This window comes from Corynebacterium bovis DSM 20582 = CIP 54.80 (assembly GCF_030408615.1).
Lineage (GTDB): Bacteria > Actinomycetota > Actinomycetes > Mycobacteriales > Mycobacteriaceae > Corynebacterium > Corynebacterium bovis.
In genome coordinates, this window is the sequence record NZ_CP047187.1 from 1,671,680 (window position 1) to 1,902,365 (window position 230,686).

The 230,686-nt window shown below is 73.4% G+C and carries 174 protein-coding genes, 5 tRNA genes, 1 other RNA gene, 2 pseudogenes and 1 CRISPR repeat array (2 of these 183 cut by a window edge); of the genes and pseudogenes, 63 read left to right on the forward strand and 119 right to left on the reverse strand.

The genetic code is table 11. The features are described 5' to 3' along the window. On the forward strand, positions 1–1,781 hold the 3' portion of the coding sequence (asnB, locus tag CBOVI_RS06775; protein ID WP_010265581.1) for an asparagine synthase (glutamine-hydrolyzing). The gene continues 157 nt to the left of window position 1, outside the view; 1,781 of the gene's 1,938 nt are visible here — the last part of the coding sequence; its start codon lies beyond the left edge, outside the window; the stop codon is at positions 1,779–1,781. A gap of 223 nt (positions 1,782–2,004) precedes the next feature. On the opposite strand, the gene CBOVI_RS06780 is transcribed toward asnB, so the two are convergent. Further along, positions 2,005–2,364, reverse strand: coding sequence for a HesB/IscA family protein (locus tag CBOVI_RS06780; RefSeq protein ID WP_029157719.1), 360 nt, complete (start codon positions 2,362–2,364; stop codon positions 2,005–2,007). Between the two features lie 297 nt (positions 2,365–2,661). Between CBOVI_RS06780 and CBOVI_RS06785 the strand changes: the two genes are divergently transcribed. Together CBOVI_RS06785 and CBOVI_RS06790 are read left to right on the forward strand one after the other, a co-directional pair. Then, positions 2,662–3,429: a DUF3043 domain-containing protein gene (locus CBOVI_RS06785; RefSeq protein ID WP_010265579.1), complete on the forward strand. Its 768-nt coding sequence runs from the start codon at positions 2,662–2,664 to the stop codon at positions 3,427–3,429. Further along, a complete protein-coding gene (locus CBOVI_RS06790) occupies positions 3,426–4,592 on the forward strand; it encodes a nicotinate-nucleotide--dimethylbenzimidazole phosphoribosyltransferase (RefSeq protein ID WP_183273616.1) in 1,167 nt (388 codons plus the stop codon). Before CBOVI_RS06785 ends, CBOVI_RS06790 begins: the two co-directional genes overlap by 4 nt. Before the next feature lie 96 nt (positions 4,593–4,688). Here CBOVI_RS06790 and CBOVI_RS06795 read toward each other — a convergent pair whose 3' ends face one another. Both CBOVI_RS06795 and CBOVI_RS06800 read right to left on the reverse strand, forming a co-directional pair. Beyond that, complete coding sequence (locus CBOVI_RS06795; protein ID WP_125186212.1) at positions 4,689–5,564, reverse strand: DUF4190 domain-containing protein; 876 nt, start codon at positions 5,562–5,564, stop codon at positions 4,689–4,691. Between the two features lie 82 nt (positions 5,565–5,646). After that, positions 5,647–6,807: a branched-chain amino acid aminotransferase gene (locus CBOVI_RS06800; RefSeq protein WP_010266754.1), complete on the reverse strand. Its 1,161-nt coding sequence runs from the start codon at positions 6,805–6,807 to the stop codon at positions 5,647–5,649. 78 nt (positions 6,808–6,885) lie between these two features. On the opposite strand from CBOVI_RS06800, the gene CBOVI_RS06805 reads away from it, so the two are divergent. Next, entirely contained in the window at positions 6,886–8,481 is a 1,596-nt protein-coding gene (locus CBOVI_RS06805) for a leucyl aminopeptidase (RefSeq protein WP_010266750.1), read from the forward strand. Between the two features lie 36 nt (positions 8,482–8,517). Here CBOVI_RS06805 and CBOVI_RS06810 read toward each other — a convergent pair whose 3' ends face one another. Further along, on the reverse strand, positions 8,518–8,952 hold the full coding sequence (locus CBOVI_RS06810) for an oxidoreductase (RefSeq protein WP_125187302.1): 435 nt from the start codon (positions 8,950–8,952) through the stop codon (positions 8,518–8,520). Positions 8,953–9,298: 346 nt separating this feature from the next. On the opposite strand from CBOVI_RS06810, the gene sucB reads away from it, so the two are divergent. The 4 genes from sucB (at position 9,299) to CBOVI_RS06830 (ending at position 14,088) form a co-directional block, all read left to right on the forward strand. After that, entirely contained in the window at positions 9,299–11,095 is a 1,797-nt protein-coding gene (gene sucB, locus CBOVI_RS06815; RefSeq protein WP_029157862.1) for a 2-oxoglutarate dehydrogenase, E2 component, dihydrolipoamide succinyltransferase, read from the forward strand. 238 nt (positions 11,096–11,333) lie between these two features. Further along, the gene (lipB, locus tag CBOVI_RS06820; RefSeq protein WP_010268580.1) at positions 11,334–12,110 is read left to right on the forward strand and encodes a lipoyl(octanoyl) transferase LipB; all 777 of its coding nucleotides are present in this window, start codon (positions 11,334–11,336) and stop codon (positions 12,108–12,110) included. Between the two features lie 43 nt (positions 12,111–12,153). Continuing rightward, on the forward strand, positions 12,154–13,197 hold the full coding sequence (gene lipA, locus CBOVI_RS06825) for a lipoyl synthase (protein ID WP_029157863.1): 1,044 nt from the start codon (positions 12,154–12,156) through the stop codon (positions 13,195–13,197). Positions 13,198–13,314: 117 nt separating this feature from the next. Next, positions 13,315–14,088 carry a DUF4191 domain-containing protein gene (locus CBOVI_RS06830; RefSeq protein WP_010268587.1) on the forward strand — a complete coding sequence of 258 codons (774 nt, stop codon included), beginning with the start codon at positions 13,315–13,317 and terminating at the stop codon, positions 14,086–14,088. A gap of 84 nt (positions 14,089–14,172) precedes the next feature. Here CBOVI_RS06830 and CBOVI_RS06835 read toward each other — a convergent pair whose 3' ends face one another. Beyond that, positions 14,173–14,658, reverse strand: a complete 486-nt coding sequence (locus tag CBOVI_RS06835; protein WP_010274834.1) for an RDD family protein — start codon at positions 14,656–14,658, stop codon at positions 14,173–14,175. 345 nt (positions 14,659–15,003) lie between these two features. Between CBOVI_RS06835 and glnA (CBOVI_RS06840) the strand changes: the two genes are divergently transcribed. After that, on the forward strand, positions 15,004–16,440 hold the full coding sequence (glnA, locus tag CBOVI_RS06840) for a type I glutamate--ammonia ligase (RefSeq protein ID WP_010274832.1): 1,437 nt from the start codon (positions 15,004–15,006) through the stop codon (positions 16,438–16,440). A 398-nt stretch (positions 16,441–16,838) separates the two neighbouring features. Next, positions 16,839–18,581 carry a hypothetical protein gene (locus CBOVI_RS06845; RefSeq protein WP_125196920.1) on the forward strand — a complete coding sequence of 581 codons (1,743 nt, stop codon included), beginning with the start codon at positions 16,839–16,841 and terminating at the stop codon, positions 18,579–18,581. Positions 18,582–18,681: 100 nt separating this feature from the next. Here the strand turns inward: CBOVI_RS06845 and CBOVI_RS06850 are convergent, their stop codons facing one another. Both CBOVI_RS06850 and CBOVI_RS06855 read right to left on the reverse strand, forming a co-directional pair. Further along, positions 18,682–20,634 carry a gamma-glutamyltransferase gene (locus tag CBOVI_RS06850; protein ID WP_125186787.1) on the reverse strand — a complete coding sequence of 651 codons (1,953 nt, stop codon included), beginning with the start codon at positions 20,632–20,634 and terminating at the stop codon, positions 18,682–18,684. Positions 20,635–21,127: 493 nt separating this feature from the next. After that, positions 21,128–21,931 (reverse strand): trimeric intracellular cation channel family protein, encoded by an 804-nt coding sequence (locus CBOVI_RS06855; RefSeq protein ID WP_125186400.1) that lies wholly within the window; start codon positions 21,929–21,931, stop codon positions 21,128–21,130. 103 nt (positions 21,932–22,034) lie between these two features. On the opposite strand from CBOVI_RS06855, the gene CBOVI_RS06860 reads away from it, so the two are divergent. Further along, the gene (locus CBOVI_RS06860; RefSeq protein ID WP_232625909.1) at positions 22,035–23,366 is read left to right on the forward strand and encodes an Nramp family divalent metal transporter; all 1,332 of its coding nucleotides are present in this window, start codon (positions 22,035–22,037) and stop codon (positions 23,364–23,366) included. Positions 23,367–23,458: 92 nt separating this feature from the next. Here CBOVI_RS06860 and CBOVI_RS06865 read toward each other — a convergent pair whose 3' ends face one another. Continuing rightward, positions 23,459–24,739 carry an MFS transporter gene (locus CBOVI_RS06865; RefSeq protein ID WP_010266549.1) on the reverse strand — a complete coding sequence of 427 codons (1,281 nt, stop codon included), beginning with the start codon at positions 24,737–24,739 and terminating at the stop codon, positions 23,459–23,461. Between the two features lie 240 nt (positions 24,740–24,979). On the opposite strand from CBOVI_RS06865, the gene CBOVI_RS06870 reads away from it, so the two are divergent. Then, positions 24,980–26,269, forward strand: coding sequence for a histidine kinase (locus CBOVI_RS06870; protein WP_125187300.1), 1,290 nt, complete (start codon positions 24,980–24,982; stop codon positions 26,267–26,269). An 80-nt stretch (positions 26,270–26,349) separates the two neighbouring features. Here CBOVI_RS06870 and CBOVI_RS06875 read toward each other — a convergent pair whose 3' ends face one another. The 8 genes from CBOVI_RS06875 to glnA (CBOVI_RS06910) form a co-directional block, all read right to left on the reverse strand. Next, positions 26,350–27,144 (reverse strand): fructosamine kinase family protein, encoded by a 795-nt coding sequence (locus CBOVI_RS06875; RefSeq protein WP_125196918.1) that lies wholly within the window; start codon positions 27,142–27,144, stop codon positions 26,350–26,352. Positions 27,145–27,149: 5 nt separating this feature from the next. Then, on the reverse strand, positions 27,150–27,875 hold the full coding sequence (locus tag CBOVI_RS06880) for a hypothetical protein (RefSeq protein WP_010264605.1): 726 nt from the start codon (positions 27,873–27,875) through the stop codon (positions 27,150–27,152). 64 nt (positions 27,876–27,939) lie between these two features. Continuing rightward, the gene (locus CBOVI_RS06885) at positions 27,940–28,644 is read right to left on the reverse strand and encodes a biliverdin-producing heme oxygenase (protein ID WP_010264608.1); all 705 of its coding nucleotides are present in this window, start codon (positions 28,642–28,644) and stop codon (positions 27,940–27,942) included. Positions 28,645–28,866: 222 nt separating this feature from the next. Further along, positions 28,867–29,691 (reverse strand): heme ABC transporter ATP-binding protein, encoded by an 825-nt coding sequence (locus tag CBOVI_RS06890; protein WP_010264611.1) that lies wholly within the window; start codon positions 29,689–29,691, stop codon positions 28,867–28,869. Beyond that, a complete protein-coding gene (locus tag CBOVI_RS06895; RefSeq protein ID WP_183273615.1) occupies positions 29,688–30,746 on the reverse strand; it encodes a FecCD family ABC transporter permease in 1,059 nt (352 codons plus the stop codon). Before CBOVI_RS06895 ends, CBOVI_RS06890 begins: the two co-directional genes overlap by 4 nt. Further along, complete coding sequence (locus CBOVI_RS06900; protein ID WP_260159805.1) at positions 30,743–33,397, reverse strand: HtaA domain-containing protein; 2,655 nt, start codon at positions 33,395–33,397, stop codon at positions 30,743–30,745. Before CBOVI_RS06900 ends, CBOVI_RS06895 begins: the two co-directional genes overlap by 4 nt. 193 nt (positions 33,398–33,590) lie before the next feature. Further along, complete coding sequence (locus CBOVI_RS06905; protein WP_043360668.1) at positions 33,591–36,779, reverse strand: bifunctional [glutamine synthetase] adenylyltransferase/[glutamine synthetase]-adenylyl-L-tyrosine phosphorylase; 3,189 nt, start codon at positions 36,777–36,779, stop codon at positions 33,591–33,593. Positions 36,780–36,788: 9 nt separating this feature from the next. Beyond that, a complete protein-coding gene (gene glnA / locus CBOVI_RS06910) occupies positions 36,789–38,129 on the reverse strand; it encodes a type I glutamate--ammonia ligase (protein WP_010265730.1) in 1,341 nt (446 codons plus the stop codon). 255 nt (positions 38,130–38,384) lie between these two features. Here glnA (CBOVI_RS06910) and panB point away from each other — a divergent pair, with 255 nt between their 5' ends. Further along, positions 38,385–39,191, forward strand: coding sequence for a 3-methyl-2-oxobutanoate hydroxymethyltransferase (gene panB / locus CBOVI_RS06915; RefSeq protein ID WP_029157728.1), 807 nt, complete (start codon positions 38,385–38,387; stop codon positions 39,189–39,191). 130 nt (positions 39,192–39,321) lie between these two features. Here the strand turns inward: panB and CBOVI_RS06920 are convergent, their stop codons facing one another. The 5 genes from CBOVI_RS06920 to CBOVI_RS06940 form a co-directional block, all read right to left on the reverse strand. Continuing rightward, a complete protein-coding gene (locus CBOVI_RS06920) occupies positions 39,322–39,498 on the reverse strand; it encodes a hypothetical protein (RefSeq protein ID WP_010265725.1) in 177 nt (58 codons plus the stop codon). 73 nt (positions 39,499–39,571) lie between these two features. Continuing rightward, an RNA gene (rnpB, locus tag CBOVI_RS06925) (RNase P RNA component class A) lies at positions 39,572–40,010 on the reverse strand. A 145-nt stretch (positions 40,011–40,155) separates the two neighbouring features. Further along, positions 40,156–41,043: an MmyB family transcriptional regulator gene (locus CBOVI_RS06930; RefSeq protein ID WP_183273614.1), complete on the reverse strand. Its 888-nt coding sequence runs from the start codon at positions 41,041–41,043 to the stop codon at positions 40,156–40,158. Between the two features lie 34 nt (positions 41,044–41,077). Then, on the reverse strand, positions 41,078–42,274 hold the full coding sequence (locus CBOVI_RS06935) for a bifunctional RNase H/acid phosphatase (protein WP_010265719.1): 1,197 nt from the start codon (positions 42,272–42,274) through the stop codon (positions 41,078–41,080). Between the two features lie 155 nt (positions 42,275–42,429). After that, positions 42,430–43,671: a Nif3-like dinuclear metal center hexameric protein gene (locus tag CBOVI_RS06940; RefSeq protein WP_010265715.1), complete on the reverse strand. Its 1,242-nt coding sequence runs from the start codon at positions 43,669–43,671 to the stop codon at positions 42,430–42,432. A gap of 23 nt (positions 43,672–43,694) precedes the next feature. Here CBOVI_RS06940 and CBOVI_RS06945 point away from each other — a divergent pair, with 23 nt between their 5' ends. After that, positions 43,695–44,411 carry an HAD hydrolase-like protein gene (locus CBOVI_RS06945; RefSeq protein WP_010265713.1) on the forward strand — a complete coding sequence of 239 codons (717 nt, stop codon included), beginning with the start codon at positions 43,695–43,697 and terminating at the stop codon, positions 44,409–44,411. Between the two features lie 144 nt (positions 44,412–44,555). Beyond that, the gene (locus tag CBOVI_RS06950) at positions 44,556–45,083 is read left to right on the forward strand and encodes a low molecular weight protein-tyrosine-phosphatase (protein WP_010265711.1); all 528 of its coding nucleotides are present in this window, start codon (positions 44,556–44,558) and stop codon (positions 45,081–45,083) included. Between the two features lie 129 nt (positions 45,084–45,212). Here CBOVI_RS06950 and CBOVI_RS06955 read toward each other — a convergent pair whose 3' ends face one another. From CBOVI_RS06955 to CBOVI_RS07005, 11 genes are all read right to left on the reverse strand, one after another. Continuing rightward, complete coding sequence (locus tag CBOVI_RS06955; protein WP_010265708.1) at positions 45,213–46,469, reverse strand: SURF1 family cytochrome oxidase biogenesis protein; 1,257 nt, start codon at positions 46,467–46,469, stop codon at positions 45,213–45,215. A 240-nt stretch (positions 46,470–46,709) separates the two neighbouring features. Then, a CRISPR array of direct repeats spans positions 46,710–47,484; the repeat unit is 28 nt; unit sequence GGATCATCCCCGCTCACGCGGGGAGCAC. Positions 47,485–47,565: 81 nt separating this feature from the next. Further along, entirely contained in the window at positions 47,566–47,928 is a 363-nt protein-coding gene (cas2e, locus tag CBOVI_RS06960; RefSeq protein ID WP_010265703.1) for a type I-E CRISPR-associated endoribonuclease Cas2e, read from the reverse strand. Continuing rightward, positions 47,925–48,680: a CRISPR-associated endonuclease Cas1 gene (locus CBOVI_RS06965; protein WP_010265701.1), complete on the reverse strand. Its 756-nt coding sequence runs from the start codon at positions 48,678–48,680 to the stop codon at positions 47,925–47,927. The genes cas2e and CBOVI_RS06965 overlap by 4 nt, the downstream gene beginning before the upstream one ends. Further along, positions 48,631–49,353: a type I-E CRISPR-associated protein Cas6/Cse3/CasE gene (gene cas6e / locus CBOVI_RS06970; RefSeq protein WP_010265699.1), complete on the reverse strand. Its 723-nt coding sequence runs from the start codon at positions 49,351–49,353 to the stop codon at positions 48,631–48,633. Before cas6e ends, CBOVI_RS06965 begins: the two co-directional genes overlap by 50 nt. Then, a complete protein-coding gene (gene cas5e, locus CBOVI_RS06975) occupies positions 49,354–50,052 on the reverse strand; it encodes a type I-E CRISPR-associated protein Cas5/CasD (protein ID WP_029157726.1) in 699 nt (232 codons plus the stop codon). Between the two features lie 5 nt (positions 50,053–50,057). Continuing rightward, positions 50,058–51,167 carry a type I-E CRISPR-associated protein Cas7/Cse4/CasC gene (gene cas7e, locus CBOVI_RS06980; RefSeq protein ID WP_010265695.1) on the reverse strand — a complete coding sequence of 370 codons (1,110 nt, stop codon included), beginning with the start codon at positions 51,165–51,167 and terminating at the stop codon, positions 50,058–50,060. A gap of 164 nt (positions 51,168–51,331) precedes the next feature. Then, a complete protein-coding gene (casB, locus tag CBOVI_RS06985) occupies positions 51,332–52,060 on the reverse strand; it encodes a type I-E CRISPR-associated protein Cse2/CasB (protein WP_125186066.1) in 729 nt (242 codons plus the stop codon). After that, positions 52,038–53,846, reverse strand: a complete 1,809-nt coding sequence (gene casA, locus CBOVI_RS06990; protein ID WP_125186067.1) for a type I-E CRISPR-associated protein Cse1/CasA — start codon at positions 53,844–53,846, stop codon at positions 52,038–52,040. The genes casB and casA overlap by 23 nt, the downstream gene beginning before the upstream one ends. 231 nt (positions 53,847–54,077) lie before the next feature. Continuing rightward, entirely contained in the window at positions 54,078–56,861 is a 2,784-nt protein-coding gene (cas3, locus tag CBOVI_RS06995; protein WP_157998197.1) for a CRISPR-associated helicase Cas3', read from the reverse strand. A 358-nt stretch (positions 56,862–57,219) separates the two neighbouring features. Then, positions 57,220–57,292: transfer RNA gene (locus CBOVI_RS07000), tRNA-Val, on the reverse strand. Between the two features lie 221 nt (positions 57,293–57,513). After that, entirely contained in the window at positions 57,514–57,942 is a 429-nt protein-coding gene (locus CBOVI_RS07005; RefSeq protein ID WP_010269317.1) for a DUF3052 domain-containing protein, read from the reverse strand. 397 nt (positions 57,943–58,339) lie between these two features. On the opposite strand from CBOVI_RS07005, the gene aceE reads away from it, so the two are divergent. Then, entirely contained in the window at positions 58,340–61,222 is a 2,883-nt protein-coding gene (aceE, locus tag CBOVI_RS07010) for a pyruvate dehydrogenase (acetyl-transferring), homodimeric type (protein WP_125186102.1), read from the forward strand. A 4-nt stretch (positions 61,223–61,226) separates the two neighbouring features. Next, positions 61,227–62,099, forward strand: a complete 873-nt coding sequence (locus CBOVI_RS07015; RefSeq protein ID WP_010269312.1) for an HAD-IIA family hydrolase — start codon at positions 61,227–61,229, stop codon at positions 62,097–62,099. Positions 62,100–62,154: 55 nt separating this feature from the next. Here CBOVI_RS07015 and CBOVI_RS07020 read toward each other — a convergent pair whose 3' ends face one another. Then, positions 62,155–63,267 carry an alpha/beta fold hydrolase gene (locus tag CBOVI_RS07020; RefSeq protein WP_010269308.1) on the reverse strand — a complete coding sequence of 371 codons (1,113 nt, stop codon included), beginning with the start codon at positions 63,265–63,267 and terminating at the stop codon, positions 62,155–62,157. A gap of 233 nt (positions 63,268–63,500) precedes the next feature. Between CBOVI_RS07020 and CBOVI_RS07025 the strand changes: the two genes are divergently transcribed. The 4 genes from CBOVI_RS07025 (at position 63,501) to CBOVI_RS07040 (ending at position 66,172) form a co-directional block, all read left to right on the forward strand. After that, positions 63,501–63,977, forward strand: coding sequence for an acyl carrier protein (locus CBOVI_RS07025; RefSeq protein WP_010269305.1), 477 nt, complete (start codon positions 63,501–63,503; stop codon positions 63,975–63,977). A 20-nt stretch (positions 63,978–63,997) separates the two neighbouring features. Further along, the gene (locus CBOVI_RS07030) at positions 63,998–64,819 is read left to right on the forward strand and encodes a serine hydrolase domain-containing protein (protein ID WP_010269302.1); all 822 of its coding nucleotides are present in this window, start codon (positions 63,998–64,000) and stop codon (positions 64,817–64,819) included. 492 nt (positions 64,820–65,311) lie between these two features. Then, positions 65,312–65,755, forward strand: coding sequence for a hypothetical protein (locus CBOVI_RS07035; RefSeq protein WP_125186098.1), 444 nt, complete (start codon positions 65,312–65,314; stop codon positions 65,753–65,755). A 66-nt stretch (positions 65,756–65,821) separates the two neighbouring features. Continuing rightward, a complete protein-coding gene (locus tag CBOVI_RS07040; RefSeq protein WP_010269297.1) occupies positions 65,822–66,172 on the forward strand; it encodes a hypothetical protein in 351 nt (116 codons plus the stop codon). 7 nt (positions 66,173–66,179) lie between these two features. Here CBOVI_RS07040 and CBOVI_RS07045 read toward each other — a convergent pair whose 3' ends face one another. Continuing rightward, complete coding sequence (locus CBOVI_RS07045) at positions 66,180–67,172, reverse strand: GDSL-type esterase/lipase family protein (protein WP_183273613.1); 993 nt, start codon at positions 67,170–67,172, stop codon at positions 66,180–66,182. Between the two features lie 308 nt (positions 67,173–67,480). Then, positions 67,481–67,554: transfer RNA gene (locus tag CBOVI_RS07050), tRNA-Ile, on the reverse strand. Positions 67,555–67,823: 269 nt separating this feature from the next. Between CBOVI_RS07050 and CBOVI_RS07055 the strand changes: the two genes are divergently transcribed. Next, a tRNA-Asn gene (locus CBOVI_RS07055) sits at positions 67,824–67,898 on the forward strand. A gap of 89 nt (positions 67,899–67,987) precedes the next feature. Here CBOVI_RS07055 and CBOVI_RS07060 read toward each other — a convergent pair. Then, complete coding sequence (locus CBOVI_RS07060; protein ID WP_125186101.1) at positions 67,988–68,980, reverse strand: urea transporter; 993 nt, start codon at positions 68,978–68,980, stop codon at positions 67,988–67,990. A gap of 238 nt (positions 68,981–69,218) precedes the next feature. On the opposite strand from CBOVI_RS07060, the gene CBOVI_RS07065 reads away from it, so the two are divergent. From CBOVI_RS07065 to CBOVI_RS07075, 3 genes are all read left to right on the forward strand, one after another. Beyond that, complete coding sequence (locus CBOVI_RS07065; RefSeq protein ID WP_010269920.1) at positions 69,219–70,238, forward strand: amidohydrolase family protein; 1,020 nt, start codon at positions 69,219–69,221, stop codon at positions 70,236–70,238. Positions 70,239–70,405: 167 nt separating this feature from the next. Next, positions 70,406–71,701, forward strand: coding sequence for an FAD-dependent oxidoreductase (locus CBOVI_RS07070; RefSeq protein ID WP_010269917.1), 1,296 nt, complete (start codon positions 70,406–70,408; stop codon positions 71,699–71,701). A 193-nt stretch (positions 71,702–71,894) separates the two neighbouring features. Continuing rightward, positions 71,895–73,277 (forward strand): FAD-binding oxidoreductase, encoded by a 1,383-nt coding sequence (locus CBOVI_RS07075; RefSeq protein ID WP_125187296.1) that lies wholly within the window; start codon positions 71,895–71,897, stop codon positions 73,275–73,277. A gap of 90 nt (positions 73,278–73,367) precedes the next feature. On the opposite strand, the gene CBOVI_RS07080 is transcribed toward CBOVI_RS07075, so the two are convergent. Further along, positions 73,368–74,270 carry an Lrp/AsnC family transcriptional regulator gene (locus tag CBOVI_RS07080; protein ID WP_010265406.1) on the reverse strand — a complete coding sequence of 301 codons (903 nt, stop codon included), beginning with the start codon at positions 74,268–74,270 and terminating at the stop codon, positions 73,368–73,370. Between the two features lie 197 nt (positions 74,271–74,467). Here CBOVI_RS07080 and CBOVI_RS07085 point away from each other — a divergent pair, with 197 nt between their 5' ends. Continuing rightward, positions 74,468–75,325, forward strand: coding sequence for a pirin family protein (locus CBOVI_RS07085; RefSeq protein ID WP_083825975.1), 858 nt, complete (start codon positions 74,468–74,470; stop codon positions 75,323–75,325). A 234-nt stretch (positions 75,326–75,559) separates the two neighbouring features. On the opposite strand, the pseudogene CBOVI_RS07090 reads toward CBOVI_RS07085, so the two are convergent. From CBOVI_RS07090 to CBOVI_RS07105, 4 genes and pseudogenes are all read right to left on the reverse strand, one after another. After that, a pseudogene (locus CBOVI_RS07090) lies at positions 75,560–75,835 on the reverse strand (metal-sensitive transcriptional regulator); the annotation flags it as partial. Between the two features lie 237 nt (positions 75,836–76,072). Then, a complete protein-coding gene (locus CBOVI_RS07095) occupies positions 76,073–78,280 on the reverse strand; it encodes a heavy metal translocating P-type ATPase (protein ID WP_010265396.1) in 2,208 nt (735 codons plus the stop codon). Between the two features lie 148 nt (positions 78,281–78,428). Continuing rightward, entirely contained in the window at positions 78,429–79,133 is a 705-nt protein-coding gene (locus CBOVI_RS07100; RefSeq protein ID WP_010265393.1) for an MBL fold metallo-hydrolase, read from the reverse strand. After that, a complete protein-coding gene (locus tag CBOVI_RS07105; protein WP_010265390.1) occupies positions 79,130–80,248 on the reverse strand; it encodes an S-(hydroxymethyl)mycothiol dehydrogenase in 1,119 nt (372 codons plus the stop codon). The genes CBOVI_RS07100 and CBOVI_RS07105 overlap by 4 nt, the downstream gene beginning before the upstream one ends. Positions 80,249–80,557: 309 nt before the next feature. Here CBOVI_RS07105 and CBOVI_RS07110 point away from each other — a divergent pair, with 309 nt between their 5' ends. Beyond that, positions 80,558–80,878 carry a hypothetical protein gene (locus tag CBOVI_RS07110; RefSeq protein WP_050798184.1) on the forward strand — a complete coding sequence of 107 codons (321 nt, stop codon included), beginning with the start codon at positions 80,558–80,560 and terminating at the stop codon, positions 80,876–80,878. Positions 80,879–80,918: 40 nt separating this feature from the next. Here CBOVI_RS07110 and dnaG read toward each other — a convergent pair whose 3' ends face one another. Then, positions 80,919–82,859, reverse strand: a complete 1,941-nt coding sequence (dnaG, locus tag CBOVI_RS07115) for a DNA primase (protein ID WP_010265385.1) — start codon at positions 82,857–82,859, stop codon at positions 80,919–80,921. Positions 82,860–82,934: 75 nt separating this feature from the next. Here dnaG and CBOVI_RS07120 point away from each other — a divergent pair, with 75 nt between their 5' ends. After that, positions 82,935–83,528, forward strand: a complete 594-nt coding sequence (locus CBOVI_RS07120; protein WP_083825977.1) for a guanyl-specific ribonuclease — start codon at positions 82,935–82,937, stop codon at positions 83,526–83,528. A 53-nt stretch (positions 83,529–83,581) separates the two neighbouring features. Here CBOVI_RS07120 and CBOVI_RS07125 read toward each other — a convergent pair whose 3' ends face one another. From CBOVI_RS07125 to CBOVI_RS07135, 3 genes are all read right to left on the reverse strand, one after another. Beyond that, positions 83,582–84,946 (reverse strand): MFS transporter, encoded by a 1,365-nt coding sequence (locus tag CBOVI_RS07125; RefSeq protein WP_125187294.1) that lies wholly within the window; start codon positions 84,944–84,946, stop codon positions 83,582–83,584. Positions 84,947–85,233: 287 nt separating this feature from the next. Further along, positions 85,234–86,517 carry a deoxyguanosinetriphosphate triphosphohydrolase gene (locus tag CBOVI_RS07130; RefSeq protein ID WP_010271535.1) on the reverse strand — a complete coding sequence of 428 codons (1,284 nt, stop codon included), beginning with the start codon at positions 86,515–86,517 and terminating at the stop codon, positions 85,234–85,236. A gap of 134 nt (positions 86,518–86,651) precedes the next feature. Then, on the reverse strand, positions 86,652–87,338 hold the full coding sequence (locus tag CBOVI_RS07135; RefSeq protein WP_043363006.1) for a YdcF family protein: 687 nt from the start codon (positions 87,336–87,338) through the stop codon (positions 86,652–86,654). Positions 87,339–87,387: 49 nt separating this feature from the next. On the opposite strand from CBOVI_RS07135, the gene CBOVI_RS07140 reads away from it, so the two are divergent. Then, positions 87,388–89,541 (forward strand): TPM domain-containing protein, encoded by a 2,154-nt coding sequence (locus tag CBOVI_RS07140; protein WP_125187293.1) that lies wholly within the window; start codon positions 87,388–87,390, stop codon positions 89,539–89,541. Positions 89,542–89,647: 106 nt separating this feature from the next. On the opposite strand, the gene CBOVI_RS07145 is transcribed toward CBOVI_RS07140, so the two are convergent. Together CBOVI_RS07145 and CBOVI_RS07150 are read right to left on the reverse strand one after the other, a co-directional pair. Next, entirely contained in the window at positions 89,648–90,190 is a 543-nt protein-coding gene (locus tag CBOVI_RS07145; protein ID WP_010265666.1) for a hypothetical protein, read from the reverse strand. Between the two features lie 47 nt (positions 90,191–90,237). Beyond that, complete coding sequence (locus CBOVI_RS07150) at positions 90,238–91,620, reverse strand: glycine--tRNA ligase (protein WP_010265668.1); 1,383 nt, start codon at positions 91,618–91,620, stop codon at positions 90,238–90,240. Positions 91,621–92,157: 537 nt separating this feature from the next. On the opposite strand from CBOVI_RS07150, the gene CBOVI_RS07155 reads away from it, so the two are divergent. Continuing rightward, positions 92,158–92,583: a Fur family transcriptional regulator gene (locus tag CBOVI_RS07155; protein WP_010265670.1), complete on the forward strand. Its 426-nt coding sequence runs from the start codon at positions 92,158–92,160 to the stop codon at positions 92,581–92,583. A 108-nt stretch (positions 92,584–92,691) separates the two neighbouring features. Here the strand turns inward: CBOVI_RS07155 and CBOVI_RS07160 are convergent, their stop codons facing one another. The 14 genes from CBOVI_RS07160 to CBOVI_RS07225 all read right to left on the reverse strand — a co-directional run bounded on the left by CBOVI_RS07160 (position 92,692) and on the right by CBOVI_RS07225 (position 108,124). After that, complete coding sequence (locus tag CBOVI_RS07160; RefSeq protein ID WP_010265674.1) at positions 92,692–94,005, reverse strand: VIT1/CCC1 transporter family protein; 1,314 nt, start codon at positions 94,003–94,005, stop codon at positions 92,692–92,694. Beyond that, positions 94,002–94,829, reverse strand: a complete 828-nt coding sequence (locus CBOVI_RS07165; protein ID WP_375781334.1) for an isoprenyl transferase — start codon at positions 94,827–94,829, stop codon at positions 94,002–94,004. The genes CBOVI_RS07160 and CBOVI_RS07165 overlap by 4 nt, the downstream gene beginning before the upstream one ends. Before the next feature lie 103 nt (positions 94,830–94,932). Beyond that, on the reverse strand, positions 94,933–95,694 hold the full coding sequence (gene recO / locus CBOVI_RS07170) for a DNA repair protein RecO (RefSeq protein ID WP_010268469.1): 762 nt from the start codon (positions 95,692–95,694) through the stop codon (positions 94,933–94,935). Between the two features lie 57 nt (positions 95,695–95,751). After that, positions 95,752–96,474 (reverse strand): hypothetical protein, encoded by a 723-nt coding sequence (locus tag CBOVI_RS07175; protein ID WP_010268472.1) that lies wholly within the window; start codon positions 96,472–96,474, stop codon positions 95,752–95,754. 273 nt (positions 96,475–96,747) lie between these two features. Beyond that, positions 96,748–97,776 (reverse strand): GTPase Era, encoded by a 1,029-nt coding sequence (gene era, locus CBOVI_RS07180; protein ID WP_010268474.1) that lies wholly within the window; start codon positions 97,774–97,776, stop codon positions 96,748–96,750. After that, entirely contained in the window at positions 97,766–99,112 is a 1,347-nt protein-coding gene (locus CBOVI_RS07185) for a hemolysin family protein (protein WP_010268478.1), read from the reverse strand. Before CBOVI_RS07185 ends, era begins: the two co-directional genes overlap by 11 nt. After that, positions 99,109–99,786: an rRNA maturation RNase YbeY gene (gene ybeY / locus CBOVI_RS07190; RefSeq protein WP_010268482.1), complete on the reverse strand. Its 678-nt coding sequence runs from the start codon at positions 99,784–99,786 to the stop codon at positions 99,109–99,111. The genes CBOVI_RS07185 and ybeY overlap by 4 nt, the downstream gene beginning before the upstream one ends. Then, positions 99,783–100,868 carry a PhoH family protein gene (locus CBOVI_RS07195; RefSeq protein ID WP_010268485.1) on the reverse strand — a complete coding sequence of 362 codons (1,086 nt, stop codon included), beginning with the start codon at positions 100,866–100,868 and terminating at the stop codon, positions 99,783–99,785. The genes ybeY and CBOVI_RS07195 overlap by 4 nt, the downstream gene beginning before the upstream one ends. Beyond that, positions 100,865–101,725, reverse strand: coding sequence for a 16S rRNA (uracil(1498)-N(3))-methyltransferase (locus CBOVI_RS07200; protein ID WP_010268489.1), 861 nt, complete (start codon positions 101,723–101,725; stop codon positions 100,865–100,867). The genes CBOVI_RS07195 and CBOVI_RS07200 overlap by 4 nt, the downstream gene beginning before the upstream one ends. Positions 101,726–101,728: 3 nt before the next feature. Next, on the reverse strand, positions 101,729–102,877 hold the full coding sequence (dnaJ, locus tag CBOVI_RS07205) for a molecular chaperone DnaJ (RefSeq protein ID WP_010268492.1): 1,149 nt from the start codon (positions 102,875–102,877) through the stop codon (positions 101,729–101,731). 147 nt (positions 102,878–103,024) lie between these two features. Then, a complete protein-coding gene (hrcA, locus tag CBOVI_RS07210; RefSeq protein ID WP_010268495.1) occupies positions 103,025–104,107 on the reverse strand; it encodes a heat-inducible transcriptional repressor HrcA in 1,083 nt (360 codons plus the stop codon). A 3-nt stretch (positions 104,108–104,110) separates the two neighbouring features. Beyond that, positions 104,111–105,418, reverse strand: coding sequence for a radical SAM family heme chaperone HemW (hemW, locus tag CBOVI_RS07215; RefSeq protein WP_010268500.1), 1,308 nt, complete (start codon positions 105,416–105,418; stop codon positions 104,111–104,113). A gap of 37 nt (positions 105,419–105,455) precedes the next feature. Next, entirely contained in the window at positions 105,456–106,136 is a 681-nt protein-coding gene (locus CBOVI_RS07220) for a hypothetical protein (protein ID WP_010268502.1), read from the reverse strand. 161 nt (positions 106,137–106,297) lie between these two features. Further along, positions 106,298–108,124: an AMP-dependent synthetase/ligase gene (locus CBOVI_RS07225; RefSeq protein WP_010268507.1), complete on the reverse strand. Its 1,827-nt coding sequence runs from the start codon at positions 108,122–108,124 to the stop codon at positions 106,298–106,300. A gap of 559 nt (positions 108,125–108,683) precedes the next feature. Here CBOVI_RS07225 and CBOVI_RS07230 point away from each other — a divergent pair. Continuing rightward, positions 108,684–109,745: an NADP-dependent oxidoreductase gene (locus CBOVI_RS07230; RefSeq protein WP_010266357.1), complete on the forward strand. Its 1,062-nt coding sequence runs from the start codon at positions 108,684–108,686 to the stop codon at positions 109,743–109,745. 205 nt (positions 109,746–109,950) lie between these two features. Here the strand turns inward: CBOVI_RS07230 and CBOVI_RS07235 are convergent, their stop codons facing one another. Beyond that, positions 109,951–110,187, reverse strand: a complete 237-nt coding sequence (locus CBOVI_RS07235) for a hypothetical protein (protein WP_010266355.1) — start codon at positions 110,185–110,187, stop codon at positions 109,951–109,953. A gap of 10 nt (positions 110,188–110,197) precedes the next feature. Further along, positions 110,198–112,327, reverse strand: coding sequence for a M3 family metallopeptidase (locus tag CBOVI_RS07240; protein ID WP_010266352.1), 2,130 nt, complete (start codon positions 112,325–112,327; stop codon positions 110,198–110,200). A 163-nt stretch (positions 112,328–112,490) separates the two neighbouring features. On the opposite strand from CBOVI_RS07240, the gene CBOVI_RS07245 reads away from it, so the two are divergent. From CBOVI_RS07245 to CBOVI_RS07260, 4 genes are all read left to right on the forward strand, one after another. Then, positions 112,491–114,101 (forward strand): carboxylesterase family protein, encoded by a 1,611-nt coding sequence (locus CBOVI_RS07245; RefSeq protein ID WP_183273612.1) that lies wholly within the window; start codon positions 112,491–112,493, stop codon positions 114,099–114,101. 97 nt (positions 114,102–114,198) lie between these two features. Further along, entirely contained in the window at positions 114,199–115,407 is a 1,209-nt protein-coding gene (locus CBOVI_RS07250) for a MalY/PatB family protein (RefSeq protein WP_010274894.1), read from the forward strand. Positions 115,408–115,429: 22 nt separating this feature from the next. Then, the gene (locus CBOVI_RS07255; protein WP_043363492.1) at positions 115,430–117,283 is read left to right on the forward strand and encodes an ABC transporter ATP-binding protein; all 1,854 of its coding nucleotides are present in this window, start codon (positions 115,430–115,432) and stop codon (positions 117,281–117,283) included. A gap of 284 nt (positions 117,284–117,567) precedes the next feature. Further along, entirely contained in the window at positions 117,568–119,022 is a 1,455-nt protein-coding gene (locus tag CBOVI_RS07260) for an aminotransferase class III-fold pyridoxal phosphate-dependent enzyme (protein WP_010274899.1), read from the forward strand. Positions 119,023–119,212: 190 nt separating this feature from the next. On the opposite strand, the gene CBOVI_RS07265 is transcribed toward CBOVI_RS07260, so the two are convergent. The 3 genes from CBOVI_RS07265 to CBOVI_RS07275 form a co-directional block, all read right to left on the reverse strand. Then, positions 119,213–119,422 (reverse strand): CsbD family protein, encoded by a 210-nt coding sequence (locus CBOVI_RS07265; RefSeq protein ID WP_125173197.1) that lies wholly within the window; start codon positions 119,420–119,422, stop codon positions 119,213–119,215. A 199-nt stretch (positions 119,423–119,621) separates the two neighbouring features. Then, positions 119,622–120,476 carry a 3-hydroxybutyryl-CoA dehydrogenase gene (locus CBOVI_RS07270; protein WP_029157942.1) on the reverse strand — a complete coding sequence of 285 codons (855 nt, stop codon included), beginning with the start codon at positions 120,474–120,476 and terminating at the stop codon, positions 119,622–119,624. Positions 120,477–120,653: 177 nt separating this feature from the next. Next, positions 120,654–122,399 (reverse strand): BCCT family transporter, encoded by a 1,746-nt coding sequence (locus CBOVI_RS07275; RefSeq protein ID WP_010271175.1) that lies wholly within the window; start codon positions 122,397–122,399, stop codon positions 120,654–120,656. Positions 122,400–122,959: 560 nt separating this feature from the next. Here CBOVI_RS07275 and CBOVI_RS07280 point away from each other — a divergent pair. Genes CBOVI_RS07280 through CBOVI_RS07290 form a run of 3 tightly spaced genes read left to right on the forward strand, consistent with a single transcriptional unit; the run spans position 122,960 to position 127,808 of the window. Continuing rightward, positions 122,960–124,558, forward strand: coding sequence for a peptide MFS transporter (locus CBOVI_RS07280; protein WP_010271173.1), 1,599 nt, complete (start codon positions 122,960–122,962; stop codon positions 124,556–124,558). Beyond that, entirely contained in the window at positions 124,555–125,211 is a 657-nt protein-coding gene (locus CBOVI_RS07285; RefSeq protein WP_183273611.1) for a DUF1990 family protein, read from the forward strand. The genes CBOVI_RS07280 and CBOVI_RS07285 overlap by 4 nt, the downstream gene beginning before the upstream one ends. Before the next feature lie 50 nt (positions 125,212–125,261). Then, the gene (locus CBOVI_RS07290) at positions 125,262–127,808 is read left to right on the forward strand and encodes a DEAD/DEAH box helicase (protein WP_010272420.1); all 2,547 of its coding nucleotides are present in this window, start codon (positions 125,262–125,264) and stop codon (positions 127,806–127,808) included. A 79-nt stretch (positions 127,809–127,887) separates the two neighbouring features. Here CBOVI_RS07290 and CBOVI_RS07295 read toward each other — a convergent pair whose 3' ends face one another. Continuing rightward, complete coding sequence (locus tag CBOVI_RS07295) at positions 127,888–128,589, reverse strand: SDR family oxidoreductase (RefSeq protein ID WP_010267334.1); 702 nt, start codon at positions 128,587–128,589, stop codon at positions 127,888–127,890. A 149-nt stretch (positions 128,590–128,738) separates the two neighbouring features. On the opposite strand from CBOVI_RS07295, the gene CBOVI_RS07300 reads away from it, so the two are divergent. After that, a complete protein-coding gene (locus CBOVI_RS07300) occupies positions 128,739–130,583 on the forward strand; it encodes a thiamine pyrophosphate-binding protein (protein WP_010267332.1) in 1,845 nt (614 codons plus the stop codon). Here CBOVI_RS07300 and CBOVI_RS07305 read toward each other — a convergent pair. Together CBOVI_RS07305 and CBOVI_RS07310 are read right to left on the reverse strand one after the other, a co-directional pair. After that, positions 130,571–131,848, reverse strand: coding sequence for a glycerophosphodiester phosphodiesterase family protein (locus CBOVI_RS07305; protein WP_125187287.1), 1,278 nt, complete (start codon positions 131,846–131,848; stop codon positions 130,571–130,573). The two genes, CBOVI_RS07300 and CBOVI_RS07305, sit on opposite strands and share 13 nt — an antisense overlap. Positions 131,849–132,068: 220 nt before the next feature. Beyond that, positions 132,069–133,466: an NAD-dependent succinate-semialdehyde dehydrogenase gene (locus tag CBOVI_RS07310; RefSeq protein ID WP_010270201.1), complete on the reverse strand. Its 1,398-nt coding sequence runs from the start codon at positions 133,464–133,466 to the stop codon at positions 132,069–132,071. 216 nt (positions 133,467–133,682) lie between these two features. On the opposite strand from CBOVI_RS07310, the gene CBOVI_RS07315 reads away from it, so the two are divergent. Continuing rightward, complete coding sequence (locus tag CBOVI_RS07315; protein ID WP_010270204.1) at positions 133,683–134,225, forward strand: GNAT family N-acetyltransferase; 543 nt, start codon at positions 133,683–133,685, stop codon at positions 134,223–134,225. A gap of 198 nt (positions 134,226–134,423) precedes the next feature. Further along, entirely contained in the window at positions 134,424–134,858 is a 435-nt protein-coding gene (locus tag CBOVI_RS07320) for a hypothetical protein (RefSeq protein WP_010270206.1), read from the forward strand. Between the two features lie 114 nt (positions 134,859–134,972). Here CBOVI_RS07320 and CBOVI_RS07325 read toward each other — a convergent pair whose 3' ends face one another. The 3 genes from CBOVI_RS07325 to CBOVI_RS07335 form a co-directional block, all read right to left on the reverse strand. Continuing rightward, positions 134,973–135,899 (reverse strand): D-isomer specific 2-hydroxyacid dehydrogenase family protein, encoded by a 927-nt coding sequence (locus CBOVI_RS07325; protein WP_010270212.1) that lies wholly within the window; start codon positions 135,897–135,899, stop codon positions 134,973–134,975. Positions 135,900–136,095: 196 nt separating this feature from the next. Further along, positions 136,096–137,229, reverse strand: coding sequence for a hypothetical protein (locus tag CBOVI_RS07330; protein WP_183273610.1), 1,134 nt, complete (start codon positions 137,227–137,229; stop codon positions 136,096–136,098). 345 nt (positions 137,230–137,574) lie between these two features. Next, positions 137,575–138,159 (reverse strand): metallophosphoesterase family protein, encoded by a 585-nt coding sequence (locus CBOVI_RS07335; protein ID WP_010274820.1) that lies wholly within the window; start codon positions 138,157–138,159, stop codon positions 137,575–137,577. Between the two features lie 269 nt (positions 138,160–138,428). On the opposite strand from CBOVI_RS07335, the gene CBOVI_RS07340 reads away from it, so the two are divergent. Together CBOVI_RS07340 and CBOVI_RS07345 are read left to right on the forward strand one after the other, a co-directional pair. After that, positions 138,429–139,178 (forward strand): DUF2786 domain-containing protein, encoded by a 750-nt coding sequence (locus CBOVI_RS07340; protein WP_010274818.1) that lies wholly within the window; start codon positions 138,429–138,431, stop codon positions 139,176–139,178. 225 nt (positions 139,179–139,403) lie between these two features. Beyond that, positions 139,404–140,753 (forward strand): MFS transporter, encoded by a 1,350-nt coding sequence (locus tag CBOVI_RS07345; protein WP_010272966.1) that lies wholly within the window; start codon positions 139,404–139,406, stop codon positions 140,751–140,753. Here the strand turns inward: CBOVI_RS07345 and CBOVI_RS07350 are convergent. Further along, complete coding sequence (locus tag CBOVI_RS07350; RefSeq protein WP_125187283.1) at positions 140,750–141,754, reverse strand: EamA family transporter; 1,005 nt, start codon at positions 141,752–141,754, stop codon at positions 140,750–140,752. The genes CBOVI_RS07345 and CBOVI_RS07350 overlap by 4 nt on opposite strands. A gap of 471 nt (positions 141,755–142,225) precedes the next feature. On the opposite strand from CBOVI_RS07350, the gene CBOVI_RS07355 reads away from it, so the two are divergent. The 5 genes from CBOVI_RS07355 to CBOVI_RS07375 are packed head-to-tail and all read left to right on the forward strand — an operon-like array spanning position 142,226 to position 150,186. Beyond that, positions 142,226–143,488, forward strand: a complete 1,263-nt coding sequence (locus CBOVI_RS07355; RefSeq protein WP_010274877.1) for a phenylacetate--CoA ligase family protein — start codon at positions 142,226–142,228, stop codon at positions 143,486–143,488. Further along, a complete protein-coding gene (locus CBOVI_RS07360; protein WP_232625915.1) occupies positions 143,485–144,792 on the forward strand; it encodes an MFS transporter in 1,308 nt (435 codons plus the stop codon). The genes CBOVI_RS07355 and CBOVI_RS07360 overlap by 4 nt, the downstream gene beginning before the upstream one ends. Further along, a complete protein-coding gene (locus CBOVI_RS07365) occupies positions 144,789–146,255 on the forward strand; it encodes a GNAT family N-acetyltransferase (RefSeq protein WP_183273609.1) in 1,467 nt (488 codons plus the stop codon). Before CBOVI_RS07360 ends, CBOVI_RS07365 begins: the two co-directional genes overlap by 4 nt. Beyond that, positions 146,252–147,499: a LuxE/PaaK family acyltransferase gene (locus CBOVI_RS07370; protein ID WP_010275160.1), complete on the forward strand. Its 1,248-nt coding sequence runs from the start codon at positions 146,252–146,254 to the stop codon at positions 147,497–147,499. The genes CBOVI_RS07365 and CBOVI_RS07370 overlap by 4 nt, the downstream gene beginning before the upstream one ends. Then, on the forward strand, positions 147,496–150,186 hold the full coding sequence (locus tag CBOVI_RS07375; protein WP_183273608.1) for an acyl-CoA reductase: 2,691 nt from the start codon (positions 147,496–147,498) through the stop codon (positions 150,184–150,186). Before CBOVI_RS07370 ends, CBOVI_RS07375 begins: the two co-directional genes overlap by 4 nt. A 136-nt stretch (positions 150,187–150,322) precedes the next feature. Here CBOVI_RS07375 and CBOVI_RS07380 read toward each other — a convergent pair whose 3' ends face one another. Beyond that, positions 150,323–150,976 (reverse strand): hypothetical protein, encoded by a 654-nt coding sequence (locus CBOVI_RS07380; RefSeq protein WP_010267221.1) that lies wholly within the window; start codon positions 150,974–150,976, stop codon positions 150,323–150,325. Positions 150,977–151,452: 476 nt separating this feature from the next. Then, complete coding sequence (locus CBOVI_RS07385) at positions 151,453–151,974, reverse strand: hypothetical protein (protein ID WP_010267223.1); 522 nt, start codon at positions 151,972–151,974, stop codon at positions 151,453–151,455. Between the two features lie 359 nt (positions 151,975–152,333). Between CBOVI_RS07385 and CBOVI_RS07390 the strand changes: the two genes are divergently transcribed. Further along, the gene (locus CBOVI_RS07390; RefSeq protein ID WP_232625916.1) at positions 152,334–154,460 is read left to right on the forward strand and encodes a P-loop domain-containing protein; all 2,127 of its coding nucleotides are present in this window, start codon (positions 152,334–152,336) and stop codon (positions 154,458–154,460) included. A gap of 669 nt (positions 154,461–155,129) precedes the next feature. Here CBOVI_RS07390 and CBOVI_RS07395 read toward each other — a convergent pair. The 5 genes and pseudogenes from CBOVI_RS07395 to CBOVI_RS07415 all read right to left on the reverse strand — a co-directional run bounded on the left by CBOVI_RS07395 (position 155,130) and on the right by CBOVI_RS07415 (position 163,033). Next, entirely contained in the window at positions 155,130–156,314 is a 1,185-nt protein-coding gene (locus CBOVI_RS07395) for an alpha-hydroxy acid oxidase (protein WP_010275318.1), read from the reverse strand. 622 nt (positions 156,315–156,936) lie between these two features. Further along, positions 156,937–158,616, reverse strand: coding sequence for an ABC transporter family substrate-binding protein (locus CBOVI_RS07400; RefSeq protein WP_029158097.1), 1,680 nt, complete (start codon positions 158,614–158,616; stop codon positions 156,937–156,939). 57 nt (positions 158,617–158,673) lie between these two features. Beyond that, positions 158,674–160,923 carry a dipeptide ABC transporter ATP-binding protein gene (locus CBOVI_RS07405; protein WP_010275326.1) on the reverse strand — a complete coding sequence of 750 codons (2,250 nt, stop codon included), beginning with the start codon at positions 160,921–160,923 and terminating at the stop codon, positions 158,674–158,676. Further along, on the reverse strand, positions 160,920–161,882 hold the full coding sequence (locus CBOVI_RS07410) for an ABC transporter permease (RefSeq protein WP_010275329.1): 963 nt from the start codon (positions 161,880–161,882) through the stop codon (positions 160,920–160,922). Before CBOVI_RS07410 ends, CBOVI_RS07405 begins: the two co-directional genes overlap by 4 nt. Before the next feature lie 168 nt (positions 161,883–162,050). Beyond that, positions 162,051–163,033, reverse strand: a pseudogene (locus CBOVI_RS07415) (ABC transporter permease). A 1,100-nt stretch (positions 163,034–164,133) separates the two neighbouring features. On the opposite strand from CBOVI_RS07415, the gene CBOVI_RS07420 reads away from it, so the two are divergent. Both CBOVI_RS07420 and CBOVI_RS07425 read left to right on the forward strand, forming a co-directional pair. Further along, positions 164,134–164,355 carry a DUF2188 domain-containing protein gene (locus CBOVI_RS07420; protein ID WP_010275339.1) on the forward strand — a complete coding sequence of 74 codons (222 nt, stop codon included), beginning with the start codon at positions 164,134–164,136 and terminating at the stop codon, positions 164,353–164,355. 555 nt (positions 164,356–164,910) lie between these two features. Then, the gene (locus CBOVI_RS07425) at positions 164,911–166,491 is read left to right on the forward strand and encodes a hypothetical protein (protein WP_232626022.1); all 1,581 of its coding nucleotides are present in this window, start codon (positions 164,911–164,913) and stop codon (positions 166,489–166,491) included. Positions 166,492–166,642: 151 nt separating this feature from the next. Here CBOVI_RS07425 and CBOVI_RS07430 read toward each other — a convergent pair whose 3' ends face one another. Both CBOVI_RS07430 and CBOVI_RS07435 read right to left on the reverse strand, forming a co-directional pair. Next, complete coding sequence (locus CBOVI_RS07430; protein WP_125187279.1) at positions 166,643–167,314, reverse strand: lipoprotein LpqH; 672 nt, start codon at positions 167,312–167,314, stop codon at positions 166,643–166,645. A gap of 232 nt (positions 167,315–167,546) precedes the next feature. After that, positions 167,547–167,951, reverse strand: a complete 405-nt coding sequence (locus CBOVI_RS07435) for a hypothetical protein (RefSeq protein WP_010272671.1) — start codon at positions 167,949–167,951, stop codon at positions 167,547–167,549. Between the two features lie 624 nt (positions 167,952–168,575). Here CBOVI_RS07435 and CBOVI_RS07440 point away from each other — a divergent pair. Next, positions 168,576–169,028 (forward strand): hypothetical protein, encoded by a 453-nt coding sequence (locus tag CBOVI_RS07440; RefSeq protein ID WP_010272669.1) that lies wholly within the window; start codon positions 168,576–168,578, stop codon positions 169,026–169,028. A 64-nt stretch (positions 169,029–169,092) separates the two neighbouring features. Here CBOVI_RS07440 and CBOVI_RS07445 read toward each other — a convergent pair whose 3' ends face one another. After that, the gene (locus CBOVI_RS07445) at positions 169,093–170,220 is read right to left on the reverse strand and encodes a DUF4917 family protein (protein ID WP_083826102.1); all 1,128 of its coding nucleotides are present in this window, start codon (positions 170,218–170,220) and stop codon (positions 169,093–169,095) included. Positions 170,221–170,790: 570 nt separating this feature from the next. Continuing rightward, complete coding sequence (gene lepA / locus CBOVI_RS07450) at positions 170,791–172,641, reverse strand: translation elongation factor 4 (RefSeq protein WP_010272667.1); 1,851 nt, start codon at positions 172,639–172,641, stop codon at positions 170,791–170,793. Between the two features lie 70 nt (positions 172,642–172,711). Here lepA and CBOVI_RS07455 point away from each other — a divergent pair, with 70 nt between their 5' ends. From CBOVI_RS07455 to CBOVI_RS07470, 4 genes are all read left to right on the forward strand, one after another. Next, complete coding sequence (locus CBOVI_RS07455) at positions 172,712–173,314, forward strand: type II toxin-antitoxin system PemK/MazF family toxin (protein ID WP_232625917.1); 603 nt, start codon at positions 172,712–172,714, stop codon at positions 173,312–173,314. A 223-nt stretch (positions 173,315–173,537) separates the two neighbouring features. After that, positions 173,538–173,801: a 30S ribosomal protein S20 gene (rpsT, locus tag CBOVI_RS07460; RefSeq protein WP_010272662.1), complete on the forward strand. Its 264-nt coding sequence runs from the start codon at positions 173,538–173,540 to the stop codon at positions 173,799–173,801. 347 nt (positions 173,802–174,148) lie between these two features. Next, a complete protein-coding gene (locus CBOVI_RS07465; RefSeq protein WP_010272660.1) occupies positions 174,149–175,570 on the forward strand; it encodes a hypothetical protein in 1,422 nt (473 codons plus the stop codon). Positions 175,571–175,805: 235 nt separating this feature from the next. After that, a complete protein-coding gene (locus tag CBOVI_RS07470) occupies positions 175,806–176,867 on the forward strand; it encodes an ADP-ribosylglycohydrolase family protein (protein WP_010272658.1) in 1,062 nt (353 codons plus the stop codon). A gap of 97 nt (positions 176,868–176,964) precedes the next feature. Here the strand turns inward: CBOVI_RS07470 and holA are convergent, their stop codons facing one another. From holA to nadD, 8 genes are all read right to left on the reverse strand, one after another. After that, a complete protein-coding gene (gene holA, locus CBOVI_RS07475; RefSeq protein ID WP_010268637.1) occupies positions 176,965–177,909 on the reverse strand; it encodes a DNA polymerase III subunit delta in 945 nt (314 codons plus the stop codon). A 213-nt stretch (positions 177,910–178,122) separates the two neighbouring features. Beyond that, a complete protein-coding gene (locus tag CBOVI_RS07480) occupies positions 178,123–180,027 on the reverse strand; it encodes a ComEC/Rec2 family competence protein (protein WP_125186177.1) in 1,905 nt (634 codons plus the stop codon). A 423-nt stretch (positions 180,028–180,450) separates the two neighbouring features. Next, positions 180,451–181,449, reverse strand: coding sequence for a ComEA family DNA-binding protein (locus CBOVI_RS07485; protein WP_125187276.1), 999 nt, complete (start codon positions 181,447–181,449; stop codon positions 180,451–180,453). Between the two features lie 191 nt (positions 181,450–181,640). Continuing rightward, positions 181,641–183,272: a glycosyltransferase family 87 protein gene (locus CBOVI_RS07490; protein WP_183273607.1), complete on the reverse strand. Its 1,632-nt coding sequence runs from the start codon at positions 183,270–183,272 to the stop codon at positions 181,641–181,643. Positions 183,273–183,504: 232 nt separating this feature from the next. Continuing rightward, positions 183,505–184,575 carry a DegV family protein gene (locus CBOVI_RS07495; protein WP_221190393.1) on the reverse strand — a complete coding sequence of 357 codons (1,071 nt, stop codon included), beginning with the start codon at positions 184,573–184,575 and terminating at the stop codon, positions 183,505–183,507. 5 nt (positions 184,576–184,580) lie between these two features. Next, positions 184,581–185,561: a histidine phosphatase family protein gene (locus tag CBOVI_RS07500; protein WP_125187274.1), complete on the reverse strand. Its 981-nt coding sequence runs from the start codon at positions 185,559–185,561 to the stop codon at positions 184,581–184,583. A gap of 10 nt (positions 185,562–185,571) precedes the next feature. After that, complete coding sequence (gene rsfS / locus CBOVI_RS07505; RefSeq protein ID WP_010267809.1) at positions 185,572–186,045, reverse strand: ribosome silencing factor; 474 nt, start codon at positions 186,043–186,045, stop codon at positions 185,572–185,574. A 156-nt stretch (positions 186,046–186,201) separates the two neighbouring features. Further along, positions 186,202–186,804, reverse strand: coding sequence for a nicotinate-nucleotide adenylyltransferase (gene nadD / locus CBOVI_RS07510; protein ID WP_029157833.1), 603 nt, complete (start codon positions 186,802–186,804; stop codon positions 186,202–186,204). Between the two features lie 564 nt (positions 186,805–187,368). Here nadD and CBOVI_RS07515 point away from each other — a divergent pair. Next, a complete protein-coding gene (locus CBOVI_RS07515; RefSeq protein WP_125186447.1) occupies positions 187,369–188,295 on the forward strand; it encodes a YwiC-like family protein in 927 nt (308 codons plus the stop codon). Positions 188,296–188,436: 141 nt separating this feature from the next. On the opposite strand, the gene CBOVI_RS07520 is transcribed toward CBOVI_RS07515, so the two are convergent. From CBOVI_RS07520 to CBOVI_RS07545, 6 genes are all read right to left on the reverse strand, one after another. Continuing rightward, on the reverse strand, positions 188,437–189,732 hold the full coding sequence (locus CBOVI_RS07520; RefSeq protein ID WP_125185915.1) for a glutamate-5-semialdehyde dehydrogenase: 1,296 nt from the start codon (positions 189,730–189,732) through the stop codon (positions 188,437–188,439). Positions 189,733–189,768: 36 nt separating this feature from the next. Next, positions 189,769–191,058 carry a glutamate 5-kinase gene (gene proB / locus CBOVI_RS07525; RefSeq protein WP_029157876.1) on the reverse strand — a complete coding sequence of 430 codons (1,290 nt, stop codon included), beginning with the start codon at positions 191,056–191,058 and terminating at the stop codon, positions 189,769–189,771. A gap of 126 nt (positions 191,059–191,184) precedes the next feature. Further along, complete coding sequence (obgE, locus tag CBOVI_RS07530; RefSeq protein ID WP_029157875.1) at positions 191,185–192,699, reverse strand: GTPase ObgE; 1,515 nt, start codon at positions 192,697–192,699, stop codon at positions 191,185–191,187. A 122-nt stretch (positions 192,700–192,821) separates the two neighbouring features. After that, a complete protein-coding gene (rpmA, locus tag CBOVI_RS07535; protein ID WP_010269110.1) occupies positions 192,822–193,094 on the reverse strand; it encodes a 50S ribosomal protein L27 in 273 nt (90 codons plus the stop codon). 43 nt (positions 193,095–193,137) lie between these two features. Further along, complete coding sequence (gene rplU, locus CBOVI_RS07540) at positions 193,138–193,443, reverse strand: 50S ribosomal protein L21 (RefSeq protein WP_010269106.1); 306 nt, start codon at positions 193,441–193,443, stop codon at positions 193,138–193,140. Positions 193,444–193,831: 388 nt separating this feature from the next. Then, positions 193,832–198,199: a translation initiation factor IF-2 N-terminal domain-containing protein gene (locus CBOVI_RS07545; RefSeq protein WP_183273606.1), complete on the reverse strand. Its 4,368-nt coding sequence runs from the start codon at positions 198,197–198,199 to the stop codon at positions 193,832–193,834. A gap of 239 nt (positions 198,200–198,438) precedes the next feature. On the opposite strand from CBOVI_RS07545, the gene CBOVI_RS07550 reads away from it, so the two are divergent. Next, a complete protein-coding gene (locus CBOVI_RS07550; protein WP_010269499.1) occupies positions 198,439–199,251 on the forward strand; it encodes a hypothetical protein in 813 nt (270 codons plus the stop codon). Between the two features lie 146 nt (positions 199,252–199,397). Here the strand turns inward: CBOVI_RS07550 and ndk are convergent, their stop codons facing one another. The 6 genes from ndk to CBOVI_RS07580 form a co-directional block, all read right to left on the reverse strand. After that, positions 199,398–199,808, reverse strand: a complete 411-nt coding sequence (gene ndk / locus CBOVI_RS07555) for a nucleoside-diphosphate kinase (protein WP_010269496.1) — start codon at positions 199,806–199,808, stop codon at positions 199,398–199,400. A gap of 97 nt (positions 199,809–199,905) precedes the next feature. Beyond that, positions 199,906–200,415 (reverse strand): DUF4233 domain-containing protein, encoded by a 510-nt coding sequence (locus tag CBOVI_RS07560; RefSeq protein WP_010269493.1) that lies wholly within the window; start codon positions 200,413–200,415, stop codon positions 199,906–199,908. 88 nt (positions 200,416–200,503) lie between these two features. Further along, the gene (locus CBOVI_RS07565) at positions 200,504–201,097 is read right to left on the reverse strand and encodes an LOG family protein (RefSeq protein WP_010269490.1); all 594 of its coding nucleotides are present in this window, start codon (positions 201,095–201,097) and stop codon (positions 200,504–200,506) included. Beyond that, on the reverse strand, positions 201,097–202,746 hold the full coding sequence (folC, locus tag CBOVI_RS07570) for a bifunctional tetrahydrofolate synthase/dihydrofolate synthase (RefSeq protein WP_010269488.1): 1,650 nt from the start codon (positions 202,744–202,746) through the stop codon (positions 201,097–201,099). The genes CBOVI_RS07565 and folC overlap by 1 nt, the downstream gene beginning before the upstream one ends. Then, entirely contained in the window at positions 202,743–205,508 is a 2,766-nt protein-coding gene (locus tag CBOVI_RS07575) for a valine--tRNA ligase (RefSeq protein ID WP_050798239.1), read from the reverse strand. Before CBOVI_RS07575 ends, folC begins: the two co-directional genes overlap by 4 nt. 54 nt (positions 205,509–205,562) lie before the next feature. Further along, positions 205,563–206,753 (reverse strand): malate dehydrogenase, encoded by a 1,191-nt coding sequence (locus CBOVI_RS07580; protein ID WP_010269483.1) that lies wholly within the window; start codon positions 206,751–206,753, stop codon positions 205,563–205,565. Between the two features lie 359 nt (positions 206,754–207,112). Between CBOVI_RS07580 and CBOVI_RS07585 the strand changes: the two genes are divergently transcribed. Continuing rightward, positions 207,113–208,075 (forward strand): hypothetical protein, encoded by a 963-nt coding sequence (locus CBOVI_RS07585; protein WP_010269479.1) that lies wholly within the window; start codon positions 207,113–207,115, stop codon positions 208,073–208,075. A gap of 127 nt (positions 208,076–208,202) precedes the next feature. Here CBOVI_RS07585 and clpX read toward each other — a convergent pair whose 3' ends face one another. From clpX to CBOVI_RS07615, 6 genes are all read right to left on the reverse strand, one after another. After that, a complete protein-coding gene (clpX, locus tag CBOVI_RS07590; protein WP_029157998.1) occupies positions 208,203–209,480 on the reverse strand; it encodes an ATP-dependent Clp protease ATP-binding subunit ClpX in 1,278 nt (425 codons plus the stop codon). Between the two features lie 221 nt (positions 209,481–209,701). Then, positions 209,702–210,316 (reverse strand): ATP-dependent Clp protease proteolytic subunit, encoded by a 615-nt coding sequence (locus CBOVI_RS07595; protein WP_029157999.1) that lies wholly within the window; start codon positions 210,314–210,316, stop codon positions 209,702–209,704. 163 nt (positions 210,317–210,479) lie between these two features. Further along, a complete protein-coding gene (locus tag CBOVI_RS07600) occupies positions 210,480–211,121 on the reverse strand; it encodes an ATP-dependent Clp protease proteolytic subunit (protein WP_010272490.1) in 642 nt (213 codons plus the stop codon). Positions 211,122–211,496: 375 nt separating this feature from the next. Continuing rightward, on the reverse strand, positions 211,497–213,179 hold the full coding sequence (gene tig / locus CBOVI_RS07605) for a trigger factor (protein WP_010265555.1): 1,683 nt from the start codon (positions 213,177–213,179) through the stop codon (positions 211,497–211,499). A gap of 139 nt (positions 213,180–213,318) precedes the next feature. Beyond that, a tRNA-Pro gene (locus CBOVI_RS07610) sits at positions 213,319–213,392 on the reverse strand. A gap of 560 nt (positions 213,393–213,952) precedes the next feature. After that, positions 213,953–214,027: transfer RNA gene (locus tag CBOVI_RS07615), tRNA-Gly, on the reverse strand. Between the two features lie 418 nt (positions 214,028–214,445). Here CBOVI_RS07615 and CBOVI_RS07620 point away from each other — a divergent pair. Then, positions 214,446–216,500 (forward strand): alkaline phosphatase family protein, encoded by a 2,055-nt coding sequence (locus CBOVI_RS07620; RefSeq protein WP_183273604.1) that lies wholly within the window; start codon positions 214,446–214,448, stop codon positions 216,498–216,500. Here the strand turns inward: CBOVI_RS07620 and CBOVI_RS07625 are convergent. Together CBOVI_RS07625 and CBOVI_RS07630 are read right to left on the reverse strand one after the other, a co-directional pair. Next, on the reverse strand, positions 216,473–219,055 hold the full coding sequence (locus CBOVI_RS07625; protein ID WP_183273603.1) for a DNA methyltransferase: 2,583 nt from the start codon (positions 219,053–219,055) through the stop codon (positions 216,473–216,475). The genes CBOVI_RS07620 and CBOVI_RS07625 overlap by 28 nt on opposite strands. 410 nt (positions 219,056–219,465) lie before the next feature. Further along, on the reverse strand, positions 219,466–221,223 hold the full coding sequence (locus tag CBOVI_RS07630) for a pyruvate dehydrogenase (RefSeq protein ID WP_029158061.1): 1,758 nt from the start codon (positions 221,221–221,223) through the stop codon (positions 219,466–219,468). A gap of 639 nt (positions 221,224–221,862) precedes the next feature. Between CBOVI_RS07630 and CBOVI_RS07635 the strand changes: the two genes are divergently transcribed. Then, the gene (locus tag CBOVI_RS07635) at positions 221,863–222,090 is read left to right on the forward strand and encodes a hypothetical protein (protein ID WP_010274279.1); all 228 of its coding nucleotides are present in this window, start codon (positions 221,863–221,865) and stop codon (positions 222,088–222,090) included. Between the two features lie 443 nt (positions 222,091–222,533). Here the strand turns inward: CBOVI_RS07635 and CBOVI_RS07640 are convergent, their stop codons facing one another. From CBOVI_RS07640 to CBOVI_RS07660, 5 genes are all read right to left on the reverse strand, one after another. Then, a complete protein-coding gene (locus CBOVI_RS07640; protein ID WP_010274281.1) occupies positions 222,534–223,019 on the reverse strand; it encodes a ribose-5-phosphate isomerase in 486 nt (161 codons plus the stop codon). 272 nt (positions 223,020–223,291) lie between these two features. Continuing rightward, on the reverse strand, positions 223,292–223,444 hold the full coding sequence (locus CBOVI_RS07645) for a hypothetical protein (RefSeq protein WP_010274283.1): 153 nt from the start codon (positions 223,442–223,444) through the stop codon (positions 223,292–223,294). 493 nt (positions 223,445–223,937) lie between these two features. Next, the gene (locus tag CBOVI_RS07650; protein ID WP_010274285.1) at positions 223,938–224,327 is read right to left on the reverse strand and encodes a type II toxin-antitoxin system death-on-curing family toxin; all 390 of its coding nucleotides are present in this window, start codon (positions 224,325–224,327) and stop codon (positions 223,938–223,940) included. Beyond that, the gene (locus tag CBOVI_RS07655) at positions 224,324–224,902 is read right to left on the reverse strand and encodes a Panacea domain-containing protein (protein WP_010274287.1); all 579 of its coding nucleotides are present in this window, start codon (positions 224,900–224,902) and stop codon (positions 224,324–224,326) included. The genes CBOVI_RS07650 and CBOVI_RS07655 overlap by 4 nt, the downstream gene beginning before the upstream one ends. Before the next feature lie 271 nt (positions 224,903–225,173). Next, positions 225,174–225,812 (reverse strand): mycothiol-dependent nitroreductase Rv2466c family protein, encoded by a 639-nt coding sequence (locus tag CBOVI_RS07660; RefSeq protein ID WP_010274289.1) that lies wholly within the window; start codon positions 225,810–225,812, stop codon positions 225,174–225,176. A gap of 128 nt (positions 225,813–225,940) precedes the next feature. Here CBOVI_RS07660 and pepN point away from each other — a divergent pair, with 128 nt between their 5' ends. Further along, positions 225,941–228,676, forward strand: coding sequence for an aminopeptidase N (gene pepN / locus CBOVI_RS07665; protein ID WP_010274291.1), 2,736 nt, complete (start codon positions 225,941–225,943; stop codon positions 228,674–228,676). After that, positions 228,673–229,176 (forward strand): globin, encoded by a 504-nt coding sequence (locus tag CBOVI_RS07670; protein WP_083826129.1) that lies wholly within the window; start codon positions 228,673–228,675, stop codon positions 229,174–229,176. Before pepN ends, CBOVI_RS07670 begins: the two co-directional genes overlap by 4 nt. Positions 229,177–229,578: 402 nt before the next feature. Here CBOVI_RS07670 and CBOVI_RS07675 read toward each other — a convergent pair whose 3' ends face one another. Next, the gene (locus CBOVI_RS07675) at positions 229,579–230,475 is read right to left on the reverse strand and encodes a DUF8185 domain-containing protein (RefSeq protein ID WP_010274297.1); all 897 of its coding nucleotides are present in this window, start codon (positions 230,473–230,475) and stop codon (positions 229,579–229,581) included. 124 nt (positions 230,476–230,599) lie between these two features. Further along, positions 230,600–230,686: the 3' end of an energy-dependent translational throttle protein EttA gene (ettA, locus tag CBOVI_RS07680; protein WP_010274300.1), read on the reverse strand. Its footprint extends 1,584 nt past the window's final position; the window shows 87 of its 1,671 coding nt (coding positions 1,585–1,671); the start codon falls outside the window, past its right edge; the stop codon is at positions 230,600–230,602.

Genomic DNA, 230,686 nt, shown 5'->3' on the forward strand with positions numbered 1-230,686 from the left:
TCATCGACATCGCACATTCCCACCAGCCGCTGCGCTGGGGCCCCCCGGAGTCCCCGGACCGGTACGCCCTGACCTTCAACGGTGAGATCTACAACTACGTCGAGCTCCGGGAGGAGCTCCGGGCGGCCGGCCACGAGTTCCGGACCGACGGCGACTCGGAGACGATCGTCGTCGGGTTCCACCACTGGGGTGCCGACGTCGTCGAGCACCTCCGGGGCATGTTCGCCTTCGCGGTGTGGGACTCCGTCGAGCGGACGCTGTTCCTCGCCCGCGACCCGTTCGGCATCAAGCCGATGTACATCGCGACGACGGACGCGGGGACGGTCTTCGCGAGCGAGAAGAAGTGCATCCTCTCCATGGCCGGGACCATCGGTCTCGACGAGAGCCTTGACCCGCGTGCGATCGAGCACTACACCGACCTCCAGTACGTTCCGGAGCCGGAGTCCCTCCACGCCGCCGTCCGGCGCCTGGAGTCCGGCTGCCACGCGACCGTCGCCCCGGGCGGCGAGGTCACGCAGACCCGCTACTTCCGCCCGCGGTTCCCGGTGACCCCGGTGCGGTCCGGGGAGGAGGACGCCCTCTTCCGCAGGATCGCCGCGGCGCTGGAGGACTCCGTCGAGAAGCACATGCGGGCCGACGTCACGGTCGGGTCGTTCCTCTCCGGCGGGATCGACTCCACCGCGATCGCCGCGCTGGCGAAGCGTCACAACCCGGACCTCCTGACGTTCACCACCGGCTTCGAGCGCAACGGGTACTCCGAGGTCGACGTCGCGGCGGAGTCGGCCCGCGCCATCGGGGCCGAGCACATCGTCAAGGTCGTCTCCCCGGAGGAGTTCGCCGAGGCCGTGCCCCGCATCATCTGGTACCTCGACGACCCCGTGGCCGACCCCGCCCTCATGCCGCTGTACTTCGTCGCCGCGGAGGCCCGCAAGCACGTCAAGGTCGTCCTGTCCGGCGAGGGCGCCGACGAGCTCTTCGGCGGCTACACGATCTACCGGGAGCCGCTGTCCCTCGCGCCGTTCGAGAAGATCCCCGCCCCGCTGACGTCCGTGCTGTCCCGGCTCGGCGACGCGCTGCCCGACGGGATGCGGGGCAAGTCGCTCCTCCAGCGCGGCACGACGCCGCTCGAGGACCGGTACTACGGCAACGCCCGCTCGTTCAGCTACCCGCAGCTGGAACGGGTCCTCCGCGACGCCCGGCCGGAGTGGGACCACCGGGAGGTCACCGCGCCGATCTACGCCGAGTCCCGCGACATGGACCCGGTCGCGCGCATGCAGCACCTGGACCTGTTCACGTGGCTGCGCGGCGACATCCTCGTCAAGGCGGACAAGATCACGATGGCGAACTCCCTGGAGCTGCGCGTTCCGTTCCTCGACCGCGCGGTCTTCGACGTCGCCCAGACGATCCCCCACGAGCTCAAGCTCAGCCACGGGACGACGAAGTACGCGCTCCGCAAGGCCCTGGAACTCATCGTGCCGGAGCACGTCATCAACCGGAAGAAGCTCGGGTTCCCGGTGCCGATCCGGCACTGGCTCGCCGGGCCGGAGCTCTACGACTGGGCGCGCCGCACCATCGAGGACTCGCAGACGGACCACATCTTCAACAAGGCCGAGGTGCTCTCCATGCTCGACGAGCACCGCCGGTCGATGACCTCCGGGTCCGGCCCCGACCACTCCCGGCGGCTGTGGACGGTCATCGCGTTCATGATCTGGCACGGCATCTTCGTGGAGAAGCGCATCACCCCGGACATCGACCAGCGGGACTACCCGGTCGAACTCTGAGGCACGGCCCCGCGGCGTCGCCCGGTGCGGGCGGGTCCGGGGCGTACGGGCCGGAGCGGGCTCCCGTGCGGGCGGGCCCCGCGGTGTCGCCCGGTGCGGGCCGCCCACCCCGCTGTACACACGGACGCCCCCGGCGTGACGGGTCAACCGTCACACCGGGGGCGTCCGTCGTCCGGCCGGTCCTGTCAGGACCGCCGGGTCACGGTGAACCCGTTCCTCCGGATCAGCTGAAGGAGTCGCCGCAGGCGCAGGAGCCGGTGGCGTTGGGGTTGTCGATCGTGAATCCCTGGGACTCGATGGTGTCCGAGAAGTCGATGCGCGCACCGGTCAGGTACGGAGCGGACATCCGGTCGACGACGAGCGTGACGTTGTCGAACGTGTCGACAAGGTCGCCGTCGAGCGAACGGTCGTCGAAGAACAGCTGGTAGCGCAGGCCCGCGCACCCGCCCGGCTGGACGGCGATGCGGAGCGAGAGATCGTCCCGGCCCTCCTGGGCCAGCAGAGCGCCGGCCTTCTGCGCGGCGGCCTCAGTGAGCACGACACCGGTCGCGGTGGCCGGGGCAGTCGTTTGTGGAGCAGTCATGAATCCTCCTCGGTGGGTTAGACGGAGTCCACGGTACCCCGTCGTCTTCCCTCAACGCCACACCCCGCCGGACCATTCCGTGCCCGGGGCACCGATCCGTCACGCCCCCCGCCCGGGGCACGGTACGGTCCCTCCTCCGCGCGGGCCGCTGAGCGGCCCCTCCCGCCCGGGGCACTGATCCGTCGCGCCCCCGCCCGGGCGGACCGTCCCCCGCGGCGTCGGGGCGTCGACCCCCTCCCCCGGCCTCCACGGGACCTCCTTTGCCGCCCCGCCGGACGCTCATCTAGCCTGGACAGCGTGAAGATCCCCTCCTGGAAGTCCCGGACCTCGGGCGACGAGTCGACGACCACCGCTGACGGACACGACGCCGCGACCGCCGTCCCGGTGTCGGCGCAGGCAGACACCGGGGGCCCCGACCCCGACGAGACCGACGCCGCCGCCCTGCCGAAGAGCCGCACGCCGAAGAAGGGCCGCCCGACCCCGAAGCGCAACGAGGTCGAGCGGCGCGCCGGCGTCCGGAAGTCGCCGTACGACGCCCCGCTCACCCCCGCCGAGGCCCGCAAGCGCCGCAAGGAGGCCAAGGCCTCCATGTCGCGCGAGGAGTACAAGGCCATGAAGCGCCGCGACCGGGAGAAGGCCGCGGCGGCGCGCCGGACGGCCAACGAGCGCATGATGGCCGGCGACGAGCGGTACCTCATGCCCCGCGACCGGGGCGAGGTCCGGAAGTTCGTCCGCGACTGGGTCGACTCGCACCGGTATCTCATGAACTTCTTCATGCCCGTCGCCCTCGTGGTGCTCGTCATCATGTTCGTCGGCCTGAAGGTCCCGGCGGTGTCCCAGACCGTGTCGATCGTCCTCATGGTCCTCGTCATCGTCATGGCGGTCGAGGGCCTGCTGCTCGGCCGGCGGGTCAACCGGGAGGCGCGGGACCGGTTCCCGGGGACGACGGAGACGGGCGTGGGCCTCGGCTTCTACGCCTTCAGCCGGGCGACGATGATCCGGCGGATGCGCACCCCGGCCCCGCAGGTCGCGGTCGGTGAGGTCCCCGGGGGCCGGTCGCGGTGACCGGCGACCCGGTGACGTTCGGTGACGTCACGCCCCCCGACGACGACGCCGCCCGCGCCGCACTGACCCGGCTCGCCGGGGTCGCCGTCCCGGCCGGTGCCGGCGCCACGGTCCGCACCCCGGAGCCCGCGGTCGCGCGGGTCGCCGGGTGGCTCGCCGCCCGCGGGTCGTCGGCCTCCGACTGCCGGCTCGTCATCTTCGCCGGGGACAACGGGGTCGTCACCGACGGGCCCCGGGACGGGGGGCGCGTCACCCTGCTGCCGGAGGGGTTCTCGTCCGACGCCGCGGACGCCGTCGGGGACGGCTCGGCACCGGTCGTCGCCCTCGCCCACCGGGTCGACGCCGCGCTCCGCCTCGTCGACACCAACCTCCACCGCGGCCCGGCCGTGACCGGCGCCGCCGCCGACGGCCCCTCGGACGGGGACCGGGACCGGTGGCGCGTGCGGGACAGCTCCGGCGCGGTCGACCGGGAGGACGCGATGTCGGACGACGAGCTCGAGGCGGCCCTGCGGGTCGGCCGGGACGTCGCCGACCGGGAGATCGACGGTGGGGCTGACCTGCTGCCCACCGGGGAGATCGGCGCGGGGCTCACGACGGTCGCCGCGACGGTCGTCTGCGCCGTCTGCCGTGCCGAACCCGTGCGTGCCGTCGGCCCGGGGGCCGGGGTCGACGACACGACGTGGCGGTCGAAGGTGGCCGTCATCCGGGACGCGCTCTTCCGCGTCCGCCGGCACCGCGACAGCCCGAGGGCGCTCCTGCGGAGCGTGACCTCCCCCGCGGTCGCGGCGGAGGCCGCGTTCATCGCCCACGCGGCGGAGCGGCGGACCCCCGTCGTGCTCGACGGTGTCGCCTCCGCGGCGGCCGCGGTGGTCGCGGATCTGCTCTGCCCGGGTGCCCGGTCCTGGTGTCTGCCGGCCCACGCGGCGGCGGAGCCCGCGCACCGCATCGCGATGACACACCTCGGGGCCGAGCCGGTCGTCCCGGGCGACCTCGGGTTGTCCCAGGGCGCGGCCGCCCTCCAGGTGCTGCCGGTCCTCCGGACGGCCTGCGCGCTCGCCGCGGGGCCGGAGTCCGACGGGGACGGGGACCGGCCGGCGGAGCCGGACGGGGCTGCGGACCGGTCGGCGAACCGGGGCGGGGGCGGGGATCCGGCCCACCACTGACCGGCGGGGCCGCGTCCCGCCGGTCAGTGGTGGGCCGCCGGACCGCCGGTCGCCGCTCGCCGGACCGCCGGACGGCCGGCCGCCCCCCTGCCCCCGTCAGGTCCGCGACAGGTCCGCGGCGTCGGCCCCCGGCTGCCAGGTGGCGGGGTCGTCGAGCCCGCCGGGGACGCCCGGGGCCTCCGCGCCCGGCAGCGGCGCCTCGGTCATCTGGCGGAGGAGATCGTCGAGCTCCTTCCCGAGCTTCTCGAGGTCGTCATCGGTGACGTCCCCGGGGGCGGTGTCGGGGGCCCGGGCGGGACCGGGGTCGGGGACCCCGCCGGTCGGGTCGGGCACGGTACCCGTCCAGGGCACGGCCGACGGCGGGGTGGAGTCCAGCAGGTCGCTGACGGTGCTGGTCAGGCACCGGCTCGACCGGCTGCCCACGAGCGCCGAGCAGCCGTCGCTCAGCTCGGAGATGATGTACATGAATCCGCCGATGAGCACGGCCGACATGATGAAGCCGATGACACCGGTGACGATGCCGGCCACGGCCAGGCCCGTCGGGCGCAGCCGGGTCCGCGCCGAGGACACCGCCAGAGCGCCGAGGATCACGGCCGCGAGGCCGAGGATGATCCCCACAGGGGAGACGACGATGGCGAGGACGCCGAGGGTGAGGGCGACGACAGCGAGCGGACCGTGGTTCTGGGACGGGCCCACGACGGGCGCGACCGCCGGGACCCCCGCCGGCGACGTCCCGACCGGGACGGGCGTGACCCCCTGGGACGCCCCCGGCGTCGGGGCCCCGGCCACGGCCGGGCCCCAGTCCCCCGGACGGCCGGCGGGAGCGCCACCGGGGTAGCCGGCGGAACCGGCACCGGGACCGCCACCGGGGTAGCCGGCGCCGCGGTCGGTGCGGTAGCCCGGGGGGAAGATCTGGGTCGGGGCCACGTCCGGGGACGCTGGCCGGCGCTCATCGCGGGGATCGTTCGTCATGGCGACGAGTGTAGGGCTTCAGCTCAGCTGTCCGCCGTATTTGACCGCCCCGCCGTGCCGCCCCGGTGTCGCGTCGCCGCGGTCAGGCCTCCCCGGCCGGGATGAGCGTGTGCATCCAGCCGTGCGCGTCCTCGACCGTGCCGCGCTGGATGCCCGTGAGAATCGACCGGAGGCGCATCGTGACCTCCCCGGTGCGTCCGTCGTCGACGGTGAACTCTCCACCCGGGTAGCGCACGGTCCCGACCGGGGTGATGACGGCGGCGGTCCCGCAGGCGAAGACCTCGCTGAGCTCCCCGTTGCCCGCGGCCTGCTCCCACTCCTCGGCGCTGATCCGGCGCTCGACGACGTTCATGCCGAGGTCCCGCGCCACCTGCAGCAGGGACGCCCGGGTCACCCCGGGAAGCAGCGACCCGGACAGCTCCGGGGTGATGAGCTCGGCGTTGTCGCCCCGGCCGAAGACGAACGCGAGGTTCATCCCGCCCATCTCCTCGATCCACTTGCGCTCGACGGCGTCGAGCCACACGACCTGGTCGCAGCCCTGTTCCTCGGCCTCGCGCTGGGCGGAGAGGGACGCGGCGTAGTTGCCCGCGCACTTCGCCGCCCCGGTGCCGCCGGGGGCGGCCCGGACGTAGTCCGTCGACAGCCACACGCTGACCGGGTTGATCCCGCCGCTGAAGTACGCCCCGGCCGGGGACGCGATGACGTAGAAGGTGTACTCCGACGACGGGTGCACCCCCAGGCCGGTCCCCCGGGAGATCATGACGGGCCGGATGTACAGGGCCTCCTCGCCACCCGCGGCGGGGACCCAGTCGCGGTCGACGTCGACGAGCCCCCGGACCGCCCCGAGGAACAGGTCGTCCGGCAGCTCCGGCATCGCGAGACGCCGGGCGGACGCCCGCATCCGGTCCGCGTTCCGGTCCGGCCGGAAGGTCGCCAGGGACCCGTCGGGCTGCCGGTAGACCTTGAGCCCCTCGAAGATGGCCTGGCCGTAGTGGAGCACCGACGTCGCGGGGTCGAGGGTGAGCGGGCCGTAGGGCACGATACGGGCGTCGTGCCAGCCCTCCTCCTCGTTCCAGTCGATGACGGCCATGTGGTCCGTCATGTACCGGCCGAACCCGGGGTCCGCGAGGATCCGCTCGCGCTCCTCCGGGGAGGTGGGGTCCGGGTTCAGGGTGACGGCGAAGGACGGGGCCGGGGCCGGGGACGCTGAACTGGGTGCTGACGGGGACGAAGCGGTCGACATGAGGTGTAGCTTAGTCCCCACACGTCGGCTCCGGCACCTGACCCCCGGAGCCGTTCCGCGACGAAAGGACCTTTCTGCATGGCCTCGGACACGACCTCCCTGCCCCTCCCCGCCCGCGGTGCGGTACCGCACCTGGCGCTCGCGGACAGCGTGCCCACCGGCCCCGACGGCCCGGACACCCTCGTCGTCCCGGTCTTCACCGGGGAGTCCGGCATCGAGGTCGGTGGCACCGCGGCCTCCCCCGTGCCGGAGCCCGCCCAGGTGGAGCTGTGGAAGATGCTCGTCGCGGTCGGGGCCACCGGGTCCCGGGGTGAGGTGACGACGCTGCCCGCCGTCGAGGGCACCGACGTGACGACGATCCTCGCGGTCGGTCTCGGCGACGCGGACACCGTGACGTCGGACGACATCCGCGCCGCCGCCGGCACCGCGTCCCGGTCGCTGCGGTCCGCGCGCCACGTCGCGAGCCTCCTCGGCCTGCTCGACCTGCCGGCCGCCGTCGAGGGCCACGCCCTCGGCGCGTACCGCTACGACGGCCAGAAGGCCGCCGACCCCGACCGCACGGACGTCGGCACGGTGACGGTCGTCGGCCGCGGTGAGGACGCCGCGGAGCGGTTCACCCACGCCTGCGCCGTCGTCGAGGCCGTGACCCTCGCCCGTGACCTCGTCAACGCCCCCGCGAACGCGCTGTACCCGGAGAGCTACGCCGAGGTCGTGCGCGCCGCGACGACGGGCACCGGGGTCACGGTCGAGGTTCTCGACGAGCACCAGCTGGAGGAGCAGGGCTTCGGCGGGATCGTCGGCGTCGGGCGGGGCTCCGCGCGTCCCCCGCGCCTGGTCCGCATGACGTGGTCGCCCGAGGGTGACCGGTCCGCCGGCGACGGGGACGCCGCGGACGGGGCGGCGCCGACCGTCGCGCTCGTCGGCAAGGGCATCACCTTCGACACCGGCGGGATCTCGCTGAAGCCCGGGGCGTCGATGGACGCGATGATCTCGGACATGGGCGGGTCGGCGGCGGTCATCGCCTCCGTCATCGCCGCCGCGGAACTCGACCTGCCGCTGACGGTCACGGCGACGGTGCCGCTCGCCGAGAACATGCCCGACGGGAACGCCACCCGGCCCGGTGACGTGCTGCGCCACTACAACGGGACGACGACCGAGGTGCTCAACACCGACGCCGAGGGGCGGCTCGTCCTCGCCGACGCGATCGCCCGCGCCTGCGAGGACAACCCCCGGTACCTCATCGAGACGGCCACGCTCACGGGGGCGCAGCTCGTCGCCCTCGGCGACCGCACCCCGGGGATCATGGGCAGCCCGGCGTTCCGGGACGCCGTCGCCGGGATCTCCCGGGAGGTCGGCGAGAACGCGTGGCCGATGCCGCTGCCGCCGGAGCTCAACGAGGCGCTGACCTCGGACGTCGCGGACATCCGCAACATCAGCGGGTCGCGGTCCGGCGGGATGCTCGTCGCCGGCCACTACCTCGGCCGGTTCGTCACCGAGGGCGTGGAGTGGGTGCACATCGACGTCGCCGGCCCGGCGTACAACACCGGGTCCGCCTACGGCTACACCCCGAAGCGCGGCACCGGGGTGCCGGTGCGGACGATCATCGCCACGCTGGAGTGGCTCGCCGCCGGCGGGACGACCGCCGACGACGGGGAGGAGCCGGCCGGCGAGTGACCCCTCCCGGCCGGGGGTGCCGGGGCCCGTGGGGCCTCAGTCCCCCGCCCCGGTCCCGCCGTCCTCCCGCAGGTCGCGGAGCCGCTCGCGGCGCTCCATCTGCTCGAGCCGCCGGCGGACGATCCGGTCCCGTTCCATGCGGTCACGCATCCGCTGCGGGTAGCCCGTCTCCTCGGCGAAGTAGAGGGGGACGCCGGTCGCGGAGGCGACGTCGTCGATCCCCCGGGGACCGCCGATCGGCCGGCGGGTCCACTCCCCATGACCGTCGACGAAGACGACGGACATCTCGTTGACCAGCGTCTCCGGTTCCACGAACCCCTCCACGCCCGTCCGCGCCGCGGCCCAGGCGCGCAGGTGGTCGCGGGCCTCCGGGGTCACGGTCCCCCCGGACCGCCCGGCCCCGCCGGGGCGTCCCGCGCCGCCGGCACCACCCGGGCCCCGGTCGTTCCGCCGTCGAAAGAAGTTGAACACGGGCGACAAGTCTACGTCACACCCGCCGCGCGTGGGCGGTCCGGCGGGCGCCCCCGCACCCGACGGCGACGGGCACCGGCGGGTGGTGCCCGCATCCGGTGGCCACCGTGCCCCGCGGGTGGTGCCCGCATCCGGTGGAGACCGTGCCCTGCGGGTCGTCCCCGGACCCGGTGGCCACCGTGCCCCGCGGGTGTCCCCCGCACCCGACGGCGACGGGCACCGGCGGGGTGCGCACCGCCCCGAGCGGCTCCGTCGACCCCTTCCCCGTCGGCGACGGCGCTGCCGATGTAGTATTCGGTGCAGAGACCACACCTGTACTTCTCGCTTTCTTTAGGAGCTTCACACCATGGCGCATTCCGTCGAAATGCCCGAACTGGGCGAATCAGTCACCGAGGGGACGATCACCCAGTGGCTCAAGAGCGTCGGCGACACCGTCGAGGTCGATGAGCCGTTGCTCGAGGTCTCGACCGACAAGGTCGACACCGAGATCCCGGCGCCCGTCGCAGGGACGCTGCTGAAGATCCTCGCCGAGGAGGACGACACCGTGGACGTCGGCGCCGTCATCGCCGAGATCGGCGACAGCGACGAGGCGCCCTCCGGTGACGACGCCGACGACTCCGGCAGCTCCGACTCCGACAACGCCGCGGACGCCGGCAGCTCCGACTCCGACGAGGCCTCCGACGACGACGGGGCCGACAGCTCCGCCTCCGACGACAGCTCGGACGACGCGGCCGCCTCCGACGACTCCGGCTCCGCGGCCCCGTCCGGGTCGGGCGACGCCACCGACGTCACGATGCCCGAGCTCGGCGAGTCCGTGTCCGAGGGCACCATCACCCAGTGGCTGAAGAGCGTCGGCGACACCGTCGCCGTCGACGAGCCGCTGCTCGAGGTCTCGACCGACAAGGTCGACACCGAGGTCCCGTCGCCGGTCGAGGGCACGCTCCTCGAGATCCTGGCGCAGGAGGACGACACGGTGGACGTCGGCGCGGTCATCGCGCGCGTCGGCGACGCGTCCGCCGCCCCGTCCGGCGGGGACTCCGCCGGCACGGACGGGAAGGACGAGGACACGGCGGAGAAGGCCGAGGAGAAGGCCCCGGAGAAGGCCGAGGAGAAGAGCGAGGACACGAGCGAGAAGAAGGCCCCGGAGGCGCCGGCCGCGTCGTCCTCGTCGTCGCAGTCCTCCGCGGGCACCGAGCCGGGCGAGGGCTCCCTCCCCTACGTCACCCCGCTCGTCCGCAAGCTCGCCGAGAAGCACAAGGTCGACCTCTCGAAGGTCACCGGCTCCGGTGTCGGCGGCCGCATCCGCAAGCAGGACGTGCTCGCCGCGGCCGAGGACACGACGCCGGCGACGGGTGCCGCCGGGGCGGGCTCCCCGGCCGGCTCCCGCGCCTCGACGAAGTCCGTCGACCGCGCCAAGGCCGAGCTCCGCGGGACGACCCGCAAGGTCAACCGCATCCGGGCCATCACGGCGAAGACGACCCTCACGTCGCTGCACTCCGCCGCCCAGCTCACGCAGGTCCACGAGGTCGACATGACCCACGTCGCCGAGCTGCGCAAGGCCCGCAAGCAGGCGTTCCGGGACGCGCACGGCGTGAACCTCACGTACCTGCCGTTCTTCGCCAAGGCGATCGTCGAGGCCCTCGTCTCCCACCCGAACATCAACGCGTCCTACAACGCGGAGACGCAGGAGATGACCTACCACGACAAGGTCAACCTCGGCATCGCCGTGGACACCCCGGAGGGCCTGCTCTCCCCGGTCATCCACGACGCCCAGGACATGAGCCTGCCCGAGCTCGCGAAGGCGATCGTCGACCTCGCCGACCGGGCCCGGAACAAGAAGCTCAAGCCGAACGACATCGCGGGCGGCACGTTCACGATCACGAACATCGGCTCCGAGGGTGCTCTCACCGACACCCCGATCCTCGTCCCGCCGCAGGCCGCGATGATCGGCACCGGTGCCATCGTCAAGCGCCCGGTCGTCATCTCCGAGGACGACTCGGACTCGATCGCGATCCGCCAGATGGTGCTGCTCCCGATGACCTACGACCACCAGGTCATCGACGGTGCCGACGCCGGCCGCTTCCTCACGACGGTCCGCGACCGCCTCGAGACCGCGGACTTCGAGGACGACCTCGGACTGTAACCGTCCGTGACCCGGCGCCCCGCCGGGACGGCCCCACGCGGCCGCCCTCGGGCGTCACCGGCCCCGGCCCCCACCCCCGACACCACGGGGCGGGGCCGGGGCCGTCGTCGTCCCGTGGCCGTGGTCCCGTGGCCGTGGTCCCGTGACCGTGGTCCCGTGACCGTGGTCCCCCGCCAGTCGTCCCCGCCGGTCGTCCCCCGGCCCACCGCCGCCGCAGCCCGGCGTACACTCCCGTGACATGGGATTCCAGAAGGGTTCGATCCGCCGCAGCACCGACGCCGTCGTCGTCGAGGATCTCGGGACCGTCGACTACATGACCGCCTGGCACCACCAGGCCGAACTCGCCCGGTCCCGCGCGGACGGCGACGCCCCGGACACGCTCATCACCCTCCAGCACCCGGCGACGTACACCGCCGGACGGCGGACACAACCCGAGGACCTGCCCACCAACGGGCTGCCCGTCATCGACGTCGACCGCGGCGGCCGGATCACCTGGCACGGCCCCGGGCAGCTCGTCGTCTACCCCGTCGTCGCCCTGGCGAACCCCGTCGACGTCGTCGACTACGTCCGGCGCCTCGAGGAGGCCGTCATCCACACGTGCCGGGACCTCGGGCTCGACGACGTCGGCCGGGTCGAGGGCCGGTCGGGGGTGTGGCTGCCCGCCGGGGTGGTCGACGGCGTCCCCGTCGCCGCGCGGAAGGTCGCCGCGGTGGGGATCCGGGTGACCCGCGGGGTCGCGATGCACGGCATCGCCCTGAACTGCGACAACTCGCTGGAGTACTACGGGCACATCGTGCCGTGCGGCCTCTCCGACACCGGGGTGACGACGCTGTCCCGCGAACTCGGCCGCCCGACGACCGTCGCCGACGTCCGGGACGGGCTCGTCGCGGACATCCTCGCCGCGCTCGACGGGGAGCTCCCCCTCACCGGGTCCGACATCCCGGAGGAGCTGGCGCACGGGCCCGTCACCGGCGACCCCGCGGGAGCCACCGGCACCGGTCCCGACGGGCGCTGACGCGGTTGGCCGCCCCCGCGGGGGTAGGCGTACGCTGGGCCGCGTGACTGTTTCAGCTGACGGACGACGACTGCTTCGCATCGAGGCGAAGAACGCGCAGACCCCCATCGAACAGAAGCCGCGGTGGATCCGCACGACGGCGAAGATGGGCCCGGAGTTCCGTGACATGAAGAACCGGGTCGCCGGCGCGGGGCTGCACACCGTCTGCCAGGAGGCCGGGTGCCCCAACATCCACGAGTGCTGGGAGGACCGCGAGGCGTCGTTCCTCATCGGCGGCGACACGTGCTCCCGCCGGTGCGACTTCTGCCAGATCAAGTCCGGCCGCCCCACCCCGCTCGACCGGGACGAGCCGCGGCGCGTCGCGGAGAACATCCGCGAGATGGACCTGCGCTACGCCACGGTGACGGGTGTGACCCGTGACGACCTCGACGACGAGGGCGCATGGCTGTACGCGGAGATCGTGCGGAAGATCCACGAGCTCAACCCGAACACGGGTGTCGAGAACCTCACCCCGGACTTCTCGGCCAAGCCGGACCTGCTCCGGCAGGTCTTCGAGGCCGAGCCGGAGGTCTTCGCCCACAACCTCGAGACCGTGCCGCGGATCTTCAAGCGCATCCGCCCGGCGTTCCGCTACGACCGCTCGCTCGAGGTCATCCGCGCGGCGCGGGACTACGGCCTCGTCACGAAGTCGAACCTCATCCTCGGCATGGGCGAGACCCCGGACGAGGTCCGCTCCGCGCTGCGTGACCTGCACGACGCCGGGACGGACATCATCACCGTCACGCAGTACCTGCGCCCGACGTCGATGCACCACCCCATCGAGCGGTGGGTCAAGCCGGAGGAGTTCATGGAGCACTCCGAGTACGCCCGCGAGCTGGGCTTCGGTGCGGTGATGTCCGGGCCGCTGGTCCGCTCGTCGTACCGCTCCGGCCGGCTGTACGCGGAGGCGAAGGCCTCCCGCGGCGAGCCCCTGCCCGAGAACCTGCGTCACCTCGGTGAGAAGCTCGACGGCACGACGAGCCAGGAGGCCAGCACCCTCCTCGAGAAGTACGGCGCCTCCGAGGACACGCCGGTCGCCGCGCGCTGACCGCCCCTCCCCGCACGCCCGCGGCCGGTGACCGCGCACTGACCGCCGGTCCGGCCGACCGGCCGCCCCCGGACGCGATACCGTGCCGTCGCCGCCCATCCTCTACAGTTGGGCGGTATGGCGAAAGACATCCGGGAGAAGGACAACAAGAAGGCCGAGAAGGCCGCGAAGAAGGCCAGGCGGAAGCAGACCCGCACCCAGCTGTGGCAGGCGTTCCAGCTCCAGCGGAAGCGGGACAAGAAGCTTGTCCCGCTCATGGTGCTCGCCGTTCTCGTCCCGGTCGTGGTGCTCCTCGCCCTGAGTCTCGTCGTCGGGACGTGGTGGCTGAACCTCATCCTCGGCCTCCTCATCGGGGCCGTCCTCGCGATGTTCGTGTTCTCCCGGCGGCTCCAGTCCGGCATGTACCAGCAGATCGAGGGCGAGGCCGGGGCCGCCGGCTGGGCGCTGAGCACCATGCGTGACGGCGTCGGCATGAAGTGGATCACCGAGCAGGCCGTCGCGACGAACACGCACATGGACGCCGTGCACCGGGTCGTCGGCTGCCCCGGCGTCGTGCTCGTCGGCGAGGGCCGGGAGCACCGGGTCCGGCCGATGATCGCCCAGGAGCGCAAGCGGCTGGCCCGGATCCTCGGCGACACGCCGATCTACGACGTCATCGCCGGCGAGGAGGAGGGGCAGGTGCCGGTGAAGAAGCTCCAGTCGCACCTCATGAAGCTGCCCCGCAACATCAAGAAGAACGAGGTCGACGCGCTCAACAGCCGCGTCGTCGCCATCGAGCGGCTCCGCTCCCGGCAGAACCAGCTGCCGAAGGGCCCGGTGCCGAAGGGGGCGAAGGTCAGCGGCGTGAACCGCCGCGCCCGCCGCGCCGCCGCGCGGAACAAGAAGGGCTGACCGCCGGGACCGCCGGGGCCGGGGCCGCCGGGACGGGGACCGCCGGGGTCGGGGCCGCGCCGCGCGCCCCGGCCGTCACCGCCGTCACCGCGTGCGGATGACGGCGCTGCCGGTGAGCCGGTCGTGGATGCCGCGCCCGTCGGTGTCCTGGATCAGCGGGGGGAAGACGATGAGCGACAGCAGCGCGCGGACGACCGCCCGGAGGAGCCCCACGCGCTCGTCGGGCCGGTCGACCCGTGCGACGCCGATGCCGACGACCGCGTGCCCCGGGGACTGGGCGAAGAGCCAGACCGTCACCGTGCGCCAGACGAAGAACAGCACGAGCACGGCCGTCGAGATCGGGATCGAGCGGGGGGTGACCGGGGTGAGGAAAAACGCGATCGCGTAGCAGATCAGCCAGTCGATGAGGAAGGCCCCCATCCGGGAGCCGAGCCGGGCGAGGGACCCCGGCCCCGCCTCCGGCAGCCCCAACCGTTCCCCCCGGTAGGAACTGGGGTTCGACGGGTCCTCGTACTGTCCCGGAACCTGCGGCCCCTCGAGCCACGTGCTGTGTTCGTCCTTGCGCGCCATGATCCCCGAGACTACCTGCCGGGCTGCGCCACGCCGACCGCGAGGCCCCGGTGGTGCCCGGATTCGGCCGCGGAAGGGGGTGCGGCGCGGTGAATGCGGGCCACACCGGGCGGGAAATCCGTAGGCTGGGCGGGTGTGGGTCTCGGGTGACGACGCTGTCCTACGGATGACCTCCGGCCGGACGCGCTCCGAGGCTTAACACGCGGGAAACATTCGATTGACGAACGGGCAACAACAGTTACCTAGTGTTCAGTGCACAGCCTGGTCGGCGACGCGTGGCACACACCCCGTGTCGTGACGACCGAGAGCGACGACCGGGCCAGACATGACTGCAAGGAGTCAACAGTGGCATTCAAGACCGCCGAAGAGGTCACCAAGTTCATCCGGGACAACGACGTCGAGTTCGTCGACGTCCGCTTCACCGACGTGCCGGGTGTCGAGCAGCACTTCACGGTGCCCGCCAGCGCATTCGACGAGGACGCCGTGGAGGAGGGCCTGGCGTTCGACGGATCCTCCGTCCGTGGCTTCACCACCATCGACGAGTCCGACATGGCGCTGCTCCCCGACCTCGCGACGGCGAAGATCGACCCGTTCCGCAAGGCGAAGACCCTGAACATCAAGTTCTTCGTGCACGACCCCTTCACCCGGGAGCCGTTCTCCCGTGACCCCCGGAACGTCGCGCGGAAGGCGGAGGAGTACCTCGCGTCGACGGGCATCGCGGACACCTGCTTCTTCGGTGCCGAGGCGGAGTTCTACCTCTTCGACCGCGTGCGGTACGCCGCGGAGATGAACCACTCCTTCTACGAGGTCGACTCCGTCGAGGGCTGGTGGAACCGCGGCGAGGAGGAGAACCCCGACGGTTCGCCGAACCTCGGCTACAAGACCCGGCCGAAGGGCGGGTACTTCCCCGTCGCCCCGTACGACCACTTCCAGGACCTGCGCGACGAGATCTGCCGGCAGCTCGCCGCCTCCGGCTTCGAGCTCGAGCGGGCGCACCACGAGGTCGGCACCGGTGGCCAGCAGGAGATCAACTACAAGTTCAACACCCTCCTCCACGCCGCGGACGACCTGCAGACGTTCAAGTACATCGTGAAGAACACGGCGTGGGAGGCCGGCCGCTCGGCGACGTTCATGCCGAAGCCGCTCGCCGGCGACAACGGCTCGGGCATGCACGCCCACCAGTCGCTGTGGAAGAACGGCGAGCCGCTGTTCCACGACGAGAACGGCTACGCCGGGCTCTCCGACACCGCCCGCTACTACATCGGCGGCATCCTCCACCACGCCGGCGCGGTCCTCGCGTTCACGAACCCGACGCTGAACTCCTACCACCGGCTCGTGCCGGGCTTCGAGGCCCCGATCAACCTCGTGTACTCGCAGCGCAACCGGTCCGCCGCGGTGCGCATCCCGATCACCGGCTCGAACCCGAAGGCCAAGCGCCTGGAGTTCCGCGCCCCGGACCCGAGCGGCAACCCGTACCTCGGCTTCGCGGCGATGATGCTCGCCGGCCTCGACGGCGTGAAGAACCGCATCGAGCCGCACGCGCCCGTCGACAAGGACCTCTACGAGCTCCCGCCGGAGGAGGCCCGGGACATCCCGCAGGCCCCGACCTCCCTCGAGGCCGCGCTCACCGCGCTCGAGGAGGACAACGACTTCCTCACCGAGGGCGGCGTCTTCACGGACGACCTCATCGACACGTACATCCAGTACAAGTTCGACAACGAGATCTCGCCCGTGCGCCTCCGCCCGACCCCGCAGGAGTTCGAGCTCTACTACGACTGCTGACCGCCGGGTCACACCGTCGTCCGGGACCCCGGGGCCGTTCACCGGCCCCGGGGTTCCCCCGTGTCCGGGGTCGACGCCGCGACGTCGCCGGGGTCGGGTCAGGGCGGGGCCGGGGTCGGGTCTCGGGTCGGAGCCGGGGTCGACGCCGCGACGTCGCCGGGGTCGGGTCGGGGCGGGGCCGGGGGGCGGTGGGGTGCCGACGGCCGGTCGGCCCGCGCCCCGGGCGGGACGCCACGCGGGGCCGGCGACACCGGGGTCGGGGCGGGGCGCTGCGCTACCCTCGCCCACAGGTGGGGAGGACGCGGGACGCGTCGTCCCCTCCCCCGTCCCGCCCCCGGGACCGCTCCGCGACCGGGGCCGGGACCCCCTGACACCAGGAGAGAACAGGACCCCTCACGATGACGACCCTCCCCCGGCCCCGCACCCCACGGGCGGCGGCCACCCCGACCCCGCCGGCCACCCCGATCCGCCGCCGCTCCCGCGCGGCCGCGGCCGTCACCGGCGTCACCCTCACCGGGCTCCTCGCCGCGGTCGCCCCGGCCGCCGGCGCGGCACCCGACTCCCCGCAGCCGGAGATCCCCGCCTCGGCGGGCCCCGCCGCCCCGTGCGTGCCCCTCCTCGGCGACCCCGTGAAGGGCTACGGGCAGTTCCCCCTCGGGCTCACACCCCCGGACTTCGGTGACGCCGGGTACGACGCCCTGCCCCCGACGACGCTCACCGGCCTGCCCGACCGCGTCGACCTGCGGGACTCCACGCAGGGCTTCAACCAGAAGGTCGAGGTCGCGCTCGCCGACGGGCGCCTCGCCGTGCGCCACCCCGGCGACCCGCAGTGGCGGGACATGCCGACGCCGGACTGCCTCGCCGGGAAGATCAGGGGCATCTCCGTCAACGACGACGCCCTCGTCGCCCTCGACGACGACGGCTGGATCTACACCATGAGCAACCTCCAGTCCAGCCCCGACCGCTGGGGCTGGGTCCGGGCCTGGGGCGGGCCCGTGTGGCTCGGCGACGGGATGCAGTCCCCCACGACCGAGCCCGGGACGTGGTCCCTGAGCCTCACCGGCACGCACACCGACCGGACGTACCGCACCCCCGACGGCAAGGACCAGCCGGTGTCCCTCGCGAAGGTCACGCAGCTCGTGGCGCTCGGCGGTGACGGCTCGCACATCTACTCCCTCGACCCGTGGCTCGCGCAGGACTACTCCTACGAGATCGCGACGCCGCACAACGGGCGCTTCCGGGCGGAGTCGGTCTCCGCGTCCGGGTCGGTGGTGTTCATCACCGACCGGTACGGCGACATGTACACCCGGCTGTCCGACTACGACATCAACGGGGCCGACCCCGCCCAGTTCCGCTACACGTGGGACGACGACGACCGCCCCGCCGCGCCCGACGCGCTCACCCACCGGCTCGACCCCCGCACGGCCCCCGTCTCCCTGCCCGGGGACGACTGGACGCACCAGCCGAAGGTGCCCGGCCGGATCACCGGGCGCATCTCGATCCACTCCACCGCACCCGGCTCCGAGAACCGGGAACTGCGCGTCGAGGGCGCCGACGACGCCGGGACGACCGGCTACTGGGCGAAGGCACTGCGCGACGAGACCTGGACGTTCCACCCCACCGGCGCACCGGTGACGGGGACGTGGCTGGAGAACCCCCCGGAGGACCGCAGCGGCGACGTCCTCGCCGAGGACTCCCCGTACAGCTACCACGGTGAACTGCGCCCCGGGGTGGGCCTCGAGATCGACCACTTCGCCTACGCCGCCACCCGGCACGACGCCACCCTCGTCATCGGCGACCGCCGCTACCCCCTGGCCCTCGCCACCGTCGACGGGCGGCTCGGCACGCCGCTCAGCCAGCGGCTCCTGCCGGTCGACGGGGAGTTCGGCGCCCGGCCCGCCGGGCTCGTCAACGGTGTGCCGCGCGACTACGCCGCGGCCGTGTCCGTGCCGCCGGAGACGCGGGACGCCGCCGCGCACGACCCGGAGCTCGCCCGGGTGCTCGCCGAGGACTTCGCCGGGGAGGAGCACCACCAGCTGTTCCTGCGGGTCGAGCCGGACCGGATGCAGGTCATCAACTCCCCCGTGAAGGACGTGGCGGTGCCGCTGCCCGGGCGGACGGCCGTGCTGCCCGCCGTGTGAGCTGACGGGGCCGATCGCGCCCGACCGGGCTGACCGCGGCCGGGCCCGGGCGGGACCCCTGGGCCGGGCGGCAACCGGGTCCCGGGGTGCCGGGTCCCGGTCAGGGGCGCTGCTGCGCCGGGAGGGGCGCGCCCAGCGCGAGGCCCTGGCGGCGCGGGTCCGCGCCCGCGTGGACGCCGCGGCGGCCGACCCGCACGACGGCCGTCCCGCTCTCCCGCGGGCCCGTGTTCACGTCCTGCCCCCAGTCCCCGAGCAGGTCACGGACCTTCCGGAAGTCCGCGTCGTCGAGGTCGCCGCCGGTCTCCATGAAGACGATGTCGCGGCCCTCCGCGCCGAAGTTCGGCATCCGGATGGCCTCGTCCGGCGGCAGCCCCCACTCGAGGACCGCGACGAGGGACTTGATGACGTACGCGGGGATCCCGCGGCCGCCCGGCGAGCCGAGCGCGATGGCCTCCGGGTGCCCGGTCCCGCGCGGCACGCCGCCCTCGACGACGATGACCGGCGCCATCGTCGTCCGCGGGTGCAGCCCCGGGCCCCGGTGGTTGGGCTCGCCCGCCTCGGCGTGGCGGCTGAAGTTGTCCAGCGAGTTGTTGAGGAAGAACCCCTGGCCGGCGATACCGGCGCCGAAGTTCTGCTGGAGGGTCGTCGTGATGTCGGCGATGTCGCCCCGCGCGTCCCGGACGACGATCTGCGACGTGCCCTCCTCCGTCGACTCCTCGTACTCGCCCTCCCCCTCGACCGGGGACGGCTGCGGGGTGTCCATCGTCCGCTTCTGGCGGATGTCGCCCGACCGGTCCTCGAGGAGGCCGCGGTTCGTCACGACGCTGTCCAGGTAGGCCCGGGACCGGTCCGGGTTGTCCCCCGGGTCGGACATCCACGTGTTGCCGTCGGCGAAGGCGATGCGCTCGGCCTCACTGATGAGGTGCACCGCCGTCGCGCGGGGCACGGCCGGGCCGTCACCGGCGGTGTCCGGGGTGAGCCGGGCGACGTGCTTGTGGTCGAGCAGTTGGAGGGCCTCGGCGACGATCATCATGCCCGTCGCCGTCGACGGGGAGCCGCACACCTCGTGCCCCGCGTACGGGGCGCACAGGGCGGGGGCGGCGTCGAGGGGACGGGCGGCGTCGTCCCTCCAGTCCCGGACGAGGTCCCGGCCGCCGCGCGAGCCCCGGCCGTGCGAGGTGAGCAGCGCCTCGATGACGTCGGTGACACCCGGGCCGTCGGCGGCGACGGCGTCGAGGTAGTCCGCGTACGCGGGGTTGCGGACGGTGTCGCCGGCGACGGGGGCACGGCCCCCGACGGTGAGGAACTCCCCCTCGGCGTCCTCCGCGAAGAGGTCGGGGCGGGAGGCCGCCGCGTCCGCGAGCCGGGGGCTCACCGTGAACCCGGACCGGGCGAGGCGGACCGCCGGGGCGACGAGATCCGGCACCGGGCGACTGCCGTGGTCGTGGGCGAGCTGGTGCATCACCCGGTCGGTCTGCGGCACGCCGGCGCGCTGGAGGGTCGACACGCTGCGCAGGTCCTCCCGCTCCCCGGACGGGGCGTGGACGGTGCCGTCGTAGGTGGTGACGTCGCCGGTGCGGCCGTCGAGGTAGGTCACGAGCGCGCCGCCGCCGGGTCCGGAGGACTGGGGTTCGACGAGCCCGAGCACGTACTGCGCGGTGACGGCGGCGTCGGCCGCGGTGCCGCCGGCGAGGAGGACGTCGCAGGCGGCCTTCGTCGCGTAGGGGTTGTTCGTGACGGCGGCGACCGCGCCGGGGTCGGTGCTGTCGGCGCGGAAGTTCGCCGGGTCGATCGCGTCCGAGGTCATGGCGTTCACCGCGTTGTAGGCGTCGTCGTAGCTGCACCCGTGGGGCGCGGCGACGGGGACGGAGGTCTCGGGCTCGTCCGGGGGGCTGTCGCTGCAGGCTGCGAGGGTCGCCGACCCGAGGAGGGCGACGACGACCGCCGCCGTCGTGCGGAGGGTGCGGGCGGGTGCCGGTCGGGGGCCGGGGGTCTCCCGGCCCGGCGTCCGGCCTGGGGTCCTGAGGGCGTGGCGCAGAGGGGTGGAGCGCACGTCGGGGTCCTTTTCGGGGGGTCGTGCCGCGCGGCTCCCGGCGTGCTCACCGCCCGGACGGTCCGCGCTGCGGTGTCGCCGGTCGGCGCACGGGATCGTCGGCCGGTGACCGGTCCCCGGGCCCGCTGCGGCGGGTGGTCAGGTCGTGACGGCACATCTGGTGACACTGTCGGCCACCGTCGATCACTGGGCCGACTGCTGGCCGGCGCTCATGCTATCCGAGTCCCCGGGGCCCGGCAGCCGATCACCCCCGCGGCCGATTCCCGGTGACATATCATCAACCGCACCCCGCCGACCACGGCAAACGGCATTCCGGCGGGCCGCGGGCCCGCCGGGCCGGCGCGGTCCGGCGACGTGCTGCCACCCCGGGACCGACACTGCGGGCCCGCTGCACGCACCCCCGCGGCGGAGGCGTCGGAGGTGCGGCGGTCCCCCGTCAGGTGTGCCGCGGAGGACCGCCGGCGGCGCCCCGGTCACGCGCCCGGCGCGACGGTCAGTCGCGGCCGCCGCCCCGGCGGAACCACGGGCGGTGCCGGGTGAGGCCGCCCCACCACCCGCGCCCCCGCCGCGTCCGTCGGGCGTGCGGTCCCCCGGAGCGGGGACGGTCCCGCAGGCGGAGGCGGGCGTCGGACCCCCTCATCCTGTCGAGCGCCCGGGACAGCCTGTTCTCGGGGGCACGGTGGACCTCCCGCTCCTGGTACTCGAACACCGGCAGCCCCCAGCGGAAGGCGATGGCGACGAGGCGCACGCTCGCCGCGATCCCCAGCGTGACGAGCACGACGGCGAGCTCCGGCATCCCGACGTGTTCGAGCGCCATGTACAGCACGGCGGCGATGAGGGCGATGCTCGCGTAGAGCTCCTCGCTGAAGACGAGCGGCACCCGGTCGCACAGCAGGTCGCGCATGACACCGCCGAAGACGCCGGTGACGACGGCCGAGACCGCGGCGATGACCGCGCCGTGGCCGAGGTCGAGGGCGATCTGGGTGCCGAGGACGGCGAAGACCGACAGCCCGACGGCGTCGAGGACGAGGAACACCGGGCGGAAGTAACGGCCGAGGAACGAGGTGAACACGGTGATGATCGCCGCCGCGATGATGACCAGCAGGTACACCGGGGTCCTCACCCACGTCAGCGGGTAGTGGTCGAGGAGGATGTCCCGGACGGTGCCGCCGCCGATGGCGGTGACGCACGCGACGACCGAGACCCCGAAGAGGTCCATGCGTTGCCGACCCGCCGCGAGGGCGCCGGTGACGGCCTCGGCGGTGATCCCGATGACGTAGAGCACGCTGAGAAGCACCCCGCCACCTTAACGTCCCCGCCGGTCCGCGGTGCCACGTGCCCGCGTTGCGGCAGCACGGGAACAGCGCTAGGATTTTTTCGTTGCTCCGAAAAGATTGTCTATGAGGTTGCGAAACATGGCGTCACCCAGAACTGGAATTGCGGAATCGTCCGTTCGACATGCGCAGGCCACCGGGGCCGCGCGCGGGGCCGGGGACCGGTCCGGGGACGGCTCCGGGCACCGGCACCCGTCCGTGTTCCGGATCCTCGGCCCGGGCTTCGTCGCGGCCATCGCCTACGTCGACCCCGGCAACGTCGCCGCCAACCTCTCCGCCGGGGCCCGGTACGGGTACCTCCTGCTGTGGGTGCTCGTCGTCGCGAACCTCATGGCCGCCGTCGTCCAGTACCTGTCCGCGAAGCTCGGCCTCGTCACCGACCGCAGCCTCACCGCCGTCCTCGCCGGCCACCTCCCCCGCCCCACCCGGTGGATGTTCTGGGCGCAGGCCGAGGTCATCGTCGCGGCGACCGACATCGCCGAGGTCATCGGCGGGGCGGTCGCCCTCCACCTCCTGTTCGGCACCCCGCTCCTCCTCGGGGGGGTCATCGTCGGCGCGGTGTCGGTCGTCCTCCTGCTCGTCCAGGGCGGGCGCACCCAACGGCGGTTCGAGGCCGTCATCGTCGCCTTCCTCGTCGTCATCACCCTCGGGTTCCTCTCCGGGCTCGTCGTCACGGGCGTCGACCCCGCCGGCATGGCCGCCGGGCTGCTCCCCCGCTTCGCCGGCACGGACACGGTCCTCCTCGCCGCGAGCATGCTCGGCGCGACCGTCATGCCCCACGCCGTGTACCTCCACTCCGGCCTCATCCGGGACCGGCGCTTCACCCCGCACGGGGACGCCGGGATGCGCCACCACCTCCGCGCGACGAAGTGGGACGTCGGCCTCGCCCTCCTCATCGCCGGGACCGTGAACATCGCGATGCTCGTCCTCGCCGCGCAGGCGCTGCGCGGGGTCGACGGGACGGACACCATCGACGGCGCCCACCGGGCGGTCGCCGAGCACCTCGGCACCGGCGTCGGCGTCCTCTTCGCCGTCGGCCTCCTCGCCTCCGGCCTCGCCTCGACGTCGGTCGGCTGCTACGCCGGCGACCTCGTCATGAAGGACCTGCTGCGGATCCGGGTCCCCCTCGTGGCCCGCCGGGTCGTCACGCTCGTGCCCGCGCTCGTGCTCCTCGTCTCCGGCGTCGAACCGACCCGGGCGCTCGTCGTGAGCCAGGTGGTGCTCAGCACCGGCCTGCCCTTCGCCCTCGTCCCCCTCGTCATCCTCACCGCCCGCCGGACGGTCATGGGGCGCTGGGTGAACCCCCGGTCCCTCACCGTCGTCGCGTCCGTGGTCTGCGGGGTCATCGTCGTCCTCAACATCGCCCTCATCTGGCTGACCCTCACCGGCCGGGGGTGACCCCCGGGGCCCCGGACACCCGGCGGGGAACGGTGACGCCCGTCGCCGGTGACGACGCCACGCCCCCGCGGGCCCCGCCCCCACGACGACGGTCAGCGCACCGGTGTGAGCGCCGCCCGGGCCCGCCGCCCCCGCCTCCGCATGACCACCGTCAACGCGAGCAGGCCGATGAACCCGCCGGCCCACACGACCCCCATCGCGAGGAACCCCACGCGGAAGTCACCCCACGTGTACGTGTCCCCGCCGGCGGCCCGGTCGAGCACGAGCCCCACCCCCTGGAACGCGACCATCGCCGCCGAGAACCCGCCCATGTTCGCCAGGCCCGTCCCCGTCGCCGTGACCTCCCGGTCGACGTTCTCCCGGACGACGTCGAAGGCGGTGTTCGCCACCGGGGCCAGGCCGGCGACGACGACCGCGAGCACGACCACCGCCGCCAGCCCCCGCGGCGTACCCGGCGCGAGGAAGACCACCCACGCCACCGCCGAGGCCAGGGTGCACACGAGGGCGACGACCGGCCGCCGCCGCCCCGCCCGGAGCGACACCATCCCGTGCAGCGGCCCCGCCGCGACACTGACGACCGTGTTGACGACGAGCACGGCGCTCGCCTGCCCCGGGCTGAGCCCCATGCCCAACGTCATCAACGGCACACCCCACACCAGCGTGAACGACAGCTGCCCCATGAGCGACCCGTGGATGAAGAACCCGGTCCAGCACGCCGGCTCCCGGACGACCCGGCGCAGCGTCACCCCCAGGGACCGCAGGCTCTCCCCGGGGCTCGGGCGGACGACCCGGCGGTACCGCGCCGCCGCGCCGGGGACCGGGCCGGGACCGTCGCGGACGATGAGCCACACGAGCCCGGCGACGAGCACCGCCGCGCCCGCGACGGACAGGAACGCCGGCGTCCACCCGGTGACCCCGAGCATCATCATGAACGGCACCGCCGAGATGAACTGCCCCACGTACCCGAGCGAGCCCGTGAACTGGGTGAACAGCGGGGCCTGGCGGGGCGGGATCCACGCCGGGAGCAGCCGCATGACGGAGAGGAAGGCCGTCGCGTCCGCGACCCCGATGATGACCCGCGCGAGGACCGCCAGGGGGTAGTTCCCGACGAGCGCCAGCACGGCCTGCCCCACCGCCATCGCGAGCGCCCCGGCGACGAGGACGCGGCGGGGGCCGAAGCGGTCGATCGCGAGCCCCGTGGGGATCTGCGCGAGGGCGTAGACGCCGACCTGGACGGAGGTGAACACGGCGAGGCGGGAGGCGTCGATCCCGAAGTGGTCGAGGGCCTCGACGCCCGCGACCCCGAACGACGTGCGGCCGGTGATGGCGAGGATGTACGCGACGACCGCCGTGGACCACACCGCGACCGCCACCGTGGTGAGGCGGGGTCCCGGGACCGAGGGCGGCGGCGAGGACGGCAGGGACGGCGGGGCGGACGGCGCGGGGGGCGTCGACCCCGACGGCGACGGACCGTCGGGGGACCGGTCGGGGTGGGCGGGCGGTGGTGTCACAGCTCCACCGTAACGGCAGCACCCCTGACGCACCCGCCCCGACCCCCTCCGCCGCCGGTCCCGTCCGCGTCCCCGGCCGGAGGGTCAGCTACACTGCCCGACGTGGGCAAGAGACTGCACAGGACCTCCTCAGCAGCCGTGTGGGCGGTGTGGACCGCCGCACACGTCCTCCTAGTCTACTTCACGGTGGTCAGGCACTGGACGGTCGGGGACGTCCACTACTACCTCCAGGGCGTCGACGGCACGTCCGTCGGCGCGATGGACGAGTACCCGGACGCCGCCGTATGGCCGCTGCGCCTCCTGCGCCTCGCGGTGCCGGACGACAAGGACGTCTTCACCGCCGCGTTCGTCTTCTCCTGCCTGGCCCTGTCCGCCGTCTTCACCGCGGTGCTCCTCCGGCGCGGGGCGTGGCACAGCGCCCTGTTCTGGTCCCTGTTCGTCGGGCTGAGCGGGCCGGTGTTCGTCACCCGCCTCGACCTCGTCCCCGGCCTGCTCGTCGGGTGCGCCGCCGGGCTGCTGTTCACCCACCCGCGGGTGGCGTCGGCGGTGCTGGCCTGCGCGACGGCGACGAAGCTGTGGCCGGGGATGCTCGCCGCCGGGCTCGTCGGCGGGGCGCGGAACCGGGGGACGTGGCAGCGGCTGGTGACGTTCTTCGTCTCCCTCGCCGTGCTCGTCGCGGTGACCGTCGCGACCTCGGGGGTCGACCGGGTGCTCTCCCCGCTCGGTTACCAGAGTGACCGCGGCCTCCAGGTCGAGTCCGTCGCCGCGACCCCGTTCGTCGTCCTCTCGGCCGTGTTCCCCGGCACGTGGTCGATCTCCTACGCGGCGTCGAAGAGCTTCGAGATCACGGGCCCCGGCGTGACCGTGGCCACCGGCCTGACCACCGTCCTCACGGTCCTGCTCGTCCTCGCGGTCCTCGCCGCGGCGGTGGCGCACCTCCTGCGCGACACGTGGACGCCGGACTCGGCGGTGGCCTTCAGCGCGGTGCTCGTGCTCCTGCTCATCGTGACGAACAAGGTGTTCTCCCCGCAGTACCTCATCTGGCTCGCCCCGCTCATCGCCGTGGCCCTGCACCGGCTCCCCGGCCGCCGCACGCGGTTCCTCGCCGCGGGGCTGCTCGTGCTCGCCGCGCTGACGACGGTGGTCTACCCGCTGTGCTACGACACGCTGGTCTACGGGGACACCGCGCCGTTCCCGGCCGTCGTGCTCCTCGCGCGGAACGTGGGCGTCGTCGTGCTCACCGTCGTCGCCGTGCGGTGGTGGCTCGCGACGCGCCCGTGGTCCCGGCCCGGACGGGTGCCGGGGGACGACGCCGTCCCCGCGGTCTCCCCCGCCGCCGGCGCCACCGCGACGGGCGCCGCCGCGACGGACGCCCCGGCCGTCGGAGCCTGACCACCCCGGTCCCCGGTCCCCCGCCCCCGCGGCCTCCCCGGGCCGGCCACCGCCCCCCGCGGCCCCTGATCCCCGCCCCGTCAGAGGGCGAGGGCCTGCCGGACCGCGTCGAGCGTCCGGTCGACGTACCCGCCGCCGAACAGCACCGCGTGGAGCAGCAGCAGGTGGAGCTGGTGCAGCGGGGTCCGCCGCCGCCAGCCGGCGTCGAGCCCGGCCTCCTCCGCGTACGCCCCGAGGATCGTCCCGAGGTGCGGCGCGCCGAAGAGGGCGAGCGCGGCGAGGTCGGCCTCGGGGTGACCGCCGTGGGCGGCCGGGTCGATGAGCACCGCCCCGTCGGGGCCCCACAGGACGTTGCCCGCCCACAGGTCGCCGTGGATCCGGGCGGGCGGGCGGTCGTCGTCGTACTCCCCCGACCCGAGGCGGTCGAGCAGCGACCCGACGGCCCGCCGGTCCGCGGCCCCGAAGTCCGGCCACAGGTCCGCGACCAGCGGCCGGAGCATGACCTCGGACCAGTAGGTGCCCCACCGGTCGTGGGGGGCGAGGGGCAGCTCCCGCAGCGCGTCGTTCGGCCCCTGGTAGCCGGCACCGGACCAGCCGTCCGGCGGTGCGCCGAAGGCCGGGGCGCCGGCGGCGTGCGTGTGCACGAGCGCCCGGCCGAACTGCTCCGCGTGCCCGCGCGCGGTCCCGCCGCCGGTGTGCGGGGCGGGGGCGACCCGGTCGAGGCGGGTCTCGTCCCCCTCCCGGCCCCGGACGCCGACGACGACGGCCCCTCCCCGGTCCGTCGCCTCCGCGAGCCACCGCAGACCCGCGACCTCCCAGTCGCCCGGCCGGCCCGGGTTTTGCTTCGTGTACGTGCCGTCGGTGTGCCCGTCCACGCCGGTCACCCGAGGGCGCGGCGGATCGCGGCGGCCGTGACGGAGCAGCTGCTGGCGGCGTCGATGCCCTGGTAGGCGCGGCAGACGTCGGACCCGTGTGCGAGCACGAGCACGAGCGCGGCGCTGAGTTCCTCGGTGAGGACCTCCTCGGCGAGGTCGCCGTCGGCGTGGCCGCGGAGCGCCATCGACGCGAGCGCCGAGCGGAGGGTCGCGGCGGTGGGCATGTCCCCGAGGGGGAACGGGCTCACGGCGGCGGCCGCGCACCGGGCGTAGGCGTGGGCGGCGAAGGCCAGGGCGTCCTGCTCGTCGGCCATCTCGACGACGCGGCGCCGGAACTGGAGCATCGACGGCATCGTCACGTGGTGGTCGCGCCAGCGGGGGCTCGCGTGGGCGTTGTCGAGCGCCCGTCCGAGCCGGGTGGTCGCCTCCCGGAGCGCGCGGCGGAACACGGGGTCGACCCCGGGGAACCGGGCGGCGACGGAGGAGAGGACCCGCATGCCCTCCCAGTGCTGTTCGAGGTAGCCGGCGCGGCCGGCACCGGGAAGGGTGCCGTCGGCCATCCGGGACCACACGGACGACCGGTGGAGGCAGTCGACGATCGACCGGTCGATCGTGTCGAGGATCGCCTCCAGTGCCGCGGTCTGGGTGGTACCGGGTGCGGTGGCCGGGACGTCCGGGAGCGCGCGGTCCCCGGGCGTCTCCCCCACGACCTGCGCGGATATCGCGGACATCGGCGACTCCTTTCCGTGGCTTCCGTGGTCAGATTGGTAAGCGTACCCTAATACACTCGTGGTGTCACGCGGAGGTGTCCGTCGTCCCCGGTCCGGCCGTCGCGTCGGCGAGGTCCCCGAAGACACCCTGGTTGAGGGAGAACGCGACCGTCGCCTGCCGGACGAGGTCGGCGCTCTCCTCCTCCGTGAACGCCAGCCCGTCGAGGATCCGGCGGTACCGGTCGCGGTAGGGCTTGATCTTGTCCACGCCGTCGAAACGGTAGAACCCGAGGCCCTCCGCCGGGACCCCGTACAGCTCCCCCATACGCCGGGCGATGACCTGCCCGCCGGAGAGGTCCCCGAGGTACCGGACGTAGTGGTGGGCGACGGCGCCGGGCGCGTCCCGCCCGTCCCGGATGCGGACGAGCTCGTCGATGTAGCGGCGCGTCGCGGCCGACGGCGTGGCGTCGACCTCACCGCCGAGCACCCGCAGGTCCTCCGCGAGCACCTGCGCCCGTTCGAGGCCGGGGTCGGCGACCGCCGCGACCCGCGGGTCGTCCGCGAGCGTGCGGACGGCGTCCTCGAGCGCGGAGTAGAACAGGTACGCCTGCTCCTGGAGCGCGACGAACGCGGCCCGGTCCCGTCCACCGGAGAGCAGCTGCTCCATGAAGACCGAGTGCTCCGCCTCCTCGTGGGCGCGGGCGGTCTCCTCGCGGAGCCGGGCGGAGAGGGGGCGGGCGGTGTCCTCCGCCTGGTCCACCGGGGGTGTCGTGGTGTGCATCGTGTCCATCCTGTCGGTCGTGCCGGTCGTTCGTGCCGGTCCTGCGGTCCGCCGGGGCCGCGCCCGGGGACCGGTCTGTGTCTGTGTGTGGTCGGTGTGGTCGATGTGATTGGTGCGGTCTGTGTGTCTGCGTGACCGTGCGGTCTGTGCCCGGGGCTGTCTCCGGGGAAGGTCCGACGACACCCCGCGGCCATCACTAGTGAAGCCTACCCAAACTCTCTCCCCGTCCCATCAACCGAAAGGTGGAGATCCGGCGCCGGGCCGCGCCGCCGACCTGGGCCTGATCCACAGCTGGGGGACGACGGTCCCCTCCACGTCGGCCTCGTCGTGCCGGGACACGGCCACCGGCCAGTCGTAGACCGCGCTGAGGAGCTCCTCCGTGCAGATCTCGTCCGGTGACCCCACGCCCGCCAGGCCGCCGTCGCCGAGCAACGCCAGCCGGTCGCAGTACCGGGCGGCGGTGTTGAGGTCGTGGAGCACGATGATGACGCCGACGCCCCCGGCGGCGAGCCCGCGGACCGTCCGCATCGTGCGCTCCTGGTGGCCGACGTCCATCGCCGCCGTCGGCTCGTCGAGGAGGACGACCGACGCCTGCTGCGCCATCACCCGGGCCAGGGCCACGCGGGCCCGCTCACCGCCGGACAGCGTCGTCACCTCCCGGTCCTGGAGCGCGAGGAGGTCCACCTGCCGCAGGCAGGCGTCGACGACGTCCGCGTCGACCTCCCGGTCCCGGCGGTGCGCCGACCGGCCCATCTCGACGACGTCCCGCACGAGGTGGGCGAAGGACACCGCCGGGTTCTGGAGCATCACCGCGCGCAGCCGCGCGGCCTCCCGCGCCGAGTACGCCGCGTACTCCCGGCCCATGAGCAGCGCCCGCCCCCGCGTCGGGCTGAGGTCGCCGGCCAGCACGGACAGCAGCGTCGACTTCCCCGCCCCGTTCGGGCCGATGAGCCCCAGCACCTCGCCCGGCGCGACGCTGACGCTCACCCCGCGGAGGATCTCCCGCCCGCCGACGGCGACGGCGACGTCGACGGCGTCGATGACGGACCCGGTCACGGCTGACCTCCCTTGAGCAGGGTCCTGCGCAGCAGGACGAAGAACGTCGGACCGCCGACGAGGGCGGTGAAGATCCCGATCGGCAGGTCCGCGTACGCGATGAGGATGCGGGCGACGAGGTCCGCGAGGATGACGAGGACCGCACCGCCGAGCGCGCTGAGCGGCACGAGCCACCGGTTCGACGGCCCCGTGACCTGCCGGAGGATGTGCGGGACGATGAGGCCGACGAACCCGATCACCCCGGCGAAGGACACGGCGGCCGCGGCGAGCAGCGTCGAGACCCCGACGACGGCGATCCGTGCGACCCCGACGTTGACACCCGCGTGGAACGCCGCCCGCTCCCCGAGGCTCAGGACGTCGAGGGTCCGGGCGAGGGCCACCGCCCCGAGGACCCCGACGACGACGGCGACGGCGACGGTCGCGACCTCGTTCGACCGGGCCCCGTTGAGCGACCCCATCTGCCAGAAGATGATCTGCTCCCGCGACGCCGTCGGGGCGAGGTAGACGAGGAAGGAGATCGCCGCACCCGCGACCGCGTTCACCGCGATGCCGGTGAGGATGAGGGTCACGACGCGCACCTCCCCGCCGACGCGGGCCAGCCGGTAGATGAGCAGGGTCGTGACCACCCCGGCGGCGAAGGCGAGCAGCGGCACCGTCGCCGTGCCGGCGAAGGACAGCCCGAAGACGATCGCCGCCGCCGCGCCGACACCGGCGCCCGCGGTGACCCCGATGACCGACGGCTCCGCCAGCGGGTTGCCGAACAGGCCCTGGAGCAGCGTCCCGGCGACCGCGAGCGCCGCCCCGACGAGCACCCCGAGGACGAGCCGCGGCGCCCGGACCGACCACAGCACCCCCGCCGCGGACGAGCCGGACGTCCGGGCGACCCCCGGGCCGGCCGTGAGCGCCGACCACACCTCACCGAGCGACATGCTGTACTGCCCGAGCGCGAGGTTCGCGCCGACCCCCGCGACGAGCAGGACGACGAGCACCACCAGGGCGACGACGCGCGCCCGCGCCCGCCGGCGCAGGACAGCGGTCGCGTGGACGCCGCTCACCGGACCGGCCCCGTCGGGTCGGGGCCCGTGTCCGCGCCGTCGCCGGCACGCCGGCGGCCGCGCAGGCCGAGCGCGAGGCCGACCCCGGCGGCGACGACGAGCACCGCGAGCGCGACCGGCGTCGTCGGGTTCTGGGCGAGGGCCATCGCCACCGACCGGGGACGGTCCTCCGCCGCCCCGGACGGCCGGTCGTGGATGTCGACCTCACCGGAGCCGCTGGCGGGCGCGGACGACCCGTCGGCCGGGAGCGCGCCGAGGGAGGCGACGTCCGGGGTGGACCCCGCGGTCCCCGCCCCGGTCGCGCCGCTGCCGTCGAGGGCGCCGCAGTCCGCGGCCCCGGCGAGGGCCGCCCGGACGCTCACCGGGGACATGACGGTCCCCGGCTCGTAGAAGTCGGACAGGGCGTTCGCCCCGGCCTGCGTGAGCGTCGCCTCGGCCGTGCCGTCGAGGACGCCGCCGTCGACGGACGCGGTGACCGTGAGGTCGGCGACGGCGATGCGCCCGTAGGCGTGCGGCGTGCCCTGCGTGTCGTTCGAGGTGACGTCGGCGGTGAGCGTGCCGGTGCCGCCGGAGAACGTCACCTCCGGGTCCGCGACGACCGTGCGCAGCGTGCCGCCGTGGCCCGTGAAGGTCACGGACCCGCGCGCGGCGACGGTGCCGCGCGGACCGGAGGTGTCGACGGCCCCCTCCGCGCCGCTGAAGATGAACGCGCCGCCGTTCTCGACGGCCCCGTCGGTCGTCCACGATCCCTTCGCGACGGACCCGCGGATGTAGCTGCGGAAGGAGTCCTTCACGCCCCACCCGATGCGGGACTCGGAGACCCGGCGCGTGGTCGACGCGTCGCACGTCGGCGCGCCGCCGGACGTGCCGCCGGACGTGCCGCCGGTCCCCCCGCCGGCCGCACCCGCGCCGGCGGACCGGTCGACGCCGAGGACCCGCGGTCCCGGGGTCGTGCCGAGGGTGAGGTCGGGGGCCCGGTCCGGCCCGCCGGTGCCGCCGGTTCCTCCGGTTCCGCCGGTTCCCGCGCCCCCGGCGGGGCCGGCGGCCTCGAGGGCCCCGAGCCCGCCGCCGGCCGTGGCCCCGTCGCCGCAGCCCGCCCCGCCGAGGCCGAGGGTCACGGAGATCGGGTCGGCCTCGTTGTTGCCGGGCCCGTAGGTCCCGCCGAAGGCCGTGTTGCCGTCGTCGGTGAGCACACCGGTGCCGGTGAGTGTCACCGTGCCGCCCGCCGCCGCGTCGAGCGGACGGTCGAGGGTGAACGACGCGATGGGCCGTTGGGTGCCGGTGTCCGCCCCGGTGACGTCCGCCCCGGGCCGGAAGCTGCTCACGGTGTTCGTCCGGTAGTCGGCGACGATCTGCGCCTGCGTGCCCCGGATCCGCAGGCTCAGGGCGCTGAGGCGGATGGTGAGCAGGCCGGCGTGGCCGGTGAAGGTGACGGCGCCGCGGAGGGGGATGTCGGCGTCACCGCCGGAGACCGTGGCGGCGGCGGTGTCACCGGTGAAGTCGAAGGTGCCCCGGCCGCCCCGGTCGCCGGAGAAGCCGACGCCGTCGAGGTCCCAGTGCCCGCCCGCGATCGGGCCGGTGAGGTACCGGCGGAAGGACTGCTTCACCCCCCAGCCGACCGACGCCGACGTCACCGCCCGGCACGTCTCCGCCGGGCCGGCTGCGGCGGCGGGGGCTGCGGCAGGGGCGGCGGGTGCCGGAGCAGGGGCGGCGGCGGGGGCCGGTGCGGGGCCTGCGGCGGGTGCGGTGTCCCCGCCCGCGGTGTCGACGGAGGCCGCTCCGCCGCCCGGCTGCGGGGCGACCCGCTCCCCCGCCGCGTCCCGGCCCGGGTCGTCCGCGGTCGCGATGGTGGCGTCGAGCCCGCAGTCACCGTCGGTGACGGGGCCGCCGGTCGCGAGGGTGAGGTCGAGCGTGTCTCCCTCGTTGTCGCCCTCCCCGTACTGCCCGCCGAGGGCCGCGTTGAGCTCCGGGGTGATCCACGTGCGCCCGGTGAGGTGCGCGGTGCCGTCGGCGGCGCCGGCCTCGCCGAGCGTTCCGTCGAGCGCGACGGTGGCGATCGGGGTGTGACGGAAGCTCCCGGGACCGCCGGACCCGGACAGGGCCACAGGGTTGAGCCCCCGGTAGTCACCGTCGGCGACGAGCCGGGCGGTCGTCCCCCGGACCTGGAGTTCGAGCGCGGAGAGCCGGATGTGCAGCAGACCGAGGTGGCCGTCCATCGTCAGGGTGCCGGCGAGGGGGATGTCGGCGTCGTCCCCCTCGACCCGGGCCGCGCCGGGCTCCGCGGTGAAGGTGAAGGCGCCGTCGGACCCGGCGGGCTCCCCCCGGAACCCGACCCCGTCGAGGGTCCACGAGCCCCCGGCGACGGGCCCCGTGAGGTACCGGCGGAAGGACTGCCGGATGCCCCACCCGACGGTGCCCCGGGTCACCGGCCGGCACTCCGCACCGCCCGCGGCCGGCGCGGCCTGCGCGGCGGGCACGACGACCGGCGACAGCGCGGACACCGGCAGCGCCCCCGCGCCGACGAGGGGCATGACGGCGACGACGGCCCCCGCGGCGACGGTGCGCAGCGGCCCGCGGGTGCTGCGGGCGGTGCGGGGGGCGCGGGGTCTCCGGGGGGTGTCGGGTCGGGCGGTGGGGTGGCGGACAGGCATGGGGTCCTCTCTGGCGTGGGAGGGCCCCGGCCGGTCTCGGTCCGGCACATCCCTGAGCCCATCCTCAGTTAGGTGAGCCTACAGCAAGACCAAAGCGCTGCCTACTGTTTTCCCGGACGCCGGGGCCGGGCCCTCCCCCGGCGCGCCCCACGCCGGCCACCGGCCCCGGCGCGCTCTGCCCCCCCCGGCGGGATCAGGAGCGGTACCGGTCCTCGTCGATCTCCTCGCCCCAGAAGATGCGGTCGACGACGCGCCGCGCCCGCCGGGTCTTCTTGAGGTAGTCGTCGAGGAACCCCTGCGAGTCCTCCGGCGGCCAGTTCGCCGCCGCCGCGACCTGGACGAGCTGCGGCCCCGGCTGCGGCAGCTGGTCCTTGCGCGTGCCCTTGACGAGGACGATCGCGTTGCGCGCGTGGGTCGCCGTGATCCACGCGGTGCGCAGGGTCTCCGCGTCCTCCGCGCCGATGAGCCCGGCGTCGAGGATCTCCCGCAGCACCGCGAGGGTCGACGTGTTCCGCAACGCCCCGACGACGTGACTGTGCTGCATCGTCAGCAGCTGCACCGTCCACTCGATGTCCGTCAGCGCCCCGCGCCCGAGCTTCGTGTGCGTGTTCCGGTCGGCGCCCCGGGGCAGCCGCTCGGCGTCGACCCGGGCCTTCATCCGCCGCACCTCGCGGACGGTCGCCTCGTCGGCCCCGTCGGCCGGGTACCGGAACTCGTCGATCATCCGCAGGAACCGGATCCCCAGGTCCTTGTCGCCGGCGATCCACGTCGCCCGCAACAGGGCCTGGAGTTCCCACGTGTCCGCCCACCGGGCGTAGTACGCACGGTAGGACTCCAGCGTGCGGACCGTCGGCCCGTTCCGGCCCTCGGGGCGGAGGTTGACGTCCACCTCCAGCGGCGGGTCCTGGGACGGGCGGGCGAGCCGGCGGCGCAGCCCGTCGCAGATCCCCGTCGCCCAGCGCACGGCCGCGGCCGTGTCCTCCCGGTCGGGCTCCTCCCCCGCGTCGCAGGGTTCGCACACGAAGAGCACGTCGGCGTCGGAGCCGTAGCCCAGCTCCTCGCCGCCGAGCCGCCCCATCCCGATGACGCTGATCCGCGCCGGGGCGTTGCGCCCGTGGGAGTCCTCCCACGCGGCGACCTCCACCTGCAGCGCCGCCTCGAGCACGGCGTTCCACACGTAGGACAGGGACCGGCACACCTCCTCGACCTCCATGAGGCCGAGCAGGTCCGCGCTGGCGATCCGCGCCAGCTCCGTCCGGCGCAGGGACCGCGCGGCGGCGATCGCCCGGTCGGGGTCGTCGTGCCGCCCCGCCGCGGCGACGAGGGAGTGGCTGATGACCGAGGCGTCCTTGTCCAGCAGTTTCGGCCCGTTCGCCCCGTCGCTGAGGAGGCGCACCGTGTCCGGGGAGGCGATGATGAGCTCCGCCGCGTACGGCGACGTGCCGAGGATCCGCATGAGCCGCTGGCCGACGACGTTCTCGTCGCGGAGCAGCCGCAGGAACCACGAACGGGTGAACGCGGCCTCCGACAGCTTCCGGTACGCGAGCAGGCCGGAGTCGGGGTCGACGGTGCCGCTCAGCCACTCGAGCATCGAGGGCAGGATCATCCCCTGGATGCGGTCCTTGCGCGTCGACCCGGACGCGAGCGCCGACAGGTGCTCGAACGCGCGGTCCGGGGCCCGGTAGCCCAGCGCCGCGAGCTGCCGCTTCGCCGCGTCCGGGGTGAGCCGCAGGGCGTCGACCGGCATCGTGACGACCGAGCTCAGCAGCGGACGGTAGAACAGCTTGCGGTGGAGCTGGTGGATCTGGACGGCCACCCGCCGCACGGTCCGGTCCAGCTGCTCGGCGGAGCTGCCGGCGTCGGTGGCGCGGATCCCGGCCGTCCGGGCGAGCCACGTCCGGGCGGGGCCGTCGTCCGGTTTCGGGAGGGTGTGCGTCCGCCGCATGTGGTGCAGCTGCATCCGGTGCTCGAGCAGCCGCATGAACTCGTAGCAGCTGATGAGGGTGTCGCCGTCCTCGCGGCCGACGTACCCTCCCGCGACGAGCGCCCGCAGCGCCCCGATCGTGGACGGCACGCGGACGGACTCGTCGACCCGGCCGTGGACCATCTGCAGCAGCTGCACCGCGAACTCCACGTCGCGCAGCCCGCCCGGCCCGAGCTTGAGCTCCCGGTCGAGGACGTCGTCCGGCACGTTGTCGATGACCCGGCGGCGCATCGCCTGGACGTCCTCGACGAAGTCGTCGCGCTCGGCGGCGGTCCACACCTTGGCCGACAACGCGTCGGTGTACCGGCGGCACAGGTCCATGTCCCCGGTCATCGGGCGGGCCTTGAGCTGCGCCTGGAACTCCCACGTCTTCGCCCACCGGTCGTAGTAGGCCACGTGGCTGTCGAGCGTGCGCACCAGCGCGCCCCGCTTGCCCTCCGGGCGCAGGGCGGCGTCGACCTCGAAGAACACCCGGCACCCGATGGAGATGAACTCCCCGGCGAGCCGGGTGGCCTTCGCGTCGGCCGGCTCGGCGACGAAGATGACGTCGACGTCCGAGATGTAGTTCAGCTCCCGCGCCCCGCACTTGCCGAGGGCGAGCACACCGAGCCGCACGGGCACGTCGCCCTCGGGGACGACGACGGCCACCGCGACGGCCAGCGCCGCGGTGAGCGCGGCGTCGGCGAGATCCGCGAGCAGCCGCGTGAGCAGCTCGAAGCTCACGCTCGGCGGCAGCTCCTCCCCCTCCCGGTGGATGAACGTCCCGGCGAGGTCCGCCGCCGCGAGCCGCATGAGCAGACTGCGGTACGCCACCCGCAGCGCCTGGTCCGCCTCCGGGCCGGTCACCGCCGCCCGGTACATGAGCGAGTCCGGGCCGTGGTCGACGCCGTCCGGGCCCGTCACCGGACGCGCACCGACGGCGTCGAGCATCGTGTCCATCATCTGCCGGCGGTCCGGCAGGGGCTCCCGGAGCAGCGGCCAGTGCGTGGGGTTCGCCACGAGGTGGTCGCCCAGCGCCGTCGATGCCCCGAGCAGCGCGAACAACGGCACCCGGAAGGTCGGGTCCTGCTCGACGGCGGCGAGGAGCTCCGCCGACGACGTGCCGGCGGGGACCGGGGCGGGGTCCGTGGCGTGGCCGCCGTCGGCGGCGTCGGTGTCGGTGCCGTGGCTGCCGGCAGCGTCCCCGCGCGCGGCGAGGTCGTCGAGCGCGTCGACGAGCCGGACGAGGTTGTTCAGCGCGAGGTTCGGGTCACCGGTCGCCGACAGGGTCCACAGGACCGCCCGGCTCGCGGCGTTGTTCCAGCCCAGGCGGTCGAGGTCGGCGGCGGCCCGGGGGCCGCTCAGCCCGAGCGCGGCGGGCGACGGGACGGGGTTGCGGGACGAGCGCGGGAGATTCACGGCCACCCCCTACAGTTCGAGGTTGTTGCGCAGTTCCCAGGCCGTGACCTGCGAGGAGTAGTCCGACCACTCCCGCCACTTGTTCCGCAGGAAGAACTCGAAGACGTGCTCCCCCAGCGTGTCCGCGACGAGCTCGGAGCGCTCCATCTCCCGGAGGGCCTGCTCCAGGTCCGTCGGCAGGTCCTTGTAGCCGAGCGCCCGCCGCTCCCGGCGGGTGAGGCTCGCGACGTCGTCCTCCGCCGGGGCCCCGAGCTCGTAGCCCTCGCGGATGCCCTTGAGCCCCGCGGCGAGGAGCACGCTGTACGCGAGGTACGGGTTCGCCGCGCTGTCGGGGCTGCGCACCTCGACGCGCCGGGAGGACTGCTTGTTCACCGTGTACATCGGGACGCGGACGAGGGCCGACCGGTTCGACGCCCCCCACGTCGCCGCCGTCGGGGCCTCCCCGCCGAAGGCGATGCGCTTGTACGAGTTGACGAACTGGTTCGTCACCGCGGAGATCTCCCCCGCGTGCTCGAGGATCCCGGCGATGAAGGACTTCGCCGTCCGGGAGAGCCGGAACTCGTCGTCCGGGTCGTGGAAGGCGTTCTCGTCGCCCTCGAACAGGGACATGTGGGTGTGCATCGCGGAGCCGGCCTCGGCGACGAAGGGCTTCGGCATGAACGTCGCCCGCACCCCGTTGCGCCGCGCGACCTGCTTGACGATGTACCGGAAGGTCATGATGTTGTCCGCCATGGACAGCGCGTCGGCGTACCGGAGGTCGATCTCCTGCTGGCCGGGGGCCGTCTCGTGGTGGGAGAACTCGACGGAGATCCCCATCCGCTCCAGCGCGTTGATCGCGTCCTGGCGGAACTGCGGGGCCTCGTCGGTGACCGCCTGGTCGAAGTAGCCGCCGGAGTCGCTCGGCACCGGGGGCTGGCCGTCCGTGTCGAGGGACTTCACGAGGAAGAACTCGATCTCCGGGTGGACGTAGCACGTGAACCCCTCGTCGGCCGCCCGGTTGAGCTGCCGGCGCAGCACCTGCCGCGGGTCGGCCCACGACGGCTCCCCGTCGGGCATCGCGATGTCGCAGAACATCCGGGCCGACAGGTTCCGGCCGTCACCCTGGTGGAACGGCAGGATCTGGAACGTGCTCGGGTCCGGCCGCGCGATCGTGTCGGACTCGGACACGCGGGAGAACCCCTCGATCGCCGAGCCGTCGAAGCCGATGCCCTCGGTGAACGCCCCCTCCAGCTCCGCCGGCGCGACGGCGACGGACTTCAGCGAGCCCTGGATGTCGGTGAACCACAGCCGCACGAAGCGGATGTCCCGTTCCTCGAGAGTGCGCAGCACGAATTCCTGTTGGCGGTTCATGCGGACCATAGTAACCGCCGGGGTGACGCCCGGCCGCGACCGCCGGACGGCCGGGGCCGCGGGACCGCGCGGCGGGCGACACCACCCTCACGTGGCACAATCGGGTCCATGTCTTCCACCCCGTCCTCCCCCGAAGCCGCCTCCGCGGACCCGTCGACCACGGCGTCCGGCACCGCGTCGACCACCGCGTCCGGCACGGCGTCCACCTCCGCGGCCGGCACCGCGTCGAACGCCCCGTCGACCCCCGCCGGGTACATGGTCCCCACGAAGCAGGTCCGCATCCGTGACCTGCACACCTGGCGCCGGGAGGGCCGCCGGTGGGCGATGCTCACCGCGTACGACTACTCGACGGCCGTCGCCTTCGCGGAGGCCGGCATCGAGGTCATGCTCGTCGGGGACTCCGCGGCGAACGTCGTCTACGGCTACGACTCGACGCAGCAGGTGTCGATGGACGAGATGTGCCACCTCGCGGCCGCGGTCGTCCGGGGCGCCGGCAGCGCGCTCGTCGTCGTCGACCTCCCCTTCGGCACCTACGAGGCGTCCGACGAGCAGGCCGTGCGCTCGGCGGCGGAGATCCTGCGCCGGTCGGGGGCTCACATGGTGAAGATCGAGGGCGGCGTGCGGATCGCCCCGCGCATCCGGGCGCTCGTCGACGCGGGCATCGCGGTGTGCGCGCACGTCGGGTTCACCCCGCAGTCGGTCAACGCCCTCGGCGGCTTCCGGGTCCAGGGTCGCGGGGAGGGGGCCGACGCCCTCCTCGCCGACGTCGAGGCCGTCACCGCGGCGGGCGCGGAGCTCGTCGTCATGGAGATGGTCCCCGCGGACGTCGCCGCCCGGGCGACGGAGGCCTCCCCCGTCCCCACCGTCGGCATCGGGGCGGGCCCGGGGACGGACGCCCAGGTCCTCGTGTGGCACGACATGGCCGCCCTGCCCGCCGGCGGTCACCGCCCGCGGTTCGCGAAGCAGTGGGCCAGCCTGGGGCGGGACCTCACCGCCGCCGCGGCGGCGTACAAGCGCGAGGTCGTCGAGGGCACCTTCCCCGCCGAGGAGCACTGCTTCTAGGTCCCGTGCCCGGGGGGTGCGGTGTCCCGGGAGGGGGACGACGCCGGGGCGGTCACGGTGTCCCGGTCCCGGGGGTGTCCCGGGGGGCGGGGGTCAGGGGCAGGGCCGTCGCCGGGGGCCGTCGCCGGGGTCAGTCGTCCTCGCGGTCCTCGGCGTCCGCGCGGGCGGTGCGTTCCCGGGCGATCTCGAGGGCGTGGGCCGCCTCCTCGCGGGTGTCGTACGGCCCCATGCGGCTGTCCCATCCGCCGCCGACCCCCTGGGACACCTCTCCGGTCTTCGTGTCGTAGTACCACTTCTCGTCGCTCATGGGGCCGACCCTACCGGAGTCCGCCCGACCACCCGGGGGTCCCGGGGTCGGGTGGGGGGGGTCGACGGGCTGAGTGTCGAGAGGGCCTGTGAGCCGGATTCTGTCCGCCACCCGGCGCGGGGCCGGGCGGGGGGTGATCATCCATCTGGACGCACCATCGCTGGGCGCCTCGAGCGGTCCACCTGTCCCTTCACCGACGGGCAGCCGACGGGACACGCGGGCACCCGGCGTCTGCGACGCCCGGTGTCCGCACTTGACCTTGCTCCCGGTGGGGTTTACCCAGCTGCACCGGTCACCCGGCGCACTGGTGCGCTCTTACCGCACCTTTTCACCCTTACCCGGTGGCCGGACGAACCGGTCCCGGGCGGTCTGTTTTCTGTGGCACTGTCCCGCGGGTCGCCCCGGGTTGCCGTTAGCAACCACCGTGCCCTGTGGAGTCCGGACTTTCCTCGACCCCCGGCCTCGTCCCGTGCGGGACCGGTTCCGGCGGCCGCGATCACCCGGCCCTCTCGACAGGTGCACACCTTAGCAGCGCCCGGTCACGGCGTCCCCACGCGCCGACCGCGCCCGCTCCCCCGCGACCGGCGGCGCGCCCGGCAGCGTAACCGACAGCGCAGCCGGCGGCGCAACCGGCGGCGCGACCGGCGGCGGGCCCGGTCACCCGTGGAGCACGAGGATGCTGAGGTCGTCCGCCCGGTCGCCCCCGTCGGGGAGCCCCTTGCCCGACCTCCCCGACCGGACGGGGACGGCGGACCGGTCCGGGCGCCCGCCGCTGCCCTGCGCCCGGGAGGTGTCGGCCGGCCGGAGCCCGGGGCGGAGGACCCGCATCGTGCAGATCCAGCGGCGCGGCGTGCCGTCGCGGATGATCGCGAGCCGCAGCCCGTCGAGCCCCCGGCGCGCCGTCGGGTCCGCCAGCGCCTCGCGGAAGTCCCCGAGGACGGAGAGCTCGCCGATGAGTTCGTCGAGCCGCCCGTCGCGCGGGGTGACCGTGCGGGCGAACCGGAGGTCCGCCGCGACCGCCCGGAGGATCTGCTCGCCGTCGCCGCCCTGGACGTTCCACCGGCCGGCCCCGAGGAGCAGGCGGCCGAGGTTCGGCGCGTCGGACCCGGTCTCGGGTTCGCCGTCGAGCAGTTTCTCGAAGGCCTCGTTCGCGGCCCGCAGGGTGAGGCGGTGGTCGACGACGGCCGCCGGCGCGGCGAGCAGCCGCACGGTCTCACCGAGGTGCGTCGGCTGGAACGCGAGCCGGTCGGTGAGCCGCGGCCCCGGTTCCGGTTCCGGCGCGACCACGCCGACGTAGGCGAGGAGGACCCGGCGTTCCTCCGCGTCGAACCGCAGGCCGTCCGCGATACGTTCGGCGTCCTCGGGCGGGAAGCGGACGTTCCGGCCCTGTTCCAGGCGCGTGTACGCCCACCGTGTCATCCCGCAGAGGTACGCCGCCTCCTCGCGGGACAGACGCCGGTAGTCCCCCGGCGCGCTCGGCAACCCCATCATCGCCGGGGTGCGTCGGCACCTCCGGTCCATGAGGTAGCGTCCGGCCCGCTGCACGTCCGGGCGTCCCCGGCGTCCCGTCCCCATGATGTCACCGCAGGTAGTGGGTGTCGTTGACGAGGCGGACGACGCTGCGTCCGTCGGGGTAGAACTCCACGACGGACAGGCTCGCGAGGTCGAGGTGCAGCGTGCGGTAGATGTCCGCCGACGCGCCGAGCGCCCGCCGGACCGTCGCCTTGATCGGGGTGACGTGGCTGACGACGAGCACGGTGCGGCCCGGGTTGCGGTCGACGATCCCGTCGACCGCCGCGGCGACCCGGTCGTCGACGTCGCTGAGGCTCTCCCCGCCGACCGCCGGGACGGTCGGGTCGGTCATCCACGCGGTGTGCTCGTCGGCCCACCGCTCGTGGACCTCGGCGAAGGTGCGCCCCCCCCACTCGCCGAAGTCGAGTTCGACGACGCCGCGGTCCGTGGTCACGGCCGCCTCGTCGAGGCCGAGGGAGGCGACGCACGCCGCCGCGGTCTCACGGGTCCGCCGGAGGGGGGACGTGACGACGGCGTCGATCCCCCCGCGGGAGGCGAGGTACGCGGCCGCGCGACGGGCCTGGTCCCGGCCCGTGGCGGTGAGGGCGGGGTCGGACAGCCCGGAGAACCGGCCCTCGGCGGAGAGCTCCGTCTGGCCGTGGCGGAGCAGCAGCAGGCGGGTCGGCCGGTCGCAGTCGCCCATCCACGACGGGGCGGCGTCGCCGGAGGTGGCGGCCGCGTCCCCGCCGGTCCCGGACGTGGCGGGAGCGTCCGCACCGGATGCCGCGTCCCCGCCGGACGGCAGCTCCTCCCCCGAGGCCTTCGTGTCCATCGCCTGGTTCGCCAGGGCGTCGGCCCGCGCGTTGTCGGCGCGGGGCACCCACGTGTAGTCCACGGCGTCGAAGTCCTTCTCCAGGGCCTTGACGGTCGCGGCGAGCGGCTTCATGTCCGGGTGCTTGATCTTCCACCGGCCGGACATCTGCTCGACGACGAGCTTGGAGTCCATGTGCACGTGCACCCTCCGGGCCCCGAGGTCCCGGGCGAGGGTGAGCGCGTTGACGAGGCCCGTGTACTCGGCGACGTTGTTCGTCGCCCGCGGGATGTACTCGTGGCAGGTGGCGAGGACCGTCCGGCGGTCGGCGGTGAGGACGAGCGACCCGGCCCCGGCGGTGCCGGGGTTACCCCGGGAGCCGCCGTCACACTCGACCGCGACCTCGGCCGGCACCCGACCGGTCGTCCCCTGCTGCTGTCCGCCGGCCGTCATGTCCGGCCCCCTTTCTCCCTGCGCCACCGCGGGCCCGTGTCCCCACGGGCCCGCCTTCGTCGGGACATTCTCTCACAGCGGTCACCGGTGCCCGCGCGTCACGGCCCCCGGACGCCGCCGTCGACCCCCGGCCCCAGGTCACCGGCGCCCGCGGGTCAGCTCCCGGACTCCCCGCCGGCGTGGACGGTCCACGGGTCGGTCCGGATGTCGAGCACCCGGGCCGGGACCCCCGTCGCGGCGGTGACGACGTCGGCCGCCTGCGCGCACCAGGGGTACTCGCTGGCCCAGTGGGACGTGTCGACGACCGGGCAGCCCCCGGCGCGCAGGTGCTCGTCGACGGGGTGGTGCCGCAGGTCGGACGTGACGAGGCAGTCCACGTCCATCCGGCGCACGGTGGCCAGGAAGCCGTCGCCCGCCCCGGAGGCCACCGCAACGGTGCGGATCATCCGCTCCGGGTCCCCGGCGGCGCGCACACCCCACACCGTCGCCGGGAGGCGCTCGGCGACGCGACGGGTGAACTCCCGCAGCGTCATCGGGGTGTCGAGCGGCCCGACGCGGCCGATGCCCGTGCTGTGCGCGCGGGACCCGGCGGGGGTGACGGTCACGGTCTCGACGACGTCGTACGCCACCTCCTCGTAGGGGTGCGCCGCCCGGAGCGCCGCGAGGATCCCCCGCCGCCGCGACCGGGGGGCGACGAACTCCACGCGCAGCTCCTCGACGTGCTCCAGCGCGCCGACGGAGCCCAGCGTCGGCACCGACCCCTCCCCCGGGCGGAACTGGCCGGTGCCCGCGACCTCGAAGCTGCACTCGGTGTAGGTCCCGACGGCCCCCGCCCCCGCCGCGAAGACCGCCTCCTTCACGGCGGCCGCGGCGTCGACCGGCACGGTGAACCCCCACCGGTCGAGCACGGGGGCATCCGACAGCGCCGGGTCCTGCGGGTCCAGGGGGTCCCCCGGGGTCACGCCGAGGACCTCGGCGAGGCGGTCGTTCACCCCGGGCCGGGCGGAGTCCGCGTTCGTGTGCGCGGCGAACAGGGCCACCCCCGCCCGGATGAGGCGGTGGACGATCCTGCCCTTCGGGTGGTCCGCGGGCACGCCCGTCACGCCCCGGAGCAGGAGCGGGTGGTGGACGACGATCATGTCCGCGCCGGCGTCGACAGCGGCGGCGGCGACCTCGTCGGTGCACTCGAGGGCGACGACGACCGACCGGACCGGCGCATCCGGGTCCCCGCAGACGAGGCCGACGGCGTCCCAGGACTCCGCGAGCTGCGGCGGGTAGGCGGTCTCCAGGGCCGCGACGACGTCGGCGACCGTCCGGGCGGGGGTACCGGCGGCGGGCTGCGCGGGGGCGTCGGCGGCGGCGTGGTCGGACGCGGGTCCGGCACTGTGAGAATTCATGGAAACCAGCCTAACCTGGCGGTGTGACTGCACAGCCGACACCTGTCCTGCTCGTCGACGTCGACGGCACGCTCATCGACTCCTACCCGGGCATCCGGGAGAGTTTCGTCCACGGACTCACCGCCAACGGTGTGGACCTGCCGCCGGAGGAGACGATCCGCGGCATCCCCGGGCCGCCCATGATGGACACCCTCCGGGGCATCGGCCTCGACGGGGAGCTCCTCGACCGGGTCTTCACCAGCTACCTCGACCACCAGACCTCGACCGGCTGGCTCAACGCCACCCCCTTCGACGGCATGGCCGGGCTGCTCGACCGGTGGCGGGACGCCGGCGTGCGGCTGTCCACCGCGACGTCGAAGTCCGAGGTCTCCGCCCGGCGCGTGCTGGAGAAGTTCGGCCTGTTCGGGCGGTTCGACGTCTTCGCCGCCGCCCAGGAGGACGGCGAACGGCGGTCGAAGGCCGCGGTCATCCGCCACGCGCTGGAGCAGCTCGGGGAGCCGTCCGCGACGGTCGCCGAGGGCGGCCCGACGTCCCGGGACCACATCCTCCTCGTCGGCGACCGCATCCACGACGTCGAGGGGGCGGCGCAGTTCGGGATCCGCACCGTCCTCGTGGACTGGGGGTACGGTGCACAGGACGAGCACGACCGGGCGTGGGCCAGCGTGCCGGACACCGCGGCGCTGGGGCGGCTCGTCGACGGCTGGCTGCGGGACCCGGCCGCGCCGGACGCGCAGGGCTGACGGCGCGGCACTGTTCCGGGCGGCCGTGCCGGGCTGCGACCGTTCCTGGCGGCCCGCGGCCGTGCCGGGCTGCACCTGGTCCGGCGCCGTCCGGTCCCGGGCGGCGCGCGATGAGACGACACCCGACCACGAGGAGGAGACCACGTGACACAGGACCCGACGACCCAGGACGCGCGGGCGCCGGAGACCGGCGTCGACCCCGACCGGCCTGCCCTGCACCTCTGCGTCGTGTGCACGGGCAACATCTGCCGCTCGCCGATGGGTGAGGTCATGCTCCGCGACGCCCTCGACGACGCCGGGCTCGGCGACGCCGTGCGCGTGACGTCCTGCGGGACGCACGGCTACCACATCGGCCAGCACGCCGACCCGCGCGCGGTGGCGCAGCTCGCCGCCGACGGTCACGACGGCAGCCGGCACCGGGCGGCGGAGTTCGGCCCCCGGGACGAGGACGCCGACCTGTTCCTCGCCATGACCCACGGGCACGTCCGCGAGCTCCGCGGGATGGGGGTCGACGGAGACCGCATCCGTCTCATGCGCTCCTTCGGACCGGACGGGGACGAGGATGTCGACGACCCGTACTACGGCTCCGCGGACGGGTTCGCCCGGGTCGCACGCGAGATCCGCGAGGCGCTGCCCGGCGTCGTCGACTGGGTGCGCGCGGAACTCCGCTGACGGGAGTGCGGGCCGGCGCGGGGGCGCGCCGTTGCTGCAGTGGCCGGCCCGAAGGCTACCGGCGCTGACGCTGCCGGCCCGAGAGCGCCGTTGCTGCAGTGGCCGGCCCGAAGACTGCCGGCACCGGGGTCAGAAACGTTCCTCGTCGCGGGCGTTGCGCCGGTCGAAGAACCGCGTGTGACTGCGGCCGTACCGCTCGGCGAGCTTGCGCTCCCGCGCCCGCGCCGCGTCCTCCTGCCCCTCCTCGGGCTCCCCGGCCCGGTCGGGTTCCCGCTGACCGTCCCCGGTCCGCCCGCGCTCCGGGCTCCCCTGCCCCGGCTGGCCGTCCGCGGTCCGGCTGTGCCCGGCGTGCCCGTCCTCGGGTGACGCGTCGGCGGGGTCGGCCGACGCGGCGGAGGGGGGCGTCGTCCCTTCCCCGACCGGGACCGCCCCGGACCCCGAGCCCGGGTGCGGACCGTGACCGTCACCGGCCGTGTCCCCCGACCCCGCCCCGTCACCGGATCCGCCGGCGGGGACGGCGACGACGGGGCCACCGTCGCGGGCCTCGCGTTCGCGGCGACGCTCGCGCATCTCCGCCCACACGAAGTAGCCGAGGCCGAGCGGCGCCATGACACCGAAGGCGATCCACTGGATGCCGTAGGACAGGTAGGGGCCGGAGTCCAGCTTCGGCAGCGGGATCGCGTGGAGCGGATCGGCGACGGACCCCTCCCCCAGCTGCACGTAGTCCGCGGCGAGGGGGCGGCCCGACGGGGTCCCCGCGCCTGCGCCCGCGGCGGGGAGGTCGGGGGCGACGAGGTCCCCGATCTGCGCGGTACTGATGCCGTAGACCTGCTGCACCCCCTCGGAGCGGAGCGGCGGCGTCGACGGGGTCTGTTCCCCGGGGCGGACGTAGCCCTCGACGGTGCGCTCCCCCGTCGGTGCCGTGGGGATGTCCGGCACGTCCGCCGCGTTCCTCGGCGGCGTCCAGCCCCGGTTGACGAGGACCGTGCCGCCCGAATCCAGGCGGAACGCGGTGAGGACCTGGAACGCGGGGCTCGTGTCCACCGGGCGGTTGCGCAGGAGCACCTGGGCGTCCGGGATGAAGCGGCCCTGGAGGGTCACGCGGGTCCACTCGCGGTCCGCGCCGGCGGGTGAGCCGTCCGCGGGGAGGACGTCCTCGACCGGCACCGGGTCGGCGTCCATCGCGGCGGACAGGCGCTGGTTGTTCTCCTGCGTGCGGGTGTTCTTCCCCAGCTGCCACGGCGCGAGGACGGTGAACGCCACGTAGGCGAACATCACCACGATGACGGCGGTGATGACCCAGCCCGGCGTGAGGAACGCTCGCCAGCCCCGCCGGCGCCGGGTTGACCCGGGCGCGGCATTGTTCGTCGTCGTTCGCGTGGCCACGGATTCACCTTAGACCTGCGGTCGGCGGACGGGCGAACACGACGGGAGGTGGGTGGGCGGTGGTGGTGAGGATCATCCCCGCGTCAGCGGGGAGCACACATGCCGGATCAAAGTCGTCCAAGCGTGACGCGGATCATCCCCGCTCGCGCGGGGAGCACCAGTGTCTGCAGTCTAGCGGGTCGTCCTCCCTACCAGCCAGGAGCGGCGCGGCCCGGGGTCATCCCCGCGGGTGCTCCCCGCAGGTCGTCCCCGCTCGCGCGGGGAGCACGTTGACACCACCGACCAGCGCGCCGATGACCTGCGGATCATCCCCGCGGCTCATCCCCGTTCACGCGGGGAGCACCACAACACCCTCAAGGAAGGACACCACCAACGCGGATCATCCCCGCTCGCGCGGGGAGCACAAATCCGAGTCGAGGCGCGCCCACTCGGACGCGGGATCCTCCCCGCTCACGCGGGGAGCACTCAACCCCCGACTTCACTACCCGCTGCCATTGCGGATCATCCCCGCTCACGCGGGGAGCACCCCGTCGTCGACAGTGCCGACCGGACGCCCACGGGATCATCCCCGCTCACGCGGGGAGCACCAGGCACCTGCCGGACCGACACTCAACGAAGCAGGATCATCCCCGCTCGCGCGGGGAGCACCTATGCAGAAGACCGCACACCTGGCCGACCATGGGATCATCCCCGCCGACGCGGGGAGCACACGAATGATCTGCGGGCGGCGACGTCCCAGATGGGATCATCCCCGCTCACGCGGGGAGCACATGAACGCAGCGATTGACGTCATGCACAGCCGCGGATCATCCCCGCTCACGCGGGGAGCACGCGTACGTCCGCCATGACTCGAGCGGGGCTGTGGGATCATCCCCGCTCACGCGGGGAGCACGGCGGCTCGGAGCTCACGGGGGGGTGACCATGCGGGATCATCCCCGCTCACGCGGGGAGCACGACATTCTCACCGGTGGTTACCCGTGCCAGCCGGGATCATCCCCGCTCACGCGGGGAGCACACTTCCTGACCAGGGATGTTAGTACACGAGAAGCCAGATTTCATTCAATGTCGATCAGCGCCCTCACGTCAGCACCAACCATCACTGCAGATCATCCGCTCGTCTGGTCCTGCCGTCGCGCTCCCGCGAGGCCCGTGACCAATCGCCGCGGGTCCGCGACGTCCGGTCACGGCCCGGCCGACGAAACAGGACCAGGCCCTCGACATCAACCGGTTCCCACTGCGGTTTGTGAACCTTCACGGCGTACCCCTGCTCGCAGATGGTGGTCGGGTACGTCATCACCGCCCGACCGCCGTCCATGTTCACCTGGATCATCTGCCACAGCTCGTCCCGCACTCTGGCACTCACCTTGCCGACATACACTCCGGTCGCCACTTCCGAGAGCCATCGCGTGAGGTGACCACGCACCCGCTCCGGAGGAGACGTCAACACCACGGTGATCACGGAGCCTCCCGTCGCGAAGGGCCGCCGGGAACCTGGTCAACCCCGTCTTCCGGTGCGTAATTGACACCGCCCGCCACCGTCTCGTCACGTCCGTCCCACAGACCAATCACGTCGGCCCACAAGTCGGACTCGTCAACCTCATCGTCGAGGAGCAGCGTCCGGAGATCACGGGACATCGTCTCCGCAAGCCCGGCCGTGCGGAACTCGTCTCGCATCGCTCGACGGGTAACCGAACCGATGTTCACACCCACGGTGCGGCCTTCCCGTTCGAGCGCCGCCACCGTCCGGAACGCCACCGGGACGCTGACCTCCGCCTTGTAGAGATCCGCGAGATCGTAGACAAAGCTCCGGTCATGGCCGGTGTGGACGAAGCCGAGACCCGGTGAACATCCGAGGGCCACGTCCAACCGCTTCCGCGACGACGTCACCTTCTCGGCCTGTGCACGCAGCATCCGGTCCGACCTCGCGATGGACCGACCGTGCGCGTAATAACGCACGCCCTGCTCACCAACCCAGACCAGGGAGCACCCTGAGTCAGCGACGACGCCCACCGCCTGGTGGGTTAGCCGCGTCCCGGGCCCCAGCAGCAGCACGCTCAGTGCGGACACCGGGACGTGCAGAACGCCGTCATCGTCGGTCGCGGTCAAGGCACCACCGTCCCGGCCGATCGTGCAGTGTTCCAGGTACAGGAAACTGACCCGGTCAGAGGCGCGGGTGAGCTGCCGCGGCGTCGACGGTGGCAATCCGGTCATGCATCACCCCCCCCGGACCGGCCGGTGCGGCCGGGGCGAGCGTCACCAGGCCGCAGCCGTAGGCCTTCGCCCGGCCGAGTCCCTCACACAGGACCGTCCTCAGGGCCCCCGGATCGGTGACCTCCAGCAGACCGTCGTACGTCGCCCGTTGCAGGGTGACCCGGCCCCGGCCCCGCCGGAAGGTCACCTTCTCCCGCCCGGTGACGACCACGGTCGGCTCACCGGACTCGAGCCGGGGGAAGGACACGCCCAGGCGGTCACACCGGTCCTCGAGCCACGCCCGCTGGTACGCGGCCGTGACATGCCCGAGCCGGCGTTTCCGCCCGTCCGGGTCGGTCACGACGTGCGTCGGGTTCGCGGTGAGCCGGAACCGGTACCGCTGCCCGGCCTCGAGCCGGTCGAGCAGGGGCCGGTAATCCCTCACGACCCCGGTGTCCTCGGCACTCCACCCGGCCTGTTCCCGGAGGTGGTCGAACGAGGGCGCATCCCGGCTCACCACGTACAGCTCGTGGTTGTGCCCCACCCGGTCCAGGCGCCACAGCACGCGACCGTCACCGTCGTGACCACGGTCGGGCCAACACGCCATCACGGCAGCGTGGAGGGCCTGCGGGTTCGCGACCAGTTCCCGGGACCCCCGCCGCTGCGGGTTCATGGTGAATCGTGACAGGTACATTCACAGTCCTCCCAGCACAGCGAAGGGGTCATGGTGCTCGGGGCTCCGCCCGGAGGGGTTCTCGACGGCCACCCAGTCGTGCACAACCCCGCGGAGGGCGTAGCGCCGGTTCCGCGGATCGAAGCTGACGGGGACGTCCCGCACCATCGTGTCGGGCTCCTCCCCCGCGACGCCGTCGCGGACCACGGGCAGCTGGACGTGCGTCGGCTGGCGGCGCCGGTACCACTCAGCGGCGAGCCACGGGGCCTCGCGGAGCGTCTCCACCAGGCCGGACCCGCGGATCTCCCGCGGGACCGGCGCGGCCGGCGGGCAGGCGCGACGGCCGAGGAACAGCGGGAAGCGGGGCGCGCGCAACGCCGCCTGCAGCTCCTCCAGGACGTCACGCTCCCCCTCGACGACCGCGGTGAACTTGTAGTCCTGCAGGTAGTCGCGGTAGCTGAGCGGATGGCGCTTCCCGGTCCGCCAGTCGGTCTCCGTCTGGAAGTCCCGGCCGACCCGGCCCTGCTGGTCGGTGCGGACACCGAAGGACAGGGTGAGGAGGTCGTCGAGGGAATCCGTGCGGGACCGGCCCTGGGCCGCGGCGAGGAGGCCGACGACGCCGCTCTTCGTCGGCGCCCGTTCCGTGGTCCGGTACTCGAACCGGCCGCTGGCTCCCCATGCCTGCAACGGCCCGTCGAGAGCCAGGATGAGTGTCGGCATGACCGTCACTCCCCGTCGGCGTCGCGCACGGCCGCACCCGCGCGGGCGACAAGCTCCGGGAACGTCTCCCCCACCGACCCCCGGTCGGCGAGGACGCCGGCGGTGTCGGTGTCGAGCTCGCCGCGGGCGAGGGTGAACGACGACGCCGCCGGCCGGGTCCCGAAGGCGTTGTCCCCGTCGGCCGCGGCCTGCGCGAGGACCCGGACCGCGGCGTGGGCCGCGCCCCCGCCGGCGTCGACGGGCGTCTCGAAGGCGGTGACGAGGGACACCGGCTGATCCTGCCGGACCTCCATCAGCACGAAGTCGGGCCGCGTCCGGTTGGCGAAGGTGTTCTGCTTGCCCGTCGGCATGCTCTCCACGAAGGACCGGGTGAACGCCTCGACCGCCCGCGCGGCGGCCTCGCGGTCGCCGATGTTCCGGACGAGGTTGTCGACGTCGATCGTCGCGTACCGGTAGAGCGTGGAGGAGACGAACTCGACGGTGTTGATCATGCCCGCGCCGGGGTTGTCCTCCGGGGCGTTGTCGTCGACCGCGGTGAAGTAGTCGAACTCCGGGGCGGCGGTGTGGACGCTCAGGGCGTGGGCGACCTGGCACGCGGCGTCGACGTTGGCCTCCGGGGCGGCGGCGATCATGCGGCCGAACAGGGCGATGTCGATCGACTGCGGGGCCTTCTGGAGGACGGACTGGTCCTGCTTCTTCGAGACCTTCTCCCCGTCGGCGATGCGGAGGGCGAGCTCCGCGAGGGCTGAAATGTCCCGGCGGGATAGGAACAGCATGTAGCTCGTCGTCGCCTCCTTCTTGCTGTCCATCTTGATGCCGGCTTTGGTCAGGGATTTAACGGCCTGCCGGAGACTCGTCTCCTCGTCCGTCTCCGGCCGGAGCACCCGGATCTGCTCGGCGATCCGGGACGCAGCGAATTTCGTCCGCTCGCCCAGTTCAGAGGCGTCGAATGTGCGTGCGAAGTCGTTGCGGACCGCGCGCTTCCAGGCCTGGCTGGACACCCGGTGCCGGCGGGTGCCGCCGAAGACGGCGGACTTCGGGCTGCCCGTGTCGTCACGGTTGATGCACGACGGCGGGACGAGCTGGATGACGTGGAGGTCGATGTAGGTGCTCACGGTGGTTCCTTTCAGTGAACATGAGAAGTGTGGGGTGGGTGGACGGCCGTGGCGGCCGGTCGGGTGGGTGGTCGGGTGGACCGGGTTGTGTGGGGATGTGCACGGTGCCGTCGACACTCACGCGGTGTGGGGTCGGTCCCGGGAGGGTCCGGTGCCGGGGGCGGTCACGCCGGGGTCGTGGTCGGGTCGGTGCCGGGTACGGTCACACCGGTCGCGGTGTCGGGGGCAGTGTCGAGGGCAGTGTCGGTCGCGGTGTCGGTCGCGGGGCGGTAGGTGTACAGCCCGCGGCCCCAGGCCCGACGGACCGCGTCGCGACGGTCGTGGTCGTGGACGTCGTACAGGTCACCGGCGAGGCGCGCGTAGTCCAGCGGCACGCCTGCGGCGCGCATCTGGGTGACGAGTCCCCGTAGGTGCCACACCATCTCCTCCACGGAATCCGCGGTGACGAGAGCGGTGAAGCGCCGGATGACCGGGCTGGTGGTGAGGTCGGCCCCACTGCGGTACGCGAGGTCACGCACCGCCTCGCCGAAGCCCACGCCCCGGCGGTGCATCGGTGCGACCGCCGACTGCTGGTGGACCGCGTAGAGGCACAGCGCCACGTGCACCGCGGTCTCGGCCGCGCTCGGGTCGTCCCCGCGGCCGACGAGCTCCGGGGGCAGGTCCGCCATCGTGATCTCCCAGACCTCGGGCACCGATCCGGCGGGGCGGGCGACGGCCCGGCGGAGCCGGGCGGCGGTCGCCCTCCCCCCGGAGGTGCCGGCCTCGAGCCGGGCGCGGAGCGCGCCGAGTCGCGCCGCGGTGGTCTCCTCGACGAGGCCGCGGCGGCCCGGGCGCCGTCCGCCACGGTCGGGGCCGGTGTGCGCCCGCACCTCAGGCGTCGATGTCTTCGTCATCGGTCTTCCTTTCACTGTGTGTCTCTGGGGTTGCCGCGGACCCGGTGTCCGCGGTGGCTGTGGTGCGGACGGGGTCGCCGAGGATCGTGCGGAGAGCGCGGCTCAACCGGTTCTGGGCGACCGCGGCGGAGATCACGCCGGTGCCGTCAGGGCCGGGCCGACCGGCCCACACCTGCGGCCCCTGGGCCCTCACGATCTCGTCGGCCAGGTCCCAGGCGATGCTGCGGAGCCGCCCGCCCCACTCGGCGAGAGCGGCGGCACCGACCTCCCCGTCCCCGGTGTCACCGGTGGCCGGGGTGTCGTCTCCGTCGCCGATGTCGGCGAGCCACCGGCGGAAGGGGGCGTCGACGGTGTCGAAGAAGCGGAGGCGGACGTCGTCGACGCCGCGCTGACGGCCACCGCCGGCGGCAGTGCGGACGCCGTCGCCGCCGCCCTGACGGCCACCGCCGGCGGCGGTGCGGATGTCGCAGCTGAACTTCGTCAGCTCCCACGCGACCCCTTCGGTCCGGTCGACAGCGGTCCGGACGACCGCCCGCAGCGCCTCCCCTTCGATCCCGAGCAGGGGCGACCGGACGGTGAGGCTGTCGTTGAGGACGTCCGAGAAGCTCGACTGACTGTTGCCGTACACCGGGGACACCATCTCGACCCGGACGATGCGGTCCCGGGGGATGACCTCGTCGACCACGAGCCTGGCGAGCCACTCCACGGTTCGGGCGGGTTCGGCCGCGGGGGCGCCCTCGGCGTACTTCTGGTCGACGGTGGCGACGTCCGCGTTCGGCAGGATGCCGCCGAGCGACCGCCACATCGCCCGCCCCTTGTCGAGGGTCTGCGGCACATACCGCAGCGCCTTCGTCTCATTCTTCTGCGGGTCGCTGAACCGCCACGGGGTCATCATCTCGGAGCCGTGGATCATCGTGGAGTCGACCGGGTCACCGTTGCAGACGAGCACACCGTCCACCGTCGGGGCGGCAACGTCGGTGCTGTCGGTGGTGGACCAGAACAGCCGGATCCGGCGCTGGGGCCAGGTGAGCAGCTCCACCGGCCCCGGGGACAGCACCCCGGGCCGCGCCGCCGACGTCAGCGGCGGCATCTCCCAGACCGGCAGGTCGTCGGTCCCCGCGGACTCCCGGTGGGGGACGTAGTTGAGCAGCAGCGTCTCGCGCAGCGAGTCACCGTGGATGACGGTCCCGCCGTACCGGCCGCAAACGGCGACCCCCTTCGTGTAGCCAGGTCCGTTGTTGACGCGAGTGTCGCCGACCGCTCCGGTCTTGGTCCCGGCGTAGTCGTAGGCAGAGCAGTGGATGAGGCACCGTGCGGCCTCGGCGGCGCTGATCCGGGTGACGTCGGTCCGCAGCGAGAACATCCCGCCGACGTCGGGGATCATGAGGCTCACCGGCTTGTGGTAGCCTTTCGCGGTGTGCAGGTCGGCGACCTGCATGAACGGCGTCTCCGGGTGGCGGAGGTCGAACCGCCCGCGCACGGTGTCGAGGTACCGTTCGACGTCGTCGTCCCACAACGACGCTGCGGTCCACTTCTCGTCCCAGTGGTCGAGGGCGTCGTCGACGTTCCGCCACCGGGCGTCGTCCCAGGCGCGGTAGAGCACCGCGAGGAGGACGCGCAGGACCGCGAAGTTCATCGTCGCCAGGTCGCTGGCGAGCGCACGGTAGCGCCCGGCGTTCTTCAGGACGTCGGTGAGGGACACCTCCGCGGTCGCACCGTCCTCGGTGACGACCTGGATCCACGGTTCATCCAGCAGGTTGTACGTCGGGGACGTCGTCGGGTCCACGGTGCTCCCCCTTCCTGTGCAGGGGGTGTCCCGTCATGGGGTGGGTCATGGTCAGGTCCTTTCGGTCGTGTCGTGTCTGTCGGGTGGGGTGTTCCGGGTCGAGCGCCCGGTGCGTGCCGGTGCCGCCGGATCAGCCGGTCGTGCGCCCGGTGCGCGCCGGTGCCGCCGGTCGTGTGCGCCGGTGTGTCCCGTGCCGGTCGGCCCGGGTCGTGTGCGCGTCCGCGCTTGTCGTCAGGGCCCCATACCGGCGCCCCCTCCCGGTTCCGTCGTGACGACCAGCCCGAGCGTGTCGTCGTACCTCAGCACCCGGTCCCCGAGCCGCCGGGTGAGGTCCTCCCCCAGCACCAGGGCCTGGCATCCGCGCAGCCACCGCGACCGCGCCCAGGAGGCCACCGCGTCCTGTTCGAGTTCCCTGATGCCGTCGCGCCCGCGGACGACCCACGCCGGGAGGCGCACGGTGCACCGGGCCAGGTCACGGGCGGTGTCGTCCGGGACGGGGCCGTCGACGGGCACGTCGGCGGCGGTGAGACCGGCCAGCGGACGGATCCTGTCCCCGGCGCGCCGGACGAGCACGACCTCCGGGCCGTCGTCCGCGTCACGGACCTGGGCTGCGCCCACGCTCTCGTCGGCGACGGACATCGTGGAGGACCACCGGTCGAGCGTCCCGCCGCCCGGCGGGGGGATGAGCAGCGCGTCCGCCCGGTGGCGCCGTCGCTCGTCCCGTTCGTCCTCCTCGCGCCGCGCCCGGTCCCACCGCTCCCGCCACGCCTCCGGCACGTCGGGGGTCCCGGAGTAGGCGAGGTCGACGAGCCCGGCGACGTCGTCGGGTGAGGTCACCCCGCCACGGGACCGGGCGACCCGGCCGAGCAGCAGCGCGCCGGCGAGCAGCCGGCTGTCCCCGTACACGGCGGCGACCCCGGCGGGGAAGACGGGCGGCGGCGCGGACTCGTCGGGCACGCCGGCGCCGAAAACCAGCACCCGGGGCGTGGCCAGGTCCGGGGGCCGCGTCACCCCGAGGTCCCGGTGGCGGTGCACCCGGCCGATCCGCTGGATGATGAGGTCGACCGGGGCGATGTCGCTGACGAGGGCGTCGAGGTCGAGGTCCAGTCCCTGTTCGATGATCTGGGTGGAGATGACGATGAGCCGCCGCGGCCTCGTGCCCAGCCCCCGCCGGCCGAGGGCGGCGACGAGGTCCGCCTCGATGCGGGCCCGCCGCCCGGCCGGGAACCGGGAGTGCAGCAGCACCACCTCCCCGGCCGCGACGTCCCCGGACGCCGTGACGAGCCGGTACAGTTCCTGCGCGCGGGACACGGTGGAGCACACGACGCCCACGCATCCCCCGTCCCCGGTGAGGTCGCGGACGGTGGCGGCCATCTCGGGCAGGTCGCCGTCCCGGAAGTCGATGCGGGTGAACCGCGGTCTGCCGTCGGTCCCGGGGACGGTGACGCGCACGCCGGAGGCGCTCACGGCCGTGAGCCGCGGGTAGCCGGTGTCGTCGGGGACCGCGGGCGGAGACCCGTCCGAGCCGGTGAGCCCGCGGTGGTACGCGGCGACGAGGGCCTCGCGCTGCCCGCGGGGCAGGGTCGCGGACAGGAGGATCACCGGTGACCCGTACGCCCCGAGCCACTCCAGGGCGCGGTGGAGGTAGCGCTGCATGAAGGAGTCGGCGGCGTGGACCTCGTCGACGACGACCACCTTCCCCGCGAACCCCGCGTGGCGCATCGCGAGGTGCCGCGACCGCAGCGCCGCGACGAGGAGCTGGTCGATCGTGCCCACCACGACCGAGGCGAGCAGGGCCGTCCTGCGTCCCCGGAACCACGCGGTGGCCTCGACCCCGGGAGCGGCCGGGTCGCCGTCGTCGCAGATGCACGTCGGGTCCGCGGCCTGCGCCGACAGCCAGCCGGCGGCGTAGGACCCGTGGAGCTCGGCCTTCCCGTGGGCGAGGATGAGCGACACCGGCGCGGAGGGGTCACCGGTGGTGAGCCAGGTCCGCACGCGGTCGTACATCGCGTCGGAGGTCACGCGGGTCGGCTGCGCGAAGAACAGGCCGTCGAGGTCGAGGCGGCGGGCGAGGATCTCCGCCGCGGCGAGCGCCGCCTCCGTCTTGCCCGCCCCCGTCTCGTTCTCGATGACGAGCATCCCGGGCCCGTCCAGTTCCGTCGCGGCGCGCACCGCCGCGGCCTGGACAGGGCGGACGACGGAACCGGCCGGGAGACCGAACCGCCGGGCGAAGGTCGTGGCGTCCCCGTCACCCGGCCTCCACCGGCCGCCGAGGTCGACGGCGGCGCGCCCGCGCGCGGCCCGCACGGCCGGGGGCACCTCCTGCAGGTCGTACGGGAACGCCGTCTCGCTCGACGCGACCCAGTCCGCCGCGATGAGCGCGCCGGTCACGGTGACGACGTCACGGTCCTCCCACGGGACCGCGGCGAGCGCGGCGATCTCCCGGTCGCCGATCCCGTGGTCGTCGACGAGCTGGTCGAGCATCCGGTGGCGGGCCTGTGACCAGGCGGCGGGCTCCCGGTCGAGGAGGGTGCGGACCCGTTCGAGCGCGGCGTCCGAGGGGAAGACGCCGTGGTGTCCCCCGACGACGGCCCGCCACCCGCGGAGGGTGCGGCGGGGCACCCGGCGACCCGCCCGTGCGCGCAGCCAGTCGGCGAGCGTCAGCGCCCCGACGAGCGGGTGCGGCGCGGCGGTGAGGTCGGCCTGCGGCGGGTCACCCGTGAACCCGGCGCCACGGACGCGTGCGTACAGTTCGGGAACCTTCGGCTGGAAGTACACGGACACCTTGCCGACGTCGTGCGCGAGGGCGGCGAGGACCATGACGTCACGCCAGGACGCCTCCCCGAGGCGGCCGGCGACCCGGTCGCGCAGCCCCGCCGGGACGAGGGTGTCCGCGACGTGGCCGATCACCGACGCGGTGTCCCGGAGGTGCGCGAGCACAGGCAGCCACGCCGCTCCCCCGGAGCTGGACTTTCCCCAGAACAGCTCCAGATCAGGTGCCGGACGGTGTCCCACACGAGCCTCCTCAGACGCGACGGAGAGACACATCGTGCCCCTATCTTCCTGTCAGGTTGAGCTCAGTGTAGCGCCGGTGCTGCCACCCGGATCCGGAGCTCGAACAGATGTTCGACGCACCCCTCCCCGGGCCTGCCGACCCCCGGCAGCGGACCCCGAACGCACCCCACCGGTGCCGGCGTCGTCACCCACCCCGCCCGCACCTGAACCGGCCCCGCGCACCCGGCGGCGGTGCCGGCGTCGTCACCCACCCCGGCCCACCTGAACCGGCCCCGGACCTGGCCCTCCCCACCCCGGACCGGCCGCATCCCCACGTGACCGATCACCCCCCGGTGTCCCCCACGCCCCCGCATGACTGTGCGCGCTGACGGGTTCGAACCGCCGACCTGCTGGGTGTAAACCAGCTGCTCTTCCAGCTGAGCTAAGCGCGCCGCCCCGGCCCGGGTGCAGTCCCGGCCGGATGTCCGTCGACCCCCGGGGCGTGTCCGGCCCGGCGACGCAGCAGGTCACCGGGGCAGGTCCCGCCCGGGAGGCGTCGACGAAGGAAGAGGGTAGCACGGGACAGGGACCGTGCCCGCACCCCGCCGACACCCGACGGCACCCGCCGCCGGCACCCACCGGCGACCCCGCGCCGGCGACCCCGGCGCCCGCGTCACCGCTTCGTGCCGGACCCCACGAGGCAGGCGCCCTGCCAGTCACCGATACGGTTCGCGCTGGTCTGGACCAGGCCCGCGAGCTGGGCGGATTCCGCGATCTCACCGGTCTCGACCGTCCCGGCCGTCCCGGCGGCGGGGGTGAGCAGCCAGATGCGCCCGTCCTCGCCCAGGTTGCGGGTCGCGTCGACGAGGCCGTCGACGAGGTCGCCGTCGCCTTTCCTCCACCAGAGCAGGACGACGTCGACGATGTCGTTGTCCTCCTCGGTGGAGAGCGGCTCACCGATCGCGTCCTCGAGGGCTTCGCTGATGCGGCTGTCGCAGTCCTCGTCCCAGCCGATCTCCTGCACGGCCTGACCGCGCACGACGTTCATCACGTCCGCCCAGTCACGGTCCTCGTGCATCTTCGCGCCGGAGGCGTCTCCCACAGTTATCGTGCCTTTCCTTCGTCCTGTCGGCCGGGTCGGCGGCACCGGCCTCCCGCCGCCGTGGCGGACCGTCCGGCCCGTCCACGACGCACGCGACGCATCCGTGCAGCACCCGTGACGCGGCACACCCCGACGGAGCTGCTGCCGGCCCCGGTGTGACCGATTCCACGCGACCCTGGTTATCCGTCACAGGATATGCCAATGACGTGGGGAATTTCCAGGTATCGCGAAGCTCGGCCCGCCGGGTCGCCGCGCGTCGGCGGAATCCGGTCCGGCGGTCCGGGCCTCGGGACGACCCGTGCTGACGTAGAGTGGCGGGAGACAACCGCGACCGTCGGATGACCACATTCCGGCAGGTCGCACGACCATTCTGGAACCCAGGAGGCACACCATGGCCATGGACGACGATCAGAACGGCGCCCCCCACGCGCAGGGCACGGGCACCACGGGCCAGGACCCGCGACGGGACAGCAACGTCGCCCTTCTCCGTGACGGCGTGGCCTCCTACCTGCGGGACTCGGACCCGGAGGAGACCCAGGAGTGGATGGACTCGCTCGACGGTCTGCTCGACGAGGCCGGCCCGGAGCGCGCCCGCTACCTCGTCCTCCGCCTCCTCGAGCGCGCGACGGCCAAGCGCGTGGCCCTCCCCCCGCTGACGTCGACCGACTACGTCAACACCATCCCGACGTGGATGGAGCCGGACTTCCCGGGCGACGAGGAGATCGAGAAGCGCTACCGCCGCTGGATGCGCTGGAACGCCGCGATCATGGTGCACCGCGCGCAGCGCCCCGGCATCGGTGTCGGCGGCCACATCTCCACGTACGCCTCCGCGGCCGCCCTGTACGAGGTCGGCTTCAACCACTTCTTCCGCGGCAAGGACCACCCGGGTGGCGGCGACCACGTCTTCTTCCAGGGGCACGCCTCGCCGGGCATGTACGCCCGCGCGTTCCTCGAGGGCCGCCTGTCGGAGGAGGACATGGACGGCTTCCGCCAGGAGGTCACCCATCCGGGTGGGGGTCTGCCCAGCTACCCCCACCCCTACGGCATGCCGCACTTCTGGGAGTTCCCGACGGTCTCGATGGGCCTCGGCCCGATGAACGCGATCTACCAGGCGCGGTTCAACCGGTACCTCCACGACCGCGGGCTGAAGGACACGTCGCAGCAGCACGTGTGGGCCTTCCTCGGCGACGGGGAGATGGATGAGCCGGAGTCCCGGGGCCTCATCCAGACCGCCGCGGTGAACAACCTGGACAACCTCACGTTCGTCATCAACTGCAACCTCCAGAGGCTCGACGGACCGGTCCGCGGCAACACGAAGATCATCCAGGAACTGGAGTCCTTCTTCCGTGGCGCCGGCTGGAACGTCATCAAGGTCGTCTGGGGCCGCGAGTGGGACCGCCTCATCGAGGCGGACACGGACGGTGCGCTGGTCAACGCGATGAACACGGTCCCGGACGGGGACTTCCAGACGTTCAAGGCCAACGACGGCGCGTACGTCCGCGAGTACTTCTTCAACAAGGACCCGCGCACCGCCGAGCTCGTCAAGGACCTCACGGACGACGAGATCTGGCAGCTCCACCGCGGCGGCCACGACTACCGCAAGGTCTACGCGGCGTACCGGCGCGGGATGGAGACGAAGGACCAGCCGACGGTCATCCTCGCCCACACGATCAAGGGCTACGGGCTCGGCCACAACTTCGAGGGCCGCAACGCGACCCACCAGATGAAGAAGCTGTCCCTCGACGACCTCAAGCTGTTCCGCGACAAGCAGGGCATCCCGATCTCCGACGAGGAGCTGGAGAAGGACCCGTACCTGCCGCCGTACTACAACCCGGGCCCGGACTCGGAGGAGATCCGGTACATGCTGGAGCGCCGCCGGGAGCTCGGCGGGTTCCTGCCGGAGCGACGTGACACGTACGAGCCGCTGGAGGTCCCGGAGGTCGACGCGATCCGGTCGGTGCTCAAGGGGTCCGGCAAGCAGGAGGTCGCGACGACGATGGCGCTCGTGCGCATCTTCAAGGACCTCATGCGGGACCCGACGATCCGCGAGCGCCTCGTGCCGATCATCCCGGACGAGGCCCGCACCTTCGGCATGGACTCGTGGTTCCCGACGCTGAAGATCTACAACCCCCACGGCCAGCAGTACACCCCGGTCGACCAGGACCTCATGCTGAGCTACCGGGAGGCGACGGACGGCCACATCCTCCACGAGGGCATCAACGAGGCCGGGTCGGTGGGCTCCTTCATCGCGGCCGGCACGTCGTACGCGACGCACGGCACGGCGATGATCCCGCTGTACATCTTCTACTCGATGTTCGGCTTCCAGCGCACCGGTGACTCGATCTGGGCGGCGGGCGACCAGATGGCCCGCGGGTTCCTCATCGGCGCGACGGCCGGCCGGACGACGCTGACCGGCGAGGGCCTCCAGCACATGGACGGCCACTCCCCCGTCCTGTCGTCGACGAACCCGGCCGTGGTGAGCTGGGACCCGGCGTTCGCCTACGAGCTGGCGTACATCATCCGGGACGGCATCGACCGGATGTACGGCCCGGGCCGCGGGGAGAACGTCATCTACTACCTCACCGTGTACAACCAGCCGATGAACCAGCCGGCCCGCCCGGAGGACCTCGACGTCGAGGGCCTGCTCAAGGGCATCTACCTGTACTCCCCGGCCGACCGGTCGGTCGGCACGGGCGCGGAGACGGCGGGGTCCGTGGGGGCGGCGCCGCAGCGTCGTCACCGGGCGACGATCCTCGCCTCCGGCGTGGGCATGGGCGAGGCCGTGCGCGCGAAGCAGATCCTCGAGGACGACTACGACGTCAACTCGGCGATCTACTCGGTGACCTCGTGGAACGAGCTCGCCCGGGACGGCCAGCACCGGGACCGGGAGGCGCTGCGCCACCCGGACGAGGACGCCGGGCAGCCCTTCGTCCGCACCGCCCTGGCCGACGCCGAGGGCCCGGTCGTCGCCGTGACGGACTTCTCCGTCGCGGTGCCGGAGCAGATCCGCAAGTGGGTGCCGGGTGACTACTCGGTGCTCGGCTGCGACGGCTTCGGGTTCTCCGACACCCGCGAGGGCGCGCGCCGGTATTTCAACTCCGACGCCGAGTCGGTCGTCGTCGCGGTCCTCGCCGGGCTCGCCCGGGCCGGGGAGGTCGACGGCGAGGTCGTGACGAAGGCCGCCGAGCGCTTCCGGCTCACCGACCCGACGGCGGTCCGCCACGTCGACGCCCCCGCCGACGGCCCGGCCGTCGCCACGACCCCGACCACGGAGGACTGACGCGATGACGATCTCCTACCTCACCGACATGGACGGTGTCCTCATCCGCGAGGGCGAGATGATCCCGGGGGCCGACCGCTTCCTCCGGGGCCTGCGGGACAACGACATCGAGTTCATGGTGCTGACGAACAACTCGATCCACACGCCCCGCGACCTGTCCGCCCGGCTGCGGACGACGGGCCTGGACATCGAGCCGGAACGCATCTGGACGTCAGCGACGGCCACCGCGTACTTCCTCTCCTCCCAGGTCAAGGAGGGCACGGCGTACGTCGTCGGTGAGTCGGGGCTGACCACGGGCCTGCACGAGGCCGGGTGGGTGCTCACGGACGTCGACCCGGAGTACGTCGTCCTCGGCGAGACGCGCACCTACTCCTTCGAGGCGATCACGACGGCCATCCGGCTCATCAGCCGGGGCGCGAAGTTCATCTGCACGAACCCGGACGTCACCGGGCCGGCCCCGGAGGGCATCCTCCCGGCGACGGGGTCCGTCGCCGCGCTCATCACGGCCGCGACGGACCAGCACCCGTACTTCATCGGCAAGCCGAACCCGATCATGATGCGCAGCGCGCTGAACACGATCGGCGCGCACTCGGAGAACACGGTCATGATCGGCGACCGGATGGACACCGACGTCAAGGCGGGGCTGGAGGCGGGTCTGAAGACCGTCCTCGTCCGCACGGGCATCAGCAACGACGCCGTGATCAGCAAGTACCCGTACCGGCCGACGCGCATCGTGGAGTCCATCGCCGACGTCGCGGACTCCGTGCTCGACCCGTTCGGGGAGCACGAGGGCGTGACCGGGGCGACGGCGCCCGGCGGTGCGGACGCCCCGGAGGCCTCGGGGCACGGGGCCGACCCCGGCGTCCCGGAGGACTGAGCCCGGCCCGTCCCGCCGGTGGGGCTGCGGCGTGCCGGAGAACTGAGCCCGACCCTCAGCCATCCCCCGCGCCGGCGTCTCCGAGGGCGTCGTCGACGAGCCCCCGGATCGCCCGGGTGACGTCCTCGGGGCGTTCGAGAATGACCATGTGGCCGGTGTCGTCGAGCTCCATCACCGTGACCCCGGGCTCCCCCGGGTGCCCCGGCACGTCGGGCCACACCCGGGCGATCTCCTCGGTGAGCGCGACGGGGGCGAACGCGTCCTTCCGGCCCGCGATCGCGATCCCGGGGATGCCGGCGAGCAGCGGCCCGACCGCCGCCTCGGAGTGCGTGGCCAGTTCGTCGAGGAACCCCAGGATCGTCGTCACGCTCGTCTCGTTGATCATCGACGCGTGGAAGGCCACGATGTCGTGCCGGGAGGACTCCCCCTCGTCGAGCGCCTCGTGGAAGACGACCGTCGCCAGCGTCGGCTCGACGAGCGTCGCGACGCTGCGCTTGAGCACCGCCGCGAGGGGGAGGATGCGGTCGCCCGCGCGCCACACCGCCCGCACCGCGCGGGAGCCGAGCAGCCGGGTCACGCCGTGCCGCGAGAACGCCCCGACCGCGCCGTTCACCACGACGATCCCGGCGATGCGGCGGCGGACGGCGTCGTCCATGAGCCTGACCCCGGCGAACACGGTCTGCGCCCCGAGGGAGTGACCGACGAGCACGATCCGCCCCGTGGGGACGAGCTCGTCGATGACGCGCACGAGGTCCCTCCCCGTGGCCTCGACGGTGAGGAGCCGGTCCTGGTCGTCGACGGAGAACCCGTCGACGCTCTCCGGGAGGCGGGTCTGCCCGTGGCCGCGGGTGTCGCTGAGCACGCACCGCACGCCGGGAATCCGGCGCAGGTGCCTGACCTGCAGGAAGAACGACTGCGAGGTGAGGGTGAACCCGTGGGAGAACACGACGGTCACCGGCGCGTCCTCCGGGCCGATGTCGTAGTAGCGCAGGTGGACGCCGTCGTCGGTGGTGATCTCGCCGGTGCGGTCGACGTCGGTGAGCCCCGGCTCCTCCGTGGGGTCCTCCGCGCGCCGCCGTTCGGCGAGGCTCCGCGCCCGGGTCACGGGCGAGACCCGGTGCCACCATTCCCGGAGGACGGCCTGGGGACGGAAGACGGTCGGTGACATGTGCGGCTCCGGGGTCGGTGGGATGGGGTGCGGGAGGGGGGGACGACGACGCCCCCGGCCGGGGTGCGACGACGGTCCCGGAGGGGTGCGCACGGTGGGCCCGGGGACCCGTCCTGTTGATAGCATGGTGGACTGACTGACCGGAGTCCCCGGTGACACGCCGTCACCCGGTACCCGGCCCTGACCAACTGCACACCGGTGTCGACGTCCCGGTGGGGAAAGGTGCGTGAGCGGTGGCACAGATCTCCCGTGAGGCCCAGGAGAAACTCGCCCGGCTGGCCGGGCTCCCGACCCCGGACGGGGAGTCCGAGGGCCTGGCGCAGCCCGCCGACCCCGACGCCCCGGACGCCCCGGACGCCCCGGGTGCGGACCGGCCGACCGGTGGCGCGTCCCGCGCGGCGCTCCGCGAGACCGGCCGGGCCACGGCGGACGCGGAGATCTTCGCCGATCTCGCGCGCATCATCCAGGACGCGACCGGCATCGACATGGAGGAGATCGAGCCCGGGCAGGACCTCGAGGACGACCTCCACATCGACTCGCTGTCGCGCATCGACATCGCCGTGCGGCTGGAGGACCGGTACCACGTGCTCGTCGACGAGCAGGCCATCTTCTCCGCCCGGACGGTGGCGGACGCCGTCGAGTTCATCCGCAACGAGGTCGGCGCCCAGGACGGGCACGACGGGGGGTCGTCCGGGGACGCCACGGCCTGACGCCGCGATATCCTGGCGGGATGACGCCTCCACCCACCTCCGCCGCGTCCGTCCTCGCCACGACCGACGACTGGCCGGTCGACCACGTCTCCGCCGCGGTCGTCGCCGACGGCCGGGTGACGTCCCACGGCGACGCCGACCGGGTGTACGCCCTGGCCAGCGTGTCGAAACTCGTCACCGCGTACGCGGTGCTCATCGCCGTCGAGGAGGGGGCGTTCGGCCTCGACGACACGGTCGGTGACGTCGCCGGGGAGGCCGGGACCGCCGTCGACGGGCCGCAGGACGCGACGGTCCGCCAGCTGCTCGCCCACGCCTCGGGGGTGGGGTTCCGGTCGCGGGAGCGGGAGCGCCCGGCCGGTCGGCGTCGGATCTACTCCTCGGCCGGGTACGAGATCCTCGCCGACCTCATCGCGACGACCGGCATCCCCTTCGCCGGGTACGTGCGGGAGGCGGTGTGCGCGCCGTTGGGGGTCGAGATGGACCTGGGGGGTTCGGCCGGTCACGGTTTCCGCGCCTCCCTCCGCGCGGTGACGACGCTGACCTGCGAGTTCCTCGCCCCGACCCTGGTGTCGGCCCGGACGTGGGAGGAGGCGTTGAGCCCGCAGTTCCCGGAGCTCGACGGGATCGTGCCGGGTTACGGGCGGCAGACGCCGTGCCCGTGGGGCCTCGGCCCGGAGCTGCGGGGCGGGAAGTCCCCGCACTGGACGGGCGGGTCGATGCCGGCGGACGTCGCCGGACACTTCGGGCAGTCCGGGACGTTCGTGTGGTTCCACCGTGACAGCGGCCGGGCGGCGGTCGTGCTGACGGACCGGGACTTCGGTGACTGGGCGAAGGAGCGGTGAGCGCCAGTCAACGACGCGCTATGGGCGGCGGGCGACGGGCGCTGACGCCGTGACGCCGCCGGGGGGCGGGGAGCGGCCGGGGGACGTGACGGGCGATGTGACGGGCGCCGGAGCCACCGGGGCGGCACCGCCGCCGGGGGCGGGTCAGGGGTACCGGGGACGACGCCCCCACCGCACCTGTGTTCGACCCCGTTCAGGGGGCCTGTCCGGGGCGCGGACTAGGTTCAGTGCCGATCCGGAACCGCCGCGCGGGGCCGGAGCTCCGCCCCACACGGACACGACAGGCAGGACCCCTCGATGACCCCACACACCTCCGGCCCGGACTCCACCCCGGACCGCCTCTCACCCGCCGATCCGGTGCCCACTCCCGGTGTGACGCCTCCGCTCTCCGCGTCCCCCGCGGTTCCGCCCCTCCCCCAGGGCCCGGCGTCCGGGCCTGTGGAGGCCGGGCCCGTCGGCCGGGTTCCGCGCAGCGAGCGGCCCCTGACGCGCGTGCGGTCCACGGTCGTCCAGTGGATCGGCGTCGCGTTCGGCGTGCTCATCCTCCTGGGCGCGACGGGCCGGCTGACCGCCGCTCCTGTCCAGGCACTGGCGACGGCCCTCCTCGCCTTCGCGGTCATCCTCCCCTTCGCGTGGACGATCCGGTGCCGGCACCGGGACCGCAGGGCCTTCCTCGCCTGGACGCAGGAGATCGAGACCACGCGCAGGATCGCGCCGTACCTCACCGACGCCGACAGGTCGCTGCTCCAGGGGTTCGACGACATTCCCGCGCCGCGGCCGGTGCCCCGGCGGTGGCCTGCCGTGGCGGCGGTGACGCTGGGCCTGGTCATCGTGGCCATGCTCCTCGCACCGCCGGAGCCCCGGCCCGACGCGTCGGGGACGGCGCCGGCCCCGGCGTCTCACCCGAACGGGGGCACTGTCCCGGCCGGGCGCTAGATTCAACGCTGCGTGACGGATGACGTCACCGTCGCCCGCCCGGGCACCCGCAGAGAAAGTCGCCCGATGCCCACCTTCACGATTCCCCCCGCCTCCCCGGACCCCGACCTCGGACCCGGTGGCGTCACCGGCAGCGTCGTCCCTGCCCACACCGCCCCCGGCCGGGCCGGGTCCGCCGCACCCGCCGACCCCGCGACCGCACCCGGCGCGACCCCGGACCGCACGGCCCGCGTCCTGCCGTTCGCGCTGGTGGCGCTGCCGACGCTCAGCATCCTCGCCACGGTGCTCTTCGCCGTCACGGGAACGTCGCCGTCCCCGACGGCGGTCATGGCGGTCATCGGCTGCCCGGTCGTCGTGCTCCTCGCGGTCATCGCCGCCGGGGTGCGGCAGCTCGCCGCCGACCGACATACCCCGTAACAGCCGGTCAGGGCAGCGCGCCCGCGATCCGGCGCGCGACGAACGCCGATCCGGCACGTGAGGGGTGGAACATCATGTGGTAGTCGGGCGTGGTCGTGTCGACGACCCCGGCAACCCATCGCCGGGCGTCCGGCGCACAGGAGTGGTGGTCGGCCGACCCGTCGCGCACCTCCACGTACGTCGCCCCGATCTCGCGGGCGGCGTCGACCTGATTCGCGCGGTTCCAGTTCTCCACGTCCCGCAGCAGCGGCAGGGGAAAACCCACCGGCCGATCGGGCACGACGTTCACGGCGCAGTAGACCGCCGTGACCGGGTCGGCGACGGTGAGCTGGCCGGGCACGATGATCCGCGCCCCGGGGGCGACGGCGCGGACACGGTCAGCCGCGGCATGCATGTCCGCGAGGTAGGCGTCCCGGACGGCACGGGGGTCGAGGATGTCGACCCCGTCGAGCGCACCGTAGGGGCCGTAGTTGTTCATGCCCGCCGCGAGGACGACAGCGCGGGTACCCGGGTGGATGTCCCCGGCGGCGATGGCCCGGTCGATGCGGTGCAGTGACCCGCGGGATGTCTGCGCCGTGCACGACCAGTCGGCCACGGGCACGCCGGTGAGGTCCGCGAGCTGACGCGGTGCGTTGTCCGGCGACTGGAGGCACCCCTCCCGGGAGGGGTAGCCGTCGAAGACCAGGGGGTTGATGTCCCGGGTGAGGTTCCGGGTCTGGTCCGGGTTCGCGGTGAAGGAGTCTCCGAGGTAGACGACGTTGCCCTCCGGTTCAGCATCGGCGGACGTCGTCGCGGGGCCGAGCGCCACGGTCACCGCGGCGAGGCCGACCGCCGCGGCGGCGACGGCGCCGGCCCACCCGACCCGGCCGCCGGCGGGTGGACGTCGGTGGCGCGGTCGGGACGCGCGCTCCCGGTGGCGCGGTCGGGACGCGCGCTCCCGGTGGGGCGCGGAGGGCTCGGCCGCCCGGTGGTGGCTGTCGACGGGACGGGGCGTGGTCATGGTGGGGTCTCCTCTGCACGTCGGTGACGTCGCCCGTGGTTGTCGGGGACTGCACCGCCGCGTCGCCCACCGGCCGCCGGGACCGCTGCGCCGGCCACCGGCTTCACACGTCATGAATACAATTCATTACTGACGATAACCCCACCACAGATATCGCACAACCGTATTAATAATGCAGCCGCCAGCTGCCCGGCCTGGCCATACACTATGAAGCTCCCGTTGCCCGGACCCGGCACCTCGCCGGGACGCCCCCTCGGCGTCCGTCGCTGTCCCGGTGCCACCCGGACACAGATCCCCCGTCGCTCGAGTGGGCCCAGCGGGGCTCGAACCCGCGACCAACGGATTATGAGTCCGCGGCTCTAACCGACTGAGCTATAGGCCCGTGGTCGATCATTTAACCACATTGACCACGTGCCTCCGGAGCGCCCCCGGGCCCGGAATCCACCCCTCTCCGCCGGCCGCGGGCACCCCGCGGGCGCTCCCCCGGGCGCCCGTCGGGACACCGCCGGCACCGGCCCCCGGGCGGGCCCCGGGGCACCCCTCCCGACGGTCCCGCGGACGCCCGGATTCGGCCCGCGACCAGCCAATTTGCTTAGTCTTCGAGCTGCTCTGTAAGCTGTGGTCTCGTTCGACGCACTACGCGCACGACATTCCCCCGTAGCTCAATGGCAGAGCATTCGACTGTTAATCGAAGGGTTACTGGTTCGAGTCCAGTCGGGGGAGCCACGGAAGACCCGCTGACCCCAGCGGGTCTTTTTTTGTACCCCGGTCGCGCCCCGGGGTGAGCGCCCGGCCAGACCCCGGTCACGCCCCCGTCACGTCCGCCGCGCCGCCCGCCACGTCCGTCCCGCCCACAGCACGATGAGGACCACCCACACGGGGACGATGAACGGCCAGGTGTACGTCGGCACCGGAAGATGGACCATCAGACCGGCCGTGGCCTGCGACAACAGCAACCCCACGACAGCGGCCGCGACGCGCACCCACAACGGCCCGGTGACGAAGACGGCTCCGAGGGCGATCGTCACGAGCACCCCCGAATACCCCAGCAGACCGTGGATGAGCTTGTCCGGGTCCTGGCCCGTCGCGAGCCCGAACAGGTACTCCCCCACGGCCCCGAGCAGCGCCGCGAGCCCGATCCTCCACGACGCCACGGCGAGCCCGACAAGCACGAGCACCCCGGTGAGGGGGTCGTCGACGAGCATGACCTCCGACACGTTGCCGAGCACGGCCTCGACCGCCTCCGTGACCGCGCCCCCGGCGGGCAGCGGCGGCACCGGCTCCGGCGGCACGTACTGCGCACCGAGCACCGCGAACAGCCCCGACGCCACACAGAACGGGGCGGTGAGCACCGGCAGCCCCGGCTCCCGGATCCCCGGCGCCGCGAACAGCTGGGTGAGCAGCCGCGTGACCACGACACCGGCGAGTGCACCGAGGACGGTGGCGACGACGGCCGCCTCCGTCTCCTGCCACGTCATCCAGCAGGCGACCCCGATGAGCGCCCCGTTGTACCCGGCGAGCCCCTGGCGGATCCCCTGCCACTCCCCGGGCCCCGGGCAGGCCGTGACGTCCCGGCCGCCGCGACGGCCGGGGAACCGGTCGCCGACGGTCGCGACGAGCGCCACGACGGAGCCGAGGACCGCCATGGCCGCGCCCGGCCGTGTCGCATGGGCCAGGCCGACGAGGATGAGCAGGCCGCACCACGGTCCACCGGCGAGGAAGATCTGCGAGAAGCCGTTGAGGACGGTCGCCGGGACACCCCGGACCCCACGCCGCACGGCCGCCATTGACACCGCTGAGCTATTCACGTGGCATGACTGTACGCCTCCCGGGGCCGGCCCTCACCCGGCGTCCCCGGGCCGCAGCCGACGTTCCGCCGGGTGCTGCCGTGACGATTCACGGCGTCTCACGCCCGACTGATGACGGATAGCTGCATCATTCCGGATATTTCGTCGATGTGGTGCGTTTAGTGGCTGCCGTCGACCGGGAGCGGCTTGACTCGGACACGGCACCACGAACTGACACGGTCAGGACCAGGAGGACGAGATGACAGCATCAGCAGACCACGGCACCGACGCCCGGCTGACCAGCCTCGAGGGCAAGGTCGTCGACAGTCACGCCCACGTCTACCCGGCGCGCTACCTCGACGAACTCGAGCGGATCGGGGTCTCCCCCGACTCGACGAAGATCGCCCGCAACATGCGCGCAAGCAACGAGGACGAGGACATGGCCGCCCGGCTGCGCATGATGGACGACGCCGGCGTCGACGTCCAGGTGCTCTCCGTCACCCCGCAGCTCCCCGCCGTCGGTGACGCCGACGACGCCGCCGCGGCCTGCCGCATGGCCAACGACATCTACCGGCAGATCATCGAGGACCACCCGGACCGGTTCATCGCCTACGGCGCGATCCCCTTCGAGCACCCGGACAAGGCCCTCGAGGAGATCGCGTACTGCCTCGACGAGCTGGGGTTCGTCGGCATCGCCGTCAACGCCGTCCTCGACGACCCGGCGGCGGCCGTGACCGACGAGCGCTACCGCCCGATCTTCGAGGAGCTCAACCGGCGCGGCAGCATCCTCTACTTCCACCCGACGGGCCAGAGCGCCCACTGCCGGCCGATGGCGGACCACGGCCTCGCGTGGGTCAACGGCGCGCCGGTCGAGGACGGCATCGTCACCCTCCAGCTGCTCAAGGCCGACTACCCGCGGACGTACCCCGACCTGCGCTTCCACCTGGCCCACCTGGGCGGCGACGTGCCGTTCCTCTCCCAGCGCCTGGAGGACAACTACGAGGACTGGGGCTCCTTCCCCGCCTCCCCCAACGAGATGCTGCGCACGATGTGGTTCGACGCCGCGAACTTCACTGGAGCCTCCCTGCGCCTGTCCGCCGAGATCCTCGACCCGCGGAAGATCCTCGTCGGGTCGGACTACCCGTACTTCCAGGACGAGAAGTACACCCGCGCGGTGACGTACATCCGCGACGCCGGGCTGTCCGACGACACGACGGCGGCCATCCTCTCCGGCAACGCGCAGCGGCTCTACGACAGCTCGCTCCGCCGGGAGCGCTGACCGCCGCACCACCGGCACCAGCGGCGCCACCGCACCAGCGGCGCCCGGGACTCCACCACACCACCGACCACCACGCTCCACCACACCACCACTCCACCGGCACCACCGGCACCCAGGACTCCACCACACCACCGACCACCACCATCCCCGACGAAAGGTCACCACCCATGACCACCCCCACCACGCCCGGCGCCAGCACCACGCCCGCCACGGATACCGCTGACACCACGAACACCGCTGACACCACGCCCGCCACGGACACGGACGTCGTCGTCGCGGGGGCCGGCATCGCCGGCCTCACCGCCGCCCTCGCCCTCCACGCCCGGGGCCTCAGCGTCACCGTCCTCGAGGCCGCCCACGAGCTCCGCCCGCTCGGCGTCGGCATCAACCTCCAGCCCGCGGCGGCCGAGGCCCTCGCCGACCTCGGCCTGCGCGACCGGCTCGAGGCCGTCGCGATCCCGACCTCGCAGGCGGTCTACCTCACGCAGGACGGCACGGAGCTGTCGCGCCGCACGTTCAGCGGCGACGCCCGTCAGTTCTCCGTCCACCGCGGCCGGCTCCAGATGATGCTGCTCGACGCCGTGACGGAGCGCCTCCCCGAGGGCTCCGTCGTCACCGGGGCCCGGGTGACCGGCGTGAGCGGGGATGCGGAGGGGGTGACCGTCCACACGGGGTCGGCCGGCGACCACCGGGCGCGGGCGGTGCTCGGGGCCGACGGCGTGCACTCCGCGCTGCGGGCGTCGCTCCACGGCGGGGACGAGCCGTACCTCTGGGAGGGCACGACGATGTACCGGGGCACCTGCGACGCCGACTCCCCGTTCCTCGACGGCCGGTCGATGGTCCTCGTCTACGGCGACGACGAACGCCGGTTCCTCGCCTACCCGATCTCCGCGGAGGCCGCGGCGGCCGGCCGGTCGCTCATCAACTGGGTCGCGATGGTCCCGGACCACGACCCGACCGAGCTCGGCGACGACGGCATCCGCAACATCCCGACGGACCCGGCGGACGTCGTCCCGGCCTACCGCGGCTGGGGCTTCGACTGGCTCGACATCGAGGGTCTCATCGCCGACTCCTCGGACGTCCTCACCTACCCGATGGTCGACCGGGAGCCGCTGTCGTCCTGGGGCGAGGGCCGGCTCACCCTCCTCGGGGACGCGGCGCACCCGATGTACCCGATCGGCGCGAACGGCGGGTCGCAGGCGATCCTCGACGCGGTGTCCGCCGCCGCCCACCTCGCCGGGGACGACGGCCGCCCCGTCGACGACGTGCCCGCCGCCCTCGCCGCCTACGAGGAGGAGCGCCGCCCCCGCACGACCGAGGTCGTCCTGGCCAACCGCCGCCTCAACGCCACGGAGCGCGGCATCGCCGAGAAGAGCCCCGCCGAGCTGCGGGACATCGCCCGGTCGGGCCGGTTCCAGGAGATCCAGGAGGCCTACGCCCGCGGGGACTTCGACGCGGTCTAGGGACGACGCCGCCCTCCCCCGGCCCACGTCCCCACCCGCCGCCGCCCGTCCCCGGGCCCGCCGCGCCACCACCGGCGACCGCCGCCCCGGACCGCACCGCACCCCGCCTGACCGCCCGCACCCCGTACGCACCCCGTACGCGCACCGCACCGCACCCACCCGCACCCACCCGCACCGACCGACCGGAGACCGCATGAGCACCGCCGAGACCACCCCCGCCACGCGCGACGACCTGCTGCGCGCCCTCACCGACGCCCTCTCCCCGGGTGCCGTCGTCACCGACCCGGACATCGTCGAGGGCTACCGTCGTGACCGCACGATGGACCCCGGCGCCGGGACCCCGCTCGCGGTCGTCCGGGCCCGGGACGAGGACGACGTCCGCGCGGTCATGCGGTTCGCGACCGCCCACCACGTGCCGGTCGTCCCCCGCGGGGCCGGGAGCAGCGTCGTCGGCGGGTCGACCGCCGTCGAGGGCGCGGTGACCCTCAGCCTCGAGGCGATGGACGGCATCGCGGTCGACGCCGCGGCCATGACCGTCACCGCCGGTCCGGGGGCCGTCACCGGGGCGGTGCGCGCGGCCGCGGCGGCGGAGGGCCTGGCCTACCCGCCGGACCCGACCTCGGCGGACTTCTGCTCCGTCGGCGGCAACGTGGCGACGAACGCCGGGGGCCCGTCCGGCACGGCGTCCGGGTCGACGGCCCGGCACGTCGTCGCCCTGCGCGTCGTCCTCGCCGACGGCACGGTCCTCGTCCTCGGCGGCCCGTCCCGGAAGGCGTCCGCCGGGGTGCCGCTGCTGGACCTGTTCATCGGCTCGGAGGGCACGCTCGGGGTCGTCACCGAGGTCACGCTCCGCCTGCTCCCCGCGCCCGCGCCGCAGCACACCGTCGCGGCGTTCTTCACCGACGTCGACGACGCGGCGGCGGCCGCCGCGGACATCGCGCACCGGCTCCTGCCGTCCGACCTCGTCATCCTCGACCGGACCGCGCTCGAGGTCGCCGAGCAGGCCGTCCCGATGGGGCTGGAGGAGTCGACGCAGGCCGTCCTCTACGCCGCGTCGGAGGAGTCCGGGGCGGCGCTCATGGCGCGGATCTGCGGGGACCACGGTGCAGCCGACGTCTTCACCACCGACGACGCCCGGCAGGCCGAGGCGGTGAGCCGCCCCCGGTCGGCCATGTACGAGGCCCTCGAGGGCCGGTACGCGATGATCGTGGAGGACGTCGTCGTCCCCCTCCCCGCCGTCGGTGCGTACCTGGGCACCGTCCGCCGCGTCGCCGCCGACGCCGGCCAGCAGGTCCTCACCTACGCCTACGCCGCCGAGGGCGTGGTCCACCCGGTCATCCCGTTCGACCCGACGGACGGGGCGTCGGCCGGGCGCGCGGCCGGGGTCGCCGCGACGCTGCGCGCGGAGGCCGCCGCCCTCGGTGGCGCGGTCGCCGGCGAGTACGGGGTCGGCGCGGACAAGCGGGACGCCGTCGCGGACCTGGTCGGCCCGGCGGTGGCGGAGGTCCAGCGCCGCGTGAAGGCCGCGCTCGACCCGGACGGGCTGCTCAACCCGCGGGTGCTCGTCGGGGACTAGGGCCGCGCCGCCGGCTCACCGGGCACCGGACCGCGCCGCCCGCTCGCGCCGGCCCGCCGGTTCAGGCCGCCGGCCGCCCGCGCCGCCGGCTCACCGGGCACCACGTTTGAGCACGCGGCCCATGGGGACGACCTCCTGGGCGGTGACGCCGTACCCGGAGAGGTGTCCGTCGACAAACTCGACGAGCTCCCGCAGCCCCGGGGCGACGACGTTGACGGCGAGGGTGAACCTCCCCGACGTCGCGGCGACGAACCGGCAGAAGGGGTGCCGGCTGAGGTCCGCGGCGAGCTCCCGGATGCGGCCGGGGGCGACGGTGACCCACACCATCGCGTCGACGCTGAGTCCCTGCAGCTCCGGGGCGATCTCCGCCTCGTGGTAGAGCACCCCCGTGTCCACGAGCCGCCGGATGCGGCGGGTGACGGTCGTGGCGTCGACCCCGGCCGCCGCCGCGACGGTCCGGTGCGGCCGCCGCCCGTCGGCGCGGAGTTCGCGGATGACGGCCCGGTCGACGTCGTCGAGGCGGTGCGCCGGCCACTCCACGGCCTCCGCCCCGCTGACCGTCCACACCTGGAGCAGCTGCAGTGCCTCGACGCGGTGCGTCCGCCGGTCGTCGGCGATGCCCCCGAGGACCGGGTCGTCGTGGTGCGGCGCCGAGACGAGACCGCAGACGAGCTCGTCGCGCGCCACGGACGTCCGCACCCAGCGGGTGCGCGGCTGCCGGGCGAGGACGACGCCGAGCTGGCTGACGTACGTCGTGTCGCTCCACGCGCGGATGAGCCAGGACACCCGCCCCTCGAACCCCGGCAGGGTCCGCGCGACGACCCGCACGAGGCCCCGGTCGGTGAGCCGGCGGTAGCGCCGGGCGGCCGTGCGTTCGCTGACGCCGATCCGGCCGGCGAGGGTGGCGACGCTCGCGAGCGGGTCGCGTTCGAGTTCCCGGGCCAGGGCGCGGTCCGTCGCGTCGACGCCCGCCCCGCCTGTGTCTGTGGTCATCGCTCCTCCTCGGCGGGGTGGCCCGGCCCGGGTGCCGGGGTGCCCCGGGTGGTCCCGGCGGTGTGTTCCCGGGGTGACCCGGGTGGCCCCGACGGTGCGTTCCCGGGGTGGCCCGGGTGGTCCCGGCGGTGTGTTCCCAGGCGTCACGCTACCACCCGGGTACGCCCGGAAGGCCCCACCGGCGTAGGGTAGGTGACATGTCATCTACTCTCACGCCGCACGCGCTCGTGATCCGGTCCGCCGACCGCCACATCTGGCCCGGGGCGGAGGTCCGCTCCCGGCAGTCCTTCGCCGCGACCGGCAACTCCGACTTCATCGGCAACGCCTTCGGCCTGCTCCTCGTCCACAACGACGACGTCGTCGCCCCCGGCGAGGGCTTCGACATGCACCAGCACCGGGACGTCGAGATCGTCTCCTGGATCATCGACGGCCGCGTCCGCCACCGCGACTCCGACGGCCGCGACCTCCTGCTCACCCCGGGGATGTCCCAGCACGTCAGCGCCGGGTCCGGGGTGCGGCACTCCGAGGTCAACGCCAACGGGTTCACCAGCGGCCGGTCGCTCCGGGTGATCCAGGTGTGGCTCCCGCCGGACCGGACGGGCACCACGCCCCGCCACGCCGAGGCGGACTTCTCCGCCGCCCTCGCCGCCGGCGGGTTCGTCACCGTCGCCGTCGGCCCGGACCGGGAGGGGGACGACGACGCCCGCCTCCGCGACGACACCGCCTCCCCCACGGCACCGAACCCGCTGCGCACCGGCACGACCGGGGCGGTGTTCCGCGTCGCGCACATGACACCGGGCGAGACCCTCACCGCGACCGACGGGGAGGCACCGTACGTCCACGTGTTCGTCGCCACCGGGGAGGTCACGGTCGGCGGCCCCGCATCCGAGCAGCTCACCGGCGATTCCGGATCCGGTGCGGGGACCACGCTCTCGGAGGGCGACGCCGTCCGACTCACCGGCGCGGGAGCCCTCACGCTCACCGCGTCCGCCCCGTCCGAGGTGCTCGTCTGGGAGATGGACCGCCGCGCGGACGAACCGGCCCCCGCCGCCTGACCGCGCCGCGCGCCACCGGTGCCCGCCACCGGCAGCGCCGGGGCAAAAACCGGGCGCCGTCACCGTCCCGCCCTCCCTCTCATGGCAGTCACTGGCAGCGCCGGGTCAAAAATCGGGTGTTTTCTGACCCCCAACTGCCAGTCACTGACATCTGGCGGCGGCGCATGACCCGGGACTGCCGGTCGCTGACACATGACGGTCACGGCGCACCACGCCGTGACCCCGGAACGCCGGTCAGCGCACGAGGCGCGCGATGGCGGCGGACGCCTCCGCGAGCTTCGCCTCGGCCTCCTCACCGCCCGCCTTCGCGGCGTTGACCACGCAGTGCTGCATGTGATCGTCGATTAGCGCGAGCGCCACCCCCTTGAGCGCCGACTGCAGGGCCGCGACCTGCGTCAACACGTCGATGCAGTACTGGTCCTCCTCGACCATCCGGTGGATGCCGCGGACCTGCCCCTCGATCCGGCGGAGCCGCGCGAGGTAGCGCTTCTTGTCCCCGGTGTACCCGTAGCCCTGCGGCCCGTCGGCGTCGCAGCCGGCGCAGTCGGCCGAGCCACCCGTCGTCTGCGGTTCCGCGTCCGCCGGGGGCGTCGTGTCCCCGGGTTCCTACTGTTGCTGCTGTGTCACCAGCGGCCCTCCTCGTCGTCGTCCGTCGATCGCGTCCCCGCTGCCGTGCCCGCACACGGTACCGCGCACCCACGCCGCGCCGCTGGCCCGCACCACCGGACCCGGGCCGCGCGCCCCGGGTCACGCGCGTCCGGCGTCGTCCACGACGGACCGGAAGCCACGCAGCCGCAGGCTGTTCGTCACGACGAACACGCTGGACAGGGCCATCGCCAGCCCCGCGATCATCGGGTCGAGCAGGCCCAGCGCCGCGAGGGGGATCGCCGCGACATTGTACGCGAACGCCCAGAACAGATTCGCCTTGATCGTGCCCAGCGTACGCCGGGCGAGCCGGACCGCGTCCACGGCCGCCCGGAGGTCGCCGCGCACGAGCGTGAGGTCCGCCGCCTCGATGGCCACGTCCGTCCCGGTCCCCATCGCCAGCCCGAGGTCCGCCTGGGCGAGCGCCGCCGCGTCGTTGACACCGTCACCGATGACGGCGACGACCGCCCCTCCGGACTGGAGCCGCCGCACGGTGTCGACCTTGTCCTCGGGCATGACCCCGGAGATGACGTCGTCGATCCCCACGGCCTCCCCCACGGCCTCCGCGACCCGGGCGTTGTCCCCGGTGAGCAGCACCGGCCGGAGCCCCAGGCCGCGCAGCTCGGCGACGGCCTGCGCACTGTCGGGCCGCACGGTGTCGGCGACGGTGAGGCACCCCGCCCACGTGTCGTCGACGCCGACGTGCACGGTCGTGCCGACGGGCACGCCCTCGACCGCCCCGTCCGGGACGTCGACGAACCCCCGGCCCACGGTCACCCGCCGGCCGTCGACGGTCGCCTCCACCCCGCGCCCCGGCACGTTCCGGAACCCGGTGGAGACGGGGACGTCGCGCCCGTCGGCCCCGCTGCCGGCGGTCCACACGTCGACGACCGCCCGGGCGACGGGGTGCTCCGAGTTCGCCTCGACGGCGGCGGCGAGCCGCAGCACGTCGTCGTGGTCGTACCCCGCGGCGGGGCGGACGTCGGCGAGCGCCATCCGCCCGGTGGTCACGGTGCCGGTCTTGTCGAGGACGACGGTGTCCACCGCGCGGGTGGACTCCAGGACCTCCGGGCCGCGGATGAGCACGCCCATCTGCGCACCACGCCCCGTGCCGACGAGCAGGGCCGTCGGCGTCGCGAGGCCCAGCGCGCAGGGGCAGGCGATGATGAGCACCGCGACACCGGCGGTGAACGCCTGTTCCACGGCGGCGCCGGTGAGCAGCCACACCGCCAGCGTCGCGAGGGCGAGGACGATGACGGTCGGCACGAACCACGTCGACACCCGGTCGGCGAGCCGCTGGACCCGGGCCTTGCCGGACTGGGCCTCCTCGACGAGCCGGGCCATCTGCGCGAGCCGGGTCTCCCGGCCGACGCGCACGGCCTCGACGACGAGCCGGCCGCCGGCGTTGACCGTCGCCCCGGTCACGGTGTCGCCCGGCCCGACCTCCCGGGGCACGGACTCCCCCGTGAGCATGGACTCGTCGACGGCGGAGGCCCCGTCGACGACCGTGCCGTCGGTCGCGATCTTCTCCCCGGGCCGGACGACGAACCGCGCCCCGACGGTGAGGTCGTCGACGGGCACGCGGACCTCCCGCCCGTCCCGGATCACCGCGACGTCCCGCGCGCCGAGCTCCGTCAGCGCCCGGAGGGCGTCACCGGCCCGGTGCTTCGCCCGTTTCTCGACGTACCTCCCCGCGAGGATGAACGTGACGACCGCGGCCGTCGACTCGAGGTAGATGTGCGCCCCGCCGTCACTGAACAGGGCGTAGAGGGACCACAGGTACGCGGCGGTCGTGCCGACGCTGATGAGCGTGTCCATGGTGACCTGGCCGTGGCGCAGGTTGAGCAGGGTCGCCCGGTGGAACGGCCAGCCGGCCCACACGTACACCGGGGACGCGAGGGTGAGGCAGATCCACTGCCAGTTCGGGAAGTGGAGCAGCGGGATCATCGAGATGAGCATCACCGGCACGGTGAGCACGACGGCGCCGGTGAGGCGCTGGCGGAGCGTGCGGAGCTCCGGGTCCTCGGCGCCGGCGGCCGGGTCGCCGTCGCCGGTGGCGCCGGCCGCGTCGTCGCGGGCCGGTGCGGCCGCCCGGGGCGGGGCAGGGACGGTCGCGCCGTAGCCGAGTTTCTCGACGGTGGCGATGACGTCCGCGGCGGTGACGGGGACATCACCGCTGTCGACGTGGGCCTTCTCCGTGGCGTAGTTGACGCTCGCGGAGACACCGTCGATCTTGTTGAGCTTGCGTTCGATGCGGTTGGCGCAGCTCGCGCACGTCATGCCGGTGATGTCGAGGTCGATGGTCGCCATGCGGCCGACTGTACCCCTAGGGGGTATATGAACCGCAAGGTCCGCGGGCCGACCCGGTGGCCGCGCGGGCCGACCCGGTGGCCGCGCGGAAGGGTCCGGTGACCGCGCGGAAGAGTCCGGCGACCGCGGATGCCCCGCGGGAACCGGCTCAGTGGCCGCGGGCGATCCACTCCTCGAGGTGCGGGGCCTCGTCACCGATGCGGGTCGACGGCCCGTGCCCGGTGTAGACCTCGGTCCGCCCGGGGAGCGTGAGCAGGGACTCCCGGATCGACGCGATGATCGTCGGGAAGTCGCTGAACGACCGGCCGGTCGCCCCGGGCCCGCCCTCGAAGAGCGTGTCCCCGGAGAACAGCACGTCCGCCTCGGGGAGGTACAGGCAGCACGACCCCGGGGAGTGTCCTGGGGTGGAGACGACGCGCAGCGTCGTCCCCGCGACCGTGACCTCCTGCCCGTCGGCGAAGTCCTCGTGCGCGACCCCCGGGTGCGTCTCCTCCCACAGCATCTGGTCCCCCGGGTGGACGAGGACGCGGGTGTCGAGCGTCCGGGCGAGCTCCGGGGCGACGGTGACGTGGTCGTTGTGGGCGTGGGTGCACAGGACGGCGCGGACCTCCCGGCGGCCGACGGCGTCGACGATCGGCCGGGCGTCGTGCGCGGCGTCGACGATGACGCACTCCGTGTCGTCGCCGACGACCCAGACGTTGTTCTCGACCTCCCACTCCCCGCCGTCGAGGGCGAAGACGCCGCTCGTGCGGACGCGGTCGATGCGCAGCCCGGTCGCGCTGAGCCCGCCGGTCACCCCGCCGTCGTGCCCGCCGTGCCCGTCGTTCCCGCCGGTCACCCCGTCGGCGCTCACAGCTCCACCACCGACCGCAGGACCTGCCCGGCCTTCATCGTCTCGAAGGCCTCGTTGACCTGGTCGAGGCCGACCCGCTCGTCGACGAACCGGTCGAGCGGGAACCGGCCCTGCCGGTAGAGGTCGACGTAGAGCGGGAAGTCCCGCTCCGGGAGGCAGTCGCCGTACCACGAGCTCTTCACCGCCCCGCCCCGGCTGAAGACGTCCTGGAGCGGCAGCGTGAGCTCCATCTCCGGGGTCGGGACGCCGACGAGCACGACGCGGCCGGCGAGGTCACGGGCGTAGAACGCCTGCCGGAACGTCTCCGGCAGCCCGACCGCGTCGACGACGACGTCCGCGCCGTAGCCGTCGGTGAGCTCCCGGATCGCCGTGACGACGGGGTGGTCCTCACCCTCGGCGTCCGGGTCGCCGTCGAGGTCGGCGGGGTTGACGGTGTGCGTCGCGCCGAAGTCGGCCGCGCGGCGGAGCTTCTCCGCGGAGAGGTCGACGCAGATGACCGTCGTCGCCCCGGCGAGCCGGGCCCCCGCGACGGCGGCCATGCCCACCCCACCGGCGCCGATGACGGCGACGGACTCCCCGCGGCGCACCTGGCCGGTGTTCACCGCGGCGCCGAGCCCGGCCATGACCCCGCAGCCGAGCAGCCCGGCGACGGCCGGGTCGGTGTCCGGGTCGACCTTCGTGCACTGGCCCTCGTGGACGAGGGTCTTCTCGATGAACGCGCCGATGCCGAGGGCGGGTTCGAGCTCCGTGCCGTCGGTGAGGGTCATCCGCCGGGAGGCGTTGTGGGTGTCGAAGCAGTACTGGGGCTCGCCGCGGCGGCACGCGCGGCACTCGCCGCACACGGCGCGCCAGTTGAGGACGACGACGTCGCCGACCTCGACGTGGGTCACCCGGTCGCCGACGGACTCGACGACGCCCGCCGCCTCGTGGCCGAGGAGGAACGGGAAGTCGTCGGTGATCCCGCCGTCACGGTAGGCGAGGTCGGTGTGGCACACCCCGCAGGCCCGGACGGTGACGACGACGTCGGTCGGTCCCGGGTCGGGGACGACGACGTCGACGAGTTCGACGTCCGCACCCTTCTCCCGGGCGATGACACCTCTGACGGTGGACGGCATGGCTCCTCCTCGCGTGCTGTTGTCTCCGGGGTCCGACGGCCACCCCCCTGCGGCGCGGCCCACCGGGCCCCGGACGGCCGCTCCCCATGGTGGCACAGTCTGTCGGTGCACGTCAGACGCCGTTTATCGGGACCTGTTTTCAGCTGAGCCGGCGGGGTGCGTCCGCCACCCGGACCGGCACCGTCCCCGGGGTCACGTATGATGGGCGACGACTCTCCGCGCGCCCCGCGCGCGCACCCCCGGCACCTCACGGTGCGGCCCCCCGCGCGCCGCCCGTGCCGGACCCCGGACATGAAGGAGGACCGCAGCATGATCCAGCTGGTCGTCGGTGCAGCAGCAGGGTACCTCATGGGAACGAAGGCGGGCCGCCGCCGCTACGAGCAGATCCGCCGCGGCTACGAGGCCGCCGTGAACTCCCCCGCCACCCGGGCGGCCGTCCGGGCCGGGCGCAAGGCCATCGCCGACCGGCTCGACCCCGAGCCGCGGATGCGCGAGGTCCGCGACCTGCGCCGGGACCTCGACGGCACGCAGATCGTCGAACCGGACAGCACGCCCCACGAGCAGGACCGGATCGAGGGCGGGGACCGCTCCACGGACCGCCGCGGGCGCGGCCGGCGGCGCGACCGCTGACCCCGCGGCGCGCGGTGTGACCCCGCGGCGCGCCGCGCCGTCAGTCCCGCAGCGCGCCGTACTCCGCGGCCCGCTCCTGCAGTGACCGGCGGTACTTCTCCAGCGCCATGAGGTCGGCGAAGACGGACGTGTACGCGTCGTGGTCCGTGTCCGGCCGCATCCGCTGCAGGGACGCCTTCATCTCCGCGATCTCGTTGCCGACCCACCGCTCCTGCAGGCGGGCGAGCACCGCGTCGGCGTAGTAGGGCAGGCGGTCCGACGGGCAGTGGATGTCCTCCACCGCCAACTCACTGACGACGGCCCGGCCCATGACGTCGTCCACGCCGGAACTCACGGCGTCGATCCACTCCACCCCACCGGACGCGGCGGCGCACCCTCCCGCCTCCGCGACCGCGCGGGCGACCGCGACGTACGTGGGGTGGCTGAAGCCCTCCGGGGGCAGGAGGTCGAACAGCGCCCCGGCGAGCTGCGGCTCCTGGAGGCCGAGCTTAAGGACCTCCCGGGCGGCGGAGAGGTGCTCGTCGGCCGGGTCGGGCCGCTCCATCCCCGTCACCGCGTGGAGCCTCGGACGGTCCCCGGCCTCGCGGGCCAGCCGCGCCGCGCCCTTCTTCAGCTCGACCGTCGGCGTCGCGCCGCCGCCCCGGCGGGCCTCCTCCCGGACCTGGGCGACGAGGTCGTTCGGGTCGGCCCAGCCGATCCAGCCGGCGGCCTGCCGGGCGTACTCGTCGCGGAGGGCGTCGTCCCGGATCCCGGCGAGCACGGGCACGATGCGGCGCATCGCGTGGACGCGGCCGTCGACACTGTGCGTGTCGTACCCGGCGAGGATCGTGCGGATGACGAACTCGAACATGGGCACCCGGCGCGCGATGATGTCCCGCACGGCGGCGTCGCCGCGTTCGAGGCGCACGTCGCAGGGGTCCATGCCGTCGGGGGCGACGGAGACGTAGGACCGGCCGGCGAACTGCTGGTCGCCGTCGAACGCGCGCATCGCGGCCTTCTGCCCGGCCTCGTCGCCGTCGAAGGTGTAGATGATCTCGCCGCGGAAGAACTGGTCGTCGAGCATGTACCGGCGGAGGACCTGGAGGTGGTCCGCGCCGAAGGCCGTGCCGCACGCGGCGATGGCGGTGTCGACGCCGGCGGCGTGCATGGCCATGACGTCGGTGTACCCCTCGACGATGACGGCCTGGTGGCCGGCGGCGATGGCCTTGCGGGCGAGGTCGATGCCGAAGAGCACCTTCGACTTCTTGTAGAGCATCGTCTCGGAGGTGTTCATGTACTTGCCGAGGGTGTCGTCGTCGAAGAGCTTCCGCGCGCCGAAGCCGATGACGTCCCCGGCGGCGCTGCGGATCGGCCACATGAGCCGGCGGTGGAAGCGGTCGATGGGCCCGCGGGAGCCCATCTTGCTCAGCCCGGCCTCCTCGAGCTCCTTCGCGGAGAAGCCCTTGCGGAGCAGGTGCTTGGTCAGCGTGTCCCAGCCGCCCGGGGAGTAGCCGCAGCCGAAGCGTTCGGCGTGGGCGTCGGTGAAGCCCCGGTCGGCGAGGAAGCGGCGGGCGACCGCGGCGCCCTCGTCGTCGGGGTCCTCGTAGCGTTCCCGGTAGAACTGCTGGGCCGCCTTGTTCGCGGCGATGAGCCGCTGGCGGGTGCCGGGTTCGACGCGCCGCCCGGGGCCGCCGCCCTCGTAGGTGATGCGGTAGCCGATCCGTTCGGCGCACTGTTCGACGGCCTCCGGGAAGCTCAGGTGCTCGAGCTTCATGAGGAAGGAGAAGACGTCCCCGCCCTCCCCGGTGGCGAAGCAGTGGAAGTACCCCTTGTTCGGCCGGACGTGGAAGGACGGCGTCTTCTCGTCCTTGAAGGGGCTCAGGCCCTTGAGCGAGTCCACGCCTCCCGGGGTGAGCTGGACGTAGTCGGCCACGACCTCCTCGATGGGGGTCTGTTCGCGGATCGCCGCGATGTCGCGTTCCGGGATACGGCCTTTGGGCATGGGCCCATGATAGCCACCGGGGCAACCCCCGGCGGAGCTCGCCGCCGACGGGCCGGTGTGGTTCACTGTGTGGTCATGGCAGCAGGTTCACAGGGTCGGGGCCGGGGGTCCCGACGCTCCCGCGCGGTCACGGGGGCGCTCGCCGCGGTGGCGGTCGCCGCTCTCGGCGCGTTCGGGTACACGGAGGTCACCGGGGACGGCCCCGGGCAGGGGTCGTCACCGTCGTCGCATTCCCCGCAGGGGCAGGGCGGGCGCGGTGACCGGCCGGGTCAGGACGGCGGGTCCGGAGGGGCCGGAGGGTCCGGTCGGGCCGGGCAGGGTGGCCGGGAGGGTCGGGGACTGTCGGGGACCTGCCCGGTGACGACGCTGCCCGGCGAGGCCGACGCCGTCATCGACGAGATCCTCGCGGGCGCGCCGCCCCGCCACCCCGGGGACGACGGGAAGCACTTCGGCAACTACGAGGGGGCGTTGCCGTCGGAGGCGTCGTCGTACTACCGGGAGTACACCGTGGACACCCCCGGGGCCCGGACGCGGGGCGCGCGCCGGATCGTCGTCGGCGGCGGGACCCGGACGGACCCGGACGTCTGGTACTACACCGGGGACCACTACGCGAGCTTCTGCGCCATCCCCGACGCCGAGGACCAGGAGGCCCCCGCCCTCCCCCGGTGAGCCGGGGTCACGGGGTCACGGGGTCACGGCCCCGGCGGCGGTCGTGACCGGGATCAGGGGGTCACGGCCCCGGCGGCGGCGGTCCGGCCGGCGTCACCGGCGTCACCCGCCCCGCCCGCGTCACCGTGCCCGCGGCCGGCCCGCGCGTCCCGCACCGAGACGACGGCCAGCCCGACCGCGGCGACGAACGCGACCGCCAGGGGCACGACCGCGAGCCGCAGCACGTCCTGGCCGGACAGCCCGAGGCCGAGCAGGATCCCGCCGACGGCCGGGCCGACGATCGACCCGATGCGCCCGGCGGCCGACGTCCACGCGACGGCCGTCGTCCGCGTGCCCGCCGGGTAGAAGGCGACGGCCGCGACGAGCTGGCCCACCTGGCAGGCGGTGACACCGACACCCGCCCCCGCGACGAGGAGCAGGGTGACCGCGGCCGGGACGTGGGCGCTCGCCGCGGCGACCGCCCCGACACCACCGATGACCGGGGCGACGACGAGCGCCCGCCGGATCCCGGTCCGGGCGACGACCGGGACCATGAGCGCCCCGCCGACGACCCCGCCGAGGCCGAACACCGCCGTGCCCTTCGGCGCCTGCTCCGGCGTGAAACCGAACGCGAGCAGCAGCGTGGGGATCCAGTACATGAGCGCGTAGACGGCGATGAACACCGCGAAGGAGAACAGCCACAGCAGGAGCGTGCGGACCCGCAGCCCGCGCTCGAGCATCCGGCCGACCTCCGCCTGCCGGCGGTGCTCCTCGCGGGCGTCCGCGTCGCCGGTCGCCGCGGCCCGCTCGGCCCCGACCGCCGGGAGCACGGCGGCGATGACGGCGGCGAGGACGAGGGGCAGCAGGCCCGCCACCCAGAACACCCCGGTCGCCCCGACGGTCCGGATCAGCGGGCCGCCGACCATGCCACCGACGGCCCCACCGGCGATGATGCCGAGGGCCACGCCGGCGGACACCCCGTGGCGACGCTCCTCCCCGGACCGGGCGACCGCCAGGCCGATCGCGGCGGGCAGCACCGCGCCGAGGCCGAGGCCGGTGAGGAACCGGGTGACGTCGAGGAGGATGCGCAGCTGCGTCGGCAGGACGAGCGCGGTGAGCACCGTGGCGAGGCCGAACCACGCCGTGCCGCCGATGAGCACCGTTCGCTGGCCGACGCGCGCGCTGAGCCGACCGCAGGCGAGGAAGCCGAGGACCGCGCCGATGTTCGTCAGGGTCAGCGGGACGGTGAAGTACTGCGGCGCGACGCCCCACTGGTGGGCCAGCGTCGGGATGAGGAACGACATCGCGGCGGAGTCGAAACCGTCGAGGAGGACGGCGAGCGTCCCCGCGATGACGGCACTCCACGCAATGGACCGGGCGGCGGGAATCAGCGGGGACACCGAATCCGAATTGTCCGGACGGGGTTTTTTCTCGGTCATTGTCGTCCTCCGTGACGGCAGTCGAAAAGAACAGGGCACGACGCCGGTCGGCCACGGTGGGGATAAATCACGGTGGGGATAAATGACGGAGGCGACGGTGCGGAATTGTACGGAGGGGAAAATTAATGACCCGTCCCCGCGGCGTCAATAGGTCCGTCGCGCCGCAGCCCCCACACCCGCTCCCCCCGTGCCCGGCCGGGGGCACCGCCCGTCACCCCCGGGCGACGCCGGCCCCGGGCAGCCCGCCCGTCACCCCCGGACGGCGCCGGCCCCGCGCGCCCCGCCGGTCACCCCCAGGCGACGCTCACCCCGGAGATGCCCCGGTCCAGCCGCTCGATCCGCGACTCCGTGAGGGAGGCGACCTGGTCGACGACGACCCGCATCCGCGCGGCGTCCGTCTCCGCCTCGAGCCACCACGGCCGGAACAGCGGGTCGAGACTGCCTGGCGCGCCCTCCGCCAGGTACCGGGTGACGCGGAAGATCCGGTCGCGCTGCCGCTCCTGTTCGGCGAGGTGACGGTCCTCGTCCATGACGTACAGGACGGCGACGGACTTCAGCAGCACCACCTCCGCCTGCACCGTGTCCGGCACGGCGAGGTCCGCCGCGAACCGGCCGAGCGGCCCGTCCCCGTGGACCGCCCGGGTGCCGCTCACGGCGGCGGTGACGAACCGGCTCACGAGTTCGCTCGTCATCGACTTCAGCGCGACGAGGTCACCGAGGCCGCCTCCGAAGTCCGCCGCCCGCGCGACGACGGGCATGGACCGCAGCCGGTCCGCGGCCTCGAGCAGTTCGGCGGGGTCGCCCCCGAACGCCCGCGCCCCCTTCTCGGCGAGGGCGGCGAGTTCCACGAGGTCCCACAGCACGGCGAGGGTGACGCGCCCGGAGAGAATTCCGTCCTCGACGTCGTGGACGGAATAGGCGACGTCGTCCGCCCAGTCCATGACCTGTGCCTCGAGGCACTGCCGTCCGACGGGGGCGCCCTCCCGGATCCATTCGAGAATGGGGAGGTCCTCGGCGTAGGCCGAGTATTTCCGACGCCGCGTCCCGTCCGCGTCGACGGGTCCCCAGGGGTATTTACAGGCCGCGTCGAGAGAGGCGCGGGTGAGGTTCAGTCCGCAACTCACCCCGTCCGGACTGACCGTCTTCGGTTCGAGCCGGGTGAGAATTCTCAGTGTCTGGGCGTTTCCCTCGAATCCGCCGCAGTCGGCCGCGGCGTCGTCGAGGGCGCGCTCACCGTTGTGCCCGTACGGCGGGTGGCCGATGTCGTGGCAGAGGCCGGCGAGGTCCGCGAGGTCGGCGTCGACGCCGAGGGTCTTGCCGAGCCCGCGGGCGATCTGCGCGACCTCGAGGGAGTGGGTGAGCCGGGTCCGGGGCGTGTCCCCCTCCCCCGGGCCGACGACCTGGGTCTTGTCCGCGAGCCGGCGGAGCGCGGCGCTGTGGAGCACCCGGGCGCGGTCCCGGTCGAAGTCGTCGCGGCGGTCGGGGACGGCACCGGCGAGGCCGAGGGTCTTCGGCGTCACCGGCAGGATTCTCGCCGTGTCGTGGGCGGAGTACGTGAACGGGCGTGGCATCCTCGGTCCTCGGTCGCGGGAAGGGGTGGGTCAGGGCGGGTCAGGGCTCAGGGGGCTCGGGCGCGGGGGCGGCCGCGGGGGGCGCGGCGCCGGCGCGGGTCAGGGGCCGCCCCGGTGGTGCACCCGGCCGGCGGTCACGGGCCCGTCGCCTCGTCGGCGAGGGCCTTGAGGGCGTCGACGGTGTAGTCGCTGCCGGCCTTGTCCGTCACCTTGTAGTACAGCAGGCCACCGGTCTCGTGGATGATGCTCGACAGCTGGGCGGACCGGCCCGCCACCGCCGGGCCCTCCCGCGTCGGCGAGGCGTGGGCCGGGACCCCCTGGTCCCCGACCATCTCGGTCGCGCGGAGGGAGTGGGCGGGGTCGGTCACGACGACGACGCTGCCCCACCCGTTCTCCTTCGCCGCCGTCCCGAAGGCCTTGGCGGATTCGAGCGTGTCACTGCCGGTCGGCAGCGTCGAGATCGCGTCGCCGGGGATGCCCTTGTCCCGGAGGTACGCGGCCCCGGCCTCGGCCTCGGTGTAGGAGTCCCCGGCGAGCTTGCCGCCGACCGTGACGATCCGGGGGGCGACGCCCCGCCCGTAGAGGTCGGCGGCGTGGTTGAGCCGCGCGGCGAACCAGTTCGACGGGCGGCCGTCGTACTGCGCCGCGCCGAGGACGAGGATGGTGTCCGCCGGGGACGTGTCGTCGTCCCGGGCGTGCGCCCACACGTGACCGGCCACACCGACGGACACGACGACCGCCAGCAGGACCGTGCCGAAGACGGCGTAGATGATCCCCCGGGCACCGGCACCGACGATCCTGAGCGCGTTGAGCACAGCCATGCCGACCACGATACGCAGCGTGGCCCGGACTTCCACTACCCTTGTGCCCATGTCCCTGCATTTCCACACACACTCCGGAACCGCGCACGTCACCACGGGTGAACACGGTTCCCTCCCGGCGCGCCGGCGCGCCGCCCGGGACACCGCCGGGACGGCGGGACGGTCCCTGCCCGCACGGCTCGCCGCCGTCGGGCTCACGGGGGCGGCGCTCGCCGCCGCGGCCGTCGTCGGCACCGGACTCGCCGGCACCCCGGACGGCGGGCCCGGTGGGCTGTTCCCCACCCCGGCCGCGTCCGCCGCACCGGCGGCGACCACCGCGGTGCGGGCGTCGTCGATCACCCTCGACCGGCAGCTCATCGACACCGCCGGGGTCCTCGACGGCGCGGACACGGCGTCGATCACGGACAAGCTCCGGTCCGGGATCAAGGAGACGGGCACGAAGCTCTACCTCGTCTTCGTCCCGTCCGTGGACGGGGACCCGAAGGCCTTCGCGCAGGAGCTGCGCCGGCAGGACCCGTCGGACAACACGGCCGTGGTCGTCGTCGACGTCGCCCACCGGCAGATCAACGGTGACATCGGCCGCGGCGTGAAGAACTCCTTCGCCTCCGACGTCAAGAAGGCGATGAAGGACAAGCTCGCCGACGACGACTGGGCCGGCGCGGCGGAGGCCGCGGCGGACGTCGCCGCGGACACGACGCCGGCGTCGACGTACGTGTGGATGGGGGCCGCCGGCGTCGCGGTCGTCGGTGGCGGCGGCGGGGCCCTGCTGTGGTCGCGCCGTCGCCGCCGCCGGGACGAGGAGCGGCAGCTGGAGGCCGCGCGGTCGATCGCCCCGGGCTCCACGCCGGACCTCGCCCGGCAGCCCACGCCCGTGCTGCGGCAGCTCGCGCAGGAGGAGCTGCAGTCGACCGACGAGTCGATCCGCAAGGGCGCCCGCGAGTACGAGGTCGCCCGGGGCGAGTTCGGCGACGACCGGACCCGCCGTCTCCGCCAGGCGCTGGAGAACTCCCGGTCCACGCTCAACCGCGCCTACGGGGTCAACGAGCGCCTCCGCTCCGGTCTCGCCTCCGGGGAGGACGAGGAGCGCGCGATGCTCATCGACATCGTCTCCTCCTGCGGGTTGGCCGACGACGAGCTCAACGGCCGGGCCGCCGAGTTCGCGGACCTGCGCCGCAAGCTCATCGACGCGCCGGACCTCCTCGACCGCACCCGGCAGGCGACGGTCGACCTGCGCGCCCGGATCCCCGCGGCCCGGCGCACGCTCGACCAGCTCAGCGGGCGGGTCGACGCCGCGCTGCTCACGTCCGTCGCGGACAACCCCGACCTCGCGGAGTCCGCGCTCGACGAGGCGGACCGGGTCCTCGACCGGGGCCGCGAGCTCGCGTCCCGCCCCGCCGGACAGCAGGGCGGGCTCATCGACGCCCTCGGCGCGGCCCGGATGGCGTGCGACCAGGCGGAGAGCCTGCTCACCGCCGTCGAGCGGGCCGAGGAGCGGCTCACGGAGGCCCGGACGAACCTCTCCTCCCTCATCGCGGAGGTCGACGACGAGATCGCGGAGGCCGACCGGCTGGCCGCCGGGCAGGCGGACATCGACCGGGCGGCACTGCGCACGGCCGTCGACCGAGCCCGGACCGCACTCGACGCCGCCCGGGGGCGCGGGGACTCCGACCCGCTCGGCACGTACTCCGACCTGCTCGAGGCCGACGGTGAGCTGGACATCCGGCTCGACGAGGCCCGGGGCGTCGTCAGCGACTACCGCCACACCGTCGAGCTCGTCGACCGCACGGCCATGCAGGCCGAACAGCAGCTCACCGCGGTGGAGGACACGATCCACACCCGGGGCTCCATCATCGGCGTGGACGCCCGGACCGCGGCGGAGTCCACGCGGCAGGCCCTCGACGAGGCGACGCGGCTGCGCGACCCCCGCCCGCGGGACGCCTTCGTCCTCGCGCAGCGGGCCAGCGGCCTCGCCCGGGAGGCGGCGACGCTCGCCCAGCGGGACATCGAGGACTTCACCCGCCGGAACTCCCACCGTGGTGGTGGCGGGGGCGGCGACATCGTCACCGGCCTCGTGCTCGGGTCACTGCTCAGCGGCCACGGCGGCTGGGGCGGTGGCTTCAGCGGCGGCGGGTTCGGCGGCGGTGGGGGCGGCGACTTCGGCGGCGGCGGGTTCGGCGACTTCGGCGGCGGCGACAGCTTCTAGGTCCGACGCCCCCCTCCGCGCCCGCGCCCGGCGCGGGCGCGGTGCCGGTCGGGCGCCTCTGCCGGGGCCGGACCCCCACCCCGCGGGCGCCCCGCGCCCGGGGCGGCTAGAGCAGCCCCATGAACACGGCGATCATGAACGGCACGAGGATGATGAGCCCGACCGTCCACGCCAACGTGCCGTTGAGCACCCGCGTCTCCATGCACCGCCGGGCGACCCAGCTGAGGAACACCTGGACGTCGAGCGGCAGGGCCTCCCCCGGCCCCTCGAACTGCACGTGCAGGTTCTTCAGGCCCCGGTTCTCGCTGGTGAACTGGCCGGCCTTCACCCCGTCGATGTCGAGGACGAACTGGCGGCGGGACTCCGCCTCGACGGTGACCGTGTGCCGGTCCGCCACGCACCGGACGGTGCGGGAGCGGGCGAAGGTCGCGGCGTCACCGGTCGCGGTGAACGTGCCGGACATCGTCGCGGCGGACGCCTCCGGCCCCTTGTCCGCGGTGAGGGACCACGTGTCGCCGCCGAAGCGGATCGTCGAGACCCCCCTCTCCTCCGAGTACTCCGCGACCCGGTCCATGTCCGTGGTCGGCCCGGCGTAGATCGGGAAGGTGTGTCCGTCATCGGGCAGGGCCCAACGGATGTCGGTGTTCACTGTGCGTCCCTTCCGGGGTCGGGGGGTGGGGGTCGGGGGCTCGGGCGTCAGCAGCCCGCGAGCCGCTCGGCGAGGTAGCCGCGGAGCTTGTCGAGGCTCACGCGCTCCTGGGTCATCGTGTCCCGCTCACGGACGGTCACGGCCTGGTCCTCGAGCGTGTCGAAGTCGACGGTGACGCAGAACGGGGTGCCGATCTCGTCCTGGCGGCGGTAGCGGCGGCCGATCGCCCCGGAGGTGTCGTAGTCCACGTTCCAGAACCCGCGGAGGTCCGCGGCGACCTTCTCCGCCGTCGGCGTGAGCGTGTCCTTCTTCGACAGCGGCAGCACCGCGACCTTCACCGGGGCCAGCCGCCGGTCGAGGCGCAGGACGACGCGCTTGTCCACGCCGCCCTTCGTGTTCGGGGCCTCGTCCTCGTGGTACGCGTCGACGAGGAAGGCCATCATCGCCCGGCCGAGGCCGGCCGCCGGCTCGATGACGTACGGGGTCCAGCGCTCGTTGAGCTCCTGGTCGAAGTAGCTGAGGTCCTCCCCCGAGCCCTTCGCGTGCACGGAGAGGTCGTAGTCCGTGCGGTTGGCGATGCCCTCCAGCTCACCCCAGCGGGACCCGGCGAAGTTGAACGCGTACTCCACGTCGACGGTGCGCTTGGAGTAGTGCGACAGCTTCTCCTTCGGGTGCTCGTAGAGCCGCAGGTTCTCCGGGTCGATGCCGAGGTCGATGTACCACTGGAGCCGGTCGTCGATCCAGTACTGGTGCCATTCCTCGTCCTCGCCGGGCTTGACGAAGAACTCCATCTCCATCTGCTCGAACTCGCGGGTCCGGAAGATGAAGTTGCCGGGGGTGATCTCGTTGCGGAAGGACTTGCCCGTCTGGGCGATGCCGAACGGGGGCTTCATCCGCGCCGAGGTCATGACGTTCTTGAAGTTCACGAAGATACCCTGGGCGGTCTCCGGGCGGAGGTAGTGCAGGCCCTCCTCGTCCGCCACCGGGCCGAGGTACGTGCGGAGCAGCCCGGAGAACTCGCGGGGCTCGGTCCACTTGCCCGGCTCGCCGGTCTCGGGGTCGTTGATGTCGGCCAGACCGTTCGCCGGCGGGTGGCCGTGCTTCTCCTCATAGGCCTCGAGGAGGTGGTCCGCGCGGTAGCGCTTGTGGGTGTGGAGGGACTCGACGAGCGGGTCCGAGAAGACCTCGACGTGCCCGGACTCCTCCCAGACCTGCCGGGGCAGGATCACGGAGCTGTCGAGGCCGACGACGTCCCGGCGGCCCGTGACCATGTGCCGCCACCACTGGCGCTTGAGGTTCTCCTTCAGCTCCACGCCGAGCGGACCGTAGTCCCAGGCCGACCGTGTACCGCCGTAGATCTCACCGCAGGGGAAGACCAGTCCGCGCCTCTTGCAGAGGTTGACGACGGTGTCGATGCTGCTTGCGGCCATGCTTGTGCACTCCTTGAAAGAGGTCGGTGACGGTCGTGTGTCATCCCGCCGACGTGCCCGGTCCGGGCCGCCGGCACCGGGGCGTCCGCCCCCGGTCGAGAGTCACGTACATCCTACCGCCCGCCCTGTCGGCCACCACCACCCGCGCTCCCCTGCCGCGGCGGCGGGCCACCGGGCGGTGTCCGCCCGGTGCACGCATTCTCATCCGGGCATTAAAAAAGGACCCGCGGATTGGGGGGGGGTAAACTCCGCGGGTCCCGGCCGCACTGTCCTCCGAAGAGAATGGGGCCTGTTCCCCGTTGATTGGGACGTTGCGTAGGGGGGGGGATAACGCCGTCCCAGGGGAACTGGACCCAATCTAGCCCCTGTCCGGTGCAGCTGTCAAATGTCCGGCCCGACCGGATCCGCGACCGGGATACCGCGCTGGTCAACGGGCACGGCGCGGGCACCGTCGCCGCCGCAGGCGTGTGGAAAGCGCTTGATGAAAACGCTAGCCTTGACCGAGGTCGACTGGACGGCCAGACCGGAGGACACGACATGACACCCACAGCCCCGAAGCCCAGGATCGGTCAGCGCAACACCCGCCAGCGCGCCGCCGTGATCGAGATCCTCGAGGGACAGACGACCTTCGCGAGCGCCCAGGACATCCACGCGCGGCTCACCCGGGAGGGCAAGAAGGTCGGTCTCACGACGGTCTACCGGACCCTCCAGGAGCTCAACGAGCTCGGCATGATCGACACGCTCCAGGACGACGGCGGGGAGATGCTCTACCGGAGCTGCTCGACGGACGACCACCACCATCACCTCGTGTGCACGAACTGCCGCCGCACCGTCGAGATCGACGGCGGGCCCGTCGAGGAGTGGGCCGACGAGATCGCCTCCCGGTACGGCTTCACCCGCACCGGCCACACGGCCGAGATCTTCGGGCTCTGCGCGGACTGCTCCGCGTCCGGCACGCCCTGACGACGCCCCCGCCCGCGCCGCAGGCTCAGCCGGTCCCGGCGCATCCTGTCGCGGCACGACCGGGGACGACGCCGCCCCGACGCCGCACAGCGCCCCCGCGACCCGGGCTCAGCCCGTCGTGACGTTGAACAGCGCGCCGAGACCGTAGGTCACGGCCGCCGCCCCCATCCCGATGACCCACTGCCGCAGCGCGCGTCGGCCCGGGGACATCCCGGACAACAGGCCGACGAGCCCACCGGTGAGCATGAGCGCGACGCTCACGAGCACGCAGCTCAGCACCGCCGCCGCGGTCCCCTGGAGCCCCAGGATGAACGGCAGGACGGGGACGACCGCGCCGCCGGCGAAGCAGAGGAAGCTCGACAGGGCGGCCGACACCGGGCTGCCCGTCGCGTCCTCCGCGTCGATGTCCTCCCGGGCCTGGCGGTCGACGGCGTCGAAAATGGCGGGCCGGGACCCCTCCCCACCGGCCCCCTCGCCGGTGCCGGCCCCCTCGGTGAGGACCTCACCGGTGGGCGCGCCGGTGGCCCCACCGGCCCCGGACCCCTCGCCGACGGCATCCGCCGGCGCACCACCCGTCCCCGCCGGCCCGGCGTGACGGACGAGGTCGGCGAACACCCGCGCGGCCTTGACCCGCGCCTCCTCCGGCTCCATGCCGCGGGCGCGGTAGACGAGCGCGAGCTCGTTGGCGTCGACGTCGAGCTTCGGCACCGCCTCCGACGCCTCCGGGTCCGGGGTCGACGCGGCGAGCAGCTCCCGCTGCGAACTCACCGAGACATACTCCCCCGCCGCCATCGACAACGCCCCCGAGAGCAGCCCCGCGACACCGGTGACGAGCACGACGTGCGAACTCACTCCGGAGCCGATGACACCGAGGACGAGGGCGAGGTTGGAGACGAGCCCGTCGTTCGCCCCGAACACGGCCGCCCGGAAGTTGCCGGACATCTGCGCCCGCCCCCGGGAGGCGAGGCCGCGCACGACCTCGGCGTGGATCGCCTCGTCCGCCGCCATGCGCTCCGAGGCGTCGTTGTCCTGGATGTAGTCGTTGCGGGTCTCGGCGGACTGCATGAGCGCGAGGACGAACACCGACCCGAACCGACGTGCCATCCACGCCATGACCCGGGTCCCGGGGCTCGCCTTCCGGGGGAGGCCGACGTACTCGCCGAGGCGGGTGCGCCAGTAGTCCTCGTGGCGGGCCTCGGCGTCCGCGATCGCGAGGAGGATCGCCCGCTCCTCCCCGGTCTTCTTCCGCGCGAGTTCGCGGTAGACCGCGCCCTCGGCGCGCTCGTTGGCGAGGTAGCGCCGCCAGCGGGCGATCTGGCGGGGCGTCGGGGTCTCCCCGGTCGGTGCGGCGGGCACGGCGTCGCCGTCGGGCCCCCCACCGGGACCGGCCCCGGACCCGCGGTGGTCCCCGGCCCCGGTCATTTCTCCACCCCGCCGAACCGGCGGTCCCGGCGCGCGAACTCCAGGACGGCCTCCCTCAGGTGGGCGCCGGTGTAGTCCGGGAAGAGCACATCCTGGTACACCATCTCGGCGTACACGGACTGCCAGGGGAGGAAGTTCGACGTCCGCATCTCCCCGGACGGCCGGAGGAACAGGTCGACGTCCGGCATGTCCGGCTCCGCCAGGTAGCGCGCGAACACGTCCTGCGTGATGTCCGCCGGCCGCAGGTCCCCGGCCCGGACGTCCTCCGCCAGCGCCCGGGCGGCGTCGGTGATCTCGGCGCGGCCGCCGTAGTTCAGGCACATGGCGAGGGTCAGGCGGGTGTTGTCCTTCGTCTGCTCCTCCGCCCGGCGGAGCTCGCTGATGACGCTGCGCCACAGGCGCGGACGGCGGCCGACCCAGCGCACGCGGACGCCCTTGCGGTCGAGTTCGTCCCGGCGCCGGCGCAGCACCTCCCGGTTGAAGCCCATGAGGAACCTCACCTCCTGGGCGCTGCGCCGCCAGTTCTCCGTCGAGAACGCGTACGCCGAGAGGTAGTCGACGCCGAGGTCGAGGCACTCGTCGACGATCCGCATGAGGGCGGCCTCCCCCCGCCGGTGGCCCTCCGTGCGCTCCAGGCCCCGCTGCTGGGCCCACCGGCCGTTGCCGTCCATGACGACGGCGATGTGCCGGGGCACGAACTCGGCGGGGACCGGGACCGGGGACCCGGCCGGCGCGGCGGACGTGCCCGGGTCGGCGGCGGGCTCCGCGGCGGTGGTCGCGGCGGCGGTCGACCCGGCGGTCGCGTCGGCCGCGGCGGTGCTCACGTCGGCGGGGCGGGGGCGGTCGGAGGAACGGGAATTCACCTGTGTCATTGTGCCAGTCCCGGTGAGGAATGAAAACAGTGCGTCGGGTTCCGGTTCAGGAGTGTCACACGGCGGCGTACGCGGAGAACGGCCGTTCCACCTGCTGGCGCACGTGGGCGACGAGCAGGTCGTGGGCGGTGCCGAGGATGTCCGCCCCGTCCCCGGACTCCGCGAGCCGGGACAGCTCCTCGTCCCGGCCGTGGGCGAGCCACCACAGCGCCCGCACGGCCGCCGGCGGCGGGGTGAGGGACCCCGGCGGACGGCACACCGTGCACACCGCGCCCCCGGCGAGCGGGTGGAACGCCCGGTGCGGGCCCCGCTTCCCGCACTGGGCGCAGTCGACGAGGCTCGGCGCCCACCCCGCCACGGTGAGGGCGTGGAGGACGAACCGGTCGACGAGGGTCCGGGGCGGGAGCGGGTGCGCCGCGGGGCGGACCCCGGCGATGTCGGCGAGCGCGGCGTCGAGGAGGTCGAAGATCTCCCCGCCGTCCTCCCCCGCCGTGACCTGGGCGACCTCGAGGGCCGCGGTGGCGGCGTAGTACCGGTCGACGTCCGCGACGATCTGCGGGGCGTACGTCGCGACCGTCGCGGCGTCCGTGATGGAGGCGAGGTCCCGGCCCGGGTAGAGCTGCACGTCGACGCGGCAGAACCGGTCGAGGCGGGAGCCGAAGCGGGAGTTCGGCTTGCGCACCCCCTTGGCGACGCCACGGACGGTGCCGTGGTTCCTCGTGAGCAGGACGATCACGAGGTCCGCCTCGCCGAGCTTGTGGGTCCGGACGACGAACGCCTCGTCCCGGAAGCTGGGGCGGGATCCTCTCCTGGACATGCGGCCAGCTTACCCCCGGGGTCGGACGCCGCCGGCGGGCTCACCGCCGCGGGGCGGCTACTGCCGGTCCTGGCCCTGGCCGTGGCCGTGGCCCTCGCCCGGCTGGCCGAACTGCTGCTGGCCCGGCGCCGGCTGCCCGAACTGCCCGTGGCCCTGGCCCGGCTGGCCGAACTGCTGCTGACCCGGCGCCGGCTGCCCGTGGCCGTACGGCCCGGCCTGCCCGAGGCGGTTCTGGAAGCCCTCGGAGTTCGTCCCGTACTGCATCTCCCACGACGTGCCGCCGGCGGAGGCGGAGTAGACGAACTCGTTGACCTTGTTCTTGAAGGAGTCCAGCTGGGTGTTCTCCAGGAAGGACACCGTCGTCTCCGTGCTGTTGCCGCCGTTGTTCTGCATGATGAGCGCCGAGGTCACCGCGTTGCAGGCCATGGCGAAGAACAGCAGCGTGAGGACGAGGCTGAGGAGGACCATGAAGACCGAGCCCGCGGACACGGCGCTGAACAGCCAGACGAGGCACACGATGCCGAGAACCGCCCCGACGATGAGCCGACCCAGCCGCACGCGCAGCGACGTCGTCAGCCCGGCGATGGCCCCCATGGGCATGCTCCGCTCCTCGAAGCCGAGCGGGATCACGCCCAGGACGGTGTTCGGGAACTTCACGACCAGCCGCTTGTTCGTCACGGTCATGGTCGTCCTCAGCCAGAACAGGATCAGGTTCGGGCGGAACGCCCGCGTGTACAGCCCCTGTTCACCGGGAGCGAGAATGATGTCACCGGAAGCCACCGGGAACCCCTTTCAATGTCGGTGCGGATACGGCGGACGGCGGGATCGCCACCACCGGCGTCCACTGGGACCCGACCGGGCCCGCGGACGCACAGGTTGTGTCTATCAACGCCGTCCCGCCGGTCCGCGCCGCGAGAGGAACGGTCCCCACGCCCCTGCCGACACGTCCCCCCACGCCCGCCGCGCCCCCCGCGCCCCCCGCGCCCCCCGCGGGCCCGACCCCACGCCCCTGCCGACGGGTCCCCCACACCCTCCCCGCGGGCCGCACCCCGGTCAGAAGCCCATGCGCCCCAGCTGCTTCGGGTCGGTCTGCCAGTTCTTCGCCACCTTGATCCGCAGGTCGAGGTAGACGTTCCGGTCGAGGAGGTCGATGATCTCGCGGCGGGCGTCGTGCACGATCCGGGTGAGACGACGGCCCCCCTTGCCGCGGATGATCGCCTTCTGCCCGTCGCGCTCGACGAAGATCACCGCGTGGACCTGCAGCACCCCGGGGCGCGTCGGGGAGTCGAACATCTCGTCGATCTGCACGGCGACGGAGTGCGGCAGCTCGTCGTGGAGCCCGCCGAGCGCCGCCTCCCGGATGAGCTCCGCCATGCGGGTCTCGGTGTCGTCGTCGGTGACGTGGTCGTCCGGGTAGTACTTCGGTCCCTCGGGGAGGAGGCCGACGATGACGTCGAGCAGCACGTCCGTCTGGATGCCGTCGACCGCCGAGACGGGCACGACGTCCACGCCGAGCAGGTCGTGCAGCGCGAGCAGCTGCTCGCCGACCCGGTCCTTCGAGACGGTGTCCACCTTCGTCACGATGCCGACGAGGGGCGTGCGCGGGGCGACGGTGCGGACCGCGTCGACGATCCACCGGTCCCCGGGGCCGATCTTCTCGTTGGCGGGGACGCACACCCCGATGACGTCGACGTCGGAGTAGGTCTCCTTGACCATGTCGTTGAGCCGCTCGCCGAGGAGGGTCCGGGGCCGGTGGAGCCCGGGGGTGTCGACGACGACCACCTGGGCGTCCGGCCGGTGGACGATGCCGCGCACGGGGTGGCGGGTCGTCTCCGGCTGGTCGGCGGTGATCGCGATCTTCTCCCCCACCAGCGCGTTGGTGAGCGTGGACTTGCCGGTGTTCGGCCGGCCGACGAAGCTGACGAACCCGGAGCGGAAGCCGTCCGGCCGGTCGCCGAGGCCACCGGTCGGGTCCGCGGTGGTGACCGCAGCCGTGTCCGCGGTCGGGTCCGTGGTGGTGTCGGCGGTGCTGTCGGGGCTGTCGGAACTGTCGGGGCTGGTCCCGGAAGGGTCAGCGGCCATGGTCGGTCCTTTCGTCGTCGTCCGCGACGGGACCGGCGGGGCCGGTCACGACGACGGAACGGATCTTGAGGCGACCGCGACGGTCGCGGCCACCTTCGCAGTGCAGGTGCAGTCCGGCGACCTCGACCTCGGCCCCGGGCAGCGGGACGCGCCCGAGCTCGAAGGCGGCGAGTCCCGCCACGGTCTCGACGTCCTCGTGCTGCTCGTCGGTGAAGGACACGCCCCGGTCGGCGAACAGCTCCTCCAGCTCGTCGAGCCCGAAGCGGGCGACGACGCGGTACCGGCCGTCGCCGAGCTCCTCGACGGGGGCCTGCTCGGAGTCGTCGTACTCGTCGGCGATCTCGCCGACGATCTCCTCGAGGATGTCCTCGATGGAGATCAGCCCCGCGATGCCGCCGTACTCGTCGACGAGCATCGCGATGTGGATGTGGTCGCGCTGCATGTCCTCGAGGAGGTCGTCGAGCTTGCGGGAGTCCGGCACGAACACCGGGTCGCGCATGACGTCGGTGACGGGCACCGACCGGCCGCTGTCCCGGGAACTGTACGTCCGGGCGACGAGGTCCTTGAGGTACACGACGCCGACGATGTCGTCGACACTCTCGCCGATGACCGGCAGCCGGGAGTGGCCGGACCGGACGCACAGGCTCGTCGCCTGGCCGGCGGACTTCGTGTCCTCGATCCACAGCATCTCCGGCCGGGGCACCATGACCGACCGGGCGGGCGTCGAGGCGAGGTCGAAGACGGACTGGATCATCCGCCGCTCGTCGTTCTCCACGATGCCCCGCTCCGAGGCGATGTCCACCATCTCCCGCAGCTCGATCTCCGAGGCGAACGGGCCGTCCCGGAAGCCGCGCCCCGGGGTGATGAGGGTGCCGAACCACACGAGGACCTTCGCCACCGGGCCGAGGACGACGCCCACCGCCGCGAGCACCGGCGCCGCGCGCAGGGACAGCGTGTACGGGTTCTGGCGCCCGAGGGTCCGCGAGATCACGCCGACGACGACGTAGGTGAACAGGGCGACGAGCGCGATGACGAGGACGAGGGACCCGCCGGAGGTGCCGAACACCCGGACGGCCAGCGACGCCGCGAGCACACTCGCCGCGACCTCACTGACCGTGCGCAGCAGGACGAGCAGGTTGATGTGCTCGGCCCGGCGGCCGAGCACCGCGAGGAGACGGGGCGCACCGGGGCGTTCGTCGTCGACCATCGTCTCCACCCGGGCGCGGGACAGGGAGGCCACGGCGGTCTCCACCGAGCTCAGCACACCCGCCAGCGGGAGGAGGACCACGATGCCGACGACGGTCCACAGCACCGACGCCGCCGGGGAGCCCGTCACCGTGCGGCCCCTCCGCCACGGCCGGCACCGGGGTCCCCGGCGGGTCCGGTGTCCCCGGAGTCGGTGAAGCTCACGCGCTCGGGGTCACCCGGGGCGTCGCCGCTGAACGGCGGCGGCACCGGGTTCGACGACGTCCGGTCGTCCCGGTCCGCGGCCGTGGGGAACGCCGCCGGGCTCGACGGCTTCGGGCCGAAGGACACGCCCCGCTCGTCCTGCGAGTCGTACCACGAGGCGAGGATGTCGTTCTGGAGGGAGAACATCCGCTGCTCCTCCTCCGGGGTGACGTGGTCGAAGCCCAGCAGGTGGAGCACCCCGTGGACCGTGAGCAGGTCGAGCTCGTGGGACAGGGGGTGGCCCGCCCGCTCGGCCTGCCCCAGCGCGAACTCCGGGCAGAGCATGATGTCGCCGAGCATCGCCGGCGACGGCGCCGGGCCGTCCTTGCGGCCCCAGCCCGGCGTGAGCTCGTCCATCGGGAAGCTCATGACGTCCGTCGGGCCGGGCAGGTCGAGCCACCGCAGGTGGAGGTCGGCGATCGTGTCGAGGTCGACGACGTGGATCGACAGCTCGGCGGCGGAGTGGACGTCCATCGTCCACAGGGCGAACCGGGCGACGTCGAGCAGTTCCTCCTCGTTGACGTCGCCGAACGCGGACTCGTTGAAGATCTCGATGCTCACTGTGCACTCCCGTGGGTGTGTGGGGGTCCGCCGTACTCCCGGCGACGGTTCCGGTCGGCCGCGCGGCGCTCGGCCCGGATCTCCTCCCGGTCCTGGCGCTCCAGCTCCCGCTCCGCCTCGTAGCGGCCGTAGGCGTCGACGATCCTGCCGACGAGGTGGTGGCGGACGACGTCGGCGCTGTCGAACTCCGTGACGTGCACGCCCCGGACGTCCGCGAGGACCTGCCGCGCGACGGCCAGGCCGCTCTCCTGCCGGTCCGGCAGGTCGACCTGGCTCATGTCCCCGGTGACGACGATCTTCGAACCGAAGCCCAGCCGGGTGAGGAACATCTTCATCTGCGCGGGCGTCGTGTTCTGCGCCTCGTCGAGGATGACGAACGCCCCGTTGAGCGTCCGGCCGCGCATGTACGCCAGCGGCGCGACCTCGATGACCCCGGTCTCCATGAGCTTCGGGATCGTCTCCGGGTCGACCATGTCCCGCAGGGCGTCGTGGAGGGGGCGCAGGTAGGGGTCGATCTTCTCCGTGAGCGTGCCGGGCAGGAAGCCCAGCCGCTCCCCGGCCTCGACCGCCGGACGGGTGAGGATGATGCGGGACACCTCCCGCCGCTGGAGCGCCTGGACGGCCTTCGCCACGGCGAGGTACGTCTTGCCCGTCCCGGCGGGGCCGACGCCGAGGACGACGGTGTTCCGGTCGATCGCGTCGACGTACTCCCGCTGGCCGACCGTCGTCGGGCGGACGCTGCGGCCGCGCCGGCTGACGATCGCGTCACCGGCGACGTCGCCCGCGGAGAGCTCCTCCCGGTCGAGGTCGTCGATCATGCCGATCACCCGCGTCGTGACCTCGGGGGTCACGGCGGCGCCGCGCGCGGCGAGCGACTCCAGTTCGCGGATGACCCGGCGGGCGCGGGCGACCTCCGTGGCCTCTCCGCGCACCGTGAGGTGGTGGCCCCGGGTGTGGATGTCCGCGTCCACCCGGTCCTCGATGACGCGGAGGTTCGCGTCCGCGGCCCCCATGACGGTGGGGGCGGTCTCCGGGACGAGGTCGACGGTCGCGCTCGCGACGCGCCTGGCTGGTTGCTTCATCGCGACCATCCTAACCCGAGCGGGCCGGGAGCCCGGCCCCAGCGTGCGGTGAGCACCCCTAGCGCCCCGAGGGCGACGGCCGCCGCGGACGCCGTGCGCAGCACCTCCGGGCCGAGGACGACGGCGGTCGCGCCGTGGGTGCCGGCGAGGACGTCGACCTCCCGGTCGCTCACCCCGCCCTCCGGCCCGACGACGAGCACGAGTTCGTCGACCGGCCCGACGTCCGCGACGGCCCGGGCGAACGGCACGGCGGCGGCCTCGTGGAGGACGAGCACGGCCGTCGTCCAGCCGGCCTCCCCCGGGTCGGCGGCCTCCGCCCACGGCGGGGCGTCGAGCACCGTCCCCAGGTCGGCGACGTCGCCGAGCAGCGGCGCGACGACCGCCCCCTCCGTCCGCCGGGACTGCTTCATCGCCGCGAGCGCGGCCGTCGCCCACTTCGCGCGCGCCTTCTCGACGCGGCCGGGCTTGCCGGACCAGCGGGCGATGCAGCGGTCCGCCTCCCACGGCACGATCCGGTCCGCCCCGGCCTGCACGGCGAGGTCGACGGCCAGTTCCGCCCGCTCGGACTTCGGCACGGCCTGGACGACGGTCACGCGCGGGCGCGGGCGGTGCGGCGGCAGCACCTCGGTGACCTCCACGGCCCCGTCGCGCCACCGGCCCCGCACGGCCGTCCCCGCCCCGTCGGTCACGACGACGCTCTCCCCCGCCCCGATGCGCTTGACCGCCGCGTGCCGCGCCTCCTCCGCGGGGAGGGTGACGACGAGCCCCTCCGCGGCCGCGCCGTCCCCGCCGCCGGCGGCCGGCCGGTCGCCCAGCCGGTCACGCAGCGTCGGGTCGTGGAAGACCGGGTCCGTCACCGGTCACCGCCCGAACCGGTGCCGGATCCGGGAGAACAGCCCGCCGGAGCGCTCGTCGGACCGGGACGACACCCCGGCCGACTCCTTCGTCGACGAGCGGAACTCCTCGAGCAGCTCCCGCTGCCGGTGGTCGAGGCCCGTCGGCACGGTGACGTCGACGTGCGTGACGAGCGACCCGTGGCCCTCCCGGCGCAGCCGGGGCATCCCCTTGTCCTTGACCGTCACCGTCGCCTCCGGCTGGGTCCCGGGCTCGAGGGTGACCGTCGTGGTCTCCCCCTGGAACAGGCCGACCTCGACGTCGGTGCCGAGGGCGGCGTCGGCCATCGGCACCCGGACGGTGACGTGGAGGTCGTCGCCGTCGCGCACGAGGTAGGGGTGCTCGAGGGTGCGGGTCTCGACGTACAGGTCACCGGCCGGGCCGCCGCCCGGACCGACCTCCCCCTCCCCGGAGAGCCGGATGCGCATCCCGTCGGCGATGCCGGCGGGGACGTTGACGGTGATGTCGCGGCGCGCGCGGACGCGGGCGTCGCCGCCGCAGTTCTCGCACGGGTCCGTGATGACCTCGCCGGAGCCGTTGCACCGGTGGCAGGGGCGGGCGACCTGCACGCGCCCGAGGATGGACTGCTGGAGCTCCGTGACCTGGCCCTGCCCGTGGCACGTCGGGCACGTCTCCGGGGCGGAGCGGGACGCGGAGCCGGTGCCGTCGCACACGTCGCAGAGGACGGCCGTGTCGACCGTCACCTCGCGGCTGACCCCCGTGAAGCACTCCTCGAGGGTGAGGTCCATGCGCAGCAGGGCGTCGTTCCCCGGACGGACCCGGGGCACCCTCCCGCCCCCGGCCCCGCCCCCGGCGGCGCCGAAGAAGGCCTCGAAGATGTCGCCGAGGTTGCCCGAGCCCGGGAAGCCGCCGGCGCCCCCGGGCTGGCCGAAGCCCTGCTCCTGGGGGTCGCCGCCGGCGTCGACGATGCGCCGCTTCTGCGGGTCGGTGAGGACCTCCTGGGCGACGGAGATCTCGCGGAACTTCTCCGCGGCCTCCTCGGACGGGTTGACGTCCGGGTGGTACTTCCGGGCGAGGCGGCGGTACGCCTTCTTGATCTCTGCGTCCGAGGCGTCACGGTCGACGCCGAGGATTCCGTAATAGTCGCGTGCCACTGTGCGGTTACGTCCTTCGTCGTGCTTGCGGTGCGGGGTGCGGTGCCGGACCAGTGTAGTCGGCCCGCCCCGCACCCGCCGTCCCGGGGTGCGCGACCCCGCCGGCCCCGGCCGTCACCGTGCCCGCGCCCCCGCGGGCCCCGGCCGTCACCGCCCGGAGAGGATCCGGCTCACGTAGTGCGCGACGACGCTGAGGGACGACATCGACCCCGAGTAGTCGATGTACGTCGGCCCGACGACCCCGAGCCCGCCGAAGACCTCCCCGCCCGAGCCGTACCCGGTCGCCAGGACGGACGCCGCGCGCAGCTCCTCGTCCTCGTTCTCCCCGCCGATGCTCACCTGCACGCCGGGCCCCGGACCCCCGGGCTCCCCGGCGACCCCGCCGGCCACGCCCCCGGCCCGCGCGCCGAGGTCCCGGACGCTCGACAGCAGCTTGAGCATGACGACCTGCTCCTCCAGCGCCTCGATGACGGGCTGGAGCTCGTTGACGTTGAGCAGGTTCGGGGTGCCCGCGAGGATGAGCCGGTCGCTCGACCGTTCGAGCATCGTCTCGACGAGCACGGTCGCGCACGCCAGCGCCGGCCCGCGCAGGTCCGCGGGCAGCCCCGCGACCTCCCCGGCGGCGAGGGCGGAGACGTTCGCCGAGGCGTCGTCGAGGGTCCGGCCGACGAGCGCGGTGTTGATGATGTCCCGCAGCCGGGGCGTGTCCGCCTCCGGCATCGGCTCGGTGAGGTCGACGTTGCGCTGGTCGACCCGCCCGGTGTCCGTGATGAGCACGAGCAGCAGCCGCGCCGGCGCGAGCTGGACGACCTCGCAGTGCTTGACCCGCCCGGCCCGCAGGTCCGGCAGCTGGACGACCGCGACCTGCCGGGTGAGCTGCGCGAGCAGCTGCACGCTGCGCCGCAGCACGTCCTCCATGTCCACCCCGCCGGAGAGGAACTCCAGCACAGCCCGCCGCTCGGGGGCGCTCATGGGCTTGATCCCGGACATGCCGTCGACGAAGCGCCGGTAGCCCTTCTGCGTGGGCACCCGGCCGGAGCTCGCGTGCTCCTGGGTGATGTACCCCTCGGCCTCGAGGGCGGCCATGTCGTTGCGGATCGTCGCCGGCGACACCCCCAGCCCGTGCCGTTCGACGAGCGCCTTCGACCCGACCGGCTCCTGGGAGGAGATGTAGTCGGTGACGATGGCACGCAACACGTGCCCCCGGCGGGTCTCAGCGGTCCCTGTCATGGGTCAGGCCTCCTCGGCGAGCAGGATGTCGGTGACGATGCCGTCGGCGAGCAGCCGGCCCCGGTCGGTGAGGCGCGTCCGCCCGACGGCACCGTCCGGCAGGTCCCTCTCATTGTCCACCTCGAGCAGCCCGAGGTCCACGTACCGCCGCACGGTCTCCTCCGCCCCGGCGATCTCGCGGGACTCGAGGCCCTCCCGGAGCCGGAGGCCGAGCATGACCCGTTCGGTGTGCAGGTCCTCCGGGGAGAGGGGTTCGACGGAGACCACCGGGGAGGCGCCGGCGTCGAGGGCGGCGACGTAGCGCCGGGGCAGCCGGGCGTTGACGAGGCGCACCGGGCCGTCGTGGGGAGGGCCGTCGACCCCCTTCGCCCCGGGGCGCAGCCGCACGCAGCCGTGCGCGCCCGGGCCCGCACCCCACCACAGGCCGGAACGCCAGTACATGAGGTTGTGCCGGCACTCGCCGCCGGGCGCCGCCCAGTTCGAGACCTCGTACCACCCGAGCCCGGCGGCGCGGAGGGCGTCGTCGACGATGCCGTACCGGTCGGCGAGGACGTCCTCGTCCGGGGCGGGCAGCTCGCCCCGGCGGACCTTCCGGCCCATCGCCGTGCCGTCCTCGACGATGAGCGAGTACGCGGAGACGTGGTCGACGCCGGACGACAGGGCGGCGTCGAGCGACCGGCGCAGGTCGTCGTCGGTCTCCGACGGCGTGCCGTAGATGAGGTCGAGGTTGACGTGCGCGAACCCCGCGGCGCGGGCCTCCCGGACCGCCTCGGCGGGGCGGCCGGGGGTGTGCCGGCGGTCGAGGACCCGCAGGACGTGCCCGGCGACGGACTGCATCCCGAGCGAGATGCGCGTGTAGCCGGCGTCCCGCAGCGTCGCGAAGAACTCCGGGGAGGTGGACTCCGGGTTGGACTCGGTCGTCACCTCCGCCCCGGGGGCGAGGCCGACCGTGCGGCGGACGGCGCGGAGGATGCGGGCGAGGGCCTCGCCGCCGAGGAGCGACGGGGTGCCGCCGCCGAGGAAGACGGTCTCCGGCGGCCCGGTTCGGTCCCAGTCGGCGGCGGCGGTCTCCAGCTCCTTCTCCAGGGCGTCGAGGTAGCTCGCCGGGTCGGAGCCGCCGGACTCCCCCGGCGTGTACGTGTTGAAGTCGCAGTACCCGCAACGGGTGCTGCAGAACGGGACGTGGATGTACAGGCCGAGCGGCGGGGCCGACGTGGTGGACGGTGCGGGGGCCGGCGTGGTGGAGGGCGCGGTGGACGGTGCGGGGACGCGGTCCGGCGACGGCGCGGACGGGGGGATGCGGTGAGTCATGTCACCAGGGATGCTACCCGGCGGCCCCGGCCGCAGGTCACCCCGCCGCCGCGCGCTTGCGGAGCACCCGGGCGACGACGGCGTCGACCCGCGCCCGCTCGGCGAGGAACCGGGGCGGGGCCTCGCCCCGCATCTCCCGGACGAGCGCCGGGTGCGGCGCGATGACGGTCCGCCGCCACGTGTCGACGATGCTCCGGCACTCGGCCTCCGCCCGGGAGTACACCTGCGGGAGGAGGACCGACTGCGTGTCCATCGCGTCGCCGGTGCGGCCGACGACCCACCCGGACAGCTCCGTGACGCGGGCGGTGAGACCGGTGTTGAGCTCCCGCAGCCGCAGCCGGACCGCGGCCGTCGTCGCGACGGGGCCGACGTCGTCGCGGTCCGCCGCCGGGGCGGGGGCGCCGGGGTGGCGGAAGGACAGCGTGCGGCCCGGGTGCCGGCCGGGCACGGGGGCGGACCAGTCGTTGGACAGGGAGCCGGAGCGGACGCCGGAGACGAAGGCCTGGCGCAGCCCGTTGAGTTCGGCGAGGCCGGGCCGGACCTCGCGCCGCCCCTCCGCGACGACCTCGGCGAGCTCCACCAGGCAGTCGTCGACGAGTTCCGGGTCCCAGTCGGTCATGGCCTCGGCGACGTTGTCGAGGTGTGCGGCGATCTCGTCCCCGATGTCGTAGATCGCCTGGGTGAGCTCACGGAGGCGCAAGCGCGCGTCGAAGTGCACGTGAGCTCCTCTCGCCTCGTCCCACCCCGGTCCGTGGCCGGGTACGGGACAACCTTAGACCACGCCCGGACGCGCCCCGGGGAACGACGTGCCGGGGCGGGCCGGGCGGTCCCGGGGCCCGGCGGTGGGGTCCGGTGCCGGGGCCGGCGATCGCGGGCGGCCTAGCTCGAGGTGTAGATCCAGGCGATGTCGTCGGCGAAGTGCTGGGCGACGATGAACCGCTTGATCTTCATCGACGGCGTGACCTCGCCCCGGTCCTCGGTGAAGTCCCGGTCGACGATGCGGAACTTCTTGATGCCCTCCGCGTGGGAGACCGAGGCGTTGGCCTCGTTGACCGCGTCCTGGATCTCCGCCCGGAGCACCGGGTTCTTCGCGAGCTCGCGGACCGGCGTCGCCGGGTTGACCCCGTGCGCGGCCTTCCAGCGCTTGACCGCGTCCTCGTCGAGGCTGATGAGGCACCCGATGAACTTCTGGTCGTCGCCGACGACCATCGCCTGGGAGATGAGCGGGGCGGACCGGAGGATGTCCTCCATCGGCCCCGGGGAGACGTTCTTGCCGCCGGCGGTGACGATGATCTCCTTCTTCCGGCCCGTGATCTTCAGGTGCCCGGAGGGCAGGAGGCGGCCGAGGTCGCCCGAGCGGAGGAACCCGTCGTCCGTGAAGCACTCCCCGGTGGCCTCGTCGTTGTTCCAGTAGCCGTCGAAGACCACCGGGCCCTTGAGCAGGATCTCGCCGTCGTCGGCGATGCGGACCGTCGCCCCGCCGACCGGCTGGCCGACGGTGCCGATGACCGCGTCGGGCCGGTGGTTGACCGCGATGGCGGCCGTCGTCTCCGTCATGCCGTAGCCCTCGTAGATCGTGACCCCGATCCCGCGGAAGAAGTGCATGAGGTCCGGGTTGAGGGCCGAGCCGCCGGAGATGCAGTAGAGCAGGTTGCCGCCCATCGCCTCCCGGACCTTGGAGTAGACCAGCCGGTCGTAGAGCGCCCGGCGGAGCTTCAGGCCGAGCGACGGCCCCTCGGGGGTGTCGAGGGCGCGGGAGTAGTCCGCCGCGGTGCGCTCCGCCCGGGGGAAGATCCGCGCGCCGACGCCACCGCCGTCGACGGCCTTCGCCTTGACCCCGGCGTGGACCTTCTCGAAGACGCGGGGCACGCCGAGGATGAGGTTCGGCTTCGACCGCTGGAACTCGGTGACGATCGTCGAGAAGTCCGACCAGTGGCTCTGCGTCGCGCCGCCGAGGGTCGCGGCGATGGACACCGCGCGGGCGAGGACGTGGGCGAGCGGGAGGAAGGTCAGCGCCCGGTTGCCCGGCACCGCGATCTCGCCGATCGGGTTCGTGAGGACGGCCCGGGCCTCGGCCAGCCAGTTGGCGTGGAGGATCCGGCAGCCCTTCGGCCGCCCCGTCGTGCCGGAGGTGTAGACGAGGGAGGCGACGTCCGAGCTCAGGGTCCGCTCGACCCGCTCCTCCACCGCGGAGTCGTCGAGGTGCTTCCCCTCCTCGATGAGGGTGTCGAGGGCACCGTTGTTGATGCGCAGCACCCGGCGGATGTGGGCCGTGTCCGGCTCCGGCTCCCCGTCCCGGAGGAACGTCGCGAGGTGGGTCTCGTGGTTGCCGTCCTCGGCGACGGCGAAGTGCGCCCCGGAGTCCCGGACGATCCACTCGCACTGGGAGGTCGAGGACGACGGGTACACCGGCACGGAGACGACGCCGGCGGCCATGCAGGCGTAGTCGAGGACGGACCACTCGTAGCGCGTCTCGGACATGATGACGACCCGGTCGCCGTGCTCCACGTTGTTGGCGATGAGCCCCTTGGCGACGGCGTACACCTCACGGACGAACTCGTCCGCGCGGACGTCGACCCACCCGAAGTTCCGCGGACGGCTGAACAGCACCGCCGAGGGGGTCCTGCGCGCGACGTCCCGCAGCGCCGTGAAGCAGGTCTCGTGCTCACCGACCGTGTACAGCGCCTCGCTCGAATATTCCTGCATCGTTCTCCTACCTCGTCTTCTCACGTCGTCCGGCGGACGTCCGGCGGGCGTCCGGGGTGGCCGACCGGCCGTGGCCGGCGGTGACCGGCGGTGGCCGCGGGTGGCCGGGGGCCGCCGGCGGCGTCGCGCCGCGGCACCTCGGGGGCCGGGCCGGTCGCACCGGGGCACCGGGGCCGGCGCCCACCGGGTGCGGGCCTCGCCGCACCGGGGCCCTGCACGTAACGCGCGTCACACCGGGCCTCTCCGTCCTCAAGATACGCCATGCCCGGGCACCGGACCCGTCCACCGCGGGCCCGACGGGCCTCCGACCTCCCCCCACCCCGGCCCCGGACGGCCCCCGGCCAGGCACGACGCCACCGCACCCCCCACCCACCTGCGGGCGTCGACCCCCGGGCACGGTCCCCGACGGCGACGGGTGCGGTCCCGGTCCCGCGCCCCGACGGGAACGGTCCCGGGGTCACGACGGACCCCTCCGCCGGGCGACGACCCCGGCGACCGGGGGCGGGGCTGCGGCCCGGCACATTGCGGCCCCCGCCCCGGCACGGGGACGATGGACACCATGACCGACACCACGGCAGGCTCCCCGACGACGGAGTCCACAGAACCGACCGGATCCACCGGTGCACCGACGACCACCCGGCAGTGGGTGCTCGCCTCCCGCCCCGAGGGGTACCCGGAACCGGGGAACTTCCGCCTGGAGACCGTCGAGCTCCCCGCCCCCGGCGAGGGGCAGATCCTCGTCCGCACGACCGCGATGTCCGTCGACCCGTACATGCGCGGCCGGATGAACGACGTCAAGAGCTACGTGCCGCCGTTCCGGGTCGACGGGCCGCTCGAGGGCGGGGCCGTCGGCGTCGTCGAGGCGTCGCGCTCCGACCGCTTCGCCGTCGGCGACCACGTCCTCCACGGCCTCGGCTGGCGCGACCACGCGGTGCTCGACGCCTCCGCCGCGACGCCCGTCGACGTCGACGCCGCCCCGGAGACGGCCTACCTCGGCATCCTCGGCATGACGGGCCTCACCGCGTACACCGGGCTCACCCGCATCGGCGGGGTCCGGGAGGGCGACACGGTGTTCATCTCCGGCGCCGCCGGCGCCGTGGGCTCCGCCGCGGGGCAGATGGCGAAGCTCCTCGGCGCGTCCCGGGTCATCGGCAGCGCCGGCACCCCGGAGAAGGTCGCCCGCCTGCGGGAACTCGGCTTCGACGCCGCCTTCGACTACCACGACGGCGTCCTCGACCAGCTCCGTGCCGCCGCCCCGGACGGCATCGACCTCTACTTCGACAACGTCGGCGGGGAGCACCTCGAGGCCGCGCTCGACGTCATCAACCCCCTCGGCCGGGTCGCCGTGTGCGGCATGATCTCCGCGTACAACGACCCCGACGCCACCCCCGCCCCGCGCAACATGTCCGCGCTCATCGCGAAGAACCTCACGGTCCGCGGCTTCGTCATGAAGTACCACTGGGACCTCGGCCCGGAGTTCCGCGAGCGGATGTCGGCCTGGCTCCGCGACGGCGAGGTCCGGTACGACGAGACCGTCCGCGAGGGGCTCGAGTCCGCCCCGCAGGCGTTCATCGACCTGCTCCACGGCGCCAACACCGGGAAGATGGTCGTGCGCCTCTGACCGGGCGCACCGCCGGGTGACCGCCGGTACGGGCGCTGACCCGCCGCCGGGTGACCGGCGGGCGCGGGCGCGCCGCCGGGTCACCGGGGGGTCGGGCGCGGGCGCGCCGCCGGGCGTCGACCTCAGAACACCGAGGTCACGACCCAGGCGACGACGACCAGGACGATGAGCAGGATCAGCGCCTGTCTCACGCGGGAGTGCTTCTTCACGACGTCACGTTCCTCTCTGCCCGCTCCGGCCCCCGACCGTCGTCCGCGGACGGACCGTCGGCGGCCCCGGATCCGATCACCCGCCGCTCCTCGTCGTCGGCCGGGACCAGCAGGTCGACGACGCGCACGAGCACCAGCGCCGCCACCGCGCAGACGGGGACGAGCACGAGCAGGAGCAGGGGGGTCTGGATCCAGACGGGCGCGTTGATGAGCCACTGGGCGACCGCATTCACTCCCGCCACCCTACCCGGCCGTCGGCGGCGTCCCGGCGAGCCCCCGGCGGGCCAGCAGCGGCTCGACGCTCGTCTGCCGCCCCCGGAACATCCAGAACGCGTCCTCGTAGTCGATCGTCGCCCCGCGGGAGAGGATCATCCGGCAGAACCGCTCCCCCGCGAACCGGACGTCGGACGGGTCGACCGACGTCGCCTCCCCGGCATCCGGGTCGACGGCCGCGTCGGTGTCGACGAACGCCCGGAAGCCGTCGGCGTCGAGGACCTCGGCCCAGATGTACGACCAGTAGTCGGCGGAGTAGCCGCCGGCGAAGATGTGGTTGAAGTACGCGGAGCGGTACCGGGGCGCGATCCCCGGGACGGCGAGCCCGGCGTCCTCGAGGGCCCGGCGCTCGAACTCCGCGACGTCCGTCACCGCCTCCGCCTCCGCGACGGACAGGCGGTGCCACGCGAGGTCCACGCGGCACGCCGCGAGGTACTCCGTCGTCGCGAAGCCCTGCCCCCACCGGGAGGCCTCGCGCACGGCGGCGACCATCTCCGGCGGCAGCGGCTCACCGGTGTCGACGTGCCGGGCGTAGTGCGCCAGCACCGCCGGCTCGCACGCCCAGTTCTCGTTGATCTGCGAGGGGAACTCGACGAAGTCGCGCGGCACGTTCGTCCCGGACAGGCTCGGGTACCGGACGTCGGAGAGGAGGCCGTGGAGCGCGTGGCCGAACTCGTGGAACACGGTGAACACCTCGTCGAGGCTGAGCAGCGCCTGCCGGCCGTCGGCGGGGCGGGCGATGTTGAGGACGTTCACGACGACGGGCGTCTGCCCGAGCAGGCGGTTCTGCTCGACGAAGCCGCTCATCCACGCGCCGCCGCGCTTGCCCGGGCGGGCGAACATGTCCGTGAGCAGCAGGCCGACGGGCGTCCCGTCCTCCTCCGTCACCTCCCACACGTCGACGTCCGGGTGGTAGCCGACGAGGTCCGGGCGGGGCTCGACGCGGATGCCGTAGAGCCGGTGCGCCGCGTGGAACGCGCCGTCGCGCAGCACCCGGTCGAGGGGGAAGTAGGCGCGCAGGGCGTCCTCGTCGACGGAGAGGTCCTCGGCGCGGAGGCGGGCCGCCCAGTACGGCCAGTCCGCCTCGCCGACCACCGGGGCGTCGGCTCCGCCGTCACCGTCGGTGTCCGTGGCGGCGTCGGCGCCGCCGCTCACGGCCGCGAGGTCGAGGACCCGCTTGTACTCCCCCTGCGCGTTCGCCACCGCCGCCGGGGCGAGGCGGTCGAGGAGACCGTCCACCGCGGCGAGCGACCCGGCGGTCTCCTCCTCCGCGACGAAATCCGCGTGACTGGCGTAGCCCAGCAGCTCCGCCCGGCGCGCCCGGAGCCGGACGATCTCCAGCACCGTGGCGTCGTTCCTCCCCGCCGTGCGGTCCCGGGACGCCCGCGCGATGTCCGCACGCAGCGCGGCGTCGTCAACCTCCTCGAGGATCGGCTGCACCGACGGCAGACCGAGCCGGATGAGCCAGCCGTCCTTCCCCGCCTCCCGGGCGTCGGCGGCGAGCTGCTCCCGGCGCGCCGGGGACAGTCCCGCCAGCCGCTCCGGGTCGGTGACGTGCACGGCCGCCTCCTCCGTCGCCTCGAGGAGGGTGAGGCCGAAGGAGGTGGACAGGTCGGCGAGGCGGGCGTCGATGCGGGTGAGCTCCGCGCGGCCGGCCTCGTCGAGGGCCGCCCCGCCCCGTTCGAACCGGCGGAGGTGGTGCCGCAGGAGGGCCTCCTCCTCACTGCCCTCCGGCTGCGGGGGCATCGCCCGGACGCGCGCGTAGAGGTCCCGGTTGAGCATGACGGCGCTGTGGTGCGCGGCGAGCAGCGGGGTGGCCTCCTCCTCGACGGCGGTCATCTCCGCGTCGGCCATCGTACCCGAGTAGTTGCCGATGACCGCGAGGACCCGGGACAGCATCCGCCCGGAGGCCTCGAGCGCCTCCATCGTGTTCTCCCACGTCGGCTCCTCCGGGTTCGCGACGATCGCGGCGAGCTCCGCGTCGTGGTCGTCGAGGGCGGTCCGGAGCGCCGGGATGAGCTCCCCGGTGCGCACCGCCGCGAAGTCGGGCAGCTCGTGGTCGAGGGCGGAGGGCTCGGCGAAGGGGGGGAAGGCAGTCATGGCTGCCACTCTAACGGCCGGGTCGGACAGTGGCGGACAGCTCCGGCGATCCGGGTCGCGGGTGACGCGGGGGCCCGGCGGCGGTGCTCCCGGCCCGGTGGCGGTGCGGGCCCGCCGCTCCCCGCCGGGCGCCGCCGCGGGCCGGGGACTAGCATCGGCGGGCATGACAGATGCAGTGGCAGGCGGTGCCGGCGGGCCGGGTCGCGGTCCCGGTGACCCCGCCCCGGGGCAGGTCACCGTGTCCACCCCGGACGGGGACGTCACGGGCACGGTGCGCGACGGGGTCGCGACGTTCCGGGGCGTGCCGTACGCCGCGCAGCCGCGGACGACGGCCCAGTGGTTCTCCCTCCCCCGGCCGGTCACGCCGTGGTCCGGGGCCCTCGACTGCACGACGCGGGTCGACGACCGGCGGCTGTCCGTCACCGTGTCCACGCCGGCGGACGCCCGGCCCGGGGACCGGCTGCCCGTCGTCGTCTTCGTCCACGGCGGCCGCTACGAGAGCGGGCACGGCGACGGGCCGTGGTACCGGGGCCAGGCCTTCGCCCGCGACCGGTGCGTGTCCGTCTCGGTGATCTACCGGCTGCGGTTCGAGGGGTTCCTGCCGCTGCGCGGTGAGGAGGTGCCGGAGGACCTCGGGCCCGACGAGCCGCCCGTGTACCGGGGCGCCGAGGACGTGCTCGCGGCGTTCCGGTGGGTCCGGCGGAGCATCACCGCGTTCGGCGGCGACCCGGACGCGGTCACCGCCGCCGGGCAGTCCGCGGGCGGGGCCCTGGTGTCCTGGCTGCTCACGGTGCCGCGGTCGGAGGGGCTGATCCACCGGGCGGTCATCATGTCGCAGGGCTTCCCCCGCGTCGCCTGGACCCGGCGGCGGGCGGCCGCGGCGGCGGTGCTCGGCGGGCCGTTGACGGCGGCGCACGTCGCGGGCCTGCCGATGACGCGGGTGCGGCGGGCGTACCGGTGGTTCTCCCGGCTGTACCCCACGGACTGCGCGCTGGGGCTCCACCCGTACCGTCCGGAGCGGGTCCGCCCGGTGCCGCTCGTCGTCGGCACGATGCACGACGAGTTCGTGCGGATGCCCGCCGCCCGGCTCGCCGACCGGGCCTGGCGGCGCCCGGCGGGGCGCTCCCCGGGTGGCCCCGTGCGCGGCGCGGTGCGCACGGCGGTGCGGGCGGCGGTGCGGGCGGCGGTGCGGGCGGCGGTGCGCACGGCGGTGTGGCCGGTCGTCGCGACGATGCTCGGGGTGGCCCGGCGGGACCTCCGCGCGTGGACCCGGTACTGCGTGGCGACGGACCCGCTCGTCCCGGTGGGCCGGACGATCGGTGACTCCGCGATCCGGCGGTGGAACGTGATGCTCGCCGACGCCCACGCGGCGGCGGTCGCGGCCGCCGACCCGGACGGGCCCGCGCGGACGTGGATGTACGAGTTCCACGGCGGTGCGGCCACCCCGGCAGGCGACGCCGTCGACCGGGGCACGGAGGCCCAGCACTGCGGCGAGCTCCCCCTGTTCTTCGACTGCCTCGACGACGGCCCACGGGCGGTGGCCCGGTTCTGCGGCCCGGACGCCCCGGACCGGTTGCGGCCGCTCGCGGACCGGTTCCACCGGCTCGCCGTCGACGTCGCGCACGGTCGGATGCCGGACTGGGAGCCCTACCGGGTCTCCGGGGAGGGTCCGACGCTGTGCTGCCGGCGGTTCGACATGACGGACGGCACGGAGACGACCGTCGTCGACCCCCTCGGGGCGGTGCGGGCGCTGCTGCCCGCGCACCACCCGTGACCGGCCCGGCCCCGTCCCCCCCCGTGACCGGCCCGGCCGGCCCGCCCGGCGCGCGGCCGCCACGGGCTGTCCGGTGGCCCCGCTACAGTGGGCTGCCATGACGCTCTCCGTACCCGACATCACCACACTCCGCGCCCGGGGGACGATGAAGTGGACCGCGTACGGTCCGGACGTCCTGCCCCTGTGGGTGGCCGAGACGGACTTCGACACGTGCCCGGCCGTGCTCTCCGCGGTGCGGGAGGCCACCGACCGGGAGTACCTCGGGTACCCGGCGGCCGGGGACCGCTCGCTCGAGGAGGCCCTCGCCGCCTTCAGCGCCGACCGGTACGGCTGGCGGGTCGACCCGGCGTGGGTCGTGCCCGTGCCGGACGTCGTGTCCGGGATCGTCTCGGTCGTCGACGCGCTCACCGCCCCGGGGTCGACGATCGTCATCCCCCTCCCCGCGTACCCGCCGTTCCAGAAGGTCCCGGGGGCGACGCGACGGCCGGCGTCGTACATCCCCCTCGCGACCGACGGCGTCGACCCCGCGACCGGAGGTGTCCGCCACCGGCTCGACCTCGAGGCCCTCGAGCGGGCGTTCACCGCGACGGACAACCCGGCCGGCGTCGGCTGCCTCATCCTCGCCAACCCCTTCAACCCGCTCGGCCACCCCTTCTCCGCGGAGGAGCTGCGGGAGGTCACGGACCTCGCGGCCCGGCACCACGTGCGGGTGATCTCGGACGAGATCCACGCCCCCGTCGTGCTCGACGGCACGCACGTCCCGACGGCCACGGTGAGCGACACCGCGCGGGAGGTCACCGTCACCGTCACCGCGACGTCGAAGGGGTGGAACACCGCCGGCCTGAAGTGCGCGCAGATCATCGCGTCGACCGCGGCGGACGCGGCGGTCCTCACCCACCTCGGCAACGTCGTGACCCGCGAGCCGTCGACCCTCGGCACCGTCGCGGCGACCGCGGCGTACACCGACGGGGTGGACTGGTTGGACGAGGAGGTGGAGACCCTCCGGGAGAACGTCGCCTACCTGCGCGAACGGCTGCCCCGGGTGCTGCCCGGGGTGCGGCTGACGACACTCCGGGCGACGTTCCTCGCGTGGCTGGACCTCCGCGACGTCGACCGGCTGCGGGGCGCCGACGGCACCGTGCGCGACCCGGCGGCGGTCATCCGGCGGTGCGCGGGCGTCGCGCTCAACGAGGGCACGACCTTCGGCCCGACGGGGGCCGGGTGCGCCCGGCTGAACTTCGGCACCTCGCGGGAGATCCTCGCCGAGGCCCTCGACCGCGTGGAGGGTGCTGACCTCCGTGCGTAACCTCACCCGCATCGTCCGGTCCATGCGGGAGCTGTGGCCGTTCTACCTCGTCGTGGTCGTCACCAGCGCCCTGACCTCGGTGTTCACGCTCGCCGGCCCGTTCATCGTCAAGCACGCGACGGACACGATCGTCGCGGGGGTCTCCGGTGACCTCGACGTCGACGCGGCGACCCGCACCGTCATCCTCCTCGCCGTCGGCCTCCTCGCCGTCGAACTGGCGACGACGCTGACGTCGAACATCGGCGGGTGGTTCGGCGACGTCATGGCCGTGCGGATGCGCCAGATCCTGTCCAGCCGCTACTTCGCCAAGCTCCTCAGCCTGCCGCAGCGCTACTTCGACACGCAGGTCACCGGCACGATCATCTCCCGGCTCGACCGGTCGATCCTCGGGCTGACGGAGTTCCTCAACAGCATGGCGAACAGCTTCATCTCGATGATCATGACGATCGTCATGGTCCTCGCCGTCGCCGCCTGGTACTACTGGCCGCTCGCCGTGCTCCTCATCGTCATCTTCCCCCTCTACCTGGTCCTCACGGCGATGACGAGCCGCCGGTGGATGGTGTGGGAGAAGGAGAAGAACGACCACATCGACACCGCCCAGGGCCGGTTCGCGGAGGTCGTCGGCCAGGTCAAGGTCGTGAAGTCCTTCGTCGCGGAGCTGCGGGAACTGCGCCTGTTCCAGGGCCACTTCGTGTCGACGGTCGGGGTGACCCGCCACCAGTCCCGGTACTGGCACCTCATGGACGTGCTCCGGCTGTCCGGCATGAACGTCATCTTCTTCGCCATCTACGTCATGCTCTTCCTGCGCACGCTCCACGGGGACTTCACCCTCGGCGACATGGTGCTGCTCATCCAGCTCGTCGCCATGGCCCGGCAGCCGGCGATGATGATGAGCTGGATGGTCGACACCGCGCAGAAGGCCTCCGCCGGGTCGCGGGAGTACTTCGACGCGATGGAGGAGCTCGAGGAGCCGACGACGTCCCCCGCCCTCCTCGCCGCCTCCCGCCGGGGCGGGCCGGTGCTCGTCCCGGAGTCCGCGGTCGACGCGGCGTCGCTGCCCCGGCTCACCGTCCCCCGCTCCGGCCCGGTCCTCGAGTTCGACCACGTGACCTTCGGCTACGACGCCGACGACCCCGTCATCCACGACGTCACCTTCGCCGCCGCCCGCGGCGAGCGGGTCGCGCTCGTCGGCGAGTCCGGCGGCGGCAAGTCGACCCTGGTCAACCTCCTGCTCGGCCTGTACCGGCCGACGGAGGGCGTCATGCGCGTGTGCGGCCGGGACGTCCGGGACCTCACCTCGGCGGAGCTGCGCGCGAGCGTGGGCGTCGTCTTCCAGGAACCGTTCCTGTTCTCCGGGACGGTACGGGAGAACATCGCGTACGGCCGGCCCGACGCGACGGAGGCGGACGTCCGCTCGGCGGCGCGCCGGGCGAACGCCGCCGACTTCATCGAGGGGTTCCGCGACGGCTACGACACCCTCATCGGCGAGCGTGGCCTCCGCCTGTCCGGCGGGCAGAAGCAGCGCATCGCCGTCGCCCGCGCGATGCTCAAGGACGCGCCGGTCCTCGTCCTCGACGAGGCGACGTCGGCGCTCGACACGAAGGCGGAGCGCACCGTGCAGGCGGGGCTCGACGAGCTCATGGAGGGCCGGACGACGCTCGTCATCGCCCACCGGCTGTCGACCATCGCCGACGTCGACACGATCATCACCCTCGACCACGGGCGCGTCGACGAGATCGGCTCCCCGGCGGACCTCGCCGTGAGCGGCGGGATCTACTCCGAGCTGCTCCGGCTCACCGCGAGCTCCTCGGAGGCCGACCGGGAGCGGCTGCGGCGGTTCGGGTTCGACGCCGGGCCGGCGGACACCGGGGAGTGACGGCCGGGGGCTGACCGCCGGGGAATGACCGCCGGGAAGTGACCGCCGGGGCCGCTCGCAGTGGGTCCCGACGGGCACCGGTCGCGGTGGGTCCCGCCGGTCACGCCGGGTCCCGACGGGCACCGGCCACGGTGGCACGGCAGCTGTGACGGCGGTTACGATGGGAGACCTCACCGGATGCTCCCGCCGACGAGCTGACGATCCCCCGGCGCCCCTGACGACGGCCGACCGGACACTCGCACACGGGGGTCCCGCGATCCAGACTGAAGGAGACGCACCCGACCATGACCTCCACCACCCCCTCCGACCCGACCGCCCCCGCCGGCGGCACCCCCGCGACCGGGACGGCCCCGACCGGCCCGGACACCGCGGACAGGGGGCCGTCGTTCACCGACTCCCGGGGCGTCCCCCTGACCCCCGGCAGCGAGGAGGCCCGCGCCGCCGAACGCCGGGTCCGCGAGGACGACCGCAACCACGTCTTCCACTCCTGGGCCGCCCAGGCGACGATCGACCCCATGCCCGTCGCCGCCGCGCAGGGCGCCCACTTCTACGCCTACGACGGCACCCGCTACCTCGACCTCGGCAGCCAGCTCGTCAGCGCGAACCTCGGGCACAACCACCCCGACCTCGTCGAGGCGATCCGCCGCCAGGCCGGCCGGGTGACGAACCTCAACCCCGCCTTCGCCGACGACGTCCGGGGCGAACTCGCCCGCCGCCTCGTCGACCGGGCCCAGGGCGACTTCAGCCACGTGTTCTTCACCAACGGCGGGGCCGACGCCGTCGAGCACGCCATCCGCATGGCCCGCCTCCACACCGGACGCCGCCGCATCCTCTCCGCGTTCCGCAGCTACCACGGGGCGACCGGCTCGGCGATCATGGCCACCGGGGAGGCCCGTCGGCACGGCAACCCCACGACCGACGGGGACATCGAGCACTTCCACGGCCCCTTCCTCCACCACTCGGAGTTCTACTCCGACAGTGAGGAGCAGGAGTGCGAGCGGGCCCTCACCCACCTCGAGCACACGATCCAGGCGTGGGGCCCGAAGGAGACCGCCGCGGTGCTCATCGAGTCCGTCGTCGGGTCCAGCGGCGTCATCGTGCCCCCGGACGGCTACCTCCGCGGCGTGCGCGAGATCTGCGACCGCTACGACCTGCTCTACATCGCGGACGAGGTCATGGTCGGCTTCGGCCGCACCGGCACGCTCTTCGCCTACGAGCACGGCGGCCCGGAGGTCCGGCCGGACCTCGTGACCTTCGCCAAGGGCGTGAACTCCGGCTACGTCCCGCTCGGCGGGGTGCTCATCTCCCCCGCGGTGTACGGGACGTTCGCCGAGCGCCCCTACCCCGGCGGCCTGACGTACTCCGGCCACCCGCTCGCGTGCGCCCCGGGGGTGGCGGCCCTCGACGTCTACGAGCGCGACGGCATCTTCGAGCGCGTCGCCGACCTCGGGGAGCGGGTCCTCCGCCCGGCGCTCGAGCGCATCGGTGCGGAGCACCCCTCGGTCGCCGACGTGCGCGGCCGCGGGTTCTTCTGGGCGCTCGAGTTCAGCGACGGGCAGGGCGGGGCCCCGGACCTGTCCGGGTTCGCCGCGGAGCTCAAGGCCGCGGGGATCTGGCCGATGGTCAGCGGCCCGCGCCTCCACATCGCTCCCCCGCTCATCACGGCGGAGGAGGACCTCGTCGCGGCACTCGAGGCGGTGGACCGGGCGGTCTCGGGGGTCGACGCGCAGCTCAGCTGAGCCACGCCCCCGCGCCGGCCGGCCGCACCTGCGGGTCGGCCGCGCCCCCGCCGCCGGTCGGCCAAGCACCGGCACCCCACCCCGCCGTACCCCGGCCCACCCCGGCCGCACCCGGCCCACGGCATGACGACGGCCCGGCCCCCCGCCGCTGAGGCGGGTGGGACCGGGCCGCTGTCGTGCGTCTCGGGACCTACTTGTCGCCGGCGTCGCCGAGGAGCTTGTTGGCGGCGTCGGAGACCTTCTCCTTGACGTCGTTCGCCTTGTCCTTGATCTCGGACTTCACCTGGTCGGCACGACCCTCGTTCTGCAGGCTGTCGTTGCCGGTGGCGTCGCCGACCTTCTCCTTGGCCTGGCCACCGAGATCCTCTGCCTTGTTCTTCAGCTCGTCACTTGCGGACATGGTCAGCTCCTTTCCGGCCCACGTTCCCGTGGGATTGAGGTACGTGACTCCAGCGTAACGAAAAACGCCGGGGCACGTCGCGGGCGTCACCTCCGGACGGGTGCCGCCCGGGCGCCCCGGCGGCGGCTGCCCCGGGAGCCGCGGCCCCGCGACCCCGGCGGCGGCTGTCCCGGGACACGCTGCCCCGGGACCGGCGGACCTAGGAGTAGTCGTAGAAGCCCTTGCCGGACTTCCGGCCGGTGTGCCCGGCCTGGACCATGCGGCGCAGCAGCGGCGGGCAGGCGTACGCCGGGTCGCCGAACTCCTCGAGCATGACGTCGGCGATGAACGCGCACGTGTCGAGGCCGACCATGTCGGCGAGCGTGAGCGGGCCCATCGGGTGGTTCGCGCCGAGCTTCATGCCGGTGTCGATGTCCTCCTTCGTCGCGACCCCGGCCTCGACCATCCGCACGGCGGACAGGAGGTAGGGCACGAGGAGGAAGTTGACGATGAACCCGGAGCGGTCCTTCGCCCGGATCGCGGTCTTGCCCAGCGTCCCGGTCGCGTAGGACGTCACGCGCTCGATGACGGCCTCGTCGGTCGTCAGGGACGGGATGACCTCGACGAGCGGGAGGACCGGCACGGGGTTGAAGAAGTGGAGGCCGATGACGCGGCCGGGGTTGGCGGTCGCGGAGGCGATCGCCTGGATCGGGAGGGAGGAGGTGTTCGTGCAGAGCGCGGCGCCGGGGTCGGTGACGATCTCGTCGAGCTGCCGGAAGACACTCTCCTTGACCTCCTTGTTCTCGATGATCGCCTCCATGACGATCTCGCGGTCGGCGAAGTCGGCGAGCTCGGTGGTGAAGGTCAGCCGGCCGAGGGCGGCGTCCCGGTCCTCCGCGGAGAGCTTCCCGCGGTCGACGGCCTTGGCGAGGGACTTCTCGATGCGGGCCCGCCCCGCGTCGAGAGCCTCCTGCTTGCCCTCCCAGACGAGGACGTCGCTGCCCGCCTTCGCCGCGACCTCCGCGATGCCGCTGCCCATCTGGCCGGCTCCGACAACTCCAACGCGCTGCACCATGTCTGTCTCCTTGTCGTCGTTGACGTTCCCGCCGTCGTCGGTCGGACGGCGGCGGTGGGCGCGGAGGGCGGGCGCCGTCGCCCGCCGGTGTGGTCCACGCCACTGTGACACCCCCAGTGTAATGGGGACCCTGACGGGGCGTCGGCGGGAGGTGTCCGAGGGGGACGACGCCGCCCGTCAGCTGCCCGCGTCCCCGCGGTCCCCGTCGCCGTCGATGAGCTCCCCCTCGATGCGCAGGTCCCCGGGGATGACGATGGCCCCGTCGTCGTCGTACGTGATCCGCGGGAGCGCCCGGCCGTCATCGTCGTACCCGGGTGCGGGACGGGCCTCGTGCTCCTCCAGCTTCTCGGCCGTGTCCGTGAGGCCCCACTGGCGCGTCGACGGTTCCGGACGCGCCATGTAGTCGTCGTTCATCCCCTTGACCAGCGAGTACATCATGACCGCACTCATGAGGAAGAACGGGAAGCCGATGATGATGACGACCTCCTGGAGGGCGTCGATGCCCCCGTCGGGGGCCATGACGAGGATGGCCGCGGCGACCGCGCCGATGAGCACCGCCCAGAGGATCCGGTAGCCCGTCGGCGTGCGGTCCTCCTCCCCCGCGGCGAACATGTCGTTGACCATCGCCGCGGAGTCGATGGACGTCACGAAGAACACCGCGACGACGACGAGGGCGAACACGCTGACCACACCGGTGAGCGGGAAGTGCTCGAGGAAGCCGAACAACGCGAAGGCCGTCTGGCCGTCGTCCACCACCGGCCCGCTGAGCGACCCCGGCTCCGTGCGCTCGATGTGGATGCCCGCGTAGCCGAAGACGGAGAACCAGACGATCGTGAAGACCGTCGGGAGGATGAGCACGCCGCCGATGAACTCGCGCACCGTCCGCCCGCGCGAGATCCGGGCGACGAACATGCCGACGAACGGCGACCAGCAGATCGTCCACGCCCAGTAGAACACCGTCCACCGGCCCTGCCAGCCGGGGTTGCGGTCGAGCGCGTCGGACCAGAACATGATCCGCGGCAGCCAGTCCGCGTAGATCGACGTCGCGTCCATCGTGCCGCGCAGGAGCATGAGCGTCGGCCCGGTGACGAGGATGAACACGAGCAGCACGAGCGCGAGGACGATGTTGACGTTCGACAGCAGCTTGATGCCCCGGTCGAGCCCCGCGGCGACCGACCACGACGCCGCGGCGACGATGACGACGATGACCGCGATCTCCACCCACGCCACGACCGGCGCCCCGAACACGGACGCCAGCCCCTGGTTGATCTGCAGCGTGCCCAGGCCGACCGACACCGCGATGCCGAAGACCGTGCCGATGATCGCCAGGGCGTCGATGACCTTCCCCGGCCAACGGTAGATCCACCCACCGAGGACGGGTGCGAACACCGACGACAGCCGCGGCGGCAGGTTGCGCTTGTAGATGAAGTAGCCGAGGGCGAGGCCCGGCAGCGCGAAGAGGACCCACATGTGGATCCCGAAGTGGTACATGGTGAAGCCGACGGCCTCGTCCACCGCGGCGTCGGACATCGGCGGCACGTCCGCGAGCGGGGGGTTCGACGCATGGTTCAGCGGCTCGGCGACCCCGTAGAACATGAGCACCGACCCGAGGCCGCCGGCGAAGAGCATGGCGAACCAGCTGAGCAGGGAGTGCTCCGGGCGCTCCCCGTCCGCGCCGAGCCGGACCCGGCCGAAGTGGCTGACGAACAGGCCGAGGAGGAACAGCAGGGACAGCGAGACGCCGCCGATGTAGAGCCAGTTGAGGTTCGCGAGCAGCCAGCCCGCCCCGGCGGTGTAGACCGCCCGGGCGCGGTCGCCGAAGACGACGGTGAGGGCCACGAAGAGCACGGTGAACCCCGTGGACAGGCCGAGGACGAGGGGGTCGGGGCGCGGACGGCGCGTGGGTGGCGGGGCGTCGGTCATGGTGGTGTCCTCCGGGTGCGGGGTGGTGGGGCGGGGTGTGCGGGTCGGGGTGTGTGGGGTCGGGGTGTGTGGGGTCGGGGTGGGTGGGTCGGGGTGGGTGGGTCGGGTGGCGGATCAGGCCGGTCACGGCGGCACCGCGGACGCTGCGCAGACCGGGTCCACGGTCACCGCAGTGAGGCCGCAGAGACACCGCAGAGACACCGCAGTACCGGTCCAGGATTCTCCAATGATCGCTCCCTAGAGTCATTCTCATCGGTCGGACGACGAAAGGACACACAATACGACAGCTGCTTTCGTGGGTATGTCCCGCCGGGTCCTGTCATTGAGGCCCTGAAGGATGTACCGGCATTCTCCTCTTGAAACGTCAGGGGATCTCCCCCGGACCCGCACGGGTCCGGGGGATGTCTCTGTTCCGGGCTCCCCGCCCACCGCACCGGGCCGGGCCTCCCCCCGAACGCACCCCCGCTGGGCCCGTCGACCCCGACACTTTCCGGGTACCCGCCGTTCACCACGGAACCTGGTGCCGTCATCCGCCGACCGGAGTGGTGTACTTGACAGCCATGAGTGACGACAACGGTCCGCACACCGTCCCCTCGGGTGCCTCCCCGGCGGCACGCTCCACCGGCCCGGGACGCACCGGACACACCACAGACTCCGGCACCACCGGCACCGGACGCACGTTCCTCGGCCACCCGTGGGGGCTGGCCACGCTCTCCGGCGTGGAGATGTGGGAGCGGTTCAGCTTCTACGGACTCCAGGGCATCCTCGCCTACTACCTGTACTACTCGGTGACCGCCGGCGGCCTCGGCATGGACAAGGAGGTCGCCCTGTCGATCGTCGGCGCGTACGGCGGCCTCGTGTACCTCACGAGCGTCGCCGGGGCGTGGGTCTCCGACCGGGTGCTGTCCGCCGAACGCAGCCTGTTCCTCTCCGCGGTGCTCATCATGATCGGGCACCTCAGCCTCTCCCTGCTGCCGGGGTACACCGGCCTCGGCGTCGGCCTGGCCTGCGTCGCGGTCGGCTCGGGCACGCTGAAGACGACGTCCCAGGTCGTCCTCGGCTCCTTCTACAGCGAGGACGACCCCCGGCGTGACGGCGGGTTCTCGATCTACTACGTCGGCGTGAACATCGGCGCGCTGTTCGGCCCGCTGCTCACCGGCACGCTCTGGGGCTGGCGCGGGTTCCACTGGGGCTTCGGCGCGGCCGCCCTGCTCATGTTCATCGGCCTCGTCCAGTACACCCTCAACCGGCGCGGGATCATCGCGGAGGTCGGGCACACGGTGGCCAACCCGCTGCCCCGCCGCCAGTACCTCCCGTGGGGCGTGGGGGCGGTCGTCGTCGTGGCCGTCGTCGTCGCCGTCTTCGCCACCGGGCTCGTCCCCCTGTCGCAGCTCGCGACGTCCGCCGCGGTCGTCGCCCTCGTCGCGGCGGTCGTCCTGTGGGTGCAGATGCACCGCTCCCCGCTGGTCACCGCGCCGGAGCGGGCGAAGCTCGTGGGGTTCATCCCCATGTTCCTCGGCTCGGTCGTGTTCTGGACGGTCTACCAGCAGCAGTTCACCACCCTCGCGGTGTATGCCGACCAGCGGCTCAACCGGTCCGTGTTCGGCCACGAGGTCACCCCGACCGTCGTGCAGTCGATCTCCCCGGTGTTCGTCATCGTCTTCGCCGGCGTCGCCGGGGCCCTGTGGACGCGCCTCGGTGACCGGCAGCCGACGTACCCGGTGAAGTTCGGCCTCGGCATCATCCTGTGCGGCGCGGCGATGCTCGTTCTCCTCCCGTTCGCGGGCGGGGCGGCGAACTCGACGCCCATGCTCGCCCTCGCCGTGCTCTTCCTCCTCTTCGTCTTCGGTGAGCTGCTCCTGTCCCCCGTGGGCAACTCCCTCGTCACCCGGCTGGCGCCGACGGCGTTCCCGACGCGCATGTTCGCGCTGTGGATGCTCTCCGTCAGCCTCGGCACCGCGCTGTCCGGCACCGTCGCCGGGTACTACGACCCGTCGGACGCCGGGGCGGAGCGGGCGTTCCTCCTCGTCATGTTCCTCGTCAGCGCCGTCGTCGGCGGGGTGCTCCTCGTGCTCGCCCGGCCGGTGAACCGGCTGCTCGCCGGCGGGCGGGCGGCGGTCGGCGCGGGCTCCGGCGCGGCGGGTCCGGACCGGCGGTGACCGGCGTCACGGGCGACCCGGGCAACCCCGGCATCCCCGGCGTCACGGGCGACCCCGGCGTCACGGGCGACCCCGGCGTCACGGGCGACCCCGGCATCCCCGGCGACCCACGCCTGACGTACCCGGCCGACCTCGTCGGCCGGTCGCTCGCCGGGGCGCTCGCCGCCCCCGACGCGCCGCCGCCGGACCGGCCCGGGTTCACCCGGGTCCACGCGACGGCGGTGCTCGGCCACGGCCGGGACGTGCTCCTCCGCGCGGCGGACCGGGTCCTCGGCGGGGAGGTCCACCGCGCCGCCGGGGCCCCGCTGTGGACCGCCGACGCCCGCCCGGTCGCCGGCGGCGGCCGCCCCGTGGCCGTCGGGGACGTCGTCACCGTGCACTTCCTCGGCACCCGGTCGCCCTGCCTCGTCCTCGACGTCCGCTCCCCGGCCGACGCCACCGGCACGTGGTTCTCCATGACGTACGGCACGCTGCCGGGCCACCAGGAGTGCGGCGAGGAGACCTTCGCCGCCCGCCTCCTGCCGGACGGCACGGTCACCGGCACCGTCACGGCCGTGTCCCGCCCGGCGACGTGGCTGACCCGCCTCGGCGGCCCCGCCGCCCGGGCCGTGCAGCGCCGCATGGCCGCGCGCTACGTCCGCGCCATGCGCTGACCGGACGCGCTCCCCCGACCCCCCGCTCTCCCCCGACCTATGATGTGCCGGTGACATCCGGATTCACCGCAGCCCCCGCCTCCCCGGTCGAGACGCTCATCGCCTCCGTCCTCTCCGCCTGCCAGCACCGCGAGGCCACGGCGTGGCGGCTGGAGACGATCACCCGCGGCGCGACAGCGCCGACGCTCCTCGCCACCGACGAGGCCCGCGTCGTCGCCCTCACCCCCTCCCTCGAGACCGCCGCCTACCTCCACTCCCTCGACCCCGTGGCCACGGCCGCGCTCACCGGGCCGCTCCGCCGCGACCTCGACGCCCTGCCGCTGCCCACCCCGGCGGAGTTCGCCCGCACGGCGGACCTCGCGCGGGCGGCGGCGTCGACCGGCCGGATCGCCCGCTGGTTCCGCGGCCCCGTCGAGGGCGACCGGGCGCTGGAGTGGATGCGCTCGCTCGACGTCGACGCGCTCCACCAGGCGTACAGCGGCATCGACGCCCGCCTCGGCTCCACGGACCGCAACGAGTGGGTCTACCTCGACATCGACCGCCACCGCCCCGCCGTCGCCGCCGACCTGCGCCGGACCACCGGCGCGGACGTCCACTGGGTCGACGCCGCGACCGTCGACGCCCACGCCGACGCGGTGGCCGCGCTCACCCGCGCCCTCGCGACGGCCGACCGCCTGGAGTCCGACGTCGCGACGGCGCTGCGCGCGGTCACGGCCCGCCAGGCGGAGGCGGAGATCGCCCGCACGGACATCTCGGTGCTCGACACGGTGACGGGGTCCCGGCTGCGGCTCGGCGCCCTGCGCGGCCTGACCCTCCGCCAGATCGCCGACGCGCGGCCCGAGGACCTCGAGCGCATCGACGGCGTCGGCGAGAAGACGGCGACGCAGTCCGTCGCCGCGGCCCGCGCGTACATCCGTGACGTCGAGAACTCCCAGACCCCCGTCATCGACTACCGCGACAAGGGGCCCTCCACCCCCTACGTCCTCGCCCTCGCCCGGCTGCTCACGTTCCGGGACGCCCTGCGCGACGCACCCGAGGTGCCGCTCCACATCCCCCGGGTTCCGGAGGGCACGGCGGTGGCCGTCGCCGGGACGGTCCGGTGGCTCGGGCCCGACGACGTGCCGACGCTGCCCGACGTCGACGCGATGACGGCCGAGGACGCGTGGAACCTCTACGCCGTCCGCGCGGCGGACTTCCACGCCTGGGCCGGCGGCGGGGTGACCGGCGGCGACGTCCCGGAGGAGGTCGCCGAGCGCATCGCGGGGATCACGCTGCGCGGCACCCTCCACGCGTCCCTGCGCGGCTACCAGGCCTTCGGCGCGAAGTTCATCCTCGCGCAGCGCAAGGCCCTCATCGGTGACGAGATGGGCCTCGGCAAGACCCTCCAGGCCCTCGCCGCGATCGTCCACCTCGCCGCGACGCCGGAGGCCACGGGGGACGACGGACGCCTCCACGCGCTCGTCGTCTGCCCTCCCTCCCTGCGCATCAACTGGAGACGCGAGATCGAGCGCTTCACGGACCTCGACTGCCACGTCATCCACGGTGCCGACCGGGACGCCGCGTTCCACGCCTGGCGGCAGGGCGGCGGGGTGGCCGTCGTCGGGTTCCCGGAGATCCGGGACAACCCCCGGTACACGGACCCGGAGGAACCGGCCGACATCCTCGTCGTCGACGAGGCGCACCGGGCGAAGAACAGCCGGTCCCAGCAGTCGCAGGCCGTGCAGGCGATGACGGCGCTGTCGCCGTACGTCGCCTACCTCACGGGCACGCCCCTGGAGAACCGGGTCGACGAGTTCGTCACCCTCCTCACCGCCCTCGACCCGGGGCTCACGCTCGACACGGTCCGGGCGGAGGGCTTCCGCACCGCCATCGCCGGCGTCTACCTGCGGCGCAACCAGGACGAGGTGCTCGACGAGCTGCCCCCGCTCGTCGACGTCGAGGAATGGGTCGACCCCACCCCGGAGGACCGGGAGCGGTACCGCGACGCCGTCGCCCGGGGCCACTTCGCGGACATGCGCCAGGCGGCCTCCGCCCCGGGCAGCGCGAAGATGGAGCGGCTGCAGGAGCTTCTCGACGACGGCGCGGACGCGGGGAAGACCATCGTGTTCAGCTTCTTCCGCAGTGTCGTCGACGCGCTGCCGGGGATGCTGGGTGACCGGGCGTTCGGCCCCGTCGCCGGCGGGGTGTCCCACGCCGACCGGCAGCAGGCGGTGGACGACTTCACCGCCGCCGACCCGGGGGCGGTGCTCGTCTGCCAGATCACCGCGGCGGCCGAGGGGCTGAACATCCAGGCGGCGAACCGCGTCGTCATCGTCGAACCCCAGCTCAACCCGGCGGTGGAGGCGCAGGCCGTGGCCCGCGCGCACCGCATGGGGCAGATCCGGACGGTCGAGGTCCACCGGCTGCTCACCCCGGACTCCGTCGACGAGCGGCTCGTGGAGCTCCTCGCCGAGAAGCGGGCGCAGTTCGACCTGTTCGCCCGGGACTCGGCCGCCGCCGACGCGGCACCGGAGGCCGTCGACGTGTCCGAGGCCCGGCTCATCGAGCAGGTCATCGCGGAGGAACGGCGGCGGCTCGGCGAGCCGCCCCGGCTCTGAGCCGCGGCGGGGTGCGCGGGGTGCGCGGGGCGGGAGGGGGTACGACGGGCGCCCGCGCGGCGCGGGCGCGACGGCGGTGTCAGAGGCGCGGGTCGTCCGGGGCGTCGTCGAGAACCTCGGCGACCGGCGCGCCCCCGTCGGCGAAGCGCACGAACCGGCGGGACCCGTGCCCGTCGACGGCCGCGGCGACCGCGGCGGCGACATTCTCCCGGGAGGTGTCCGTGCCCGGGGCGAGACGGTCGTCGAAGCTCACGCCCCGGATCTGCCCCTCCCCCGGGTCCGACGTCAGCCGGCCGGGGCCGAGGATCGTCCAGTCGAGGTCGCTGTCCATGAGGGCCGCGTCCGCCGCGACCTTCGCCTCGGCGTAGGCGTGGAGGTCCGCCGACGCGGGCACGCCGTGCTCCCGGGAGGAGCCGATCCAGCTGACCATGATGTAGCGGCCGACCCCCGCGGCGGCGGCCGCCTCCATCGTGCGGACCGCGGCGTCCCGGTCGACCTCCGTCGTCCGCTCAGGGGACGCCGACCCGCCGGCCCCCGCCGACCACACGACGACGTCCTGGCCGGCGAACAGGTCGGTGAGCTCCGCGACGTCGAGCGTCGTGACGTCGGTGACGACCGGCTCCGCGCCGGCGGACCGCACGTCGTCGGCCTGGGAGTCCGACCGGATGACGGAGCGCACCGTGTGCCCGGCCTCCGCGAGCATCGGGGTGGCCCGGAGCGCCACCGCGCCGTGACCGCCGATGACCGTGACCGTGCGGGACTGCCGTTGTGTCTGGACCATGGGACCACTCACTCCTTGTCCCGGCGGGTGCCGGGTGTCGGTTCAGGTTGACGGCCCCCACCGTACGCGGGACGGGTGCGGTGCCGCAGGGACCAGCGGCGACGCCGAAACCCCCGCGGGGCACGAGATCTGAAGCTACCCTGTGTCGGGTGAAGACCACCACCACACCGGGCCGCCAGGACCCTGGCCACGGACCCGACCACCAGACCACCGACCAGCACGACCGCCACGACCGCACCGACGGGGCCCCGGCGCCCGCGACCGTCTCCGACGCCGTCGCCGCCGTCATCCGCGAGCGGGCCGACCACGTCTTCGGCGTCGTCGGCAACGGCAACATCCACCTCGTCAGCGCCCTGACCTCCGCCGGCTTCCCCTACACCGCCGCCCGCCACGAGGCGGGGGCGGTGACGATGGCGGACGCCTTCACCCGCGCCGGCGGCGGCGTCGCCGTGGCGACGACGACGTACGGCCCCGGCTTCACCAACGCCCTGACCCCCCTGACGGAGCTCGTCAACGCGCGCATCCCCGTCGTGTACGTCGTCTCCGACATCCCCTCGGACGGCCCCCGCCCCATCGACGTCGACCAGCGGGCGATCACCGCCGCCCTCGGCGTGACCGTCGTCACCGCCACCCCGACGAACGCGACGGCCGCGGCCGAGCGGGCCTTCACCGTCGCCGCCCGGTCCCGCGGCCCGGTGGTCCTGTTCATCCACTACGACCACGTCGCCGCCCCGCTCGCCGCCGACACCGAGCCCGTGACCGACCCGGGCCCGGTCCCGCCGGCGACCGCCCCGTCCGAGGACGCCCAGCCGGCCTCGGCGTTCCGCGGTGAGGAGACCGACACCGCGGCCGTGGCCCGCCTCCTCACCGGCGCGCGCCGGCCGCTCATCCTCGCCGGTCGCGGCGTCGTCGAGTCCGGGACGGCGGCGGACGTGCTCGCCCTCGGCGACGAGCTCGGCGCGCTGTTCGTCACGAGTGCGATGGCCCGCCACGTCGTCGACTCCCGGTGGTCGCTCGGCATCTGCGGCGGGTTCCTCCACACCGGCTACCGGCGGACCGTCGCCGACGCGGACGTCGTCCTCGTGCTCGGCGCGGGGCTGAACTCCTTCCAGAGCGTCCTCGGCACGATCTTCGGGCCGACCGCCCGGGTCGTCGTCGACCACGTCCGGCGGCCCACCCCGGTCGCGGTGACGGACCGGCTCACCGGCGACCTGCGGGACCTCGTGCCGGAGCTCCTCGACGCGTGCCGCGGGGAGGCGGCGTCGGACCGCGGCCGCACGTGGCGAGAGACCCTCGGCGAGCTCCCCGTCGCCGAGTCCGACGAGCTCGACCCCGGGTGCCTCGAGGAGACCGCCGCCGACGGCCTGCTCGACCCGCGGCACGTCATGCGCCGGCTCGACGCGCTGCTGCCCGCCGAGCGGACCGTGACCACCGACGGCGGCCACTTCCTCGGCTGGGTGCCGCCGTACATCGACTGCCCGGACCCCCACGGGACCGTGCTCGTCGGCACCGCCATCATGACGATCGGCCTCGGGCTCGCCGCCGCGTCCGGGGCGTCCGTCGCCCGGCCGGACCGGTTCACCGTCGGCCTGTGCGGTGACGGCGGGTCCCTCATGGGCTTCGCCGACCTCGAGACGTTCTTCCGCGTCACCCGCCGCGGGGTGCTCGTCATCGTCGACGACGGCGCCTACGGCGCGGAGGTCCACCAGTACGTCCGGGAGGGTCTCGACGAGGCCCCGATGCTGCTCGGCGGGGTGGACTTCTCCCGCATCGGCGCGCCGTTCGGCGTGCCGGGCCTCACCGTCGACCGGCCGGGGCAGCTCGCCGACGACGGGGAGGTCGCGCAGTTCCTCGCCGAGCACGGCGACGGCGTGAGCGTGCTCCACATCCGGATCTCCCGGCAGGTCGTCGCGGCGTTCCTCCGGGAGGACTTCGGCGGGGACGCGGAGGACGACGGCACCGCCGCGACCGACCCGGAGCCTCAGGCGCGGTAGGCGATGCCGCGGGCGTCCAGGATCCCCCGCAGCCGGGTCGGGTAGTCGGTGATGATGCCGTCGACCCCGCCGTCGAGCTGCGCCTCCATGTCCTCGACGGTGTTCACCGTCCACGGCACGACGCGCACCCCCGCGGCGTGGGCCCGGTCGGTGAACTGCCGCAGCCCGTCCGGGCCCGCCGGGATCCACGGCGTCGGTGCCGCCGCCCCCGGGCTCAGCACGTTCGCGCCGACGGCCTGCGCCCCCGCGATGACGTCCCCGCCGACGGCCTCCGGGTCGACCCCGCCGAGCCACGGGGACCCGGGCACCCACGTCGTCGCGTCCCACAGGGCGACGAGCGGCACCCCGGGCGCCGCGGCGCGGACGAGCGGCAGGGTGCGCCAGTCGAAGGACTGGACCATGATGCGGTCGGTCACCCCCGCCGCGCGGGCCACGCCGAGGATCGCGTCGACGAACTCCTCCGGCGGGGCGGAGCGGGAGGGCTCGTCGGCCTCGATCTTCGTCTCGATGTTGAGGTGCACGCGCGGGTCGGTGGCCGCGATCGCGGCGACGTCGGCGAGCTGGAGGACCCGGTTGTCGACGGCCGGGGTCTGCGCGGGGAACCCGTCGAGGGGGAGGTCGCACCGCACGGTCCGGATCTGGTCCCACGTGAGGTCGTGGATGTCCCGGCCGACGTAGGGGAACTGCGGGTCCCCGGGGGTCGCCGGGGCGGTGTCGCGGCACTTCTCCGCGGTGAGGGCGGGGTCGTGCCACACGACGGGCACGCCGTCGGCGCTCATGACGACGTCGAGTTCGAGCGTCGTCACGCCCCCGGCGACGGCGGTGGTGAACGCCTCCCGGGACTCCTCCGTGTGCTCGCCCCGGCCGCCGCGGTGCGCCTGGAGGTCGAAGGTCGTCGGCAGGGCCGCCACCGGGTCGGCGGCGGGTGCGGCGGCCGCCACCGGGTCGGCGGGGTCGGCGGGGCCCGTCGGTGCGGACCCGGCGACGACCGTCCCGCCGGAGCCGACGGCGACGGAGGACCCGGCAGGCAGGGCGGAGGCGACCGGCCCGGCCACCGCCGCCGAGGCACTGACCAGCGCGGACGCGGCGAGGATCGCGGCGACGCGGTGCCGGGCGCAGCGCCCGTCACCGTGCGTGCCCGCCGACCACCGCCGCCCCGTCGGCCGGTCCGTCACCCGGTCCGGTCGCGCCCCGGGCCCCGCCCCCGGATCACCGGCCGCGCGGGAGGTCGACGGGACGGTGGACGGGGACGACGGCTGGGGCATGACGCTCCTCGGGGAGGGGGTGGGACGGTGACGTCCCCGACGCTAGGACCCCCCTCCCCCGGGGACCACACCGCACGGCGATGTTCACCGAGTGTTCACCACCGGCGCGACGTGCCCCCAAGACACCGGGGGCACGTCGTCCCACCCCCGGACATTCAGGACGCGGGACCGCGGGGCGCGGGGCACGGCCGCGGCACGCCCCCCGCCCCGGGCCGGACACTCAGGACGCGGAGGTGTCCTGCGGGGAGACGCGGATGAGCTTGTCGTTGACGAACTCACCGACGCCCCACTGCGCGAGCTCCCGGCCGTAGCCGGACCGGCCGACGCCGCCGAAGGGCAGCCCCGGCAGGGTCGTGCCGTGCTCGTTGACGTACGTCATGCCGTCCTTGAGGCGACGGGCGACCGCGTGGGCGGCCTCGATGTCGCTGCCCCACACGGAGCTGGACAGCCCGTACTCGGACTTGTCGTTGGCGAGCTCCACGGCCTCGTCGACGTCCTTGACGCGGTAGATGATCGCCACCGGGCCGAAGATCTCGTTGCACCCGACGTCGGCGGACGGGTCGACGTCGCTGATGAGCGTCGGCTCCATGTACGCGCCGTCGCGGTCGACGGCCTTGCCGCCGACGCGGATCGTCGCCGACCCGTCCCGCTCGGCCTTCTCGAGGCGTTCGACGATCTCGTCGCGGGCGCTGATCGAGCTCAGCGGCCCGATGTCGGCGTCCGGGTCGTCGTACGCGCCGACGGTGAGCCGGGAGATCGCCGTCTCCAGGTACTCCACGGCCCGGTCGTAGAAGGAGTCCATGACGATGAGCCGCTTCGGCGCGGCGCAGACCTGGCCGGTGCAGAGCATGCGGATCGTGACGTACTGGTCGAGGACCCACTCGAGGTTGTCGTCGTCGAGGACGATGAACGGGTCGTTGCCGCCGAGCTCGAGGAGGGACTTCTTGTAGTTCGCCCCGGCGGTCTTCGCCACGGCCGCGCCCGCCGACTCGGAGCCGGTGAGGGACACCCCGGCGATCCGCTTGTCGGCGACGAAGGCGTCCATCTGCGAACCGGAGGCGTAGATGTTGATGAACACGTCGTCGGGCAGCCCGGCCTCGACGAGGAGGTCCTGGCACGCCTGCGAGGACAGGGGGCACAGCGACGCGTGCTTGAGCACGAGGGAGTTGCCGAGCAGGAGGTTCGGGGCCGCCCACCGGGCGACCTGGTAGTAGGGGAAGTTCCACGGCATGATGCCGAGGAGGGGGCCGATCGGCTTCTTGACCACGTACGAGCGCAGCGCGCCCTGGGCGGGGAGCTCCTTCTCCGCGAGGAGTTCGTGGGCATGCTCGCCGTACCAGCGGTAGATGTCCGCCACGAGGGCGACCTCACCCTTGGCCCATTCGGTGAGCTTGCCCATCTCGCGGCCGATGTACTCCGCGAGTTCGTCCGATTTCTCGTCGTAGAGGTCGCCGACGCGGCGGAGGACCGCGGCGCGGTCGTCGATGCTCATCCCGCTCCACGTGCGGAAGGCGGCGGTGGACCGGTCGAGGATCGCGTCCCGGTCGCTGTCGTCGATGCGGTCGAAGGTCTGTTCGGTCTGTCCGGTGCTGGGGTTCTGGAGTGCGAAGGTTGCCATGTGCCCAGTCTACGCCGACCCGGGGGGCTCCGTCAATGCTGCCGACCCCGGCCTGCGGTTCGACGCGTCCCGCACCACAGTGACGCGTCACCTACCGTCCTGTCTTACACTGGTTCCGCACCGGTCTGTGCCGGTGTGACACTTCTGGTGAACGACAGCGAGTGACGGCGACGGACGGCCGTCCGGAGGGACGCACGGGTGACGATTGAACTGAGGATGTCAGGGCCGGAGGACCGCCGGCAGATCATCGACATGATGGACGAGGCGCGGGGCGAGAACCTCACCGAGGCGCAGCGGGCCGAGCGCGGCTGGGTCCAGGGGCGGATGAACGACGAGCTCCTCGCCGAGTTCGAGGCCGGGACCGGGGTCATCGTCGCCGAGGACACGACGAACGGCCGGGTCGCGGCGTTCTGCGTGACCTCGCGGCCGCAGGTCGGCGACCCGGGTGCCCGCGGGGCGCTCGTCGGGTACATGGAGTCCGCGCACCCGGACGCGCGGTGGGCGATGTACGGCCCGGTCGTCATCGACCCGGACTACCAGGGCCACGGCCTCATGCGGCGGCTGCTCACGCGGATGGCCGACGTGCTGACCGGCTACGACCTCGGGGCGGCGTTCGTCGACACCGGGAACTCCCGGTCGATGCAGGTCCACCGGCACTACCCCTTCACCGAGGACGGGACCTACGAGTTCGAGGGCCGGGAGATCATGGTCTTCACCTTCTCCCCGGCGGCGTTCGCCCGGGACATCCGCGCGAGCTGACCGCCTCCCGCGGCGCGGCCACCGGCCCGCGGCGCGCCCGGCGCTCCACCTCGCCGCCGCCGCACCCGGCCCGCCGTGTGCGGCGGACAGACACACCTGTGCACCATGTCCGTGGCACAGTCGGCGGGACGCCCCGGGGCGGCGTCCGGCACGGACGGCGGGTGAAGACGCGGCGCCGGTGTCCGTAGGCTGGGGTGGATGAACACCACCGACCGCCCCTCCGATCACGACACGGGCCGCCCCGTCGGCCACGCCGCCGACCGCCCCACCGACCGCCGCCCGGGGCGTCCCGCCGGGCCCCCGACGACCTGGGTGCTGATGTGCGTCCTCGTCGTCGTCAACGCCCTGACGAGCACCGGGTTCTCGGTCGCGACCGTGATCACCGACCCCTCCCCCGCCGCCTGGTACGCGCTCATCCGGTGCCTGGCCCTCCTCGGCCTCGCCGGGGTGCTCGTCGCCCTGCGCTCGCGGCTCGTGCCGGTGCTCGGCTGGGTCCTCGTCGCGGTCCAGCTGCTCGACGGCGTCGTCGGGTTCGCCGACGGTGACCCGGTGAAGGGCGTCGGCCCCTGGATCCTCGGCGTCGTCACCGCGGTCACCGTCGTGCTGCACGGGCGGTCCCTGTCCCGCCGCTGACAGTGCCGACGCTGACGGTCCCTACGCCGACAGTGCCGACGCTGCCCGGCCCGGTGCCGACCGCCGCGCCCCCGGCCCCGGGCGCCGGGTGTGCCGCCCCCGGCCCGCGCCCGCTCAGTAGCCGCGGTCCGGGTCCAGCTCCGTGACCATCGTCTCCCCGGCGGTGAAGCGCCGGTAGTTCTCCGCGACGACCGGCGCCAGCTGGCCGTCCATCGAGGACTTCGTGTTCGCCGCGTGCGTCGTGATCGCCACGGTGTCCATCCCCCACAGCGGGTGGTCGTCGGGCAGCGGTTCGGGGTCGGTGACGTCGAGCCCCGCCCCGCTGACCTTCCCGCTGCGCAGCGCCTCGACCAGCGCGTCCGTGTCCACGACGGCCCCGCGGGCCACGTTGACGACCGTCACCCCGTCCCGGCACGCGGCGAGCGCGTCGGCGTCGACGAGCCCGCGGGTCTCGTCGGTGAGCGGCGCGGAGAGGATGAGGTGGTCGACCTGCGGCCAGACCTCGTCGATGCGGGAGTACGGGTAGGTCTCCCGCGCACCGTCGACCGTGCGGCCGGACATGTTCACCGCGACGGTCTCCGCCCCGAACGTCGCGAGCATCTCGATGAGGTGCCCGCCGATGCCGCCGGCGCCGATGATGCCGACGGTCGTCCCGTGGAGCCACCTGGTCCGCCGGTCGACCTCCTTCGCGATGTCCCACGTCCGCTCGCGGGCGATGCGGGTGTGGAGGTGGAGGACGTTGAGGAGCAGCCCGACGGCCGACTCCGCCACCTGGAGGCCGTAGATCCCGGAGGCGTTGGACCACCGGCGGGTTCCGTCGGGACCCCTGGTGACGACCCCGGCGTCGATGAACGACTCGATCCCCGCCTGGCACAGCTGCACCCAGCGGACGGAGTCGGGGAGGTCGGGGAACCCCTCGCGCCCGACACCGGAACAGATGAACGCCTCGGCGTCACCGAGGGTGTCGACGAGCGTCGCCCCGGCCTCGCGGAGGGCGTCACTGGTCTGCGGAAGTGGATCCTTACCGATGAATACGCGCATGCCCCCTTTCTACACACGTCAGGGCCACCGGCCGCGGCCGCCGACCGGGGTCGGGGCGGGTGCGCGGCCGGGCGGGACCGCCGACGCGCGGCCCGGGGGCAGGGTCCGGACCGGGGTCAGGCCGGGGTCAGCGCAGGATCCGGGCCGGGGTCAGCGCAGGATCCGGGCCGGGGTCAGCGCAGTTTCCGGGCCGGGGTCAGAGCCCCGCCGTGCCGGGGGTGCCGGTGCCGCCACCGGTGCCCGCACCGCCGGCGCCCGGGTCGCCGGTGCCGCCGGTCCCGTCCCCGCCGAACTGCTCCTCCAGGCGGTTGAGCAGGTCGTCCAGGCCCTGGCCGAGCCCGTCGCCCGTGCCGCCGTCGGTGCCCGTCCCACCGGTGCCGCCCGTGCCGTCGTCGGGGGTCTGCCCGCCGTCGCTGTTGTCGGGGCGCGACGGCAGCAGCGTCGACAGGTCCGGGATGTGGAGGCCGCGGCCGCCCTCGTCGGGGGCCGGCGACGGGGTGACCGTCACGGTCGTCGGCCGCTCCACGGTCTTCGTGACCTCACGCGGCTGGTCCGGACCACTGACCGCGCTGTACAGCCACAGCAGGAAGAACACGACCGCGACGACGACCGCCAGGGCGAGCAGCAGCACGAGGGCGAGGCCCCCGCCCCGCCCGGAACGCCGGCCACCACCGCCCCGTCCCGGCTGCGGCGCGCCGAACGACGGCTGCCCGTAACTCTCCGGCGGCGGACCCTGCGGCGGGCCCTGGTGCGGACCGGCCGGGCCGCCCTGGTAGGGACCGCCCTGGTAGGGGCCGCGCGGCGGGCCCTGCGGCGGGCCCTGCGGAGCCCCCTGGCCGGCCCCCGCCCACACGTAGCGGGGACCGGCGGGGCCGCCCGCGCCGTCGGCCGGACCGGGCCGGCCCGCGCCCGGGACGTCGCCGCCGCGACCGCCGGCCCCCGGGGCGGCGGAGGGCTCCGGGTACACCGCGGTCTCGGCGGTCACCGGGCCGGAGTAGCCGGGGTGGGCGGGAGGGGCCGCCGGCGCGTCACCGTCGAGGACGCGGGTGCGGTCCGGGTCGCCGTCCGCCCCGGCGCGGGGCATGACCGAGGTCTCGTCGTCCGCGCCGGCCGCCGGGCGGTGCGCACCGGCTCCCGCGCGGGGCATGACCGAGGTCTCGTCGTCCGCCCCGGTGGCCGGGCGGGCGGTGCCCTGACCACCCATGACCCGCGTGGGGTCGTCGTCCGGGCCGGGCCGCCGGGGGGACCGGGCGTACCCGTCCCCTCCGGCCCCCGCCCCGGGACCGTGGTCGTGCCGGGGGTCGTGCCGGGGGTCGTTGCCTCGCGTCATGTCTCGTGCTCCCTTCCGGGTCGACCGCGCCGGGTGTGCGGGGGCCGCGGTGAGGCTGCGGACTCCCCCGGGCGCGGGGTGCGTGTGGCGTCGACCGGGTCGGCCGACGCCCGCGTCCGGACGATTCTAGCTGGTCGCGGACGTGAATCCCCTCCGGGGCCGGGGATTGTCAGGCAATCCCCACCGCGCGGCCACCCGGCGGACAGGCCGTTCCCCGCGCCCGGGACCCGCGCGTTCCCGTGCCCGCCCTCACCCCCGCGCCCGGTGCCCCCGCCACGCACCGCGCCCGGGACCCGCGCCTGCCCGGCGCCCGCGCCCTCCCCCGTGGCCCGGCCGCCGGCCGGCTCACGCCCGGTCGAAGACGACGTCCGCGACGTCCGACTGCGCCACGGGCCGCAGCCCCCACGCCTCCACCCCGACGTCGACCATCCCCGGGCCCGTGTCCGGCGCGTCCGAGTGGAGGTGGCCGTGGATGAGACGGGGGACGTCGAGGCGCAGTTCGTCGTACCTGGACTCCATCCCCTCGTGATCGCGACCGGGTCGGGGGAAGTGGCTCAGCCACACGTCCTGATCCTCCCACCGCAGCTTCTGGTAGGCCTGCACGGACCGGAAGACCTCGAGGTAGCGGCGTTGCCGCAGGTGGGCGCCGCGGTGGAGCGGGTGGCAACTGTCGTGGTTGCCGGCGATGAGGTCCGCGGTGGCCCCGGCCGCCGTGAGGACGTCCGCGAGGAGGTCGAGGGCGCGGTCCTCGTCCGCGGTGTCGCCGCAGCTCAGGTCGCCGAGCATCCACACGGTGTCCCCGGCGGAGAGGGTGTCCCGCAGTCCGTCGAGGACGGCGGCGTCATGCTCCTCGACCGTGTCGAAGCCGCGCAGGGAGGCGACGAACCGGTGGCCGAGGTGAAGATCACTGGTGAACCACTGCTGTGCCATCCGACCATTCTGCATCAGGACCCGCCCGGCGCGCCTCCACCCCGGGGCCCGCGCGCCGTCCCTGTGGACAACTGCGGCCCTCCGGCCCCCTCCCCGCCCCCGGCGGCCGTCGGTGTCCACAGGCCGACGGCCCGCGGTGGCGTCCGGGGGTCCCGGGGCCCGTGCGCGTGGCAGACTCACGGTGACCGGTCGGCCGGGCCCGGACGGGCGGGACAGCCGGGAGCCGGGCCCGGACGGGCGGGACAGCCAGGGATGTGAGGGGAGCGACGATGACGGACACGGAGACCATCCGGCAGCGGGTGGAGAAGCTGCTCCGGCAGGCGGCGGACCGCGAGGGGACACCGGAGGGGGCGACATTCCGCGACAAGGCCTTCGAGCTCATGGCGCGGTACAGCATCGAGCAGTCCCAGCTGCGGGGCGACACCGGTGCGGACAGTCACCGCGTGGGCGAGTTCACGGTGCATCACCGGGGCTCGTACTCCGACCTGCAGTCGCGGCTGCTCACGCACCTGGCGTCGGTGCTGCACTGCCGGGCCGTGGTCTTCCGCTCCCCCGGGCGGTCGACCGTCGACCGGACGGTGGTCTTCGGTCGTCGCCACTACCTCGACCGGGTGGAGGTCCTGCACACGGCGTTGTCGCTGCACCTCGTGTCCGGTGCGACCGCGGCCGTCACCACCGCCCCCGGCGACGGCGGGCACGCGACCCGGCGGCGGAGGCGGTCGTGGATGCTGGGGTTCATCGCGTCGGTCACGGAGCGGCTGCGGACGGTCGAGGACAGTCACACCGGGGACTTCGCCCGGGACGGTCGGCCGGGGGAGGTCGTCCTTCTCGACGACGCCGCCCTCGCCGACCGGGCGATGCGGGACCGCTTCCCGTTCCTGCGCCGGGACCGGCGGCGCATCGGGGCCCTCGACCCGGACAGTTACCGGGAGGGTGTGGCGGCCGGGGAGCGGACGGACCTCGGGCAGGCCCGCGTCGCGGGGGCGCGGGCGCTGCCCGGACCGGGCGGGGCGGGGTGAACCGGCGGCCACGGGGCGGGGCGCGGGGCGCGGGAGGCGGGGTGCCTGGCCGGGTGAACCGGCGGCCACGGGTCGGGTGAGCGGGCCGGCCACGGGTCGGGCGGGACCCCGTGTCCCGCATCACCTGCCCTGAGTAATGTTTCAGGGGTCACACTGCTTGGAGTCCGTGACGCCCTGACACCGCGGCCCCCGCCGGCCGCGCCCCACGAGAGGAAGACCCACCCGATGCCGAGGACATCGACCGCGGACGGGACCCCCGCCCCGTCCACCGCCCGCACCGTCCGGACGATCATCGCCGCGTCCAGCGGCAACCTCGTCGAATGGTTCGACTTCTACGTCTACGCCTTCTTCAGCGTGTACTTCGCGGAGAAGTTCTTCACCGGCACGGGACAGACCGGGGCGTACCTCCGGACCGCCGCGGTGCTCTTCGTCGGCTTCCTCATGCGCCCGGTCGGCGGGTACATCTTCGGCCGCATCGCCGACCGCCACGGCCGCACACGGTCGATGATCACCGCGATCCTCATCATGTGCACCGGGTCGCTGCTCATGGCGGTCCTGCCCACGGCGGAGACGGTCGGCGCCCTCGCCCCGGTGCTGCTGCTCATCGTGCGGTGCATCCAGGGCATCTCCGTCGGCGGCGAGTACGGGTCGACGGCGACGTACATGTCCGAGGTCGCGACGCCGCAGCGGCGCGGGTTCTACTCCAGCTTCCAGTACGTCACCCTCATCGGCGGGCAGCTGCTGGCCAGTGCCCTCGCGCTCGTCATGACGCGCGTCCTGTCCGAGGAGCAGATCGCGGACGGGTGGTGGCGGCTGCCGTTCGTCATCGGCGCGCTGGCCGCCGTCGTCTCCCTCGTCCTGCGGTCGCACCTGCACGAGACGACGTCCACCGCCGAGCGCGGGGAGGCCGGGGCCGGGACGTTCCGGGAGGTGCTGTCCTACCCGCGGGCGTTCCTCGTGGTCCTGGGGTTCACCGCCGTGGGGTCGCTGACCTTCTACACCTTCACGACGTACATGCAGAAGCACCTCATCAACACCACCGGGTTCAGCAAGGCCGACGTCGCCGGGCTCATGACGGTGTGCCTGCTCATCTTCATGGTCATGCAGCCGGTCATCGGCGCGCTGTCGGACCGGATCGGCCGGAAGACGTCGATGCTCATCTTCAGCGTCGGCATGATCGTCATCCCGCTGCCCGTGTTCGCCCTGCTGGGGACGCACCGGTCCGCGCTGACCGCGGGGATCGTGGTCGTCGTCGCGATGCTCGTGCTGAGCTTCTACACCTCGGTGTCCGGGATCGTGAAGGCCGAGATGTTCCCGGCGCACATCCGCGGGCTCGGCGTCGGGTTCACCTACGCCATCGGCAACTCCATCTTCGGCGGCTCGGCGGAGTACATCGCCCTCGGGCTGAAGGACATCGGGTGGGCCGGGGCGTTCCCCTGGTACGTCGTCGTCATGGCGGCGCTGGGCCTCGTCGCGGTGTACTTCATGCACGACAACCGCGAGCACTCCACGATCGACAACCCCCACGCGAGCAGCTACTCCCGCCGCCGCACCACGCCCCCGCCGCGGGGCTAGGCTCCGCGGTCGCGGGTGCGGCGGGGGCGGGACAGCGTCGTCCCCCCACTGGCGAGGACGACGAGCCCGACGGCGACCCACTGGCGGACGCCGAGCACCTGCCCCAGCATGACCCACCCCGCGAGGGCGGCGACGGCCGGCTCCAGACTCAGCAGGATCCCGAACACCCCCGGCGGCGTGCGCCGCAACGCCGCGAGCTCCAGCGTGTACGGCACCACCGGCCCCAGCAGCGCGGTCCCCGCCGCGAGCAGCACCAGCCCCGGGTCCGTGACGACCACCGCCGCACCCCGGGCCCCGAGCGGCAGGGTGACCAGCGCCCCGACGGCCATCGCGACCGCCAGGCCGCCCGTCCCCGGCACGCGCCGCCCGACGGACGCCGCCGTGAGGATGTAGCAGACCCAGAACCCGCCGGCGCCGAGGGCGAGCAGCAGGCCGACCGCGTCGGCGGCGGCGACGGGCGACCCCGCGCCGCCGGCACCCGCACCCCCGGACACCGCGCCGTCGGCCGCGCCCCCGGCGCCCGTGACCGCGCCCGCGCCGAGCAGGCCGACCCCGACGACGGCCACGACGACCCACACCATGTCCCGGGCGCTGCGCGACCGCACCGCGGCGAGCAGCAGCGGCCCGAGGAACTCCACCGTCACCGCCACCCCCAACGGCACCCGGTCGAGCGAGGCGTAGAACAGCCCGTTCATCCCGCCGAGGGCGACGCCGAGGAGCACGACCGCCCGCCACGCCCGCCGGTCCCACGAGCGGACCCGCGGCCGGGTCGCCGCGAGGAGGACGAGGGCGGCGAGGACGAGCCGGACCGACGTCGTCCCCCACGTCCCGGCGGAGGGGAACAGGTGGGTCGCCGCCGAGGCCCCGAACTGGAGCGAGACGCACGACCCGAGGACGAGGGCCACGCCGCCGACCGAGGCCGACCGCGGGCGCGACGGGGGAAGCGACGCCGGGACGGGGTCGGCGGCGGGACGGCTCCGGGGCCGGGGGGTGACAGCCATGACGACGAGTATGGGAGGCCGACCCCGCCGGAGTCCACCTGTGCAGCCCCGCCCCGCGCAGCCGTGCAGCCCCGCCCCGCGCAGCCGTGCAGCCCCGCCCCGCGCAGCCGGCGGCCCCCGCCCCACGCGCCCGTGCAGCCCCGCCCCGCGCGCACCATTCCCGCGACTCCCGCCCCGCACCCCGGAACAATCACAACAACCTTTTTCAGTAATGTCATCTGTGCTATAACCCCCGTCTCCCCCGCCCGCACTCATGTGACGGGAGAAAACCATTGTGTTGCGGGGGTGACCCCCCGATTCCACTGTGCGGGACACAGCGCGCAATGAGATATTTCGGACCACGGGACACCCCACCACCGGCGGGGTGCGGACGACCCCGCCGGGGCCGTTCACCCGCGCACGGGAACGTACGGAAACACGTACAGAAAACAGCACGTCACCACGTCGTCAACGAGACAACCCAAGGGAATCATGCCTGTCCACCCTCTCGCGGAGCACATCTCCTTCGCCCGGAAACACTCCCCCTTCTACAGGGACCTCTACCGCGAACTCCCCCCGGAGGTGCATTCCCCCGACGAGCTTCCGGTCACGGACACCGTCGCCTTCTGGCACGCGAACACACCGACGGGAAACTCGGTCCTCACCGCACCTCTTAATGATGCTCTCGTATTACGGAGTGGTGGCACGACTGGAGCTCCAAAGTTCTCCTTCTGGACAGCCGCGGAATGGGCGGAGTTCACCGCCGCGTTCGGCCACGGCCTCGCCGCCGCCGGGCTCCCCGCCGGGTCCCGGGTCGCCGACCTCTTCTTCGTCGGCGACCTCTACGCCAGCTTCACCTTCGTCATGGACTCCCTCGCCCGCTGCCCCGTCCAGACCGTCCGCCTGCCCGTCGCCGGCTCCACCCCGCCCGACCACGTCACGGACACGCTCCGGCAGTTCCACGTGGACGTCGTCGCCGGGCTTCCGACGACCCTGCGCACCCTCGCCGAGCACGTCATCGCCACCGGCGAGCCCCTCGACGAGGTGCGCACGATCCTCTTCGGAGGTGAGCCGGTCTTCGGGGACCAGAAGGTCCTTCTCGACGCCGCGTTCCCCCGGGCGGACGTCCGCTCCCTGGGCTACGCCAGTGTCGACGCCGGCCTCCTCGGCACCCCCGTCCCCGGCGACGACCCCCGCGTCCACCGCGTCTGCGCGCCGTACACGGTCACCGAGATCGTCGACGACGTCACCGGCGCCCCCGTCACCGACCCCGGCGTGCCGGGCGACCTCGTCGTCACCGACCTGCGCCGACGGCTCATGCCGGTGCTCCGGTACCCGGTCGGCGACCGGGCGGAGTGGGTCGACGCCTCCCGGACGACGTTCCGCCTGCTCGGGCGCGGCGAGGCGGGCGTGCGCATCGGCCACGTGACCCTGTACCCCGGCGACGTGCGTGACGTCCTCGCCGGCGTCGACACCGACGGTGAGGTCACGGACCACCAGCTCGTCGTCCGCCACCACGACGGCCGGGACGGGCTCATCCTCCGCGCCGCCGTCGCCGACCCGGAGGCGGACCACTCGGCCCTCGCCGGGCGGTTCGTCGCGGCCCTCGACGTCGCCCGGCCGAACCACGCGGAGGCCGTCGCCGCCGGGGACGCCCACCCGGCGCGCGTGGAGTGGGTGCGGCACAGCGGCCTCGCGGTGAACCCGCGCTCCGGCAAGCTCGTGCGGGTCGTCGACGAACGGCCGCTGTCGTGAGCGCCCCCGCGGCCGCCCGCCGCCGGGTGTCCGCCCCGGTCATCGTCCGCAGCCCCGCCTTCGCCGCCGTGTGGGTCGGCCAGGTGCTCACCCAGACCGCGGGCCGCATGGCCCAGGTCGGCGTGGTGTGGTGGCTGGTCAGCGCCGCGTCCGGCGGTCACCCGGGCAGCCGGGCGGGGATCCTGCTCACCGTGGCGACGCTCCCGGCGGTCCTGTTCGTCCACCTCGTCTCCCGGCTCATCGCCCGGGGGCGGCACCGCCGGACGCTCGTGCTGGCGTGTCTCGGCGCGGCGGTCGTCGCGGCGCTCGCGACGGCGGCGTCGGTCGCGGGGACGGTGCCGCTCGTCCTCGCGTGTCTCGTGTGCCTGCTCCTGGCGACGTGTCAGGCCGTGTTCGACCCGTGTGTCACGACGTCCGTCCCCGAACTCGTCGAGGACCGGGACATCGAGGCGGCGACGGGGTTCGAGTTGTCGACGCAGTCCGCCGCGGGGCTCGCCGGGGGTTTCCTCGGCCCGGTGGTCGTCGACGCCGTCGGTGTGACCGGGCTGTTCGCCGCGTGCACCGCCGGGTACCTCGTCGCGGCCGGGGTCGTCTCACTCAGCGGGATCGCCCGGGTGGGCGGGTCCGCCGGTCCGCGGAGCGGGACGTCGTCCCCCGACGGCGCCGGTGTCCCGCAGAGCGCGACGGTCCCGGACCCCGCCGCACCGGAGACCCCCACCCCCGCCCGCGGGCCGTGGGCGGTGCTCGCCGCGATGCCCCGCATCCGCACGATCCTCCTGTGCTTCACCGCGGCGAACCTGTTCACGACGGCCGTCTTCGTCGTCATGCCCCTGTTCGCCCGCACCGTCCTCCACGGCACGGGCGCCACCGCCTCCCTCTTCGAGGCCGCCCTCGGGGCCGGCACGATCCTCGGCGCGGCGACCGGCTCCTCCCTCCGCGGGCGGGCGACGACGACCGGCGGGATCTGCCTCGGCGTCGCCGCGGTCTCCTTCGCCGCGCCCGGGGTCCTGCCGTCCCGGCCCGTGACGGCCGCCGGGCTGCTCGTCGCCGGGTGGTGCATCGGCGCGATCGGGGTGCGTTTCGTCTCCATGTTCCAGCGCACGGTCCCCGCCGCGGACAAGCCGGCGTTCTTCGCGGTCATGCAGGCGCTCGTCAGCGCGACGCTGCCGGTGGCGTCCCTCGTGTTCGGGGCGCTCGGCGACGTCGTGGACGTGCGGGTGCTGTGGGTCGTCCAGGGTGTCGGGCTCGTGCCCGTGGCCGTCGCGCTGTGGGCCGTCGGCCGACGCGGGGAGGTGGCCCGGTGACCGCCCCCGACCTGCGCCGCACCGACGCCGCGCCGACCGTCGTCGCGTCCGGCGTGCCGCCGTGCGCCCCCGCCGCCGGCGCGGCCGGCGCGGCAGCCACGCCCGGCGCAACCGGCCCGGCAGCGGCGGCCGACGTGGCCACCGCGGCCGACGCCCCGGCGCTCGTCCGCCTCTACGACGAGGTCTACGGCGGGCACTACCCGCTGCCCTTCGGCCGCGACGTGGCGACCGTCCGCGCGTACACCGGCGACCCCTCCGTCCACTGGGCCGTGATCAGGGACGACGCCGGCCTCCCCGTCGCCTCGGCGCTCGTGCACACCGACCCGCCCCACCGGACCGGCGTCCTCGCCGGGATCGCGGTGCACCCCGCCCACCGGGGCCGTGGCCTCGCCGACGCGGTGACCGGCGCGGCGTGCGCCGCCGCGGTCGACGCGGGGACCGTCGACTCCCTCTACGCGACCGTGCGGCTGCGCTCCCCCGGCCCCCGGCACGTGGTGCTCAACCAAGGGTTCCGCCCGGCGGGGATCCTGCCCGGCGCGGCGCTCGTCGACGGCCAGGAGGACCTGGGCTACTACGTCCTCCACGCCGCCGGCGCCCGCGCCCGGCGCGTCGACCCGGTGGCGGTGGACCCGCGCCTCACCCCGCTCCACGAGTTCACGCTCGCGTGGACCGGCTGGGGCGCGCCGGGGCCGTACGGCCGGTCCTGCCCCGCCGCCGCGCCGTGCCCCGCGTCGGGCACCGGTGGAGCAGCGTCGGGCACCGGTGGCGCGGGGGTGAGGGCCGGCACCGGTGCAGGAGCCGGCGGCGCATCGGGCACCGGGAGCACGGGAGCCGTCACCACCCCGGACGACGCGCAGGTCACGGACGTGCAGGTCACGACGGACCCCGTGACCGTCGCCCGCGTCGCCGCGGCCGCCGACCGGCCCGTCGGCACGGCGTGGTCGGTGAGCACGACGCTCCACCGCCCCACGGCCGTCGTCACCCCGGCCGGCACCGACCCCACGGACGCGGACGTCCCGGCGCTGCTCGTCGACGTCGACACCCTCTGCCACAGCTGCCGCGTGACGGGCGTGCGCCCCGGGTCCGGCGTCCGCCCCGGGGGCGCCCCCGCGACCCCGCCGGCCCCGCGCCCCCGCCTGGCGGACCTCGTCGCCGCCTACTCGGCGCTGCTGCTGCGCGACGGCGTGCCGTACCTCGACGTCCGCGTGCCGCTCGACGGCACCGTCACCGCCGGCGCGCTGCTCGACTGCGGGTTCCGACCCGTGGCCGTGCACCCCGCCGGGCGGTGGGACGGCACCCGGTTGCACGACGAGGTCATCCTCGCCCGCACCGACGCCCGCGCCACCGCCCCCGACCCGGCGGCCCCGACCGACCGGGCCGACCGGACAGCCCCGGAAACCCCGCCCGACCCGACCACCCCACCCTCCCCCACCGACCGCGACACCCCGGAGGTGACCCGGTGACCCCACCGACCCCCGCCACACCCACGCCGCACCCGGCGGTCCCCTACGACGTCCCCCTCACCGTCCCCGACCCCGGCGCCCTCCCCGACGTCCAGGCCCTCTGCGACATCGACGACCCGTGGACCGCCGGCCCGGACGCGGACGCGCTCTTCACCCGGGCGATGGCGCAGACCGACCGCTGGCACGCCGCGCGCAGCCACTTCTGGGCCGCGGTGCGCGACGGCCACGCCGGCGACGTCGGCGCGCCCACCGCGTCGACCGGCCGCCCGGCCGCCGCCGGCCTCACCGTCCCCGCGCTCCCGGCCGCGTTCCTCAAACGCCACGAGGTCGTGTCGGTCCCGCCGGAGGACGTCGCCCTCGAACTCACGTCCTCCGGCACGAGCGGCCAGAAGTCCCACATGCTCTTCGACCACTGGACCATCGACGTCGCCCAGCGGATGGTCGCGCGGGTCTTCGCGGCGGAGGGCTGGGTGGAGACGGAGCACAGCGTCGACTACCTCCTCTTCAGCTACGAACCGGCCCGCGGGTTCGACGTCGGCACGGCGTTCACCGACAACTACCTGTGCGACTTCGCCCCGGCCCGCCGCGTCACCCACGCCCTGCGCCGCACCGGCGACACCTCCCCGACGCACGAGGTGGACCTGGCCGGCTGCATCGCCGCCGTCGACCGCGCGGCCCGGGACGGGGTCCCGCTGCGCATCCTCGGCTTCCCGTCGTTCCTCGTCGCCATGCTCGACCGGATGCGGGCGACGGGCCACCCGCCGGTGGACCTGCCGGCCGGCTCGCTCGTCTTCACCGGCGGCGGCTGGAAGACCCACGCCGACCGGGAGATCCCCAAGGACGAGTTCCGCCGCCGGGTCCGCGACGGGCTCGGCATCCCGGAGGTGCGCGTCCGGGACAGTTTCGGCTCGGTCGAGCACTGCGTGCCCGTCGTCGAGTGCGACCACCACCGCCTCCACCTCACGGTGTGGGCCCGGGCGGTCGCGCGGGACGTCGCGTCACTGGAGGCGCTGCCCCACGGGGGCCGCGGGTTCCTCCACCTCATGAGCCCGTACATCACCTCCGTCCCCGCGCACAGCGTGCTCATGGGGGACATGGCCTCCGTCCACGCCGGCGCGGAGTGCCCCTGTGAGGTGGGGACGGACTGGTTCACCCTCCACGGCCGCGCGGGGGTGAGCCGGAACCGCAGTTGCGCGGTCGCGGCCGCCGAGATGTTGACGAGCGGGAAGGGAGCACCGGCATGAGCCACCACTGGCAGGGACGGGACGTCACGGAGGAGGAGCTGCCCGGGCTCATCGACGGCCTCGTCGCGGAGGCCGGGCGGGTGACCGCGGAGCCGACGCCCGTGCAGGACATCCTCGCGGCGTGCGGCCGGGTCGCGGCGGACCTCGCCGACCCCGGGTCGGAGCTGCACCGGCGGCTCACCGACGCGGGGGTCGGCGCGGAGGAGGTCCACGACCTCGCCGTCGCGATGACCCCGGACGCGCTGCGGCTGCGCCTCGCCCGGGAGCTCGGCGACCGGGTCGCGCCGGGGACGTTCCGCCGCCCGGACCCGCTGCGCACCGTGTACGAGTGCTGGGCCCCGCTCGGCGTGCTCGTGCACGTCGCGCCGTCGAACGCCCCGGCGGTCGGGGTGCTCAGTGTCGTGGAGGGGCTGCTCACGGGCAACCTCAACGTCCTCAAGGTCGCCGGCGGGGTGCCGTCCCCGGCGCTGACGGTGCTGCCCGCCCTGTGCCGCGCGGACCCGGGTGGTGCGGTCGCCCGGCGGACGGCGGTGCTGGCGGTGCCGTCGTCGCGACGGGACATCCTCGGGCCGTTGTACGCGTGCGCCGACGGCGTCGCCGTGTGGGGCGGCGAGGAGGCGGAGCGGGACATCACCGCCCAGGTCTCCCCGGGGTGCCGGGTCGTGGCCTGGGGTCACCGGTTGTCCTTCGCGTACCTCACGCCGGAGGCCGCCGGGGACGACGCCACGCTCGCCGCCCTCGCCCGGGACATCGACCGGTTCGGTCAGCAGGCGTGTTCGAGCCCCCAGGTCGTCTACCTGGACACCGAGGGTCTCGCCGGGGACGGCACGGGGTCCGGGTCGGGGGACGACGCCGCCCTGCGCGGGTTCCGTGACACGCCGGCGACGGGGGCCGTCGCCGACCTGGCGGACCGCCTGGCCGGGCACCTCGACCGGGTGACCGGCGGGGGCGGGGGCGGCGGCACCCTGACCGCGGGGGCCGGTGCCGGCGCGTCCGGGCCGCTGGCCGGCGAGGCCGGTGCCGGGGCTTCCGGACCGCTGGCCGGCGAGGTCATGACCGGCGACGACATCAGCGAACCCGAGCAGGCGGAGATCACGACCGCCGTGGAGGTCGCCCGCTTCGAGGCGTGCCTCGGCCTCACCGAGGTGACGACCGCCCCGGACGGCCGGTGGCGGGTCATCGCGGACCGCCGGCCGGTGCTCGCCGCCTCGCCGCTGCACCGGACGGTGTCCGTGCGCCCGCTCCCCCGCAGCCGGGTCACCGAGGTGCTGCGCCCGATGCGCCGCTACCTCCAGACCGTCGGGATCGCCGGCTCCCCCGCCGACGTCGCCACCCTGTCCCGGCTGGTCATCGCCGCGGGGGCGGACCGGGTCACCCCGGTGGGCGGGATGACGGACGGCTACCCCGCCGAACCGCACGACGGTCTCTACCCGCTCCAGCGGTTCTCCCGCCGGGTGTCGGTGCGCCGGGACGAGCCGGCGTTCGGTGCCGTTCCGGTGTTGGACGACGTCGTCCCCCGGCCCCCGGACCCCGCGCGGACCGGGCCGTCGGCACCGGCTGCACCGACCGCGACCCCGCTGCTCACGAAGGAGGCCGTCCAGGCGGGCCTGCCCGACGTACCCGACGCCGCGGCCCGGCTGTACGTCCGCACCGGCGGCAGCTCCGGGGCGCCGGCGCTGTCCCTGTACACGTACCCGGACTACACCGACCAGATGCGCGCGGTGGCGGACGGCCTGCTCGCCGCCGGGTTCGACCCCGCCCGCCGGCGCGTGGCGAACCTCTTCTTCGGCGGGTCGATGTACGGCGGCTTCCTCAGCTTCTTCACCGTCCTCGAGCAGCTCAACGCCGTGCAACTGCCCGTCGCCGCGACCCCGGACTACGCCGCCGCCGCCGACGCGGTCATCCGCCACGGGGCGGACACCCTGTTCGGGATGCCGTCGTACCTCTGGCAGCTGCTCCACGCCCGGCGGGACGAGTTCCGCCGGTACGGCCGGCTCCGCGCCCTGTACTACGGCGGCGAGCACCTCACCGCGTCCCAGCGCCGCGTGCTCCGCGAGGACTTCGGCATCACGGAGATCCGGTCCGCCACGTACGGCAGCACGGACCTCGGGCCGCTCGGCTACCAGTGCCGCGCGTGCGAGGGGTCGGAGCACCACATCCACGCCTCGCTCGTCGACGTCGAGGTCGTGGACGTCGCGGCGGACCGCCCGGTGCCGACGGGCGAGGTCGGACGCCTGGTCTTCACCTCGCGGCTGCGGCAGGGGCAGCGCCTCGAGCGGTACCTCATCGGCGACCTCGGGCGGATCCTGCCCGGTCCGTGCGCGTGCGGCAGCACCGTCCCCCGGATCGAGCTGCTCGGCCGGCACGGGGACGTCGTGCGCGTCGGGGCGTGCAGCTTCCACCACGGCAACGCCGCCGCGGTGCTCGAGGAGCGGCTGGGCTACAGCGGGGAGATGCAGTTCATCGTCACCTCCGGCGCGGAACGGGAGACGCTCACGGTGGTTCTCGACGAACGCTACTGCGACAATCCCGGGGACGCCCGCCGCGTGCTGGACGAGGACGTGTGGGAACTCGCCGAGGCGCAGGAGGACGGGATGCTCACGCTGGACGTCGTGGCCGTCGACGCGGCGACGATGGTGCGCACGCCGACCAGCGGGAAGCTGCGGAAGGTCGTCGACCGGCGCTGACGGGGCGGGGTGGGGGCCGGGCGCGGGGGGGGCGGCGGCCGAACAAGCGCGGGCGCGGGCGCCCTTCCCCGGACAGCCAGGTCAGAGCGCGGCCGGGGGCCTGGGCGCGGCGGCGCCCCACTCCCCTACGGTCAGGTCAGAGCGCGGCGGAGACGCTGTAGCCGTTGTTCGCCGCGGCCTTCATCACGTGGTCGAACGCACCGTTGTCGGCGCTCGTGTCGTAGTCCCACGGCAGGACGATGTGGAGGTGGTGGTTCTCCTCGTCGAAGGTCAAGGTCATGAGCGTGTGGCCCGCCTTCTGCTCCTCGAGGGCGAGGACCCGCTTGACCGCGTTCTGGCCGGAGGCGATGAGCGGGCGCGTGCCGGTCGTCGGCGTGGAGGCGGTACCCGTCGTCGTGTCCGTCGTCGGCGTGGACGTGGTGGCGTGGCCGCCACAGTTCGCGGCGGGGTCGGCGTCCCCGCCCGTGTGGGCGCAGTTCGCGGCGGCCGGCGCGGAGGTGGTGGACGTCGAGGTCGTGGCGGCGGTGCCGGCCCCCGCGGCGGCCGGGAGGGCGACCGGGGTGAGCTCCTCACCCGTGGACGGGTCGTGGGCGACCGGCGCGTGCGGGATGAGCTCCGGGCGGTCGATGCCGAGGATCCCCCGGAGGTCCGCGACGATGCCGGAGAGCGCGTCGGACGACTGCGGGGCGGAGGACTGCGGGGCGGACGAGGCGGCGCCGGCGATGCCGGCACCGGCACCCAGGGTGACGGTGGCGAGGGCGGCCGCGGCAGCGAATCGACGGATCATCATGGGAAATTCCCTTCTCGAGCGGACCCGGTCATGCCGGGTCGCGCGTCAGTCAGTGGTTCACTTGTGCTCCCCTGTATCTACCACCGAATGATCCGTTATTCCGCATCGGAACAATGCCATTCCCCCGCGACCATTCTTCATGATTATTCCGTCCCGCCACGATCCGGCGTGACCTCGACAGACCGCCATTCCGTCACGTCGATGTATCACGGGTGGCGCGTCGTCGTGAACCACGACGGGACTCCCCCACCACCGAAACTCCGTGCACCACCCTGTTCCACGACGGGACTCCCCTACAGCAGAAACTCCGTGCACCGCCACGTTCCACAACGCGCATCCCCCGCAGCAGAAACTCCGTGCACCACCGGAATCACCGGAGCGGGGCACGCGAAAAGCCCGGGCACATCGTGCCCGGGCCGGCGGAACATCCCACCGGACCCGCGGGGACATCCCCGGCGCGGCCCGACGGTGACCGGTCAGCGGTCGGCGGTGACCGAGAAACCGTTGATCTGGAGCGCCTTGGTGACGTTGACGAGCGCGTCGTTGTCCTTCTGGAGGTCGTACTCCGGCGCGAAGGAGATGTGCGCGCGGTTGCCGTCGATGAACTGGATGTCCATGAGCTTGTGGCCGGCCTTCTGCTCCTCGAGGGCGAGGACGCGCTTCACGGCGTTCTGGCCGGTGGGCAGCAGCGTCGGGCGGGCGGGAGCGGCCTTCTCGCCGAGGTCGAGCTGCGGGCGGTCGACGCCGAGGAGACCCTGCAGGTCCGCGACGATGCCGGAGAGCGCGTCGGAGGACTGCGGGGCGGAGGACTGCGCGGGGGCGTCGCCCTCGAGCTGCGGACGGTCGGCGCCGAGGATGCCCTGCAGGTCCGCGACGATGCCCGTGGCGGCGTCGGAGGAGGACTCGGGGGTGGCGGTCGCGGCACCGGCGACACCGGCACCCGCACCGACGGTGACGGTCGCGAGGGCGGCCGCGGCGGCGAAACGACGGATCATCATGGGGGATTCCCTTCTCTTCCCGCCTCGACGGGGTCACCCCGGGCGGAACGTGTGTGTCAGAAGCTGACTATTACACAACAGGGTGTACCACTCTTCCTGAGATTATCCTTCATAAGACGACAAAAGTCCCGGGCGCGCTCCCCCCGAAATAGACTTTCGTCTCCACCCGCGTGGCGGGAAGTGACCGGCGCGATCGCGGGGGCGCGACGGGTGCGGGGTGGTGGACAGCGTCGTCACCCCGGCGCGTCCTGCGCACCTTCCCCGCGTATCCCCGCCGCATCCGCCGTCCCCCGCGGCCTCTCACGCGCCCCCGCAGCATCCACAGTCCCCCGCGGCCGCACGGTTGTTACCGTGGCCCCATGTCTGCGAACTCCCGTTCCCCCCGAGGTCACTCCCACCGGCCCGGTCGGCCCCACCAGCGCCCCGGCGGGCCGGACCGCCGCGGGCAGGCCGAGGCGCACGGCCGGCGCGCCGCACGGCAGGGGTCACCCGGGGCCGACGGCGCGTTGGCCGACATCCTGCTCGGCATGGACGGTGCCGGCTACGGCGCCTACAAGTCTCTCCGCGGCGTCCACGATCTCCCGCTGACCGGCGCACCCGGCCCGGACTCCGCCCACCCGGACTCCACCGCAGAGGGCTCCACCGGCCCGCACCCCACCACACAGGACACCACCCACCCGGACACAACCGGCCAAGGCCCCACCCACCCGCACCCCACCGCGCCGCTGACCCTGTCGGTGGACACGGTCCAGTCGGACCCGTTCGCCCCGCCGTCGCTGATCCAGGTCTCCGTGCCCTTCGCCGCGACGGGCATCGACCCGGCGCTCACCCACGACGTCGGGATCACAGCCGTGACAGATCACCTCGCCCGTCGTGTGGCACATGCGGTTCGACGCCACTCTCCGCGCGGGGGCAAGTCCGCCGGGGCCCTCACAGTCGACGCCCTCGGCCAGGAGGTGCTCGACCGCGCGACCGTCGTACTCGACCGGCCCGCCACCGGTGACGCTCCCGGTACCGCCGCCGACGACGCCCACCCCGCCCCGGTCGCCGTCCGGGTCCGCCTCGAGGCCGCTCTGCCCGCCCACGGCCGCCGCATCGCGGGCCGCGCCGCCGCCGCGCTGCTCACCGGCGCACTCCCGGCCGTGATCGAGGATGCCCTGCTCACGATGGACGCCGCCGCCCACGCCGACCTCGCGGCCGCCGTCGCGCTGCACCGCGACCAGGCGGCGCTCCGTTCGGCGCTCGCCGAGGAGGGGCTCGTCGGCTTCGTCGCCGACGGCTCGATCCTCCCCCGCGCCGCGGGCGACAGCCCCCTCCCCCTCGCCGACGCCCTCCCCTTTACCTCGCCCGAGTCCCTGCGCCGCCGGTTCACGCTCCCGTCGGGCCGGGAGATCACGGGCATGGGCGTGCCGCAGGGTGTGACACTCATCGTCGGCGGCGGCTATCACGGCAAGTCCACTCTGCTGACGGCCCTCGAGCACGGCGTCTACGACCACGTCGCCGGCGACGGCCGCGAGTTCGCGCTCACCGTCCCCGACGCCACCTCCCTGCGCGCCGAGGACGGCCGCGCCGTCACCGCCGTCGACGTCTCCCCGTTCATCCGCGACCTGCCCACCGGCGCGGACACCACCCGCTTCACCACGACGAACGCGTCCGGGTCGACGTCCCAGGCCGCCGCCGTCATGGAGGCCCTCGAGGCCGGCGCGACGGCGCTGCTCATCGACGAGGACACCTCCGCGACGAACGTCATGATCCGCGACCCGCGGATGCGCGACCTCGTGCCGACCACGAAGGAGCCGATCACCCCGCTCGTCGACCGCGTGCGCGGCCTGTGGGAGGACCACGGCGTCTCGACGGTGCTGGTCGCCGGCGGGTCCGGGGCGTTCATCGACGTCGCGGACACCGTCATCATGCTCGACGCGTACCGCCCCTCGGACATCACCGACCGCGCCCGTGCCCTGGCGCAGCCGGTGGAGGCGCTGGCGCCGGTCGCGCTGCCGACGCCGCGTGTCCCGGCGCGCGGTGGCCTCGACGCCGGCGGGCGCGGCGCGGACGGGCAGCGGTCCGGCAGGCGCGGCGCGGACGGGCAGCGGTCCGGTGGGCGCGGCGCGGGCGGGCAGCACTCCGGCGGGCACCGTGGCCGGCCGCCGAAGCCCCCGCAGGCGAAGGGGCTGCGCACGATCCGCCACGGCGACGAGTTCATCGACCTCGCGGCGGTGTCCCAGCTGGTCGACGCGTCGCAGACCCGCGCCGTCGCCGCCGTCCTCGCGGAGCTCGCCCGCGCCGCCGACGGCCGCACGCCCCTGCGGGACCTGGTCACGGAGGTCCTCGACAGGGCCGCGCGGGAGGGGGTCGACGCCCTCTCCCCCTACGGTGGCCGCGGCGACGGCACCGGGCGCCCGTCCCATCCGGGCAGGCTGGCGGTCCCGCGGGTGCACGAGGTCATGGCCGCGGTGAACCGCTACCGCCTGCTCCGCATGGCCTGACGCCCCCGCCCCGCTCACGCTGCCCCACGGCGTGGCTAAGTTTTTTGCACGAATCAGGCCCAAAACGTGCAAAGACCTTAGCCACTGCCCGACCACCCGGCCGCCTCAGCCGCTCCCCGCGCGTCCGGCAACGTCCCTCCACTCACGCCGCCCGGCCACACCGACCGCTCACACCACCACGCCGCGTCAACCGCTCACAGCCCCGGCGTGGCTAAGTTTTTTGCACAAATCAGGCCCAAAACGTGCAAAAACCTTAGCCACTCCCGGCCGCTCGGCCACGGGACGCCCCAAGCCGCCCAGCCACGCCGGCCTCTCACACCCCCGGCCACCCGGCCACGCCGGCCTCTCACACACCGGCGTGGCTAAGTTTTTTGCACGAATCAGGCCCAAAACGTGCAAAAACCTTAGCCACTCCCGGCCGCTCGGCCACGGGACGCCCCAAGCCGCCCAGCCACGCCGGCCTCTCACACCCCCGGCCACCCGGGCACGCCGGCCGCTCACACCACCACGCCGCGTCAACCGCTCACACCCCCGGCGTGGCTAAGCTTTTTGCACGAATCAGGCCGAAAACGTGCAAAAACCTTAGCCACACCGCCGGACCGGCGACCGGAGGGGCCTCCGCGCCGGCCACCCCACCGACCGCCCGGCCGCCCAGCCACACCGCCCCTCCTACCGCACGTCCCCGCCCTCGCCGAGCGTCACGGCCTCCGGGGTGAGCTCACCGACCGAGTGCACGCCCATGAGCTGCATGGTCCGCGTCATGGACTCCTCGAAGAGGTCCAGGACCTTGTCCACGCCCCGCCGCCCACCGGCCATGAGCCCGTACAGGTACGCCCGCCCGATGAGGCAGAAGTCCGCGCCCTGTGACACGGCGGCGATGACGTCCGCGCCGTCCATGATCCCCGTGTCCACGCCGATGGTGACGTCCGGGCCGACGGCCTCGCGCACCGCCGGCAGCAGGTGCAGTGGCACGGGCGCGCGGTCGAGCTGGCGGCCGCCGTGGTTGGACAGGATGACGCCGTCGACCCCGTGCTCGAGCACGCGCTGCGTGTCCTCGACGGACTGCAGGCCCTTGCACACGAGGTTCCCCGGCCATTCCTTCCGCAGCCAATCGAGGTCGTCGAAGGTGAGGGTCGGGTCGAACATCGTGTTGATGAGCTCGGCGACGGGCCCGCTGTGCCGGGACAGGGACGCGAAGCTGAGTTGCTCGCGGGTGAGGAAGTTGAACCACCACGCCGGCCGGTACGCCGCGTCGACCACGGTCTTGAGCGTGAGCTGCGGCGGGATGCTCATGCCGTTGCGCACGTCGCGGAGCCGCGCGCCGGCGACGGCCGTGTCCACGGTCACCATGAGCGTGCGGTACCCGGCTTCCCAGGCGCGGTGGATGAGCGCCATCGACGCGTCGCGGTCCTTCCACAGGTAGAGCTGGAACCAGTTGTCGCCGTCGGGGGCGTTGCGCGCGACGTCCTCGACCGACGCCGTGCCCATCGTGGACAGGCCGAAGCCGATGCCCCGGTCCGCCGCGGCGGCGGAGCCCGCGTACTCGCCTTCGGAGTGCATGAAGCGCGTGAATCCGGTGGGGGCGATCATGAACGGCATTGTCCAGTGGCGGCCGAAGATCTCGGTGCCGAGGTCCACGTCGGTGACGTCGCGGAGGACCCGGGGGTGGAGGACGACGTCACGGTACGCGGCGCGGGCCCGGGCGATGGAGATCTCCTCCTCGGCGGCCCCGTCGACGTAGTCGAACGCCGGCGTGGGGGTCCGCCGCTTCGCGATCCGCCGCAGGTCCCACACGTCCGCGGCGGTGGCCAGCCGGCGTTCGGTGACGTCGAGCGTGGGGCGGCGGAAGTGCATGAGCGGTGCGAACTCGCGCGGGTCCGGCTGCCGTCGGCGGAGGGCCGGCGGCGTGGGTCGGGGGGTTCGACGCCGCCCTGGCCGGGTGCCGCGATCACTGCCGTGGTCGCTGCCGGGCGTGGTTCGGCGCCGGTCGGTGTGGCGTTCTGAGTGGTTGTCGGCGTGGCTCCCGGCGCGGCTCTCTGCCTGGCTGTCTCTGCGGCTGTCGGCGTGATTCTCTGCGTGGCTCCCTGCGTGACTGTCCGCACTGTCCGCGCGACTGGCGCTCTCGCTGTCGGCGTGATTCCCTGCGTGGCTCCCTGCCTGGCTGTCCGCGCGGCTGACTCTCTCGCTGTCGGCGTGATTCTCTGCGTGGCTCCCTGCGTGCCTGTCGGGCATGCGGCGTCCTCCTCCGGTCGGGTCCGCCCCGACTGGGCGGACGGTCCTCGTTCCCCCACTACCCGGGACGTTACCCTCCCCTCAGTACGAGGCGCCGTCCAGCGGCATCCGGGGGGGACCCGCCCGACTGCCCGGCGACAACCGGGGGGACCCGCCCGACCGTCCAGCGACATCCGGGGGGGGGACCCGCCCGACCGTCCAGCGACATCCGGGGGGACCCGCCCGGCCCGCCCCGGGCGTCGGGCTACTTCTCCCAGCCGATGTTCTCCTTCGCCACCGAGGCGAAGGCGGCGGGGCCGATGTTCGCCAGGCCGGGCTTCACGGCGGACATCGCCGGGCCGTTGGCCCAGGGCATGATCCCGTACGTGGACAGCCCCTCCTTCTCCAGCTCGTGGGACTTCTCGATCTGCTCCTTCGCGGTCGGGAGCTTCTGCAGTTCGGCGATCTTCCGGTCCAGCTCCGGCGTGCCGGTGCCGGAGTTGTTGAGCGTGGAGTCGGACGCGTAGACCTGGCCGAAGTACGCCACGCCGTCGGGCGACCCGGAGTTGAAGGCGGAGGCGAAGACGTCGAAGTCCTTCGTCTCGAGGATCTTCGCGAAGTCGGAGGACGGGCGGGACTGGACCTGGAGGTCCACGCCGATGTCCTTCAGCATCTTCTGCAGCGCCGTGGCCAGGGCCTTCGACCCCTGGTCGTCACCGACGAGCACGTACTTCAGGCTGAGCTTCTGCCCGTCCTTCTCCCGGACACCGTCGCCGCCGACGGTCCACCCGGCGTCGTCGAGGATCTTCCTCGCCTCGTCCGGGTTGAAGGAGACGAGGTCACCGAAGATGTCCTTGTACCCGTCCTGGAACTGGAACATCACGAAGGACCCGGGCAGCTTCTCCGTGTAGTCGAGGCCGTTGAACTGGATGGCCGCCATCTGGGAGCGGTCGATGCCCGTCATGATGCCCTTCCGGACCTGGACGTCCTTGAGCAGCGGGGCCTTGGAGTTGAGGGTGAGCAGCACGTTCGCCGTGCGCATCGAGGTGCGGATCTCCACCTTGTCGCCCATCTGCCGGGCGGCGGCGAGGCGTTCCTTGTCGGCGACGCCGGTGGCGTCGATCTCCCCGGCCTTGAACGCGTTGAGGCTCGCCTGGGACTCCATCTGCCGGAAGGTCACGGTGTCGAGCCGGCCCTTCGGACCCCACCACTTCTCGTTGGGCACGAACGTCACGGTGCCGCCCTGGAAGTCGGCGGTGCCGACCTTGTACGGGCCGGCCCCCCACTGGTCGGGCAGCTTCGACAGGAAGCCCTTGTTGAACACCTCCGGGTCGCGGAGCGCGGGGTGGAGGACGCTGGAGAACTGGTTGAACCACCAGGGGAACTCACGGTTGTACGTGACGACGACCTGCTTGTCGTTCTCGCCGCGCACGACGGACTCGATCGCCTCGAACCCGTCGGTCGCCGAGACGATGTAGTCGGGGTTCGACCCGTTCAGGGCCTTCCACGTGGTCTCGAAGGCCCGCCAGTCGATCGGTGTGCCGTCGTTGAACGCGGCCTCCGGTCGGATGTCGTACGTCACGACGGTCTTGCCGTCCTTGACCTCGTCCTTCATGCCGGTGAGGTAGTCCGGGTTGGCCCGGACCGTGCCCTTGCCGTCCATGAGCGTGACCTGGGGCAGGTACCACCCGGCGAGGGTCGAGGTGTAGCCGGTGGCGTCCCCGTGGTCCGGGTTCTGCTGCTCGGCGATCTCATTGATCGCCAGGGTGAGGGTGCCGCCCTGCCGGACGTCCTCCCAGGCCTTCTCGTTGTAGTCGCCGTCGAACTTGATCTGGACGGGCGCTGCGCCGGACCCCCCGGAGGAGTCGCTCCCGCACGAGGCGAGGGTCAGTGCGAGGACGGAGACCGCGGCGGCGACGCCGGCCCGCATCGTTGTCTTTGTCATGGGATGGGTTCCCTTCTGTGGTCGTTGGGGGTGGTTGGGGTCCGATGGCTGGTGCCCTCACGCCCGGTCGGGTGCTCCGGCGGCTCCGGCGGAGCCGGCTGGTCCGGCAGGTCCGGCGGAGCCGGCTGGTCCGGCAGGTCCCGCGGAGCCGGCTGGTCCGGCAGGTCCCGCGGGCCCGGATGGTCCGGGGCGCCCGGGCGGGGCGGTGTCGCCGGGGCCGTCCCGTCGACGTCGCGCCCGACGGCGTTCCACCGCCGGGTCGGGCACGGGGATCGCGGCGAGGAGTTCCCGGGTGTACTCGTGCCGGGGCGCGGTGAAGATCGTCCCGACGTCCCCCACCTCGACGAACTCGCCCTTGTACATGACGGCCACCCGGTCGGACAGGTGCCGCACGACGGAAAGGTCGTGGGAGACGAAGAGATAGGACAGCGACAGCCGCCGTCGGAGGTCGTCGAGCAGGTTGATGACGCCCGCCTGGATGGAGACGTCGAGCGCGGAGACGGGTTCGTCGAGAACGATGACCGACGGGTTCGTCGCGAGCGCCCGCGCGAGGCCGATGCGTTGCCGTTGTCCCCCGGAGAAGTGCCCGGGGAACCGGTCGATCTGGTGCGGTCCGAGGCCGACGAGACGCATGAGTTCCGCGACGCGGGCGTCGATGTCGCCGTCGTGTCCGAGGGCGCGGAGGGGTTCGGCGATGACCTCCCGCACCGTCATCCGCGGGTTGAGGGAGCTCATGGGGTCCTGGAAGACCATCTGGATGCCCCGCCGGGCGGCCCGGCGTTCGCTGCGCGTCATGGTGGCGGCGTCCCGGCCGTCGAGGCGGATCGTCGTCCCCGGGCCCGGGGTGAGGTCCATGATCTCGGTGAGGGTCGTGGTCTTGCCGGACCCGGACTCCCCGACGATGGCCAGGCACTCGCCTTCGCGGAGGTCGAAGCTCACGCCCTTCACCGCGTGGACCGTGCCGACCCGCCGCTTGATGACGGCGCCCTTGGTGAGGGGGAAGTCCTTCTTCAGGTCGCGGACCTCGAGGGTGACGCGGCGTTGCTCCCGGGGGATGCCGGCGAGGATGTCGTCCGGGCGCTCGGGGACGGGGTACAGCCGCCGGCCGTGGAGGAGCCCGCCGGTGATCTCCCCCGCCCGGACGCACGCCGCCAGGTGGGTCTCCCCGGCGGCCGCCGGCCCGACGGCCCCCGTCCCCGTCCCGGCCTCCGGGGCACCGGCTCCCACGTGACCGGCCGCGTCAGGCGCCCCGACGGCCGCGGTCCCGGCCGCCCTCGCCCCCGTCCCCGGGACACCGCCCGCGACGTCCCGGAGCTCCGGCTCCGCCTGCCCGCACCGGTCGAGGGCGACCGGGCAGCGCGGCGCGAACTGGCACTGGTCCCGCAGGTCGATGAGGCGCGGCGGGGACCCGGAGATGGGCGTGAGCGGTTCGTCGGTGGCGACGTCGATGCGCGGCGTCGACCCCAGCAGTCCCACGGTGTACGGCATCCGGGGGTCGGCGAAGATCGAGTCCACGTCGCCGCGTTCCACGGCCCGGCCGGCGTACATGACGAGCACCTCGTCGGCCATCCCGGCGACGACGCCCATGTCGTGCGTGATCATGATCGTCGCGGCGCCGGTCTCCCGCTGGGCGGTGCGCAGGACGTCGAGGATCTGCGCCTGGATGGTGACGTCGAGCGCGGTCGTCGGCTCGTCTGCGATGATGACCCGCGGCCGGTTCGCGATGGCGATCGCGATGACGACGCGCTGGCGCATCCCGCCGGAGAACTCGTGCGGGAAGGACCGGATCCGCAGCTGCGGGTCGGGGATGCCGACGAGATCGAGCAGCTCGACGGCCTCGGCCCGGGCGGCGGCGACGCTGACGTTGCGGTGAACGCGGATGGCCTCGATGATCTGGTCGCCGACCGTGTACACGGGGGTGAGGGAGGACAGCGGGTCCTGGAAGATCATGCCGATGCCCGCGCCCCGGACGGCGGACATCGCGGCGTCGGACATGCCGACGAGCTCCTGACCGCCGAACCGGACCGACCCCTCCACCTTCGCGTAGTCCGGGAGCAGCCCCATGACGGCGAGGGAGGTCACGGACTTGCCGGAGCCGGACTCGCCGACGATGCCGAGGGTGCGGCCGGGGTGGAGGTCGAAGTCGACGCCGCGCACCGCGTGGACGACGCCCGCCTCCGAGGGGAAGCTCACCCGCAGGTCGCGGACGGACAGGACGGGCTCCCCGGTCGCCCCCGCGTCCCGGCGGGGGGTGTGCGCGCCGGTCGTCGCCGGCGCGTCGCGGTGGGGTGTGTGCGCGGTGGTCATGCCGTGCCTCCTGAGCGTGAGTTCGGGTCGAGCGCGTCGCGCAGCCCGTCGGCGATGAACGCCATGGACACCGTGAGCAGGGTCAGGACCCCGGCGGGGACGTAGAACCGCCACGGGGCGGACTCCAGCGAGTCGGCCCCGCCGGAGAGCAGCGTGCCGAGGGAGACCTCGGGCAGGCGCACGCCGAGGCCGAGGAAGGACAGCCCCGTCTCCGCGCCCACGGCCGCGACGACGCCGAGGGTGAACTGGATGACCAGCAGGGACCCGATGTTCGGGATGATGTGCCGCACGACGGTCCGCGCCCGGGAGACCCCCATGTACGACGCCGCCCGCACGTAGTCGTTCTCCCGCACCGTGAGTGCGAGGGACCAGATCACCCGCGCGGGGTACATCCAGCCGAAGGCGACGAGCACGACGACGAGCAGCATCCAGTCCCCTCCCGACCCGCCGACGAGCAGCGCGATGAGCAGGAACGTCGGCACGGCCATGAGGAAGTGGATGGCCGCGAGCACGATCTTCTCCACCGCCCCGCCGTAGAGGGCCGCGCCCGCGCCGATGACGGCGGAGAGCACCGACGTCGCGCCGGACACGGAGACGGCGATGATGAGCGACCGCCCGAGCCCGTGGGCCGTCTGGGCGAGGAGGTCGTTGCCGGCCTCGGTGGTGCCGAACCAGTGCTCGGACGACGGCGGGGCCGAGAGGTTGAGGAAGTCCGGGTCGTCGAAGGCCCAGTGGGTGAGGTTCTCCCCGGCGAGCGCGAAGGCGATGAGCCCGGCGAAGATGACGAGGCCGACGACGGCGGTCCGGTTCCGGAGGAAGCGCCGCAGGTAGAGCCGCCATCGGCCCGTTCCGCGCACCGGTTCGGTGGTGGCGTCCGTGGTCAGGTCCGTGGCGGTGGAGGTCGCGGGGTCCGCCGCGGGACCCGCCGCGGGGTCCGGCCCGGGTGGGTCGCCGTTCACGCCGGTCGCGGGACCTGCCGCGGGCGGGGCACCGTTCACGCCGTTCGCGGGACCTGCCGCGGGTGGGGCGCCGTTCACGCCGGTCGCGGGGTCCGCCGCGGGTGGGGCGCCGTTCACGCCGGTCGCGGGGTCGGGGTGTCGGGGGGTGTGTGACCGTGTTCCGGACATCTAGCTCACCCGCACTCTCGGGTCGAGGGCGACGACGACCAGATCAGCGAGCACCGCCGAGACCGCGACGGTCACGGCGCTGAAGGCGGCGACGGCGGTGGCCCCGTTGACGTCGTTCTGGCTGATCGTCTGGATGAAGTACTGGCCCATCCCGTTCCACGCGAAGATCTTCTCCGTCATCACCGCGCCGGTGAAGATCCCCGGGATAGAGAAGGCGACGGAGGTCGCGACGGGGATGATCGACGTGCGCAGCGCGTGGCGGCGGATCGCCGTGCCCCGGGTGAGCCCCTTGGCCCGGGCGGTGCGCACGTAATCCTCCGCGAGGGTGTCCAGCAGGAGTGTGCGTTGCATGAGGTGGTAGCCCGCGTAGGAGATGACCACGAGCGACACCGTCGGGAGCACGAGGTGTTGGCCGAGGTCGAGGAGCTTCGGGAGGAACCCGGTGACGTCCGGGGACGCGGCGCCGGTGACGTAGAAGACCCGCGTCCCGGTGGCCTTGTTCACCCACAGTCCGAGGGCGACGACGGCGAGGGACGCGACGACGACGTGGATGTTCATCGTGATGATGGACAGGCCCTGCCACACGCGGTCACCGGCGCGGTACTGCCGGGAGGCGGTGTACACGCCGACCGCGACGCCGATGATGACCGAGAGGACGGTCGCCACGAGCAGGAGCTGGGCGGAGGTCCACATCCGGTAGGAGATCTGGGCGTTGACCGGGTCCCCAGCGGCGAGGTCCCCCAGTCCCAGTGGAGGACGATCCCGGTGAGCCACCGCCACCAGCGGGTCAGCAGCGGCGTCGCCGGGTCGAGGTTGAGTGGGCCGAGCATCCGCGAGATCTGGTCCGCGGACAGGGGCGGGCGGCGTCCGATGTAGTTCGACCGGGGGTCGAGGAACAGGGCCGCGAGAATGTACGCGAGGTTCGTCGCCAGGACGATGACGAGCAACCATCCGAGCGTTCTCCTGATGATGTACCGAATCATGGTCGACCGCCCACTGTCACCACCTCCTCGTGGCGACGGGCCCGTGCCCGCCGCGCCGTGTGCGCTGAAGGTAACACGCAGCTGACAGCCGGATAGAATTTCAATGAAATACCCCCACACGCGCGCTAATTCACTCCCCTCCGGTCACCCCCGCGCCGCGTCGCCGCCGCTGCCGGGACCCGCCCACCGCACCTGCTCACCCGGCCGCCGCACCTGCTCACCCGCTCGCCGCGCCCGCTCACCCGGCCGCTGTGGCAACGTTTTTTGCCGGATTTCGGCCGAAAACGTGCACAAACCTTCGCCACACCGCAGCCCACGGGCCGACACCGGACCCCCTCGCCCGCCACCTCACCCCACGCGCCACAGCCACCACACGCACTCCGGCACCCGCTCACCCGCTCGCCGCACCCACTCACCCGCACCCCGGCAGCCGCCCACCCGCTCGCCTCACCTCTCACGCGCTCGCCTCACCCACTCACCCGGCCGCTGTGGCAAAGTTTTTGCCGGATTTCGGCCGAAAACGTGCACAAACCTTTGCCACACCGCAGCCCACGGACCCGCACCGGGCCCCTTCGCCCGCCACCTCACCCCACCCGCCACAGCCACCACGCACACCCCGGCGCCCCTCTCACCCGTACGCCACAACCGCCCATCCGACTCACCCACTCGCCGCACCCGCTCACCCGGCCGCTGTGGCAACGTTTTTTGCCGGATTTCGGCCGAAAACGTGCACAAACCTTCGCCACACCGCAGCCCACGGGCCGGCACCAGGCTCCCCCTCCCGCCACCGCATCCCACCCGCCCCACACGTCACACCCGCCACGCCCCAGCGAGCGCCCTCCCCCCGTGTCCGCGTCGCCCCGGGGACGTCACCGGACCCCGGTTCACCCGCTGTCCCCGTCACCCCACGGACGACACGATCACGACATCTCCCCAGGTCATGAACCGCATTCCGGCGAACTGTGACGGCACGTTCTGCGAGACCCCGCCGACCGTGATTAGGCTCGGGCGTGCACGTTCGGCGTGCGCTCCACACGACGAATAATACGATTCGCGGAACCCACGTTTTATCGTCACCCATCGTCAACGAAGGAGAGTTCATGTCTGACAACGAGAACGCCAACGTCCACCAGACCTGGGACCAGGACCGCCAGCAGTGGAAGGTCCAGAGCGAGGGCGCCGAGCAGGCGGCCAGCTACCACGACACCGAGGAAGAGGCCCGCGAGGCCGCGCAGACGATCGCGCGTAACCGCGGCACCGACTGGATCAAGCACCGCCAGGAGGACAACACCATCCAGGAGCGCCGCTCCTACAGCGAGTAGGACGCGGGCCGGTCGAGCAATCAGGTCACCCGCCCACCCCCGAGGTGAGCGTTCGGTGACCGTCACGGGCCGGGCTGTCCGATGTCGTCGGGCGGCCCGGCCCGTGACGTGTGTGCCACCCCACGCCCGGGACTCTGCACTACCCCGCCACGCACCACCACACACCCGGGCCGCGCACACCCCGGCCGCCGCACAGCCCCGCCACGCACCGCCACACACCCGGGCCGCGCACACACCGGCCGCCGCACAACCCCGCCACGCACCACCACGCGCCCCGGCCACAGCACTACCCCGCCACGCACCACCACACACCCGGACCGCGCACACCCGGGCCACAACTCAGCCGGCCCACAGGTCGGGCCGGCCACACCACCGCGCACACCCGGGCCAGAACCCGGCGCCGTCACAGGCGGGGGCTGCCGGCACCGCCGCCGGCCAACCAACAGAAAACGCCCCTAACTGCGGAAACGTCGGCGGCGGAGGGGTACGTCGTTCCCTGGGACAGCTTCTCCCCTACCTCACAGAAACCGCACAGACGGGATACACTCACCGGTCATGGACACCAGGACCAGTGACCTCCGCCCGCCCCAGCCCCTCCGGACCGGCGACCGCGCGCCGCGCGTGACCCGCCTGCGCCGCGCGACCCTCGCCACGATCGCCGCCGTCGGCGTCATGGCCGGCTCCGCCCCGCTCGCGGGGGCGCACGCCAACCCCGCCCCGGCACCCGTGCCCGCCGCCGGTGCCCCCGCCGCCGCCGATCCCGCCGGTGCCCCCGCCCCGGCCGATCCCGCCGGTGCCCCCGCCGGCAACCCCGCACCCGCCACCCCCGCGACCCCGCCCCTCGGCACCTCCCTCATGCACCGGGACATGAACTCCTCGGACAGCGTCCCGTGGTCCGGCCCCGGCCAGGGCCAGGCGGTGAAGTGGTCGGTGCCCGGCGGCTCGTGCTCCACGGTCTTCCAGGGCACGGACGGCATGCCCATCGGCCTGTGCACCCGCTACCTGGGCCGGAACCTCACGCCGATCACCCCGTCGGTGACGCTGTTCGACCCGGACACGGCCCAGCCCCTGACGACCCTCGAGCTGGAGAAGCACGGCCTGCTCGGCGGCGTGTACGGCTACCTGGACGAGCAGGGCCGCGTGGTCCTCGCCGAGGGGCACGACATCCTCCGCATCGGCCACCACAAGGACGCCGACGGCTGGAAGCTGACCGTCGACGAGCGCACGCCGCTCGGTGACATCGGCACGGACGCCTCGCTCGCGGGTCTCGTCCCGGACGGCGCGGGCCGCACGTGGTTCGCCACGGAGGACGCGGTGGTCGGCTCGGTCGAGGGGTCGGGCCCGGACGCGACGGTCCGCACGCGGCGCGTCGGCACGGAGCCGGACGAGAAGATCGCCAACGGCCTCACCCCGCGGCCCAACGGCGTGAGTGTCCTCACGACGCACCGGCTCTACGAGGTCGGGGCGGACGCGGACGGCACCCCGGCGGTGCGCTGGCAGCGGGACTACGACCGCGGGTCGGCGCGCAAGCCGGGCCAGCTGTCCTGGGGGTCCGGCTCGACGCCGACGTTCTTCGGTCCGGACGACTCGCGCGTCGCGATCGTCGACAACGCGGACGGCCGGCCGAACCTCATGGTCATGGACGCGGCGACGGGCGAGGACGTGTGCACCATGCCCGCGTTCGAGACCTCCGGGCAGGGCACGGAGAACTCCGTCATCGCCCACGGCGACAGCCTGTGGGTGCCGTCCACCTACGGTTTCGCCTACCCGCCGATGGCCGTCGACGGCCCGGCGTCGCCCGCGAGCGCCCCGTTCACCGGCGGCCTGACGAAGATCGACCTGGTCCGGGACGCCTCGGGCGAGCACTGCGTGCGGCAGTGGGAGAAGCCGGAGGCGCGGCTGTCCACCCTGCCGATGATGACGACGGAGGACAACCGGATCTGGTCGTTCACCACGGATCCGGGTCGGTCGGAGGTCAGTCTCCTGGGGCTCGACGCCGCGACCGGCGAGGAGGTCGTCCGCCGGCCCGTCGGCCGTCTGCCGTTCGACGAGCCGATGGAGCTGACGGGCATGATCGCGCCGAACGGTGACATGTGGCAGGCCACCGCGACGCGGATGGTGAAGATCGAGAAGTAGGGGTCCGGGGGCTGCCGGCGGGTCCGCGCCGGTCAGCGCAGGCCGCGCCGGGGATCAACGCGGGCCGCGCCGGGGATCAGCGCCCCCTCCCCCCGCGCCGGTCAGCGCCCCCTCCCCCGGCGCCGGTCAGCGCCCCCTCCCCCGGCGCCGGTCAGCGCGGGCAGGTGAACTCGGCGCGGAGTTCGGTGGTCCGCGCGTGGTCCTTGTCGTCGGTGACCTGGGAGGTCACGGTCCAGCGGTCGCCGTCGTTCTCGACGGTCGCCTGCGCGCGCTGCGCATCCTCCGCCTCCCACTCCTCGGTGGGGGTCTCCAGGGACAGGTCGTCGAGGCGGTTCTCGCCGTCGGCGACGATCTCCACGTTGAGGCCGTCGCGCCCGTCGGGCCGGTCGACGTCCAGTTCCAGCTGGTCGCGCCCGTCGTCGTGGCCCCATTCGCAGCGGGCGGAGTCGGTCGCGAGGGACACGGGCTGCCCGCCGAGGACGACGGAGTTGAGGGTCGCGGAGCCCTTCGCCCCGGCCGCTGCACTGGTCTGGGAGGGGGACGACGACGCCTGCGTCTCCACGACCGTCTGCGTCACGGTGACGGGGGCGCTGTTCCCGGCGGCGTCGGAGCCGCCGGTGCCGTTGGATCCGGTGGAGTCGTTGCACGCCGCGAGGGCGGCCGCCGAGCCGAGGGCGAGGACCGCCGCGCCGAGCCGGCGCGTGCGGGTGCCGCGGCGGCGACCGGCGGCGTGGCCCGTCCGGGCCGTGTCGGCGGCGCCGGCGCCCGTCGCCGGACCGTGGTCAGCGGTGATTCCCGTGGTGGTCGTGTGGGTCGATCCCATGGTGTTCCTCCTCATATTCGGACGTGAGGACACCGAGTTTACGGAGAGTTCACCCGCCCCGCCGCCCCCGCTGCCACCCACATTCCGTACCACTCCCCGCCCCGCTGTCCCCGCCGGCAGCCCGCACCCCTGTCCGCCGCGCCACCCCGCCGGCGCCCGCAGGACTAACCCCTTACCGTCTCGCCACCTCGCCGGCGCCCACATTGCGTACCACTGTCCGACGGGGCTGCAGCTACACGGTGTCGCCGACGGCCGGGGCTGAGGCGGCGCGTTCCTCGTCGCCGGGAGAGTACCGGCACAGCTGATCGATCCGGTCGAGACTGAGGAAGAACGCGACCAGCCCAGTGATTACCAGACCCACCGCGGCCTCGACATACGCCCCCTGCAGAAGGAGTGCACCGAGGTAGACCACCGCGATGAAACCGTAGGCACGCGGCAGGAACGAGGACGGCTTCAACAGGTGCCCCCTGACACCCCAGATGAGGCCGAAGGCACCGACCAGGTACAGGAGCGCTGACGCCCACAGACGCCAGCCCTCCATCTCGATCGACGTGTGCACCGCTTTGTTGACGAGTACCACCAGGAAAACCACCCCAAGTGCGGCGTTCCACTTCCGGTAGGTCGGCCAGTTCTTCATCTGTTCCTTTCAGGAGAACCATGACGGACCACGACCACACATGCCCCGGCGGATCCGGCAATATCCCGACCGATTACTCGCATCGATCGTTCTGATTTACCGTCCACGGTAACCCCCTCTCACCGCCCCCACAACCACGCTCTCCCCAGGGACAACGCGAACAACCGGGCGCCAGTACCACCGACCGCGGCCAGGTTCTGAACAACGCCTACAAGCGACCACCGTTCCCACCGACCGCGGCCAGGTTCTTATGCCTGAGCCCGAGCCCTAAAGACCGTTCCCGGGTTCCAACGCGTAAACCCGAACACTCGTGCCTGAGCCCCACTCGTCGGGACCGAGACCGCGGCTCTATCCGCCACCGCTAACGCTCACAGCCACCCCCGCCGCCATGACTCTGCGCCACTCCCGGTCGCCGTCTCTCTCCACCGCCTCCGGGGCTGCCATACCGCACCACCACCCGGGGCCACCATGCAGCTGTACCACTCCCGGCCGCCATGCCGGTCCACCACCCCGCGTCAGAAGCCTATTAGTGTCGGAGCCGATGCGCGAAGCCACCCCGCGACAGCCAAATTGGAGCTCGAGCCGCTAGCAAGCTTCCACCCCCAACCACAGGAGTAGACGCGAATGAAGGACCGCAAGGACCGGTGTTGGCCGGAGTACATTCTGGTCGTCTACCTGGTGGACAACGAGACGCGCGACGACGCCTTGGCCGCGGTCATGCCGGACAGCGAATCGGCGAAGGAGGTCGCAGCGGAGCTCGACACTGATGAGTTCACCTGCTGGACCGAGTACATCAAGATCAGGAGGCCCAAGGTCAGGAGGCCCCGACGTTGTCCACGTACGCCGAAACCAGAGAAGGACGAGACAATCCATCTGGTCTTCCGCGGAGGTCACGCCCAGTCCGTGTACGAGAAGTACGGCGAGTTCTCGTCCCCGGAGATTATGGGCGCGTTCAGCTCCCTGCCGGAGGCCGAGGCATACGCAGAATTCCTCCGCGACCCGTCCCGACTCTTCCCCCCAACCCTCCACGTCTGGTCGGTCCCGACTCGCGGATGGACTTTTTATTCTGGAGACTAGACAGCGACCATACCGCCCACCAAGCGGCTCGCTACCACGTAAAGACGAAACCGTCACACTCGACCTACGGGTGAACTTGGTCTTGATTTTGGATATTCACAGTACTTGAAGGGAACGTCGCCAGTTCAGGCTCTCCGCCCCTATCATCTCCAGCTTCCTCCGTGACAGACTCCCAGGCGCTTCGCAAATTATTCACCTCACGAAGACTCTCACCATAACACCCAACGTACACCTTCTTCAGCCCCTTAGCCCTAGCGAGCTGACGGACGATATGCTTATCATTATCAGAGAATGAAACGCCGTAGGTAAACAAGGCGCCGGACATAGACTCGATCGAATTCAGACAATGACGCAGATAGTCATTATTTTCGATCCGGTTCAGCTTCTCCGAACTACTTCCTTCCGTCACAACCAAGGGGATCCTATCACCGGAATCACCAAAGAATTTTCGGACAGTGTCCATGAGATATTCACGACTGCCCCGTTTGAGCTTAAAGATTTCCGCACCCTCCTCGTAGAGGTGCAATGCCCCATGAAGGTAATATACGTCTATGCGTTGCCCGCGACGGCTCCTATGAACCTCTCCATTCCAACGCAGAGCGGGATATTTACTCTGAGACGAAGGGATTACAGCCTGATCAATAAACCCATCAAACATGCCATCGCCGTTGTGCCTGTCAATTATTCTTAGCGCCGCCCAATACAGAATCATGTCGTAGCTAATGGTATAAATGGTAGGGAATCTCTCTAGGAAACGCTCGATCTTTGTGTAATGATCGCGGCTCGCACTGGGATTTTTGCAGATTTTAAATGCATTATCAGGATGCACGTCGTACAATGCGTTAACCAAGGCCTTACGAATGCAAGAAACATCGCCTTTCATAGCCTCGATGACGTCATGATTTCCGTTAGTTTTCCCGCCATATAGGCCGATGACTTTCGCAGCGTCATTTAGCCTGGCAATGACCGTCTCAAAGTCTCCTAGGAGATTTCCATCCTCATCCTTAAAAAGCTCTTTATAATCAACGCTCAGGTCTTTGAATTCCGCTCGGTCGCGCAAGTTATCATAATTAAAGCCCTTACTGCACGAAATACTGAAACCATTCCCCAGAAGCAGATTCTGCGAGTCCCCGAAGCCCTCAGAATCTTTCATCGCCTCGTCGTAGGATCTAAATTCTTGTACGGATTTCATGAATAACACCTAACATGTTCTGGACGGTAAATTAGCCATTGTCGCCACCTGCCGAAATACTCTCGCGCCTGAAGTGATGGATAAGCTCGCGCTGAGCCAACCCGTCACGGCGGGACTTCAATGCACCACACGATGTCGTGGGAATTTCGAGAGTTATTCCCGAGTTCGCATTTTAGATGACCGACATAGATTTCCCTCTTCACATCGGTCGTTCATTTCCAGACCTGCTATACATTAGTGTTGACCCAAGGGGCGGATAGCGCGCGGCCAGTCAATCACCCCTTATCGATACCAAAGATACCGCGGCTCTAACTCGATTTAGACTGACGCTTCTTTTTATCGGAAAGTCAGGAACGAATCGAGGATATCATTTGAAATATTTATTACCCGAGCCCTAACTTGAACAGATTCAGGGAGTTCGATCCCATTTTACCGTGTAGGATTCATTTCCTGGCGAGCTACAGATAGAAACGTTCTTTCTCGATGCGAGAAGTCGTTTGCCACCAGCGCCTGACTCGCACCTTCACTGACTATTCCGAGTCGTCCCTCAGTTACTGTAGTGCTTTATCCCTACCCCTCATCCGTGCTCAGCGCAGCAACGAAGGCCTCCTGCGGGACAGACACCGATCCGATGCTCTTCATCCGCTTCTTGCCCTCCTTCTGCTTCTCCAGGAGCTTCTTCTTACGGCTGATATCACCGCCGTAACACTTAGATAGCACATCTTTTCGGAGGGCGCGAATGTTTTCGCGGGAAATAACTTTGGAGCCGATAGTAGCCTGGATGGGCACCTCGAACTGCTGGCGGGGGATGAGCTCCTTGAGCTTCACCGTCATCTTGTTGCCGTAGGTCTGGGCGTGCTCCCGGTGGACGATCGCGCTGAACGCGTCGACGGGTTCTCCCTGCAAGAGGATGTCGACCTTCACCAGATCGGCCTCCTGCTCCCCGGACTCCTCGTAGTTCAGGCTGGCGTACCCCTTGGTGCGGGACTTCAGCATGTCGAAGAAGTCGAAGATGATCTCGCCCATCGGCATCGCGTACCGGAGCTCCACCCGTTCGGGGGAGAGGAAGTCCATGTTCTTCATCTGGCCACGCTTCTGCTGGCACAGATCCATCGTCCCGCCGAGGAACTCCTCCGGGACGATGATCGTCATGTCGACCATCGGCTCGTAGACGGCCTTGAGCTTCCCGGCCGGCCAGTCGGAGGGGTTCTGCACGTGCATCTCGGTGCCGTCCTCGGCGATGACGCGGTAGACCACGGAGGGGGCCGTCGAGATCAGATCGAGGTCGAATTCCCGCTCCAGGCGGTCACGGGTGATCTCCATGTGGAGCAGGCCGAGGAACCCGCACCGGAAACCGAATCCCAGCGCGGTGGAATTCTCCGGCTCAAATGTCAGGGCGGCGTCGTTCAACTGGAGTTTCTCGATCGCCTCGCGGAGGTCCGGGTACTGGTTCGCCGAGATCGGGAAAAGTCCCGAGTACACCATCGGCGTCGGCTCCTGGTAGCCCTTCAGCGGTTCAGTCGCCCCGTGGTGCTCCCACGTGATCGTGTCACCGACCTTGGACTGACGGACGTCCTTCACACCGGTGATGATGTAGCCCACCTCCCCCACCGACAGGCCCTGGCATTTCTGCGGCTGGGGGCTGATGATGCCGATCTCCAGGGTCTCGTGCGTCGCCCCGGTGCTCATCATCCTGATCTTCTGCCGCGGTTCCAGCCGCCCGTCCATGACACGGATGTACGTGACGACGCCGCGGTAGATGTCGTACACCGAGTCGAAGATCATGGCCCGCGCCGGCGCGTCCGCGTCGCCCTCCGGCGGCGGCGTGAGCTCGCACACCCGGTCCAGGAGTTCCGGCACGCCCTCCCCCGTCTTTCCGGACACGCGCAGCACGTCCTCCGGCTCGCAGCCGATGATGTGGGCGATCTCCTCCGCGTACTTGTCCGGGTCCGCGGCGGGCAGGTCGATCTTGTTGAGGACCGGGATGATCTCCAGGTCGTTGTCCATCGCCAGGTAGAGGTTCGCGAGGGTCTGGGCCTCGATGCCCTGCGCGGCGTCGACAAGCAGGATCGCACCCTCACAGGCCTCGAGCGCGCGCGAGACCTCGTACGTGAAGTCCACGTGCCCGGGCGTGTCGATGAGGTGCAGGACCAGCTGCTGGCCGGCGAGCTCACCGGTGCGCGGCACCCACGGCAGGCGCACGTTCTGCGCCTTGATGGTGATGCCGCGCTCCCGCTCGATGTCCATGTTGTCCAGGTACTGGTCCCGCATGTCCCGGTCCTCGATCACACCCGAGAGCTGGAGGATGCGGTCCGCCAACGTCGACTTCCCGTGGTCGATGTGGGCGATGATGCAGAAGTTGCGGATCCGGGCCGGATCGGTGAACGTCTCCGCGGCGAAGTTCTTCTGCTTCGGTGCCATCGGCGTATCCCTCCTAGGTCAGTTACCGTGAACCCTACTAGAGCCCCGGACGGGTAGTACCATTGCCGGCATGGCAGCTCCCATGCCCTCCGACGGCGCCCGCCGGACCCCACCCGGCCCCAGGTCAGAGGCCGTTCAGGACCGCCGGAAGGGTGGCCTTCTCCGCCGCGTCCTGTGGCGCTGTTTCCATCACCGGGGAAGTCTCGACGAAGGCCTCAGCGACCTGCGCTCCACCCTCGGCTTCACCCGTGACCTGCACGACCACCGGGACCCCACCGAGGTGACCGTCGCCACCCCGACCCGGAACCACGCGCGCGTGGTGATGTACGTCCCGGACATGGACGGGCAGGCAGACTCCGGCGAGATCGTGTGGACGGACATCCGCCGCACCCGCGAGTCCCCGGTCGAGCAGCGCGCGGTGCTCGTCGTCGGGCGCTACCACCACCGGATCCTCGCGCTGCTCATCAGCTCCAACCCGCAGCACGGGGACGAGGACAACTGGCTGGCCATCGGCTCCGGCCCGTGGGACCCCAGCGGCAACGAGTGCTGGGTGCGCCTCGACAAGGTCGTCGACATCCCGGAGTCCCAGATCCAGCGCAAGGGGGCGGTCATGCCGGAGCGGCGGTTCGAGCGGATCGGCACGCGGCTGCGGCGGGACTACAGCTGGAACTGACGCGGCGGGGCGGCACCGGAGGGATTACAGGGACTCCCCCGGCCCGTGCTAGCCTGTTCGGGTTCACACCTCGTCACCGGGGTGTCCGTGCCGCAGACCGCAGGACCTTGGGCGGGCTGTCAGAGACCGCGCGGACACGCAGGCCCGCTGACGTGGGGAGACACCGGTCCGGGCGGGTGCCCGGGCCACTGATGGAGAACACCGGAAAGAGGTAGGTCCAGACATGGCCAACATCAAGCAGCAGAAGAAGCGCGTCCTGACGAACGAGATCCGCCGTCGGCGGAACCAGGCCATCCGGTCGCGTCTGCGCACCGAGCACCGCAAGTTCGAGGAGCTCGTCAAGGCCGGCGACAAGGACGGTGCGGAGAAGCAGCTCCGCACCGCGTCCCGGCTGTACGACAAGGCCGTGACCAAGGGCACGCTGCACCGCAACAATGCGGCGAACAAGAAGTCCGGCATGGCCGCGATGTTCAACAAGATGAACTGACACCCCGTCGGTTCCCGTGACCGCCCCGCCCCACCGCACCGGTGAGGCGGGGCGTTTGCTGTCGGTGCTGTGGGTGCTGTGGGTGCTGTGGGTGCCGCCCGTGCTGGACGGGATCGACGTACCGTGCGTGCGGTCCTGCCGCCGCGACCGCCCCTGCCGCCCCTCCTGTACGTGACGCCCGGGATGCGGTAGATTCGGACCCAGGTTTTAGTGGAGGCAACCCTAACCTCGCATGCCTCCTGTGGTGAGCAGGCGGTGAGCGGCCGGTGTGCAGGCGGAGCACCGCGCCCCGCCGACCACCACGCCCGACCGTCCCGTCCACGCCCGACCCACAGGAGCGCCCCGTCGTGACCGACCCCACCTACCGCCACGTCCGGGATGTCCTGTTCGCGAAGCTCTCGCCCACGCGGCGCAGCACGCTCGAACAGTTCCTCGTGCCGGCGGTGAGCTCGATGGTGAACCTCACCGTCGGGCAGGCGGCGCGGGTGGCGCTGGACCTCGCCGACCGGGTGGGCATCTACGACCTGCCCGGGTGGCAGGCGGTCGACGCGGCGGCGCACATGGACATCCGCCCGGAGGTGGAGTGGCGGATGTTCGGCCACACCCCGCGCCCGGGCGCGCCGTTCGCGGAGCTCACCACGCCGCCGTCGCGGCCCGAGCCGGTGCGCGGCCGGCCGGAACCCGTGCGGTACTTCCGCCGTCAGGATGTCGTCGCACCCGTGAGCCGGCTGCACCCGACGTCGCCGCACCCGACGGTCATCTCCATCGCCGACTCGATGCTCGCCTGGCACATGCGTATCAATCCGAATTCGGGGACGGACCCGGTCGCCTACGCCGGGATCCACCCGAGTTTCGACCGTCGGATGGAACTCATGGCGGGGAATGTGTGGAAGATCGGTGCGGTCCTCACGTTCTCGGACTGGCCCGGGGAGAACGACGTACCCCTCCACGGACCGGCCGGGCACGCCGGCCGCCGGCCGTCCGACCGGTCGCGCGCGACGGACACGACGACCCCGGCGTGCCGGGTCGAGTTGCACGGCGCTCCCCTGCCCGGCGCAGTCGCGGGCCGGGCGGACGACACCCCGGTCTGGTACGTCATCACGTTGCGGCCGGATCTCGGCGACGCGACGTTCACCGAGTTCTGCACGGGTCTGGCGCACATCTTCCTCAACCATGTGCCCCGGGTGTGGACGCACCGCGCCCGGGAGCGGATGGACCACTCCGCCGCCGCGGCGCCGATCGAGGCGCAGGCGGCGGGGGCGATGGCGGCGGTGCGGCTGCGCGGCACGGAGATCGCCGAGCGGGTGCACGCCCAGGCGATGCGGCACATGGCGTCGCTGTCCGTGCCCGACCCGATGGACCCGGGGAGCGACCTCGGGGCGGAGTTCGGCGGGGAGTTCGGGGCGGACGCGGAGGCGGAGTTCGGTGCGGAGTTCGGTGCGGACGTCGAGGCTGACCTCGGCGCGGACTTCGGCGCGGACGTCGAGGCGGAGTTCGGTGCGGACTTCGGCGCCGACGCCGACGCCGACGCCGACGCACACGCAGACACCGAGGCAGACCGCGACACCGGCGCAGGTCACACGGCCCGCACACCCCGGACCGCGCCGGACGACCGGCCCCGCCTGCCCCTCAACGACTTCCGCCGGGCGCTCACCGGCCCCGACCCGCTGCCGGACGACGTCCGCTGGGACTGCGTCCTCGCCGCGGTCGACGCCGTCGAGTCACTGCTGCGCGGCGACACGCTGCCGATGCGCGTCGCCGACTGGTGACGCGACGCCCGGCCACCACCTGCGGTCACACCGCGCCGCACCGGCCCGGGGCCGACGGGTGAGGCGGCGGAGGACGGCGTCGAACCCGACCGGGACGGACCGCACCCCACCGGGCACGGCGGGCGATTGACCCGGGGCCGCCCCCGTGTGCGAGACTGAGGGCGTTCTCACCGGCCCCGTGACCGTCCCGCCACGTCCACGGGGCCGTCGGCTGTGACACAGAAGGATCCTGGCAATGACTACACGGACTCGGCGCAGCTCCCCCCGGGCCGACCGCCTCATCCCGGCGCTCATGGGCACCGCGATCGGCGACAGCTGGGGCTACCCCTACACGCTGCCGCCGCAGCCGACGTCGACGCCGCAGCCGGAGGATCCCGTCATCAGCGACGACACGCAGATGTCGCTGGCGCTCATCGCGGCGATGGACCGGATCACGTCACGCGGGCTGGCCCGGGTCACGGGGATGCAGGAGATCGCGTACGAGTTCATGGACTTCAACCGGGACGCGGACAACGACCGGTTCCCGGGGCGCGCGGTGGTCACGGCGCTGGACCTGCTCGACGAGCTCGGGCCGGAGCACTGGCCGAAGGCGACGACGCACTCCGGCGGGTGCGGGTCGATCATGCGGTTGACCCCGGCGGCGCTGCTCGCCGACGAGGGGACGCAGATGGGGTGGGCGGTGACCCAGGGGCTCATCACGCACAACAGTCCTCTGGCACGGGCGTCCACGGTGATGCTCACGGCTGTGCTCCTCGCGGAGCCGACGGAGGACCTCATCGACGTGGCGCGGGGGGTGGCGTCCAACCCGCTGCTCACCGAGGACCGGCTGCTGACGGACGAGGAGAAGGAGTCCCTCACCGAGGACGTCCGCCGGGCCCTCGTCCACGACATCCCGGGGCAGAACCGGCCGGTCCTGGAGCTGCTGGACATGGCGGCCCGGATCCGCGAGCACGTCAGCCCGACGCTCGCCGACGGGGACACCAGCGACGTGCTCGCCGAGGGGCGGCGCATCACCGAGGTGCTCGGGCGCAGCTGGGACGCGGGCAGCGCCCTGACGTCCGTCGTGCTTCTGTCACAGCTGTACCTGGACAACTGGCGCACCCTGCCGCCCGAGGACATGATCCATGTGGCGGTGAACTGGCCGGGGAACCGCAACAGCCGCGCGTCGCTGGTGGGCTCGGTGCTGGGCACGCTCACGGGCGTGGACTGGGAGCGGGACGGGGCCACCCCCGCGTTCGAGGACAGGTACGACGCCGCGATCCGCTCCGGTGTCTGGCGCGGGTTCAGCCGGCAGTAGGTCGTCCCGGCGCGGGGGCGTGGGGCTGTGGGGCGTGGGGGTGTCCGCGGGCCGCGGCCGGCGCCGCGGTAGGCGGGCGCCCGCCCGGCGCGGGGGCCTACCGCGGGCCGGCGAGCTGCGCGATCTCCCGGACCGCGTGTTCGACGGCGTATTCGGCGTCCGCGGAGTGGCCCTTGACGCCGGCGTCGAGCTCGGCGACGACCTGCACCGCCCGCGCGACGGCCGCCGGGGTCCACCCGCGGGCGATGCCCACGGTCTTGTCCAGCTTCCACGGCGGCATCCCGTACTCCGCGGCCTGCCGTTGGGCGTTGATCCGTCCCGCACCCTGCACCTTCGCGATGTCCCCGACCATGCCGGAGAGCGCGGACGCGAGGAGGACGTTCGGCACGCCCAGCTGGAGGGCCCGTCGTGCCGCCCCGACGGCGGCGTTGACCTGCCCACGGACGGCGAGTTCGGCGACGTCGAAACCACTGACCTCCGCCTTGCCGGAGTAGTACCGGGCGACGGCGGCCTGGGTGACGGACCCGTCGGTGTCCGCGACGAGCTGGCTCACCGCGCTGGCGAGTTCCCGCAGGTCCGTGCCGACGGCGTTGAGGACGGCGAGGGTGACGTCGGCGGTGACGCGCACCCCGTGCCGCCGGAACTCGCCGTCGACGAACCCCTGGCGCTCGCGGCCCTTGAGCTCGGCGGCCTGGTGGACCTGCGCGCCCTTCTTCGGCAGGGAGGTGACGAGGGACTTCGTCCGCCCCTTGCCGGTGTGTTCGAGGATGAGGACGACGCCGTCCGGCGGGTCGGCGACGGCCTGCTCGATGAGCGCGACGGTCTCCTTGCCCGCGTCCTCGAGCCCGGAGACGACGATGATGCGGTCCTCGGCGAACAGCGAGGGGCTGAGCAGTTCGGCGAGTTCCGGGCCGCTGAGTTCGCTGACGGTGCGGCGGTCGACGGGCAGGTCGTCCTGCCCGGCGGCGGTGCGGGCGGCGGCGACGATCTCCTGCCGGCGCCGTTCGGCGAGGAACGGTTCGCCGCCGACGATGAGGTTCACCGGGGCAGGCGGGCCTGCCGGTGTGCCGCCGGGTGCGCCGCTGCCCGACTGTCCGCCTCGTGCCTGTGTCCGTGCCGCCATGCCGACCATCCTAGGCGTCGGGCCGGTGCGCACCGGTGTCGCCCGCGCCCGGCCCCGGGTCACGTCCGCCACTCCCCCGCCTCCGTCCCGTCACCGCCGCCCCGGTACGGCGAACCACTGACCGCCATCCGCTCACCGCCGCCCCGGTACGGCGTGGAGCCCGTCGGGCAGGAGCACGAGCAGCCCGTCGGCGCACGGGTACGCCACCGGCACCCCGGAGCTCGTCCGGGTCGGCATGCCCCGGCTCCGCGTGCACCGGGTGACGACGTACATCTCCGGCGGCGCACCTCCCCCGCCGAGGCGTGCCCGGTCGGCCCGGAGCACGTCGTCCTCCGTCGGCATGACGACGACCTGCGGGCCGGCGTCCGCACCCGCCGGCCGGGGGGCACCGTCCGGGAGGCCCCGCGCGCACGGCGGGGGCGGTTGGTCTGGTCGGGCCACGACCACTCCCCGCGTGCGGTCGCCACCGGCCCGACCGGGGCACACGGCGACGCTCCAGCCGGCGAGGTCCCCCGGGTCCTCCGCCCACCGCCGGTCGAGCGTCGCCCCGGCCGCGGTGCCGGACGCCCCCGGCCCGGCGGGCCCGGTGACCTCCGCGTAGGGACCGACGACCACAACCCCGGCGCGCCATCCGGCGACCCCGAGCACGACCGCCACGGAGACGGTGGCGATGCACACGTCGGTCCGGTCCCATGCGTGTCCGGATCGCGCCCACCCGCCGCTCCGCCGCCCTGCCCGCGCCCACCCGCTGCTCCGCCGCCCTGCCCGCGCCCACCCGCCGCTCCGCCCGGCCTCCCGCCCGGTGGCCCGCCGGCGGGAGGGGTGCGTCGTCGGCCTCCTCACCAGGACCCACACGACCGAGCCGAGCACCACCGCCCACACCGCGGCGGACGTCCACGACGCCGGCCCGCGGACCACGGGCACCCCGGCGAGGGTGCGGGCGACGACGAGCACCCACTCCGCCGCCGGGACAGCGGGGGCGAGCAGCACCGTCGCCGCGCCGGGCCACGCCCCGGAGACGACCGCCGCGACCGTCCCGCTGACGGTCACGACCGGAACCACCGGCCCGACCAGCAGGTTCGCGAGGATCGCCGTCGGGGACACCACACCGGTCATGTGCACGACGACCGGGGCGGTGACGACGTCCGCCGCGACCGCGACCCCCACCGCACGGGCGATGACGCCCTCCCACCCCGGGGCCTGCCCGCCGTGGCGTCGGACGCGCCACCCGGTGAACCGCGTGCCGAGCAGCCGGCCGAGCGACACGATGCCGACGGTCGCCACGACGGACAGCACGAAGCCGTAGGACACGGCCAGCCCGGGGTCGACGGCGGTGAGCACGATGACGGCGAGACTCACCGCCGCCACCGCGTGCGCCCGGCGGGCACTGACGACGGCGATGAGACCCACGACGCCCATGACCGCCGCCCGCAGGACCGACGGTTCAGGGCCGATGAGCACCACGAACCCCGCGAGCGCCACGGCCGCGACGACCACCCGTCCGGCCGGCCGCAGCCCCAGGACGGCGGCGAGGGTCATGGCCGCGCCGGTGACCACGGCGACGTTCGCGCCGGACACGGCGGTGAGGTGGCTGAGCCCGGTCGCCAGCGCGGCCTGCCGGTCGGTGGGCGACTGCCCGCTGACGTCGCCGACGACCATGCCGGGGATGAGGTCCCCGGCCCCGCCGGGCAGTCCCTCCGCCGCGGTGCGCAGCCCGGCGCGGACGGCCGCGGCGACGGACCACAGCCCGCCCGGGTCGCCGAGCGGCTCGACGGGCCGGGTGGTCGACAGCGTCAGCGGCACCAGCCCGGCCCGGTCGCTGAGCTCCGCGGTGCCGGTGACGAGCACGGACTGGCCGGGCATGAGGTCGGCGGCGCCGGCCGCGTGGTCGGGGCGGATGAAGACGGGGACGGTACCGAGGCCGTCGACGTCGACGTCGAGGACGGTCGTCCCCCGGTGACCTGCCGCGGTGTGCCGGCGACGTGGACGGTCTCCCGGACCCCGGTGCGGCCGCCGGCCCGGGCCCGGGCGAGCCACGGGTGCCGGTCGGCGTCGCCGGTCCGCCAGGCGGCGAGGACCGCCCACGCGGTGGCGGTGACCGTGCTGAGCCACAGCGTCGGCGCGCAGGCGCTCCACCACCGGCGGGCGGTGTGCGCCCGGCCGGTGAGGAGGTGCCCGCGGCGCCGTCGGCGACGGTCCCGGTCCCGGATGACGACGCCGCCCACCGCCAGCGCGACGGTCACCACCACCCCGGCGACCGCAGGGCCCGGCCCGCGGGCGACGACCGTCACGGCGACGGCCGCCCACGCGGCCAGGGCGACGGGGACGAGGCGCAGGTCCGGGCCGCGTCGCCGGCGGACGGCCTCCGGCGACCGGTCGAGCGCCCGCCCCGGCCCCGGCCCCTGCCCCGGCCCGCCGACCGGTACGGCGCCACGCCCGCCGCCCCCGGGCGCGCGGTCCCTACACGGTGACGGCACTGCGCATCGCCTCCAGTTTCGCCGGGCCGATGCCCTTGACCTCCATGAGCTGGTCGACGCTGCCGAACGGCCCGTTCTGCTCCCGCCACGCGATGATCGCCTGGGCGGTGCGCGGGCCGATCCCGGGGATGGTGGTCAACGCCGCCTCGTCGGCGGTGTTGATGTTCACCGCCGCGCCGGCCCCACCACCCGGGGCCCCCGGGCGTCCCGGCCCTCCCGCGCCGCCGGGCCGGGCCCCTGCCCCGCCCGGCGCACCGGCCCCGCCTCCCGGGGCACCACCGGGAGCTGGACCGGGGGCTGCCCCGGCCGTGGCGGCGGGGCGGCCCACCGCGGACTGGCCCGGGTAGGCCACGGTGGAGCCCTGGTCGTCGACGGTCACCTGCATCCCGTCGCTCACCGGCTCGGCGAGGTTCACGCCGGCCAGCACCGCCCCGGGCAGGGGGCCGCCCGCCCTGTCGAGGGCCTCGCCGAGGCGTGTGCCGTCGTCGACCCTGATGAGCCCCGGGGTGCGCACCATCCCCTGCACGGAGACCACCGGGCGGACCGGCGGCGACGGGTCCTGCCCCGGCGTCCCTGCACCGCCGGCGCCCGGCCCGCCCGCGTCGGGGTGTCCCCGCTGACCCGACGGCCCCGCCGCCCCCGACGTGCCGCCGGGCGTTCCGCGTCCCCCGGGGCCACCGCTGGCGGGCGCGGTGCCGGCGGAGGGGCCCGTCGTCACCCCCGGTGGCATCCCGACGGCGACACCGGCCGGGCCGGCGACCGTGGCGTCGTCCCCCTGTCCCGTCGACAACCAGCGCGCCCCGGCGACGGCGACGAGGACGAGCAGCACGATCCCCACCGCGCCGGCGGCCGCGCGCGGGCTGATGCGACGCCGCACGTCGAAGTCGATGTCCGCGACCTCGTGCCCGGGCATGGGTTGGGCGAGGGCGCGCACGCGGTCTTTCACACGGCTGGCGGCGGGCTGGCGGGTGAGGAGATCCATGCGGACCATGGAACGACTTCGGGGGGACGACGCCGCCCGTGCGCGGCGCATCGCCCCAGGTGCCTGTGGATGAACCGGATGCTGTGGATAACGCCGCGGAGCGGGGACGGCGGGCCGGCGCGGTCAGCCGGGCACGGTCAGACGGGCGGGGCCGCGAACGGCCCGGTCAGCCCGATGCAGGCGCGGCGCGGTCAGCCCTGGACGGCGGGGCGGCCCCGGTCGGCCCGTCCGCCCCGGCCACCCAGCTCGCCCCGGTCGCCCAGCTCGCCCAGGTCACCGGTGGTGCCGGCGGGCCCCCGCCCGGCGCGGTGCCGGCCCCGGGAGCGACTGTCCGGCCGGCTGCCCTCGCGGACCGGTCGACGCCCGGCGACGGGACGCCGGCCGTGCACGGCGGGGGCAGGGGCGGCGTCGGCACGGTCGGCGACCGCACCCTCCGCATCGGCACGGCCCCGCGCCCGGGCCGCACCGCGGGCGGGCTGCCGCCGCCGGTCGCGGACGGCCGCCACGACGGGCGCGGCGATGACGAGGGTCCAGCCGATGCACGTCATGACCTCGCCGGTCAGCGGCACCGGTCCGACGGACCCCACGGCGTTGTGGCTGAGCACGAGCAGGAGTCCGGCCGCGCCGGTGACACCGCCGAAGAGCCGCGGCGCCGCCCGCAGCGTGAACACCGCCGGAATGAGGAACAGCGAATAATACTGCTGTCCCAGTGTTGCGACGACGAATGTGCCACTGAGGAGAATCGTCGACATGGCGCACGCCCAGGCGAAACTCCGGTGCCACAGCCGGGCCGTGACGGTCCACATGCCCACGACCACCCCGACGGCCACGACCACCCCGACGGCCACGACCACCCGCAGCCCGACGACCAGCACCGCGGGCCACCCGTGGGCCGCGCCGAGGCCGGCGATGGACGCGTTGGCGTAGGAGCGGACGATGCGCAGGTACGGCATGAGCGTGGTGCGGTAGGCGTCCGCGTCCGGCAGCAGGAGGTAGCCGACGACGTTCGCGACGACGGGCACCGCGACGGCCGCGCCGAGCAGCAGGAACCGCCGGCGCAGCAGGGGCAGGAGCAACAGCACGGCGAAGAACGGCTTGACGAGGATGAGCAGGCCGAGCGCCACCCCGGGGACCGCCTGACGCGCCACCCCGCCGCCGGCGGCCCGGCCCCGGCCGCGCGCCACCCCGTCACCGTCACGGCCACGTCGGCCCCGCCGGCCGGGCCGCGCCACCGCACCGTCACCGTCACCCCGGCCCCGCGGCGGGCCCGCGACGCCGACGAGCACCACGGCCAGCAGCGCGGAGAGCACGCCGTTGATGTTGGAGAACCGGAGGGTGTTCGTCACGGACTCGGTGAGGAACACCCCGGCGAGGGCGAGGGGGAACAGCCACCCCGTGAACGACAGTCGGGCACGACGCCACAACCAGGCGAGCCCCGCGATGACCCCCACGGCGTTGATACAGACGAACCAGAATCGGGCGACTTCCGTGTCACCCGACACCGCCGCGATCGGCGAGAGGATGACGGTCGCCCCGGGCGAGTAGAGGTAGTGCGGCGTCGCGTCGCCGAGGTACTCGGTGTACACGGCCTCTCCCCCGAGGAAGCGGGACAGGGCCTCGTAGACCCGCGAGAAGTCGTCGGTCCGCTCCCCCTGCAGCGGCAGGACGAACGTGCGGTGGAGGATCAGGCCGACGGCCAGCACCCACGCCACGGTCCGTGCCCAGGACCGCCGGGTGTCCACCGCAGCCGGGCCGGCCTGCCGGGTGTCCGTCGTGGCCGGACCGGCCTGCCGGGCGCGCAGGGACGACGCATCAGCACTCACCCTGTCTCTCACCGTCCTCACACAGCTGCAAACGACACACAACCGTTCATTATTACCACAGCACTGGTGCTACCGGCCGGTGCGCTGCACAAACGCGCCGGATGCAGGTCGGTCGGCCCGCCCACGACCGGCCCGCTCGGAACCCGGCCAGGTGTCCGCCCGCCCACGACCGGCCCGCCGGGACCCCGGCCAGGGGTCGGCCCGCCCCGCCGAGTGGACCACACCCGCCGGGTCAGCGCACGACGAGGGAGACGGCCACCGACCCCGGGCCGGTGTGCACCGCGATCGCGGGGGTGATGGCGACGACGCTCACCTCGACGCCGTCCGGCAACGCCTCGACGAGCGCCCGGCGCAGCCGCTCCGCGGTCTCCGCGGCCTCGGTCTGGTGGATGCACACGGCGACCTCCGGAGCGCGCCCGGCGGCGTCACCGGCAGCGTCACCGGCACCACCGGCGTCCCCGTCCTGCTCCGCCGCGCCGGCGACATCGCCATCGCCATCGCCGGAAGCCGGGTCGCCCGGGCGCGCCGCGTCCCCGCCGGCACCGTCGCCCGCGCCCGCCCCGGCCGCGGCACCAGCACCGCTCCCGGCCCCGGTCCCGCTCCCGGCACCGCCCCCGGCCGCACTGTCCCCGGCCTCCACCGGCTCCGCCCCGGGCTCCGCCACCGGACCGTCACCGTCGCCGGCGTCGGCGTCGTCCCCGAGCACGTCCCGGCACGCCCCGGCGACCATCGCCACGAGCTTGTCGAACGCCTTGGCCTGCGTGCGGGACTTCGCCGCGAGCTCCAGCCGCCCGTCGGCGAGGTGGAAGATCGGCTTGATCGCCAACGCCGTCGACAGCAGCGAGCGGCCCGCCGACAACCGTCCGCCGCGCCGCAGCGCCTCCAACCGGTGCACGTACAGCCACAGGTGCGCCCGCGCGACGACGGCCTGCGCGCGCGCCACGCACTCCTCCAGGTCGGCTCCCCCGGCGGCGGCGCGGGCCGCGGCGAGCGCCGCCTCACCGAGCACCATGCCCGCGGAGTTCGTGTCCACGACCCGCACGGCCCCCTCGTCGAAGACCGCCGCGGCCTGCACGGCCGCCGACCACGTGCCGGACAGTTCCTTCGACAGGTGCACGGCGACGACACCGTCGTCCCCTCCCCGTTCGAGCAGCCGCGCGTACGTCGCCGTGAGCTGCAGCGGCCCGAGCCCGGACGTCGACCGTTCCTCGCCGTCGCCCATCGTGTGGAGGTCCAGGACGGTGATGCCGTGCTCGCGCGCGGTCGCCCGCGGCAGGCAGGACGCGGAGTCCGTCACGACCATGACCGTCACGACCGTCCCCCTTCGTCCGCGTTCGGCGTCCCCCGGTCGGGCGGCGCGCCCACCCCGACGTTCCAGCCCTCGAGGACCCAGCGGTACGACGACGCCCTCTCCCCGCGACGCGCCTCCGCGCCCGCGGGCGTGGCGGGCCAGCCGGCCGCGTCAGGCGTGGTGGGCCGGCCGGCCGCGCCGGACGCGCCGGTGACGCCGGCCGCCGACCCCGCCGCGGGGGGCTGCGGCGCCGGGGCGGCGTCGTCCCCCACGGCGAGGAGCTGCGACCACCGGCAGTTCCCCAGCCCACCGAACATCGGGTAGTGCTCGACCGGGATGTCCAGCAACCCCGAGGTCAGCGCCGAGATCGACCCGCCGTGCGCCACGACGACGACCGCCCCGCCCGCCCACAGGGCGTCGTCGGCGAGGAGGTCCGCGACCCCGGCGGTCGTGCGGCGCATGACGTCGACCCGGCTCTCGCCCCCCGGCGGGGCCCACGTCGGCGTGCGGCGCCAGTGGGAGCGGTGGCCGGGGAAGTCGCCGTCGACCTCCCGGTGGGTGAGCCCCTGCCAGCGGCCCAGATCCGTCTCCCGGAAGCGGTGGTCCGTGCGCACCCCGAGGCCGTGACCCGCGGCGACGATCTCCGCGGTCTCCCGGGCGCGGACGAGGTCCGAGCTCACGACAGCCCCGACGGGCCGCCCGGCGAGCACCTCGGCGACCGCGCGGGCCTGCGCCCGGCCGACGTCGCTGAGGTCCGTGTCCAGCTGCCCCTGCATCCGGCGGCCCCGGTTGAACTCCGTCTCGCCGTGGCGCAGGAGGATCAGCCGCCGCTCCGGGGCGGGGGACGGGGACCCGGTCGCGGCGGACGTCGACGCGGCCGGACCGGACGTGGACGCGGCCGGACCGGACGTGGACGCGGACGCGGACGCGGACGGCACGGTGGCGGCCCGGTCCGGCGCGGCGGGCGCGGACGAGGGGTCAGGCGTGGCGGGACTCATGCGGGTGGTCTCAGAAACTGTCGGCGTCCGGGGCCGGGCCCGCGAGCGGCAGATCCTCGACGGACGCGGCGTCGACCGGGTCGACCTCGACGTCCGACGCCCACGCCCCGCGGTCGGCCTGCTCGACGCCCTCGACCTCGATCTGCGGGCAGTCCCGGTACAGGCGGTCGAGCGCGTAGTACTCCCGCTCGTCCCGGCGCTGCACGTGGACGATGAGCTCACCGTAGTCGAGCAGCACCCAGCGGCCGTCGCGGTGGCCCTCCCGGCGGTTCGGCTTCACGCCCTCCTTCTCGGAGAGCTCGGCCTCGATCTCGTCGACGATGGAGTCCACCTGGCGCTCGTTGTCCCCCGAGCACAGCAGGAACACCTCGGTAATGGCGAGCCGGTCGGAGACGTCGAGGACGAGGATGTCCTCGCCCAGCTTCTCGTCGGCGGCGCGCGCGGCGATTCCGGCGCGGGTGATGGCTTCGGTACTGGCGGTCAAACGGTCCTCCAAGTCAGGGGCACGCCGGCGATGGGCGTGGGTTGGCGTGTCGAGCAGGGGTGCTCCGGTGGGCGGCGTCCCGGTGGGCGACGTCCCGCCCCGGCGGCCGGTGCCGCGTCCCGGGGGCGGTGTCCGGACGCCCGCAACCCGTCAACCCTACCCCGCCCGACCGTCCGGGCGCTCACGGTACATGCCGTGCTTGCCGATGTACTGCACCACACCGTCCGGGACGAGGTACCACACCGGCCGACCGGACGCCGCCCGCTCCCGGCAGTCCGTGGAGCTGATCGCCATCGCCGGGATCTCCACGAGCGACAACGTGCCCCGCTCGATCTCCCGGGCGAGCGTCTCCCGCACCCCGTCCAGGTCGTGCCCGGGGCGGGTCACGCCGACGAAGTGCGCGAGGTCGAACATGCCCTCCCAGTCCCGCCAGGTCACGATCCGTTCCAGGGCGTCCGCCCCGGTGATGAAGAACAGCTCCGCATCGGGGTACTCGGCGCGGATGTCGTGGAGGGTGTCGACGGTGAACGTGTCCCCCTCCCGGTCGATGTCCACCCGGGACACCGTGAACCGGGGGTTCGACGCAGTCGCGATGACGGTCATGAGGTAGCGGTCCTCGGCGGCGGAGACGCCGCGGTCACGTTTCTGCCACGGTTGTCCGGTCGGCACGTACACGACGGTGTCCAGCCCGAACATGTCCGCGACCTCGCTGCCCGCGACAAGGTGGCCGTTGTGGATCGGGTCGAACGTGCCGCCCATGATGCCGAGCCGGAGCCTGCGCGACGACCGCTGCGCCGCCTGCACGCCGCACAGCTCGCTCGACGAGCGCGCCGGGGCGGCGTCGCCGCCGGTCGGGTGGTCGGTCGTGGTGCCCGGGGCGTGGGTCGGCTCGTGGTCCGGCGCGGTGTCCGGGGCGTGGTCTCCGGCCGTGTCCGGCGCGGTGCCCGGCGCGTGGTCCGCGGCGTGGTCCGGCGCGTGGTCCGGCGCGGACGCGGTCTCCACGCCGTCGGTACTCCTCCTGTGGTCCGTCACAGTCGTCATGGTACCGAGCCGGGCCCCGGACGCCGATCCCGGTCAGCGGCCCGACCGACGCCGCGGAGCATCTAAGCTGAAGGCATGACTGGTCACGCGGAGGAAAGCCGTCGTTCAGAGCAGCAGCCGGATGCCACCGGCGCCGCGTCGCCTCCCACCGGCACGTCCGCCCCGACCGTGGCCCCCGCCGGCACCGCTGACGGCACCGCCACCCGGCCGCGCCCCCGGAGCGCCCGGACCGCCCGGACCGCACCCCGCCCCCGCCGGACGCGCCACGGTATCTCCCCGTGGGTGCCGAACCAGCACGGTGCGTGGCCGATGCTCGTCGCCGGGCCGGTCGTCGGCATCGCGTGGGCCGCCGTGCTCCTCGGCGTCATGGCCGCCGACGACCGCGCCCCCGGCCTCCACGGCACCGCGGGCACCGTCATCGTCCTCGTCGCGGCCGTCGTCGCGTGGTTCGCCGGCTACTTCGCCTTCTTCGCCGCCGGGATCTGGCTCCGCGCGAAGGCCCCGGCGAAGCGCGCGGCCGCACTCCGGCCGACGCTCCTCTACGGCGCCGTCGCGCTGGTGGGTGTCGTCGTCGCCCTCCTCCTGCAGCCCCACCTGCTGTGGTGGGCGATCCCCGTCGCCGCCGCGTCGGCCGTCGCCGTCGGCGAGACCTGGCGCGGGACGCCGCGGTCCGTGATCTCCGGGGTGGCGACCGTCGTCCTGTGCGCCGTGACCGTGCCCGCCCTCGCGTCGACGGGCATCGGCGCGGCCCGCGCGGTCGCCGAGGGCGTGACCTGGGGTGCGGGGGCCTCCGGCCCGTTCACGACGGCGGTCGTCGAGGGGCTCCCGGCCGCCGTGTGGGTCGCGGCCGTCTGGTCGTTGCTGTACAACACCGGCACGATCCTCTACGTCAAAACCATGATCCGCGAGAAGGGCAACCGGGCGTTCCTCGCCGTGTCGGTCGGCTACCACGCGCTCATGCTCGTCGCCGTCGTGGCGACCGGGTGGGTGCGCGGGGTGCCGACGGCGGCGGTCGTCGTCATGACGCTCGTCGCGGCCGCCGCGCTCGCGCGGTCCGTGCTCGTCCCCCGCGCCGCCGCCCGCGCCGCGGCGGGGGTGTGGACGCCGAAGGCCGTCGGACGCCGGGAGATGCCGCTGGTCCTCGGCACACTCGTGGCGTGCCTGCTCACGGCGCTGCTCTACGGCGGCGGGTTCACCGTCGTCGTGTGACCCCCCCGGCCGGGCCCCCGCGCACGGCCCGCACGCACGGTCCCGGCGCACCGGGCCTGACCCGGCCCCCGGGCCCCTCGCACCGGGTCTGACCCGCGCACCGGGCCGCTCCCCCGCCCCCCCGGGCCCCCGCCCCCGCGGTTACGGCCGGACCTGGCCGTCCGCGTGGATGACCCACTTCGTGGACGTGAGCTCCGGCAGGCCCATCGGCCCGCGGGCGTGGAGCTTCTGCGTGGAGATGCCGATCTCCGCGCCGAAGCCGTACATCTCACCGTCGGTCCACGCGGTGGAGGTGTTGATGTACACCGCAGCGGAGTCGACGTTGCGCTCGAAGTACTCCGTCGCCCGGTAGTCCCGCGCGCTGATCGCCTCCGTGTGGCCCGAGCTGTACTTCTTGATGTGGTCCACTGCGCCCTCGACGCCGTCGACGACCGCACAGGCGATGTCGAAGGAGAGGTACTCGTCGTACCACTCCTGGTCGGTGGCCTGGACGATGTCCTTCGCCCCGAGGGCCTCCAGCTTCCCCTTGTCACCGTGGACCGTCACCCCGGCCGCCTGGACGCCCTCGATGACACGCAGCGCGTCGGCGTCCGACAGGGCGGAGTCCAGCAGCATCGTCTCGGTGGAGTTGCACACCGAGCAGCGCCGGGTCTTGCCGTTGACGATGAGCCGGACGGCCTCGTCGATGTCGGCGGACCCGTCGACGTAGTGGTGGCACGTGCCCGTGCCCGTCTCGATCGTCGGCACGGTCGCCCCGGTGACGACGGCGTCGATGAGCCCGGCGCCACCCCGCGGGATGACGAGGTCGACGAGGCCGCGGGCGGTGATGAGGTCCTGCACCGAGTCGTGCGTCCGGCACGGCAGGAGCTGCACCGTCTCCCGGGGCAGGCCGTGCCGGGCGCACACGTCCTGGAGGATCTCGACGAGGCGCGTGTTCGAGTGGACGGCGGACTTCGAGCCGCGCAGGAGCGGCACGTTCCCGGACTTCACGGCGAGGCCGAAGGCGTCCACCGTGACGTTCGGGCGGGCCTCGTACACCATGCCCATGACGCCCAGCGGCACCCGGACCTGCTTGAGGCGCAGGCCGTTCGGCAGGGTCGTGCCGCGGACGATGTCACCGACCGGGTCCGGGAGGCCCGCGACCTGGCGGAGGCCGCCGGCGATCCCCTCGATCCGGTCGGTGTCGAGGGTGAGGCGGTCGATGAGGGACTCGTCCAGCCCCCGCTCGCGACCGGCCTCGATGTCCCGACGGTTCGCGTCGAGAATAGACTCCGCCTCGGCGACGAGCGCGTCGGCGGCGTCGGTCAGCAGCGCGTTCTTCTGCTCCGTGGACAGGACCAGCTCGCGGGCCACGTCCTTGGCTTTGCCGGCCTTCGCGAGGACCTCCTCGCGCTCGGCGGCTCGTTCAGGGGACAGGTCGTCGTGTCGGTCAGTCATGGTCCCCACCATACCGACTCGTACGGACAGCCGGGCCTAGCCCGTCGCGCCGTACTCCCGCGAATGCCGGTTGGAGTAGGTGCTCAGGTAGTCCGCGTGGATGACGGGACGCTGGGCGAACTCCGGCAGCTCGGACGTCGGCTTCCCGATCATCCCCTCGAGCGTCGCCGAGTCGTAGTTCACCTCGCCGCGGCCGATGACCCGCCCGTCGGGACCGACGAGATCGACGACCTCCCCGGACGTGAACTTCCCGTCCATCTGCGTCAACCCCACGGCGAGGAGCGACTTGTGGTCCTCCACCGCCTTCACCGCGCCGGCGTCCAGGTGCAGGGTGCCCATCGCCTCGGCGGCGTAGAGGACCCAGAACTTCCACGCGGACAGGCGGTCCTCCCGGGGCCAGAAGGTCGTCCCGATGCGCGCGTCGTCGAGGGCGGCGCCGATGTTCTCCGTGGACGTCAGGAGCACGGGGATGCCGGCCCGGGAGGCCAGGCGGGCGGCGGAGACCTTCGCGGCCATGCCGCCGGTGCCGAGCCGCCCAACGTCCCCGGCGACGACCCCGCGCAGGTCCTTGCTCGTCCGCACCTCGGGGATGAACGCCGCGCCCGGTTCGGCGGGGTTGCGGTCGTACAGGCCGTCGACGTCGGAGAGGAGGATGCAGGCGTCGGCGAACGCGAGGTGGGACACGAGTGCGGCGAGGCGGTCGTTGTCGCCGAAGCGCATCTCGGACGTCGCGACGGTGTCGTTCTCGTTGACGATGGGCACGGCGCGGAGCTGCCGCAGCCGGTCGATGGTCCGCTGGGCGTTGCGGGCCCGGTCGCGGCGGCCCGCGTCGGAGGCGGTGAGGAGGACCTGGCCGATGGTCCGGCCGTAGCGGGCGAAGCTGCGCGCCCACTCCTGGGCGAGGAGCACCTGGCCGACGGCGGCGGCGGCCTGCTTCGTCGCGAGGTCGGTGGGCCGCTGCTGGAGTTCCAGGGGGCCCATGCCGCAGGCGACGGCGCCGGAGGACACGACGATGAGGTCGGTGCCCCGGTCCATCCGCGCCTCGAGGGCGTCGGCGATCATGTCGATCTGACCGGGGCTGACGCGCCCGTCGTCGTCGGTGAGGGACGAGGACCCGATCTTCACCACCACACGCTTCGCCGCGCGGATCTTCGCGCGGATCTCCGAGTCGTGCCCCATCGCCGGGTCCGCCTCGGACGCCTCGGGTTCCGGGAACTCGATGGTCGTGGCGGGGACGATGGGCCCCGGCTGGTGCACGGCGTCGCTGCCGAACTCCAGTGGCACCGGATGCGCATGGTCAGGGATGTTCCGATCGGTGTCAGACATGGGCACAATTATTACTGACCGGGTGCACCCCATGCCACGGCGGGAGCGGGTGCACTGCACTCACCGGCGTCGGCCGGCGTCGGGGGCGTGCCGCGACCGGCGGGGACGACGGCGACGCCCCCGCGGTCACCCCTGCCAGCGGTCGCGGCTCGCCTCTTCGCCGTCGCCGTAGTCGAACTCGTCGATGAGGCCACGCCGGGCCTGGGACGCCCGCTTGCGCTCGGCGGCGCTCTCCCGCTCGGTGCGGGCGAGGCGCGCGTCGGTGCCGCGGTGGGAGGGCGTGACGTCGACGCCGGCCGCGGTCTGCGGCTCCCACTGGAAGGTCACCCCGCCGATGGTGACGTCGCACCCCTCGACGGCCCCCGCACGGTACAGCTCCTGCTCGACCCCGGCCTTGGCCAGCCGATCGGCGAGGAAGCCCACGGCCTCGTCGTTCTCGAAGTCGGTCTGGAGGATCCACCGGTCGAGCTTGTCGCCGGTGACGATGAACGCGGTCTCGTCCTGCGGGTCGACGTGCACCTCGAGGTTCTCCACGTAGCCGCGGCGGGGGGTACGACGCACACCCTTGGGGGTGATGACCTCGGCGGGGGGCTCCTGCGCCGCGGTGGTCGCCCGGTGCTCCGCGACGATCGCGGCGAGGGCGAACGTGAGCTCCTTGAGGCCCTCGTGGGTGACGGTGGAGATGCGGTGGATCGGCCAGCCGAACCGGGACAGCTCGTCCTCCATGAGGTCGGCCATGTCCCGGGCGTCGGGCACGTCCATCTTGTTGAGGATGATGATGCGCGGCCGGTCGCGGAGGTCGCCGAGGCCGGCGTCGGCGGAGAGGTCGGAGCGGTACTCGTCGAGCTCGTGCTCGAGGGCCCGGATGTCGTCGACGGGGTTGCGGTCGGGCTCGGTGTTCGCGCAGTCGACGACGTGGGCGAGCACCGCCGTGCGCTCGATGTGACGGAGGAAGTCCAGGCCGAGGCCCTTGCCCTCCGAGGCGCCGGGGATGAGGCCGGGGACGTCGGCGATGGTGAACACCTCGTGGCCGACGGTGACGACGCCGAGGTTCGGCTGGAGGGTCGTGAACGGGTAGTCCGCGATCTTCGGCTTCGCCGCGCTGAGGGCGCTGACGAGGGAGGACTTCCCGGCGGAGGGGAAGCCGAGGAGCCCGACGTCCGCCATGGACTTCAGTTCGAGGACGACGTCCCGGACCTCCCCGGGCTCGCCGAGGAGGGCGAAGCCGGGGGCCTTGCGCGCCTTCGAGACGAGCGAGGCGTTGCCGAGGCCGCCGTGCCCGCCCTGGGCGATGACGACCCGGGAGCCGGGGCCGGTGAGGTCGGCGAGGATCTCGCCGTCCTCGTCGAGGACGACGGTGCCGGCCGGGACGGAGAGCGTGACGTTCTCGCCGCGGGCGCCGCTGCGGTGGTCGCCGGCGCCGTTCCCGCCGCGCTGGGCCTTGATGTGCGGGTGGAAGTGGAAGTCCAGCAGTGTGTGGACCTGCGGGTCGACCTCGAGGATGATGTCACCCCCGTGGCCGCCGTTGCCGCCGTCGGGGCCGCCGAGGGGCACGAACTTCTCCCGGCGGACCGACGCGCAGCCGTTGCCGCCGTCGCCGGCCTGGAGGTGCAGGACCACGCGGTCCACGAAACGAGACATGGTGACACCCTCCCGAGGGGCCGTGATGGGGTTGTGTGAGATGGGGACGCCGGAGAACGGACCGCGCCCCGCGTCTCCGGCGGACCGGAGGCACGGGGCGCGGTGGGACGTGTCGGCCCGGATCAGGCCTCGACGGTCTCGGCGTCGTTCTCGACGATGTTCACCAGGCGGCGGTTGCGGCGCGTGGAGAACGCGACGGCGCCGGCCTTGAGGGCGAAGAGCGTGTCGTCGCCACCGCGACCGACGTTCTCGCCCGGGTGGAAGGAGGTTCCGCGCTGACGGATGAGGATCTCGCCGGCCTTGACCTGCTGGCCACCGAAACGCTTCACACCGAGGCGCTTGGACTCGGAGTCACGACCGTTGTTGGAGCTGGAAGCACCCTTCTTGTGTGCCATTGTTTTCCCTCCTCAGGAAACTCAGGAATTAGTGCTCGGTGTGTTACTTGATGCCGGTGACCTTGACGACCGTCAGCTTCTGACGGTGGCCGAAGCGGCGCTTGTAGCCGGTCTTGCTGCGGTAGTGCATGCCGCGGATCTTCGGACCCTTGGTCTGGTCGACGATCTCCGCGTTGACGCTCACCTTGGCGAGCGCGTCGGCACCGGTGGTGACGTTCGCGCCATCGACGAGGAGAACCGGGGTGAGAGCCACGGACGTACCCGGCTCACCCTCGATCTTCTCGACCTTGACGAGGTCACCTTCGGCAACCTTGTACTGCTTTCCGCCGGTCTTGACGATCGCGTACATGGAAGGGCTACCCCTTTATTCTCTACTCGACTCAGGCACCCGTCCCGGTGGCCCTGACACGGCGCGAACCGTGCCAGTCCCCCCGAGGAGGCGTCCTGTCTGGACAATTGGCTTCACTGTGTCCAACGACCGGCCCCGCCCCCGGTGACCATGCACGGGGCGGTCGGCGGGCAGCGTGACTGCGGCTGCCGTGCGCGCGTGCCGCGCACAGGCGCACGTGACCGTCAGTTGAACAGCGACTGCTCAAGACTACCCGCCGACGGCCCGTACACCAAAATTCAGCCGTCCGGGACGTCCGGCGCACCGGGCGGGTGCACCGGGACGGGCCCGGTGCGCGGGAGCAGCCGTCGGCCGGCGCCGGGACGGGCCCCGCGGGCCGTCGCCGGGGTCAGCCGTTGCGGCGGACGACCCGGCGGCGCCGGCTGCGGCCCGACGACCGCCCGCCGCCGCTGCGCCCGGCACCGGTGTCCCGGTCGTCCGGGGTCGCGTCACGGTCGGCGGCACCGCCGCGTCGCCCGCCCCGGGCCGGGGCGTCGCCCCTCCCGGAGCCTCCGGACGGTCCACCCGACGGGGCCCCGTCCTCCGGGGTCACGCCGAAGTCGGCGGGGGTCGGCGCCACGTCCGACCGTGAGTTGCCGCGGACGGACCGACGCCGGCGCGGCGAGGTCTCGAACTCCCGACGGGCCTCCTCGTACGCGGCGCGGGCGTCGCGGACCGTGCCGCCGCCCCGGCGCGTCCCGGCCTCCCGGGCCGCCCCGTCGGTGCGACCCTTCGTGTTCCCGGTGTTCCCGGTCTTCTTCGTGTTCCCGGTGTTCCCGGTCTTCGTGCCGCCCGTGGCGGTGCCGGTGTCCGTGGCGTTGCCGGTGTGCTTGGCGTTGCCGGTCTTCCCGGTCTTCCCGGTCTTCCCGGTCTTCCCGGCGCCCTTCGCGCCCTTCGCGCCCGTGGCGTTCCCGGAGCCCGTGGTCTTCCGCACCACCCGGCGGGTCCGCCGGGACCGGCGCTGCCCGTCGCCCGTGGAGTCGCCCGTGGAGTCGCCCGTCGCCTCCGCGTCGCCGGTCCCGGCGCGCGTGCCGGCACCGGACGCGGCCGTGTCGCCGTCGCGCCGGAGGACGTCCTCGGGGACGTAGTTCTCACCGGTCGGCTCATCCGGGTCCTCCGCCGCCGCGCGGCGCAGGGCCTCGGCGGCGATCTCCGCCACGTCGGCGTCGTCCGTCCGGCGCGGGCGCCCGGTGCGCGTCGGCCGACCGGTCGCCGCGAGCCCGGTGCCGCGGCGGACGATGCGACGACGCCGCACGACCGTCGGACGGTCACCGCTGCTCCCGGCCCCACGGGCCGACGCCGCGGACGACTCCGCACCCGTCTCCGCACCCGTGTCCGCACGCACGTCCGCGTCCGCGTCCGCCCGCCCGTCGGCGTCCGCCGACCGGCTGCGCCGCGTCGCACCGGAGACCCCGGACTGCTCCGACCGCCGCGCGGCACTGACGGTCCGGCGACCGGACCCCCGGCGGCCCCGGCGCGACCGTCCGCGCCCGGACCCGTCGTCACCGCTGTCGTCCGCGGTCCCGGCGGTCCCGGCGGTCCCGTCCGCCCCGGCGTCCCGCCCGGAGCGCGCCCCGGCGTCCCGCCCGGAGCGCGCCCCGTCGTCACCGCGGCCACGGCCCCGGCCGGCCCCGGCCGCGGCTGCGTCGTCGTCCTCCCCGGACTCCTCCGCCTCGTGCGCCCGGCGCACCTCGTCGGCGGTGCGCTTCCGGATCTCCTCGGCCCGTTCCTGCTCCCGCTGTGCCTGCCGACGACCTTCCCGGCCACCGTGATCGCGGCGGCGGTCGCCGTCGTCCTCCTCCGGCTCCACCGGGTCGGGGTGGATGACCAGCCCGCGCCCGTCGCACGCCTCGCACGGCGTGGAGAACGCCTCGAGCAGCCCGGTGCCCAGGCGCTTGCGCGTCATCTGGACGAGGCCGAGCGACGTCACCTCGGAGACGTTGTGGCGCGTCCGGTCCCGCGAGAGGTGCTCGGTGAGCCGGCGCAGCACGAGGTCCTGGTTCTCCTCCAGGACCATGTCGATGAAGTCGACGACGATCATGCCGCCGATGTCCCGCAGGCGGATCTGGCGGACGATCTCCTCCGCCGCCTCGAGGTTGTTCTCCGTGACCGTCTGCTCCAGGTTGCCCCCGGCGCCGGTGAAGCTGCCGGTGTTGACGTCCACGACCGTCATCGCCTCGGTGCGGTCGAAGATGAGGTGCCCACCGCTGGGCAGCCACACCTTCCGGGACAGGGCCTTCTCCAGCTGCGCGTCGAGCTCCTTGGCGGCGAAGACGTCCTGGCCGCCGTGCTGCCGCCGGTTCCAGCGGACGAGCCGGTCCTCCAGGTCGGGGGCCATGCGGTGGACGTAGGACTGCACGACGGACCACGACGCGTCGCCGTCGACGACGAGCTCGTTGAAGCCCTCGTTGAAGATGTCGCGGATGACCTTGACGAGCATGTTCGGCTCCTCGTACATGGTCTCCGGTGTCGAACCGCGCCGCGAGCGGGCCTTCTTCTCCCGCGCCCGGATCTCCAGCCAACGGTCGTGGAGGGCGGTGACGTCCTCGCCGATCATCTCCTCGCTCACGCCCTCGGCGGCGGTGCGGATGATCGCCCCACCGTCACCCGGGATGACCCGCTTGAGGACCTCCTTCAGGCGCTTGTGCTCCCCTTCCGGCAGGCGGCGGGAGATGCCCGCGCTCGTGCCGCCGGGCAGGTAGACGAGGAACCGCCCGGCGAAGCTGATCCGGTTGGTCAGCCGGGCGCCCTTGTGCCCGACCGGGTCCTTGATGACCTGCACGAGGATCTGGTCGCCCTGCTTCAGCGCGGCGTCGATCCTCCGGTGCCGGGAGTGCAGGTACTCCGACCTCCAGTCCACCTCACCGGCGTAGAGGACGGCGTTGCGCCCCGTGCCGATGTCGATGAACGCGGCCTCCATGCTGGCCAGGACGTTCTGCACCCGGCCGAGGTAGATGTTGCCGACGATCGACTGCTGCGTCTCCGAGGTGACGAAGTGCTCGACGAGCATCCCGTTCTCCGTGACACCGACCTGCGTGGTCGTGCCGGCGTGGTCGGTGCGCTCGGAGTCCCGGACGACCAGCGAGCGGTGCACGAGCTCCCGGCGGGCGCGGAACTCCGCCCGCGAGATCGGGCGCGGGGTCTCGTTGTCCTGCTCCTGGCGCCACCGTCGCTTCGACTCCAGGCGGGTGCTGCCCTTGAGCTTCACGGGCTCGTCGACGACCTCGACGGTGCGGCCGCCCTGGTCCTTGCCGTCCTTGCCGTGGGCGCCGTGGTCCTTGCCGTTGCCGCCCTGGTTGCCGTGGTCCTTACCGTTGCCGCCGTGGTCCTTGCCCTGGTTGCCCTGGTCCTTCTGGCGGCCCTTCCGGGAGCCCCGGGAGGTCTCCTTCGGGGACTCCTTCGGGGACTCCTGCCGGTCGTCGTCCGGGGTCCGGGAGGGGGTCGACGCCGCGCTCCCCCGGTCACCACCGCGTCCGCGACCGCGGCCCCGTCCCCCGCGACGGTTCCGGCCGTCCTCTGCCTGGCCCGCGTCCCCGTCGCGGTCGTCGGAGCGGTTCCCGCCCCGCGCCCGGTCGGTGGACCCGGCGTCGTCGGAGACGCGTGCCGCCCCGACGCGGCGGATGATCCGCCGCACCCGCCGACGCCGCGGGGCACCGGTGCCCGTCGCCGGGTCCGTCCCGGCGTCCTCGCGGGCGTCCTCGCGGGCGTCGCCGTGAGTGTCCTCGCGGGCGTCCTCGCGGGTGTCGTCGCGGCTGTCGGAGGCCTCCGCCGTGCCGGCGGACGCCTGGCGTGCGGACGTCCCGTCAGCGTCAGGAGCCTCGGGGGCCTCGGACGCCTCGACGGACGCCTGCCGTCCGGACGTCTCCGCCGCGGTCGTGCGCTTCGTCGTGCGACGTCGCGGCCGCCGGCGGGACGACCGCTGGCCGCCGGACTGCTCCGCGCCCGACGCGTCCGCGTCGGTCTGCGTGTCGGCCGCGGTCTCCCCCGGGTCCGCGGCAGCGGCGGTGGCCGCGGTCGCGGTACCGGCGGTGGTGCCGGCCCCGTCCTCCGACGGCGGGAGGAAAACCGGCATCTCCGACGACGCGGCGTCCGGGGCCGGCGTCCCCGACCGCCCGGACGTGGCCGCGTCGTCGGCCGTCGCGGCCTTCGTGGTCTTCGTGGCCTTCGCACCCGCGGTCCGCTTCGTGCTCTTCGTCGCCCTCGTCTTCTTCGCCGGCTCCGCCTTCGCCTCGCTCGCGGCGTTCGCGGCATTCTCAGCGTTCTCCGGGCTCGCGGCCTCCCCGGTGTCCTGCGCGGCCTCCGCGCCCGTCGGGGCCTTCGCGCTCGTCGCACCCGCCGTCCGCTTCGTGCTCTTCGTGCTCTTCGCGGCCTTCGTGGCCTTCGTACTCTTCGTCGCCTTCGCAGCCTTCGCGCCACCCGACGTGCGGCGCGTCGCCGCCGCTCGGGTCGTCGTCCCCTCCCCCGTCGCCGCGGACCCCGCACCGTCCCCGGCCCCCCCCTGGGCACGGGCGGCCGCGACAAGCGCCTCCACCTGGTCGCGGGTCACCGACGACGACGCCACCTTCCCCTCGACCCCCGTCGCCGCGAGGGCGGCGATGAGGTCCTTGCTGGTCACACCGATCGTCTTGGCGAGGACGTGCACCCGCACCTTGGCGGGGACCTCATCGAGGACGATCGTCTCCGCCGCGCGGGCGGTCTCCGGGCTGAACTGGGCCACGTTTCTCCTTTGTCGGGGGGACGGCGGTACCACGGGCGCAGAAATCGCAGCCGCACGCGGTCGCCCGGTCCCCCGGAATGTCCACTGATTGAAAAAGCTGGTCGACGGTCCACTGCATCATCGTTGTGCCTGCCGTCGCCGCCATTGTCTCACACCGGGTCACACACCGGTCCGGCTCACCCTGACCACGGCCCCCTCCGCCCCGGACACTGCACCGGGAAATACCTATACTCGTACACATGCACCAGGACCCGAGCCGCGCCGCCCTGTCCCCTGACGCCGCCCGCCTGCTGGACATCCACCACCGGGCGTCGCCGACGTGGCGTACCGCCGCCCCCGCCGTCGTTTTCGTCCTCGGCACGGCCCTCGCCGTCACCCTGCCGCTCCGGGGCATCGAGCCGGTCGTGCTCGCCGTCACCGCGGTGGTCATGCTCGTCGTCGCCTGGTGGGGAGCCCGCGTGCCCGGGACCCGCCCGAACAGCTACGACCCGCTGCGCCCCGACGCCGTCGCCGCCGACGGCACCCGCCCCCGGGCCACCGTCGTGACCGTCGCCGTCTTCCTGCTCTACCCGGTGTTGACGCTCGCGACCGCGCTGCCGGGCTGGTTGGGGCTGCCGGGCTGGTGGGGCTGGGTCGTCTGTGTCGTCGTCGCGGCCGTCATCGCGGCCGTCCTCCTCCGCCCCGGTACGCAGAACCCGGACTACCGGCGACCGGCCGAGCTCTACCGGCTCCACCCGGGGTACCGCCCCGCCGACGACGCCGAGCAGCTCGCCGCCGTCCTCCACGCCCTCCACGCCTGCCCGGCCGGCGTCCAGGTGACCCGCGACCGGCTCCGGGACGCCGCCGGGTTCGGGGACGACGACCACCTCGACGCCGCACTCGCCGCGCTCACGGCGTCGGGTGACGCCGCCGTCCTCGTCGAGCGCCGCAGCGACGGGACGCGTGAGACCTGGCACACCCTCTCCCCCGAGGGCCGGGACCGGTTCCAGGCCCGCGTCGCCGGCACCGATGCCGCCGGCACCGCCACCGGTCGGGCCGGGGCCGCGGCGTAGCCCGGCGCTGCTCCCGGCACCGCCCCAACCGACGGCCGCGCCGGACGCGACGGACGCGACGCCCCCCCCCACGAACGGGGACGCCGCCGCACCCCAGGCCCCCGGTCAGGGGCGCGGGAATACGGCGGCGGTGAGGTCCGGCAGGGTCAGAGGTTCGGGAACCAGATGCCGATCTCGCGCTCGGCGGACTCCGGGGAGTCGGAACCGTGGACGACGTTCTCCGCGACGGACAGGGCGAAGTCACCGCGGATCGTGCCCGGGGTGGCCTTCGACACCGGGTCGGTGCCGCCGGCCAGCTGACGCCACGCCTCGATGGCGCGCTCGCCCTCGACGATGCCGGCGACGAGCGGGCCACCGGTGATGAAGTCCACGAGCTCACCGAAGAACGGCTTGTCCTTGTGCTCCTCGTAGTGCTTCTCCGCGGTCTCGCGGTCGGTGACGCGGAGGTCCAGGGCGGCCAGGGTGAGGCCCTTGCGCTCGATGCGGGAGATGATCTCGCCGACGATGCCACGGGTGACGCCGTCCGGCTTGATGAGGATGAGGGTGCGTTCAGTCATGCCCGTCATGGTAGCTGACGGGTGCCCGTCGCTCAGCGCACACCCGACGCCCACACCCCCATGTCCCCCGCACCCCCGTGCCCCCGCCGCCGGGCGGTCACTCCCCGGCGTCGTCCCGGCGTTCCGTCGGCCAGTGCTGCGCGGGCAGCAGCCCGCGGCGCTGCCGCTCCCGGATCGTGTGCCGCAGGTAGTACACGTACACCCACGCGGCGGCGAAGATCACGCCCGCGATCCCGATCGCGGGGTGCACGACGAACCCGGCGACCGCCAGGACCTGCAGGATCACGTTGACGGGCGTGGCCCACCGCCGCTTCTGCAGTCCGCTCATGAGGAGCATCACCACCCCGAGGACGGCGACGTAGGTGATGTTGAACGGCGTCGCGTACGCGCCCTCGTCGACCCGGAGGACGACGGTCAGTGCCAGGAGGACGACGATCGCCTCCATGACCAACGCCCCGGACATCACCCACGTGCCGCTGGCCAGCGGGTCCGTCGCCGTCTCGTGACCGGGGCCGAGCGGACCGTAGCGGTCGTCCCCCGCCGACCCCGACCTGCCCGCCGCGGCCGCTCCGGCCGTGCCGTTGTCGTCCGTGCTGCGCCTGTTCACCGTCGTCGCTCCTTCCGGCTCCCGCCGTCAACCCTGTCCACACCGTCGTCACCACCGGTCACGACCGGCCACCGGCCGTCACCCACCGTCACTCGCCGTCACCGTCCGTCGCCGGCGCGGGGCGCTCCCACCGCGGCCGGGGCGGCTCCCACCGCCGCAGCCCGTCGAGCAGCCCCGCCGGGGTGTCGGCGACGACAAGCCCGTCCCGGGCCCCGGCGGAGAGGAACCCCCGCCGCACCATCGTGTCGACCATCTCCACCAGCGGGTCCCAGTAACCGTCGACGTCGTACAACGCCACGGGGCACCGGTGGATCCCGAGGATCTGCGCGGTCCACACCTCGAAGAACTCCTCGAGCGTACCGACCCCGCCGGGCAGGGCCACCATCGCGTCGGCCGCGTCGGCCATCCGGGCCTTCCGCTCGCCCATCGTGTCGACCACCTCGAGGCGGCCGAGCCCCGTGTGCGCGGTCTCCCCGTCGACGAGGGCCCGCGTCGTGACCCCGAGGACGTCCATGCCCGCCGCGACGGCGGTGTCCCCGACGATCCCCATGAGCCCGGCGCGACCCCCGCCGTACACGAGACTGTGCCCCGCGTCGGCGAGCCCCCGCACGACCTCCCGGGCGGCCTCCGCGAACCCGGGCCCGTCGCCCGGGGACGACCCGACGTACACCGCGACGCGCATCAGGCCGGCTCCTTCCCGAACAGGGTCCGCGCCTCACCCGCGGTGACGACGGACCCGGTGATGAGCACACCCGCGCCGGAGACCATGCCGTCCCCGCCGTCGTCCTCGGCGAGCTGGGTCGCCAGCTCCACCGCGCCCGGCAGGAGCGGCGCGACGTGCACCCGCTCCTCGCCGAAGGCGTCCCGCGCGTACTCGGCGAGGGTCTCGACGTCGAGGGCCCGCGGGGAGGTCGACTGCGTGACGACGACCTCGTCCATGACCGGTTCCAGTTCCGCGAGGATGCCCCGGGCGTCCTTGTCGCTCAGCACGCCGACGACGCCGACGAGCCGCCGGAAGGAGAAGTCCCGGTCCACGGCCTTCGCGAGCGCCCGCGCCCCGTGCGGGTTGTGGGTCGCGTCGATGAAGACGCTCGGCGCGCTGCGCACCCGCTCGAGCCGGCCGGGCGACCGGACCTGCGCGAACCCCCGCCGGACGGTGTCGACGTCCAGCTGGCGGTTCGCCCCGGCGCCGAAGAACGCCTCGACGGCGGCGAGGGCGAGGGCGGCGTTGCGCGCCTGGTGCTCCCCGGACAGGGGCAGGACGATGTCCGTGTACGTGCCGCCGAGGCCGCGGAGGGTGAGCTGCTGCCCGCCGACCGCGACGGTCGACTCGACGACGCCGAACTCGCTGCCCTCCCGGGCCACCGCCGCGTCGGCCTCGACGGCCTGCCGGAGGATGACCTCCATCGCCTCGGGCTCCTGTTCGGCGACGACGGCGACGGTGTCCGGCGGGCTGAGCAGGTCGTCCGTGTCCCACGGGGAGGAGATGATCCCGGCCTTCTCGCCCGCGATCGCGGCGATCGTGTCGCCGAGGTAGTCGGTGTGGTCGAGGCCGACGGGCGTGATGACGGAGACGTCGGCGTCGATGACGTTCGTCGCGTCCCAGCGGCCGCCCATGCCGACCTCGACGACGGCGACGTCCACCGGGGCGTCGGCGAAGGCCGCGTACGCCATGCCGACGAGCACCTCGAACGTGCTCATCCGCGGCCCGCCCGCCGCCTCGGAGCGGGCGTCGACCATCTCGACGAACGGCTGGATCTCCCGCCACGTCGCGACGTAGTCCCGCGGGTGGAGCGGCACGCCGTCGACGGCGATGCGTTCGGTCGGCAGCTGGAGGTGCGGGCTCGTCGTCCGCCCGGTGCGCCGGTGGAACGCGCGGAGCAGGGACTCGATCATCCGCACCACGGACGTCTTCCCGTTCGTCCCGGCGACGTGGATGGACTGGTAGGAGCGCTGCGGGGACCCGAGGAGGTCCATGAGCGCGCTGATGCGGTCGAGGGTCGGGTCGATGCGGGTCTCGGGCCAGCGGGCGGTGAGCTCGGCCTCGACCTCCCGCAGCTCCTCGAGGTCCGCGGCGGTCACGGGCCGGGGCGGCCGCGCGTCCGGGTCGTCGGCGACCCCGGTCCCGGAGGTGTCGACGCTGCCGCCGGCGCCGTCGCCGGTCCCGTCACCGAGGTCGACGGGCAGGCTCAGCCCCGTCTCGTCGAGGCCCACCTCGCCGATGCCCGGCAGGGACTCGAGGGCCCGGTCGATGTCGGCGTCATCCATCACGGCGTCCGGGTCCGCCCCGGCGGGGTCCGGGTTCGCGCCGGTGGTGTCGTCGGCGGTCACGAGGGCAGCCCCTCGAGCCGGGCCGTGATGCGCGCGACGTCGCCCTCGGCGACCGCCTGCCGCTCGCGGATCCCGGCGACGACCGCCTCCGGGGCCTTGGCGAGGAAGTTCTCGTTGCCGAGCTTCTTCGCCGCGTTGTCCAGCTCCTTGCGCGCGGCGGCGAGGTCCTTCTCCAGGCGGCGGCGCTCGGCTGCGACGTCGACGGTGCCGGACGTGTCGAGCTCCACCGTCACCGTCACCCGGCTGAGGCGCACCTCGACCGACGCCGTCGGCGTGAAGTCCTCCCCCGGCTCCTCGATCCGGACGATCGAGCGCAGGGCCGGCTCCAGGCCGAGGATGTCCGCCGCCGCGCAGTCGACGCGCGCGGGCACCTTCTGCGTCGGCTTCACACCCTGGTCGGCGCGGAACCGGCGCACCTCCGTGACGAGGCGTTCCATGTCCGCCATCCGGCGGGCGGCGTCCGCGTCCGGCTCCGCCCCGCCGTTCGTCAGCTCCTGCCCCGGCCACGCGGCGACGACGATGCTCCCCGGGTAGCCGTCGACACCGTCGGTGAGGGCGTCCCACAGGGTCTCGGTGACGAAGGGCATCGCCGGGTGGAGGAGGCGCAGGACGGCGTCGAGAACCCGGCCGAGGACGAGGCGGGTCGACTCGCCCCGGGCGAGCTCCTCCTCCGTCGCGGCGTCGGCGTCGCGGGGGATCTGCACCTTCGCGATCTCGACGTACCAGTCGCAGAACTCGCCCCACGCGAAGCGGTACAGCGCCTCGTGGGCGACGGCGAACTCGTACCGGTCGAGGTGCTCGTCGACGAGCGCCCGCACCGCCTCCAGGCGGTCGAGGATCCAGCGGTCCGCGTCCGTGAGCGTCGCGCGCGGCGGCAGCTCCCCGACCCGCGCGCCGTTCATGAGCGCGAAGCGGGTGGCGTTGAACAGCTTCGTCGCGAAGTTCCGCGACGACTGGGCGGAGTCCTCACCGACGGGCAGGTCCGTGCCCGGGTTCGCGCCGCGGGCGAGGGTGAAGCGCAGGGCGTCCGCGCCGTAGTCCCGCACCCAGTCCATCGGGTCGATGCCGTTGCCGAGCGACTTGCTCATCTTCCGCCCCTGCGCGTCACGCACGAGACCGTGGAGGACGACGTCGGTGAACGGCACCTGCGGCCGGCCGTCGCGCGCCGCGCGGGCGGCGTCGTCCCCCGACAGCGGCGACCCGTCGACGGTGTCGGCGAACGTGGCGAACATCATCATGCGCGCGACCCAGAAGAACAGGATGTCGTAGCCCGTGACCAGCGTGGACACCGGGTAGAACCGCTCGAGCTCCGGGGTGGCCTCCGGCCAGCCCATCGTCGAGAACGGCCACAGCGCGGAGCTGAACCACGTGTCGAGGACGTCCTCGTCCTGCACCCAGCCCTCACCCGTCGGCGGCTCGTCGTCGGGGCCGCAGCACACGATCTCGCCGTCCGGCCCGTACCAGACGGGGATCCGGTGGCCCCACCACAGCTGGCGGGAGATGCACCAGTCGTGCATGTCGTCGACCCAGTCGAACCAGCGCGGCTCCTGGCTCGCCGGGTGGATGGTCGTGTCCCCCTCCCGGACCGCGTCGCCGGCCATGCGGGCCAGCTCCTCCACCCGGACGTACCACTGGAGGGACAGGCGCGGCTCGATGGCCTCGCCGGAGCGCTCGGAGTGGCCGACGGAGTGGACGTACGGGGCCTTCCGGGCGACGATGCGCCCCTGCTCCTCCAGCGCGAGGCGGATCCGCTCCCGCGCCTCCGCCCGGTCGAGGCCGTCGAACTCCGTGCCCGTGCCGGTGACCCGGCCGGACTCGTCGAGAACGACGGGCATCGGCAGGTCGTGGCGCTGACCCATCGCGAAGTCGTTCGGGTCGTGCGCCGGGGTGATCTTCACCGCACCCGTGCCGAACTCCGGGTCGACGTAGTCGTCGGCGATGACGACCATCTCGCGGTCCGCGATGAACGGGTGGGGCAGGCGGGTGCCGACGAGGTCCCGGTAGCGGTCGTCGTCCGGGTGGACGGCGACGGCGACGTCACCGAGCATCGTCTCGACACGGGTCGTCGCGACGACGACGTGCGGGGCGGCGTCGTCGAGCGACCCGTACCGGATGCTCACGAGCTCACCCTCGTCCTCGGAGTGGACGACCTCGATGTCCGAGATCGCGGTGCGCAGCACCGGCGACCAGTTGACCATCCGGTTCGCCCGGTAGATCAGCCCCCGGTCGAACAGCTCCTTGAACATCGTCTGCACCGCCCGGGACAGGCCCTCGTCGAGGGTGAACCGCTCCCGCTCCCAGTCGACCGAGTCCCCGATGGCGCGCATCTGGGACTGGATGACGTCCCCGTAGCGCCGCTTCCACTCCCAGACCTTGCCGACGAACTCCTCGCGGCCGTAGTCGAACCGGTCGCGCCCCTCGGTCTCCTTGAGGGACGCCTCGACCTTCGTCTGGGTGGCGATGCCCGCGTGGTCGCTGCCCGGCAGCCACAGCACCTCGTAGCCCTGCATCCGCCGCCGGCGGGCGAGGACGTCCATGAGGGTGTGGTCGAGGGCGTGACCCATGTGCAGCTGGCCGGTCACGTTCGGCGGCGGCAGCACGATGGAGAACGGCGGCTTCGTGCTCGCGGCGTCGGCGTGGAAGTAGCCGGCGTCGACCCAGCGCTGGTAGAGGTCCGCCTCGACGGCGGAGGGGTCCCACTGCGCGGGCAGGGCGTCGGCACGGTTGGCGGCGTTGCGTTCGGAGTCACTCACGCCGGCCAGTCTAGTGCAGGCCCGCCCGCCGCTCCGCACCCGCCGTGAGCAGGACGGACAGGGTCACAGGAACCCGGCGTCCCGCACGGCGTCGACCTCCGAGCGCAGCTCCGCGACGGTCCGGTCGATCTTCGCCCGCTGCGCGTCGCCGATCTCCAGGCCGGTGACGGTGCGCCACTCGCCGTCGACGCTCCGGCAGGGCACGCTCGCCACGACGCCCTCGGGGATGCCGTAGGACCCGTCGGAGGGCAGCGCGACGGAGACCCAGTCCCCCTCCGGCGTGCCGTGGATCCAGTCCCGCATGTGGTCGCACGCCGCCGACGCGGCCGACGCCGCCGAGGAGCGCCCCCGGACCTCGATGATCTCCGCGCCCCGGCCGGCGACGCCGGGGATGAAGTCCTGCTCGAGCCACGTCGCGTCGAGGTCGCCCGCGACCGGGCGGCCGTCGCGCAGCACCTCCGTGACGTCGGGGAACTGCGTGGACGAGTGGTTGCCCCACACGGTCATGCGGGTGAGGTCGGTCGTCGCGCAGCCGAGCTTCTCCGCGAGGCGTGCGAGCGCCCGGTTGTGGTCGAGCCGCGTCATCGCCGTGACCCGCCGCGGGTCGCGGTCGGGCAGCTGCGCGGCGACGATCGCGGCGTTGGTGTTCGCCGGGTTGCCGACGACGAGCACGCGGAGGTCGTCCGCCGCGTTCTCCGCGAGGGCCCGGCCCTGGGGGCCGAAGATCGCGCCGTTCGCGGTGAGCAGGTCCGCGCGCTCCTGACCCTTCGTCCGGGGCGAGGCACCGACGAGGAACGCGGCCTCCGCGCCGGCGAAGGCCGTCGCGGCGTCGTCGGTGACGTCGACGGAGCGGAGCAGCGGGAACGCGGAGTCCGCGAGTTCCATCGCCACCCCCTCGGCCGCGCGGACGGCGTCCGGGATCTCGAGGAGCCGCAGCCGCACGGGGCGGTCGCCGAAGACCTCCCCGGTCGCGAGGCGGAACAGCAGAGAGTAGGCGATCTGCCCCGCCCCGCCGGTGACGGCGACGGTCACGGCGCGACGGTCGTCCCGGTCACCGGCGGCAGTGTCCCCGCCCTCCCCCGGCTGCGGGTCGGAGGTGACGACCGACGCGGAGATCGCCTCGATGACGGTGCGGGTGCCGGGGGCGTCGGCCCCGTCCCCGGCGGAGAGGGTCGGCGACCCGGCGGTGCCGGTGGTGGTCGACGGTGCGGTCGTGGCTGAGGTGCGGACCCCGGTGGTCCCGGCGGTGGTCATGGGTGTGTCTCCCGTCATTCGCGAGGTGTGCGGGGCAGCGTCGACGACGGTGCCCGTCACCGTCCACGGTAGACCTGCGGCCCCCGCCGCGCCCGGGGACGCCACCGGACGGGGGCACGTCCGCGACCCACCCCTGTCGGGGGTTCCGCAGCCCGCCCCGCGGGGGTGCCGACGACGCGGCCGGGGGCACCGGGGGGCCGGCGGTGACCGGTGTCCGGGTATGGTCAGGACGTCAGACGTCCGGTGGTGGTCCGCCACCCCCGTACCGGACACCCAGCACGCCGTGCCGGTCCCCCGGCACCCTCGCCCCACCACCGCCGCGGCCCCGTCCGGGGTGGTGACACGAAAGGACCTCCCCCATGTCGTTGGCCGATACGCCGCAGGGGCACCCGCGGCCGTCCTCCGCCCCGGGGACGCCGTCGGCTCAGACCCGGCACGACCCGGCGTTCGCCGCCCAGGCCGACGCCGGGCTCCCCCGGGGCCCGCGGGCGGCGCGCGACCCCCGCGATCCGGTGGACGTCCGCGACCTGCCGGAGAGCCACCGGCGGTACGGGTGCCCGCCCGCCGAGTACGTCGCGGTTCTCGACGCCGCCCTCCCCCGGCTCGTCGCCTCGGGGGCGGCGGGCGTCACCGGGGACGGCGCGGCCGCTGTCGCGGTCGCCGCCGGGGTGACGCGTCAGCACCCGCTGCTCGCCGACCCGGACGAGCTGTACCGCGAGGCGCTGCGGCTGGCGTTCCGGCGGATCTGGCCGCGCCCGGACGAGATCGAGGTGGAGAAGCTCGTCCCGGCGGACGCGGTGCGCGCGTTCGTGCGTTCGAGTTACCGCCGGCACCGGCGGAACCCTGTGGCGGTCCAGCTCATCATCCGGGAGAACCTCACGGGTGACGCCGGGGTCGTCGACCGGCCGGGGGTGCTGGAGTCCTCCCCGGTGGTCCTCCAGATCGACCGGGTGCTCATGCGCGGCCAGGACTTCGGCGCCTTCCGCCCGGGGATCTCGGCCGAGGACCTGTACCTCGTCATCGACTCCCTGTGCACGTTCCCCGCCGCGGCGGGGACGACGTTCCGCGCGCACTACGGCACGGACCTGTGGGAGCAGCACAACGCGGACGGCCTGGAGCACATGGCGTGCGACGTCGCCCTCGCGTTCCTCACGACGTCGATGCCGACGACGCAGGGCAGTTCGTACACGCACTCCTCGCCGTCGCGGACGACGCCGACGTCCGTCGCGGCGTCGCTGTACTCCTCGGAGGGGCGCGACGCCGAGCCGCTGCGGGACCGCCCGTCCGGGTCCGCGGACGTGCACGACCTCCCCCACCGCTAGGCTCGCGGCTCACGGGCCGCGCCCCCTCCCGGGCCCCCGGCCCGGGCGTCCTCCCCCGCGTCACCCGGCCCCGGCGCCGCCGCCCACCGGCAGCGCCGGCCGCCCCCCCGGAGCCTCCTCCCCGGGCTCAGGCGCTGCGCTTGTCCCGCTCCGCGACCTGGTCGTGGGTGAGCCGCTGCGGCTCGCTGTCCCCGTCGACGCAGTCGGCGGTGATGACGACCTCGCCGGTGTCGTCGTCGTCCGGGATGGTGAACATCACGGGCAGGAGGATGCCCTCCATGATCGACCGCAGGCCACGGGCCCCGGTCTCCCGCTCGAGCGCCTGCCGGGCGATGGCACGCAGCGCGTCGTCGTCGAACGTGAGGCGCACCCCGTCCATCTCGAACAGCCGCTGGTACTGGCGCACGAGCGAGTTCTTCGGCTCGGTGAGGACCCGCACGAGCGCGTCCTCGTCGAGGTGACCGACGTGCGTGACGACGGGCAGGCGGCCGATGAGCTCGGGGATGAGCCCGAACTTCACGAGGTCGCCCGGCTCGACGAACTGGAACGGATCCGGCTCCTCGTCCGACTTGCCCCGGACCTCGACGCCGAAGCCGAGGCCCTTCCGGCCCCGCCGCTCGGCGATGACCTTCTCCAGCCCGGCGAACGCGCCGGCGACGATGAACAGGACGTTCTTCGTGTCGAACTGGATGAACTCCTGGTTCGGGTGCTTGCGCCCGCCCTGCGGCGGGACGGAGGCGACGGTGCCCTCGAGGATCTTCAGCAGGGCCTGCTGGACGCCCTCGCCGGACACGTCGCGGGTGATGGACGGGTTCTCCGACTTGCGGGAGATCTTGTCCACCTCGTCGACGTAGATGATGCCGCGCTGGGCCTTGGCGACGTCGAAGTCCGCGGACTGCAGGAGCTTGAGGAGGATGTTCTCGACGTCCTCACCGACGTAGCCGGCCTCGGTGAGGCTGGTGGCGTCCGCGATGGCGAAGGGCACGTCGAGCATCCGCGCGAGGGACTGGGCGAGGTAGGTCTTGCCCGAGCCGGTCGGGCCGAGCATGAGGATGTTCGACTTCGACAGTTCGACGTCGTCGTCGGAGCGGCGCGCCGAGGCGTTGGACTCCTCCACCCGGATGCGCTTGTAGTGGTTGTACACGGCGACGGCGAGGGTGCGCTTCGCGGCGTCCTGGCCGATGACGTACCGGTCGAGGAACTCGGCGATCTCCGCCGGGCGGGGCAGGTCGTCCGTCCGGTCGCGCTGGTCACCGGCGGTGACCATCTCCTCCTCGATGATCTCGTTGCACAGTTCGATGCACTCGTCGCAGATGTACACGCCGGGGCCGGCGATGAGCTTCCGGACCTGCTTCTGGCTCTTACCGCAAAACGAGCACTTGAGCAGCTCAGCGCTTTCCTGCATCGGTGCCATGGTGGTGAGGACTCTCCTGTGGACTCGCTGTACCCGGGGGCACGGGGACGTACTCCGGTGTACTCGGGTGTGCTCGGGCCGGCTCGCGCCGGCGGGGACCACGGACGGTCCCGATCATGATTCGGTCATGATACCCCCGGGTCCGGACAGTCGCGGGGAGCGACGCAGTCCCCCGGCCGGGCCGCGGGGCCCGGCCGGGGAGGTGGGCCGGGTCAGGACTGGGCGGACAGCTTGCGGTAGTCGAAGACCTGGTCGATGATCCCGTACTCCTTCGCCTCGGCGGCGGTGAGGATCTTGTCACGGTCCGTGTCGATCCGCACCTGCTCCGCGGTCCGGCCGGTGTGGCGTGCGAGCGTCGTCTCCATGAGCGTCCTCATGCGCTCGATCTCCTTGGCCTGGATCTCGAGGTCGGAGACCTGGCCCTGGACCCCGCCGGTCGCGGGCTGGTGGATGAGGACGCGCGCGTTCGGCAGCGCGGCGCGCTTGCCGGGGGTGCCGGCGGCGAGGAGCACCGCGGCGGCGGAGGCGGCCTGGCCGAGGCACACGGTCACGACGTCGGGGCGGACGTACTGCATCGTGTCGTAGATCGCCATGAGGGACGTGAAGGACCCGCCGGGCGAGTTGATGTACATGGTGATGTCCCGGTCGGGGTCCAGGCCCTCGAGGACGAGGAGCTGGGCCATGATGTCGTTCGCCGAGGCGTCGTCGACCTGGGTCCCGAGGAAGATGATGCGCTCCTCGAAGAGCTTGTTGTAGGGGTTGGACTCCTTCGCCCCGTACGTCGAGTGCTCGACGAACGACGGGAGGATGTACCGGGAGGTGGGCATCTGAGGGCCGCCCGGCTGTGCGGCGTCACCGGCGGCGTGCCGTCCCTGGCCGGTGAGCTGCGTCGCGTGGGTCACGCCCTGGGTGCTCGTGGTGTGCATGATTCGTCTCCTACCTGATCCTGTGTGTCGGGGTGCCGGTCCGCGCGGTGCTCCGCGCGGCGTCCTACTTCTCCTTGGCCGACGAGATGACGTGGTCGACGAATCCGTACTCCAGCGCCTCGTGGGCGTTGAACCACCGGTCACGGTCGGAGTCCGCCTGGATCTTCTCCAGCGGCTGGCCCGTGTGCTCGGAGATGAGCTCGGCCATCTCACGCTTCGTCGCGGCGAACTGCTCCGCCTGGATGGCGATGTCCGCCGCCGTACCACCGACACCGGCCGACGGCTGGTGCATCATGATCCGCGCGTGCGGGAGGGCGTAGCGCTTGCCCTTCGTGCCGGCGGAGAGGAGGAACTGCCCCATGGAGGCGGCGAGGCCCATGCCGTAGGTCGCGATGTCGCACGGCGCGTACTGCATCGTGTCGAAGATCGCCATGCCCGCGGTGACCGACCCGCCCGGGGAGTTGATGTACAGGGAGATGTCCCGCGACGGGTCCTCCGCCGAGAGCAGGAGGATCTGCGCGCAGAGCCGGTTGGCGATGTCGTCGTCGACCTGGCTGCCGAGGAAGATGATGCGTTCCCGCAGCAGGCGCTCGAAGACGGAGTCGTTGAGGTTCAGCCCTGCCGTGGCGTCCGCCATCCGCGGTGCCACCGGACCGCCCGCGACGGACCCGTTCCGGTCGCGCCCGGAAAAGTCGTTCGTGCTCATTGTTCTCCTCGGTCTCGTTCTCGGTGTGCGCGGCCCCGGGTCGTGTCACCACGGGTGGGGGCCGCGCCGGACTCACTGCGTCACCACCCTAGTCAATGGTCCGGGGGTGGTGGGCCGGGACGACGCCGTGTTCGCTGTCAGCGCACGGAACGCCGCGCGGCCCCACGCGGTGGGGCGCGGCGCGGTCGCCCGGGGCGGGGCCGGGCCCCGCCGTCCGCGTGCCGCCGCCCGGGCCGGCGGTGCCGGTGGGCGGCGCCGTGAACGGCGACAACACCCGGTCACGGGCGTGGCCGGGTGCTGTCGTCGGTGGGGCGGAGGTGCGCCGTCACGCCGGCGACCGGCGTGGCGGGGTGTCACCGTCCCCGGGGAGGTGTCCTAGTCGTCGGACGCCTTCCCGGTGCTCTTCGTGGAGCTCTTCTTCGCCGTGGACTTCGTGGCGGTCGACTTCTTGGCGGTCGACTTCTTCGCGGTGGACTTCGTCGCCGCGGCGTCGTCGTCCTTCTTCGCGGCGGTGGACTTCTTCGCCGTCGACTTCTTCGCGGTGGACTTCTTCGTGGTCTTCTTCGCGTCCTTCGCGTCGTCCTTCTTGTCGGACTTCGCCTCGGACTTCTTCGCGTCCTTCGCGTCATCCTTCTTGTCGGACTTCGCCTCGGACTTCGCGTCGGACTTCTTCGCGGCCTTCTTCCCGTCCTTCGCGTCGGCGTCAGCCTCGGCGTCGGCGTCGGAGCCCTCGGCGGACTCGTCGCCGAAGAACTCCTTCGGGTCGATGCTCGCGCCCTCGGTGTCGGCGACGGTGACCTTGCAGATGTTCAGCGCGAGGGCCTTGCCGCGCCGGACGTCGGCGAAGAGGTTCGCGATCTGGCCGGACTGCTGCAGCTGCATGACGAACTGGTTCGGGTCCATGCCGTACCGCTGCGCGGTGAACATGATGTGGTCCGTGAGCTCCTGCTGGCTGACCTCGGGCTTCTCGATGTCCGCGAGGGCGTCGAGGAAGAGCTGGGTGCGCACGGAGTCCTCGGCGGCCTCGCGGCTGTCGGCCTCGAACTTCTCGCGGGTGATGTCCTGCGCGGCGAGCATCTGCTCGAAGATCTTCTCGTCGCCGCCGAACTGCTGGAGGAGCTGCTGCATCTGGCCGTCGACCTGCTCCTTGACGACGGACTCGGGCAGCGGCACCTCGGTCTTCTCAAGGGCGGCGGCGAGGACCTTGTCGCGGATCTCCGCGGCCTGGGCGCCCTTCTTCTGCTCCTCGACCTGGCCGACGAGGGACTCCCGCAGCTCGTCGAGGGTGTCGAACTCGGAGGCGAGCTGCGCGAAGTCGTCGTCGAGCTCCGGGAGCTCCCGCTCCTTGACCGACTTCACCGTGACGGTGACCTCGGCCTCCTCGTTGGCGTGGTCGCCGGCGACGAGGGTGGAGGTGAAGGTCTTCTCCTCGCCCTCCTTCATGCCGACGAGCGCCTCGTCGAGGCCGTCGATGAGCTCGTTCTCGCCGACCTGGTGGGAGAGCCCCTCGGTGCTCGCCTCGTCGACGGCCTCACCGTCGACGGTGGCGGACAGGTCGATGGACACGAAGTCGCCCTCGGCGACGGCCCGGTCGACGGGCTTGAGCGTCCCGAAGCGGGCGCGCAGCGAGTCGAGCTCCGCCTGCACGGCGTCGTCGTCGGCGGCGAGCGGCTCGACCTCGACGGAGATCGACGCGAAGTCCGGCACGTCGATCTCGGGGCGGACGTCGACCTCGGCGGTGAACGTCACGGACTCGTTGTCCTTGAGCTCGGCGATGTCGATCTCGGGCTGGCCCAGGACCGGCAGGCTGTGCTCGTCGACGGCGGCACCGTACCGGGACGGGAGCATCTCGTTGAGGACCTGGTCGAGGATCACACCGCGGCCGAGGCGGGCCTCGAGGATCTTCGGCGGCACCTTACCGCGCCGGAAACCAGGCATGTTCACCTGCTGGGCGAGGCTGGCGTACGCCTTGTCGAACTCCGGCTTCAGCTCCTCGAAGGGAACCTCAACGGTGATCTTCGTGCGGGTCGCGCTCAGCTGTTCAACGGAGCTCTTCACGGATGCACACTCCTGTGTGGTCTTCGGGTCGTCGGCGACTCCGCTGTGGGGTGTCACCGGAAATGGTCGGTTGCTGATTTTATCGGGGTGCCGACCGGCGGGGCCGTGCGGGGTCCACACGTGAGCCGTCGGTCACCAGTCGGGATAGCGGGATTCGAACCCACGACCCCTCGCTCCCAAAGCGAGTGCGCTACCAAGCTGCGCCATATCCCGGTCGCCACCGTCACCACCGGAGGGGACGACGGCCACCGTCGCCCGGGTCCGGGGTGGGTGCCCGTCGCCTGCGGTGATCCGGGTCACCCGTGCCGTGTCCCGGGGGTCCCGCGCCGCGGACCGCGGGCCGCGGCCGGGCACGGTCGGGTCGGCGCAGGCCGGTGACGTGCGCGACCAACTGTACGTGGTGGGTTCGCGCGACGCTACAGCCGGGGCCCCTTTGCCTGACGGGTCCGACCCCCGGGTCGCGCGCCCCGGTGGGCACCCCGGCGGACACCCCCGACGGGTCCCGTCGCGCGGCCCGCGGACGGCCCCGGCGGGTCCGGCCCGGCGCCGACGGCGATCCCCGGAACGACGGAGGCCCCGGAACGACGGTGGGCCGGAACGACCGAGCCCCGGGACGACGGCGCCCCGGGATGACCGGGCTCGGGAACGACGGACGCCCCGGAACGGCGGCGCCCCCGGAACGACAGTCGCCCCGGGCCGACGCGATCATCGACCCGGGGCGACCGGTGGTCCCCCGCGTCCGCCGGGCTGAACCGGGCGGGGCGGAGGGGGTGTGGAGGGAACGACGGGAATCGAACCCGCGTCTTCAGCTTGGAAGGCTGAGGTATTAGCCACTATACGACGTTCCCGGGCGGTCACCTGCGGTGACCTGCTGCGGTGTCCGGGCTGCGGGGCCCGGTACGTCACCGGCCCGCGGGGACCGGACCGGTTCACGACCATACACCACCGCGTCGCCGCCGACGAAACCCCCGGGCCCGGTCCGGGCGGCGGCCCCGACCGTGCTCCCGGCCGCGCTCCCGGTCGCGTTCCCCGTCGCGCTCCCAGTCGCGTTCCGCGGGCCGCCGGACCGCCGGCCCCCTCCGTCCACCGTGCTCCCGGACGGCCATCTTGGCCGCGTCCACCTCCGCCGTCGCGGACGCGGCCGCGTTCACGTCCACTGTCACGACCGTGTTCATGTCCCGGCCACGGGACGTGCACCGGCTCCTCGCCGCCGGGACACCGGGACGCCACCGCGGGGTCACCCGGGTGCCCTACGCTCCCCGGACCATGACGTCCACGACCCCCGACCCCGCCGACCACTCCTCCGACCGCGCCGACCGTCCGCACCCGGACACCACCGGCACCGGCACCGCCGACGCCACCCGCCCCGCCCCCACCACGGCCGACTCCCCCGCCGCCACCGCCGACCCGGACACCCCGACCCCGGCCCGGGGCGGGGTGTCCCGCCGCGCGGTCCTCCGGGCGGGCGCCCTCGGTGCCGCGGCGGCCGCGGCGGGCGTCGCGGGGTCGTCCCTCCTGCCCGGCCCGCTGCTCGACCGCCTGGCCGAGGCCGCCCCGGCGGGGTCGCTGCGCGACGTCCGCCACGTGATCTTCCTCATGCAGGAGAACCGCGCCTTCGACCACTACTTCGGCAGCCTCCGGGGCGTGCAGGGGTTCAGTGACCCGGCCCCGCTGCGTCGCCGCGACGGCGGCACCGTGTTCGAACAGCGCACCGCGGATGGTTCGACCGTGCTCCCGTTTCTGATCCGGAATGCGGCGGGACGGCAGAACATGAACGCGGAGAACGTCGACGCCCTCGACCACGAGTGGGACAGCGGGCAGCAGGCGTTGGACGGCGGATGGTGCGACCGGTGGGTGCCGGCCAAGACGGCGTCGACAATGGCCTTCTACGACCGCCGCGACCTGCCCTTCCACTACGAGCTCGCGGACGCCTTCACCATCTGCGACCAGTACTTCTGCTCGGTGCCCACGAGCACCTCCCCGAACCGCAACTACTGGTTCTCCGGGTGGACCGGCTGGGAGCCGCACGCCCCGGGGACGCGGGCCGTCGACAACCGGGCCTACGACGACGGCCACCCGGGCTACGACTGGCCGTGCCTCGCGGAGATCCTCGACACCGCCGGAGTGGGATGGAAGGTCTACCAGGAGTGGGACAACTTCACGGACAACAACCTGGAGTACTTCCACTACACGAAAGCCGTCTCCCGGAAGGTCTTCGACCGGTGGGGCAGTGTCGGGGAGAACTACTACTCCGCCCTCGCGAAGGCCGTCGCGGACGGGGACGGGGCCACCCGCCGCCGCCTGGAGGACCAGCTCGCCGACCGCCTCGCCACCCTCACCGACGACGAACGCCGGCTGTTCGACCTCGCCCTGTACCGCTCCCCGACCGGCACGCTGACGGACCGCGTCGCCGCCGACATCCGCGCCGGCACCCTCCCGGAGGTCTCGTGGATCGTCGCGGGCACGGACGAGTCGGAGCACCCCTCGGGCTCGTCGCCGCGCGCGTCGGCGAACCTCATCCACCGCCTCCTCGACGCCCTCGGCCGCTCCCCGGAGACGTGGCGCCACACGGCCGTGTTCATCACCTACGACGAGAACGACGGCTACTTCGACCACGTCCCGCCGCCGCGCCCCCCGGAGGGCGAACCGGACGAGTGGTACCGGGGCCTGCCGATGGGACTGGGCAACCGGGTCCCGATGATCGTCGTCTCCCCGTGGACCGTCGGCGGCCACCGCTGCTCCGAGGTCCACGACCACACGTCGGCCGCCCGCTTCCTCGAACGGTGGAAGGGCATCACGGTCCCGACGGTCTCCGCGTGGCGCCGCCGGGTGTGCGGCGACCTCACCGGGGCGTTCGACTTCTCCACCCCCGAGGCGTACACCCCGACCACCGCCCCGGCACCCGCCGACCCGCTCACGCCACGGTGGACCCCCGACCCGCCGGAGGAGCCGGTCATGCCGTACCAGGAGCCGGGAACCCGCCCGCAGCGGCCGCTGCCCTACCGGGTGTCGGCCACGGCCGAGCCCATCCCGGACGGCCGTCACCTGCGGCTGACGTTGCGCAACGCCGGCCCCCGGCACGCGAACCTGCTGGTCCACCCGTTCCACGACCCGCACGCGACGGTCGGCGCCCACGACGTCCTCGGCGAGGTCACCGTCGACGTGCCGCTGCGGGACGGCCGGTGGGATGTCACGATCACGGGCCCGGCCGGGTTCCGCGCCGATTTCCGCGGTGACCTCGGCGGCGGCCGGCCGGGCGGGTCCCGCGGGCCCGCCGGGTCGGGGTCCGCGGATCAGCCCTCACCGGTCAGCTCCAGGTAGCGGGCGAAGAGCAGGTCCCGGCGCACCCGCTCCGTGACGGGGCCCGGGGACGCGCCGAACGCCGCGTCCACGACGCGGTCGAGGGCGTCGTGCGCCGCGCGCAGCGCCGGGTCCATCGCCGCCGGGTCGTACGCCTCGGCCAGGCTGCGCCCCGGGTGCAGCGCCCGCGCGGCGAGCACGCCCCGGCCCGCGGCGACGACGGCGGCCCGGCTGGCGGCGTCGAGAACCGGCACCGGCAGGTTGTTCCACGTCACCGTGTTCGACAGGCTCAGCGAGGACCCCAGCCGGCCCCCGACGGTCCGCATCCACGTCACCGCCATCGACGACGACGCGAGACCGAACAGCACGCCCCCGTCGTCCGGCGCGGCGTAGACCTTGTTCGACACGACGACCCCCGGGGCCAGCGCCGCGACCGGCAGGTACGGCCGGAGCTCCGAGCTGACCTCCGGCAGGCCGACGACCGGCCCCGCGGCGGTGAACCCGCGCTGCCGGAACAGGTGGTCGTGCCGGAACGCGCGCGTGGACTCCGCCCGGGACGCGGCACGGAACGCCCGCACCGCCGCGAGCCTCCGCCGCAGCTCCGGCGACCGCTCCAGGTCGGCGGGGTCCGCGTCGACGAGCCACAGGCACCACCGCCGCCCGCCGTGGAGCAGCTCCCGGGAGCCCACGTACGGCCGCAGGTACCGCGCCGCGACCGGGTCGGCGGCCACCCGCGCGTACTCCTCCGGCCCCACGACGAGGTGACCGCCGTCGACCGGCTTCGACCCGTACGCCAGCGGCGGCACCTCCGGGCTCAACGGCCGGGGGCGTTTCTCCACGAGCACCATCGGCCCGTCCACGAGGTACGCGTTGATCGAGGTCCCGACGGGCACCTCCACCGGCCGGCCGTCCGGGCCCGGGTGGTCCCACAGCACCGGCGGCGGGTGCCCCTCGCGGTCGAACCCGATGATGACGCAGCGCACCGCCGCCCGCCCCGGCACCTCCGAGGTCCACGGGAACGTCCGGTGGGCGAACCGGATCCGCCAGCCCTCCCGGACGATCGGGCGGAACAGCCGGGCCGGCTGGTCGCCCTGGGTGACCGAGCTCGTCGTCACGAAGGCGAACGCGCCCCGCCGGTCCGCCAGCAGCCGGAGCGTCCGGGCGTGCCAGCCGGTGGCGTAGTCCAGGCGGGACAGCTGCACGCCCGGGCCCCACGCGGCCCGCAGGTCCCGGAGCTGGTCCGGGGTGCGCGTGTGGTCGCCGAGGAACGGCGGGTTGCCGAACACGTACGTCATCCCCGGGGTGCGCGGGACGACGGCCCGCCAGTCGAGGCGCAGGGCGTTGGCGTGGATGATGTGCGCGGTGGCGGGGGCGGTGGCGGTGCGCGCGGTGGCGGGTGCGGCGGGGGTCGTCGCGGTGGCGGGGGCGGCGGGGGACGTCGCGGTGGCGGGGGCGGGTACGGCGGCGGGGTCGGCGTCCACGTGCCCGGCGACGGCGGCGGCGAGCGCGCGGTCCGCCAGGTGCCCGGCGAGCGTCATGACCGTCCCGGCGACCGTCGCCGACCACCCGTTGATCTCGATGCCGTGGAACTGCCCGAGGCTCACCCGCTGCTCGGCGCGCGCCCGCTCCCCCGCGCCCGACGCACGGGCGGCACCACCGCCCCGGCCGTGGCCGACGGGCCCGCCGGCGGAGGGGTCCGTCGTCCCCCTCCTCACCCCTGCACCCGGCCCACCCCCCTCCCCCTCCTGCTTCCGCTCCTGCTCCCGCTCGCGCTCGCGCTCGCGCCCGAGGATCGCGACGATGACCTCCGTCTCCACCGCGCGCATCTCCCGGTACGCGACGGCGAGGAAGTTCCCGCACCCGCACGCGGGGTCGACGACGACCGTCTCCGCGAGCCGGTCGCGGAAGCGCCGGAGCTCCGCGACGGTGGTGGACGGGTCGCGGAGCAGGCGCCGCGCCTCCGCCCGGAGCTCGTCGAAGAACAGGGGGTCGACGACCCTGAGGATGTTCTCCTCGGTCGTGTAGTGCTCGCCGCCGGCCCGCCGGTCCTTCGCGGACGTCACCAGCTGGAGGGCCGACCCGAACACCGCCGGGGAGATGCGCGTCCACCGGAACCGGCACGCGGCGAGCAGCGCCTCACGCACGTCGGCGGGGAGGGCGCCCGGGGGACACTCCTCGGCGAACAGGCCGTCGGTCACGGGCGGGAACCCGGCCATCGCCGCCGGGACGTGCCGACGGTCCCCCTCCGCGGTGCCGAGCAGCCGGAACAGGCGGGCGAGCTGCGGGCCGAGCGTGGCCGGGGTCGTGTGGTGGAGGACGAAACGGTGGAACAGGCCGGGTTCCCACAGGCCGGCGTCGTCACCGTAGAGCAGGAACAGCAGGCGCGTGAGGACGACCGCGGTCCGGCGGGACCGGCCGGCACCGGTGGGGGCGTACCCGGCGCCGGCGGAGGCGTACGCTGCGCCCGTGTGCGCGTGCCCGGCCCTGTCCCCGGTCAGCGCGGCGTGGAGGTCCGTCATGAGCCGGAGCGCCCGGGCGGGGTCACGCAGCGGCGCAGCATCTGTGCAGCGCGTCACGCGGCGAACGTATCACATCCGCAGCACGCCGGGAACGGTTCCCGCGGAGTCCGTTCAGCCGGTCACCCGGGGACCGCGGACAGGGCCCGGACGAGCTGCGGAACCCATTCCGGGAAGGAGAAAGTCGCGGCGGTGAATATTACTCCACCGCTGTTCCGGATATCTCCCGGGAACGAGCCCGGAGTGATCAGGTCACCGGGAACCCACGGCGGAGCGGCGTCGGTTCGGGATGAACTCCGTTGGGCCGGGAATGGCCGGGAATGGCGCCGAGTGGCACAGAATGCCCCGGAATGGCGTCCGACGCATTCAGGTGCACTTAATCTCGCACGCATCCGGGACGACCGGGCCGACCCGCCCCCGCGCGGCCACCTCCGGGACCGCCCGGCACCGTCCGCCCCGCCCCGCGCGGGTCAGAGCCCCTTGAAGCTCGACGGCCGCGGGATGTTGCGCAGGTTCGACCGGGCCATGCCCAGCATCTTGCCCACGCCACCCTCGAGGACGGTGCGCGTCGCCGCGCGGGTGAAGCCGGCGACCTGCTCGAGGGAGATCTCCGGCGGGATGGACAGCGCGTTCGGGTCCGTGACCACGTCGACGAGCACCGGGCCGTCGTGCGCGAGGGCCTTCCGCAGCATCGGCTCGACGTCCTCCGGCTTCTCGATGCGGAAGGACGTGATGCCGCAGGCCTGCGCGATGTCGGCGTAATTGACCTTCTCGTGGTCCGTGCCGAAGTCCGGCAGGCCGGCGACGAGCATCTCCAGCTTGACCATGCCGAGCGTGGAGTTGTTGTACACGATCGTCTTCACCGGCAGCTGGTGGAGCTTCACCGTCAGCAGCTCGCCGAGGAGCATCCCCAGCCCGCCGTCGCCGCTCATGGAGATGACCTGGCGGTTCCGGTCCGCGGCCTGCGCGCCCATGGCCTGCGGCAGCGCGTTCGCCATCGTGCCGTGGCGGAAGGAGGCGAGGAGCCGCCGGTTCGCGGACGGCGTGATGTACCGCGCCTGCCACACATTGCACATGCCGGTGTCGGCGGTGAACACGGCGTCGTCGTCGGCGAGCTCGTCGAGGACGTAGGAGACGTACTCCGGGTGGATGGGCGTCCGGCTGCTGATGTTCTTCGTGTACGCCTCGATGACGTGGTGGAGGTTCTTCTCCTGCTTGCGGAGCATCGAGTCGAGGAAGCTGCGGTCGGTCTTCTCGCTGATGAGGGGGAGGAGGTCCTCGATCGTCGCGGCGACGTCACCGACGACCGGGAGGGACACCGCGGTCCGACGCCCGATGTTCGCGCCCTTGATGTCGATCTGGGCGGTCAGGGTCTTCCGGGGCAGGAACTCCGAGTACGGGAAGTCGGTGCCGACGAGGATGAGCAGGTCGGCCTCGTCGAAGGCGTCGTTGCACGCGCCGTAGCCGAGGAGGCCGGACATGCCGACGTCGTACGGGTTGTCGTAGTGGAGGTACTCCTTGCCGCCGTAGGCGTGCCCGACCGGGGCCTTGATCTTCTCGGCGAGGGCGAAGACCTGCTCGCGCGCGCCGGCGCAGCCCGCACCGCCGAAGAGCGTGACCTTCTCCGCCTTGTTGACGGCGTCCGCGAGGGCCCGGACCTGGTCGTGGTCGGGGCGGACCCGGTGCGACGACGTCGCGTACGCGCTGTCGATCGCGGGGGTGTCGACGGCGTCGTCGGCGGCGATGTCACCGGGGATGACGATGACGGACACGCCGTTGCCGGCGACCGTGGACTGGATGGCGTTGTGCAGGATCGTCGCACCCTGGCGGGCGGAGTTCACCATCTCGCAGTACCCGGAGCACTCCTGGAACAGCGCCTCCGGGTGCGTCTCCTGGAAGTAGTGGGAGCCGATGAAGTGCGACGGGATGTGGCTGGCGATCGCGAGGACCTTCGCCCCGTTGCGGTGGGAGTCGTAGAGCCCCTGGATGAGGTGCGTGTTCCCCGGCCCGCACGACCCGGCACACACGGCGAGGTCGCCGGTGACGACGGACTCCGCGCCGGCGGCGAACGCCGCCGCCTCCTCGTTGCGCACGTGGAACCACTCGATGGAGCTGCGCTTCACCGCGTCGACGATGGGGTTGAGGCTGTCGCCGACGAGACCGAAGATCCGCTTCACCCCCTGCTTCTCGAGGGTCTCCACCAGCTGCTCAGCATAGGTTTTCGCCATGGTCAGTCCTTCCCCGGGTGCACCGGTTCGTGCGTGGTGTCTGTCCGCCGCGGGAGCCGGTGTCGCCGTCCCTGCGGCCCGTGTGACCTGCGCCGGGGCATCCCCCCGGGCCCGGCGGCACGGTGTACGTCCATCCAGCGTAGACACGTGCGGACGGCGTCGCCACGGCCCCGCCGCCGGTGGGCGGGAAACCGAACTCACCGGACGGCCGGTGTGGGGTCACCCTCGTTCACCCGCCGCGCGCACCCCTCGACGCGGTGGGGACGGCTCCTCCCCGGTGCCGGGGACGCCCCACGCGGCCGAGCCGCGGATGTGGTTCCCCCGTACGGTTACCCCCGTTGAAATTCCAAAACTCAGGTTCCGAAAACCCCAGTACAACCGCTACCCACAGACGGACATGAGCCCTTGATGAGCCCCCTCAGACGACGCTCAGGTCCGTGTGTCACCGCCGCTGTGGTCACGGCACGTAACCGCCCCCTCCCGCGGGCCGTCGGGAACAACGTTCAGGACGGTCACAGTTTCGGGGAATAAATTCAGATATTGAAATATGTAATATACATCAGATCAGCTGGGGTATCAGTTGGACAAGTATCACGGTTGAGATTGTCACTGAGAACGGAGGTCACTAGGGTCGAACGCATGACTCCGAAAATCATCGACTCTGACACAGGGCATGAACTGTGGACGGCGGCACAGTGCGCGGAGCACTCGGGCACGGCGCTTGGCACGTTCACGAGCTACGCCGGTCGTGGGCGCGCCCCCCAGCCCGTCGCCAAGTACCACGGCCTGACCCTGTGGGACGCTGAGGTCATCAAGGACTGGCACCAGGAGCGCCGGAAGAGCTCCAGCGCCAGTGCACGCTCCTGACCCACCGCACCACATCGCTGACCGAGACAGTTCACCCGTTTCCGGCGGCGCACCTGCTGACGGACCCGCATTCCGCCACCCGTCACCGCCTCCATCTCCCGAGACGTCCCATCGGCCCGACCGGCCCGGCGGGGCGTCTCAGACATGTCGGGGCCGCTCCTCCCCCGCCCCCGCTCCCGGCACCGGGACCCGGGCCGGGCACGACGCGGGCCCCGTCGGAAAATAAATTCGACCGTGACACTCCGGGGCCGGAGAGCCGGCACCCGAACCCCCTCCCGCACGGCTGTATCACGTGACCGCGCGGCGGCTGTACCACGTGGCCGCGCGACGGCTGCACCAGCTGACCCCACCGCGCGGCACAGCACCGCACGGCACGGCGCCACGCGGCACAGCACCGCGCGGCAGGGCCCGGCCTCACGGGCGGCCCGGCCCGGCGTGACGTCCTACGCGTCCTCCCCCGCAGCCGGCAGCGCCGGGGCCACCCCGGTCCGCTCGTACTCGGCGAGGATGTCGATCCGCCGCTGGTGCCGCTCCGCCTCCGACCAGGGCTGCTCGATGAAGGCGTCGACGATCGCCAGCGCCTCCTCCTTCGTGTGCATCCGCCCGCCGATCCCGATGAGCTGGGCGTTGTTGTGCTCGCGCGCGAGCTTCGCGGTCTCGACGGACCACGCCAGCGCGCATCGGGCGCCCGGGACCTTGTTCGCCGCGATCTGCTCACCGTTGCCGGAGCCGCCGAACACGATGCCCAGGGAGCCCTCGTCCGCCACGGTGCGGCGGGCCGCCTCGACGCAGAACGCCGGGTAGTCGTCGTCGGGGTCGTAGGTCAACGCGCCGCAGTCGACGACGTCGTGCCCCGCTGTCCGCAGGTGGTCGGCGACGGTGTTCTTGAGGTCGAAGCCGGCATGATCGGCACCAAGGTAAATTCGCATAACCCCAGTCTAACGGGCGCCCCCGCCGCCCGACCGCCCCGTCCCCGCCCACGCACGGCGCTCCGTCCACGCGCCGGCGCGGCCCCGTCCCCACGCACGGTGCTCCGCCCCCCCCCCACACCGGACCGGCCCGGCCGCCCCCCACACCGGGCGGCCGGTCGCCCCCACCGGGCGCCCGGTCCCCCGGACAGCAGAAGACCCCGTGCAGCGCAGGGCTGCACGGGGTCCGTCGTCGGTCACGTCACGCGGACGTGCCGGGTGCCGGCGTCAGCTTACTTGCTGACGGCGTCGGTGACACCCTTGATCGCGGAGGACCCGAGGTCGGAGCCGGCGAAGATGGTGTCAACGATGGCCTTGGTCAGCTTGATGGAGCTGTCGGCGATGCCGGAGAAACCCTTGAACAGAGCGTCGATCTGATCAGACATGGTGAATCCTTTCGTGAGGGGTCCTGGCACCCTTGTCGGATGCCGGTACCGCCCCAGTGTCTCAACGTGGTCTCGGCACAGTCCAGAGACTTTCGTCTACACTTTCCGCCCGCCGGATCGCCGAAAGTTCCGTCTGCAGCCCCGGTTTCGCCTGGTCACGCGCGGTTCACCGGGCGTTCACCCGGGCGTCACCCGACCCCTCCGGCCCACCCCGGCGCCACCCCCTCCCCGGGGTGTATGCGGCCCCTCCCCGGGGCCGCGTCCCACCGGCGGTGAGACCGGACGCGTGCACCTCCGTCGACGATCTCCGCATGGCACAGGCGGCAGCCACAGCAGTCACGAGGCGCGCACGAGAACGTTTGTTCTCCTGTTGTGCCCACTCGCGTGTCACCCGGTCGCGACAGTGCAGCTATCGCCATTGCGGTATACCGCACGCCGCGGTGCCGGAACCCTCTCGCGAGGGACGACGGGAACGGCGCGACAGGCAGGGAGATCACCTGAGCCAGAGAGCAAGTTGGCGGGCGATCGGCACGAGGTCCCTGGTGTTCTGTGTGGCGACATCGACAACGAAGTCTGCCACTCTGAGTGCTTCCACCTGAACGAGGTGATACCCGGACTCCTGGAGATAGGACACGGTCGACAGCCACGCCGTCCGCTTGTTCGCATCGACGAACGCATGCGCCTTGCACAATCCATGCAGTAGCGCGGCAGCACGCTCCAGGGGTGAACGGTAGAGGTACTCACCGCCGAAGGTGGCGAGTGGTGCAGCCAGCGCGCTCTCCAGCTTCCCCCGGTCAAGAAGGCTGTCTCCAGGAGTGAGCCCGAGCTCAGTTGCGTTGGCCCGGATGACAACGTCCGGAGCCAGGCAGTATTCGCCGCTCACCGATCAGCGAGAAGCTCGAGCGCGTCGGCCCAGCGCACACGGTTGTCCATCATCGTGGCTCGCTGTTGCTCAGCTGGTGACCGGCTTGCAGTGTCCCGGATGCACCCCGGCGCAGTGGGCACGTCTCCACCGGAGAACTGCTGGACTGCGTAGTAGCGCCTCATGTCGGCGACGTCGATCAGTGTGTCGCACTGAGCGTCCGCAGGAAGGCCGCCGCGAGCAGTTTTCCACGGTGCTTCCTCATGGACCAATGCGACGATCTGTTCCTTCGTCAGACTCCCGTAGTGCTCGATGACGGCGTCGATCATCGCCTTCTGTTCATCGCTGAGTTTCTCCGGGTGAGCATCCGGGATACACGTCCCCGTGTGTCCATCGCGGGAGTACTTGTTCTCCCGGTGGAGTCTCGGGGCCACAGGACCGTCCCTCCACGCCTGGAAGTCGTCCTCGATGAGCCGGTGACCCGACCAGGCCAGGGTCCAAGCCTGCGCATAGTACGTCAGCTTCTGGAGACGCCATGCATCGACCCACCCCAGCTTCGAGTAGATGTACTGCCCGACGTCGATTGCGCGAATCATGGTATCTCCTCCCTCCTGCACGGATCCGGCCGACATGCGGTGGTCCCGCCTCGTCGCTTCGCCGGATCGTTCCGGTGGTACCTGGTGTCCTGACGTCCTCAGCGATGTGCCCAGCATAGCCGGAGCGCCGCGTCGTTCCCGGTGGTTTCGCCCCGTCCGGGCGCCTTCCGGGCGGTGTCCCGTCGGCTCCCGTGCGGGACGGATGCGGGATGGCCGGTGCTCGGTGAGGGACGAACGCCGGAGACCAACCCCATTACCGCAGGTCAGATGCCTAGCTCGCGTCCGGGTTCTCGGTCCGCGAGCGCTTGAGCTCGAAGAAGTGCGGGTACCCGCCGAGCGTCACCGCGGCGTCGAACAGCGTCCCGGCCGTCTCGCCCCGCGGCACGCGGGTGAGGACGGGGCCGAAGAACGCGTGGTCGCCGAGGCGGAGGACGGGGGTCCCGACGTCGTTGCCGACGAGTTCCAGCGCCTTCGCGTGGGACTCCCGCAACTGCGGCTCGTAGGAGCCCTCCTCGTCGGGTCCGCGGTGGGCGACGTCGATGAGGGAGGCGGGGAGACCGGCCTCGGCGAGGGCCTCGCTGATGAGCCCGTCGTGACCGTGGAGCCCGGAGCCGCCGCGCTTCTCGTTGTGGATGCGGGTGCCGATGGCGGTGTAGTAGGCGTCGAGCGCCTCGGGGTGCTCGGTGTACACGGCGGCGGCGACGCGCGCCGGACCCCACGCGGCGAGCAGGTGCTCGCGGTAGCCGTCGGAGATGTCCTCGTTGTCCTCGTTGAGCACGGCGAGGCTCATCGGGGCCCACTCGACCTCGATGTCGCGGACCGTGCCGACCTCCTTGAGCCACCGGCTCGTCACCCACGCGAAGGGGCAGGTCGCGTCGAAGTACATGGTCACAGTGGTCGTGTCCGTCATGCGGGGATGTCCTCTCAGGGTCGTGCCCGGCGCGGTGGAGGCCGGGGCACCGGCAGTTCAGGCACCCACCCTACGCAGATCGCCGGCACCGGGGGCCGGTGTCCGGTCGGGAGGCTATCGTTGGCCACATGAGCTCAACGAACCTCACCCGTACCGAAGCCGCCGGGCGCGCCAGCCTCATCACCGGGGTGTACTACAGCATCCGTCTCGACCTCACCGCCGGGGCGGACCCGGAGCGGGCGACGTTCCCGTCGACGACCTCCGTCACCTTCACCGTCACCGACCCGGCGGACGGCGGCGAGGCCACCGGCACCGGCACCGCCGGTGCGTCCACGTTCATCGACCTCATCGCCGCGGACGTCCCCCGGGTGACCCTCGACGGCCGGGACATCACCGACGCCGCCGTGCCCCGCGGGGCCGACGGGGCGTACGACGCGTCGCGCGGCCTGCTCCTCGAGGGCCTCACCCCCGGTGAGCACGACCTCGAGGTCACCGCCGAGTGCGTCTACTCCACCACCGGCGAGGGCCTCCACCGGTTCCGGGACCCCGCCGACGACCGGGTGTACATGTACACGCAGTTCGAGACCGCCGACGCGAAGCGCGTCTTCGCGTGCTTCGACCAGCCGGACATCAAGGCCACGTACGACGTCGCGGTCCGCACCCCCGGGGAGTGGACCGTCGTGACGAACAACACGGTCACCACCCGCACGGACGGGGAGGGTGCCGAGGGGGGTCAGGGGGACGACGACCGCAGCAGCGTCGTGACGTCCACCGCGACCGTCGACTACCCGCTGTCGACGTACCTCGTCGCGTTCTGCGTCGGCCCGTGGCACGTCGTGCGCGACGAGTGGCGCGGCACCCTCACCCCCCACCCGGAGACCGCGGAGCTCCACACCGACGGGGAGATCACCGTGCCCCTCGCGGTGTTCTGCCGCCGGTCGCTCGCCGGGTACCTCGACGAGGACGAGATCTTCTCCGTGACGAAGGCCGGGTTCGACTACTACCACCGGCACTTCGGCGTGGCCTACCCCTTCCACAAGTACGACCAGGTGTTCTGCCCGGAGTACAACATGGGCGCGATGGAGAACGCCGGCTGCGTCACCATCCGTGACGAGTACATCTTCCGCTCCGCCGCGAGCCACTACCAGCACGAGCGCCGCGCGGACACGATCCTCCACGAGCTCGCCCACATGTGGTTCGGCGACCTCGTGACGATGCGCTGGTGGGACGACCTGTGGCTCAACGAGTCCTTCGCCACGTGGTCGGCGGCGATGTCCCAGGCGAACGCGACCGAGTGGACGACGGCGTGGGTGACCTTCGCGAACAAGGAGAAGGCCTGGGCCTACAGCCAGGACCAGCTGCCGTCGACCCACCCGATCTTCAGCGGCGCGGAGGACATCGAGGAGGCGGACGCGAACTTCGACGGCATCACGTACGCCAAGGGCGCGAGCGTGCTCAAGCAGCTCGCCGCGTACGTGGGGCTCGACGCCTTCTTCGCCGGCGTGCGGGCCCACTTCGCCGCCCACGCGTGGGTCAACGCCACGTTCGACGACCTCCTCGGCGCGCTCGAGGAGGCCTCCGGGCGTGACCTGTCCGGCTGGGCCGACGAGTGGCTGCGCACGACCGGTGTGACGACGTTCTCGGCGGACACGGAGACCGCCCCCGGCGACGACGGGGCCGAGGTCTACACCCGGTTCACGGTCGTCCAGTCCGGGGCGCAGCCGGGCGCCGGGGAGACCCGCACGCACCGCGCGGCCGTCGGCCTGTACGACGGGCACGACGGCACGGTCACCCTGCGCCGTCGGGTGGAGATCGACGTCACCGGTGAGCGGACCGACGTCCCCGCCCTCGTCGGCGAGGCCCCGGCCGACCTCGTCATCCTCAACGACGACGACCTCACCTACACGCTGCTCGACCTCGACCCGCGCAGCCTCGCCACCGCCGTGGAGCACATCAGCGGGATCGCCGACCCGATGGCCCGCAGCCAGGTGTGGTCCACCGCGTGGCAGATGACCCGCGACGCGAAGATGCGCGCCCGGGACTTCGTCGCGCTCGTCGTCCGCGGGGCCGCCGCCGAGACCGAGATGGCGGTCCTGGAGCAGATCATCGCGCAGGGCGTCGCCGCGGTCGAGGGCTTCGCCGCCCCGACGTGGGCGCCCGAGGGCTGGGCGGAGCTGCGCCGGGCGTACCTCGACGGTGCCCGCTCGACGACCGGCACCGCGCAGCTGGCGTTCATCCGCGGCTTCATCCGGTGCGTCCACGACAGCGCCTCGGCGGACGTGCTGCGCGCGCTGCTCGACCGGGACGGGGACGCCGTGCCCGGCCTGACCGTCGACCAGGACCTCCGCTGGTCCGTCATCGGCGCCCTCGCGGGCGCGGAGACGAGCGCCGTCGTCTCCCCCGACGAGGTCGAGGAGCTCGTCGCCGCGGAGGAGAAGGCGGACCGGTCCGCCGCCGGGGCCCTCGCCGCGCTCCACGCGCGGTCGTCCCTGCCGCGGGTGAAGGAGGACGTCTGGGAGAAGCTCAGCGTCCACGGCCCGGAGTGGACGAACCGGCAGCTGGAGGCGCTGGTCTCCGCGTTCGTGCGCAACGGGCACGCGGAAGCGCTCCAGCCGTTCGGGCCGCTCTACGTCGCCGAGGTCGTGCGCATGTGGCGCAGCCTCTCCCCCGAGATGGCCCAGCGCACGCTCGACGCCCTGTACCCGGTGTGGGACAACTCCGGGGACACCGCCGCGGGCGTGGACCGGCTCATCACCGACGACGCGACGCCGTCCGGGCTCCGGCGGGTCCTCACCGAGGGCCGGGACCGTGCCCGCCGCCGCGCCGCCGCCCGCGCGGTGGACGCCGGGGAGTCCGCACGATGAGCCGTCCCGGCCCGCTCCCCGACCCCTCGCGGTCCCCACGTCCCGGCCCGGCCGGTGGTGGCGTGCCCGGCGGTGCCGGCGCGGACCCCCGGGAGCCGGCGCGGCCGCAGACGTTCTACGAGGCCGTCGGCGGGGAGGAGACCTTCCGGACCGTCGTGCACGAGTTCTACCGCCGGGTGCGGGAGGACGACATCCTCGGCCCCATGTACCCCCACGACGACTGGGACGGCGCGGAGGACCGGCTGCGCTGGTTCCTCGCCCAGTACTGGGGCGGGCCGCAGGAGTTCACCGCGCGGCGCGGCCATCCCCGGCTGCGCATGCGGCACGCCCGGTTCACCGTGGACCCCGCCGCGCGCGACCGCTGGCTGGAACTCATGGGTGCCGCGATGGACAGCGTCGACCGGTACACCCTTCCCGACGCCTACCGCGAGGCCATGTGGGACCACATGGTCCGCGTGGCGGACATGCTGGTCAACACCCCCGGCGAGGGGACGCTCTGACGGGTCGCGGCGTCGTCCCCCACCCCTGACCGGGCGGGACCGGGAGCACACCGATGCGCTCCCGGGGCCGTGGCAGGCTTGAAAAAGCCCGCCCGAGCGGGGACAGTGAGTGACGACCTTCACCCCGGGACCCGAGGCCGGCCTCCGCGCCGACCGGTCGGCGCCCGGGGGTTCCCGTCGAGAGGACCAACAGCCGTGAGCCCCGTCACCCCGCCCGTCATCGCCACCCGTCGCGGTATCGCCGTGACGGCACTGCTGGCGCTGGGGGTGCTGGGGGTCCTCGCCGCGACGGAGTCGACCGTCGTCGAGCGGACGGTCATCCTCGTGCCCGTCGTCGGCCTGCTGTTGTTCGCCATCGCCCTCAACACGTACCGGGCGCGGCACGGTGCGGAGCTGGCGGAGTCAGCGTGGCTGCGGGATACGGGCGAGTCCGCCGGGGCGCGGGGCGAAGGCGGTGCCGAAGAGCCCGTCGATGCGGATCCACGACCCGGTGACGCTCACGCGGACACGGTCGTGAACTCGTAGCGCCTCGGCCGCCGGTTCGGTCGCGAGGCCGAGTGCCCCCATCGCGGCGATGACCCGCCCCCCGACGGCGACCGGGCCGGTGGCCGGGCTGTCGAGCGTGAGCACCTCCTGGTCCAGCAGCGACCGGGCGACACCCGCCGGGCCCGAATGCTCCCTGCTCTCCGCGGACATCCCCGCGTAGAGCTCCCTGACCGCCGCACCCGGCACCGTCTCCACGACGGTGAAGCCGGACACCGGCGGCGGGCTGCCCGTCCACAGGATGTCGACGCGCGGCCCGAGGGTGAGGACGTCCGCGGTGGGCGCGGTCCCGGTCGTGGGGTCTGACCCGCCGGCCGGTGCGCCGGGGGCGTCCGGGGTCCCGACGGCGGCAGCGTCCGCGGTGGGTGGGGTGCCCGTCGCGGTCGCCGTCGCGGACGGGTCGGTCGCCGTCGCGGACGGGTCGGTCGCCGTCACGAGGGCGCGGTCCACCGCGGCGAGCACGCGGTCCGCCATGACGACCGCCCCGTCGGTCGTGTCCCCGCCGAGGACCCCGCTCCTCCCCCGCTCGGCCCCGGGGCCGGACGCCCCGACGGGGCGGGCCGCGATCCGCTGGGAGACGATGCAGCCCAGCGGCGTGGAGATGAACAGGTCCGTGCGGTCGTCCGCCACGACGCGGAGCCGGACGACGGCCTGGCCGTCCATCCGCACGGCCCGGGCCAGCACCCCGACGATGCGGCGCAGCGTCGGGGCCTGCGCCCCGGCCGGCCGGGTCAGGGTGAGCGTGACGTCATCCATCCCTCGTCCGTTCTGTCGTGGTGGGCCGCCGGGCAGTTCTGTCGCCGGGCGCCGCCGGGCGGTTCTGTCGCCGGGCGCCGCCGGGCAGTTCTGTCGCCGGGCGCCGCCGGGGCGGCGCGGGGCGTCAGCGGGTGAGCTTGCGGTGCGTCACCCGCGTCGGGCGGGCGGCGTCCGGACCGAGCCGCTCGACCTTGTTCTTCTCGTAGTCCTC

What these genes read in the sequence shown, in the direction of transcription:
- CBOVI_RS06780 (WP_029157719.1), bottom strand. Translation starts at nt 2,364, where the DNA reads ATGACTGCTCCACAAACGACTGCCCCGGCCACCGCGACCGGTGTCGTG.
- CBOVI_RS06795 (WP_125186212.1), bottom strand. Translation starts at nt 5,564, where the DNA reads ATGACGAACGATCCCCGCGATGAGCGCCGGCCAGCGTCCCCGGACGTG.
- CBOVI_RS06800 (WP_010266754.1), bottom strand. Translation starts at nt 6,807, where the DNA reads ATGTCGACCGCTTCGTCCCCGTCAGCACCCAGTTCAGCGTCCCCGGCC.
- CBOVI_RS06805 (WP_010266750.1), top strand. Translation starts at nt 6,886, where the DNA reads ATGGCCTCGGACACGACCTCCCTGCCCCTCCCCGCCCGCGGTGCGGTA.
- sucB (WP_029157862.1), top strand. Translation starts at nt 9,299, where the DNA reads ATGGCGCATTCCGTCGAAATGCCCGAACTGGGCGAATCAGTCACCGAG.
- lipB (WP_010268580.1), top strand. Translation starts at nt 11,334, where the DNA reads ATGGGATTCCAGAAGGGTTCGATCCGCCGCAGCACCGACGCCGTCGTC.
- CBOVI_RS06830 (WP_010268587.1), top strand. Translation starts at nt 13,315, where the DNA reads ATGGCGAAAGACATCCGGGAGAAGGACAACAAGAAGGCCGAGAAGGCC.
- CBOVI_RS06835 (WP_010274834.1), bottom strand. Translation starts at nt 14,658, where the DNA reads ATGGCGCGCAAGGACGAACACAGCACGTGGCTCGAGGGGCCGCAGGTT.
- CBOVI_RS06845 (WP_125196920.1), top strand. Translation starts at nt 16,839, where the DNA reads ATGACGACCCTCCCCCGGCCCCGCACCCCACGGGCGGCGGCCACCCCG.
- CBOVI_RS06860 (WP_232625909.1), top strand. Translation starts at nt 22,035, where the DNA reads ATGAGGTTGCGAAACATGGCGTCACCCAGAACTGGAATTGCGGAATCG.
- CBOVI_RS06880 (WP_010264605.1), bottom strand. Translation starts at nt 27,875, where the DNA reads ATGTCCGCGATATCCGCGCAGGTCGTGGGGGAGACGCCCGGGGACCGC.
- CBOVI_RS06885 (WP_010264608.1), bottom strand. Translation starts at nt 28,644, where the DNA reads ATGGACACGATGCACACCACGACACCCCCGGTGGACCAGGCGGAGGAC.
- CBOVI_RS06900 (WP_260159805.1), bottom strand. Translation starts at nt 33,397, where the DNA reads ATGCCTGTCCGCCACCCCACCGCCCGACCCGACACCCCCCGGAGACCC.
- glnA (WP_010265730.1), bottom strand. Translation starts at nt 38,129, where the DNA reads ATGAACCGCCAACAGGAATTCGTGCTGCGCACTCTCGAGGAACGGGAC.
- panB (WP_029157728.1), top strand. Translation starts at nt 38,385, where the DNA reads ATGGTCCCCACGAAGCAGGTCCGCATCCGTGACCTGCACACCTGGCGC.
- CBOVI_RS06920 (WP_010265725.1), bottom strand. Translation starts at nt 39,498, where the DNA reads ATGAGCGACGAGAAGTGGTACTACGACACGAAGACCGGAGAGGTGTCC.
- CBOVI_RS06935 (WP_010265719.1), bottom strand. Translation starts at nt 42,274, where the DNA reads ATGACGGCCGGCGGACAGCAGCAGGGGACGACCGGTCGGGTGCCGGCC.
- CBOVI_RS06940 (WP_010265715.1), bottom strand. Translation starts at nt 43,671, where the DNA reads ATGAATTCTCACAGTGCCGGACCCGCGTCCGACCACGCCGCCGCCGAC.
- CBOVI_RS06965 (WP_010265701.1), bottom strand. Translation starts at nt 48,680, where the DNA reads ATGACCGGATTGCCACCGTCGACGCCGCGGCAGCTCACCCGCGCCTCT.
- cas6e (WP_010265699.1), bottom strand. Translation starts at nt 49,353, where the DNA reads ATGTACCTGTCACGATTCACCATGAACCCGCAGCGGCGGGGGTCCCGG.
- cas5e (WP_029157726.1), bottom strand. Translation starts at nt 50,052, where the DNA reads ATGCCGACACTCATCCTGGCTCTCGACGGGCCGTTGCAGGCATGGGGA.
- casB (WP_125186066.1), bottom strand. Translation starts at nt 52,060, where the DNA reads ATGACGAAGACATCGACGCCTGAGGTGCGGGCGCACACCGGCCCCGAC.
- aceE (WP_125186102.1), top strand. Translation starts at nt 58,340, where the DNA reads ATGGACGACGATCAGAACGGCGCCCCCCACGCGCAGGGCACGGGCACC.
- CBOVI_RS07015 (WP_010269312.1), top strand. Translation starts at nt 61,227, where the DNA reads ATGACGATCTCCTACCTCACCGACATGGACGGTGTCCTCATCCGCGAG.
- CBOVI_RS07020 (WP_010269308.1), bottom strand. Translation starts at nt 63,267, where the DNA reads ATGTCACCGACCGTCTTCCGTCCCCAGGCCGTCCTCCGGGAATGGTGG.
- CBOVI_RS07030 (WP_010269302.1), top strand. Translation starts at nt 63,998, where the DNA reads ATGACGCCTCCACCCACCTCCGCCGCGTCCGTCCTCGCCACGACCGAC.
- CBOVI_RS07040 (WP_010269297.1), top strand. Translation starts at nt 65,822, where the DNA reads ATGCCCACCTTCACGATTCCCCCCGCCTCCCCGGACCCCGACCTCGGA.
- CBOVI_RS07045 (WP_183273613.1), bottom strand. Translation starts at nt 67,172, where the DNA reads ATGACCACGCCCCGTCCCGTCGACAGCCACCACCGGGCGGCCGAGCCC.
- CBOVI_RS07065 (WP_010269920.1), top strand. Translation starts at nt 69,219, where the DNA reads ATGACAGCATCAGCAGACCACGGCACCGACGCCCGGCTGACCAGCCTC.
- CBOVI_RS07070 (WP_010269917.1), top strand. Translation starts at nt 70,406, where the DNA reads ATGACCACCCCCACCACGCCCGGCGCCAGCACCACGCCCGCCACGGAT.
- CBOVI_RS07075 (WP_125187296.1), top strand. Translation starts at nt 71,895, where the DNA reads ATGAGCACCGCCGAGACCACCCCCGCCACGCGCGACGACCTGCTGCGC.
- CBOVI_RS07080 (WP_010265406.1), bottom strand. Translation starts at nt 74,270, where the DNA reads ATGACCACAGACACAGGCGGGGCGGGCGTCGACGCGACGGACCGCGCC.
- CBOVI_RS07085 (WP_083825975.1), top strand. Translation starts at nt 74,468, where the DNA reads ATGTCATCTACTCTCACGCCGCACGCGCTCGTGATCCGGTCCGCCGAC.
- CBOVI_RS07095 (WP_010265396.1), bottom strand. Translation starts at nt 78,280, where the DNA reads ATGGCGACCATCGACCTCGACATCACCGGCATGACGTGCGCGAGCTGC.
- CBOVI_RS07105 (WP_010265390.1), bottom strand. Translation starts at nt 80,248, where the DNA reads ATGCCGTCCACCGTCAGAGGTGTCATCGCCCGGGAGAAGGGTGCGGAC.
- CBOVI_RS07110 (WP_050798184.1), top strand. Translation starts at nt 80,558, where the DNA reads ATGATCCAGCTGGTCGTCGGTGCAGCAGCAGGGTACCTCATGGGAACG.
- dnaG (WP_010265385.1), bottom strand. Translation starts at nt 82,859, where the DNA reads ATGCCCAAAGGCCGTATCCCGGAACGCGACATCGCGGCGATCCGCGAA.
- CBOVI_RS07120 (WP_083825977.1), top strand. Translation starts at nt 82,935, where the DNA reads ATGGCAGCAGGTTCACAGGGTCGGGGCCGGGGGTCCCGACGCTCCCGC.
- CBOVI_RS07125 (WP_125187294.1), bottom strand. Translation starts at nt 84,946, where the DNA reads ATGACCGAGAAAAAACCCCGTCCGGACAATTCGGATTCGGTGTCCCCG.
- CBOVI_RS07130 (WP_010271535.1), bottom strand. Translation starts at nt 86,517, where the DNA reads ATGCCACGCCCGTTCACGTACTCCGCCCACGACACGGCGAGAATCCTG.
- CBOVI_RS07135 (WP_043363006.1), bottom strand. Translation starts at nt 87,338, where the DNA reads ATGGCTGTGCTCAACGCGCTCAGGATCGTCGGTGCCGGTGCCCGGGGG.
- CBOVI_RS07140 (WP_125187293.1), top strand. Translation starts at nt 87,388, where the DNA reads ATGTCCCTGCATTTCCACACACACTCCGGAACCGCGCACGTCACCACG.
- CBOVI_RS07150 (WP_010265668.1), bottom strand. Translation starts at nt 91,620, where the DNA reads ATGGCCGCAAGCAGCATCGACACCGTCGTCAACCTCTGCAAGAGGCGC.
- CBOVI_RS07155 (WP_010265670.1), top strand. Translation starts at nt 92,158, where the DNA reads ATGACACCCACAGCCCCGAAGCCCAGGATCGGTCAGCGCAACACCCGC.
- CBOVI_RS07160 (WP_010265674.1), bottom strand. Translation starts at nt 94,005, where the DNA reads ATGACCGGGGCCGGGGACCACCGCGGGTCCGGGGCCGGTCCCGGTGGG.
- recO (WP_010268469.1), bottom strand. Translation starts at nt 95,694, where the DNA reads ATGTCCAGGAGAGGATCCCGCCCCAGCTTCCGGGACGAGGCGTTCGTC.
- era (WP_010268474.1), bottom strand. Translation starts at nt 97,776, where the DNA reads ATGGCCGCTGACCCTTCCGGGACCAGCCCCGACAGTTCCGACAGCCCC.
- CBOVI_RS07195 (WP_010268485.1), bottom strand. Translation starts at nt 100,868, where the DNA reads ATGAAGCAACCAGCCAGGCGCGTCGCGAGCGCGACCGTCGACCTCGTC.
- hrcA (WP_010268495.1), bottom strand. Translation starts at nt 104,107, where the DNA reads ATGACAGGGACCGCTGAGACCCGCCGGGGGCACGTGTTGCGTGCCATC.
- hemW (WP_010268500.1), bottom strand. Translation starts at nt 105,418, where the DNA reads ATGACTCACCGCATCCCCCCGTCCGCGCCGTCGCCGGACCGCGTCCCC.
- CBOVI_RS07225 (WP_010268507.1), bottom strand. Translation starts at nt 108,124, where the DNA reads ATGCAGGAATATTCGAGCGAGGCGCTGTACACGGTCGGTGAGCACGAG.
- CBOVI_RS07230 (WP_010266357.1), top strand. Translation starts at nt 108,684, where the DNA reads ATGACCGACACCACGGCAGGCTCCCCGACGACGGAGTCCACAGAACCG.
- CBOVI_RS07240 (WP_010266352.1), bottom strand. Translation starts at nt 112,327, where the DNA reads ATGACTGCCTTCCCCCCCTTCGCCGAGCCCTCCGCCCTCGACCACGAG.
- CBOVI_RS07245 (WP_183273612.1), top strand. Translation starts at nt 112,491, where the DNA reads ATGACAGATGCAGTGGCAGGCGGTGCCGGCGGGCCGGGTCGCGGTCCC.
- CBOVI_RS07250 (WP_010274894.1), top strand. Translation starts at nt 114,199, where the DNA reads ATGACGCTCTCCGTACCCGACATCACCACACTCCGCGCCCGGGGGACG.
- CBOVI_RS07255 (WP_043363492.1), top strand. Translation starts at nt 115,430, where the DNA reads ATGCGGGAGCTGTGGCCGTTCTACCTCGTCGTGGTCGTCACCAGCGCC.
- CBOVI_RS07260 (WP_010274899.1), top strand. Translation starts at nt 117,568, where the DNA reads ATGACCTCCACCACCCCCTCCGACCCGACCGCCCCCGCCGGCGGCACC.
- CBOVI_RS07265 (WP_125173197.1), bottom strand. Translation starts at nt 119,422, where the DNA reads ATGTCCGCAAGTGACGAGCTGAAGAACAAGGCAGAGGATCTCGGTGGC.
- CBOVI_RS07270 (WP_029157942.1), bottom strand. Translation starts at nt 120,476, where the DNA reads ATGGTGCAGCGCGTTGGAGTTGTCGGAGCCGGCCAGATGGGCAGCGGC.
- CBOVI_RS07275 (WP_010271175.1), bottom strand. Translation starts at nt 122,399, where the DNA reads ATGACCGACGCCCCGCCACCCACGCGCCGTCCGCGCCCCGACCCCCTC.
- CBOVI_RS07280 (WP_010271173.1), top strand. Translation starts at nt 122,960, where the DNA reads ATGAGTGACGACAACGGTCCGCACACCGTCCCCTCGGGTGCCTCCCCG.
- CBOVI_RS07295 (WP_010267334.1), bottom strand. Translation starts at nt 128,589, where the DNA reads ATGGTCCAGACACAACGGCAGTCCCGCACGGTCACGGTCATCGGCGGT.
- CBOVI_RS07305 (WP_125187287.1), bottom strand. Translation starts at nt 131,848, where the DNA reads ATGCCCCAGCCGTCGTCCCCGTCCACCGTCCCGTCGACCTCCCGCGCG.
- CBOVI_RS07310 (WP_010270201.1), bottom strand. Translation starts at nt 133,466, where the DNA reads ATGGCAACCTTCGCACTCCAGAACCCCAGCACCGGACAGACCGAACAG.
- CBOVI_RS07315 (WP_010270204.1), top strand. Translation starts at nt 133,683, where the DNA reads ATGTCAGGGCCGGAGGACCGCCGGCAGATCATCGACATGATGGACGAG.
- CBOVI_RS07320 (WP_010270206.1), top strand. Translation starts at nt 134,424, where the DNA reads ATGAACACCACCGACCGCCCCTCCGATCACGACACGGGCCGCCCCGTC.
- CBOVI_RS07325 (WP_010270212.1), bottom strand. Translation starts at nt 135,899, where the DNA reads ATGCGCGTATTCATCGGTAAGGATCCACTTCCGCAGACCAGTGACGCC.
- CBOVI_RS07330 (WP_183273610.1), bottom strand. Translation starts at nt 137,229, where the DNA reads ATGACGCGAGGCAACGACCCCCGGCACGACCCCCGGCACGACCACGGT.
- CBOVI_RS07335 (WP_010274820.1), bottom strand. Translation starts at nt 138,159, where the DNA reads ATGGCACAGCAGTGGTTCACCAGTGATCTTCACCTCGGCCACCGGTTC.
- CBOVI_RS07340 (WP_010274818.1), top strand. Translation starts at nt 138,429, where the DNA reads ATGACGGACACGGAGACCATCCGGCAGCGGGTGGAGAAGCTGCTCCGG.
- CBOVI_RS07345 (WP_010272966.1), top strand. Translation starts at nt 139,404, where the DNA reads ATGCCGAGGACATCGACCGCGGACGGGACCCCCGCCCCGTCCACCGCC.
- CBOVI_RS07350 (WP_125187283.1), bottom strand. Translation starts at nt 141,754, where the DNA reads ATGGCTGTCACCCCCCGGCCCCGGAGCCGTCCCGCCGCCGACCCCGTC.
- CBOVI_RS07355 (WP_010274877.1), top strand. Translation starts at nt 142,226, where the DNA reads ATGCCTGTCCACCCTCTCGCGGAGCACATCTCCTTCGCCCGGAAACAC.
- CBOVI_RS07375 (WP_183273608.1), top strand. Translation starts at nt 147,496, where the DNA reads ATGAGCCACCACTGGCAGGGACGGGACGTCACGGAGGAGGAGCTGCCC.
- CBOVI_RS07380 (WP_010267221.1), bottom strand. Translation starts at nt 150,976, where the DNA reads ATGATGATCCGTCGATTCGCTGCCGCGGCCGCCCTCGCCACCGTCACC.
- CBOVI_RS07385 (WP_010267223.1), bottom strand. Translation starts at nt 151,974, where the DNA reads ATGATGATCCGTCGTTTCGCCGCCGCGGCCGCCCTCGCGACCGTCACC.
- CBOVI_RS07390 (WP_232625916.1), top strand. Translation starts at nt 152,334, where the DNA reads ATGTCTGCGAACTCCCGTTCCCCCCGAGGTCACTCCCACCGGCCCGGT.
- CBOVI_RS07395 (WP_010275318.1), bottom strand. Translation starts at nt 156,314, where the DNA reads ATGCACTTCCGCCGCCCCACGCTCGACGTCACCGAACGCCGGCTGGCC.
- CBOVI_RS07400 (WP_029158097.1), bottom strand. Translation starts at nt 158,616, where the DNA reads ATGACAAAGACAACGATGCGGGCCGGCGTCGCCGCCGCGGTCTCCGTC.
- CBOVI_RS07405 (WP_010275326.1), bottom strand. Translation starts at nt 160,923, where the DNA reads ATGACCACCGCGCACACACCCCACCGCGACGCGCCGGCGACGACCGGC.
- CBOVI_RS07420 (WP_010275339.1), top strand. Translation starts at nt 164,134, where the DNA reads ATGTCTGACAACGAGAACGCCAACGTCCACCAGACCTGGGACCAGGAC.
- CBOVI_RS07425 (WP_232626022.1), top strand. Translation starts at nt 164,911, where the DNA reads ATGGACACCAGGACCAGTGACCTCCGCCCGCCCCAGCCCCTCCGGACC.
- CBOVI_RS07430 (WP_125187279.1), bottom strand. Translation starts at nt 167,314, where the DNA reads ATGGGATCGACCCACACGACCACCACGGGAATCACCGCTGACCACGGT.
- CBOVI_RS07435 (WP_010272671.1), bottom strand. Translation starts at nt 167,951, where the DNA reads ATGAAGAACTGGCCGACCTACCGGAAGTGGAACGCCGCACTTGGGGTG.
- CBOVI_RS07440 (WP_010272669.1), top strand. Translation starts at nt 168,576, where the DNA reads ATGAAGGACCGCAAGGACCGGTGTTGGCCGGAGTACATTCTGGTCGTC.
- CBOVI_RS07445 (WP_083826102.1), bottom strand. Translation starts at nt 170,220, where the DNA reads ATGAAATCCGTACAAGAATTTAGATCCTACGACGAGGCGATGAAAGAT.
- lepA (WP_010272667.1), bottom strand. Translation starts at nt 172,641, where the DNA reads ATGGCACCGAAGCAGAAGAACTTCGCCGCGGAGACGTTCACCGATCCG.
- CBOVI_RS07455 (WP_232625917.1), top strand. Translation starts at nt 172,712, where the DNA reads ATGGCAGCTCCCATGCCCTCCGACGGCGCCCGCCGGACCCCACCCGGC.
- rpsT (WP_010272662.1), top strand. Translation starts at nt 173,538, where the DNA reads ATGGCCAACATCAAGCAGCAGAAGAAGCGCGTCCTGACGAACGAGATC.
- CBOVI_RS07470 (WP_010272658.1), top strand. Translation starts at nt 175,806, where the DNA reads ATGACTACACGGACTCGGCGCAGCTCCCCCCGGGCCGACCGCCTCATC.
- CBOVI_RS07485 (WP_125187276.1), bottom strand. Translation starts at nt 181,449, where the DNA reads ATGGATCTCCTCACCCGCCAGCCCGCCGCCAGCCGTGTGAAAGACCGC.
- CBOVI_RS07495 (WP_221190393.1), bottom strand. Translation starts at nt 184,575, where the DNA reads ATGGTCGTGACGGACTCCGCGTCCTGCCTGCCGCGGGCGACCGCGCGC.
- CBOVI_RS07500 (WP_125187274.1), bottom strand. Translation starts at nt 185,561, where the DNA reads ATGAGTCCCGCCACGCCTGACCCCTCGTCCGCGCCCGCCGCGCCGGAC.
- nadD (WP_029157833.1), bottom strand. Translation starts at nt 186,804, where the DNA reads ATGGGCGGCACGTTCGACCCGATCCACAACGGCCACCTTGTCGCGGGC.
- CBOVI_RS07520 (WP_125185915.1), bottom strand. Translation starts at nt 189,732, where the DNA reads ATGACTGACCGACACGACGACCTGTCCCCTGAACGAGCCGCCGAGCGC.
- proB (WP_029157876.1), bottom strand. Translation starts at nt 191,058, where the DNA reads ATGTCTGACACCGATCGGAACATCCCTGACCATGCGCATCCGGTGCCA.
- obgE (WP_029157875.1), bottom strand. Translation starts at nt 192,699, where the DNA reads ATGTCTCGTTTCGTGGACCGCGTGGTCCTGCACCTCCAGGCCGGCGAC.
- rpmA (WP_010269110.1), bottom strand. Translation starts at nt 193,094, where the DNA reads ATGGCACACAAGAAGGGTGCTTCCAGCTCCAACAACGGTCGTGACTCC.
- rplU (WP_010269106.1), bottom strand. Translation starts at nt 193,443, where the DNA reads ATGTACGCGATCGTCAAGACCGGCGGAAAGCAGTACAAGGTTGCCGAA.
- CBOVI_RS07550 (WP_010269499.1), top strand. Translation starts at nt 198,439, where the DNA reads ATGCACCAGGACCCGAGCCGCGCCGCCCTGTCCCCTGACGCCGCCCGC.
- ndk (WP_010269496.1), bottom strand. Translation starts at nt 199,808, where the DNA reads ATGACTGAACGCACCCTCATCCTCATCAAGCCGGACGGCGTCACCCGT.
- CBOVI_RS07565 (WP_010269490.1), bottom strand. Translation starts at nt 201,097, where the DNA reads ATGCGCGTCGCGGTGTACGTCGGGTCGTCCCCGGGCGACGGGCCCGGG.
- CBOVI_RS07580 (WP_010269483.1), bottom strand. Translation starts at nt 206,753, where the DNA reads ATGACCACCGCCGGGACCACCGGGGTCCGCACCTCAGCCACGACCGCA.
- CBOVI_RS07585 (WP_010269479.1), top strand. Translation starts at nt 207,113, where the DNA reads ATGTCGTTGGCCGATACGCCGCAGGGGCACCCGCGGCCGTCCTCCGCC.
- clpX (WP_029157998.1), bottom strand. Translation starts at nt 209,480, where the DNA reads ATGCAGGAAAGCGCTGAGCTGCTCAAGTGCTCGTTTTGCGGTAAGAGC.
- CBOVI_RS07595 (WP_029157999.1), bottom strand. Translation starts at nt 210,316, where the DNA reads ATGCCCACCTCCCGGTACATCCTCCCGTCGTTCGTCGAGCACTCGACG.
- CBOVI_RS07600 (WP_010272490.1), bottom strand. Translation starts at nt 211,121, where the DNA reads ATGAGCACGAACGACTTTTCCGGGCGCGACCGGAACGGGTCCGTCGCG.
- CBOVI_RS07620 (WP_183273604.1), top strand. Translation starts at nt 214,446, where the DNA reads ATGACGTCCACGACCCCCGACCCCGCCGACCACTCCTCCGACCGCGCC.
- CBOVI_RS07630 (WP_029158061.1), bottom strand. Translation starts at nt 221,223, where the DNA reads ATGGCGAAAACCTATGCTGAGCAGCTGGTGGAGACCCTCGAGAAGCAG.
- CBOVI_RS07635 (WP_010274279.1), top strand. Translation starts at nt 221,863, where the DNA reads ATGACTCCGAAAATCATCGACTCTGACACAGGGCATGAACTGTGGACG.
- CBOVI_RS07640 (WP_010274281.1), bottom strand. Translation starts at nt 223,019, where the DNA reads ATGCGAATTTACCTTGGTGCCGATCATGCCGGCTTCGACCTCAAGAAC.
- CBOVI_RS07645 (WP_010274283.1), bottom strand. Translation starts at nt 223,444, where the DNA reads ATGTCTGATCAGATCGACGCTCTGTTCAAGGGTTTCTCCGGCATCGCC.
- CBOVI_RS07655 (WP_010274287.1), bottom strand. Translation starts at nt 224,902, where the DNA reads ATGATTCGCGCAATCGACGTCGGGCAGTACATCTACTCGAAGCTGGGG.
- CBOVI_RS07660 (WP_010274289.1), bottom strand. Translation starts at nt 225,812, where the DNA reads ATGACGGACACGACCACTGTGACCATGTACTTCGACGCGACCTGCCCC.
- pepN (WP_010274291.1), top strand. Translation starts at nt 225,941, where the DNA reads ATGAGCTCAACGAACCTCACCCGTACCGAAGCCGCCGGGCGCGCCAGC.
- CBOVI_RS07670 (WP_083826129.1), top strand. Translation starts at nt 228,673, where the DNA reads ATGAGCCGTCCCGGCCCGCTCCCCGACCCCTCGCGGTCCCCACGTCCC.
- CBOVI_RS07675 (WP_010274297.1), bottom strand. Translation starts at nt 230,475, where the DNA reads ATGGATGACGTCACGCTCACCCTGACCCGGCCGGCCGGGGCGCAGGCC.